Annotated in this window: 232 protein-coding genes, 4 tRNA genes and 2 pseudogenes (1 of these 238 only partly in view); 140 read left to right on the top strand and 98 right to left on the bottom strand. The window is 63.0% G+C overall.

Going from position 1 to position 220947, the window contains the following annotated elements:
- Positions 1–155 precede the first annotated feature (155 nt).
- From ABLE85_RS10145 to ABLE85_RS10180, 8 genes are all read left to right on the top strand, one after another.
- The gene (locus tag ABLE85_RS10145; RefSeq protein ID WP_348792602.1) at positions 156–932 is read left to right on the top strand and encodes a hypothetical protein; all 777 of its coding nucleotides are present in this window, start codon (positions 156–158) and stop codon (positions 930–932) included.
- A 146-nt stretch (positions 933–1078) separates the two neighbouring features.
- Positions 1079–1228, top strand: coding sequence for a DUF3096 domain-containing protein (locus ABLE85_RS10150; protein WP_348792603.1), 150 nt, complete (start codon positions 1079–1081; stop codon positions 1226–1228).
- A gap of 230 nt (positions 1229–1458) precedes the next feature.
- The gene (locus ABLE85_RS10155) at positions 1459–1686 is read left to right on the top strand and encodes an aa3-type cytochrome c oxidase subunit IV (protein ID WP_348792604.1); all 228 of its coding nucleotides are present in this window, start codon (positions 1459–1461) and stop codon (positions 1684–1686) included.
- 85 nt (positions 1687–1771) lie between these two features.
- Positions 1772–3028, top strand: coding sequence for a Re/Si-specific NAD(P)(+) transhydrogenase subunit alpha (locus ABLE85_RS10160; RefSeq protein ID WP_348792605.1), 1257 nt, complete (start codon positions 1772–1774; stop codon positions 3026–3028).
- Positions 3028–3456, top strand: coding sequence for a proton-translocating transhydrogenase family protein (locus ABLE85_RS10165; RefSeq protein ID WP_348792606.1), 429 nt, complete (start codon positions 3028–3030; stop codon positions 3454–3456). The genes ABLE85_RS10160 and ABLE85_RS10165 overlap by 1 nt, the downstream gene beginning before the upstream one ends.
- A 7-nt stretch (positions 3457–3463) precedes the next feature.
- Positions 3464–4861, top strand: coding sequence for an NAD(P)(+) transhydrogenase (Re/Si-specific) subunit beta (locus ABLE85_RS10170; protein ID WP_348792607.1), 1398 nt, complete (start codon positions 3464–3466; stop codon positions 4859–4861).
- A gap of 188 nt (positions 4862–5049) precedes the next feature.
- Positions 5050–5886 (top strand): transporter substrate-binding domain-containing protein, encoded by an 837-nt coding sequence (locus tag ABLE85_RS10175; protein WP_348792608.1) that lies wholly within the window; start codon positions 5050–5052, stop codon positions 5884–5886.
- A 4-nt stretch (positions 5887–5890) separates the two neighbouring features.
- Positions 5891–6727 (top strand): amino acid ABC transporter permease, encoded by an 837-nt coding sequence (locus tag ABLE85_RS10180; RefSeq protein ID WP_348792609.1) that lies wholly within the window; start codon positions 5891–5893, stop codon positions 6725–6727.
- A 19-nt stretch (positions 6728–6746) separates the two neighbouring features.
- Here ABLE85_RS10180 and ABLE85_RS10185 read toward each other — a convergent pair whose 3' ends face one another.
- The 5 genes from ABLE85_RS10185 to rpsU form a co-directional block, all read right to left on the bottom strand.
- Complete coding sequence (locus ABLE85_RS10185; RefSeq protein WP_348792610.1) at positions 6747–8174, bottom strand: MFS transporter; 1428 nt, start codon at positions 8172–8174, stop codon at positions 6747–6749.
- A complete protein-coding gene (locus ABLE85_RS10190) occupies positions 8171–8818 on the bottom strand; it encodes a metalloregulator ArsR/SmtB family transcription factor (RefSeq protein ID WP_348792611.1) in 648 nt (215 codons plus the stop codon). The genes ABLE85_RS10185 and ABLE85_RS10190 overlap by 4 nt, the downstream gene beginning before the upstream one ends.
- 164 nt (positions 8819–8982) lie before the next feature.
- Positions 8983–9471, bottom strand: a complete 489-nt coding sequence (locus tag ABLE85_RS10195) for a DUF992 domain-containing protein (RefSeq protein WP_348792612.1) — start codon at positions 9469–9471, stop codon at positions 8983–8985.
- A gap of 191 nt (positions 9472–9662) precedes the next feature.
- On the bottom strand, positions 9663–10505 hold the full coding sequence (locus ABLE85_RS10200) for a tetratricopeptide repeat protein (protein WP_348792613.1): 843 nt from the start codon (positions 10503–10505) through the stop codon (positions 9663–9665).
- A gap of 149 nt (positions 10506–10654) precedes the next feature.
- Positions 10655–10903 (bottom strand): 30S ribosomal protein S21, encoded by a 249-nt coding sequence (gene rpsU, locus ABLE85_RS10205; RefSeq protein WP_106724440.1) that lies wholly within the window; start codon positions 10901–10903, stop codon positions 10655–10657.
- A gap of 391 nt (positions 10904–11294) precedes the next feature.
- Between rpsU and ABLE85_RS10210 the strand changes: the two genes are divergently transcribed.
- From ABLE85_RS10210 to ABLE85_RS10230, 5 genes are read left to right on the top strand one after another with little or no spacing between them, the layout of a single operon-like run.
- Positions 11295–12548 (top strand): sarcosine oxidase subunit beta, encoded by a 1254-nt coding sequence (locus ABLE85_RS10210; RefSeq protein WP_348792614.1) that lies wholly within the window; start codon positions 11295–11297, stop codon positions 12546–12548.
- Positions 12549–12559: 11 nt separating this feature from the next.
- Positions 12560–12952, top strand: a complete 393-nt coding sequence (locus tag ABLE85_RS10215) for a sarcosine oxidase subunit delta (RefSeq protein WP_348792615.1) — start codon at positions 12560–12562, stop codon at positions 12950–12952.
- Complete coding sequence (locus ABLE85_RS10220) at positions 12952–15942, top strand: sarcosine oxidase subunit alpha (protein WP_348792616.1); 2991 nt, start codon at positions 12952–12954, stop codon at positions 15940–15942. The genes ABLE85_RS10215 and ABLE85_RS10220 overlap by 1 nt, the downstream gene beginning before the upstream one ends.
- On the top strand, positions 15935–16495 hold the full coding sequence (locus ABLE85_RS10225) for a sarcosine oxidase subunit gamma (RefSeq protein ID WP_348792617.1): 561 nt from the start codon (positions 15935–15937) through the stop codon (positions 16493–16495). The genes ABLE85_RS10220 and ABLE85_RS10225 overlap by 8 nt, the downstream gene beginning before the upstream one ends.
- Positions 16496–16555: 60 nt before the next feature.
- Positions 16556–16756, top strand: coding sequence for a hypothetical protein (locus tag ABLE85_RS10230; protein WP_348792906.1), 201 nt, complete (start codon positions 16556–16558; stop codon positions 16754–16756).
- A gap of 87 nt (positions 16757–16843) precedes the next feature.
- Here the strand turns inward: ABLE85_RS10230 and ABLE85_RS10235 are convergent, their stop codons facing one another.
- Both ABLE85_RS10235 and ABLE85_RS10240 read right to left on the bottom strand, forming a co-directional pair.
- A complete protein-coding gene (locus tag ABLE85_RS10235; protein ID WP_348792618.1) occupies positions 16844–18730 on the bottom strand; it encodes an MFS transporter in 1887 nt (628 codons plus the stop codon).
- Positions 18731–18917: 187 nt separating this feature from the next.
- On the bottom strand, positions 18918–19403 hold the full coding sequence (locus ABLE85_RS10240; RefSeq protein WP_348792619.1) for a MaoC family dehydratase: 486 nt from the start codon (positions 19401–19403) through the stop codon (positions 18918–18920).
- Positions 19404–19620: 217 nt separating this feature from the next.
- Between ABLE85_RS10240 and ABLE85_RS10245 the strand changes: the two genes are divergently transcribed.
- Positions 19621–20658: a zinc-binding dehydrogenase gene (locus ABLE85_RS10245; protein WP_348792620.1), complete on the top strand. Its 1038-nt coding sequence runs from the start codon at positions 19621–19623 to the stop codon at positions 20656–20658.
- Positions 20659–20805: 147 nt separating this feature from the next.
- On the opposite strand, the gene ABLE85_RS10250 is transcribed toward ABLE85_RS10245, so the two are convergent.
- From ABLE85_RS10250 to ABLE85_RS10260, 3 genes are all read right to left on the bottom strand, one after another.
- Positions 20806–23934, bottom strand: a complete 3129-nt coding sequence (locus ABLE85_RS10250) for an efflux RND transporter permease subunit (protein WP_348792621.1) — start codon at positions 23932–23934, stop codon at positions 20806–20808.
- Between the two features lie 13 nt (positions 23935–23947).
- A complete protein-coding gene (locus ABLE85_RS10255) occupies positions 23948–25126 on the bottom strand; it encodes an efflux RND transporter periplasmic adaptor subunit (protein WP_348792622.1) in 1179 nt (392 codons plus the stop codon).
- Between the two features lie 290 nt (positions 25127–25416).
- Entirely contained in the window at positions 25417–26244 is an 828-nt protein-coding gene (locus ABLE85_RS10260) for a MurR/RpiR family transcriptional regulator (protein WP_348792623.1), read from the bottom strand.
- Positions 26245–26421: 177 nt separating this feature from the next.
- Here ABLE85_RS10260 and ABLE85_RS10265 point away from each other — a divergent pair, with 177 nt between their 5' ends.
- The 12 genes from ABLE85_RS10265 to ABLE85_RS10320 all read left to right on the top strand — a co-directional run bounded on the left by ABLE85_RS10265 (position 26422) and on the right by ABLE85_RS10320 (position 39024).
- Complete coding sequence (locus ABLE85_RS10265; RefSeq protein ID WP_348792624.1) at positions 26422–27225, top strand: N-formylglutamate amidohydrolase; 804 nt, start codon at positions 26422–26424, stop codon at positions 27223–27225.
- Entirely contained in the window at positions 27222–27776 is a 555-nt protein-coding gene (locus ABLE85_RS10270) for a TRAP transporter small permease subunit (protein WP_348792625.1), read from the top strand. Before ABLE85_RS10265 ends, ABLE85_RS10270 begins: the two co-directional genes overlap by 4 nt.
- Positions 27773–29098, top strand: a complete 1326-nt coding sequence (locus ABLE85_RS10275) for a TRAP transporter large permease subunit (protein ID WP_348792626.1) — start codon at positions 27773–27775, stop codon at positions 29096–29098. Before ABLE85_RS10270 ends, ABLE85_RS10275 begins: the two co-directional genes overlap by 4 nt.
- A gap of 115 nt (positions 29099–29213) precedes the next feature.
- A complete protein-coding gene (locus ABLE85_RS10280) occupies positions 29214–30281 on the top strand; it encodes a TRAP transporter substrate-binding protein (protein WP_348792627.1) in 1068 nt (355 codons plus the stop codon).
- Between the two features lie 99 nt (positions 30282–30380).
- Entirely contained in the window at positions 30381–31751 is a 1371-nt protein-coding gene (locus tag ABLE85_RS10285) for a glutamine synthetase family protein (protein WP_348792628.1), read from the top strand.
- 82 nt (positions 31752–31833) lie between these two features.
- Entirely contained in the window at positions 31834–33222 is a 1389-nt protein-coding gene (locus ABLE85_RS10290) for an aldehyde dehydrogenase family protein (RefSeq protein WP_348792629.1), read from the top strand.
- Between the two features lie 21 nt (positions 33223–33243).
- Positions 33244–34416, top strand: coding sequence for an iron-containing alcohol dehydrogenase (locus ABLE85_RS10295; RefSeq protein ID WP_348792630.1), 1173 nt, complete (start codon positions 33244–33246; stop codon positions 34414–34416).
- A gap of 215 nt (positions 34417–34631) precedes the next feature.
- Complete coding sequence (locus tag ABLE85_RS10300; protein WP_348792631.1) at positions 34632–35738, top strand: ABC transporter substrate-binding protein; 1107 nt, start codon at positions 34632–34634, stop codon at positions 35736–35738.
- A gap of 130 nt (positions 35739–35868) precedes the next feature.
- Positions 35869–36714, top strand: coding sequence for an ABC transporter permease subunit (locus ABLE85_RS10305; RefSeq protein ID WP_348792896.1), 846 nt, complete (start codon positions 35869–35871; stop codon positions 36712–36714).
- Positions 36711–37502, top strand: coding sequence for an ABC transporter permease (locus ABLE85_RS10310; RefSeq protein ID WP_348792632.1), 792 nt, complete (start codon positions 36711–36713; stop codon positions 37500–37502). The genes ABLE85_RS10305 and ABLE85_RS10310 overlap by 4 nt, the downstream gene beginning before the upstream one ends.
- Before the next feature lie 17 nt (positions 37503–37519).
- Positions 37520–38587: an ABC transporter ATP-binding protein gene (locus ABLE85_RS10315; RefSeq protein WP_348792633.1), complete on the top strand. Its 1068-nt coding sequence runs from the start codon at positions 37520–37522 to the stop codon at positions 38585–38587.
- 233 nt (positions 38588–38820) lie between these two features.
- Entirely contained in the window at positions 38821–39024 is a 204-nt protein-coding gene (locus tag ABLE85_RS10320) for a hypothetical protein (RefSeq protein ID WP_348792634.1), read from the top strand.
- Positions 39025–39079: 55 nt separating this feature from the next.
- Here ABLE85_RS10320 and ABLE85_RS10325 read toward each other — a convergent pair whose 3' ends face one another.
- Entirely contained in the window at positions 39080–39418 is a 339-nt protein-coding gene (locus ABLE85_RS10325) for a hypothetical protein (RefSeq protein WP_348792635.1), read from the bottom strand.
- A gap of 264 nt (positions 39419–39682) precedes the next feature.
- Here ABLE85_RS10325 and ABLE85_RS10330 point away from each other — a divergent pair, with 264 nt between their 5' ends.
- Positions 39683–40255, top strand: a complete 573-nt coding sequence (locus ABLE85_RS10330) for an NADPH-dependent FMN reductase (RefSeq protein ID WP_348792636.1) — start codon at positions 39683–39685, stop codon at positions 40253–40255.
- Between the two features lie 50 nt (positions 40256–40305).
- On the opposite strand, the gene ABLE85_RS10335 is transcribed toward ABLE85_RS10330, so the two are convergent.
- The 5 genes from ABLE85_RS10335 to ABLE85_RS10355 are packed head-to-tail and all read right to left on the bottom strand — an operon-like array spanning position 40306 to position 44188.
- The gene (locus tag ABLE85_RS10335) at positions 40306–40677 is read right to left on the bottom strand and encodes a hypothetical protein (protein WP_348792637.1); all 372 of its coding nucleotides are present in this window, start codon (positions 40675–40677) and stop codon (positions 40306–40308) included.
- 24 nt (positions 40678–40701) lie between these two features.
- The gene (locus tag ABLE85_RS10340) at positions 40702–42108 is read right to left on the bottom strand and encodes a glycosyltransferase family 39 protein (RefSeq protein WP_348792638.1); all 1407 of its coding nucleotides are present in this window, start codon (positions 42106–42108) and stop codon (positions 40702–40704) included.
- A gap of 1 nt (position 42109) precedes the next feature.
- Entirely contained in the window at positions 42110–42850 is a 741-nt protein-coding gene (locus ABLE85_RS10345; RefSeq protein WP_348792897.1) for a ChbG/HpnK family deacetylase, read from the bottom strand.
- A complete protein-coding gene (locus tag ABLE85_RS10350; RefSeq protein ID WP_348792639.1) occupies positions 42831–43811 on the bottom strand; it encodes a glycosyltransferase family 2 protein in 981 nt (326 codons plus the stop codon). The genes ABLE85_RS10345 and ABLE85_RS10350 overlap by 20 nt, the downstream gene beginning before the upstream one ends.
- Entirely contained in the window at positions 43808–44188 is a 381-nt protein-coding gene (locus ABLE85_RS10355; protein WP_348792640.1) for a GtrA family protein, read from the bottom strand. The genes ABLE85_RS10350 and ABLE85_RS10355 overlap by 4 nt, the downstream gene beginning before the upstream one ends.
- Before the next feature lie 526 nt (positions 44189–44714).
- Between ABLE85_RS10355 and ABLE85_RS10360 the strand changes: the two genes are divergently transcribed.
- A complete protein-coding gene (locus ABLE85_RS10360; protein ID WP_348792641.1) occupies positions 44715–45860 on the top strand; it encodes a porin in 1146 nt (381 codons plus the stop codon).
- A 77-nt stretch (positions 45861–45937) separates the two neighbouring features.
- On the opposite strand, the gene ABLE85_RS10365 is transcribed toward ABLE85_RS10360, so the two are convergent.
- Entirely contained in the window at positions 45938–46567 is a 630-nt protein-coding gene (locus tag ABLE85_RS10365; RefSeq protein WP_348792642.1) for a nucleoside deaminase, read from the bottom strand.
- 145 nt (positions 46568–46712) lie between these two features.
- On the opposite strand from ABLE85_RS10365, the gene ABLE85_RS10370 reads away from it, so the two are divergent.
- Positions 46713–47342, top strand: coding sequence for a LysE family translocator (locus tag ABLE85_RS10370; protein WP_348792643.1), 630 nt, complete (start codon positions 46713–46715; stop codon positions 47340–47342).
- Positions 47343–47398: 56 nt separating this feature from the next.
- On the opposite strand, the gene ABLE85_RS10375 is transcribed toward ABLE85_RS10370, so the two are convergent.
- The 6 genes and pseudogenes from ABLE85_RS10375 to ABLE85_RS10400 form a co-directional block, all read right to left on the bottom strand.
- Positions 47399–48643, bottom strand: coding sequence for a DUF2778 domain-containing protein (locus ABLE85_RS10375; RefSeq protein ID WP_348792644.1), 1245 nt, complete (start codon positions 48641–48643; stop codon positions 47399–47401).
- A 397-nt stretch (positions 48644–49040) separates the two neighbouring features.
- Entirely contained in the window at positions 49041–49289 is a 249-nt protein-coding gene (locus ABLE85_RS10380; protein WP_348792645.1) for a hypothetical protein, read from the bottom strand.
- A gap of 136 nt (positions 49290–49425) precedes the next feature.
- Positions 49426–50217 (bottom strand): glutathione S-transferase family protein, encoded by a 792-nt coding sequence (locus ABLE85_RS10385; RefSeq protein ID WP_348792646.1) that lies wholly within the window; start codon positions 50215–50217, stop codon positions 49426–49428.
- A gap of 180 nt (positions 50218–50397) precedes the next feature.
- Positions 50398–51108, bottom strand: coding sequence for a hemerythrin domain-containing protein (locus ABLE85_RS10390; protein ID WP_348792647.1), 711 nt, complete (start codon positions 51106–51108; stop codon positions 50398–50400).
- A 315-nt stretch (positions 51109–51423) separates the two neighbouring features.
- Positions 51424–51978 (bottom strand): hypothetical protein, encoded by a 555-nt coding sequence (locus tag ABLE85_RS10395; protein WP_348792648.1) that lies wholly within the window; start codon positions 51976–51978, stop codon positions 51424–51426.
- 380 nt (positions 51979–52358) lie between these two features.
- A pseudogene (locus ABLE85_RS10400) lies at positions 52359–52489 on the bottom strand (IS3 family transposase); the annotation flags it as partial.
- 188 nt (positions 52490–52677) lie between these two features.
- Here ABLE85_RS10400 and ABLE85_RS10405 point away from each other — a divergent pair.
- Positions 52678–53193, top strand: a complete 516-nt coding sequence (locus ABLE85_RS10405; protein ID WP_348792649.1) for a DUF2478 domain-containing protein — start codon at positions 52678–52680, stop codon at positions 53191–53193.
- An 80-nt stretch (positions 53194–53273) separates the two neighbouring features.
- Here ABLE85_RS10405 and ABLE85_RS10410 read toward each other — a convergent pair whose 3' ends face one another.
- Positions 53274–54338 carry a PAS domain S-box protein gene (locus ABLE85_RS10410; RefSeq protein ID WP_348792650.1) on the bottom strand — a complete coding sequence of 355 codons (1065 nt, stop codon included), beginning with the start codon at positions 54336–54338 and terminating at the stop codon, positions 53274–53276.
- A 745-nt stretch (positions 54339–55083) separates the two neighbouring features.
- Between ABLE85_RS10410 and ABLE85_RS10415 the strand changes: the two genes are divergently transcribed.
- A complete protein-coding gene (locus ABLE85_RS10415; RefSeq protein ID WP_348792651.1) occupies positions 55084–55449 on the top strand; it encodes a helix-turn-helix domain-containing protein in 366 nt (121 codons plus the stop codon).
- 425 nt (positions 55450–55874) lie between these two features.
- On the opposite strand, the gene ABLE85_RS10420 is transcribed toward ABLE85_RS10415, so the two are convergent.
- Positions 55875–55949 (bottom strand) — tRNA-Val (locus ABLE85_RS10420).
- Positions 55950–56054: 105 nt separating this feature from the next.
- Positions 56055–56417 (bottom strand): response regulator, encoded by a 363-nt coding sequence (locus ABLE85_RS10425; protein WP_348792652.1) that lies wholly within the window; start codon positions 56415–56417, stop codon positions 56055–56057.
- Between the two features lie 163 nt (positions 56418–56580).
- Between ABLE85_RS10425 and ABLE85_RS10430 the strand changes: the two genes are divergently transcribed.
- Together ABLE85_RS10430 and hisN are read left to right on the top strand one after the other, a co-directional pair.
- Entirely contained in the window at positions 56581–57522 is a 942-nt protein-coding gene (locus tag ABLE85_RS10430) for an N-formylglutamate amidohydrolase (RefSeq protein ID WP_348792653.1), read from the top strand.
- 233 nt (positions 57523–57755) lie between these two features.
- On the top strand, positions 57756–58529 hold the full coding sequence (gene hisN, locus ABLE85_RS10435; RefSeq protein WP_348792654.1) for a histidinol-phosphatase: 774 nt from the start codon (positions 57756–57758) through the stop codon (positions 58527–58529).
- A gap of 23 nt (positions 58530–58552) precedes the next feature.
- On the opposite strand, the gene ABLE85_RS10440 is transcribed toward hisN, so the two are convergent.
- Complete coding sequence (locus ABLE85_RS10440) at positions 58553–59512, bottom strand: alpha/beta hydrolase (RefSeq protein WP_348792655.1); 960 nt, start codon at positions 59510–59512, stop codon at positions 58553–58555.
- A 447-nt stretch (positions 59513–59959) separates the two neighbouring features.
- On the opposite strand from ABLE85_RS10440, the gene ABLE85_RS10445 reads away from it, so the two are divergent.
- Entirely contained in the window at positions 59960–60430 is a 471-nt protein-coding gene (locus ABLE85_RS10445; RefSeq protein ID WP_348792656.1) for an Hsp20 family protein, read from the top strand.
- A gap of 138 nt (positions 60431–60568) precedes the next feature.
- Here the strand turns inward: ABLE85_RS10445 and ABLE85_RS10450 are convergent, their stop codons facing one another.
- Positions 60569–61618: a low specificity L-threonine aldolase gene (locus ABLE85_RS10450; protein WP_348792657.1), complete on the bottom strand. Its 1050-nt coding sequence runs from the start codon at positions 61616–61618 to the stop codon at positions 60569–60571.
- A 510-nt stretch (positions 61619–62128) separates the two neighbouring features.
- Between ABLE85_RS10450 and gltB the strand changes: the two genes are divergently transcribed.
- Positions 62129–66871: a glutamate synthase large subunit gene (gene gltB / locus ABLE85_RS10455; protein ID WP_348792658.1), complete on the top strand. Its 4743-nt coding sequence runs from the start codon at positions 62129–62131 to the stop codon at positions 66869–66871.
- A gap of 115 nt (positions 66872–66986) precedes the next feature.
- Positions 66987–68441, top strand: coding sequence for a glutamate synthase subunit beta (locus ABLE85_RS10460; RefSeq protein ID WP_348792659.1), 1455 nt, complete (start codon positions 66987–66989; stop codon positions 68439–68441).
- A 41-nt stretch (positions 68442–68482) separates the two neighbouring features.
- Here ABLE85_RS10460 and ABLE85_RS10465 read toward each other — a convergent pair whose 3' ends face one another.
- Both ABLE85_RS10465 and ABLE85_RS10470 read right to left on the bottom strand, forming a co-directional pair.
- The gene (locus tag ABLE85_RS10465) at positions 68483–69706 is read right to left on the bottom strand and encodes a DUF459 domain-containing protein (protein ID WP_348792660.1); all 1224 of its coding nucleotides are present in this window, start codon (positions 69704–69706) and stop codon (positions 68483–68485) included.
- Positions 69707–69781: 75 nt separating this feature from the next.
- A complete protein-coding gene (locus tag ABLE85_RS10470) occupies positions 69782–71008 on the bottom strand; it encodes a lytic murein transglycosylase (RefSeq protein ID WP_348792661.1) in 1227 nt (408 codons plus the stop codon).
- A gap of 207 nt (positions 71009–71215) precedes the next feature.
- Here ABLE85_RS10470 and galU point away from each other — a divergent pair, with 207 nt between their 5' ends.
- Positions 71216–72121 (top strand): UTP--glucose-1-phosphate uridylyltransferase GalU, encoded by a 906-nt coding sequence (gene galU, locus ABLE85_RS10475; protein ID WP_348792662.1) that lies wholly within the window; start codon positions 71216–71218, stop codon positions 72119–72121.
- An 87-nt stretch (positions 72122–72208) separates the two neighbouring features.
- Here galU and ABLE85_RS10480 read toward each other — a convergent pair whose 3' ends face one another.
- Positions 72209–73744: an outer membrane beta-barrel protein gene (locus ABLE85_RS10480; RefSeq protein ID WP_348792663.1), complete on the bottom strand. Its 1536-nt coding sequence runs from the start codon at positions 73742–73744 to the stop codon at positions 72209–72211.
- Positions 73745–74051: 307 nt separating this feature from the next.
- On the opposite strand from ABLE85_RS10480, the gene ABLE85_RS10485 reads away from it, so the two are divergent.
- Complete coding sequence (locus tag ABLE85_RS10485) at positions 74052–75050, top strand: KpsF/GutQ family sugar-phosphate isomerase (RefSeq protein ID WP_348792664.1); 999 nt, start codon at positions 74052–74054, stop codon at positions 75048–75050.
- A 178-nt stretch (positions 75051–75228) separates the two neighbouring features.
- A complete protein-coding gene (locus tag ABLE85_RS10490; protein ID WP_348792665.1) occupies positions 75229–75786 on the top strand; it encodes a dihydrofolate reductase family protein in 558 nt (185 codons plus the stop codon).
- 175 nt (positions 75787–75961) lie between these two features.
- Here ABLE85_RS10490 and ABLE85_RS10495 read toward each other — a convergent pair whose 3' ends face one another.
- From ABLE85_RS10495 to ABLE85_RS10520, 6 genes are all read right to left on the bottom strand, one after another.
- Positions 75962–76351, bottom strand: coding sequence for a hypothetical protein (locus ABLE85_RS10495; protein WP_348792666.1), 390 nt, complete (start codon positions 76349–76351; stop codon positions 75962–75964).
- Positions 76352–76450: 99 nt separating this feature from the next.
- Complete coding sequence (locus ABLE85_RS10500; protein ID WP_348792667.1) at positions 76451–77896, bottom strand: homospermidine synthase; 1446 nt, start codon at positions 77894–77896, stop codon at positions 76451–76453.
- 110 nt (positions 77897–78006) lie between these two features.
- Entirely contained in the window at positions 78007–78924 is a 918-nt protein-coding gene (locus tag ABLE85_RS10505; RefSeq protein WP_348792898.1) for a DUF3445 domain-containing protein, read from the bottom strand.
- An 81-nt stretch (positions 78925–79005) separates the two neighbouring features.
- Positions 79006–79665 carry an aminotransferase class IV family protein gene (locus ABLE85_RS10510; protein WP_348792668.1) on the bottom strand — a complete coding sequence of 220 codons (660 nt, stop codon included), beginning with the start codon at positions 79663–79665 and terminating at the stop codon, positions 79006–79008.
- On the bottom strand, positions 79614–80765 hold the full coding sequence (locus ABLE85_RS10515) for an aminodeoxychorismate synthase component I (RefSeq protein WP_348792669.1): 1152 nt from the start codon (positions 80763–80765) through the stop codon (positions 79614–79616). The genes ABLE85_RS10510 and ABLE85_RS10515 overlap by 52 nt, the downstream gene beginning before the upstream one ends.
- Before the next feature lie 33 nt (positions 80766–80798).
- Complete coding sequence (locus ABLE85_RS10520; protein WP_348792670.1) at positions 80799–82634, bottom strand: M3 family oligoendopeptidase; 1836 nt, start codon at positions 82632–82634, stop codon at positions 80799–80801.
- A gap of 149 nt (positions 82635–82783) precedes the next feature.
- On the opposite strand from ABLE85_RS10520, the gene ABLE85_RS10525 reads away from it, so the two are divergent.
- Together ABLE85_RS10525 and ABLE85_RS10530 are read left to right on the top strand one after the other, a co-directional pair.
- Positions 82784–84298, top strand: a complete 1515-nt coding sequence (locus tag ABLE85_RS10525) for a sigma-54 dependent transcriptional regulator (protein ID WP_348792671.1) — start codon at positions 82784–82786, stop codon at positions 84296–84298.
- Between the two features lie 274 nt (positions 84299–84572).
- Entirely contained in the window at positions 84573–86357 is a 1785-nt protein-coding gene (locus ABLE85_RS10530) for a DUF882 domain-containing protein (protein ID WP_348792672.1), read from the top strand.
- Positions 86358–86472: 115 nt separating this feature from the next.
- On the opposite strand, the gene ABLE85_RS10535 is transcribed toward ABLE85_RS10530, so the two are convergent.
- A complete protein-coding gene (locus ABLE85_RS10535) occupies positions 86473–87114 on the bottom strand; it encodes a 2-dehydro-3-deoxy-phosphogluconate aldolase (RefSeq protein ID WP_348792673.1) in 642 nt (213 codons plus the stop codon).
- A 97-nt stretch (positions 87115–87211) separates the two neighbouring features.
- Positions 87212–87940 carry an N-acetylmuramidase family protein gene (locus tag ABLE85_RS10540; RefSeq protein ID WP_348792674.1) on the bottom strand — a complete coding sequence of 243 codons (729 nt, stop codon included), beginning with the start codon at positions 87938–87940 and terminating at the stop codon, positions 87212–87214.
- A gap of 173 nt (positions 87941–88113) precedes the next feature.
- On the opposite strand from ABLE85_RS10540, the gene ABLE85_RS10545 reads away from it, so the two are divergent.
- The 14 genes from ABLE85_RS10545 (at position 88114) to ABLE85_RS10610 (ending at position 101244) form a co-directional block, all read left to right on the top strand.
- A complete protein-coding gene (locus ABLE85_RS10545; RefSeq protein WP_348792675.1) occupies positions 88114–89040 on the top strand; it encodes a rhodanese-related sulfurtransferase in 927 nt (308 codons plus the stop codon).
- A 131-nt stretch (positions 89041–89171) separates the two neighbouring features.
- A complete protein-coding gene (locus ABLE85_RS10550; RefSeq protein WP_348792676.1) occupies positions 89172–89903 on the top strand; it encodes a tellurite resistance TerB family protein in 732 nt (243 codons plus the stop codon).
- 202 nt (positions 89904–90105) lie between these two features.
- Positions 90106–90858 carry an SDR family oxidoreductase gene (locus ABLE85_RS10555; protein WP_348792677.1) on the top strand — a complete coding sequence of 251 codons (753 nt, stop codon included), beginning with the start codon at positions 90106–90108 and terminating at the stop codon, positions 90856–90858.
- A gap of 124 nt (positions 90859–90982) precedes the next feature.
- Positions 90983–91816 (top strand): tryptophan 2,3-dioxygenase, encoded by an 834-nt coding sequence (gene kynA, locus ABLE85_RS10560; protein ID WP_348792678.1) that lies wholly within the window; start codon positions 90983–90985, stop codon positions 91814–91816.
- A gap of 68 nt (positions 91817–91884) precedes the next feature.
- Positions 91885–93024 (top strand): ABC transporter substrate-binding protein, encoded by a 1140-nt coding sequence (locus ABLE85_RS10565; protein ID WP_348792679.1) that lies wholly within the window; start codon positions 91885–91887, stop codon positions 93022–93024.
- Between the two features lie 231 nt (positions 93025–93255).
- Positions 93256–94176 carry a branched-chain amino acid ABC transporter permease gene (locus ABLE85_RS10570; protein WP_348792680.1) on the top strand — a complete coding sequence of 307 codons (921 nt, stop codon included), beginning with the start codon at positions 93256–93258 and terminating at the stop codon, positions 94174–94176.
- A 10-nt stretch (positions 94177–94186) separates the two neighbouring features.
- Positions 94187–95167: a branched-chain amino acid ABC transporter permease gene (locus ABLE85_RS10575; RefSeq protein WP_348792681.1), complete on the top strand. Its 981-nt coding sequence runs from the start codon at positions 94187–94189 to the stop codon at positions 95165–95167.
- Positions 95160–95909, top strand: a complete 750-nt coding sequence (locus tag ABLE85_RS10580; protein ID WP_348792682.1) for an ABC transporter ATP-binding protein — start codon at positions 95160–95162, stop codon at positions 95907–95909. Before ABLE85_RS10575 ends, ABLE85_RS10580 begins: the two co-directional genes overlap by 8 nt.
- On the top strand, positions 95906–96592 hold the full coding sequence (locus ABLE85_RS10585) for an ABC transporter ATP-binding protein (protein ID WP_348792683.1): 687 nt from the start codon (positions 95906–95908) through the stop codon (positions 96590–96592). The genes ABLE85_RS10580 and ABLE85_RS10585 overlap by 4 nt, the downstream gene beginning before the upstream one ends.
- Before the next feature lie 43 nt (positions 96593–96635).
- On the top strand, positions 96636–97046 hold the full coding sequence (locus ABLE85_RS10590; protein WP_348792684.1) for a RidA family protein: 411 nt from the start codon (positions 96636–96638) through the stop codon (positions 97044–97046).
- Positions 97047–97335: 289 nt separating this feature from the next.
- Positions 97336–98592 carry a hypothetical protein gene (locus ABLE85_RS10595; RefSeq protein WP_348792685.1) on the top strand — a complete coding sequence of 419 codons (1257 nt, stop codon included), beginning with the start codon at positions 97336–97338 and terminating at the stop codon, positions 98590–98592.
- A 175-nt stretch (positions 98593–98767) separates the two neighbouring features.
- On the top strand, positions 98768–99490 hold the full coding sequence (locus ABLE85_RS10600; protein ID WP_348792686.1) for an AraC family transcriptional regulator: 723 nt from the start codon (positions 98768–98770) through the stop codon (positions 99488–99490).
- 87 nt (positions 99491–99577) lie between these two features.
- Entirely contained in the window at positions 99578–100024 is a 447-nt protein-coding gene (locus ABLE85_RS10605) for a FixH family protein (RefSeq protein ID WP_348792687.1), read from the top strand.
- A gap of 2 nt (positions 100025–100026) precedes the next feature.
- Positions 100027–101244 (top strand): cytochrome c peroxidase, encoded by a 1218-nt coding sequence (locus ABLE85_RS10610; protein WP_348792688.1) that lies wholly within the window; start codon positions 100027–100029, stop codon positions 101242–101244.
- Positions 101245–101571: 327 nt separating this feature from the next.
- Here ABLE85_RS10610 and ABLE85_RS10615 read toward each other — a convergent pair whose 3' ends face one another.
- From ABLE85_RS10615 to ABLE85_RS10655, 9 genes are all read right to left on the bottom strand, one after another.
- Positions 101572–102042, bottom strand: coding sequence for an aminoacyl-tRNA deacylase (locus ABLE85_RS10615; protein ID WP_348792689.1), 471 nt, complete (start codon positions 102040–102042; stop codon positions 101572–101574).
- Positions 102043–102179: 137 nt separating this feature from the next.
- Entirely contained in the window at positions 102180–102551 is a 372-nt protein-coding gene (locus ABLE85_RS10620) for a cytochrome C oxidase subunit IV family protein (protein ID WP_348792690.1), read from the bottom strand.
- 9 nt (positions 102552–102560) lie between these two features.
- Positions 102561–103283 (bottom strand): heme-copper oxidase subunit III family protein, encoded by a 723-nt coding sequence (locus ABLE85_RS10625; protein WP_348792691.1) that lies wholly within the window; start codon positions 103281–103283, stop codon positions 102561–102563.
- A gap of 13 nt (positions 103284–103296) precedes the next feature.
- Positions 103297–104001, bottom strand: a complete 705-nt coding sequence (locus ABLE85_RS10630) for a cytochrome c oxidase subunit 3 (RefSeq protein WP_348792692.1) — start codon at positions 103999–104001, stop codon at positions 103297–103299.
- Positions 103998–105770: a cbb3-type cytochrome c oxidase subunit I gene (locus ABLE85_RS10635; protein ID WP_348792693.1), complete on the bottom strand. Its 1773-nt coding sequence runs from the start codon at positions 105768–105770 to the stop codon at positions 103998–104000. Before ABLE85_RS10635 ends, ABLE85_RS10630 begins: the two co-directional genes overlap by 4 nt.
- Positions 105771–105829: 59 nt before the next feature.
- A complete protein-coding gene (locus ABLE85_RS10640; RefSeq protein WP_348792694.1) occupies positions 105830–106687 on the bottom strand; it encodes a cytochrome c oxidase subunit II in 858 nt (285 codons plus the stop codon).
- 459 nt (positions 106688–107146) lie between these two features.
- Positions 107147–107602: a hypothetical protein gene (locus tag ABLE85_RS10645; protein ID WP_348792695.1), complete on the bottom strand. Its 456-nt coding sequence runs from the start codon at positions 107600–107602 to the stop codon at positions 107147–107149.
- A 668-nt stretch (positions 107603–108270) separates the two neighbouring features.
- Positions 108271–108777 (bottom strand): DNA-binding protein, encoded by a 507-nt coding sequence (locus ABLE85_RS10650; protein ID WP_348792696.1) that lies wholly within the window; start codon positions 108775–108777, stop codon positions 108271–108273.
- A gap of 134 nt (positions 108778–108911) precedes the next feature.
- On the bottom strand, positions 108912–109532 hold the full coding sequence (locus tag ABLE85_RS10655) for a hypothetical protein (protein WP_348792697.1): 621 nt from the start codon (positions 109530–109532) through the stop codon (positions 108912–108914).
- 545 nt (positions 109533–110077) lie between these two features.
- Here ABLE85_RS10655 and ABLE85_RS10660 point away from each other — a divergent pair.
- The 5 genes from ABLE85_RS10660 to ABLE85_RS10680 all read left to right on the top strand — a co-directional run bounded on the left by ABLE85_RS10660 (position 110078) and on the right by ABLE85_RS10680 (position 115652).
- On the top strand, positions 110078–110773 hold the full coding sequence (locus ABLE85_RS10660) for a hypothetical protein (protein ID WP_348792698.1): 696 nt from the start codon (positions 110078–110080) through the stop codon (positions 110771–110773).
- Positions 110766–112670, top strand: a complete 1905-nt coding sequence (locus ABLE85_RS10665; protein WP_348792699.1) for a hypothetical protein — start codon at positions 110766–110768, stop codon at positions 112668–112670. Before ABLE85_RS10660 ends, ABLE85_RS10665 begins: the two co-directional genes overlap by 8 nt.
- Complete coding sequence (locus ABLE85_RS10670; protein ID WP_348792700.1) at positions 112670–113083, top strand: hypothetical protein; 414 nt, start codon at positions 112670–112672, stop codon at positions 113081–113083. The genes ABLE85_RS10665 and ABLE85_RS10670 overlap by 1 nt, the downstream gene beginning before the upstream one ends.
- 74 nt (positions 113084–113157) lie before the next feature.
- Complete coding sequence (locus ABLE85_RS10675) at positions 113158–113796, top strand: hypothetical protein (protein ID WP_348792701.1); 639 nt, start codon at positions 113158–113160, stop codon at positions 113794–113796.
- 578 nt (positions 113797–114374) lie between these two features.
- Positions 114375–115652 carry a tyrosine-type recombinase/integrase gene (locus ABLE85_RS10680; RefSeq protein WP_348792702.1) on the top strand — a complete coding sequence of 426 codons (1278 nt, stop codon included), beginning with the start codon at positions 114375–114377 and terminating at the stop codon, positions 115650–115652.
- Positions 115653–115800: 148 nt separating this feature from the next.
- On the opposite strand, the gene ABLE85_RS10685 is transcribed toward ABLE85_RS10680, so the two are convergent.
- From ABLE85_RS10685 to ABLE85_RS10725, 9 genes are all read right to left on the bottom strand, one after another.
- Positions 115801–116283 carry a hypothetical protein gene (locus ABLE85_RS10685; RefSeq protein WP_348792703.1) on the bottom strand — a complete coding sequence of 161 codons (483 nt, stop codon included), beginning with the start codon at positions 116281–116283 and terminating at the stop codon, positions 115801–115803.
- A 1-nt stretch (position 116284) separates the two neighbouring features.
- Complete coding sequence (locus ABLE85_RS10690) at positions 116285–116707, bottom strand: helix-turn-helix transcriptional regulator (RefSeq protein WP_348792704.1); 423 nt, start codon at positions 116705–116707, stop codon at positions 116285–116287.
- On the bottom strand, positions 116704–116934 hold the full coding sequence (locus ABLE85_RS10695; RefSeq protein ID WP_348792705.1) for a hypothetical protein: 231 nt from the start codon (positions 116932–116934) through the stop codon (positions 116704–116706). Before ABLE85_RS10695 ends, ABLE85_RS10690 begins: the two co-directional genes overlap by 4 nt.
- A 379-nt stretch (positions 116935–117313) precedes the next feature.
- Positions 117314–117517, bottom strand: coding sequence for a KTSC domain-containing protein (locus ABLE85_RS10700; protein WP_348792706.1), 204 nt, complete (start codon positions 117515–117517; stop codon positions 117314–117316).
- Positions 117518–117588: 71 nt separating this feature from the next.
- Positions 117589–117879, bottom strand: a complete 291-nt coding sequence (locus tag ABLE85_RS10705) for a hypothetical protein (protein ID WP_348792707.1) — start codon at positions 117877–117879, stop codon at positions 117589–117591.
- Positions 117880–117895: 16 nt separating this feature from the next.
- Positions 117896–118162, bottom strand: coding sequence for a hypothetical protein (locus ABLE85_RS10710; RefSeq protein ID WP_348792708.1), 267 nt, complete (start codon positions 118160–118162; stop codon positions 117896–117898).
- A gap of 89 nt (positions 118163–118251) precedes the next feature.
- Complete coding sequence (locus tag ABLE85_RS10715) at positions 118252–118536, bottom strand: hypothetical protein (protein ID WP_348792709.1); 285 nt, start codon at positions 118534–118536, stop codon at positions 118252–118254.
- Between the two features lie 73 nt (positions 118537–118609).
- Positions 118610–119131 carry a hypothetical protein gene (locus ABLE85_RS10720; RefSeq protein ID WP_348792710.1) on the bottom strand — a complete coding sequence of 174 codons (522 nt, stop codon included), beginning with the start codon at positions 119129–119131 and terminating at the stop codon, positions 118610–118612.
- A 40-nt stretch (positions 119132–119171) separates the two neighbouring features.
- The gene (locus ABLE85_RS10725; RefSeq protein ID WP_348792711.1) at positions 119172–119468 is read right to left on the bottom strand and encodes a helix-turn-helix transcriptional regulator; all 297 of its coding nucleotides are present in this window, start codon (positions 119466–119468) and stop codon (positions 119172–119174) included.
- A gap of 88 nt (positions 119469–119556) precedes the next feature.
- On the opposite strand from ABLE85_RS10725, the gene ABLE85_RS10730 reads away from it, so the two are divergent.
- From ABLE85_RS10730 to ABLE85_RS10800, 15 genes are all read left to right on the top strand, one after another.
- Positions 119557–119880 (top strand): hypothetical protein, encoded by a 324-nt coding sequence (locus ABLE85_RS10730; RefSeq protein ID WP_348792712.1) that lies wholly within the window; start codon positions 119557–119559, stop codon positions 119878–119880.
- The gene (locus ABLE85_RS10735) at positions 119868–120083 is read left to right on the top strand and encodes a hypothetical protein (protein ID WP_348792713.1); all 216 of its coding nucleotides are present in this window, start codon (positions 119868–119870) and stop codon (positions 120081–120083) included. Before ABLE85_RS10730 ends, ABLE85_RS10735 begins: the two co-directional genes overlap by 13 nt.
- Before the next feature lie 148 nt (positions 120084–120231).
- Complete coding sequence (locus ABLE85_RS10740) at positions 120232–120750, top strand: hypothetical protein (protein WP_348792714.1); 519 nt, start codon at positions 120232–120234, stop codon at positions 120748–120750.
- Positions 120747–121001 carry a hypothetical protein gene (locus ABLE85_RS10745; protein WP_348792715.1) on the top strand — a complete coding sequence of 85 codons (255 nt, stop codon included), beginning with the start codon at positions 120747–120749 and terminating at the stop codon, positions 120999–121001. Before ABLE85_RS10740 ends, ABLE85_RS10745 begins: the two co-directional genes overlap by 4 nt.
- Before the next feature lie 10 nt (positions 121002–121011).
- The gene (locus ABLE85_RS10750; RefSeq protein ID WP_348792716.1) at positions 121012–121308 is read left to right on the top strand and encodes a hypothetical protein; all 297 of its coding nucleotides are present in this window, start codon (positions 121012–121014) and stop codon (positions 121306–121308) included.
- A 2-nt stretch (positions 121309–121310) separates the two neighbouring features.
- Positions 121311–122540, top strand: a complete 1230-nt coding sequence (locus tag ABLE85_RS10755) for a DUF927 domain-containing protein (protein WP_348792717.1) — start codon at positions 121311–121313, stop codon at positions 122538–122540.
- Position 122541: 1 nt separating this feature from the next.
- Complete coding sequence (locus ABLE85_RS10760; protein ID WP_348792718.1) at positions 122542–123882, top strand: DUF927 domain-containing protein; 1341 nt, start codon at positions 122542–122544, stop codon at positions 123880–123882.
- A complete protein-coding gene (locus ABLE85_RS10765) occupies positions 123875–124177 on the top strand; it encodes a hypothetical protein (protein ID WP_348792719.1) in 303 nt (100 codons plus the stop codon). The genes ABLE85_RS10760 and ABLE85_RS10765 overlap by 8 nt, the downstream gene beginning before the upstream one ends.
- A gap of 106 nt (positions 124178–124283) precedes the next feature.
- Positions 124284–125471: a phage portal protein gene (locus tag ABLE85_RS10770; RefSeq protein WP_348792720.1), complete on the top strand. Its 1188-nt coding sequence runs from the start codon at positions 124284–124286 to the stop codon at positions 125469–125471.
- A complete protein-coding gene (locus tag ABLE85_RS10775; protein WP_348792721.1) occupies positions 125471–125974 on the top strand; it encodes an HK97 family phage prohead protease in 504 nt (167 codons plus the stop codon). Before ABLE85_RS10770 ends, ABLE85_RS10775 begins: the two co-directional genes overlap by 1 nt.
- 2 nt (positions 125975–125976) lie before the next feature.
- Positions 125977–127143, top strand: coding sequence for a phage major capsid protein (locus ABLE85_RS10780; protein WP_348792722.1), 1167 nt, complete (start codon positions 125977–125979; stop codon positions 127141–127143).
- Positions 127144–127815: 672 nt separating this feature from the next.
- Positions 127816–128109, top strand: coding sequence for a head-tail connector protein (locus ABLE85_RS10785; RefSeq protein WP_348792723.1), 294 nt, complete (start codon positions 127816–127818; stop codon positions 128107–128109).
- Between the two features lies 1 nt (position 128110).
- On the top strand, positions 128111–128425 hold the full coding sequence (locus ABLE85_RS10790) for a phage head closure protein (protein WP_348792724.1): 315 nt from the start codon (positions 128111–128113) through the stop codon (positions 128423–128425).
- The gene (locus ABLE85_RS10795) at positions 128425–128850 is read left to right on the top strand and encodes a phage terminase small subunit P27 family (protein WP_348792725.1); all 426 of its coding nucleotides are present in this window, start codon (positions 128425–128427) and stop codon (positions 128848–128850) included. The genes ABLE85_RS10790 and ABLE85_RS10795 overlap by 1 nt, the downstream gene beginning before the upstream one ends.
- The gene (locus ABLE85_RS10800) at positions 128847–130517 is read left to right on the top strand and encodes a terminase TerL endonuclease subunit (protein WP_348792726.1); all 1671 of its coding nucleotides are present in this window, start codon (positions 128847–128849) and stop codon (positions 130515–130517) included. The genes ABLE85_RS10795 and ABLE85_RS10800 overlap by 4 nt, the downstream gene beginning before the upstream one ends.
- 266 nt (positions 130518–130783) lie before the next feature.
- On the opposite strand, the gene ABLE85_RS10805 is transcribed toward ABLE85_RS10800, so the two are convergent.
- Positions 130784–131467, bottom strand: a complete 684-nt coding sequence (locus ABLE85_RS10805; protein WP_348792727.1) for a helix-turn-helix transcriptional regulator — start codon at positions 131465–131467, stop codon at positions 130784–130786.
- Positions 131468–131709: 242 nt separating this feature from the next.
- On the opposite strand from ABLE85_RS10805, the gene ABLE85_RS10810 reads away from it, so the two are divergent.
- The 43 genes from ABLE85_RS10810 to ABLE85_RS11020 all read left to right on the top strand — a co-directional run bounded on the left by ABLE85_RS10810 (position 131710) and on the right by ABLE85_RS11020 (position 163434).
- The gene (locus ABLE85_RS10810) at positions 131710–132051 is read left to right on the top strand and encodes a helix-turn-helix domain-containing protein (protein WP_348792728.1); all 342 of its coding nucleotides are present in this window, start codon (positions 131710–131712) and stop codon (positions 132049–132051) included.
- Complete coding sequence (locus ABLE85_RS10815; protein ID WP_348792729.1) at positions 132048–132299, top strand: helix-turn-helix transcriptional regulator; 252 nt, start codon at positions 132048–132050, stop codon at positions 132297–132299. Before ABLE85_RS10810 ends, ABLE85_RS10815 begins: the two co-directional genes overlap by 4 nt.
- A complete protein-coding gene (locus ABLE85_RS10820) occupies positions 132296–132535 on the top strand; it encodes a helix-turn-helix transcriptional regulator (protein WP_348792730.1) in 240 nt (79 codons plus the stop codon). Before ABLE85_RS10815 ends, ABLE85_RS10820 begins: the two co-directional genes overlap by 4 nt.
- Before the next feature lie 14 nt (positions 132536–132549).
- On the top strand, positions 132550–133053 hold the full coding sequence (locus ABLE85_RS10825; RefSeq protein ID WP_348792731.1) for a hypothetical protein: 504 nt from the start codon (positions 132550–132552) through the stop codon (positions 133051–133053).
- Entirely contained in the window at positions 133050–135173 is a 2124-nt protein-coding gene (locus tag ABLE85_RS10830; RefSeq protein ID WP_348792732.1) for a Mu transposase C-terminal domain-containing protein, read from the top strand. Before ABLE85_RS10825 ends, ABLE85_RS10830 begins: the two co-directional genes overlap by 4 nt.
- Before the next feature lie 27 nt (positions 135174–135200).
- On the top strand, positions 135201–135947 hold the full coding sequence (locus ABLE85_RS10835) for an ATP-binding protein (protein WP_348792733.1): 747 nt from the start codon (positions 135201–135203) through the stop codon (positions 135945–135947).
- A gap of 2 nt (positions 135948–135949) precedes the next feature.
- A complete protein-coding gene (locus ABLE85_RS10840; protein WP_348792734.1) occupies positions 135950–136561 on the top strand; it encodes a hypothetical protein in 612 nt (203 codons plus the stop codon).
- Positions 136558–136935, top strand: a complete 378-nt coding sequence (locus tag ABLE85_RS10845) for a transcriptional regulator (RefSeq protein ID WP_348792735.1) — start codon at positions 136558–136560, stop codon at positions 136933–136935. Before ABLE85_RS10840 ends, ABLE85_RS10845 begins: the two co-directional genes overlap by 4 nt.
- Before the next feature lies 1 nt (position 136936).
- Positions 136937–137260: a hypothetical protein gene (locus tag ABLE85_RS10850; RefSeq protein ID WP_348792736.1), complete on the top strand. Its 324-nt coding sequence runs from the start codon at positions 136937–136939 to the stop codon at positions 137258–137260.
- Complete coding sequence (locus ABLE85_RS10855; RefSeq protein WP_348792737.1) at positions 137257–137559, top strand: hypothetical protein; 303 nt, start codon at positions 137257–137259, stop codon at positions 137557–137559. The genes ABLE85_RS10850 and ABLE85_RS10855 overlap by 4 nt, the downstream gene beginning before the upstream one ends.
- A 4-nt stretch (positions 137560–137563) precedes the next feature.
- The gene (locus ABLE85_RS10860; RefSeq protein WP_348792738.1) at positions 137564–138214 is read left to right on the top strand and encodes a DUF3164 family protein; all 651 of its coding nucleotides are present in this window, start codon (positions 137564–137566) and stop codon (positions 138212–138214) included.
- A gap of 9 nt (positions 138215–138223) precedes the next feature.
- Positions 138224–138478 carry a hypothetical protein gene (locus tag ABLE85_RS10865; RefSeq protein WP_348792739.1) on the top strand — a complete coding sequence of 85 codons (255 nt, stop codon included), beginning with the start codon at positions 138224–138226 and terminating at the stop codon, positions 138476–138478.
- Positions 138475–138759: a hypothetical protein gene (locus tag ABLE85_RS10870; protein ID WP_348792740.1), complete on the top strand. Its 285-nt coding sequence runs from the start codon at positions 138475–138477 to the stop codon at positions 138757–138759. The genes ABLE85_RS10865 and ABLE85_RS10870 overlap by 4 nt, the downstream gene beginning before the upstream one ends.
- On the top strand, positions 138756–139211 hold the full coding sequence (locus ABLE85_RS10875; protein ID WP_348792741.1) for a regulatory protein GemA: 456 nt from the start codon (positions 138756–138758) through the stop codon (positions 139209–139211). The genes ABLE85_RS10870 and ABLE85_RS10875 overlap by 4 nt, the downstream gene beginning before the upstream one ends.
- Positions 139204–139596 carry a hypothetical protein gene (locus tag ABLE85_RS10880; protein WP_348792742.1) on the top strand — a complete coding sequence of 131 codons (393 nt, stop codon included), beginning with the start codon at positions 139204–139206 and terminating at the stop codon, positions 139594–139596. The genes ABLE85_RS10875 and ABLE85_RS10880 overlap by 8 nt, the downstream gene beginning before the upstream one ends.
- Before the next feature lie 120 nt (positions 139597–139716).
- Positions 139717–140478: a peptidoglycan-binding protein gene (locus ABLE85_RS10885; RefSeq protein ID WP_348792743.1), complete on the top strand. Its 762-nt coding sequence runs from the start codon at positions 139717–139719 to the stop codon at positions 140476–140478.
- 23 nt (positions 140479–140501) lie between these two features.
- On the top strand, positions 140502–140951 hold the full coding sequence (locus ABLE85_RS10890) for a hypothetical protein (RefSeq protein WP_348792744.1): 450 nt from the start codon (positions 140502–140504) through the stop codon (positions 140949–140951).
- Positions 140952–140955: 4 nt separating this feature from the next.
- Positions 140956–141207 carry a hypothetical protein gene (locus ABLE85_RS10895; protein ID WP_348792745.1) on the top strand — a complete coding sequence of 84 codons (252 nt, stop codon included), beginning with the start codon at positions 140956–140958 and terminating at the stop codon, positions 141205–141207.
- Entirely contained in the window at positions 141186–141398 is a 213-nt protein-coding gene (locus ABLE85_RS10900) for a hypothetical protein (RefSeq protein ID WP_348792746.1), read from the top strand. Before ABLE85_RS10895 ends, ABLE85_RS10900 begins: the two co-directional genes overlap by 22 nt.
- Positions 141398–141778 carry a DUF2730 family protein gene (locus ABLE85_RS10905; RefSeq protein ID WP_348792747.1) on the top strand — a complete coding sequence of 127 codons (381 nt, stop codon included), beginning with the start codon at positions 141398–141400 and terminating at the stop codon, positions 141776–141778. The genes ABLE85_RS10900 and ABLE85_RS10905 overlap by 1 nt, the downstream gene beginning before the upstream one ends.
- Entirely contained in the window at positions 141778–142134 is a 357-nt protein-coding gene (locus tag ABLE85_RS10910; protein WP_348792748.1) for a hypothetical protein, read from the top strand. The genes ABLE85_RS10905 and ABLE85_RS10910 overlap by 1 nt, the downstream gene beginning before the upstream one ends.
- A 4-nt stretch (positions 142135–142138) precedes the next feature.
- Complete coding sequence (locus ABLE85_RS10915) at positions 142139–142639, top strand: DUF1804 family protein (RefSeq protein WP_348792749.1); 501 nt, start codon at positions 142139–142141, stop codon at positions 142637–142639.
- Positions 142639–144324, top strand: coding sequence for a phage terminase large subunit (gene terL / locus ABLE85_RS10920; protein ID WP_348792750.1), 1686 nt, complete (start codon positions 142639–142641; stop codon positions 144322–144324). Before ABLE85_RS10915 ends, terL begins: the two co-directional genes overlap by 1 nt.
- Complete coding sequence (locus tag ABLE85_RS10925; protein ID WP_348792751.1) at positions 144324–145811, top strand: hypothetical protein; 1488 nt, start codon at positions 144324–144326, stop codon at positions 145809–145811. The genes terL and ABLE85_RS10925 overlap by 1 nt, the downstream gene beginning before the upstream one ends.
- Entirely contained in the window at positions 145808–146710 is a 903-nt protein-coding gene (locus tag ABLE85_RS10930; RefSeq protein ID WP_348792752.1) for a phage minor head protein, read from the top strand. The genes ABLE85_RS10925 and ABLE85_RS10930 overlap by 4 nt, the downstream gene beginning before the upstream one ends.
- A gap of 153 nt (positions 146711–146863) precedes the next feature.
- A complete protein-coding gene (locus ABLE85_RS10935) occupies positions 146864–147499 on the top strand; it encodes a hypothetical protein (RefSeq protein WP_348792753.1) in 636 nt (211 codons plus the stop codon).
- Complete coding sequence (locus ABLE85_RS10940) at positions 147496–149649, top strand: hypothetical protein (RefSeq protein ID WP_348792754.1); 2154 nt, start codon at positions 147496–147498, stop codon at positions 149647–149649. The genes ABLE85_RS10935 and ABLE85_RS10940 overlap by 4 nt, the downstream gene beginning before the upstream one ends.
- Entirely contained in the window at positions 149639–150304 is a 666-nt protein-coding gene (locus ABLE85_RS10945; RefSeq protein WP_348792755.1) for a hypothetical protein, read from the top strand. Before ABLE85_RS10940 ends, ABLE85_RS10945 begins: the two co-directional genes overlap by 11 nt.
- Positions 150301–150810 carry an HK97 gp10 family phage protein gene (locus ABLE85_RS10950; RefSeq protein ID WP_348792756.1) on the top strand — a complete coding sequence of 170 codons (510 nt, stop codon included), beginning with the start codon at positions 150301–150303 and terminating at the stop codon, positions 150808–150810. The genes ABLE85_RS10945 and ABLE85_RS10950 overlap by 4 nt, the downstream gene beginning before the upstream one ends.
- Complete coding sequence (locus tag ABLE85_RS10955; RefSeq protein WP_348792757.1) at positions 150807–151397, top strand: hypothetical protein; 591 nt, start codon at positions 150807–150809, stop codon at positions 151395–151397. The genes ABLE85_RS10950 and ABLE85_RS10955 overlap by 4 nt, the downstream gene beginning before the upstream one ends.
- A 5-nt stretch (positions 151398–151402) precedes the next feature.
- A complete protein-coding gene (locus ABLE85_RS10960; protein ID WP_348792899.1) occupies positions 151403–151678 on the top strand; it encodes a DUF2635 domain-containing protein in 276 nt (91 codons plus the stop codon).
- A gap of 3 nt (positions 151679–151681) precedes the next feature.
- Positions 151682–153157: a phage tail sheath C-terminal domain-containing protein gene (locus ABLE85_RS10965; protein ID WP_348792758.1), complete on the top strand. Its 1476-nt coding sequence runs from the start codon at positions 151682–151684 to the stop codon at positions 153155–153157.
- A 24-nt stretch (positions 153158–153181) separates the two neighbouring features.
- Complete coding sequence (locus tag ABLE85_RS10970) at positions 153182–153547, top strand: phage tail tube protein (protein ID WP_348792759.1); 366 nt, start codon at positions 153182–153184, stop codon at positions 153545–153547.
- 1 nt (position 153548) lies between these two features.
- Positions 153549–153932 carry a hypothetical protein gene (locus tag ABLE85_RS10975; protein ID WP_348792760.1) on the top strand — a complete coding sequence of 128 codons (384 nt, stop codon included), beginning with the start codon at positions 153549–153551 and terminating at the stop codon, positions 153930–153932.
- A 96-nt stretch (positions 153933–154028) separates the two neighbouring features.
- Complete coding sequence (locus tag ABLE85_RS10980) at positions 154029–156581, top strand: hypothetical protein (protein WP_348792761.1); 2553 nt, start codon at positions 154029–154031, stop codon at positions 156579–156581.
- On the top strand, positions 156578–157846 hold the full coding sequence (locus tag ABLE85_RS10985; RefSeq protein ID WP_348792762.1) for a DNA circularization N-terminal domain-containing protein: 1269 nt from the start codon (positions 156578–156580) through the stop codon (positions 157844–157846). The genes ABLE85_RS10980 and ABLE85_RS10985 overlap by 4 nt, the downstream gene beginning before the upstream one ends.
- Positions 157839–158966, top strand: a complete 1128-nt coding sequence (locus ABLE85_RS10990; RefSeq protein ID WP_348792763.1) for a phage baseplate assembly protein — start codon at positions 157839–157841, stop codon at positions 158964–158966. Before ABLE85_RS10985 ends, ABLE85_RS10990 begins: the two co-directional genes overlap by 8 nt.
- Entirely contained in the window at positions 158966–159490 is a 525-nt protein-coding gene (locus ABLE85_RS10995; RefSeq protein WP_348792764.1) for a phage baseplate assembly protein V, read from the top strand. The genes ABLE85_RS10990 and ABLE85_RS10995 overlap by 1 nt, the downstream gene beginning before the upstream one ends.
- A complete protein-coding gene (locus tag ABLE85_RS11000; RefSeq protein ID WP_348792765.1) occupies positions 159490–159939 on the top strand; it encodes a phage GP46 family protein in 450 nt (149 codons plus the stop codon). The genes ABLE85_RS10995 and ABLE85_RS11000 overlap by 1 nt, the downstream gene beginning before the upstream one ends.
- On the top strand, positions 159939–161006 hold the full coding sequence (locus ABLE85_RS11005) for a baseplate J/gp47 family protein (RefSeq protein WP_348792766.1): 1068 nt from the start codon (positions 159939–159941) through the stop codon (positions 161004–161006). The genes ABLE85_RS11000 and ABLE85_RS11005 overlap by 1 nt, the downstream gene beginning before the upstream one ends.
- Positions 161003–161584, top strand: a complete 582-nt coding sequence (locus ABLE85_RS11010; protein WP_348792767.1) for a putative phage tail protein — start codon at positions 161003–161005, stop codon at positions 161582–161584. Before ABLE85_RS11005 ends, ABLE85_RS11010 begins: the two co-directional genes overlap by 4 nt.
- A 3-nt stretch (positions 161585–161587) precedes the next feature.
- Positions 161588–162838 (top strand): hypothetical protein, encoded by a 1251-nt coding sequence (locus ABLE85_RS11015; RefSeq protein WP_348792768.1) that lies wholly within the window; start codon positions 161588–161590, stop codon positions 162836–162838.
- Positions 162838–163434: a hypothetical protein gene (locus ABLE85_RS11020; protein ID WP_348792769.1), complete on the top strand. Its 597-nt coding sequence runs from the start codon at positions 162838–162840 to the stop codon at positions 163432–163434. Before ABLE85_RS11015 ends, ABLE85_RS11020 begins: the two co-directional genes overlap by 1 nt.
- A 238-nt stretch (positions 163435–163672) precedes the next feature.
- Here ABLE85_RS11020 and ABLE85_RS11025 read toward each other — a convergent pair.
- From ABLE85_RS11025 to ABLE85_RS11045, 5 genes are all read right to left on the bottom strand, one after another.
- Positions 163673–163749: transfer RNA gene (locus ABLE85_RS11025), tRNA-Arg, on the bottom strand.
- A gap of 263 nt (positions 163750–164012) precedes the next feature.
- Positions 164013–164729, bottom strand: coding sequence for a SprT family zinc-dependent metalloprotease (locus ABLE85_RS11030; RefSeq protein WP_348792770.1), 717 nt, complete (start codon positions 164727–164729; stop codon positions 164013–164015).
- Positions 164729–167824 carry a type I restriction endonuclease subunit R gene (locus ABLE85_RS11035; protein ID WP_348792771.1) on the bottom strand — a complete coding sequence of 1032 codons (3096 nt, stop codon included), beginning with the start codon at positions 167822–167824 and terminating at the stop codon, positions 164729–164731. Before ABLE85_RS11035 ends, ABLE85_RS11030 begins: the two co-directional genes overlap by 1 nt.
- 7 nt (positions 167825–167831) lie before the next feature.
- The gene (locus ABLE85_RS11040) at positions 167832–169019 is read right to left on the bottom strand and encodes a restriction endonuclease subunit S (RefSeq protein ID WP_348792772.1); all 1188 of its coding nucleotides are present in this window, start codon (positions 169017–169019) and stop codon (positions 167832–167834) included.
- Entirely contained in the window at positions 169016–171517 is a 2502-nt protein-coding gene (locus tag ABLE85_RS11045; RefSeq protein ID WP_348792773.1) for a class I SAM-dependent DNA methyltransferase, read from the bottom strand. The genes ABLE85_RS11040 and ABLE85_RS11045 overlap by 4 nt, the downstream gene beginning before the upstream one ends.
- Positions 171518–171580: 63 nt before the next feature.
- On the opposite strand from ABLE85_RS11045, the gene ABLE85_RS11050 reads away from it, so the two are divergent.
- Positions 171581–171880 carry a type I restriction-modification enzyme R subunit C-terminal domain-containing protein gene (locus tag ABLE85_RS11050; protein ID WP_348792774.1) on the top strand — a complete coding sequence of 100 codons (300 nt, stop codon included), beginning with the start codon at positions 171581–171583 and terminating at the stop codon, positions 171878–171880.
- Positions 171881–172330: 450 nt separating this feature from the next.
- On the opposite strand, the gene ABLE85_RS11055 is transcribed toward ABLE85_RS11050, so the two are convergent.
- The gene (locus ABLE85_RS11055) at positions 172331–172933 is read right to left on the bottom strand and encodes a hypothetical protein (RefSeq protein ID WP_348792775.1); all 603 of its coding nucleotides are present in this window, start codon (positions 172931–172933) and stop codon (positions 172331–172333) included.
- A gap of 232 nt (positions 172934–173165) precedes the next feature.
- Between ABLE85_RS11055 and ABLE85_RS11060 the strand changes: the two genes are divergently transcribed.
- The gene (locus ABLE85_RS11060) at positions 173166–173744 is read left to right on the top strand and encodes a recombinase family protein (RefSeq protein ID WP_348792776.1); all 579 of its coding nucleotides are present in this window, start codon (positions 173166–173168) and stop codon (positions 173742–173744) included.
- Positions 173745–174206: 462 nt separating this feature from the next.
- Here ABLE85_RS11060 and ABLE85_RS11065 read toward each other — a convergent pair whose 3' ends face one another.
- From ABLE85_RS11065 to ABLE85_RS11075, 3 genes are all read right to left on the bottom strand, one after another.
- Complete coding sequence (locus ABLE85_RS11065) at positions 174207–175220, bottom strand: hypothetical protein (protein WP_348792777.1); 1014 nt, start codon at positions 175218–175220, stop codon at positions 174207–174209.
- Between the two features lie 945 nt (positions 175221–176165).
- Positions 176166–177152 carry a site-specific integrase gene (locus tag ABLE85_RS11070; protein WP_348792778.1) on the bottom strand — a complete coding sequence of 329 codons (987 nt, stop codon included), beginning with the start codon at positions 177150–177152 and terminating at the stop codon, positions 176166–176168.
- Between the two features lie 208 nt (positions 177153–177360).
- Entirely contained in the window at positions 177361–177537 is a 177-nt protein-coding gene (locus tag ABLE85_RS11075; RefSeq protein WP_348792779.1) for a hypothetical protein, read from the bottom strand.
- 98 nt (positions 177538–177635) lie between these two features.
- Here ABLE85_RS11075 and ABLE85_RS11080 point away from each other — a divergent pair, with 98 nt between their 5' ends.
- From ABLE85_RS11080 to ABLE85_RS11100, 5 genes and pseudogenes are all read left to right on the top strand, one after another.
- Positions 177636–179213, top strand: coding sequence for an anti-phage dCTP deaminase (locus ABLE85_RS11080; RefSeq protein ID WP_348792780.1), 1578 nt, complete (start codon positions 177636–177638; stop codon positions 179211–179213).
- 431 nt (positions 179214–179644) lie between these two features.
- Positions 179645–179720: transfer RNA gene (locus ABLE85_RS11085), tRNA-Arg, on the top strand.
- Between the two features lie 162 nt (positions 179721–179882).
- Positions 179883–180005: pseudogene (locus ABLE85_RS11090) on the top strand (type I restriction-modification system subunit M N-terminal domain-containing protein); the annotation flags it as partial.
- A 205-nt stretch (positions 180006–180210) separates the two neighbouring features.
- Complete coding sequence (locus ABLE85_RS11095; protein ID WP_348792781.1) at positions 180211–182229, top strand: S8 family serine peptidase; 2019 nt, start codon at positions 180211–180213, stop codon at positions 182227–182229.
- Positions 182230–182773: 544 nt separating this feature from the next.
- Positions 182774–182855 (top strand) — tRNA-Arg (locus ABLE85_RS11100).
- 55 nt (positions 182856–182910) lie between these two features.
- Here the strand turns inward: ABLE85_RS11100 and ABLE85_RS11105 are convergent.
- Entirely contained in the window at positions 182911–184011 is a 1101-nt protein-coding gene (locus ABLE85_RS11105) for a fatty acid desaturase (RefSeq protein WP_348792782.1), read from the bottom strand.
- A 66-nt stretch (positions 184012–184077) separates the two neighbouring features.
- Here ABLE85_RS11105 and ABLE85_RS11110 point away from each other — a divergent pair, with 66 nt between their 5' ends.
- The 6 genes from ABLE85_RS11110 (at position 184078) to ABLE85_RS11135 (ending at position 190463) form a co-directional block, all read left to right on the top strand.
- Positions 184078–184749, top strand: coding sequence for a hypothetical protein (locus ABLE85_RS11110; RefSeq protein ID WP_348792783.1), 672 nt, complete (start codon positions 184078–184080; stop codon positions 184747–184749).
- 151 nt (positions 184750–184900) lie between these two features.
- Positions 184901–186913, top strand: a complete 2013-nt coding sequence (locus tag ABLE85_RS11115; RefSeq protein ID WP_348792784.1) for an FUSC family protein — start codon at positions 184901–184903, stop codon at positions 186911–186913.
- The gene (locus tag ABLE85_RS11120; RefSeq protein WP_348792785.1) at positions 186910–187122 is read left to right on the top strand and encodes a DUF1656 domain-containing protein; all 213 of its coding nucleotides are present in this window, start codon (positions 186910–186912) and stop codon (positions 187120–187122) included. Before ABLE85_RS11115 ends, ABLE85_RS11120 begins: the two co-directional genes overlap by 4 nt.
- Positions 187119–188051 carry an HlyD family secretion protein gene (locus ABLE85_RS11125; RefSeq protein WP_348792786.1) on the top strand — a complete coding sequence of 311 codons (933 nt, stop codon included), beginning with the start codon at positions 187119–187121 and terminating at the stop codon, positions 188049–188051. Before ABLE85_RS11120 ends, ABLE85_RS11125 begins: the two co-directional genes overlap by 4 nt.
- Before the next feature lie 96 nt (positions 188052–188147).
- Entirely contained in the window at positions 188148–188837 is a 690-nt protein-coding gene (locus ABLE85_RS11130) for a CPBP family glutamic-type intramembrane protease (RefSeq protein ID WP_348792787.1), read from the top strand.
- A gap of 117 nt (positions 188838–188954) precedes the next feature.
- Complete coding sequence (locus ABLE85_RS11135; protein WP_348792788.1) at positions 188955–190463, top strand: diguanylate cyclase; 1509 nt, start codon at positions 188955–188957, stop codon at positions 190461–190463.
- A 55-nt stretch (positions 190464–190518) separates the two neighbouring features.
- Here the strand turns inward: ABLE85_RS11135 and ABLE85_RS11140 are convergent, their stop codons facing one another.
- The 3 genes from ABLE85_RS11140 to ABLE85_RS11150 form a co-directional block, all read right to left on the bottom strand.
- Positions 190519–191052 carry an SRPBCC family protein gene (locus ABLE85_RS11140; RefSeq protein WP_348792789.1) on the bottom strand — a complete coding sequence of 178 codons (534 nt, stop codon included), beginning with the start codon at positions 191050–191052 and terminating at the stop codon, positions 190519–190521.
- Entirely contained in the window at positions 191049–191417 is a 369-nt protein-coding gene (locus tag ABLE85_RS11145) for a metalloregulator ArsR/SmtB family transcription factor (RefSeq protein ID WP_348792900.1), read from the bottom strand. Before ABLE85_RS11145 ends, ABLE85_RS11140 begins: the two co-directional genes overlap by 4 nt.
- Positions 191418–191556: 139 nt before the next feature.
- The gene (locus tag ABLE85_RS11150; protein ID WP_348792790.1) at positions 191557–191736 is read right to left on the bottom strand and encodes a hypothetical protein; all 180 of its coding nucleotides are present in this window, start codon (positions 191734–191736) and stop codon (positions 191557–191559) included.
- A 238-nt stretch (positions 191737–191974) separates the two neighbouring features.
- Here ABLE85_RS11150 and ABLE85_RS11155 point away from each other — a divergent pair, with 238 nt between their 5' ends.
- Entirely contained in the window at positions 191975–192313 is a 339-nt protein-coding gene (locus tag ABLE85_RS11155) for a cytochrome c (RefSeq protein ID WP_348792791.1), read from the top strand.
- A gap of 46 nt (positions 192314–192359) precedes the next feature.
- Here the strand turns inward: ABLE85_RS11155 and ABLE85_RS11160 are convergent, their stop codons facing one another.
- Complete coding sequence (locus tag ABLE85_RS11160) at positions 192360–193097, bottom strand: glutathione S-transferase family protein (protein ID WP_348792792.1); 738 nt, start codon at positions 193095–193097, stop codon at positions 192360–192362.
- Between the two features lie 81 nt (positions 193098–193178).
- Positions 193179–193634, bottom strand: coding sequence for a nuclear transport factor 2 family protein (locus tag ABLE85_RS11165; RefSeq protein WP_348792793.1), 456 nt, complete (start codon positions 193632–193634; stop codon positions 193179–193181).
- Positions 193635–193763: 129 nt separating this feature from the next.
- On the opposite strand from ABLE85_RS11165, the gene ABLE85_RS11170 reads away from it, so the two are divergent.
- Positions 193764–194165, top strand: a complete 402-nt coding sequence (locus ABLE85_RS11170; RefSeq protein ID WP_348792794.1) for a cupin domain-containing protein — start codon at positions 193764–193766, stop codon at positions 194163–194165.
- Positions 194166–194250: 85 nt separating this feature from the next.
- Positions 194251–194838 carry a YigZ family protein gene (locus ABLE85_RS11175; RefSeq protein ID WP_348792795.1) on the top strand — a complete coding sequence of 196 codons (588 nt, stop codon included), beginning with the start codon at positions 194251–194253 and terminating at the stop codon, positions 194836–194838.
- Positions 194839–194880: 42 nt separating this feature from the next.
- Here the strand turns inward: ABLE85_RS11175 and ABLE85_RS11180 are convergent, their stop codons facing one another.
- Positions 194881–196077, bottom strand: a complete 1197-nt coding sequence (locus ABLE85_RS11180) for a pyridoxal phosphate-dependent aminotransferase (protein WP_348792796.1) — start codon at positions 196075–196077, stop codon at positions 194881–194883.
- An 85-nt stretch (positions 196078–196162) separates the two neighbouring features.
- Between ABLE85_RS11180 and ABLE85_RS11185 the strand changes: the two genes are divergently transcribed.
- Both ABLE85_RS11185 and ABLE85_RS11190 read left to right on the top strand, forming a co-directional pair.
- Positions 196163–196849 carry a GNAT family protein gene (locus ABLE85_RS11185; RefSeq protein WP_348792797.1) on the top strand — a complete coding sequence of 229 codons (687 nt, stop codon included), beginning with the start codon at positions 196163–196165 and terminating at the stop codon, positions 196847–196849.
- Between the two features lie 35 nt (positions 196850–196884).
- Entirely contained in the window at positions 196885–197091 is a 207-nt protein-coding gene (locus ABLE85_RS11190; protein ID WP_348792901.1) for a hypothetical protein, read from the top strand.
- Positions 197092–197137: 46 nt separating this feature from the next.
- On the opposite strand, the gene ABLE85_RS11195 is transcribed toward ABLE85_RS11190, so the two are convergent.
- Positions 197138–198574 (bottom strand): ATP-binding protein, encoded by a 1437-nt coding sequence (locus ABLE85_RS11195; protein ID WP_348792798.1) that lies wholly within the window; start codon positions 198572–198574, stop codon positions 197138–197140.
- Entirely contained in the window at positions 198571–199287 is a 717-nt protein-coding gene (locus ABLE85_RS11200; RefSeq protein WP_348792799.1) for a response regulator, read from the bottom strand. Before ABLE85_RS11200 ends, ABLE85_RS11195 begins: the two co-directional genes overlap by 4 nt.
- Before the next feature lie 100 nt (positions 199288–199387).
- Here ABLE85_RS11200 and ABLE85_RS11205 point away from each other — a divergent pair, with 100 nt between their 5' ends.
- Both ABLE85_RS11205 and ABLE85_RS11210 read left to right on the top strand, forming a co-directional pair.
- The gene (locus ABLE85_RS11205; RefSeq protein WP_348792800.1) at positions 199388–199801 is read left to right on the top strand and encodes a hypothetical protein; all 414 of its coding nucleotides are present in this window, start codon (positions 199388–199390) and stop codon (positions 199799–199801) included.
- Positions 199802–199846: 45 nt separating this feature from the next.
- Positions 199847–200071, top strand: coding sequence for a hypothetical protein (locus tag ABLE85_RS11210; protein WP_348792801.1), 225 nt, complete (start codon positions 199847–199849; stop codon positions 200069–200071).
- A gap of 193 nt (positions 200072–200264) precedes the next feature.
- Here ABLE85_RS11210 and ABLE85_RS11215 read toward each other — a convergent pair whose 3' ends face one another.
- The 4 genes from ABLE85_RS11215 to ABLE85_RS11230 all read right to left on the bottom strand — a co-directional run bounded on the left by ABLE85_RS11215 (position 200265) and on the right by ABLE85_RS11230 (position 204317).
- Entirely contained in the window at positions 200265–201380 is a 1116-nt protein-coding gene (locus tag ABLE85_RS11215; RefSeq protein WP_348792802.1) for a nickel/cobalt transporter, read from the bottom strand.
- Positions 201377–202042, bottom strand: a complete 666-nt coding sequence (locus ABLE85_RS11220) for a DUF1007 family protein (protein ID WP_348792803.1) — start codon at positions 202040–202042, stop codon at positions 201377–201379. Before ABLE85_RS11220 ends, ABLE85_RS11215 begins: the two co-directional genes overlap by 4 nt.
- A 168-nt stretch (positions 202043–202210) precedes the next feature.
- Entirely contained in the window at positions 202211–203110 is a 900-nt protein-coding gene (locus ABLE85_RS11225) for a LysR family transcriptional regulator (protein WP_348792804.1), read from the bottom strand.
- 4 nt (positions 203111–203114) lie between these two features.
- Entirely contained in the window at positions 203115–204317 is a 1203-nt protein-coding gene (locus tag ABLE85_RS11230) for an amidase (protein WP_348792805.1), read from the bottom strand.
- 541 nt (positions 204318–204858) lie between these two features.
- On the opposite strand from ABLE85_RS11230, the gene odc2 reads away from it, so the two are divergent.
- Entirely contained in the window at positions 204859–205992 is a 1134-nt protein-coding gene (gene odc2, locus ABLE85_RS11235) for an ornithine/lysine decarboxylase (protein ID WP_348792806.1), read from the top strand.
- Positions 205993–206335: 343 nt separating this feature from the next.
- Entirely contained in the window at positions 206336–206872 is a 537-nt protein-coding gene (locus ABLE85_RS11240) for an N-acetyltransferase (RefSeq protein ID WP_348792807.1), read from the top strand.
- A 63-nt stretch (positions 206873–206935) separates the two neighbouring features.
- On the opposite strand, the gene ABLE85_RS11245 is transcribed toward ABLE85_RS11240, so the two are convergent.
- The 18 genes from ABLE85_RS11245 to ABLE85_RS11330 form a co-directional block, all read right to left on the bottom strand.
- Complete coding sequence (locus tag ABLE85_RS11245) at positions 206936–207217, bottom strand: SCP2 sterol-binding domain-containing protein (RefSeq protein WP_348792808.1); 282 nt, start codon at positions 207215–207217, stop codon at positions 206936–206938.
- Between the two features lie 132 nt (positions 207218–207349).
- Positions 207350–207865 carry a hypothetical protein gene (locus tag ABLE85_RS11250; protein ID WP_348792809.1) on the bottom strand — a complete coding sequence of 172 codons (516 nt, stop codon included), beginning with the start codon at positions 207863–207865 and terminating at the stop codon, positions 207350–207352.
- Positions 207853–208266: a hypothetical protein gene (locus ABLE85_RS11255; RefSeq protein ID WP_348792810.1), complete on the bottom strand. Its 414-nt coding sequence runs from the start codon at positions 208264–208266 to the stop codon at positions 207853–207855. The genes ABLE85_RS11250 and ABLE85_RS11255 overlap by 13 nt, the downstream gene beginning before the upstream one ends.
- 22 nt (positions 208267–208288) lie before the next feature.
- Positions 208289–208849 (bottom strand): rod-binding protein, encoded by a 561-nt coding sequence (locus ABLE85_RS11260; protein WP_348792811.1) that lies wholly within the window; start codon positions 208847–208849, stop codon positions 208289–208291.
- Positions 208850–208909: 60 nt separating this feature from the next.
- A complete protein-coding gene (locus ABLE85_RS11265; RefSeq protein ID WP_348792812.1) occupies positions 208910–209296 on the bottom strand; it encodes a hypothetical protein in 387 nt (128 codons plus the stop codon).
- A gap of 4 nt (positions 209297–209300) precedes the next feature.
- Entirely contained in the window at positions 209301–210056 is a 756-nt protein-coding gene (gene fliR / locus ABLE85_RS11270; protein WP_348792813.1) for a flagellar biosynthetic protein FliR, read from the bottom strand.
- Positions 210053–212140 (bottom strand): flagellar biosynthesis protein FlhA, encoded by a 2088-nt coding sequence (flhA, locus tag ABLE85_RS11275; protein WP_348792814.1) that lies wholly within the window; start codon positions 212138–212140, stop codon positions 210053–210055. The genes fliR and flhA overlap by 4 nt, the downstream gene beginning before the upstream one ends.
- A 492-nt stretch (positions 212141–212632) precedes the next feature.
- On the bottom strand, positions 212633–212899 hold the full coding sequence (gene fliQ / locus ABLE85_RS11280) for a flagellar biosynthesis protein FliQ (RefSeq protein WP_348792815.1): 267 nt from the start codon (positions 212897–212899) through the stop codon (positions 212633–212635).
- Positions 212896–213303 carry a flagellar hook assembly protein FlgD gene (gene flgD / locus ABLE85_RS11285; RefSeq protein WP_348792816.1) on the bottom strand — a complete coding sequence of 136 codons (408 nt, stop codon included), beginning with the start codon at positions 213301–213303 and terminating at the stop codon, positions 212896–212898. The genes fliQ and flgD overlap by 4 nt, the downstream gene beginning before the upstream one ends.
- Positions 213303–213743 carry a flagellar biosynthesis repressor FlbT gene (flbT, locus tag ABLE85_RS11290; RefSeq protein ID WP_348792817.1) on the bottom strand — a complete coding sequence of 147 codons (441 nt, stop codon included), beginning with the start codon at positions 213741–213743 and terminating at the stop codon, positions 213303–213305. The genes flgD and flbT overlap by 1 nt, the downstream gene beginning before the upstream one ends.
- Entirely contained in the window at positions 213740–214087 is a 348-nt protein-coding gene (gene flaF / locus ABLE85_RS11295) for a flagellar biosynthesis regulator FlaF (protein ID WP_348792818.1), read from the bottom strand. The genes flbT and flaF overlap by 4 nt, the downstream gene beginning before the upstream one ends.
- 11 nt (positions 214088–214098) lie before the next feature.
- A complete protein-coding gene (locus ABLE85_RS11300; RefSeq protein ID WP_348792819.1) occupies positions 214099–215154 on the bottom strand; it encodes a flagellar hook-associated family protein in 1056 nt (351 codons plus the stop codon).
- Positions 215155–215158: 4 nt separating this feature from the next.
- A complete protein-coding gene (gene flgK / locus ABLE85_RS11305; RefSeq protein WP_348792820.1) occupies positions 215159–216616 on the bottom strand; it encodes a flagellar hook-associated protein FlgK in 1458 nt (485 codons plus the stop codon).
- A 30-nt stretch (positions 216617–216646) separates the two neighbouring features.
- Positions 216647–217819: a flagellar hook protein FlgE gene (locus ABLE85_RS11310; RefSeq protein WP_348792821.1), complete on the bottom strand. Its 1173-nt coding sequence runs from the start codon at positions 217817–217819 to the stop codon at positions 216647–216649.
- A gap of 124 nt (positions 217820–217943) precedes the next feature.
- The gene (locus ABLE85_RS11315; protein ID WP_348792822.1) at positions 217944–218612 is read right to left on the bottom strand and encodes a response regulator transcription factor; all 669 of its coding nucleotides are present in this window, start codon (positions 218610–218612) and stop codon (positions 217944–217946) included.
- Positions 218613–218831: 219 nt separating this feature from the next.
- The gene (locus ABLE85_RS11320; RefSeq protein WP_348792823.1) at positions 218832–219401 is read right to left on the bottom strand and encodes a transglycosylase SLT domain-containing protein; all 570 of its coding nucleotides are present in this window, start codon (positions 219399–219401) and stop codon (positions 218832–218834) included.
- Positions 219352–220728: a flagellar hook-length control protein FliK gene (locus ABLE85_RS11325; protein WP_348792824.1), complete on the bottom strand. Its 1377-nt coding sequence runs from the start codon at positions 220726–220728 to the stop codon at positions 219352–219354. The genes ABLE85_RS11320 and ABLE85_RS11325 overlap by 50 nt, the downstream gene beginning before the upstream one ends.
- Positions 220725–220947 carry the 3' portion of a chemotaxis protein MotC gene (locus tag ABLE85_RS11330; RefSeq protein WP_348792825.1) on the bottom strand. It continues 1052 nt past the right edge of the window, so 223 of the gene's 1275 nt are visible here — the last part of the coding sequence; its start codon lies beyond the right edge, outside the window; it ends in the stop codon at positions 220725–220727. Before ABLE85_RS11330 ends, ABLE85_RS11325 begins: the two co-directional genes overlap by 4 nt.

The raw sequence follows: 220947 nt of genomic DNA on the forward strand, positions 1-220947 counted from the left end.
GTTATAGAGGCCGAATTGCCGGCAGAAACTTCAAAATCTAACAAAATTATTTTTAGTTAAGGTTAATGCAAAGTAAATAAAGCACTTACTGTTTAAGCCTTTACAGGCACACGCCATTCGCTACCCTTCCGGCGGGTTCGAGTGCGGGGGCAGACATGGGTGTTCATCAGATGCCGATCGGCAGAAGTGCCGGTGAGGGCGGCGCAGACGCGCCGGAAGTCTCGAGTTTCGCGCAGAAGGTGCTGGAACTCCTGGACCGCACCGAATACCGCCGATGCGACAGGGGCGAAGACGTCGAGGACATCTACCGCCTGCGATACAAGGCTTATCGCACCAACGATATCGTTCCCGACATGGAGAATCAGTCGATCAGCGACGAGCTCGACGAGACGCCGAATGTCTACCGTTTCGGCATCTACATCGACCAGCGCCTCGTCAGCACGATGCGCATTCACCACGTTACCCAGGAGACGCCCTTCTCGCCTTCGGTGAAGGCGTTCGGCGATGTCGTCCTGCCGCTGCTGGCAAAGGGCGACACCTTCATCTGCCCCAGCCGGTTTGCCTCCGACCCCGAATGGACCCGCGTATATCCGCAACTGGCCTACGTGACGCTGCGGCTGGCGGGAATGGCCTGCTATTATTTCGAGACGCCCTATGGTCTTTCGACCGTGCGGGAGGACCATGCGGGTTTCTACAAGCGGGTCTACTATTCGGAGCAGATCAGCGAGCCGCGGGGCTATCCGGGCGTTTTCAGCAAGGTCGTGCTGTACCGGACCAACGCCTACCTCAATCGCGAGCGCTATTACGCGCGGTTCCCGTTCTTCCGCTCCACGCCGCTCGAGCAGCGGCTGCTCTTCGCCCGGCCCGAAGGGGGTGAACTGGCGCCGCTGACGGTCCTGCCCACAGCAAAATATTACAGCGACGCGGCATGAGCGCCGGCGCGGGGCGCCGCGCCGCGATGAACCTTTCCGGTCCTTTGCCGTTCTGATTTCGGCTGGAGGTCATCGCAGGCAATGCGACGACAACCGGCGGGGGGCGAAGACGCCCTCTTGGCGTCGTCCAGAAAAAGGAAGCCGACATGACCGTCTCGACGATCACCCTGGCGCCGCTCATCGCCCTGATCGCCGGCGTGCTCATCCTCGTGATGCCGCGCCTGCTCAATTACATCGTCGCTATCTATCTCATTGTCGTGGGCCTGCTCGGCCTGTTTCCGCATCTGGCCGGCTAGGCTGCCCCGAGGCGCGGCGCCCGGCTGAGCGCGAGGCGACTCAGCGGGCGCATTGCCGTCGTGCGCTGGCGATTCCCTGCTGGCGCGAAATATGCTAGGAAAGATATCGGCCTGATAGCGCACGCACGCTGGTCCGATGCCGCGCTTATCCGCGGCAGCGACATCACGGCCATTGCCCTTCCCGCCGCTTTTCGCTATGTGCGCAGGAAATCTTTTCGGAGGGCTTTTTGATGGCAGACCATTCCCCGACCGGCCCGGTCGAAACCGGTGCTCAGATGGACTATCGCGAGCATGAGCGCACCTATTCCGGCTTCCTGATGCTTGCGAAGTACGGCACGCTCGTTTGCATCGCGATTCTCATCGCGATGGCGTTCGGGTTCTTCACCACCGCCGGCTTCTTCTCCGCGACTGTTCTGTTTATCATCATCTGTGCCGTTGGCGGGTTCGTCCTCCGCTAATCGGAACAGACTTTCGTCTTGAGGCGCTGGGCCCGGCGCCGTGGCGGGCCGCGCCTGTGGTGTTTTAGCCGAGGGGGGCCGCGCCGTGACGCAGACGATCTTTGTTCCGAAGGAACTCGATCCTTCCGAGCCGCGCGTTGCGGCATCTCCAGAAACGGTGAAACGACTGACTGGCCTTGGCTTCGACGTGATCGTCGAAGCCGGCGCCGGCTTGGACTCGCGCATCACCGACGCTGATTACACCACTGCCGGTGCAAAAATCGGCAAGGTCGCCGACGCGGCCAAGGCCGACGTGGTGCTGAAGGTGCGGCGCCCGACCGATGCCGAGCTCAAGGGCTACAAGTCCGGCGCGGCGGTCATCGCCATCATGGATCCCTATGGCAACGACGCGGCGGTCGCCGCGATGGCCAAGGCCGGCATCACCGCCTTCTCCATGGAATTCATGCCGCGCATCACCCGTGCGCAGGTGATGGACGTGCTGTCCTCGCAGGCAAACCTAGCCGGCTACCAAGCGGTGATCGACGCGGCCGCAGAATATGACCGGGCGCTGCCGATGATGATGACGGCGGCCGGCACCGTGCCGGCGGCGAAAGTGTTCATCATGGGCGTCGGCGTTGCAGGCCTGCAGGCGATCGCCACGGCGCGCCGGCTCGGCGCGGTCGTCACCGCCACCGACGTTCGCCCCGCCGCCAAGGAGCAGGTCGCGTCGCTAGGTGCGAAATTCCTCGCCGTCGAGGACGAGGAGTTCAAGGCGGCCGAGACGGCGGGCGGTTACGCCAAGGAAATGTCCAAGGAATACCAGGCCAAGCAGGCGGCTCTGACCGCCGAGCACATCGCCAAGCAGGACATCGTCATCACCACGGCGCTGATCCCCGGCCGGCCGGCGCCGAAGCTGGTGTCGGCGGCGATGGTCGCTTCGATGAAGCCGGGCTCGGTACTGGTCGATCTCGCCGTCGAGCGCGGCGGCAATGTCGAGGGCGCCGTGCCGGGCAAGATCGTGACCACCGAAAATGGGGTCAAGATCGTCGGCCATCTCAACGTGCCGGGCCGCGTCGCGGCGTCGGCTTCGCTCCTCTACGCCAAGAACCTTTTTGCCTTCCTCGAGACCATGGTCGACAAGACGACCAAGCAGGTCGCGATCAACCGCGACGACGAGCTGGTCAAGGCGACCATGCTGACCGACGCCGGCAAGGTCGTGCACCCGGCATTCGCCAATGTCGTCGTGGCCGAGGCTGCGGAGAAGGCTGAGCCGGCAAAGCTTAAGGTCGCCAAACCGGTCGCTGCCAAGAAACCGGCAGCTGCCAGAAAGCCTGCGGTCAAGAAGTCCAAGGGGGATGCGTGATGGACAAGACCTCTCTCGAACAGGCGCTCGACCAGCTCGACCAGGCGGTTGCGGCGGTGCGTCTCGGCGTTCAGGAACTGGCGCATGCACAGGGCGCGGCGGAAGCCGCGGGTGCTGCCGCTCATGCGGCCTCCGGCGGGGCGATCGACCCGTTCGTGTTCCGCTTCGCCATCTTCGTCTTGGCAATCTTCGTCGGCTACTACGTGGTGTGGTCGGTGACGCCAGCCCTGCACACGCCGCTGATGGCGGTGACCAACGCGATCTCCTCGGTGATCGTGGTCGGCTCGCTTCTGGCGGTAGGCATCGCGGCCTCGGGGCTGGCCACCGGCTTCGGCTTCGTCGCTTTGATGCTGGTTTCGGTCAACATCTTCGGCGGTTTCCTCGTCACCCAGCGCATGCTGGCCATGTACAAGAAGAAGGAAAAGTGAGCCGGCCATGAACGCGAACCTCGCTTCCTTCCTCTATCTCGTTTCCGGCATCCTGTTCATCCTGGCGCTACGCGGCCTGTCGCATCCGACGACGAGCCGCCAGGGCAACATATACGGCATGATCGGCATGGCCATCGCCATCGCCACCACGCTGGCGCTGGCCAAGCCGACCGTCGGCAGCTTCGGTCTGATCCTGCTGGGGCTGGTCATCGGCGGCACCGCCGGCGCGGTGGTAGCCAAGCGTATCGCCATGACCGCGATGCCACAGCTGGTCGCGGCCTTCCACAGCCTCGTCGGCTTCGCCGCCGTGATGGTGGCGGCAGCCGCGATGTATGCGCCCGAGAGCTTCGGCATCGGGGCGGTCGGCGCGATTCACGGCCAGGCGCTGGTCGAGATGAGCCTCGGTGTGGCGATCGGTGCCATCACCTTCACCGGCTCTGTCATTGCTTTCCTGAAGCTCGACGGTCGCATGTCGGGCAAGCCGATCATGCTGCCGGGACGCCATGCAATCAACTCGGCCCTCGGCATCGCGCTGGTGGTGTTGATCGTGCTGCTGGTCGCCACGCAGAGCCATTTCGTGTTCTGGCTGATCGTTCTGCTGTCGCTGGCGTTGGGCGTGCTGCTCATCATCCCGATCGGCGGCGCCGACATGCCGGTGGTGGTGTCGATGCTCAACTCCTATTCTGGCTGGGCGGCGGCCGCACTCGGCTTCACGCTGGGCAATCTGGCGCTGATCATCACCGGCGCGCTGGTCGGCTCGTCGGGCGCGATCCTGTCCTACATCATGTGCAAGGGCATGAACCGCTCCTTCATCTCGGTCATCCTTGGCGGCTTCGGCGGCGAGACTGCCGCAGCCGTGCATGACGGCGTCGAGCGCACGGTCAAGCAGGGCTCGGCCGACGACGCGGCCTATCTGATGATGAACGCCCAGAAGGTCATCATCGTGCCGGGTTACGGCATGGCGGTGGCGCAGGCGCAGCACGCCTTGCGCGAGATGGCCGACAAGCTGAAGGCCAACGGCGTCGAGGTGAAATACGCGATCCACCCGGTCGCCGGCCGCATGCCGGGCCACATGAACGTGCTGCTCGCCGAGGCCAACGTGCCTTACGACGAGGTGTTCGAGCTGGAGGACATCAACTCCGAGTTCGCGCAGGCCGACGTGGCCTATGTCATCGGCGCCAACGACGTCACCAACCCGTCTGCGCGCGACGACAAGAACTCGCCGATCTACGGCATGCCGATCCTCGACGTCGACAAGGCGCGCACCTGCCTGTTCGTCAAGCGCTCGCTCGGCTCCGGCTATGCCGGCATCGACAACACGCTGTTTTACAAGGACGGCACCATGATGCTGCTGGGCGACGCCAAGAAGATGACCGAGGAAATCGTCAAGGCGATGGATCACTAAGACCGGGCTAGATTGGGCCTAGGTTAGATTCTAATAAGGAGGGCCGGTTGTAACGGCCCTTTTTTATTGTGGTGCGAATCATGGCTTGCCCATTTTGTATATACATGATTGAAATTGGGTAAGCCGGCATTTCAGATCGGTATCAACGTGGAACGTGGGCCATGGGCTCAAGAGATGGGAAATCGGACATGAAACGGATTGTTGCAGCGGCAGCCGCATTCGGCTGCGTGATGGGCGTCACCTCGGCGCAGGCCGGCGAGACGCTTGACCGCGTTATGAAGAACAAGCTGCTTGTCGAGGTGACCGACCAGGCCTACCAGCCGTTCTCGTTCATGAACGACAAGGGCGAGATGGACGGCTTCGACATCGACGTGTCGAAGGAGTTCGCCAAGCGCCTGGGCGTCGACTACAAGGTCGAGACGCCGTCCTGGGCGATCATCACGGCCGGCAACTGGAAGGGCCGCTGGGACATCTGCATCTGCTCGATGACGCCGACCGCCGAGCGCGGCCAGGTGCTCGACTTCGTCAACGAGTATTATGCCGCTCCGGCCGTCATCGTGGTCAACGCCGACAACGAAGACATCAAGAGCGCCGCCGACCTGAGCGGCAAGAAGCTGGGTGCCGAAGCCGGCTCCACCTTCGAGAAGTACATCGAGAAGGAACTCGTGGTCGAGACGCCGGACGGGCAGTCGCAGAAAATCGAGTTCCCCTTCGAAAATGTCACCGCGACCCCCTACGACTCCGAGGACACCGCCTTCCAGGATCTCGCGCTGGGCACCGGCAAGCGTCTCGACGCCGTCGTCTCCGGCTACATGACGGCCAAGGAGCGCATCGACAATTCGGACGGCAAGTTCAAGATCGTGGACGGCACGCTGTTCCACGAGCCGATCTGGGTGGCTGCCGACAAGGGCGATCCGGAATGGAATGCCAAGATCAAGGAAATCTTCAAGGAGATGGAGGCCGACGGCACGCTGGCCAAGATTTCCGAGAAGTGGATCGGCAAAGACATCTCCAGCAAGCAGTAGCGGCGTGGCAAACGAGTCGATCGAGACGATCCAGGGCGGGGAGCTTTTCCCGCCCGAGGTCGTCGACAAGCGCGGCCGCTTCTTCCAGCTCAAGGTCGCCGGCGTATGGGTGGTGCTCTTTACGCTGTTCGTGCTGTTCTTCCTGAGCTTCGGCCTCGACTTCCCCTTCATCGTCGACAAATTCCCGATGATGGCCGGCCTGCGGCTCACGAAGGACGGGTTCATCCAGGGAGCGGCGCTCACGCTGTTCGTGTGCTTCTTCGGCATTACCGCGTCGATCGTGCTCGGCCTGCTTTCGGCCCTCGCGCGGCTTTCCAACAATGCCGTGTTCTATGGCCTGTCGACCTTCTACACTTCATTCTTCCGCGGCACGCCGCTCCTGGTGCAGATCTTCCTGATCTATCTCGGCCTGCCGCAGATCGGCCCGGTGCCCAATGCGGTGCCCTCGGGCATCATCGCGCTGTCGCTGAACTACGGCGCCTATCTCAGCGAGATCTTCCGCTCCGGCATTCTCTCGGTCCCGGCGGGACAGCATGAGGCGGGGGCCTCCCTTGGTTTGCACCGCATCCAGATCATGTGGAAGATCGTGCTGCCGCAGGCCATGCGCATCGTGATCCCGCCCACGGGATCGCAGTTCATCGCCATGCTGAAGGACTCCTCCCTCATCTCGGTGATGGGCGTGTGGGAGATCATGTTCCTGGCCCAGAGCTTCGGGCGCGCCAGCTATCGCTACATCGAGATGCTGACGACCGCCGCGGCGATCTACTGGTTCCTCTCGTTCCTGTTCGAGATGGTCCAGGCCCGGCTCGAGGCCCATTACGGCAAGGGCTACAAGCGCTAGCCGACCCCTTGCCCGCCGGTCATGCGACGGCGGGCTTGTGGCCGGCGGCCATCAGGCGCAGCGCAGCCGCGACGCCGAGCAGGGCCAGTGGCACATAGGCCAGGAACAGCCAGATCGCGACGCTGCGGGCGGTTTCGCCCGACAGCTCCTGCGCGAAGCCGGCTGCGTTGGCAACGATGCCACAGGAGGCCGCACCCACCGCATAGCCCATGCGCTGCATGGTCGGCACCGCCGAGGAAGCGATGGTGCTTTCGGCCGGGCTCGCACCGGCGACGATCAGGCGCGTGACGAAGGGCCAGGCCATGCCGAAGCCGCCGCCCTGCAGCAGGGCGCACAGCAGGATCAGCGGGATGGAGCCCGCCGGCACCGTATAGGCGAAGCCGGCGATGCCGGTGGCGATCATGGCGGCGCCGCCGATGATGATCAGCTTCTCGCGATGAGGCGGCGCGTTGGCGACCGCGATCGACAGGATCGACCAGGCAATGGATTCTGCGGCTATGATATAGCCCGCCGTCAGCAGCGAGATGCCGTGCAGGCTGGTGAGCAGCAGCGGCCCGTAGACGGTGAAGGAGCAGGTAGCGACCGAGAACGCCGCGACCATGATCATGCCGTTGCCGACCGGCGTGCGGCGATCGAAGGGACGCGAGGGAAACAGCCGCGACCGGGGCTTCCGGGCGTCGAGCGCGAAGAACAGGCCGAGCCCAGCCAGGCCCAGCACCAGCAGCACGGACGAGCGCAGGATCTCGATACGTATGCCGGCCAGCGCGATCAGGACGACACTAATTGCGAGGGTCCCAAGCGCCGTAACGGGGAAGCGCGGCAGAGTACCGGGTGCCGCCTGGCGTTGCGTCGCCGCCGGGCCGCGCAGCACCGCGAAGCACGCCAGCGCCATGGCGCCGCCGCCGAAGAAGAACAGGCCGAAGGCCGATCGCCACGAGAAGAACTCGGCGATCAGCGCGCCCAGCAGCGGGCCGCTGAAGGCCGCCACGCCCCAGATTGCCGACATGATGCCGAAGAGCTGCGGCCAGATGTTGCGCGGAAACAGGCGCTCGACCGAGACGAAGGCCAGCGCCACCAGCGCGCCGCCGCCGAGCCCCTCGACCAGTCGTCCGGCGAGGAAGAGCGGCATCGAAGGCGCGGCCGCGCAGATGGCGGCACCCGTGGCATACAAGAGCGCGGCCACCACCATGTTGCTGCGCAGCGGCACATAGGTGACCAGCCGGCCGGCCGTCGCACCCGCCACGATGGCGCCGATCTCGTAGATCGCCAGCGACCAACCGACGAGTTCGACGCCGGAGAGCTCGCCGACCATGGCCGGCATGACGGTCGCCACCATGGTCTCGTTGGTGGCGTGCAGCAGGATGCCGAGGGAGATGAAGATGAAGCGGGCGAGGTCGCCGCTGGCCCACAATGCGCGCCAGTCGACCCGGTTGGACTCGATGCTCATGAATGCCCTTCCGAGGCTTGCTGGATGCGGTAGGCGCAGCGGCGCGCGCCCTCAAGGATGTGGTCGACCCGCTCGATGCTGACGGCCTCGCCGAGAACCTGTCGGAACAGGGTCAGCTCGGAGCGGCAGAAATTGCGGCAGCTGCTGGCCGCCGCGCAGATCGGGCAGTGGTTTTCGGAAAGCAGCCAAGCGCCGTCGGGCAATTGCTCGGCCTCTGCGAGGTAACCTTCATGGGAGCGGATTTCGGCCAGCGCCACCACGCGCTCGCCCAGCCCGTCAAGCCCTGCAAGGGCTGCATCGTACCGGCGCAGCATTTGCCGCTCGCGGTCGCCTATCAGGCGGTCCAGCCCATCCGTTCCGAAGAGCGTGCGAATGGAATCGAGCATCTCGACCGTCAGCACAGCATGGCTGTCGGGAAAGCGCTTTTGCGCAAGGTCGGTCAGGCGCCAGTAGCGCTCCGGCCGGCCGACGCGGCCGGTGCGGTCCTCGTAGGTGACGAGGCCGTTTTCGAGCAGGTTGTTGAGATGCTTGCGCGCACCCGGCGCGGTGATCTCGAGGTGGAAAGCGATGGTCGCCGTTGTCTGGTCACCGCGGAACTTGAGGAACCGCAGGATGCGGTCGTCACTTGGTGCGTTGTCCGGCATAAGGCCCTGCCTAATTAAGGAACCAAAAGGTTTTTAAATCGAGCAAAGCCGGACGGCAATCCTCCCAGGCTCCTGGATCAAGCGATCCGACGCCTCTGGCGCAGGGGAGGGAATGGAATGCGGCCGGCAGGGCGATTGCCGGCCGCATGCGGCGGAATTCCAGGCTACTGCATGCTGACCAGTTGCAGTTTGGAGGCCGTGACCGCGGCGTTGATGCCACTCTGCGCCTGCAAGCTGAGCGGTTGCAGGGCAAAGGTATTCCAGAGCCCTCCGACCAGCAGATTGGCGCCCCCGCCGATGCCGGTGGACGCTTCAGCAGTGGCGCCGACATAGTAGCCGGCCAGCCGGCCGGGCAGGTAGGCGTCCCATGTCGGGGCGATGACGCACCATATAAGCGCGCCCTGATCAGTCATGCCGACGTCGATGCCGAGCTTGTCGATGCGGCCCTGGTAGGTCTCAATGGGCAAGCTGCCGTCGAAGCTCTGGAAGGTACAGATCAGGTTCTTGCTCGAGCCGATGATGAAGCTCGCGCCGCCGCCGATAGCACAACGGAGCGTGCCGACCCTGAAGCCGTTTGCATGTGCCGGTGTGGTGAAGGTCGGAACAGCCATGGTGGCGGCCAGCATCGCTGCCGCGATAAGAGGGGTATTCATCGAGTTGATCCCTTCGCTTGCAAAAATCTATAAAGGCGAAAACCCGGCAAATAGCGCCGATGGGGGATAACCCGGCGAAGGCGTGCAAAGTTCCCGCTCGAAGGGAGCGGATGTAAAAATCGGCCCACAACGAAAGCGCCCGGCAGCAGGGCTACCGGGCGCGTTTGCGATATGGATTCGGAAGGTGGGCTTCAGGCGCGTGTGCGCGAAAGGCCCTCGGCGGCCGGCTTGTAGTTCGGGTCGAGCCTGATGGCCTGGGAGTAGGAGCGGGCGGCCTTCGCCTTCTCGCCGCGACGCTCGTAGATGAGTCCCTGGTTGGCCCAGCTTTCGGCAATGTTGCCGTCGAGCCTGATAGCCATGTTGAAATCGGCGAAGGCGTTGTCCTCGTCATTGGTGGCGAGGTAGGAGAGGCCGCGGCCGTTATACGGCTCGGCAGCGTCCGGCGCGAGCGAGATCGCCTTCGAGAAATCCTCGATGGCATAGGCGTGCTGGCCCTGAAGCTGGTAGATCAGGCCGCGATTGTGGTAGGCGCGCGGGTCGGTGGTGTCGAGCTGGATGGCCCGCTGGAAATCGTTGAAGGCTTCCTGCGTCCGGCCGGCCTTGCGGTAGAGATTGCCGCGGCCGATATAGGCGGCGTCATAGTTCGAATTGAGCTGGATGGCCTTGTTGTAGTCGCCAAGAGCCGCATTCTGGTCGCCGAGCGAACGATAGATCAGGGCGCGATTGGCGTAGGCCTGATAGAAGTTGGGGCGAAGCTGGATGGCGGTGTCGAAGTCCTTCAGCGCGTCGCGATACTTGCCGCCGCGACCATAGGCCGAGCCGCGCACGTTGTAGGCTTCCGGGTCCTGCGGGTTGCGCGCGATGACCGACGACAGCGACGAGATGTTTTCGCTCGAGCCCTGCGCAGTGTCGATGCTGCTGATCTCTCCCACCGGGCCAGACTGGCAGGCGGCAAGCGCCAGGCCGGAAAGCACCGTCGCGATCAGGGCTGGGCCGCGCCACGAGATTTTGCGGTCGCCGATCACTACTTCCATCGCGTTATTCCCCATCCGAGCCGCCGGGACTTTCGGTTGCTCCCCGCGGCAACATAGAGCTCATATGTCAATTAAAACAAAAAGGTGGCGGTGACCGCGAGTCACCCCACCTTTCGCTATCCTTGGAAAAGGACGAAAACTTGGCGAGATCAACGCGCCGGGCGAGCTGCGGCAGCCGGGCGCGGCGTCATCGGCAGCAGGCCTTCGCGCTGGGCGCGCTTGCGAGCCAGCTTGCGGGCGCGGCGGACGGCTTCAGCCTTCTCGCGGGCGCGCTTTTCCGAAGGCTTCTCGTAGTGGCCGCGCATCTTCATTTCACGGAAGATGCCTTCACGCTGCATCTTTTTCTTGAGCGCGCGAAGCGCCTGATCAACGTTGTTGTCGCGGACGAGTACCTGCACGGGCGATCCTGTCTTTCGTTTGATTCAAAAAAGCGGGGCGAACGACGACTGCTTTCGCAGCGGTCACCACCGCGAATTGGGGCGGCTGATAGCAGAATCAAGGGGGCGTGTCGAGAGGGGATCGAGCAAAAGCCGGCAAAGCCTGCCCGAAAAGCATGCGGACGGTGGAAAAATCACAAGCGCTCCCACTATGGGCGTGCCGGCGGCGAGGTCAACTGCAAATTCTCGCCCGGGCAGCCGGAACGGGCGAGACTGATTCCATCGCAGGCGCGCGCGCAAAGCGGCAATTGCCGTCGCAAACAGCGCAAAGCTGGCATGGCCTTTTCGCTAGTGGTACACGTCGCCTCTGAATCAGGGACGATCCCATCCGGCATTCATGAGACTCAAGCCCATGCGGAAATATTCTGTATTTGCCATCGCGCGCGAAGCCATGCGCGGCCACAAGGGCTGGGAGGAGCAATGGTCCTCGCCCGAGCCGAAGGCCGAATACGACGTCATCATCATCGGCGCGGGCGGCCACGGCCTTGCCACCGCCTATTACCTCGCCAAGGAGCACGGCATCACCAACGTGGCGGTGCTGGAAAAGGGCTGGCTGGGCGGCGGCAACACTGGCCGCAACACCACCATCATCCGCTCCAACTATCTCTATGACGAGTCGGCCGGCATCTACGACCATGCCGTGAAGCTTTGGGACGGGCTCAGCCAGGACCTCAACTACAACGTCATGTACTCGGCGCGCGGCGTGATGATGCTGGCGCACAATGTGCACGACGTGCAGGTGCTCAAGCGCCATGTCCATGCCAACCGGTTGAACGGCGTCGACAACGAATATCTGACGCCGGAGCAGGCCAAGGAATTCTGCCCGCCGCTCAACATCTCCAAGGATGCCCGCTATCCGGTGATGGGCGCCACGCTGCAGCGGCGCGGCGGCACGGCGCGCCACGACGCGGTGGCCTGGGGCTATGCGCGCGGCGCCTCGGCACGCGGCGTCCACATCATCCAGAACTGCGAGGTCACCGGCATCAAGCGCGCGCCGAACGGCGCCGTCACCGGTGTCGAGACTTCGCGCGGCTTCATCGGCGCCAAGAAGATCGGCGTTGTGGCGGCCGGTCATTCCTCGGTGGTGATGGGCATGGCCGACGTGCGCATGCCGCTGGAAAGCTACCCGCTGCAGGCGCTGGTTTCGGAGCCGGTCAAGCCGGTGTTCCCCTGCGTGGTGATGTCCAACACGGTGCACGCCTATATCTCGCAGTCTGACAAGGGCGAGCTGGTCATCGGCGCCGGCACTGACCAGTACACTTCCTATTCGCAGACCGGCGGCCTCCACATCCTCAATCACACGCTCGACGCCATCTGCGAGATGTTCCCCGTCTTCACGCGCATGAAGATGCTGCGCTCGTGGGGCGGCATCGTCGACGTGACCCCCGATCGCTCGCCGATCCTGGCCAAGACCCCGGTGCAGGGGCTCTACGTCAATTGCGGCTGGGGCACCGGCGGCTTCAAGGCGACGCCGGGCTCGGGCCATGTGTTTGCCCACACCATCGCGCGCGACGAGCCGCACCCGATCAACGCGCCGTTCACGCTGGAGCGCTTCCGCACCGGCCGCCTGATCGACGAGGCGGCGGCTGCCGCCGTTGCTCACTAAAGGGGACAAAAATGCTTCTGATCCGCTGCCCCTATTGCGAGGAAGAGCGTCCGGAACTCGAGTTCCGCAACGCCGGCGAGGCGCATATCGCGCGCTCGACCAACATCGCAGAGCTGAGCGACGAGGACTTCGAGAAGTTCTTCTTCATCCGCTCCAATCCGAAGGGCATAACCTTCGAGCGCTGGCGCCATGCGCATGGCTGCGCGCGCTTCTTCAATGCGGTGCGCGACACCGTGACCGACAAGTTCGTCATGACCTACAAGGCCGGCGAGGCGAAGCCGGACCTCGCCAAGGTCATGAAAAGCGACGCGCCGGCGGTTGAGGCCGTGCAGGACGACGCCCAGGAAGACAAAGCCAAGAAGCCGGCGGCGAAGAAAGCCACCGCAAAGAAGGGAGACGCGTGATGGCCGCCACGCACCGCATTGCAGGCCGGGGCCGGTTGACGCCGGCAAGAACGCTGCGTTTCACCTTCGATGGTCAGCACCTCTCGGGCGTTGCCGGGGACACGCTGGCCTCGGCCCTGCTTGCCAACGGCATCCATCTCGTCGGCCGCTCGTTCAAGTATCACCGCCCGCGCGGCATCCTCTCGGCCGGCGCCGAGGAGCCGAACGCGCTGGTCGGCATCGAGCGCGACGCCACCCGCAAGACGCCGAACGTGCGCGCCACGGTGCAGGAGCTTTATGACGGGCTCAACGCCACCTCGCAGAATCGCTGGCCGTCGCTGTCCTTTGACGTCGGCGCGGTCAACGACCTTGCCTCGCCGATGTTCTCGGCCGGCTTCTACTACAAGACCTTCATGTGGCCGAAGGCGGCCTGGAAGAGTTTTTATGAGCCGAAGATCCGCGCCGCGGCCGGCCTTGGCGTGGCGCCTGATCAGCCCGATTCCGACCACTACTCCTCGCGCTTCGAGCATTGCGAGGTGCTGGTGCTGGGCGGCGGTGCGGCCGGCATCGCGGCGGCCCTTGCGGCGGCCGAGACCGGCGTGCGCGTCATCCTGGCCGACGAACAGGCCGAATTCGGCGGAAGCTTGCGCTTCGAGGCCGGCGCGGCGATCGACGGCACCGACGGCTGGAGCTGGGCGCAGGCTGCGGTGGCGAAGCTGGCGGCCATGGACAATGTGCGCCTGCTGTCGCGCACGACCGCCTTCGGCTATTACGCACAGAACTTCGTCGGCCTTGTCGAGCGCGTGACCGACCATCTGGCAACTCCCGAACGCGACCTGCCGCGCGAGCGGCTGTGGCAGGTGCGCGCCAAGCGCGTGGTGCTGGCCACCGGCGCCATCGAGCGGCACATGGTGTTTGCCGACAACGACCGGCCGGGTGTGATGCTGGCTTCGGCCGCGCGCACCTATCTCAACCACTACGGCGTTGCGGTGGGCAAGAATGTCGGCGTCTACACGGCCAACGACAGCGCCTATGCAGCCGCCCTCGACCTCAAGAAGGCGGGCGTGAACATCGCGGCCATCGTCGACCTGCGCGACAACCCCTCCGGCCCGCCGGTCGAGGAGGCGCGTGCGCTGGGCATCGAGATCAATCATGGCCGCGCGGTCATCCGCACCGGCGGCCGGTTGCGCGTGTCGTCCATGACCATCCAGCCCAAGAACGGCGGCGGCGAGCGCACCATTCCGGTCGACGCGCTTTTGATGTCGGCCGGCTGGACGCCTTCGGTGCATCTGTTCTCGCAGTCGCGCGGCAAGGTCGCCTTCGACGAGGAGACCAAGCGCTTCCTGCCTGGCACCTATGCTCAGGACTGCGTGTCGGTGGGTGCCTGCAACGGCACCGACGGGCTCGCGGCAAGCGTCGATGAAGCCTATGCGGCCGGCGCGAAGGCGGCGAGGGAAGCCGGCGGCAGCGGCCGGGGTTCCAAGCCCAAGGTCGAGGCGAGCGAGAGCTGGTCGCGCGGCATGCTGGGTGCAGGCCCCGGTGCCGGCCCGGACACCACCGTGAAAGCCTTCGTCGACTTCCAGAACGACGTCACCGCCAAGGACATTCGCCTGGCCGTGCGCGAGGGCATGCGCTCCATCGAGCACGTCAAGCGCTTCACCACCAACGGCATGGCGACCGACCAGGGCAAAACGTCCAACATGCACGGCCTGGCGATCGCCGCCGAGACGCTGGACAAGCCGATCCCGCAGGTGGGCCTCACCACCTTCCGCGCGCCCTATACGCCGGTGACCTTCGGCTCCATCGTCAACCACGGGCGCGGCGTGCTGTTCGACCCGACCCGCAAGACGCCGATGCATGGCTGGGCCGAGGCCCAAGGCGCGGTGTTCGAGGATGTCGGCCAGTGGAAGCGCGCCTGGTATTTCCCCATGGCCGGCGAGGACATGCACGCGGCGGTCAACCGCGAATGCGTGACCGTGCGCAAGTCGGCGGGCATGTTCGACGCCTCCACCCTCGGCAAGATCGAGGTGGTCGGCCCGGATGCCGCCAAGTTCATGGAGCTGCTCTACACCAATCCGTGGGAGAAGCTCGAAGTCGGCCGCTGCCGCTACGGCATCATGCTGCGCGAGGACGGCTTTATCTATGACGACGGCGTGGTGGGTCGACTGGCGGCTGACCGCTTCCATGTGACGACCACGACGGGCGGTGCCGCCCGCGTGATGAATCACATGGAGGACTATCTCCAGACCGAGTTCCCGCATCTCGACGTCTGGCTGACCTCAGTGTCCGAGCAGTGGGCGGTAATTGCGGTGCAGGGCCCGAACTCCCGTAAGATCATCGAGCCGCTGGTCGAGGGCATCGACCTGTCGGACGAGGCGATGCCGCATATGTCGGTGCGCGAAGGCAAGATCTGCGGCGTGCCGACCAGGCTGTTCCGCATGTCGTTTACCGGCGATCGCGGCTTCGAGGTCAACGTGCCGGCGGACTATGGCCGGGCGGTGTGGGAGGCGCTGTGGGCCGAAGGGCAGAAGCACGGCGCCTGCGCCTACGGCACCGAGGCCATGCACGTGCTGCGCGCCGAGAAGGGCTATATCATCGTCGGCCAGGACACTGACGGTACCGTCACCTGCAATGACGCCGGGCTCGACTGGGCGGTTGGCAAGAAGAAGACCGACTTCGTCGGTATTCGCGGCATGGCCCGTCCGGACCTTCTCGCCAAGGGCCGCAAGCAACTCGTCGGCCTCAAGACCAAGGATCCGAAGGTGGTGCTGGAGGAGGGCGCGCAGATCGTCGCCGACCCGAGGCAGCCGATCCCGATGAAGATGATCGGCCACGTCACCTCGAGCTACTGGTCGGAGAACTGCGGCCGTTCGATCGCACTCGCGCTGGTGGCCGGCGGACGCGACCGCATCGGCCAGACGCTTTACGTGCCGATGCCCGACCGAGTGATCGAGGTGGAAGTGACCGGCACCGTGTTCTTCGACGAGAAGGGAGAGCGCCTCAATGGCTAATGCTGCAACCACCACCGCGGCGCACGCGCCGGCACAGGCCGGCCGCGAATTCTCCGGAAAGGGCGTCAAGCTTGCGGTGCTGAAGCCTGCCGAGCGCATCTCGCTGCGCGCCCCGGTTCCTTCGATCGCGCCCCTTTCCAAGGCGCTCGGCCTGATACTGCCGAAAACGCCGAAAACCTCGGTCAGCAAGGACGGCCGCACCGCGCTGTGGCTCGGCCCGGACGAATGGCTGGTGATCGACGATGCCGGCGGCGACCTGCTCGCCGCCTGTGCCGGTGTCAAGCAACTGCATTCGGCGGTTGGCGTCTCGCACCGCAACGTCGGGATCTCGGTGACCGGGCCGTCGGCTGCGGCCTGCATCAATGCGGGCTGCCCGCAGGACCTGTCGCTGGCGGCGTTCCCGGTCGGGGCCTGCTCGCGCACCATTCTGGGCAAGGTCGAGATCGCGCTGCTGCGTACGGCCGAAGACGCGTTCCGCGTCGAGTGCTGGCGCTCGTTCTCGGACTACGTCTTCGCCTTCCTGTCGCAGGCGGCGACCGACGCGGCCGCATAATGGCGGAACCTTGATCGGGCGGCGGGCGTTTTAGCCTTCGCACAATCGAAGGTAAACGCCATGCCGAAGCCGACGTCGCAACCGGGCTCCAAAGCCAGGAAATCGCCTGCAGTCCGCTCGCTGGAACGCGAGCGGCGCAAGCAGGCGGCGCTCAAGGAAGAAGAGCTCGAGGAAGGCCTGGAGGACACGTTCCCCGCCAGCGACCCGGTGTCGGTCATTTCCACCTCGATCGCTGGCAGGCCGAAGAAGCCGAAACACTAGCCGGCATCGCGCCCTTCCACTTCCAACGATGAAAGTAAAAAGCCCCCGGCGGGCATTACCTGCCGGGGGCTTTTTGGCGTCTGTTGCTTACTTGATGGCGTTGAGGTCGATGCCCTTGGTATCCTTCACGAAGATCATGCCGATGATGAGCGTCATCGCCGCGATCACGATCGGGTACCAGAGGCCGTAGTAGATATCGCCCTTGAAGGCGCTCATGGCGAAGACGGTCGCCGGCAGCAGGCCGCCGAACCAGCCGTTGCCGATGTGATAGGGCAGCGACATGCCGGTGTAGCGGATGCGGGTCGGGAACATCTCGACCAGGATCGCGGCGATCGGCCCGTAGACCATCGTGACGTAGAGCACGAGGATGAACAGGATACCGATGACCATCGGCCAACTCACCGCGGCCGGATCGGCGACCATCTTGAAGGCGCCGCTGCCGGGTATGGTGTAGACCGCCATCTCGGTCGCGCCGTCGGCCTCCTCCGCCGTGATGGCCTTGCTGGCGATCAGGTCGGCCACCGGCACCATGGTCTTTTCACCGGCGCGGATCGCGGCTGTGTCGAGATTCAGTTCCGGATTGGCAGCCACGAAGGCATCGAGCTTGACGTCGGGCACCTTCGAGGTCTCGCGTATCAGCGGATAGCCGGCGTCATGCAGCGCCGTGTTCACGCCCTTGACGAAGACTGCCTGCTTGGCCTTGGCCTGATCGCCGGCGGCGATCGCGTCATAGGACTCGACCGTCTCATCGCCGATCTTGACCACGGCCGGCGTGCCGGGCGCGGCGGTGGCGACCACGTCGTAAGGCACCGAGTTGTTGGTCAGGAACGCCGTGGCAATGTCGCAGGACGTGGTGAACTTCGCCGTGCCGGTCGGGTTGAACTGGAACCTGCAATCCCCCGGAGCTGCGGTCACATGCGCCTTCACATTCTGCTGGGCGGTGGCCAGCGCCGGGTTGGCGGCCCAGGTCAGCGCCTTGAACAGCGGGAAGTAGGTGACGATGGACAGCGCCAGGCCGGCCATGATGATCGGCTTGCGGCCGATCTTGTCGGACAGCCAGCCGAAGACAACGAAGAAGATCGAGCCGATCGCCAGCGCGATCGCGATCATGACGTTGACCGAGAAGGCGTCGACCTTGAGCACGTTCTGCAGGAAGAACAGCGCGTAGAACTGGCCCGAATACCAGACCACGGCCTGGCCGGCGGTGAGGCCGAACAGGGCAAGCAGTGCGATCCTGGCGTTCTTCCACTGGCCGAAGGCTTCCGACAGCGGCGCCTTGGAGCCCTTGCCCTCTTCCTTCATGCGCTTGAAGGCCGGCGACTCGCTGAGCGACAGACGAATCCACACCGAGATGCCGAGCAGCACCACCGAGATGATGAACGGGATGCGCCAGCCCCAGGCCTTGAAGGCATCGGGACCGAGCCAGCTCTGCACCGCCAGGATGACGATGAGCGACAGGAACAGGCCGAGCGTCGCCGTGGTCTGGATCCACGAAGTATAGAAGCCGCGGCGATCGTTCGGGGCATGCTCGGCCACGTAGGTCGCCGCACCGCCATATTCACCGCCGAGCGCCAGACCCTGCAGCATGCGCAATGCAACCAGTACGATGGGCGCGGCGATGCCGATGGAGCCCGAGCCGGGCAACAGGCCGACCAGGAAGGTGGACGAGCCCATGATCAGGATGGTGATGAGGAAGGTGTATTTGCGGCCGACAAGGTCGCCGATGCGGCCGAACACCAGCGCGCCGAACGGGCGCACCAGGAAGCCGGCGGCAAACGCCAGCAGCGCGAAGATGTTGCGCGTGGCCTCAGGGTATTCGCTGAAGAAGGCGGCGCCGATGAAGACCGCCAGCGAGCCGTAGAGGTAGAAGTCGTACCATTCGAAGACCGTGCCCAGCGAGGACGCGAAGATGACCTTCTTCTCCTCACGGGTCATGCCGCGCGGGGCCGAACTCGCGCTTGCTGCAATAGCCATATGTGTCCTCCCAGACGTTTCACCGTGGCCGGGCCGGCACACCGGGCGCGTGCAGCCTCGGGCTTTCGGTGATGGCGATTCTACGCCTGCGGGGAGGGGACGAACACCGATGCTTTGGTTTTATGACCTTAGTCTAAGACAAAGCCCCTCGCGGCCGCGCCGGGCGAGGGGCTATGCGCCGGCTTTCTCAGGCCTGCTCGGCGTCGGCGGTGGGTGCCACGAAGGTCAGCGTCAGCCAGCGCGCCGTCAATGCCGGCTTCTTCGAGTTCTCGATCTCGATGGTCACGTCGTGGCTGATCTGGATCCAGCCGGACGGGCGCACCTTCACGTCGGCGAGGAAGAAGCGGGTGCGGATGCGCGAGCCGGTCTTCACCGGGGTAACGAATTTCAGGTTCTCGAAGCCGTGGTTGATACCCATGTCGCCGCCCTCGATGCGCGGGATGACGTCGTAGGTCATGGCCGAGAGCAGCGACAGCGTCAGGAAGCCGTGCGCGATGGTGCCGCCGAAGGGCGTTTCGCTGGCAGCCCGTTCGGGATCGCAATGGATGAACTGGTGATCGTCGGTCGCGTCGGCGAACTGGTCGATCATCGTCTGGGTGACCGTGCGCCAGGGCGACACACCGACCTCGGTGCCGACGCCGGACAGGAGCTGGTCGATGGTAATCGTTGTCAAGAAAGTCGCCTCTTCAAGTCGTTCGGGGAGGGCGACGCGGCCGCCCAGCGGGTTGCACAGATACAGCCTCGCGCAGCCGATGTCATCTGGTGGCGGTCCGACCGCGCCCGTGCGTGGCGGAGACCTCGAATGCGGGATTGCCGAAGCTCGCCTTCAGGCGCTATCGCCCCTATTCTTTCGGCGACACCGCAAAAGGTACCTGACAAGGAGTCTCGCCATGGCCATTCCGTCCGAAATGAACGCGCTGCTCGTGACCAATGACGGCTATGCGGCAACGCCTTCGGGCACGGTGCTCGAAGCGCTGGAGCCCTATGTCGCGGCTGGCCGCATTGCCGTACCGCAGCCGAAAGGATCGCAAGTGTTGATCAAGGTGGGGCTCGCCTCGATCAACCCGTCCGACGTGATGTTCATCAAAGGACAATATGGCCAGCCGCGCGCGAAGGGCCGGCCGGCAGGCTTCGAGGGTGTCGGCGTGGTCGTGGCCGCCGGCGAGGACCCGGCCGCGCAGGCGATGACGGGCAAGCGCGTGGCCTTTGCGACGGGAGGCCACTGGGGCTCATGGGCCGAGTACGCGATGGCCGATGCCGCCGCCTGCATCCCGCTGGTCGATGGTGTGCGCGATGAGGATGGCGCGGCGCTGATCGTCAACCCGCTGACAGCGCTCGCCATGTTCGACATCGTGCGCGAGGAGGGCGAGAAGGCTTTTGTCCTCACGGCAGGCGCCAGCCAGTTATCCAAGCTTGTCATGGGCGTGGCGCGGGACGAGGGGTTCCGGCCCATCGCAATTGTGCGGCGCGACGAGCAGATCCCGCATCTGAAGGAAGTCGGAGCCGCGCATGTGCTGAATTCCGAAGCGGCGGACTTTGGCGCGAAACTGAAGGAGGTTATGGCGGCGGAGCAGCCGCGCATCTTCCTCGATGCGGTGACCGGGCCGCTGGCGGGCGCGATCTTCGACGCCATGCCGAAGCGGGCGCGCTGGATCGTCTATGGCAGGATGGACCCGTCGACCACACCCATTCCGCAGCCCGGCCAGCTCATTTTCATGCTGAAGCGCATCGAGGGCTTTTGGCTGACCGACTGGATGCGGCGCATGCCGCTCGAGCGCAAGGCGCATGCAGTCATGGAAGCGCAGAAGCGGTTCGTGGACGGGCGCTGGGCCACCGAAGTAACCGCGGTGGTGCCACTCGCCGAGGCGATGAAACGCGTGCCGGAGGAACTGGCCAAGCCGAACGGCAAGGTGTTCATCCGGCCGTGAGGGGCTTTCCCTCCCCCTCGAGGGGAGGGTGGACAATCGCCGAAGGCGATTGGACGGGTGGGGTCGTAGCGGCAGCACGCGGCATGAACCTACCCCTCCCGCCTCGCTTCGCTCGGTACCCTCCCCTCAAGGGGGAGGGTGGGGCGCTTACTCCGCCGGCTCCGTATTGGCGTAGGCTGCTTCCTGCAGTTCGCGCTTCAGGCGTGCCTCTTCCTCCACCTTCGGCGTGATGAAGCGGCCGAGCAGCAGATAGGCGACCGGGGTGAGGAACAGGGTCGAGGCCGTGGCCAGGCCGAGGCCGCCGACGATGACCCAGCCCAGCGCGATGCGCGCTTCCGCGCCGGCGCCGGAGGCCAGCACAAGCGGCAGGCCGCCGAGGACGGTGCAGATCATGGTCATCATCACCGGCCGCAGGCGGATATTGGCGGCTTCCTCGATCGCCTCGCGCACGCCCATGCCGCGGTCGCGTAGCTGATTGGCGAATTCCACGATCAGGATGCCGTTCTTGGCCATGATGCCAACCAGCATGACGAGCCCGATCTGGCTATAGGCGTTGAGGCTGGTGCCGGTCAGGAGCAGGGCGAACACCGCGCAGGCGAGGCCAAGGGGTACGGTCGCCATGATGATGACCGCGCTGACGAAGCTCTCGAATTGGGCCGCGAGCACCAGGAGGATGATGATCAGCGCGAAGCCGAAGACGATCGTCATGCTGCCAGTGCTTTCGCCGAGCGTGGCGGCCTCGGCCAGCGGCACCACGCGGCTGCCGGGCGGCAGCAGCGGGGCTGCTATCTGTTCGGCGCACTTGAGCGCGTCGCCCAACGCGAAGTCGGGAGCCAGCCCCGCGGTGATCGCCACCGAGCGCATCTGCTGCTCGCGCGACAGCGAGGGCGGCACGGCACGCTCGGTGAGCCGGGCGATGGTGGACATAGGCACGTAGCGGCCGTCGCCGGTCCTGACGAAGATGTTCTCCAGGTCGGTCGGATCGTTGATCGGGTTGGTGGTCGAGACGAGCTTCACGTCGAAGCTGCGGTCGTCGATGAACACCTTGCCGATCTGGCGGCCGTCGAGCACGGCCTGGATCGCTTCCGACAGGCCGCTGATGTCGATGCCGAGATCGGAGGCGCGCTCGCGATCGAGCTCGACCGAGAGCTGCGGCTGCGTGGCGTCGGTCGTCAGGCGCGGCTGCTGGAAGCCGGGTACCTTCTCCATCTCGGCGATGATCTTGTTTGCTGCCGCGCCGAGGTCGGCATAGTTGTTTCCGACGATCGCGAATTGCAGACCGCTGCCGGCGCCGCGAATGCCCAGGCTGTTTGGCGCGATGGGGAAGGCGCGCACGCCGGGCACCTGGGTCAGCAGCCCGCTGATCTGGGTGACGATCTGCTGCTGCGTACGCTCGCGCTTCTCCCACGGGGCCAGCGATATGACCATGAAGCCGCTGTTGAACGAGCCGCCCTGGCCGGCGCTGGCGAAGGTGCTCTCGATCTCGCCGGAATCGCGCAGCGGCTGGATCAGCTGCTCGATCTGGCTGATCTGCCGGGTGGTGTAGTCGAGGCTCACGCCCTGAGGCGCGGTGATGCGCAGCATGACCATGGAGCGGTCTTCGCTGGGCGTCAGCTCCTGACGGATCAGGCCGAAAGCGCCGTAGGCCGCGGCGGCGAAGAGTATCGAGGCGATGACGACAAGCGCCGGCGCGTTGAGGCAGGCGGCAAGGCAGCGCCGGTAGAGGCCCGCCAGCATGGCGCCGACGCGGCCGGCAACGCCGGTGTGCTCGTGTTCGCCCGCATGGCCGGCAAGCATGCGCGAGGCAAGCATGGGGCATAGCGACAGCGCCACCACCGCCGACAGCGTCACCGAAATCGCCAGCACGAAGCCGAATTCGCGGAACAGGCCGCCGGTCTGGCCGGGCAGGAAGGAGAGCGGAACGAACACCGCCGCAAGGGTCGCCGTGGTGGCGACGACGGCGAAGAACACCTCCTGCGTGCCGAGCACGGCGGCGGCGCGCGGGCCGATACCCTCGTTGCGGCGGCGTACGATGTTCTCCAGCACCACGATGGCGTCGTCGACGACGAGGCCCGTCGCCAGCACCAGCGCCAGCAGGGTCAGGATGTTGATGGAGAAGCCGGCGAGATAGATCGCCGCGATGGTGCCTATCAATGCCACGGGCATGGCCAGGCCGGGGATGAGCGTGGCGCGCCAGTCGAGCAGGAACAGGTAGATGATGAGCAGCACGATCGAGACCGACAGGATCAGCGCGATCTCGACCTCGTGCACGGCGCCCTTGACGAAGCTGGCGTCGTCGCTGGTGACGCGGATACTCATTCCCTTCGGCAGAGTGTGCTGGATCTTCGCCGCCGCCTCGCGCACGCCGGCGGAAATGTCGAGCGTGTTGGACTGCGCCTGGCGGATGATGCCGAGGCCAATGCCGGTCTTGCCGTCGGAGCGCAGCGACGAGACGCCGATATCCGGGCCGAGCGTGACGCTGGCGACGTCGCCGAGCCGCGTGTTGCCGCCGATGACCAGGCTTTCGAACGCTTCCGGCGTGGTCACCGAGGCGGTGGTGCGCACGATGATGCTCTGGGCGTTGGTGCTCATCGCCCCAGATGGCGTGTCGAGCGCGATCGAGCCCAGCGCATTGCGGATGTCGGCGACGGTCAGGCCGACGCTGGCAAGCTTGGTCTGGTCGACGTCGATGCGGAAGATCTTCTGGCGATCGCCATAGAGCTGGACGTCGGCGACCCCGGGCACGGCGGAGAGCGTGTCGACGATCTGGTCCTCGACCAGGATCGTCATGTCCTCGACCGACATGGTGTCGGAGGTGACGGCCAGCCGCATCACCGCGTCGGCATTGGCGTCGGCCTTGACGATGCGCGGCGAGCTGGCGTCCTCGGGCAGCTGGTTGGTCACCCGGCCGACGGCGTCGCGCATGTCGGAGGCGGCGACGTCGAGGTTGACGCGATCGCCGAACTCGACGGTCACGCGGCTGCGGCCGTAGGAGGAACTGGACGAGATCGCCTTGACGCCGGTGACGCGCGAGACCGCGCCTTCGAGCGTGGCGGTGAGCTCGCGGTCGATGGTTTCGGCCGCGGCCCCGGGATAGTCCGTGGTGATGGTGATGACCGGGCGGTCAACGTCCGGCAGTTCGCGCACCTCGACGCCGAAGAAGGCGGCGAGACCGGCGACGACGATCAAGGTGTTGATGACGAAGGCCAGGACCGGCCGGCGCACGAAAAGCGCCGTCGAGCCCTTTTCCTCGTTCCCCTTATGAAGTTCCGTCATGCCGCCGCTCCGCTCAGGAGCCGTTGCCGGTGGACGGGGCCGGCGTGGCCGGCGCCGAACCGGGCGCGCTGGCGATCAGGACGTCGGCGCCCTCGCGCACGACATGGATGCCTTCGGTGACCACCTGGTCGCCCGTCGCGAGATCGGCGTCGACCAGAACGGCCTCGGAGTTGCGCTGGATGATGCGCACAGGGGTGCGCCGGGCCTTGCCGTCGCGGATCGCCCAGACGAAGGCGCCGTCTGTGCCCCACTGGATCGCCAGCGGATCGACAGAAGGATAGACGTCGCCGGGGAAGCCCATGGCGACCTGGAACGACATGCCGGCGCGCAGAGCATCGTCGTTATTATCGATGCGGGCCTGAACGCGAAGCGTCCGGCTCTTTTCGTCGATGCGGTTGTCCACGGCGCTGACTGTGCCCTGGAAGGACCGGCCCGGACGCGAGATCGGCGTCGCCGTCATGGACTGGCCGACCTCGATAGCTCCGGCAAAGCGCTCCGGCACCCAGAAGTCGATGACGATGGCGGAGCGGTCGTCGATGGTGGTGATGACGGTCTGGGAGGTGACGTAGTTGCCGCCCTCGACCGGGAGGATGCCCACGATGCCGGAGATGGGGGCCACGACCGAGCGGCGTTCGAGCTTGAGCTCGGCGTCACGCTGGGCGAGCTGCGCATTGTGGAACGCAACCTCGGCATCGGCGAGCTGGACGACGCTGGCGGCATTGGAATTGCGCAACGCCTTGGTGCGCTCCACCTTGGCCTCGGCATCGCTGACGGCGATCTTCGCGCGCTCGAGCGCGATCTGTTCCGTTTCCGAATCAAGACGGGCGAGCACCGTGCCCGCTTTCACCAGCGTACCCGGCGCCGCCGTCAGTTGCGTCAACTGGCCGGCCTCATATGGGTTGACCACCACCGACGCGTTGGCGCGCCCGGTGCCGATAGCCTGCAGCCTGTCGTTGATGGTCGCCGTGGTGACGGTCGCGCTGACCACGGCCGTCGTCGGGCCGGAGCGGTCGCCGCCACGCTTGCCTTCGCCGCCCGTTGCGGGGCCTGCGGCGCGCTGCGTGGCCGCGCCGGCCCATTCTATCCCCCAGCTCGAAAGGACCTCGGGCGCGCCCGGGAAAAAGCGCACCCAGGCGGCGGCCGCAACAGCAAGGAGAACAAGGGCAAAGAAAATCTGTTTCCAGGCAGCCATCGGCACTCCGGGTCACTAAATGAACAATGTATTTTTGCGCCGGCTCGGCTTTTCACGTCCCCGCGAAAGCGAGCGGCGCATTCTAGGTGCAAAGCACTGCGAAGTCAGTACCGCGCCTTTATGGCCGCTCGACTGCGCCATGGCACATTAAATATCGGTAATCATAGCCGGGACGCAGGCACAGTCGTTTGAAAAGATTGCCTTTTCCTCGGATTCGGCACTGCCGCAAGGGGCCGCGCCATGACACGGCCGACGGACACGAGCAGCCTGGTGCCGGCCGAAGCGGCGCCTCAGCGCAGCTCTTCCATCTCGCGGATGCGCCGGGCGCTCTCGGCTTCCAGCGCGCGTGTTAGCTCGCCGATCAGCGCTTCGGCGACGACGAACAGGGCGGCGGAGGAATCCCAGGAGGAGGGGACCGCCGTGCGCCCGGCGATCACATTGCGGGCGAAACGGGCGATCGGCGACAGCCACTGGTCGGTGAACAGCACGATTTCGACGCCGCGCGTATGCGCCTTTTCGGCGAGCCGGATCAGGCTGTCCTGATAGCGGCGGATGTCGAAGATCAAGAGCACGTCGCGCTTGCCCATGTCGATCAGGCGGTCGCGCCAGGTGCTTTCCTGGCCGGTAAGATGGAACACGTTCGGCCGCACGATGGTGAGATGGGCGGCCATGTAATGCGCGACAGGGTCCGTGAAGCGGCCGCCGATCAGGAAGATCTTGGCTCTTGGGTTAACCAGCCGGGCGACGATGTCGCGCATCTGCTTTTCCGAAACATGCCGGAACGTCTCGCGGATGTTTTCGAGCGTCGCCTCTAGAACCGGCGAGATCTTGCCTTCCCTGGCGGCGGGCTCCACGACTGTGCGCGACAGCGGCGACTGAAGCTGCGCGGCCAGTTCGTCCTGAAGGGCGGCCTGGAACTCCGGATAGTTGTGGAAGCCCAGGCGCGCCACGAAGCGCAGGATGGTCGGCGAACTGACGCCGGCCTGCTGGGAGAAGTCCGCGACCGTTTTCAGGCCGATCAGCGGGTAGTTGGCGATCAGCGTGTGCGCGGCGCGGCGTTCGCCGGCCGGCATCGCGTCCATGCGGTCTGAGATCAGTTCAGCGATGCTCGATGCCATTTCGCCCCCTTTCGACTCGATAGCGCGGGGTCTTCTACCCCCGTTCGTGTCGGCTTTGTGCTGCCGCCGCACAAACCTATTTGACAAAGCTCAGGAATGTGTATGAAATCATCCACGAAGACGCAAAGAAATAAAATACGTAACATACGGTACGGCGTCCGAGGGGAATTGCGAATAATGGGAACTGCGCCATCCGCAGCGCGCGAAGCGTCCGCTTCCGTCCGGGTCAGTCGCCGGAACGGCGCCAGCCCTTACCTGCTGGTCTGCGATCACGCCTCGAATTTCATCCCGGCACATTTCGGCACGCTCGGCCTCGACGAAGCCGAGCTGACGCGCCACATCGCCTGGGATCCCGGCGCGCTGCCGGTGGTGACGCGCATGTCGGATGCGCTGGACGCGACGCTGGTGGAATCCCGCGTTTCGCGCCTGATCATCGACTGCAACCGGCCGCTCGACGCGCCCGACCTGATCTCGCCGGTCAGCGAGACGACGGTGGTGCCGGGCAATGCCGAACTTTCCGAGGCCGACCGGCACGAGCGCATCGCCCTGTCCTGGCGGCCTTTTCACGACACGATCGCCGATGTGGTGGCTGAAAGGCTGGCCGAGGGGCGCGAGACGCGACTCGTTTCGGTCCATTCCTTCACGCCCGTCTACAAGGGCGTCGATCGGCCATGGCACATCGGCATCATCCACGACGAGGACGACCGGTTGGCGCGACCGATGATCGGGGCGCTGAAGGGCGTGGTCGGCCTGGAGGTCGGCGTCAACCAGCCCTATTCGCCCGCCGACCGCGTCTATTACACGCTCGAGCGGCACGGCCGTGCGCGGGATCTGGCCTGCGCGATGATCGAAATTCGCAACGATGAGATCGGCGACGAAGCCGGCCAGCGCAAATGGGCCGAGCTGTTGTCGGCAATCCTGGCCGGCGTCAATCCGGCAAACAGCTCCATCCCCGCCACCACAACAAGGCAAGAACGATGAGCGTAGCGACCCAAACAGAGCCAGCCGGCAACAGACCCACGGCCGGGGCGGCAGCACTTTACGTCCGATATGTCGACGCCCTGAACCATCGCGTCGGGCGCTTCGCCATGTACCTGATCTTTCCGATGGCGGCGATCCTGCTCTATGCCACCATATCGCGCGCCGTCTTCGGCATCCCGGTCAACTGGGTTCTGGAGACGTCTCAGTTCATTCTTTCGGCTTACTATCTTCTGGGCGGCGCCTATTCCAAGCAACTCGATGCGCATGTGCGCATGGACCTGTTCTACGGCCGGCTGTCACCGCGCAACAAGGCGATGACCGACGCCTTCACCATTCTCTTCGTGCTGTTCTACCTGGCGATCCTGTTCACTGGCGGCCTGTCCAGCACGCATTACGCTATCAGCTTCGGCCAGAAGAACTATTCCTCCTGGGCGCCGCCGCTATGGCCGGTCAAGGTCCTCATGACCACCGGCATCTTCCTGATGCTGCTGCAGTCCATTTCCAGCCTGATCAAAGACATCGCCATCGTACGCGGAAAGCCGATCGCATGAGCTCGGAATTCATCACCCTCTTCATGTTCGGCACCATGATGGTGCTGCTGTTCACCGGGCAGCGCGTTTTCGGCGTCATCGGCTTCGTCGGTGCAGCAGCGGCTTTGTGGCTGTGGGGCGAAGGCTCCTTCGAGATGCCCTTCAACGCCAGCTTCCAGGTGCTCAACTGGTATCCGCTGATCACGGTGCCGTTCTTCATCTTCATGGGCTACATGCTGTCGGAGTCCGGCATCGCCAGCGAGCTCTACCGGCTGTTCCACGTCTGGTTCGGCCCGATACGCGGCGGCCTGGCGCTCGGCACCATCGGCCTCATGGTGCTGATCGCGGCGCTGAACGGCCTCTCCGTCGCCGGCATGGCGATCGGCGCGACGATCGCGCTGCCGCAGTTGCTCAAGCACGACTACGACAAGGTCATGGTCACCGGCGTCATCCAGGCCGGTTCGTCGCTCGGCATCCTGATCCCGCCCTCGGTCGTGCTGGTTCTCTACGCCATGATCGCGCGCCAGCCGGTGCTGCAGCTCTGGCTCGCGGGCGTGGGGCCCGGGCTGCTGATGGCGGCGATCTTCGCGATCTACATCTACGTCCGCTGCCTGATCAATCCGGAGATCGGCCCGGCCCTGCCGGAGGAGGAGCGCGCGCGCATCACCTGGGGCGAGAAGTTCTCGCTGTTGACGAAGGGTATCATCCCGCTCGCCATCTTCGGCATCATGATGGGCCTGTTCCTCACCGGCACCACGAGTCTGGTGGAAAGCTCGGTGGTGGGTGCGGTGCTGGCGACGCTTGCCGCCTGGGTCACCGGAAACCTTAACCGTCACATCCTTGAACTGTGCACACGCAACACGCTGACCATCAGCTGCATGTTCCTGTGGATCATCCTGGGCGCGCTCTGCTTCAGCTCGGTCTATGACGGTCTGGGTGCGGTCAAGGCGGTCAAGACGCTGCTGCTGGACACCTGGGATCTCACCCCGTGGGAGATCCTGATCATGATGCTGGTGTCGTTCCTGATCATGGGAACGTTCCTCGACGACACGGCCATGCTGGTGATCGTGGCGCCGCTCTACATCCCGCTCATCATCAGCCTCGGCTTCAACCCGATCTGGTTCGGCGTGCTCTACACCATCACCTGCCAGATCGCCTACATCACCCCGCCCTTCGGCTACAATCTGTTCCTGATGCGGGCCATGGCTCCGCCCGAGATCACGCTGCTCGATATCTACCGCTCCATCGTGCCGTTCTTCTTCCTGATGGTGCTGTCGCTGATCCTCATCATGATCTTCCCGCAGATCGCGCTGTGGCTGCCTGAATACTACTCGGCGCACTGAACGGGGGCGGTGAACGAAACCTGAAAAGGGGAAACTGAGAGGGAATACCGCCGGAGCGTCGGCACTCCGGCCAGCAGAACAAGCAAAGCCGAGAACCACAATGGGAGATTGTGAGATGAACGACCGCATAAAGCTCAGCAAACGCGACTTCTTCAAGAAGGCGGGCGCAGTGACTGCCGGCGCAGTGGGCGCGTCAACGCTCGCCATGCCTTACGTGCGGGCGCAGAGCCCGATCAAATGGCGACTGCAAACCTATGCCGGCCCGGCCCTGGCCGAGCATGTGTGCAAGCCGGCCGTCGACGCCTTCAACAAGGCCGCCAATGGCGAGATGGTGATCGAAATGTACACGGCCGACCAGCTCGTACCGCAGGGCGAGCTGTTCCGCGCCGTGCAGGCGGGCACACTGGACGCTGCCCAGAGCGACGACGACTCGGCGGCCGCGCCGGTCGATGTCGCCGTGTTCGGCGCGTATTTCCCCTTCGCCTCGCGCTACAGTCTCGACATCCCGACGCTCTGGGAATGGTATGGCCTCAAGGAGATCTGGCAAGAGGCCTATAACGAAGTGAAGGGTGTGACCTGGCTGAGCGCCGGTTCGTGGGATCCCTGCAACTTCGCCACCACCAAGCCGATCCGCTCGGTTGAAGACCTGAAGGGCCTGCGCGTCTACATGTTCCCCACCGGCGGCCGCTTCATGGAGCGCTTCGGCGTGGTTCCGGTGTCGCTGCCTTACGAAGACGTTCAGGTGGCGATCCAGACGGGCGAGCTCGACGGCATCTGCTGGTGCGGCATCACCGAGTGCTACACGGTGGGCTGGGCCGATGTGACCAAGTACTACCTGACCAACAACATTTCGGGCGCTTGGGCAGGCTCGTTCTTCGCCAACACCGAAAAGTGGAACGCCGTGCCGGATCACCTGAAGGAGCTGTTCCGGATGGCCATGGACACCTCCCATTACTACCGCCAGCACTGGTACTGGTGGGGCGAGGCCCACTACCGCACCACCGGCGGCAAGTACGAACTCACCACCATTCCCGGAGCCGAGTGGAAGACGGTCGAAGACGAGGCGCAGAAATTCTGGGACGAAATCGCCACCCAGAGCCCGCGCTGCGCCAAGGTCGTGCAGATCCTCAAGGACTATCGCGAGACCATGGAAAAGGCCGGCCCGCCCTACCGCTACGGCTGAGGGGCGCCGCAGCCTTCCAAAGCCACTTCAGCCCGGCCGCACGACGGCCGGGCTCACCTGTTGAAACACGATGCGGCCGCGCTTGCGGCGGAGTAGAAAATGGCCGGAAATCTTTCATTCGATCAGTTGAAGAAGGCAGTCGCGGAGAACGAGATCGACACGGTTCTCGCCTGCGCCGTCGATATGCAGGGCCGTCTTTTCGGCAAGCGTTTCCTGGCTCGTTACTTCGTCGAATCCGCGCATGACGAGACGCATGGCTGCAACTATCTGCTGGCCGACGATATCGATATGGAGCCGGTGCCGGGCTACCAGGCGGCGAGCTGGTCGAAGGGCTATGGCGACTTCGTCATGAAGCCGGACCTGTCGACGCTGTGCCGCATTCCATGGCTGGAAAAGACCGCGCTGGTACTGTGCGACGTGCTCGACCACCACGACCACGCCGACCTGTCGCACTCTCCGCGCGCCATCCTGAGGCGACAGGTGAAGCGCCTGCAGGAGCGCGGCTATCTGGCCTATTTTGCTTCGGAACTCGAATTCTACCTGTTCAACGAAACCTATGACAGCGCGCGCGCCAAGCATTGGCAGGGCCTGCAGACGGCCTCTCCCTATATCGGCGACTACCAGATCGGCATCACCACCAAGGAAGAGCCCTATATGCGCCGCCTGCGCAACGACATGGAGGCGGCAGGCATCCCGATCGAGAACTCCAAGGGCGAGTGGGGCCCCGGCCAGGAGGAGATCAATGTCCGCTACGCCGAAGTGCTGGAGATGGCCGACCGCCATGTAATCCTGAAGAACGGCGCCAAGGAGATCGCCGACCTCATGGGCTGCTCCGTGAGCTTCATGGCCAAGTACAATTATGGCCTTGCCGGCAATTCCAGCCACATCCACAACTCGCTGTGGAGCGCCGACGGCAGGACGCCACTGTTCTTCGACAAAAACGGCGAGTACGGCATGACCAAGCTCGGCCACCAGTGGGCCGCCGGGCAGCTCAAATACGCCAAGGAATTCACCTGGTTCCTGGCTCCCTACATCAATTCCTACAAGCGTTTCCAGGCCGGCACCTTCGCGCCGACCAAGATCATGTGGAGCGAGGACAACCGCACCGCCGGCTTCCGCCTGTGCGGCATGGGCACCAAGGGCGTGCGCATGGAGTGCCGCATCGGCGGCGCCGACATCAATCCGTATCTCGCCTTTGCAGCTCTGATTGCGGCCGGCCTGGCCGGCATCGACGAGCAGCTCGAGCTGCCGAAGCCCTTCGTCGGAGACGCCTACCAGGCGGCCGAACTGCCCGAGATTCCCAAGACCTTGCGCGGTGCCATCGAAACGATGGAGAAATCGACCATGCTGCGCGAGGCCTTCGGCGAGGGCGTGATCGAGCACTATCTGCACACCGCCCGCTGGGAGCAGATGGAATATGACCGCCGCATCACCGACTGGGAGCTGCACAGAGGCTTCGAGCGGTACTAATGTCGGCACCTGTCGCGGGCAGAGGGAAAGGCCCGCGCCCCGCCGAACGACCACGCATTTTGCATGAAGAAGGACTGAAACCATGACCGAGACGGTCAAGCTCAAATCCCCCATCGACGGCTCGATCTATGCAGAGCGGCCGGTCGCCAGCGACCAGGCCATCAACGCCGCTGTCGAGCGCTCCCGCGCCGCGCAGGTTGCCTGGGCGCAGACCTCGATCGCCGAGCGTGGCAAATACATGCTGGCCTTCCTTGAGGCGCTGGTGGCGATGACCGACGAGATCGTGCCGGAGATCGCCTGGCAGATGGGCCGCCCCACCCGCTACGGCGGCGAGTTCGGCGGCGTCAAGGAACGCACGAACTATATGGTCGAGATCGCCGAACAGGCGCTCAAGCCGGTCATGGCCTCCAACCCGAAGGACGGTTTCCGCCGCTACGTGAAGCGCGATCCGCTGGGCGTGGTCATGGTGATCGCGCCGTGGAACTATCCGTACCTCACCGCGGTCAACACCATCGTGCCGGCGCTGATGGCCGGTTCCACCGTCATCCTCAAGCATGCGGCCCAGACGCTCGTCGTGGGTGAGCGCTTCCAGCAGGCCTTCGACAAGATCGGTCTGCCCAAGGGCGTGTTCCAGAACATCGTGCTCAACCACGCACAGACGGAGAAGTTGCTCGGCTCCGGCAAGATCGACCACGTCAACTTCACCGGCTCGGTCGCAGGCGGTAAGGCGATCGAGAAGGCGGCGGCCGGCAGCTTCATGAGCATGGGTCTCGAACTCGGCGGTAAGGACCCGGCCTATGTTCTGCCCGATGCCAAGCTCGACCACGCCATCGCCAACCTGGTGGACGGCGCCTTCTTCAATTCCGGTCAGTGCTGCTGCGGCATCGAGCGCGTCTACGTGCACGAGAAGGTCTATGACGATTTCGTCGACGGCTTCATCTCGCTCACCAAGGACTATGTCGTCGGCAACCCGCTCGACCAGGCCACCACCATGGGGCCGATGGCGCAGTCGCGCTTCGCCGACTTCATCCGCGAGCAGAAGGCCGAGGCCCTGCGCAAGGGCGCTACCGCGCACATCAACATGAAGGTCGACCAGGACGTGGCTGGCTCGCCCTACCTGGCGCCGGAAGTGCTGACCAATGTCGACCACCAGATGAGCGTCATGCGTGAGGAAAGTTTTGGCCCCATCGTCGGCATCATGAAGGTGCGCGGCGACGAGGATGCCATCGCGCTGATGAACGACAGCCCCTATGGCCTCACCGCCTCGATCTGGACCAGCGACATCGAGCATGCCGTCTCGATCGGCGACCGCGTCGAGACCGGCACCGTGTTCATGAACCGCTGCGACTATCTCGACCCGGCGCTGGTGTGGACCGGCGTGAAGGACACCGGCAAGGGCGCCGCCCTTTCGGCCATCGGCTACGAGAACCTGACGCGGCCGAAGTCGTACCACCTGCGCGAACAGATCTGACTATCTTCGAAAGAGAATTCGATGTCCAAGCTCGTTTCCAAATGGAATTATCCCACCACCGTCCGCTTCGGCGCGGGACGTATCTCCGAACTGCCTGAGGCGCTGGCCGCGACGGGCATCAAGCGGCCGCTCTTCGTCACCGATCCGGGCCTGGCGAAGCTGCCTGTGGTCGCTTCGACGCTGAAGATCCTCGACGACGCCAAGATTCCCTACGGCGTGTTTTCGGAGGTGAAGCCCAACCCGGTGGAATCCAACCTCACCGCCGGCATCGCCGTCTTCAAGCAGGGCAAGCATGACGGCGTCATCGCCTTCGGCGGCGGCTCGGCACTGGACCTGGGCAAGCTGATCGCCTTCCAGGCCGGCCAGACCCGCCCGATCTGGGACTTCGAGGACGTCGGCGACTGGTGGACCCGCGCCGACGCCGACGCGATCGTGCCGATCATAGCAGTGCCGACCACGGCCGGCACCGGCTCGGAGGTCGGTCGGGCCGGCGTCATCACCAACGAGGAGACGCACACCAAGAAGGTCATCTTCCATCCGAAGATGCTGCCGGCGATCGTGATCGCCGATCCGGAACTGACCACCGGCATGCCGCCCTTCATCACCGCCGGCACCGGCATGGACGCGCTGGCGCACTGCCTGGAAGCCTATTGCGCGCCGGGCTATCACCCGATGGCCGACGGCATCGCGGTGGAAGGCATCCGGCTGGTATTCGAGAACCTGCCGAAGGCCTATGCCGACGGCAAGGACCTGACCGCCCGCGCCCATATGATGAGCGCGGCCGCCATGGGTGCCACCGCCTTCCAGAAGGGCCTCGGCGCGATCCATTCCATGTCGCACCCGATCGGCGCGCTCTACGACACCCATCACGGCATGACCAACGCCGTCTTCATGCCCTATGTGCTGGCCTTCAACCGCGAGGCGATCGAGGACCGCATCGTGCGGCTGACCGGCTATCTCGGCATGAAGGGCGGGTTTGACGGCTTCGCCAAGGCGGTGCTGAAGCTGCGCAAGGAATTGAAGGTGCCGCACACCCTGCCGGAGCTGATCAAGGGCCTCGACATGGACAAGAAGCGCAAGGACCTGATCGCCGACATGGCGGTCGTGGATCCGACCGCAGGCGGCAATCCGGTGAAGCTGACCAAGAAGGCCGCGCTGACACTTCTGGACAACGCCATTGAAGGGGTTCTCTAAGTACGATCGAAATAATAAGAGGGGGGAAGTCGCGGGGCTGGTAGTCGCAAAAATCATTAGCCGGAAAACAACCGGCAACGATTGCCAGTCCCGCGGAAAAGTAGTTAGATTTTGTTCCTCGGGGGGAGTCCGAGGGCAGGTTTTCACATCACTGTCATCAAGTGCAGATAACCGCATCGCAGGCGTCGCAGGGCGTCAGTCAAACGGAGAGACAAATGTTCAAGTTCACGGGGAAGATCCTTTCCCTCACCGCAACGGCCCTTATGGTGACCACGGCTATCGGCTCCGCGCAGTCGATGGACGAGCTGGTCAAGGCCGCCAAGGAAGAGGGCCAACTGACCACCATCGCGCTGCCGCATGACTGGTGCGGCTACGGCGAGGTGATTGCCGGCTTCAAGGCCAAGTATCCCGAGATCACCGTCAATGAGCTCAACCCGGATGCCGGCTCGAGCGACGAGGTCGAGGCCATCAAGGCCAACAAGGACAACAAGGGCCCGCAGGCTCCTGACGTCATCGACGTCGGTCTCTCCTATGGCCCGCAGGCCAAGGCTGACGGCCTGATCCAGCCCTACAAGGTCTCGACCTGGGATTCGATCCCGGACAGCGCCAAGGATGCCGAAGGCTACTGGTACGGCGACTATTACGGCGTGCTCGCCTTCGAGGTGAACAAGGACCTCGTGCCGAATGCGCCGGCCGACTGGGCCGACCTGCTCAAGGACGAGTACAAGAACTCCGTTGCGCTCGCTGGTGACCCGCGCGCCTCGAACCAGGCCATCCAGGGCGTCGTCGCCGCCGGCCTGTCGAAGGGTGCGGAAGCCGGCGCCAAGGCTGGCGAGGCGGGTCTCGAGTTCTTCAAGGAGCTCAACGCCAATGGCAATTTCGTGCCGGTCATTGGTAAGGCCGCGACGCTGGCCCAGGGCCAGACGCCGATCCTCATCACCTGGGACTACAACGCGCTCTCGGGCCGCGACACGCTGAACGGCAACCCGCCGGTCGACGTCATCGTGCCGAAGACGGGCGTCGTCGCCGGCGTCTACGTCCAGGCGATCAGCGCCTATGCGCCGCATCCGAACGCCGCCAAGCTGTGGATGGAGTACCTCTATTCCGACGAAGGTCAGCTCGGCTGGCTGAAGGGCTACTGCCACCCGATCCGCTTCAACGATCTGGCCAAGAACGGCAAGATCCCGCAGGAAATGCTCGACAAGATGCCGCCGGCTGCCGCCTATGAGGCCGCCGTGTTCCCGACGCTCGATGAGCAGGGCGCAGCGAAGGAAGTGATCACCAAGAATTGGGATTCGGTGGTCGGCGCCAACGTTCAGTAAAAACCTCAAATTTCGGGCGGTCGAAAGGCCGCCCGGACCCCCCATTTTGGATTTCCGCCGCATGAGCGAAACCACATTTCCCGAACCAACTGCTGCCCGGCAGGTCGTTCCGCCGGCGCAGGCGGAAGGCATGCGGCTTCCGTTGCAATGGCTGGGCGTTGCGCCCTTCTTCATCTTCGCGCTGATGTTCCTGATCCTGCCGACCTTCTATCTGGTCGTCGGTGCCTTCCAGAATGATCAGGGCGAATTCACCTTTGCCAATATCGGCGCGCTGTTCCAGCCCTCGATCCTGGCCGCCTACTGGATTTCGATCCGCGTCAGCCTGGCCTCCGCCGTGCTCGGCGCGCTTGCCGGCCTCGCGATCTCCATCGCCATCGTGCGCGGCGGCTTGCCGAGGTGGGTACGCTCGACCACGATGACGTTCTCGGGCGTCGCCTCCAACTTCGCCGGCGTGCCGCTGGCCTTCGCCTTTCTCGCCACGCTCGGCCGACTCGGTCTGGTCACTGTGCTGCTGCGGACGTGGTTCGATATCAACATCTATGCGCTCGGCTTCAACATCCTTTCGTTTGCCGGCTTGACGCTGACTTACCTGTTCTTCCAGATCCCGCTGATGGTCGTCATCATCACGCCAGCGATCGACGGGTTGAAGAAGGAGTGGGGCGAGGCCGCCGCGACGCTCGGCGCCACCCAGTTCCAATATTGGCGCATGGTGGTGATCCCCGTCTTGTGGCCGAGCTTCCTGGGCACCGTCATCCTGCTGTTCGCTAATGCCTTCGGCGCGATCGCGACAGCCTATGCGCTGACCGGTTCCTCGCTCAACATCGTGCCCATCCTGCTCTATGCGCAGATCCGCGGCGACGTGCTGCACAACCCGCATCTCGGCTATGCGCTGGCCTTCGGCATGATCGTCGTCACCGGGCTCGCCAATATCTTCTACATCTGGTTCCGCGTCCGCAGCGAGAGGTGGCTCAAATGAAGGCCAGCCGTTTCTGGGCATGGCTCACCTTCGCGCTGGGTGCGGCCTATTTCTTCATCCCGCTGATCGCGACGCTGGAATTCTCGCTGCGCATGCGTCGCGGCGAGTATTCCTTCGACGCCTACCGCGTGGTTCTGGGCGACATGCGCTTCCAGGAGACATTCGCCTATTCGACGATCGTTGCCTGCTTCACCATAGTAATCGGCGTGCTGCTGGTGGTGCCGACGGCCTATTGGATCCGGCTGCGCATGCCTTGGATCAGGCCGGTCGTGGAATTCATTACCCTGCTTCCGCTGATCATTCCGGCGATCGTTATCGTCTTCGGCTATATCCGCATGTACGGGTCTAACTCACCGCTGCCGTTCCTGGCGACCACGCGGGGAACCGACGTCCTGCTGATGATCGGTTATGCCACGCTGGCGCTGCCCTACATGTACCGCGCCGTCGACACCGGCTTGCGCACCATCGACGTGCGCACGCTGACGGAAGCCGCGCAGGTGCATGGCGCTGGCTGGACGACGATTATCGCCCGCATCATCCTGCCGAACGTGCTGATCGCGGTGCTGTCAGGCGCCTTCCTGACCTTCGCGATCGTGATCGGCGAGTTCACCATGGCAAGCCTGCTCAACAGGCCGGCCTTCGGTCCCTACCTGCAGAACATCGGCGCCAACCGCGCCTATGAGCCGGCGGCGCTGGCGGTCATCGCCTTCGCCATCACCTGGGGCTGCATGTCGGTGATCCAGGTCCTGTCCCGTTTTGCGCCGAAATCGGCTAACAACCCGAATTGAACGAAAGAAACGACGCGATGTCCGAAACATTTCTCAGCATCCAGGGGGTTCGCAAGTCGTTCGGCCAGACCACCGTGGTCAAGGATTTCAACCTCGACGTGGCGCGCGGCGAGTTCGTCTCGTTCCTCGGCCCCTCGGGCTGCGGCAAGACGACGATGCTGCGCACGGTGGCCGGTTTCGAGGAGCCGACCGCAGGCCGCATCATGATCGGCGGCAAGGACGTCACCCAGCTGAAGCCCAACCAGCGCAACATCGGCATGGTGTTCCAGGCCTATGCGCTGTTTCCCAACCTGACGGTGGCGCAGAATATCGCCTTCGGGCTCAAGGTCGCCGGCGCACCGAAGGCCGAGATCGACCGGCGCGTGGAGGAGATGCTCGGCATCATCAAGCTGGCCGAATACGGCAGCCGCTATCCATACCAGCTTTCCGGCGGTCAGCAGCAGCGCGTGGCGCTGGCTCGTGCACTCGCGCCCAAGCCCAAGCTCTTGCTGCTCGACGAGCCGCTGTCGGCGCTCGACGCCAAGGTGCGCATCTCGCTGCGCGAAGAAATCCGCGCGATCCAGAAGAAGCTCGACATCACCACCATCTTCGTGACCCACGACCAGGAAGAGGCGCTGTCCATGTCGGACCGCATCGTGGTCATGTATGACGGCAAGGCCGAGCAGGTCGGCACGCCGTTCGAGATCTACAACCGCCCGGCGACCAAGTTCGTCGCCAATTTCGTCGGCACGCTCAACGTCCTCGACGGTACGGTCATCGACCCGGCGACGGCCACCGTCAGGATCAACGACCGCGACGTCTCGCTGAAGAAGGGCGCGCTCAACGGCGCCAAGGCCGGTGACGTGCTGTCGCTGGCGCTGCGGCCGGAGGCGATCGTGCTGGGCAAGCAGGATGGGCGCGACACCAGCCTGGGCGGGCAGATTTCCGACGTCAGCTTCCTGGGCTCCGTCATTCGCGTGCGTGTGGGGCTTGGCAAGCATGCCGTCTCGCTCGACACGTTCAACAGCCCGGCGAGCCCGCCGCCAGTCGTCGGCGAGCAGGCGGAGATCAGCTTCTCGTCAAGCGACCTGCTGGTCCTTCATTGAAACAAAAAGGCAGGCTCAGGCCTGCCTTTTTGCTGATCGCCGCAATAGGTGCAGTCAATCAATGGCGCTCAGCAATGGGCTGGGCGACTGGAGCGGGGATTTGTCCCTTGCGCCGGGTGTGACGCCGGATTTCCGGCCGAAAGCTCGAATTTGATCGAAATCCTTGGGCGATGCTTAGCGGCCATTGCGCTAGATGGCAGGCAGGTTTCAACTGCCTTTGCGAGCCACCAGTCATGACAGCCTGCCCGGATCGTTTCGAGATGGTCCTCGACCCGTCGGATCTGTGGACGGTGTGGGATCGTGTTACGGAAACCCCCGCCGTCTTCGGCGGCGTCAACGTGCTTATCGGGCTCAGCGAGATCGAGGCTGCAGCTGCCTGCGAGATGCTCAACAAGATGCATCGGCGCCAACCAGGCCAGCAAGCCGACGCCGCCTGAAGAAGCGGCAGCCGGCGGAAGGGCCCATGCCCGCAAGAGGCAAGGGCAGAGGCGATTATTCGTGGATCGTGTAGGATCCGAGTTCGCATAGGTCCTGGGTGTCCGTCGTCGTGTCGAGCTCGGAATCCTCGGTGAACTCGAAGCGCATGTCGTAGTTGCAGACGGTGCGGCCGTCAGCAATCGTGACCTGGGCGCTTTCGCCCGGATTGAGGACGTCCTGGCCCAGGACGTCGGCTTCCCAATCGTTCACGCCGGTCGGCGAGGTGTAGAACTGGGTCAGAACCGAACTGGTGCCGTTGGTGAGCGTGAAAACCAGATCTTCGGCATGGGCGGAAAAAGTGGTGAGGCAGGCGACAAGAGCGCCGGCCGCGACGATATGCAATCTGAAAGTCATCTGTCTGTATCCGGCCCGAAATTGGGCCTCGCTGTGTAGCAGTGGCCAAGGCGATTTGAAATATGCCAGCGGGCTGGTCACTGGCGAAAGCTGTTGATCTGGCAACGCCGCAGAACAATCAGGGCTGCGCGCAAGAAGCGAGCCGTGTTTTGCGGTGCGTCATGGCCAAATTGGCAAGATGACAAACGCGTTTCGCGCCCAAGATATTCTTCAGGGGGCACACCGGCCGTGATCGTTGATCGTCGGCGTTACGGAGAGTGTTTCATGACCACACACAAGGTCGGCTACTTTATCGGTAGCCTCGCAACGGAATCCATCAACCGTAAGCTGGCCAAGGCGCTGGTGCGACTTGCACCCCAAGGGCTGCACATGGAAGAAATATCCTTCCGCGACCTGCCGCTCTACAGCTATGACTACGACGCCGACTTTCCGCCGGCGGCGCGGGCGCTCAAGGCGGCGCTCGCGGCCGTGGATGCGGTGCTATTCGTGACGCCGGAATACAACCGCTCGATCCCTGGCGGCCTAAAAAACGCGATCGACTGGGCCAGCAGGCCCTATGGAACCAACTCCTTCACGCGCAAGCCTTCGGCCGTCATCGGCACTTCGCCGGGCGCAATCGGAACCGCCGTGGCGCAGCAGAGCCTGCGCAGCGTGCTCAGCTTCTGCAACTCGCCCCAGATGAACGCACCGGAAGCCTATATCCAGTTCAAGCCGGGCCTTATCACCGACGACGGCGAGGTGACGGACCCGACCACCGAAGAGTTTCTGCGCAATTACATGGCCGAATTCGAGGCCTTCATCACGCGGGTCTACACCGCCGTGCCGAAGGTGAGGTGACGGCGACAGCGAAACGGCAACGGTGAGGATCGCAACGATGACGCTGTTGATCAGCGATCCCATCGCGTTCTCGCCCAGGAGCTGAAGCCGTATTCCTGCGGCAGAGTGTGCGGAAAGTACCAGCGTTCGGTACCCGCCACAAATGCAGATTGGCCAGCGGCCCGAAGATAGCGAATGAGGTAACCGGCCTGCACCATCGGGCCGGCGAACTTCTCATGCACCACGGCTTGATCACGGAGCTGGAGACAGCCCCCACCAATCCGCAATTCGCAGGGGCGGCCCGATTGCCGCCATTCACGCGGCGAGCGACGGCAAGCGCGCATCTGCGTTGGAATGCGCCGACAAGCTTTGGGGGCGCATTTCACATTGGCGCTTACCGACGCCAGCGCCTCGACATCAGTGAGCTTGGCGACAATCGCCATTGCGGCTAGCCGTTCCGGACCTTGTCAGTTGGACCCCTGCGGCGCCGGTATGGGGATGAACAGCAGGTACTTCCGGTTCTCGGCGATGGGTTTCACTGCTTCCCCGAATTGCGCGACGAACGCATCGTAGTCGCGCTTGAGCACCAGCACCCCATCGCCGGGGGAAAGCCATTCGGCCAGCGCCGCGGGTGTCTTCATCCGCGCGATCTTGCCTTGCGTATAGAACTCGGCCGAAAAGCTGCGCGAGTCCAGGATGGCCAGGCGACCCGAGTCCGGGAACGTCCCAATCAGGCGAGCTTCGGAAGGCAGCGCCGAACGGTCCAGGCCCAACATTGACACAACGACGATGCCTATGGAGGCTACCAGGACTTCCGCCACGCCCAGCTTCAACCAGCCCGCTCCCGTCGAGCCGGTCCGGACCCACAAGATGACGCCGAGAAGGGCTGCCGCCGGCAAGCCGGGCAGCACATAGGCCAGCAGAACGTTTGCCGCCGGAGTGAACAACGCCAGCGGCGCCAGCGCGAACAGAAGCAGATACAGATGAAGTCCGCCGCCGTCCGGCATGCCCTGCTTTCGCAGCCGCCAGATCAGGACAGGCAGCAGCGGGCTCCAGGGCAGGGTGGCGGCTATCCAGAACAGCCAGATCGTGCCCTTGGGATGCGCGCGCCCGGCGCCGTAGAGATCGCCCGACCAGCCGGGCTGCAGGAAGCGCTGGATGTGCTCTCCGATGATGAAATAGTGCAGGAAACCCGGCGTTTCGATTTCTGCCGCCATATACCAGGGCAGGACCAAAACAGCGACCAATGCAACGCCGCCAATCCACGGCAGGCGGCCAAGATCTTTCCACCCGCCGCGCCATATCATCCAGACGGTGATCGGCATCAGCGACAGAACCGTCGCCACCGGCCCCTTGGCCAAAAGCCCGATGGCAAGGCCCAGGAAGAACAACCAGCCCCAGCGGCGGTTGCCCTGCAGGCCGCCGTAAAAGCCGGCCATGCAGGCCGTGACGCCAAGCGTCAGCACCATGTCGGTCTGGACGAAGGCCGCGGCGACGAAAAACAGGCCGGAACTGGCGGCAACCAATGTCGCTGCCGCTGCTGTCCGGCGGTCGGTCACCGTACATGCCCACCGCCACAGGATCACCAGCGTGGCGATCGCCGAAAGCAAGATTCCCAGTCGCGCCGCAAACGGCGTTGCACCGAAGGCCGCGATACCAGAAGCCGAAAGCCAAGTATGCAACGGCGGTTTCGCCCAGAACGGCACGCCATAATCGAACTGCGGCGTGATCCAGTTTCCGGTTTCAACCATCTTGCGGGCGATTTCGGCATAACGGGCTTCGGTCGGGTCCGTCAGCGGCACCCAGATCATCGCCAGAAGTCGCACGACAAGCAGCAGGATCAGGCCCCAGAGGATGGCACGGCTCTTGGTCATGTTATTGCGCTTTCATCAGGATGTCGGCTTCGACGGCACGGCTTTCGGGCGCATGGCCGGCGCATTGCATGGAATCGTCGGCATCGCCCGGATGCAGCATCATCAGGCAATCCCGTCCCGCCTCCGACAGCAGGCGCGGAAGCCACAGCCGAACCTTGGCCGGGTCGTCGAGACGGAGAAAACCTGAAAAGTCGCCATTCATGCGAAGGCCTGCCTGGGCGAATATCGCCCGCGCTCGAGCAGCGAACGCCATGATGGCCAATACCTTGGCGCCGCCGGCCCGAAGATTCCGCCATCGTCCTCCCCAGGTGCTGGGTAGCGGCACGCGCACCCAGGTCTGCGGTCCGTAGGGCAAGCGCGTGACCAGCGGCGCTACTGCCGGGAGGCAATGGCAATGCTGGTGGCCGTCATAATAGTCGGGCAGGCTGCCGAACAGCGCGACGAATTCCTGCACCTGCCCATCGAGCGCAGCGGCAATGCCATCCGGCACGCCCGCTATCGGTCTCATCAACGTTGCCAGCGACCAGATCTGGCCGCGCCCCGGGAATTCCTGCGTGAGGTTCAGATGCAGTCCGACCTGCGTGCCTGCGTTCCGCAATGCCCGAAGTCGCTCGACATCGCCGGGCTCGATCGCATCGTTGACCATCACCGAAGTGCCTTCGAGCCGCCCGGCCGCCATCAGCGAAAGGATGACCTCGTCGTGCCTGCGCCCCAGCCCGAAATCATCTGCGATCCGCAACAGGCTCCCCCTTGCGGCTGATGTCTTCGGCCAGGATGTAGGGGGGGCGCTTCTTGGCCTCCAATACGGATTTGCCGACATACTCGCCCAACAGGCCCAGGAATATCATCTGGATCCCGCCGAAGAAGGCGATCAGCGCGAGGATCGACGCAATGCCGGTCGGAACCGAGGGGAAGAAGAAGTGCTGGAGCACGACATAGATGCCGTAGACCATGCTGACCATGGCGATGGCGATGCCTGCCAGAGCCATCAGGCGCAGCGGCGTCGTGGTGAAGCTCGTGAATGCGTCGAGCGTCATTGATACCAAGCGCAGTGGATTGAAGCTGCTCTTGCCGCGGGTGCGCGGAGGCGGATCGAGAGGCAAGCCCCTTTGGCGAAAGCCGACCCAGCCATAGAGCCCCTTCATGAACCGATCGCTCTCCGGCAGGCTGCGCAGAGCTGTCATGAAGCGATGGTTGATCAGACGAAAATCGCCGGCTCCCGGTGGGATCTCGTAACGAAGGTCGCGATTGATAGCCCAAAAGAACATGCGCGCAAAGGCAGCCTTCAGCAGCCCTTCGGATGTGCGGCGGCTGGCCTTGTAGGCATAGACGCTGTCCGCACCTTCGGTCAGCCAGATGCGCACGAAATCGACGATCATTTCCGGGGGGTGCTGGAGGTCCGCGTCCATCAGGACCGCGGCATCGGCGTATTCGGCGGCGTCTATCCCTGCCGACAGCGCCGCTTCCTTGCCGAAGTTGCGCGAAAACTGCAGGAGCCGGACCGGCCGTGGGCCGAAGTCATGGGCCTTCAGAAGGGCGAAGCTGTCGTCGCTGCTGCCGTCGTCGATGAAGATGTAGCCGACCTCGAGGGCAAATTCCGCGGAGATCCGGCCCGCAATCGCGTTCAGCCGGGCGAGAAGATCCGGCAAGCCCTCGGCCTCGTTATAGACGGGAATGATGATGCAGAGGGTTTTTGCGGTCATGACGGATTTCTAGCGAAAATCACTGCCGACGAAATGGCGAAATTGATGATCGAGGCCAGCCCGATCGCAATAAGCAGCGCCAGAGCCAGGGGCAGACCCGTGTACAGGATCGCCTTTAGCAGAAAAGCACGCAGCATAAAGACCAAGCCGCTCCAGCCCATGAAAAGGGCGTATCGCCGGAGGAGATTGCTGTTGGCGCCATCGAAGGTGATACGGACATGGAACAGGAACACAACCGAAGCGCTGATGATCATCGCCAGCCCCAGCGCATAAGCCGGATCCAGACCCAGCCAACCGGTTGCGGTCAGCGTCACGACATAGTCGATCGCTGCGCCGATGGTGGAACCGCTGGCAAAGAGAGAAAAACGTTTCAGCATAATCCAACGTAACTTGGTTCGAGAGGCTTGCAATACCAGCTGCCGCCCGCGTTGCAACAATAGTTACCAGGCGCGACTTTGAAGCCAATTGAGCCCACTTTTCGGGCGCTAATTGGGCGCTATCAAAGCTGTCCGACGCGTAGCGGTGCCGCTCGGAGGGGGCGGCATGCCCGTGCTCGGGTGCGCTGCATCATCATGCGCCGCATCATGACGAATCGGATTCGTGACAGATTCCGTCCAGATCGGCTGCCATTTTCGCCGATCGGGAGAGCTGATTGTTAACAAGACCTTTCCAGGGCATGCGAAATTGTGGCGTTTCTGCCACATCGGCCCGGCCTCGGCCAGACGCTGGCGACGAATAGGTGGCAGTAAGGGTTGAGCGCTGGAGCGTCGTCGGTAATGTCCGTCCCTGTGAACGGCGTCGGTAACGGCGCCTTCTCGAAATTGGGGATGGGGCAGGGAAACGCTGTCCTTCAGCGAACAGCACCAGACCCGCTTTTTTTGAACTGTTACTGGAGGTCAGAAAATGAACATCAAGAGCCTTCTCCTCGGCTCCGTCGCGGCTCTCGCCGCTGTCTCCGGCGCTCGCGCGGCCGACGCTGTCGTCGTCGCTGAGCCCGAGCCGATGGAATACGTCCGCATCTGCGACGTGTATGGCGCTGGCTTCTACTACGTTCCGGGCACTGAGACCTGCCTCAAGGTCGGTGGCTACCTCCGTTACGACATCGGCGTCGGCAAGGGCGGCTATGGCGGCCTGATCGACGTCACCGACAAGCGCGACTTCGACAAGACCCACGACACCTACTACAAGCGCGCCCGCGCTGCCCTGGAGCTCGATGCCCGTTCGGAAACCGAGCTCGGCACCCTGCGCGGCTACATGCACATCAACTACGACTGGGACACGGTCGTTAACGAAGACGAGGACGAGGGCACTCGCTTCACCGACACCGCCGCCGACTTCGGCATCGAACACGCCTACATCGAGCTCGGTGGCTTCCGCGTCGGCAAGACCGATTCGATGTTCTCTACGTTCACCGGCTACGCTGGCAACGTGATCGAGGACGACCTGATCGCCTACGGTCCGTTCGACACGCACCAGATCTCCTACACCTTCACAGGCGGCAACGGCTTCTCGGCTGCCGTCGCTGTTGAAGAAGGCAACGACATCTACACGCTCGACAGCTATGCTCCGCACGTGGTCGCAGGCGCTGGCTTCACCCAGGGCTGGGGCGGTGTTTCGGGTGTTGTCGGCTACGACGCAGTCTTCAAGGAGTGGGCCGGCAAGGTTCGCCTCGACGTCGAGGCCACCGACCAGATCTCGCTCTTTGCGATGGTCGGCTACGGCAGCGAGAAAAACATCTCCCACAGCTTCTACAAGACCTGGAACGGCAAGTGGGCTGTCTGGGGTGGCGGCACCTACAAGTTGAACGAAAAGCTCTCGTTCAACCTGCAGGCCTCCTATGCCCGCGGAAGCGACAAGATTCGCACGGAAGACGGCGATACGATCGCTCGGCAAACGGCGGTGGTTGCCAACGTCGCTTACGATGTCGTCCCGGGCTTCACGGTTACCCCGGAATTGGCTTGGAATTCCCAGCGCTTTGAGGACGAGGCTGGCGATCGTCATCGCGAGTCCAACTGGGGCGGTTTCCTGCGCTTCCAGCGCTCGTTCTGATCGACTGAACGGTTGGTACGAAAAACCCGGCGGGCGACCGCCGGGTTTTTTCGTTTGGGATTCAAAGGCGTTGGTCGTCAGTAGCGGGTCTTCTCCGGCATATTCCGATATTCCAGCCAGACCTTCTGGGCTTCGGGTCGCATTATTCCTTCCACCGGCACCGTGCGTTTCGCATAAGACTTCTTCATATCGGCGCTGATATTGGAGTCGTCGAACAGGTCGGCGTAGTCGCTCCATGCGGCCGCGTAATAGATCTTCTCGATTCGCGCCCAATAGGCCGTCGCGTAGCACATGGGGCAAGGTTCGCAGCTTGTGAACAGCGTTGCGCCCTTCAAGTTGGGGGCTCCGATCTTCTTGCAAGCCATCCTCATGGCGTTCACTTCAGCGTGCGCGGAGGGATCATTGTCGCGCAAGACGCTGTTGCCGGACGCCGCGAGCACTTCGCCGTCCCGCACCACGACCGCACCGAACGGGCCGCCCGTCTTGTCGATCACGCCAGCCTGCCGCATGAGCTGAATCGCCTGGCTCATATGCTGACGATCCTCATCGGTTACAGTCGTTTGCGCCTTGGCAGATGCCGCATCTGTTCCGGCAACCGCGGCGGTGAAAATCGCGGCACCCGCAGCCAGGAAATCCCGGCGCGGCAACACGCTGGCCGACGAAAAAAGCGCGTCCAACGCCGTCTCGTTTGTTTTTGAAGAACTCATGTTTCCCTCTGGAACTTCAGTTGTAGAATTTCGTCGAGACTACGGAGGGTATATTTCGTTTTGCTTAATAGAGCGCGTCGTGTCGGGAAGAGCGGAAGCGGAGGGAGGACTTCCTGCCTCACTCAAAACGGGCTACTGACGGCTCATGCTCGACAGCTCATCCATTTCCGCTTCCACGGCCGCGTCTTTCCTGCTGACGTCGTTTCTGATCGAGGTGACGCCGGGGCCGAACATGACCTATCTCGCCCTGGTGTCGGCGAGTAACGGGCGGAGAGCCGGATTTGCCACAGTCGCCGGGGTGGCGCTTGGCTTGGCCATAATCGGTGTCGTCGCAGCCTTCGGGGTGGCGGAACTCATCCAGGCGTCGCACCTGCTCTACAACGTGCTTCGTTGGTCCGGGGTTCTGTTCCTGCTCTATCTGGCCTGGGAGGGGTGGCGGTCAGGGGACGAGGGTGCCGTTGTCGGCAGCACGAATGGAGGCAAGTATTTCCTGCGCGGCCTGATTACCAATCTGCTCAACCCCAAGGCAGGTATCTTTTATGTCGCGGTCTTGCCCACCTTCATGGATCTGGATGCGCCGCCCACGGCCCAGGCCATGGCCCTTACGGGTATCTATGTCGGCGCCGCGACCTTTGTGCATCTCCTCATCGTGCTCATCGCCGGCACGCTTGAGCCCGTGCTGAACGATCCGCGTCGAGAGCAGATCGCTCGCCGGTTCCTCTCGGCGCTCCTGGGCTTGGTCGCCCTGTGGTTTGCGTGGACGACCGCGCGATAGCGCCCTCGAACGAAGCGCTCGCCCACGTCAGCCGAGGCCTACTGCGGGGTAGGGCCTCAGGCGCTCTTGCCGTTTGAGGCAACGCGTATGGCTTCCTGTCCGCCGTTTGGCACCACGATGATCTGCTTGACCTTGCCCTGCTTGAAGGCGGTGAGGAAGCGATCATAGTCCTTGAACGCGACGCAGCCATGCGATTGCGCCTGTCTGCCGCGCAGCAGGTAGCTGTGGGTGAGGAAGCCGTCGCGGCCGTATTTGTTCTTGCCGTCGGCAGGCAGCATGCGGATCGCCTCGACGCCATGGAAGCGTGATTCACGCATCTTCAGGTTATAGGTGTGCGGCGGCGTCGGCCCGTTCATCTTGACGTGCACGTATTTTGGATCGTCGGCCATCTTGCCGACCCCGGAGTGCGCCTCGAGCACGCTGCCGTCGGGCATATACACCTTTGCGGCGCTGATATCGTAAACGGCCACGCCGTTGCCCGGCTTGGTGCCTCCTCCGAAAAGATTGCGCAACCTCTGGCCAAGACCGCCGCCAGTCGACCTGTCCGCCGGATAGTCCGGCCGGGCATAGGCGAGTTGCTGCGGCTTTCGCGTTTCGCCCTCGTCAGCCTTCCTCGGTTCGTTGGCCTTTGGCGCCGCCTGGTCTTCAGTCTGCTGGCCGCCGGGCTTCACCGCGCCCGACATAAGGGCCGAATCGCGGAGCGGACGAAGCTGCGGAAGGGGGCCGTCGGGCGGCGTATCTTCGTAGACTGGCAAGCCCGCGGCTTCATCGCCCAAGTCCAGGTCCGGATCCTGCGACGCGGCAAGGTCTTCGTCCAACGGTGCCGTCAGCAAGGCTGACAACGCCGCACCGGCCGCGCCACCCGGCGCGGAATCGGCATAGGCCAGCATGGTTTGGGTTTGATTGCCGGAGATTGCAGGCAACGATGCGAACCGCTCCGGCGCAGGTGCCACGACCTTTGCGGCCAGTCGGCGGCCTTGCTTGGCCGACTTGGAGCGGTCGAACAGGCTTGCGAGCTTCTCGGGCGTCAGTCCGGCTTGCTTCACGACGGCGTCGAACCGCGCTGAATTGTCGCTTGCGCCATCGGCTGCCGCAACATGAGGAAGGCGGGCGGATTTGCCGCGGTCGACAGGGATGCTCGCCGTCACGAAGGGCTCCGTCGCGGCGGTCAGCCTCGGCGCCTCGTCGGTCCGGGCTTGCCCATTCGACAGCTGCGCCTGCATCTTCTTGAGCGGATAGAACTGCGGCTTGGGCAAGAATTGGCCCGAGCCGAGCGTCAAAGGGCTGCTCACCGCGAGCATGCCCACCACGGACCAAGCCGTGGCGCCAGCAAACGCAGTGCCAAAGCAGGTTATCAGCAGCGGGCGCCCCAAGCGGCGCAAAGACTGTGTAGGAACGATCTTACTCACTTACGCGTACCAAACCAGGAATCCCGCAAAGCGCCTCAGGTCGGTGAGACCGCAGCTGCGAGACACCCGGGCTGTCCCCATCTTGAACCAGCAACGGAGAAAAGATGAACAATTATGGTTAAATTTTGCTTTCAGCGCCCGAACATATCACGGCGCACCCCAAGCTGCGCTACCGGCGGTGCCAAATCAAGGGCGTGGGCGGCACTGAGAAAGCACAGCGGTGACGCCTTGCATACTGCTTTTGGGCAATCATTCAGTCGTTTGTCGGCCGAGGGAAGGCCTCGCAAGATCAGTGCTTTTCGTCCGGATCGGGCGAAGGCGTTTCCCTGGTGTCGCGAGTTGGTTTGGCCTGCTTTTCGCGCTCCCGATCTTTTTTCGCCGCGCGCTTGTCACCGGGGCTCACCCTTTGCGCCAGCCCCATTCCTAGCGGCGGCTTGCGGTTCTCGGCGGCCTCCTGGGAAAAGTCGTCGCTGGGGTCGGGGCCGGTAGCCGGCTGCGGCTTGCGCGCCCCTGTGTAACATTCGGGCTTCTTGGTCATGGCGGAATGCTCCGGGTCCGGAGAGTAGAACCGCGGCATTCGGCGACGGTTCCGCGCTGCCGAACGAGCGCGCGATCCATTCCAAAGGGTAGCCTTGGCTATCCAATTTGCGCTCCTAGCCACTCACAAATCGGTATCAGGCTAAACCGAGTTCCGCATCCGTGGCAGCCGAGCCGTATTTTTCGCGCGGCGGCCAGGGCCGATCCTGCCAGCGCGGCTCGAAGGCGAAGCTGGAAACCGTGCGGCCTGGAAGCAGCGCTCCATTGCCTGCGCCCTTGGCATAGTCATAGTAGAGCTTGACGATCTCTTCCTTACAGACCTGCTGGGCTGCCGGATGGGACAGGCAGGCATCGCGCCAGCGGCGTGCCCTTTCGAAGCCGAGATCGGCGAGGTCGAAATCCTCATAGTAGTCGAGAAACCAGAAGCGCATTAAAAGCGGCGCAAAAACGGTTTCGGCCAGGCCGAAGCGGTCGAACAGATAGGTTCCGGCCGGATTCTGCCATTCGAGGAAGTCGTTCAGCCTACGATACTGCGCGACTATGGCTTCGCGGCAGGCGGCGCGTCGATCAAGATCCTGGTTCATGACGAAGCGGTATCCGGCCCCCGTGAAGTCGCCTTCCATGGCGATCAGCATCGATTCGACCGCCCGCTCGTAAGGATCCGCCCGCGCCACCGGCATTTCCGAGAGGAGTTCGTCGAGATAGCGCAGGATGACAAGGCTTTCCTTGAGCACGCCTTGCGGCGTCCGCATGATCGGCAACGCGGTGGATCCGCGCGACAGTTCAAGAAGCGCCGGGTCGCGTGGTCGCGTGATGTCAACCACCGAGAAGCGAACGGCGTCGCGCTTTCCCTTCAGTTCCAGAAGAATCTCCAGCCGCTGCGAAAAGGGGCAGACCGGAATGTGATAAACGACGGTTTCGCTCCGCATGCTTTCTCCCTGACAGAACTGAATGGACGATCGCTTCACCAGCAATCGAACCATAGCAGAAATCGAGGGCTCGTCAGGTCACGGTGCACGCTTCTGGCCGGCCGCACAGGGCCCATGATGCCGGGCTGAAACCAGCGCTGGCATCGTGGGCTCCGTTGCGGATCGACATGCCTGGCGGGGTCAGGCCACGAGGTCGAGCCGGCGCGCAAGATCGGCATACTCCTCCGCCGACAGGTTCGGCCTGGCGGCGAATTCGATGACAGCGTCGAAGGCCTCGCGCGGCGCCTGCTGCTTCATGCCGCCGAGCATGGCGGCACGCTCAGCCGGCTGGATGGCCGGGATCATAAGCCGCATGAAGGCCATCGCCTTTTCCGGAGCAAGCGAGCCGACGATGCGGTTCTCGATCGCCATCAGCTCAGCGTCGGAAAACAATGACCACAGCTGTGGAGCCGCGACGGTTTCCTCCTCATGCATGTGCTCCAGATCGTGGGCTATATAGGAGGCGAAGGCGAGATAAAGGCGGCGCCCGAGGGCGGAGCGTTCGTGCGGCCCGGCTGCATCGATGGCCGCCGCGAGCGCCTCGAGTTGGGCGAACGTCGCACGATGGTCGTCATGCTGGTCGTCGAGGCGGTCGGTCGAGACGGTGCCGCGAGCGCGCAGTGCACTGTGGATGTGGGTGTCCTCGTGCATGACGTGGTCGGCGGCGAGCGCCAGCAGCGCGCGCAGATCCAACAGGAGGTCACCCGTCGCGCGGGCCTCGCCGAAATCGGTGTTGCCCAGCCGGACAAGAAGTTCGCATTGTGCTTTGCGAAGGCCCTTGTGAATGGCACCGTAAATATCATAACGGCCGTTGAGATCGATGATCTCGCTGAGATGATGTGCATGGGTCATGAAATGCTCCCTTTGTTTCTAGCGATGGGGCAGCATCTATGGCGACCGCGCGCACATCTCTTCCTAAAAGCTTGCTAAGCGGCCCGTTCACTTCCTAAAAGTTTGCTATCGACACGCACGCGATCGTGCGCATGGCCCGAGGAGATGGCGAAATGCCATTACGGGGCAGACAAAGAGCCAAAAACCCCACCGGCGCACGTCGGCGGGAGATTCCTGGAGGCGCAACCCTCCTCTCGCGGTCCGAGGACCGTGCGTGACTGAGGACTTTCAGTCTACGCGCACGCGCGCAGGCGCTGCGGACGCCATTCGAAGCGGTCAATAGTATCCCGGGCCCGGGTAGCAGCCGTAATAGGGATCGCAGTAGTACCCATACGGCACGCCGATGCCGTACCAGAACCCGTCGCCGCCACCGTTGAAGAAACGACGACCGCGGAAGCCTTCGTGGAAGCCGCCCATGCCATGGAAGCCGCCCATGCCATGGAAGCCACCAAAGCCGCCCATGCCGCCGCCGCCAAAGCCGCCCATGCCGCCGCCAAAGCCGCCGCCGCCGAAGCCATGACCGCCGCCACCGCCGCCGCCATGACCGCCGCCGCCACCGCCGCCGTGGATCAACTGGATACCGTCATCATCATTCTGCCGGCGGATGAGCACACTCGGCTGCAGTCCGTCGCAGCGGTCTGCTATGGCACAGCTCAGGTCATAGACGCCGTTGTCCGTCGGTTGGGTGCTGAAGGCCTCGCCGGCCGCGTTGACCGCCGGGGCGATGTCGGGAACGGAGCCGGGAATGCTTCCTGCAAACGCGGCTGAGCCGTAGAGTGCTCCAATGCCCAGCAACCCCGAACATGCAAGTGTTGAGAGATAGCTTCTCATTGACTTCTCCATGGAAAATTGTCCGTGGAGCTCTAGGCCTGCGATGATCGTGGGAAGAAGGAGCGTCCTCTAGGCGATGATCGTGGGTGCTGGGCCCCTATCGGACCTTCCCGGGCAAACGCATCGCCAACAGGAAGGTTCCATCAATTCGGCCTCACGAAATCTCGAACTTGCGGGCCGATGCTCTTGCCCCACGCCAGCGCGTCTGGCGATGCCTAACCGTTCAGTCCTCGTTTTGCACGCGCCGCCGGCGTTGCCGCTCGGTCCTGATGCGCTTGGCATCCTTTGAGTCGGACGACAATGATGCCCATCAAAACCCGGGATCAAACATCTAAATATGTCAAACTGGTCTGCCCCCGTGGGGTGATCCGGGTTTGAAGTTAGTGGATGCTCGGCTTTCCCGCTACAGTCGGCGTCGAAGTCGAGCCATCCTGACGAGGCCAAACCGTCGCCTCTGGTGCCGGGGGCCTATAGCTCAAGGAGAGTGCGGCCGCACGGTATTGTAGTGCTGCGATGCATTCCCGCGTGAATTCGTTGATCTGCAGAAAGCGTCTGAAGAGAGCCGCACCGGCAGGGCTCTCGTTCGGCATATCCTGACCGAGCCTCGACGGTCATCGCAGTTGTCGCCAGAGGCTGGAACCCCGCAGGCCCAGTCGGAGTTACCACCGTGACAAGTTCGACTTAGTAAGGGTGATCACGATGCCGCTGGTAACAGGCAACATTGCCACCGTAGTGGGGACTGATGGCACAGCAATCCAAGCGTTGTTTGCGACAATGGCAGCCGATTGGCGTGCCGCAGAGGTTGAGGTCATCGGTGTGATCGGGGAGGCGCACGGTCTGCCCGACCGCACGTGCAGTGCAGGCGTTTTGCGCGACATCGTCTCTGGCAAACCGTATTCGATCTATCTGGAGGTCGCGCCTAGCAATACGTCATGCCACCTGGATGCCACGGGTGTCGAAGCCGCCTGTGCGACGGTGCTCGACCAACTCTTGTCCTGCGACATTGTCATCCTCAGCAAGTTCGGCAAGCTTGAGGCCCAACAGCGTGGGTTGGCGATGGCGTTCGAGGCTGCGATTGCCGCCGGAAAGCCGGTGCTGACCACCGTGTCGGACAAACATCGCGAGGCTTGGCACGACTTTGCGCCGGATGCGGTGTTTTTGCCTGCCAATGAGCTGGCTATCCAATCTTGGTGGCACGCTCAGCGCGGGAACTAGCCTGGCTCAACATGTGGCCTGTCATACGACCCCATATCGCTGCGACATGGGCCTACATCGGCCTGCAGATTTGTAGGCCGTCACTTCGACGCTAGACGTGCCGGATCAAATGTCAGCGTGACGGTCAATCCCTCCTGTCTCCAGTCCCACTCTATCCTGCCACCGAGTTGCTTCTCCACGGTGATCTGGCAGAGGCGGGTTCCGAAGCCAAAATGCTCCGGCGGGGCATCAATGGTGTTGCCGCCGCGCTCCGTCCAGACCAGGACGATGTGCCCGTCCTGCTCGGCGCTTTCAACAACCACGCGGCCCGACGGCTCGTGGAGAGCGCCGTGTTTGGTTGCGTTCGTCATCAGTTCGTTCACGACCAACGCGAGAGGCGTCACAGCATGCGAAGAGAGAGCTAGGTCGTGCCCGGCCACGCTCACCCTGGCATTATCAGCCCTCTCCAAGCAGGGCGAAAGGATGGTGCGGACCAGCATGAGCAAGGTCGTGCGCTGACCCACGGCCCCATACATCTCGTCCATGCTCGGAACTGAAAGTGCATGGGCGCGGGCGAGAGCCCCCAGTCGTTCCCTTACCATCTCGGCGAGTTGGGCGGGGGTTGCGGCGCGATGAGCGGACAAGCCGACAAAGCTGCTGGCGAGTGCGAAGACATTCTTGATGCGATGCTCCATCTCGCGAAGCAGCAGCCGCTGCTGCTCTTGAGCCTTCACCCGCTCCGTGATGTCGCGGACGATCCTTGAGGCTCCGACGATTTCGCCGTTGGCGCCCTTCACTGGCGAGACGGTCAGGGAGACATGGATGAGGGTGCCATCCTTGCGCCGTCGGATGGTTTCGTAGTGGTTGACACGCTCTCCTCCTCGGATGCGGGCCAGCATGCTCAGTTCTCCGTCATGCTGCGCTGCGGACATTAGCATGGTCACGGATTTGCCGATGGCCTCATCTGCGGCGTAACCGAAGAGTTGCTGAGCGCCCGCGTTCCAGCTGGTGATGGTCCCTTCAAGGTCTTGGGTCAGGATCGCGTCGTTAGAGTTTTCGACGATTGCGGCAAGGTTGCGAGTGGCGCGATCCAGTTGTGCCTCGGGACGCGAGCTCGGGTGGGACGTGTTCTTGCCCCTCGTCAGCCGCTTCGCCCCTTTAATCACTGCGCCCCCCTGCAATTCGGAAGTAGCCCAAGATTACCAAAATGCCGCCTGTCGGTGGATCATACATAGATGGACGCGCCATGTGCAAACGGCCATTTCGGCCGAGCAGTCCAAAAGAGCTGATTGCGGGAAGCCCAGAGACGCTGAGCAGCTATCGGCCACCGGATGATTGCCGAGCCAATCGCTTCTAACTTCTGCTAACCTCCACTTATTAGAGCCTATAACTGCCCCTGCGGCGATGCATCGATCCGGCATCGGGCCTCCGTGTCGGGATCAACCACCCCAGCATGGACTGCCAGCTGCGTTGACCGTCCCGTCAACGCAGGGCAGCTTTCGGCGTTCACTGTTTGGCGACGACAGTCCCCGGAATGCCAAGCTCTTGCGCGGTGGGTATCCGCTTTGCCCCTTGCTGGTAGGGGCGCGCTGCCTGCGCCGCTGGCATTGGCGTCGAAGCCCTTTTTCGTTCCGGGCGCGTCTTGCCGCCAGCCCTGCATTGCCATGCAATTCTTCTTGAACCAAGGGGTTGATTGGAAGATGCATTCACAACGACCCTTTGAGGGTAATTAATTACCAAAAGGAGCCTCCTATGACAGTCGATGACCTGAGGTTCGCGTTCCGCGTGCTGTGAAGGAGTGGCAGAAGGCCCGCGCCGAAGCCAACTGCCGCACCATGAACGGGGAACTCCTCGCACTTCTAAAGACCATCAAGCAGGCCGAAGCAGGCACGATGGCGGCAGCGTGATGCCATGATGAAGTTCGTTAAAGCTCTCAAAATGGCTTCGACGCTGAAGTCGGACTTGCTGACTGAGCAGTATGCTGCTGTCTGGCTCGACACGTCTATCTACACCCTCCGGCGCGAGCGCAAACGCGGCAACATTGGCTTCACCATGATCGGGAGCCGTGCCCGCTACAGCACCGCGGACCTTCAGGCCTACGTCGATAGTAAGAGTTCTACGCCATGTCCGAAGACCGTTTTCAAATCGGAGCCTACTACCTCACCCGGCACCAAAGCTCCCCTGTTTGGAAAGCCGCTTGGTATGACGCCAATACCCGACAAACAAAGCGCGTATCTCTTGGCACAGAAGACCTTCAAGAAGCCAAAGTCCGCCTAGCCGAATTCGTCACCAAGCAGGCAACGTTCAAGGATAACGCACCGGCTGACATGCCGTTGGCAACGGTCTTCTGTCGGTATTGGGAAGCACATGGGAAGAGCCTGCCGACGACATTACGCCTTACAGCCTTCGGCACACGATGGCGGTTGAGCTTCGAAAGCGAGGGGTGCCCGCATGGGAAGTGTCAGGACTTCTAGGGCGCCGAACGCCGGGCGAGGTATATGCCGAGTTTTCCTCGGACTACCTTCGAAGGGAAGGGAAGCTATAGATGCCTATTTCGCTGATCTGTGCGTGCCGTTGCCTGTGCCGAAGATGCTTTGAATGTCAGCTGCTGCCGAAGGTGCTTTGCGTGTCAGTTGCGTGTCAGTAGACAGAAACGAAAAAATCCGCCGAAGCGGCTTTTTCAACGAAAACAGGGGATTGGATGGTGGGCGTGACAGGGATTGAACCTGTGACCCCTACGATGTCAACGTAGTGCTCTCCCGCTGAGCTACACGCCCATCCGACGGAGCGGCATAGACCACTTTTGGTCTGGGCCGTCAATAGCCGGATCGGGAAAAGATGCGTCTTTTTGCAACGACCTTTCCCGAAGCCCGGAATTCCGCCTAAGCGGCGTGCAACATCTTCTCGACCTCGTTGACGAGGTCGCGCAGATGGAACGGCTTGGACAGCACTTTGGCGTCGCGGGGGGCCTTCGAATCAGGATTGAGCGCCACCGCGGCGAATCCGGTGATGAACATCACCTTGAGGTCGGGGTCGAGTTCGGTGGCGCGGCGGGCGAGCTCGATGCCGTCCATCTCCGGCATCACGATGTCGGTGAGAAGCAGCGAGAAGGGCTCCTCGCGCAGGCGCTCATAGGCGCTGGCGCCGTTGTCGAAATCGCTCACGTCGTAGCCGGCGCGCTCGAGCGCCTTTACCAGAAACCGACGCATATCGTCGTCGTCTTCCGCCAGAAGAATGCGTGCCATCGTATCCTGTCCGAATCACTTCGTCGGAGCCGTTCGCAGCGGCCCCGTTAACCATGCCCTATATGAGGCGCGGAGGGTAAACATCCAGTGAATACCCTTCGCGGCCGACCCGGCCGGCGACACCATGCCGCCGCGCCGAAGCGCTAGACATGACGCCAGCCCGGTGGCACTTTCATGGCATGAGAGAGCGGGCTTCGCAGCTTGGATGCACATCATGACGGCGGCTGAGGACTTTTCCGGGGTGGCGCCGTTCGAGGCCCGGACGAGCGCGGAGCAACGCGTCCCCTTCGTCTTCAACTCGCCGCACAGCGGGCGACACTATCCCGAACGCTTCCTGGCGATGGCGCGGCTCGATCGCGAATCGATCCGCCGCTCGGAAGATTGCTATGTCGACGAGCTGTTCGGTGGCGTGGTCGCGCTCGGCGCGCCGCTGCTGGCGGCGAATTTTCCGCGGGCCTATCTGGACGTCAACCGCGAGCCGTGGGAACTCGACCCGCGCATGTTCGTCGAGCCGGTGCCGTCATTCGCCAACATCCGCTCGGCGCGCGTGGCCGGCGGGCTCGGCACGGTGCCGAAGCTGGTGGGCGAGGGGCTCAACATCTATCCGGGGCGCCTGCCGATTGCCGAGGCGCTGACCCGGATCGAGACGGTCTACAAGCCCTATCACGATGCGCTGAAGCGACTGCTGACGCACACCCATGCGCGCTTCGGCTATGCGGTGCTGATCGATTGCCACTCCATGCCGGCCAGCATCCGCGTGGGCGAGACTGGCATGCGCCCGGATTTCATCATCGGCGACCGCTTCGGCGCCTCGGCCTCGCCGGCGCTGACGGAAGCCGCGATCGGCTTGCTGATTTCCATGGGTTACACCGTCGCCCACAACAAGCCTTATGCTGGCGGCTTCATCACCGAGCATTACGGGCGGCCGGCACGCAACCTGCATGCGCTGCAGATAGAGATCAATCGCGGCCTCTACATGAACGAGCGGACATTCCAGAGGTCGGCCGGCTTCGACGCACTGGCCGACGACCTGACGCGGTTCTGCGCCGACCTGATGGCGATCCCGGACCGCGACATCGGCGACCTGCCTGCGGCCGCGGAATAGGCCGCGACGGCATCAAAAGCCGACGTCAAAAAAAGCCGCGCTGCTTGCACAACGCGGCGGAGTCTAGGGAGGAAACGCCCAAAGAGGGCATAGACAGGCAAAGCTGTCTGCCCATAAGATTATTGTGCACTGCACAAAAGTCAAGGACATTCACGCTTTTTTAAGTCGTGGCGATGTGGCAATGCGCGGCCGCGCATGCGAGTCATGTTCACGCAGGGAAACGGGAGAAGCCATTGCCAGTCACGGTCGAGTTCATGCGGCGCATCGCCGAAGCGGCAGCCGCCGAAACGCTGCCGCGGTTCCGTCAGCAGAACGCCGTCGCCAACAAGGAGGCGGGCGGGTTCGATCCGGTGACGGAGGCCGACCGTGAGGCCGAGCGCGCCATCCGCGCGCTGATCAATGCGGAATATCCGCAGCACGGTATTCTTGGCGAGGAGCACGGCACCGAAAACGCCACCAGCAGCCATGTGTGGGTGATCGACCCGATCGACGGCACCCGTGCCTACATCTCCGGCCTGCCGGTCTGGGGCACGCTGGTGGGCCTGACGGTGGACGGCGATGCGGTGGCCGGCATGATGTCGCAGCCCTTCACCGGCGAACTGTTCTACGCCGACGCCAGCGGCGCCTACTATGAGGGACCGGGCGGCAGCCGGAAGCTTGCCACCCGCAAGACCACCTCGCTGGCCGAGGCGACGATGTTCACCACCACGCCGGCGCTGTTCAAGGGCAGCCAGCGCGCGCTCTACGACCGGCTGGAGCAGCAGGTGCGGCTCGCCCGCTATGGTACCGACTGCTACGCCTTCGCCATGGTTGCCGCCGGCAATGCCGACATCGCCATCGATCCCGGGCTGCAGCCCTACGACATCGTGGCGCTGATCCCCATCATCGAGAAGGCGGGCGGCGTGGTCACCACCTTCACAGGCGGCCCGGCCGAGAAGGGCGGCGACATCCTGGCAGCGGCAACGCCGGAGCTGCATGCGGCGGCGATGGAGTTCTTGCGCGGCTAGTCCGACCGCATCTCGCGCTGGCTCTAGGGAACCAGCGCGTCGCTGCCGGGAACGAAGGCGTCGAAGGCCGCGAGGAACTGCTCGCGATAGAGGTCGGCCTCCTGCAGGATCTCATGGCGTGCGCCGTCGATGGTCAGCAGCGAGCCGACGCGCAGCCGTCTGGCGTAGTTCTCGACGGCGCGGCTTGAGACGACCCTGTCGGCGCCGGCAGCGACGAGCAGGGTGGGGATGCGGATCCGCGCCATGAATTCGGGATCGTGGACCGTCCTCATCGCCTCGTAGGCGGCGTGGATCCAGGCCACCGTCGGCGCGCCCACCGCAAGTTGCGGATAGGTCTCGTAGATGAGCGCATTGCGCCGGTAGCGTTCCGGGTCGCTGCTGAGCACGTTGATGGCGAAAGGCTCGGGCCTGCGCGTGTCCCTTGCGCCGGGAACGCGGAAGCGTCCCAGGCCGGCAGAACAGAGAAGCGTCGTCAGTCTTCCCGTCGCCGCCATCGACAGTGGCGATTTGTGGAGCCCCAGGAAGGGGGCGACAAGCACCATGCGGCGAATGCGGTTGGAAAGCATCGGCGCTGCCAGCAGCGAGACCAGCGCGCCCGTCGAATGAGCGAGAATGTAGTAGGGGCCGCGGCAGTCGGGCAGCACGATCTCGGTGAAGAACCGCTCCAAATCGTTTTCGTAGTCGTCGAAACTGCGCACGTGGCCGCGTGCCGGATTTCGGGTGAGGCGGTCGGACCCGCCCTGGCCGCGCCAGTCCAGTATGGCGGTGCCGAAACCGCGCTGCGCAAGGTCGCGGATGGTCTCGAAATATTTCTCGATAAACTCGTTGCGGCCTGTCAGCAGCACGACCGTTCCCTTGGGCGGTTGTGCCGTAGCACTGAAATGGGCATAGCGCAGCTTCTTGCCGTCGCGCGCCGAGAGAAAGCCGCAGACACCGCCTGCCGGCCTCGGGTTTCCGGGAGTGTCGTACAAGAAATCCGTCATCGCTTCGCTTGCTCTGGGCGCGCCGAAGGGCCGGGTCGTGCCTTGGTGATAGGAAGCATAGCGCCGAAAAGCAAAGAAATTCCGACCGTGCCGCGAGGAGAGCAAAAAGAAAGGCCGGAAGCAGGAACGACTGCCTCCGACCTTCAACGACCCGGGAGGAAGGGACGTGACAACCCGGTTCGTTCGCGCTGCGGCGCATGGCGGGCGCCGCAATCGCGATCGTGGAGAATGATGGCACACAGCTGCTGAACAGCGGCGAAAGAGCCGGTTCATCTGGCGTTCATCGAGCCGGTTTTCACGCGATGGTTGCCCCTTGAAACGGCGTCAGGGACCCCCCAAATGTCTGATGCGGTCGCCGATGTCGGGGCCGCTGACCACGCCGAGATGCCATAACGGATTTCCCCGCTGGTCAAACGCGAAACGTGTTGCTCACTGGAGAACAGAACTATGCGTCATGTTGATTTTTCTCCGCTCTATCGTTCGACCGTCGGCTTCGACCGCCTTTTCACGATGCTCGATTCCCTTGGCCAGCCCGAAAACGGCCAGACCTATCCGCCCTACAACATCGAGCGGACGGGTGAGGATGCCTATCGCATCAGCATGGCGGTGGCCGGCTTCTCGGAAGACGACATTGCGATCGAGGCCCACCGCAACGTGCTCAGCATCAAGGGCGAGCGCAAGGAAGGCCCCGACGGCGAAGGCACCGAAGTGCTTTATCGCGGTATCGCCTCGCGCGCTTTCGAGCGCCGCTTCCAGCTTGCCGATCACGTCGACGTAATCGGCGCGAAGCTGAAGAACGGCCTTCTGCACATCGATCTGAAACGGACGGTTCCGGAAGAGCTGAAGCCGCGCAGGATCACGATCGCGACGGCCGCCGACAAGGAAGCCAAGCAGATCGAGGCCAAGGCTACCCACTGACACGAACCCATCCGGTCTTAACCGGAACGCTCCTCCCGAGCAAAGCGGCGCCCCTTTTGGGGCGCCGCTTTTTTTGTCCTCAATTGCGCATCATTCGGAAAGGCCGAAGCGGTCGTCCGAATGGGCGCGGCCGAGTCCTCAGGCTATGAGCGCGCCGAAGCGGTCGATCTCCTCGGCGGTGGTCGCGAAGCTGGTGACGAAACGGCACAAGGTTTCGTCGGGGCCGATCGGGTCGGTATAGCCGCGCGGCGTATTCCACGGATAGAACACGGCGCCGGCGTCGTTCAGCGCCTTCATGGTCGCCTTCGGCATGATCGCGAAGACCTCATTGGCCTGTGGCCGCCAGGCAAGGCGGGCCTTGCCAGAGGCGGCCAGGGCGTCGGCCAGATGCGCGGCCATGGCGTTGGCGTGGCGCGCGGTCTTCAGCCACAGGTCGTCGGCCAGATAGGCGTCGAACTGCGCCGCGATGAAGCGCGATTTCGAGAAAAGCTGGGCCCCCCGCTTGCGCAGGAAGCCGAACTCGCGCGCCTTCGACGTGTCGAACAGGACCACCGCCTCGGCGCACCAGCAGCCGTTCTTCGTGCCGCCGAAGGAGACGATGTCGACGCCGCGCTTCCAGGTCATCTCGGCGGGCGTCGCCTCGAGAGCCACAAGCGCGTTGGCGAAGCGCGCGCCGTCCATGTGCAGCGGCAGGTTGCGCTTCTTGGCCGCCGCCGCGATCGCGTCGATGTCGGCGAGGCTGTAGACGGTGCCAACCTCGGTGGCCTGGGTGATAGAGACCGCCATCGGCCGGCCGGAATGGACGAACTCCGGCTCGAAGTGGGAGAGGGCATGCTCAAGGTTCTCAGGGGTCATGCGTCCGAGCGGCCCGTCGACCGCACGCAGCCGCGAGCCGCCGGTCAGGAATTCCGGCGCGCCGCATTCGTCCTCCAGCATATGCGCCTCGCGGTGCATGAAGGAGACGCCGCCGTTCTGGTTGAAGGCGGCCAGCGACAGCGAGTTGGCGGCCGTTCCGGTGCCGACGAAGAACACCGCGACCTCGCGCTCGAAGATCTCGTTGAAGCGCTCGCCCACCTTGCGGTCTATGTCGCTGGTGCCATAGGCCGAGGCGAAGCCCGAGGCATGGGCCGAAAGGCCGGCTGCGATCTTGGGATGGGCGCCGGCCCAGTTGTCTGAGGCAAAAAACATGCTGTCGTTCCGGGAATACGGGTTGAAAGTGAGCGGACCTTGACCGGTTTCCGGCCATGCCCGCAAGAGCCAGAACGTAAAATTCCGTCACGCTGTCACCGGGCCACGCGAAACCGGTCGGCATGGCATCCGTCCGAAAATTTCAGACTGTCATAAAGATGTGAAACTTTGTTTCGCTCTTGCCGTCGTTTTTTTGTGAAAACGTCTTGTGCAGGGCAAAAAAGTCTGCGATAAAAAATTAGGACAGTAGTGCTGTCTTATTTTGTCTGCGCAAAACATGACGGATTGGGCGTATAATTACGTCTAGTCTGGCGATGGCTGCGATGGATGCCGGGCTGGCCGCCGGTGCGGCTCAATTCCGCGCATCTGCCAAGGGACGGCATACCGCCACCGCAGTGTGCCCCTCCATGGAACCTCGACAAGATGTGCCGCCGGCCGACGGAACCGCCGCCGGGCTGGCAGGGAGTGGAAAGACGCCCGTCAAGGGCAGGAGATCAAAAAGGTAGGAAGATGACGGACATGACATCTGTGACGACGCAGCCTTGGGCGCCCGCGCAGACGAAAGCCATGGACGCCAAAACGACGACTACCACCACTACTCCTCCGATAACTTGTGTCCCTCCCGCCGCGCAGGGGCTCTACGACCCGCGTAACGAGCACGATGCCTGCGGCGTTGGCTTCATCGCCAACATGAAGGGGCAGAAGTCGCATCAGCTGATCGTCGACGGGCTGTTCATGCTGAACAACCTGACCCACCGCGGCGCCGTCGGTGCCGATCCGCTGGTTGGCGACGGTGCCGGCGTTCTGGTGCAGATTCCCGACCGCTTCTTTCGCGAGGAAATGGCGAAGCTGGGCGTAGAGCTGCCGCAGCCGGGCCATTACGGCGTCGGCCACTGGTTCATGCCGCAGGACGCTGCCCAGCGCGAGCACATCGAGGGCATCATCCGCGAGGCAGCGCAGTCGGAAGGCATCCCCTTCCTCGGCTTCCGCGACGTGCCGGTCGACAACTCGTCGCTTTCCAAGGCTCCGGAGATCGTGGCGGCTGAACCCTGCCACCGCCAGGCCTTCTTCGGCCGCCCGGCCGAACTGGAAAACGACGACGAATACGAGCGCCGACTCTACATCCTGCGCAAGGTGATCTCGGGTCGCATCTATGCCGAAAACGGCAATCGCGACATCGGCTCCTACTGCGTGTCCATGTCCTCGAGAACCATCGTCTACAAGGGCATGTTCCTCGCCTATCAGGTCGGCGCCTACTACAAGGACCTGTCGGACCCGCGCTTCCAGACGGCACTGATCCTGGTCCACCAGCGCTTTTCGACCAACACATTCCCGTCGTGGAAGCTGGCGCATCCTTACCGCATGGTCGCCCACAACGGCGAGATCAACACCGTGCGCGGCAACAACAACTGGATGGCTGCACGGCAGGCCTCGGTCGACTCCGAACTCTTCGGCAACGACATCTCCAAGCTGTGGCCGATCTCCTATGAGGGGCAGTCGGACACGGCCTGCTTCGACAACGCGCTCGAGTTCCTCTGGCAGGGTGGCTATTCGCTCGCGCATTCCATGATGATGCTGATCCCGGAAGCCTGGGCCGGCAACAAGCTCATGGATAACGACCGCAAGGCCTTCTACGAATACCACGCGGCCCTGATGGAGCCGTGGGACGGCCCTGCCGCGGTGGCTTTCACCGACGGTCGCCAGATCGGCGCGACGCTTGACCGCAACGGGCTTCGTCCGGCGCGCTACATCGTCACCGACGACGACCGTGTCATCATGGCCTCCGAAGCCGGCGTGCTGCCGGTGGCCGAAGAGCACATCGTTACCAAGTGGCGCCTTCAGCCCGGCAAGATGCTGCTGATCGACCTGGAAAAGGGCCGCATCGTCTCCGACGAGGAGATCAAGTCGGAAATCGCGAAGAGGCATCCCTATAAGAAGTGGCTCGCCAACACCCAGCTCATCCTCGAGGATCTGAAGCCGGTGGAACCGCGCGAGCTGCGCAAGGACGTCTCGCTGCTCGATCGCCAGCAGGCCTTCGGCTACACGCAGGAAGACCTCAAGCTCCTGATGTCGCCCATGGCCACCACGGGCCAGGAGGCTGTTGGCTCGATGGGCACCGACACGCCGATCTCGGCCATGTCCGACAAGACGAAGCTGCTCTACACCTATTTCAAGCAGAACTTCGCCCAGGTCACCAACCCGCCGATCGACCCGATCCGCGAGGAGCTGGTGATGAGCCTCGTGTCCTTCATCGGACCGCGGCCCAACATCTTCGACCTCGTCGGCACCTCGCGTCGCAAGCGGCTGGAAGTGCGCCAGCCGATCCTGACCAATGCCGACCTGGAGAAGATCCGCTCCATCGGCCATACCGAGGACCGGTTCGACACCAAGACCATCGACATCACCTATGCGGCCAATGAGGGCGCGGCGGGCATGCCGGCGGCAATCGAGCGGCTGTGCGAGCGTGCCGAGGCGGCGGTCGCCGGCGGCTACAACATCATCGTCCTTTCCGACCGCCAGGTCGGGCCTGACCGCATCGACATCCCGACGCTGCTGGCAACGGCTGCGGTGCACCACCACCTGATCCGCAAGGGCCTTCGCACTTCGGTCGGCCTGGTGGTCGAGTCGGGCGAGCCGCGCGAAATCCACCATTTCTGCTGTCTTGCAGGCTATGGCGCGGAGGCGATCAACCCCTATCTAGCCTTCGACACTCTCATCGACATGCACCGCCGCGGCGCCTTCCCGTCGGAAGTCGACGAGCGGGAACTGGTCAATCGCTACATCAAGTCGATCGGCAAGGGCATCCTCAAGGTCATGTCCAAGATGGGCATCTCGACCTACCAGTCCTATTGCGGCGCGCAGATCTTCGACGCAGTGGGCTTGAAGACGGACTTCGTGGACAAGTATTTCACCGGCACCGCTACCCTCATCGAAGGCGTCGGACTGGAGGAGATCGCCGCCGAAACGGTGCGCCGTCATGCGGAGGCATTCGGCGAAGACCCGGTGCTGCGCAATTCGCTCGAGGTGGGCGGCGAGTACATGTACCGCATGCGCGGCGAGGCACATATCTGGTCGCCCGATGCGGTGGCCTCGCTCCAGCACGCCGTGCGCAAGGGCTCGTGGGAAACCTTCAAGGAGTTCTCCGAGCAGATCGACAGCGTGACGGCGCGCGCCCAGACCATTCGCGGCCTCTTCCACGTCAAGCTCGCCGAGGAGACCGGGCGCAAGCCGGTGCCGCTCGACGAGGTGATGCCGGCGGCCGAGATCGTCAAGCGCTTCTCCACCGGCGCGATGTCGTTCGGTTCGATCAGCCGCGAGGCGCACACTACACTGGCGCGAGCCATGAACCAGATCGGCGGCAAGTCCAACACCGGCGAGGGCGGCGAGGAACCCGATCGCTATCTGCCTCTGCCCAACGGCAAGCAGAACCCCGAGCGTTCGGCGATCAAGCAGGTGGCCTCCGGCCGCTTCGGCGTCACGGCCGAATATCTTGTCAATTCCGACATGATGCAGATCAAGGTCGCGCAAGGGGCAAAGCCCGGCGAGGGCGGCCAGCTGCCCGGCCACAAGGTCGACGCGACGATTGCCAAGACCCGCCACTCCACGCCGGGCGTCGGTCTCATCTCGCCGCCGCCGCACCACGACATCTACTCGATCGAGGACCTAGCGCAGCTCATCTACGATCTGAAGAACGTCAATCCGGCGGCCGACGTGTCGGTCAAGCTCGTCTCGGAAGTCGGCGTGGGCACGGTTGCTGCAGGCGTTGCCAAGGCGCGCGCCGACCACATCACCATCGCCGGTTATGACGGGGGCACCGGCGCTTCGCCACTTACCTCGCTGAAGCACGCCGGCTCGCCGTGGGAGATGGGCCTTGCAGAGACGCACCAAACGCTGGTGCTGAACGGCCTGCGCAGCCGCGTGGCGCTGCAGGTCGACGGCGGCCTGCGGACCGGCCGCGACGTCGTAATCGGCGCGCTGCTGGGCGCCGACGAGTTCGGCTTCTCCACCGCGCCGCTGATCGCGGCGGGCTGCATCATGATGCGCAAGTGCCATCTCAATACTTGCCCGGTTGGCGTCGCCACCCAGGACCCGGTGCTGCGCAAGCGCTTCAAGGGCGCGCCCGAGCACATCATCAACTACTTCTTCTATGTCGCGGAAGAGGTGCGCGAGCTGCTCGCCAGGATGGGCTTCACCCATCTCGACCAGATCGTCGGCAACACCGATCTTCTGGAGAAGCGGGCGGTGATCGAGCACTGGAAGGCGCGCGGGCTGGACTTCAGCCGACTGTTCCACAAGCCGAAGGCCGCGCCCGAGGCAATGCACTGGACCGAGCGGCAGAAGCACCCGATCGACGACGTGCTCGACCGCAAGCTGATCGAGATGGCCAAGCCGGCTCTGGAAGCCAGGCAGGCGGTGACCATCGAGGCCGAAATCCGCAACGTCGACCGCTCCGCCGGCGCGATGCTGTCGGGCGAGGTGGCAAAGCGCTTCCGCCACAAGGGCCTGCGCGACGACACCATCTCGGTCAAGCTTACCGGCACTGCGGGGCAATCCTTCGGCGCGTTCCTGGCGCGCGGCATCTCCTTCGAGCTGGTCGGCGACGGCAACGACTATGTCGGCAAGGGCCTGTCAGGCGGTCGCATCGTCATCCGCCCGCCGGAGAACTCCCGCATCGTCGCCGAGGAATCCATCATCGTTGGCAACACCGTGCTCTACGGCGCCATCGAAGGCGAGTGCTACTTCCGTGGCGTGGCCGGCGAACGCTTCGCCGTGCGCAACTCCGGTGCCGTGACGGTGGTCGAGGGCGTGGGTGACCATGGCTGCGAGTACATGACCGGCGGTGTCGTCGTCGTCATCGGCAAGACGGGGCGCAACTTCGCGGCCGGCATGTCGGGCGGTGTCGCCTATGTGCTGGACGAGGCCGGCGATTTCGCCGAGCGCTGCAACATGGCCATGGTCGAGCTCGAGCCGGTTCCGGCGGAAGACGACATGCTCGAGAAGCTGCTCCATCATGGCGGCGACATCGACCACAAGGGTCGCGTCGACGTGTCCGAGGACATGAGCAGTCACGACGAGGAGCGCCTGTACCAGCTCATCTCGAACCATGTGCATTACACCGGTTCGACCCGGGGCAAGCAGATCCTGGACGACTGGGCGAATTATCGGCCGAAGTTCCGCAAGGTCATGCCGGTCGAATATCGCCGCGCGCTGATCGAGATGGAACGCATGCGCATGGGCGTGGCGGCGGAATAGTTTCCGCTGCAGCGCACGGCGACGGGCGGCGAAGCCGGCCGCCCGACGCCGTCATCTTCACCCAGATTGCGATTTTGCCGCGCGGGCGCGGCGACCCACGAACAAGAGTTTTGAAATGGGCAAGGTTACAGGTTTCCTTGAGATAGACCGGCAGGTGCACAAGTATCAGCCTGCCGCTGACCGTATCCGGCACTTCCGCGAATTCACGTTGCCGCTGTCGGATAGCGAAGTTGAGAAGCAGGCGGCCCGCTGCATGGATTGCGGCATACCCTACTGCCACGGCCCCACGGGCTGCCCGATCCACAACCAGATTCCGGACTGGAATGATCTCGTCTACAATGGCGATTGGGCGACGGCGATCCGCAACCTGCACTCCACCAACAACTTCCCGGAATTCACCGGCCGCGTCTGCCCCGCGCCCTGCGAGGAGGCCTGCACGCTGAACCTCGAGGACGTTCCGGTGGCGATCAAGACGATCGAGCAGGCGCTCGCCGACAAGGCCTACGAACTCGGCCTCGTTCGCCCTGAGCCGGCGGAAAGGAAAACCGGCAAGCGTGTCGCCATCATTGGCTCGGGACCGGCCGGTATGGCCGCGGCCCAGCAGCTTGGCCGCGTCGGCCATGACGTGCACGTCTACGAGCGCGAGAGCCGTCCGGGCGGACTGATGCGGTTCGGCATTCCCGACTTCAAGATGGAGAAGCACTATATCGACCGCCGCGTCCAGCAGATGCATGGCGAGGGCGTGGTCTTCTTCTGCGGCGTCAACGTCGGTGTCGACAAGAAGGTCTCCGAACTGCTCGCCGAATATGATGCCGTGCTCTATTGCGGCGGCTCCGAAAAGCCGCGCGCGGCCAGCATCCCCGGCGAGGAACTCGCGGGCGTGCATGACGCGATGCCTTACCTCGTCCAGCAGAACAAGCGCGTGGCACAGGAGGATATCCAGTCGGCTGCGTGGCCTTCGCAGTCCATCTACGCCAGCGGCCAGCATGTGGTGGTGGTGGGCGGCGGCGACACCGCTTCCGACTGCATCGGTACGGCCTTCCGCCAGGGCGCGGTGCGTGTCACCCAGCTCGACATCCGGCCGCAGCCGCCGGAAAAGGAAAACAAGCTCGCCGTCTGGCCCTATTGGGCGACGAAGATGCGCACCTCCTCCAGCCAGGCCGAGGGCGCGGAGCGAGAGTTCCAGGTGGCGACGCTTGAGTTCATCGGCGAGGACGGGCAGCTCACCGGCGTCAAGTGCTGCGAGGTGGATGAAAAGCGCCTGCCCATCGCCGGCACCGAATTCGTCATCCGCGCGGACCTCGCCTTCATCGCCATCGGCTTTGCCGGCCCGATTGCCGGCGGCGTGACGGGGGAGCTGGGCGAGGCTCTGAAGACTCGCGTCGACGCCCGCCGCTCGACCAATGTCGAGGCCAACGAGCGCGACTATCGCACCAGCATCGACCGGCTCTATGCGGCCGGCGACGTGCGGCGCGGCCAGTCGCTGGTGGTGTGGGCGATCCGCGAGGGTCGCCAGGCAGCCCGTGCCATCGACGAAGCGCTGATGGGGACGAGCGTCCTGCCGCGATAAGCTGCAGAATTCGCACTCGAAAATACGAGCGGCCTCTTCGTTTACGGAGAGGCCGTCTTTCTTTTGGCGGCTGACGGCGGCGTCGACGCGGCCGGCGGGGGCGCGGAAGCGGGTGGCGGCGCAGCGGGTGGTGAGGCACTGGATCCGGGCGGCCAGGAAAAATCGTCGGCGCGTCCAGGCGAGGGCGGCGGCGCAATGCCCTCTACGGTCAGTTTTTCGCTTGGCGAATCCGCGGGCTGATGCTTCAGGCCCACCCGTGCCCCCATGAGTTCGCTGCCACCGTCAAGCGACGGATCGCTCAGCGAAATGGGCGGGGTGTGGTCCACTGGAGCCGCCTTCTTGGAGCCGGGCGCCAGAGACGGCAGTGCTGAAGCCGGCGCTCCCGGCATCGCGGCCACGCCGAGGATCTTGTCGAGCGGCTTTTCGGCGTAGAAGGCGAGCTTCCGCTTGCCTGCGCGCGTGAAGTTGATGCCGTCGTCGGAGCGCAGGCGCACCGGCTGCCCGTTCACATCGGGCCCTGTCGTCACGAAGGCGCCGTTGTCATCGACGAAGCCTTCCCAGACATCGACGAACTCGCCGCCGGAACCTTCGGTTGCCGCGCGATAGACGTCGTTGAACGCCAGCATGTCCGCCGTCATCTTGGTGAACCTGAAGGGCGGCATACCTACCCAGACGAAGGGCACCTTGCTGGCCGCGATGGCCTTGGCCAGCGCTTCCGTTCGGCGACCGTATTCGGTGTTCCAATTCTCCGTCCCCAACGTCTCGCCAGCATTGCCGACGCGCATCCGCTGGCGGTCGTTGGAGCCCAGCATGACGACGATTGCGGCGGGCTTTTCAGCTTGGATCAGCGGTCCGATTTCCTTGCTCCAGTCGAAGAAATCTTCTCGCACGAAGCCGGAGGAACCTTTCGACTTGTCAATCACGACGACATTCGGATTCTCCGCATAGACCGTGGCCAGGCCCTCGGCCAGCCCGCTGCCGAGGAAATCGCCGACCACCAGCACTACCTTGGCGTTCGGCTGCTTCTCGACCACCGTCGGTTGCGGCTCGACAGCCTGCGGGTTGTGCGTCGTCTTCTTGGGCGAATGCGTCTTCTGCCTCGTCAGCGGCCTCCCTTCCGGCATGCCCTGGGGCGGCTCGAAACGTCTTTCCCGGCGGGGCAAGAAAAGATCGAACAGGTTCCAGGGTCGGAACACTCGCTCCTGTGCGTAAGCAGGGAAGGGCATGATCGCCGCAATGCCGCCCGACAGAAATGCCAGCGCCATGATCAGCGCCGGCACCCATGCTCGAAACTCTGGCCTTTTCGGTGGCAATACCGGCTCCGTTGGGAACGATCCCGGTTACCGCTTTCGCAGCAGCGAAAGCACCTCCATGCTCGGGTGGCCATCCTGGCTCATGCCGGCTTGCGCCTGGAAGGCACGGATGGCGGCGCGCGATCCTTCGCCTATCTTGCCATCGAACTTGCCCTGGTAATAGCCAAAAGTGGAGAGACGCTGCTGCAGCTCCTGCTTTTCGACGAAGGACAGCTTCGTGAAGGGCCGGTTCCAGTCCCGCACCAGCCCGCCATAGCCGGCGATCTCGTCGGCGAGCAGGCCGACTGCGAGCGCATATTTGTCGGAACTGTTGTAGCGCTTGAGTACCGAGAAATTCTTGGTCATCAGGAAGGCGGGGCCAGAACGGCCGTCCAGGACCTTCAGTTCGGCCATTTCGGAGCCGTCGCGGAAGGGTTTGCCCTTGGCGCGGGTCACGCCCAGGCTCTGCCACTTGCCCACCGGCAGGGAACCTCCGGGGAACTTTCCCCCCTGCGGCAGCGAAACCTCGTAGCCCCAGGTGCGGCCGGTCTGCCAGCCATTCTTGCTCAAGAGGTTGGCGGCGGTGGCCAGCGCATCAGGCACCGAGTTCCATATGTCGCGCTTGCCGTTACCGTCGATGTCGACCGCATATTTCTGGTAGCTGGTCGGGATGAACTGGGTATGGCCCATCGCCCCGGCCCAGGAGCCCATCAGATGGCTTTCGTCGATGTCTCCGCTTTGCAGGATCTTCAACGCCGAGATGAGCTGGGTCTGCGCGAAGTTGGCGCGCTTCGGGTCGCCATAGGCCAGCGTGGCGAGCGAGCGTACGACGTTGCGCATGATCTGATCGTTCTTGAGGGTTTCGCCGTAGTTCGATTCCATCGACCAGATGGCGAGCAGGATGTAGCGGCTGACGCCGAAACGGGCCTCGATGCGGTCGAGCCAGGGTTTCCACTGCTGCGCCATGGCGCGGCCGGTGGCCACAGATTGCTCATGCACGCGGTTGTCGAAATAGTCCCAGACCGGAGCAGTGAACTCAGGCTGGTAGCGCGCCTTCTCCAGCACTTCCGGGTCCACGTCGCGCACGTTGCGGAACGCGCGGTCGAAGGTCGTGCCCGAAATTCCGTTTTGCGCGGCCGTGGTGCGGAAGCCTGCGATCCAGCGCTGGAAACCGGCATCGGCCGAAGCCGGGCTCGCCGGGAGGAGCAGGGCGAGCGAAAGGCCGACAGCCGCGGCGGCGGCCGCGAAACGACTTGCGGTCTTGCGAACGAGCATTTGTCCCTCCTTATAGGTCCTCGAAAGACTCATTCATTGCCCAATGGGGTTATCAATTCGTTTACCATGACGAAATTCGAGCGCCGGAAGCCGTCCCGAAGCCCACCGGCGCGTGCTGGCGGGAGCGGCATTTAATATTCATCAATTTCGACATGAAAATGTCACGAGCCGTGATAGACACGGTGTGACATTCTGAAACGGTGCCACATGAAAAAAGTCCGCAAGGCAGTATTCCCGGTCGCGGGTCTCGGTACGCGCTTCCTTCCGGCCACCAAATCGATTCCCAAGGAGATGCTGACGGTCGTCGATCGCCCGGTCATCCAGTATGTCGTCGACGAGGCGCGCGAGGCCGGTATCGAACACTTCATCTTCGTGACCGGCCGCAACAAGGCCGTCATCGAAGACCATTTCGACGTGCAGTTCGAACTCTACGACACGTTGTCGCAGCGCGGGAAGGAAGACCAGCTTTCCCGCCTCCAGCGCCTGCAACCTTCGCCCGGCCAGACCAGCTTCACGCGCCAGCAGGTGCCCCTCGGCCTCGGCCACGCCGTCTGGTGCGCGCGTGATCTGGTCGGCGACGAGCCCTTTGCGCTGCTCCTGCCCGACATGATCATGCAGCTCGACCACAGTTGCCTGAAGGAGATGGTCAAGCTCTACGAGCAGACCGGTCAGAACGTCGTTGCTGTCCAGGAATGCGATCCGGCCGAGACCCACAAATACGGCATCGTCGGTCGCGGTCGCGAGGTGCATTCGGGCTTCGAGATCACCGGTATGGTGGAGAAGCCGAAGCCGGGCACGGCGCCGTCCAACCTCTACATCAACGGCCGCTACATCTTGCAGCCGGAGATCTTCAAGATACTCGAGGGGCAGGAGAGGGGCGCCGGCAACGAGATCCAGCTTACCGACGCCATGCTGAAGCTGGGCAAGCAGCAGCCCTTCTATGGCTACCAGTATCAGGGCCTCACCTTCGACTGCGGCTCACCCGAGGGCTTCATCGAGGCCAATGTCGCCTTCTCGTTGTGGCGGCCCGACATGCACGAGAACGTTGCCTGCATGCTGGAACGCATGTTGAAGGAACTTCGGCCGATGGAACGCCGCAAGATGCCGCGATGAACCGATGAAGGGCCGAATTTCCGGCCCTTTTTCTTGGCCAGTGCCCCTGATGAGATAGACGATCGTCGCAGCGAGCCTTTGGCGCCTTCAGCGCTGGAGCGTGAGGCCGACGAACACGCTGTTGGCGTCGTAGTCGCGGTCGGGCAGGTTGCTCTTCTGGCTTTCATGGCGCAGGCGGCCGGTCAGGCCGGTATAGCGGTTCAGCCACCAGGTCGCACCGGCCTCGGCGCTGAAGAGCACGTCGTGCCCGCCCGCGTTGGAATAGTTGCGATAGCCGACGCCGAGTGCCGCGTTTGCGGTGAGGTTGGCACGAACCAGGCGCTCAGCCGACAGGGTGGCGGCATACAGGACAGAGCCGCTTTCGCCCACCGTCGTGGTGTCTTCGATCGTGGTGGTTCCCGCGAGGTTGACGACAGTGCCGCGTTCCGGCGACCAGGCGAATGCCGCGGCAATGCTGGGCGTGGACACCGGCGAGAGACGGCTGTCGTCGAAGCTTTCGCGCAGCCAGCCGGCGGAGAACTCACCCGACAGCTTCTCGCCCAGGTCGATCGCCACGCCGGCGCGGCTGCCGAACAGATTGGAGGATCGCTCATAGCCGCTTTGGTCGACCTTGTTCGTGTAGAAGCGCCGCCCGACCTCCACTTCGACGAATGGCGTCAGCGCCGGGGAAATCTCGTAGCCGCCGCGCAAGGCCAGCGCGGCAAGCGTCGAGTCGCGGTCCTTCTGCGAAAGCGTGTCGCCGGTAGACAGGTCCGCGTCGTTGAACATGTCGCGCTCGACCCTGCCGGCTATGCCGAAGCGGGCCTTGCCGACGCCCTTTTCAACGCCGAGGCTGCCTGTCACCGTCTGCTGGATCGGCTGGTAGGCGGTCCCATTGACAACGACCGCCGACGATGCCGTTTCGGGGCCGCGCAGATAGCCGATCGCTCCGTGACCGGAGAAGTCGTTGCCGAGGTCGACATCCAGCCGGCCGTCGATGCCGATCTGGCTGTCCTTCACCACCTCTCCCGACAGGGTGCGCCGCAGGTTGCCATACATGTTGATGGCTGCGGAGTTGCTTCTCCAGTCCGATACCGCGTTGAAGCGCACCGCCGTCTCCGACAGCACCGCGCTCGAGCCGCCATGGCTGAGGCTGGCGTTGCTCGTGGCGGTCAGGCCTTGCTCGAGCGACGAGCGCAGCACGAAGGAGCCGATGCGGATTCCGACCGGCTCGAACGGGTGGTCCTCGTCTGTCCGCCGCAGCCCGTCTATCGCCCGCACGCGCTGGGCGCGCTGGTCGATCTCCGGGTTCTCCTGCGTGTCGACAGTTGCCGCGCGCAGCGCCGGGCCGTTGACGTCTTCATCATCCACCTCGGTCGTCAGATCCGCTCTCGGCGGCTGCGGGAGGTTCTCCGCAGCCGCACGCTGGGCCTGAAGCCGTTGCCGGGCCGTCAGGGGACGGTATGTGCCGGCCGGTAGCGCCTCATCGGCGAAGGGATCGTCCGCATTGGCCGGCAGGGAAAACAGATCGGCGTCCGCCGCGTCCGGGATGGCGCCGGTGCTCATCGGATCGTATTGCGCGGATGTATCCTGGCTAGCCTGGTCTTGCGACTGGCCGTTGCCGTTCAGCAATGTGCGGTTCACATCCGCTTCCGAAACGGCGCCGCGCAAGCCCACGGTCTGAGCTCCGGCTTGAAAGGCGCAAAGCACGGCCCCCGCGCTTGCCGCGCAGAGCGCGGCGCGCAGCGCCCATGGACCTGGGCGTCGTATCTGTTCAGGGCCGGCCCGAGACATTATCACCTGGCAATATTTCGCGGCGCGGTCGCGCCAGACTTACCGAACCGTAAACGCGCCTGGTTAACGGAGGGTTGAGGCAGGTTGTGGCCGAAGCCCAGGTGCCTGTATCGATAATGTTGGACAGCCGCCCGCCGACACGCTAATCGCATCGTTCATGCACGCAGGATCCTTGAAGAAACGGCCGGACAGGCAGGCCTCCATCGCCTCGGCGATGCGAACAGTGGGCACCGAGCGCGTCGGCCTCGACGCGCTGACCGAAGCGCTGGACAATGGGCTTGCGGAGCCCTTTGCAGATGCGGTGGACATTCTGGCCGGCATCGGCGGCCGCGTGATCGTCACCGGCGTCGGCAAGAGCGGCCATATCGGCTCCAAGATCGCCGCCACGCTAGCCTCGACGGGCACGCCCGCTTTTTTCGTCCACCCCTCGGAAGCCAACCACGGCGACCTCGGCATGATCGCCCGTGACGACGCGATCGTCGCCATGTCGTGGTCGGGCGAAACAGCCGAGCTCAAGGGCATTGTCGCCTATGCGCGCCGCTTCGCCATCCCGCTGATCGCGGTGACTTCAGGCGAGACCTCGGCGCTGGCCCGCGAGGCGAATGTGGTGCTGAAGCTACCCAAGGCGCAGGAAGCCTGCCCGCACGGGCTGGCGCCCACCACTTCGACGCTGCTGCAACTGGTGATCGGCGATGCGCTGGCCGTCGCGTTGCTCGAGGCGCGCGGCTTCACGGCCGACCATTTCCGCACCTTCCATCCGGGCGGCCAGCTCGGCGCCAATCTCACTCACGTCGCCGACATCATGCATCGCGGCGACAAGATCCCGCTCGTGCCACTCGGCACCCGCATGCCGGAAGCGATCACCGAATTGTCGCGCAAGCGTTTCGGCTGCGTCTGCGTTGTAGACGACGAAGGCCGGCTTGCCGGCATCGTTACCGACGGCGATCTTGCGCGTAACCTGGGCCGCAACCTCGGCGAACTGGCGGTCGAAGACATCATGACGCGGCAGCCCAAGACCATCGGGCCGCGGATGCTGGCGAGCGCGGCGATCGGTGTGCTCAACGACCACAACATCAGTGCGCTGATCGTGGCCGAGGACGACCGCCCGATCGGCGTCGTCCATTTCCACGACCTTTTGCGCATCGGCGTCGCCTGAGAGGCGAACGCGTAGCGTTGGATTGGTGCGTTCCGTCGCGCTGATGCAGCCGAGAATATCGCCGATGGTGTTGCAAACGGCGTCAGCAGTGCGCGCGAGGTTCCGCGTTGCAATCCACTCACCCTGCGATAGACTGGTTGCAATATGCAATTGGTAGTGCGTCTGTGTGAGAGGACCGATGGCCAAGATCGTCTATTCTATGCTGACGTCTCTGGACGGCTACATCGCCGGGCCGGATGGAGGCATTGCCCTGCCGGTGCCTGAAGAAGAGCTGCACCGGCATTTCAACGAGATGATGAGACAGACCTCGACCGCGCTCTGCGGACGCCGGATGTACGAGGTGATGCGCTTCTGGGACAGCCCGGACCGAGAGACCGGCGCGGAGGAGGTCGAGCTGGATTTTGCCCATGCCTGGCGAGCGACTCCGAAGATCGTGTTTTCGACGACGCTTCAGGACGTCGGACCTAATGCCAGGCTGGCGAGCGGCGATGTCGAGGACGTGGTAAGGTCTCTCAAGTCGGAGGCGGATGGCCAGATCAGTGTTGCAGGCGCCGATCTTGCTGCACATCTCGCGCGAGCAGGTCTCATCGACGAGTATTGGCTCTACGTGCACCCTGTCGTGCTGGGCGGCGGCAAGCCGTACTTCCGGTCTGGCCTGTCGCTGACGCTGAAGCCGCTTGGAACGGAAAGCCTTACGCAGGGTGTGACCCTGCTGCGCTACGCACCCGCCGGTTGAGTCTCGACCCGACGTCGTTATTTTATAGTGCTCTAGCTGCTGACGGGGGAAGCTGACGCAGTGCGTTAGCGGCCGGCGCAATTTCCCGCAGGGTAGGGGAAACGGGACACATGGTCATACGCTAAACCTCCCCGAAGCCGGGGAGGCGAAAGCGGACTGCGCGAAGGCGGCCGGCTTAGCCGGTCACCAGCCGGCGCGTCAGCACGAACTGCTGGCCAGCCGAGCTGGTGCAATTCAACTGGTTGGGCGTCACCAGGGCGCAGTTGACGTTGGTCGACGTCTGGCGGATCAGCGACCGCACCGTGATCTCCACCGTGCGGGCATCGGCCATGCGGTAGCTGCCGTCGGCCAGCTTGTTGCCGGTGTCGAGCGCATTGGTCTGGAAGGCGCCGCCCGAGAAACTCGAGACGGCAACGCCGTCGGTGCTCAGCCACTCACCCTCGACGCCCCTCGGGGCAAGGGCGATCGGTCCGCCGACAACGGGTCCCGAACCCACGCATCCGGCCAGGCTGGCCGCTGCCGCCGCAATCGCCGCTACCGAAATCAGTTTGCGCGCAATCGTCATGGTTAAAAAATCCTCTCCTCAGTCCGCATCGAAAAAGCAATCGCGCCATTTTCGGGCGATTGCAAGCTATTGCCAGGATGGTCGTTCGGCGTAGGCGGCCTAACGGACCAGTATGTTACGGAACTGCCACGGGTCCTGCGTGTCGATGTCTTCAGCAAACAGGCCCGGACGACCTTCCAGCGGGGTCCAGTCGGTGTAGAACCCGTTCACGGGTCCCAAATAAGGTGACTGCACCTCCAGGCATCGGCGGTAGTCCATGGCGTCGGTGTCGACGATGCCGGCTTGCGGGTTTTCGAGCGCCCAGACCATGCCGGCCAAAACGGCGGAGGTTACCTGCAGGCCCGTGGCATTCTGGTAGGGGGCGAGCTTGCGCGCCTCTTCCAACGAAAGCTGCGAGCCATACCAATAGGCGTTCTTGGCGTGGCCGTAGAGCAGCACGCCGAGCTCGTCCTTGCCGTCCACCAGTTCGTCCTCGTCGAGCACGTGCTGGACGGGCTGCGCCCTGCCGGCCGCGCCGAACATCTCGTACATGGAAAGCACGGCGTCGTTGCACGGATGGTAGGCGTAGTGGCAGGTCGGTCGGTGGGTAACGTTGCCGTCCTCGTCATGAGCGGTGAAGAAATCGGCGATCGAGATCGACTCGTTGTGCGTGACCAGGAAGCCGTATTGCGCGCCCGGAGTCGGGCACCAGCTGCGCACGCGTGTGTTGGCGCCGGGCTGCTCCAGATAGATGCCCGCCCCGCAGCCGGTCTGGTGCCCCCTGGCGTTTTCGGGCAGCCATTTCTCATGCGTGCCCCAGCCGAGCTCGGCAGGCTGCAGTCCCTCCGAAATGAAACCTTCCACCGACCAGGTGTTCCAGAAGACGTTGAGCGGCTTCGGGTTCTTGGTGAGCTGCGTGTCGCGCTCGGCGATGTGAATTCCCGTCACGCCAGCCTTTTCCATCAGCCTGGCCCAACCCTCGCGGTCGCCGGCCGCCGGTTCGGTGAATTCGAGGCCGAGATCCTTGGCCAGGTTCACCAGCGCCCGCTTGACGAACCACGACACCATGCCCGGGTTGGCGCCGCAGCAGGAAATGGCGGTGGTGCCGCCCGGCTGGTCACGGATTTCCTGGCGGATGGTTTCGCGCAGCGCATAGTTGGTGCGCGAGGCGTTGTCGGCGGTGGTGTCGAAATAGAAGCCGAGCCAGGGCTCCACGACTGTGTCGATGTAGAGCACGCCGAGCTCGCGGCACAGCCGCATCAGCTCCAGCGAAGAGGTGTCGACCGAGAGGTTGACGCAAAAGCCCTGGCCGCCGCCCTTGGTGAGCAGCGGCGTCAGCAGCTCGCGGTAGTTTTCCTTGGTCACCGCCTCCTGGAGGAAGGTGATGCCGCGCTCGTCGAGAATGTGGCGGTTGTCGTCGCGTGGGTCGATGACGGTCATGCGCGACTTGTCGAACTTGAAATGGCGCTCGATGAGAGGAAGTGTCCCCCGGCCGATCGAACCAAAGCCAATCATTACCACCGGGCCGCTGATCTCACCGTAAACGGGCCATTTTTCATTCGCCATTCTTTATCCACTCCTGAGGGGTCACGCAGCCTCGGGTCTCTGCCTGCGCAGGCCGCCAGATTGCCAGATCACAGAATGGCGTCACAATAAAGAGGAAATCGGCGGTCGCCTCAGGCCTCCGCCGCCATTTTTTCGAGCACCGCAACCAGCCGGTCACGGTCGGCGGTAAGCCCCTTGTAGTCGAGCTGGGCCTCGTCGAGCACGGCGAGCTGGTCCGCGAAGGACGATGCCAGGCTCGCCCTTTCAGGATGCCTGGCCAGAACCGCGAGCGGGTCGAGATAGATGCGGATCGTGAACAGGATGTCGCGCGAGCCTGGAAGCTTGCGCAGCGTCTGCCGTTCGATGCGGATGAAGGCCTGCGCGGCAATCTCGTCAGTGCTGAATTTCGACGGGCGGTTGGTGGCGCGGTCGATGCGTTGCTGCTGCGAGAAGGGCATGTAGAGGTCATTGCCGGCCTGCAGCGACCAGTTGAACCGCTGCACGGGCTGCTCGACGGTGAGGTTGTCGAAGATGCGCTGGATGATGTCGGCCGTGCGCGTGCCGCGACCGAAGGTCGGCACCGGCTCGTGGATGTCCTGCAGGTCAAGGCCGAATTTTTCGCCGAGCGACCAGGAAGAGGGGAAGCATAGCGACCCGGCGGCAAGACGCCAGCCGTCGTCACCCCGGCGCATCAGGATCAGGTCTTCCGGCACCAGCATCGAGGCGGCGCGTAGCGGCTGCTCGGCCGCCTCGCCGATGTCGACGCGGCGGCCATCCATCACCACGATCTCATGGCCGTCTCGCCGGTAGGTCTCGGGATGGTGCTGGAGCAGGTAAGACACCAGCATGTCCAGCACCTCGCGCTGGGCTGCGCGCGTGTCGGCTTCCTCGACGAAGACCTTGTCTGCAAGCGAGGCGTAGAGCCGGTCCTTTTCCGCCAGATAGGACGGCAGGTCGCTGTCAACCTCGATCCAGTCCGTCGGGTCCAGCGTCTTCAGCGCGATGGTGAAGGGCTTCGTCGAGCCGTCATAAGGCGTATGTATGGGCATTTCGTTCAAGGCTGCTTCGTCCCCCTTTTGGTTTTGCGGCGAGATAAGCAGCCTCTGGAGGCCGGTGCAAGCCGGGGACGACTAGGCCAGCCGCGCGGAAATCAGTCCGCGCAGCGAGTTGCCGACATAGAGCGCGCGAGCACTCCTCAAGTCGTCGACGGTCAGCGGCGCTTCCACGGCCTTGCCCGTGTCCAGCAGTTCGCCGCGCAGCACGCCGGCAAGCAGACCGTCGCCGAGCGGCGGGGTCCTGAGCGGGCCGTTGCCCAAGTCGGCGAAGACGGTGGTGATGGTTCCCTCGCAGACATTGCCGGCCCGATTCAGCAGGATGACTTCGTCGGCCGCCTCGCGCGAAAATTCCGCCCGTGCCGCGTCGTAGGCCGCACGTAGCGTCGTCTTGTGGCGCAGCAGCGGGTCGGCGGCATCGAGCCGGGTCGCGGCAATCGCCAAGGTCCAGACCGCGTCGGCGGGCAGGGGCGCGAATGGCTGGATGGTCACGTTCGGCTGTCCGCCGGCGTCCAGCGTCAGCCTGACGCGAAGCGGCGCGTCGCCGCCCACGCTACGGGTCAGGGCCTGCACCACGGCGGGTCTTTCGAAGGCGAAGCCAAGCTCGCCTGCTGACGCTTCCAGCCGGGCAAGATGGCGCTCGAAACGCAAGAAGCCCCTTTCGGGCTCCCAGCGCAGCGTCTCGATCAGCTCGAAGCCGGCGGGGCTCCCGTCGCGAAGCGGGCCTTCAGCAGACATTCGTCATATTCCTCCCGTGCCGTGGAATCGAACACCACGCCGCCGCCGACATTGTAAATCGCCTCGCCCTCGGGGAAGAGCGAAATGGTGCGGATGGCAACCGAGAAGCGCATCGTGCCGCCGGGTGCGATCCAGCCGATGGCGCCGCAATAGGCGTCGCGCGGCGTGCCTTCCAGTTCGCGCAGGATCTCCATGGCCCGGATTTTTGGCGCGCCGGTGATCGAACCGCAGGGGAACAGGGCCGCGAAGATGCGCGAGATGGGCAGGTCGGGCAGCAGCTTCGCCCGCACGTGGCTCACCATCTGGTGCACGGTCGGGTAGCTCTCGATGCGGAACAGTTCCGGCACGTCGAGCGAACCTACGTCGCTGACCAGCGAGATGTCGTTGCGCAGCAGGTCGACGATCATGCGATTTTCTGCCTGGTTCTTCGGATCGTTGCGCAGGAAATCGCGCTGCGCGTCGTCCTCGGCCTGGGTCTTGCCGCGCGGGGCGGTGCCCTTCATCGGATGCGTCTCGATCCAACCTTGCTCATCCACCTGGAAGAACAGTTCTGGCGAGCGCGACAGCACGATCGGTCCGTTGTCCAGCGAAACCAGCGCGCCGTATTTCACCGGCTGGCGCTCGGTCAGGGCATCGAAGGCGGCGAGCGGGTCGCCCGACCACTGCGCATGGATCGGGAAGGTCAGGTTGCCCTGGTAGCAGTCGCCCTGGCGCAGGTGCTGGTGCAGGCGGGCAAACCGGCTTTCATAGTCGGCGAAGGACCAGGTGGCCCTTGCGTCGAAGATCGGGCCGTTAGTGGCCGACTTGCGGAACGAGGGCAGGGAGGTGTCGGAAGGGCCGTCGAAGACGCCAAGGCAGATCAGCGGTGCGCGGCGCCCCTTCGGCAGGATCGGCCGCAGCTTGGGCTCGAGCAGATAGCCGGCCTCGTAGGAAAAATAGCCAGCGAGCCATTTTCCCGCGTCATGCGCGGCCTGAATTGCATCCAGCGCCGGAAAGAAATTCTCCGGCGTATCGGCGATGATGATCTCGCGCGGGCGATCGAACAGGAGTTCGTGGCCGGCGGGATCGTCCCGGAAGAGAACGAACGGTGAGGCTGGCATTCTTCTAACCTGCAAGGACGGGTCGGGCCCGCCTCAATCCAGCGTTTCCAGCTCGTCGATCAGCTTGCTGATGACGGCAAGGCCGATCTGCCAGAAGGCCGGATCGGACGCGTCGAGGCCGAAGGGTTTCAACAGCTCGGAGTGGTGCTTGGTGCCGCCCGCGCGCAGCATGTCGAAATACTTCTCCTGAAACCCGCGCTCGGCGTTCTGATAGACCGCGTAGAGCGAGTTCACCAGGCAGTCGCCGAAGGCATAGGCATAGACGTAGAACGGCGAGTGGATGAAGTGCGGAATGTAGGTCCAGAAGGTCTCGTAGCCGTCGCGCAGCTTGATCGCCGGCCCGAGGCTGTCGGCCTGCACCTCCAGCCAGAACTGGCCGATCCGGTCGGCAGTCAGCTCGCCGTTGCGGCGCTCGGTATGCACCTTGCGCTCGAATTCGTAGAAGGCGATCTGGCGCACGACCGTATTGATCATGTCCTCGACCTTCTGGGCGAGCATCGCCTTGCGCTCGCGCTTGTCGGTCGTCTGGTCCAGCAGGGAGCGGAAGGTGAGCATCTCGCCGAACACCGAAGCCGTCTCGGCGAGCGTCAGCGGGGTGGCGGCCATCAGCGCGCCCTGGCCGGCGGCCAGCACCTGGTGCACGCCGTGGCCGAGCTCGTGCGCCAGCGTCATCACGTCGCGCGGTTTGCCCAGGTAGTTGAGCAGCACATAGGGATGCGCCGACGGCACCGTCGGATGCGCGAAGGCGCCCGGCGCCTTGCCGGGCCGCACCGGCGCATCGATCCAGCGGCGATCGAAGAAAGTGCGGGCGATGTCGGCCATCTGGGGCGAGAAGCGGCCATAGGCCGACAGCACTGTATCCTTCGCCTGGTCCCATCCGATCGTCGCCTGCGGTGTTTCGGGCAGCGGCGCGTTGCGGTCCCAGTGGTTCATCGTCTCCATGCCGAGCCAGCGCGCTTTCATCGCATAGTAGCGGTGCGACAGGCGCGGATAGGCTTCGCGAACGGCGGATGCCAGCGCATCTACGACGCTGCGCTCGACGCGGTTGGCGAGGTGGCGGGAATCGGCGATGTCCTGGAAGCCACGCCAGCGGTCGGAAATCTCCTTGTCCTTGGCCAGCGTGTTTGTGATCAGCGTGAAGGTGCGCAGATTTTCCTTGAAGGTCTTGGCCAGCGCCTCGGCCGCGCTGCGCCGCACCTCGCCGTCGGCATCCTGAAGCCGGTTGAGGGTGGGCTCCAGCGACAGCTCCTCGCCGTCGATGTCGAAGCGCAGGTCGGTCATCGTCTCGTCGAAAAGGCGGTTCCAGGCACCGCGCCCGGTGATCGACTTCTCGTGGAACAGCTGCTCGATGCGGTCCTCGAGCTGGTAGGGCTTGTCCTTGCGCAGGTCGAGGACCCAGGGCCGGTAGTGACCGAAGGCCGGGTCGGCATCGAGCGCGGCAAGCAGGTCTGCGTCCTCGATCAGGTTCAGCTCCAGCGCGAAGAACAGCAGATGCGCGCTCGCATCCGTCATCTTCTCTTGCACGTCGCCATAGAGCTTGGCGCGCTGCGGGTCGGAGGTGTCGCCGGCATAGACGAGCCCGGCATAGGAGGCGATGCGGCCGATCAGCTCCTCGATCGCCTCATAGCTGCGCAATGCCTCGCCCAGCTTGCCCTGGCTGCCCTTCTGCGCTTCGGCCGCCAGCGTGCCCTTCCAGCGCGTCTCGAAGGCGACCGCGTCCTCGGCGACCTTGGCGAGGTCGCGCTTCAGCTCCGGTGCATCCATGCCGGTATAGAGATCGTTCAGGTCCCATTCCGGCAAGTTGCCAAGATCGGCCACGCCATGGCTGGAGCTCAGAGGAGCGGCGTTCCGCTCCGGAACTATGCGCATTCGCATTCCCTTCCGACGTCAAGACAAGAATAAAGGCCGGGAAAGTCTAAGACTTCATTCACCGGCTTTTTTGAAACCTTATTTAGAACCCTGTGCCAGGATGATCCATACGGCAACCATGCTCTCTATAGCGATTCCCTGAATATTTCATGCCAGCCTGCATACTCATAGTCGATGACGATCCGGTGCAGCGCCGCCTGCTGGAGGCGGCCGTCACGAAATTCGGCTATCGGGCGATCGTGGCCGAGGACGGCGCAGCCGGCCTGAAGGCGCTCGACGGGGCCGATGGAGGCAGCATTGCCGCCATGATCCTCGATCTTTCGATGCCGGGGATGGACGGGATCGGCGTGCTGAAGACGATGCGCGAGCGCGGCATCGAACTGCCCGTCATCGTCCAGACCGCGCAAGGCGGCATCGAGACCGTGGTTTCGGCCATGCGCAACGGCGCTTTCGACTTCGTGGTCAAGCCGGCCTCGCCCGAGCGGCTGAGGACGGCGATCGCCAATGCGCTGAAGATCGGCGCGCTGGGCGGCGAGGCCCGGCGTCCGGCGCGAAGCGGCGGCGTGCTCACCTTCAAGGACCTGGTGACCAGCAGCCCGGCGATGGAGCGGGTGATCCGCCTCGGCCAGAAGGCCGCGGCCTCCAACATCCCGATCCTGATCGAGGGGGAGTCCGGTGTCGGCAAGGAGCTTGTCGCGCGCGCGATCCAGGGGTCCAGCGGACGCCGCTCGAAGCCGTTCGTCACTGTGAACTGCGGCGCGATCCCGGACAATCTGGTCGAGAGCATCCTGTTCGGCCACGAGAAGGGCTCGTTCACCGGTGCGACCGAAAGGCACACCGGCAAGTTCGTCGAGGCACATACGGGCACGCTGTTCCTGGACGAGATCGGCGACCTGCCGCTCGACGTGCAGGTGAAGCTGCTTCGCGCCGTGCAGGAAGGCGAGGTCGATCCGGTCGGCGGGCGCTCGACGGTCAAGGTCGACATCCGGCTGATCTCGGCCACGCATCGCAACCTGCTGCAGCAGGTCAAGGACGGCAAGTTCCGCGAAGACCTGTTCTATCGCCTGAACGTCTATCCGATCTTCGTGCCGCCCCTGCGCGAGCGCCGCGACGACATTCCGCAGCTCGTTCGGCATTTCATGGCCAATGTGGCGCCCTCGCAGCCGCGTGGTCGCATCATGGACATTTCCGCCCGGGCGCTTTCGATGCTCCAGGCCTATGACTGGCCGGGCAACATCCGCCAGCTCGAGAATGCCGTCTTCCGCGCCTCGGTGCTGTGCGAGGGCGACGTGCTGACCGAGGAGGAATTTCCGCAGATCAGGGCGCAGGTGGAAGGTGCGGTCGTGCTTAGCGAACGCTCCGTCGATCCCGCGCCGCGAGACGAACCGGCTCGGCCGATTCCGGCCGAGGAGGGGCTGCAGGCCGCGCTGACCGCGCAGGCACCGATAACCGGCGTCGGGCTCCTGAGGGCGCTGGATGATCGCGGCAATGTGCGTTCACTGGCCGAGGTCGAACTGGAAATGATCCGGCTTGCCATCGATCACTACAATGGCCGGATGAGCGAAGTGGCGCGCCGCTTGGGAATCGGGCGCTCGACGCTTTATCGGAAGCTCAAGGAATACGGCATCGACCCGGTCACCGGGCGGGCTGAACAACCGGCCTGAGAGGGCGGTCCAGCCCGTGCAAGGCTTTGCCGCGTAAACCATCTGTTTACCAAGAAACTGCTGTAAGGTTTTTTGCCTGGAAAATGCCATGGTCTTACCGCATTTCCCCTTCAATAAGTTCTGATTAACCATTAGAGTTGATATTCGGGCGTCACATTTTTAACGTCCGGGATTCAAATCCGGGGACAAACGGCACTCCATAGGGCCTTTTGATTTGATTACCATCGAGCGACCCAAAAACAGGCGCGATCTCGAGCCATCCGGCTGGCGTAAAATGCTGGGTGCTACGCTGATCGCCTTAGGTTCTCTGACCATGGCGGCTGCGGCGGCCAACTCCGAGACGAGGAGCCTGAAGGTCTATTTCGTCCATACCGGAGAGAAGGCGGAGATCACCTTCAAGCGTAACGGCCGGTATGATTCCGAGGGCCTGACCCAGCTCAGTCGGATTCTGCGTGACTGGCGCCGCAACGAGCCGACCAAGATGGACCCTCGGCTTTTCGACCTGATCTGGGAAGCCTATCAGGCCTCCGGCTCGCGCGAATATCTCCACGTCGTTTCGGGTTATCGCTCGCCGGCCACCAACAGCATGCTGCGCAGCCGCAGCAAGGGCGTCGCCGAGAAGAGCCAGCACATGCTCGGCAAGGCGATGGATTTCTATCTCCCCGACGTGCCGCTGAAGAAGATGCGCGAGATCGGCCTCAAGATGCAGGCCGGCGGCGTTGGCTATTATCCGACGTCCGGCTCGCCCTTCGTGCATTTCGACGTCGGCAATGTGCGCCATTGGCCGCGCATGAGCCGCCAGGAGCTTGTTGCGCTGTTCCCGAACGGCAATACCTTGCACGTGCCGAGCGACGGCAGGCCGTTGCCGGGCTTCGACCAGGCTTTGGCCGCCTATGAGACTCGCAAGGGCAGCGGCGAGCTCGCCGTCGCCATGGCGGGTAGCAAGAACAGCACTCCCAAGCGTTCCCGTGGTCTTCTGGCTGCCCTTTTCGGCGCCGGCGGTGGCGCCGACGACGAGGAGGATAGCGCGCCGGCCGCGCCGGTCGTGGCATCGGCAGCTCCGGCTCCAGCGCCGAAGGCCAGCGTCAAGCCGGCCCCTGCCGTGACCGCGTCCGCCGCCGCGGGCGGCATCCAGATCCTGTCGCCGGATGAGGCGCAGCGCGCCGAGATCCCGACCTTCAACGAGGCCGCGCCGCAGCCGTCGCAGGCGCCGGAAACCATCGTCGCCGCACTGCCCGACCGCGGCGTGCCGCTGCCGGCGCTCGCGCCGCGGCCGCAGGGCGAGGTGGGCGGGGCCCTGGCGCTTGCCGCAGCCCAGCCGACGCCGGTCAATATTCCTTTCGGCATGGCGCAGGACCCGCTGCCGGCGACGCCGGCTGCTTCTGCCGAGGTTCAGGAGGTTGCGTTCAACGTTCCGTTGCCGACGCACCGCCCGGACTATACGCCGCCTGCGCAGCAGGATGCTCTGCTTCTGGCCATGGCCGAGCCTGACCAGGGCCCGATCCTTGCCGACACGGTCCTTACGCTGCCCAGCAGTCGGCCGACGATGGCGCAAGGCGAGATGGTGGTCGCCGCGCTGCCGGAGGCCCGCCCGGTGTTGCCTGAGCCGGCGAAGCCGGATCAGATCGCCAACGCCGCTGCCGTCGAGGCGGAGATCAAGGCCAACGACGCCCGCATGGCGGCGCTGACCAGCACGACTGCTCCGGCCGAAGCAATGGTCCAGCGTGCCGCGGAGGCCGATGCTGCAGCCGCGGTGAGCGCCGGCGCCAAGACCACGCCGAAGGCTGCCCGCGCCAATAGCCAGGATGCCAAGCCGGATCGCAAGCCGGTGACGGTCGCGGCCGTGCCGCAGGCGGCGAACTGGGTGCTGCACGGCGACTATGTCGCGCAGGCTTCGGAAGGAACGACGGCGCCGTCCTTTGCCTACAACATCGTGCGTACGGCGCCGCGCGAGGTCTACACCGTCGGGTTCCAGAAGGGGAGCCAGGTGGCGGACGCAAGCCGCTTCACCGGCAAGGCGGTGCAGTTCCTTTCGGTCGCCCGCTTCCAGACCAACTGACGGAACTCGCATTCAAACAAACAAAAAGCGCCGGCACGTCCGGCGCTTTTTGGTTTCGTAGGCGATTGAGGCGACGGAGCCGCCTCATCGGGACGATATGATCCCGGATTGTCGCTCAGCCTTTGCGCAGCCCGGCAGCTTCACGCGCCAGCGCTTCGATCGAAGCCCAGTCGCCGGCCTTGACCATGCTGTCCGGCGCCACCCACGAGCCGCCGACGCAGACGACATTGGGAAGGGCGAGATAGCTCGGCGCATTGGCAGCCGTCACCCCACCCGTCGGGCAGAAGCGGATTTCGGCCAGCGGCGAGGCCAGGGCCTTGAGGAAGGACGCCCCGCCCGCCTGCTCGGCCGGGAAGAATTTCAGGAAATCGAGCCCGGCGTCGCGCGCCATCATGATCTCGCCCGGCGTGATTGCGCCCGGCAGCAGCGGAACCGGGCTGCCGTCGGCGGCTGCCAGCAGTTCGCGGGTCACGCCGGGGCTGACGATGAATTGCGAGCCCGCCTCGGCCGCCTGCTCGAACTGGCGCGGGTCGAGAATGGTGCCGGCGCCGACGATGGCTTCCTCGACCTCGCCGATGACGCGGCGGATCGCCTCCAGGGCGGTCGGTGTCCGCAGCGTGATCTCGATCGCGCGCAATCCTCCTTGCGCCAGCGCGCGGGCCAAAGGCACGGCGGTGGCCAGGTCATCGATCTTCAGCACCGGGATGACCGGCTGGCCGTCGAGGAGGGAAAGGAGCTTTTCGGTCTTGCTGGACATCGGATTCTCTAGGCTGCGATAGGATTTCAACCGATTTAACAGAAGCGGTCCCGCAAGTCACGAAGGCTTCTGCGTCACGATCGTGCAAACAGGCGTTTCAACCCGCTCCACAAACCGGCAAGGGCGGCTTGCGGTTCCGGCGGTTGGCCCGGAAGCGCGACCGATGGAGTGGGCTGCGCGCGCCGCTCTGAGCGGCGTCTGCAGGACGCGTAGCCGATGGGACGGCCACCATTGGCGAAACAGTGTCGCGATAGCGCTGGTATGCCGAGGCGATCTTGGTGTGATAGCCGTTCTGCCGATAGTTCGGGCCGTTGTAGCCGCGGGCGAAGGCGGCCCAGTCGCGCTCGCGCAGCGAGGGGGAGAGGCCGGCCTTGTCGATATAGCGCGCCATCAGGCGCACCTGGCCGCCGACGCCGCTGCGCGCCTCGGCGACGAGGGCGTCGACGTGGGCATAGCCGAGCCATGCCCAATGCGCGCCCATGACCTGGCCCAGGCCCCACGAGACCGATTCATAGGCGGCCTTGCGGTCGATTGCGGCGGCGCGCTCGAGCAGACGCCAGCGCGCCTCCTGAGTGCGAGGATTGGCGACGACCCCCGCGGCCGGCGCGGACAGGCCGAGTGCGCGCGCCTTGGCCTGGTTCGTCGCGGAAAGGCGCTGGTCGAAATAGTGCCCCTCGAAGCGGATCAGCGGTTCGTCGCGGCCGTCGACGCGGGCATATGCCTGGCCGGCGCTCTCCACTTCCGCGACCGCCAGCAAGGCTTCGGTTTCGATGCCGAGCGTTCGCGCGACAGCTGCGATCTCGCTGATGATTTCCCGGGTGAACATGGCGCGCTCTCCTTGCCTGATCGGGCAATTGTGACCGTGCCTCCCTGGTGTGGGATAAAATTTGCCGGGGTGCACGCGGCGCTTGTCTCGTACCCTCCTGCCAACCTACTGATATTAGGCCTCTTTCCGATGTGTCTTGAAACACGCTTCTTCAAGCGCTACTGCCGCCTGCCATGAATTCGTCCACGCTCCCGCAAGATTTCCGCGTCGCCGCACTCTACCGGTTCTGCCGGTTCGAGGCGTTCGAGGAATTGCGCGCGCCGCTGGCGGCCTTCTGCTGCGCACGCGGCATCAAGGGCACGCTGCTGCTCGCGCGCGAAGGCATCAATGGAACGGTCGCCGGGAGCGACGAGGCGATCCTCGAACTCGTGGCCTGGCTGGAGGCGATGCCCGAACTCGCCGGGTTGGAGCTGAAGTACAGCCGGGCGGCCGAGATGCCCTTCCACCGCATGAAGGTGCGGCTGAAGCGCGAGATCGTGACCATGGGCGTGGAGGGCATCGACCCGCTGGAAGGGACGGGGGCCTATGTCGCGCCGCAGGACTGGAACGCCCTGATCGCCGACCCGGACACCATCGTCATCGATACCCGCAACGACTACGAGGTTTCGATCGGCACGTTTCGCGGTGCGGTCGACCCCAGGACCAGCAGTTTCCGCGAGTTTCCCGACTGGGTGGAGCAGCACCGTGACGAACTCGAAGGCCGCAAGGTGGCCATGTTCTGCACCGGCGGCATCCGCTGCGAGAAGGCCACGGCCTATGTGAAGTCGCTCGGCATCGACGAGGTGTTCCACCTCAAGGGCGGCATTCTGAAATATCTGGAAGAGGTGCCGGCCGAGCAGAGCCTGTGGGAGGGCGAGTGCTTCGTATTCGACGAGCGCGTGGCCGTCTCGCATGGTCTTGAGCAAGGCAGCGCTGTATTGTGCCGGGCCTGCCGGCATCCGCTCACGCCCGATGAGCGGGCCTCGCCGCATTTCCAGGATGGCGTCTCCTGTCCCCACTGCGTCGAGGCGCGCAGCGACGACGACCGTGCGCGCTACGCCGAGCGTCAACGGCAGGTGGAACTCGCAGCCAGCCGCGGCGTTCGCCATATCGGCAGCTGAGAAGGGCTGTCTACCGGCGGGGAGGGGCGGAAAACATCACCCTCTTGTCATTGCAATGTCGTGACTCGCTGCCTACCTCACCGGCATCCGAAACGCATCCGCAGCGGCGGACCTACATTCCGGAGGCCCTGATGTTCGACCCCAAGAAGCTGCTCGACGATTTGCTCGGCTCCAAGGTGCCCGGGACAGACTCGACTGTCCGCGACACCGCCGATCAGGCGGTGCAACTCGCCAAGGACAATCCGCTGGCTACGGGCGCACTGGCGGCCGTGCTGCTTGGCACGGGTGCGGGCCGCAAGGTCACCGGATCTGCATTGAGGCTCGGCGGTCTCGCCGCTGTCACGGCGCTGGCCTACAAAGCCTTCCAGAACTACCAGGACGGCGAAAAGCCGGCGCCCGCAGGCGCGGCAGAGCCGGAACTGCTGCCGCCGCCCGCCGACACGAGCTTCCATCCCTCCCAGGCCCCGCAGGGCGAGCGCGAGTTTGCGCTGGCGCTGGTTCGCACGATGATCGCCGCCGCCAAGGCTGACGGGCATGTCGACGAGGAAGAACGGCGCAAGATCGCCGAGAAGCTGGCCGGCGTCGGGCTCGACAGCGAGGCCGAAAGCTTCCTGCTCGGCGAGCTTGCCCGTCCGCTCGACATCGACGCGCTGGTGGCGACTGCTCACACCGATGCCCAGAAGATCGAGCTCTATACCGCAGCCCGCCTGACGATCGAGCCCGATACGCGCGCCGAGCGCGGCTTCCTCGACATGCTGGCCGGGCGTCTTGGTCTGCCGGACGCGTTGATCGATCACATCGAAGCCACGGTGGCGGACGCCAAGGCGCCGGCTTCGCGCGAAGCGGAAGAGGCGGGTCTCTGACCGGCCGATTGGCGGTAAGGTTTCGTTAACCGATCTGGCGCATCATTTCCCCATTCGGGGCCGCATTCTTCCTCCCAAGCGCGATCCTGATCTTGTGGGCGGTCGCCAATGCCCGCCCTTTTTTGTCGGCAGTCACCTTCGTCCGGGTTGTCTCCTCTCTTTTCTTCTGCGATGCCGGGGGCCTCTTTTGGGAGGGATCGCGATGGCGCATAAGACGGCAATCGTAACCGGGGCGGGCACCGGCATAGGCAAGGCGGTCGCCACAGCGCTGCTGAAGGCGGGCTGGAACACCGTCTTCGTGGGAAGGCGTAAATCCGTGCTCGACGAGGCGATCGCGCAGGCCGGCCCGACCGAGGCGAGAGCGCTCGCCATTGCCTGCGACATCTCCAAGGCTGACGAGGTCGACGCTCTCTTCGCCGGCGTGGCGGACGCATTCGGCCGCGTCGATCTGCTCTTCAACAATGCCGGCATGGGCTACAAGTCGACGCCGATCGATGAGATCCCCGTCGAAGTCTGGAACGAGGTGGTTGGCGTCAACCTCACCGGGTCGTTCCTGTGCGCGCGTGCAGCCTTCGGCGCCATGCGCCGGCAGAACCCCCATGGCGGGCGCATCATCAACAACGGCTCGGTTTCGGCCCATGCGCCGCGGCCGGGTTCCGTGCCCTACACCGCCACCAAGCACGCCATTACCGGGCTTACCAAGACGCTGGCGCTGGATGGCCGGCCCTTCGACATCGCCTGCGGCCAGATCGACATCGGCAATGCGCTGACCGAGATGGCCGTGCCGATGACGCAGGGCGTGCCCCAGGCCAACGGCACCATCGCGCCCGAGGCGGTGATGGATGTCGAGCGCGTCGCCGAGGCCGTGCTCTACATGGCCTGCCTGCCGCTCGACGCCAATGTTCTGTTCATGACGGTGATGGCGACCAAGATGCCCTATGTCGGCAGGGGATGAGTGATCAGCGATCTCCCAAGAGATATTTTAATCATAAAATTTCATGCTTGAAATGTAGCTTGGGGAGTGCGATCCTCGCCGGAAAAGGGGAGGGCGGTCGTTCCGCCAGGAAGGGACAGGTCGCATGACGCAAGCTGACAATCCCGCGCAGGGCGCCCAGATGGAATTTCGCGGACGCATGTCCTATGGCGACTATCTCCATCTGGAAAAGGTGCTCAATGCGCAGGAGCCGCTCTCCACGGCGCATGACGAACTCTTGTTCATCATTCAGCACCAGACTTCCGAACTGTGGATGAAGCTCGCCATCCACGAAATCCGCTCGGCAATCGCGGCGATCCGGGAGGACCGGCTGCAGCCGGCCTTCAAGATGCTGACCCGCGTGGCGCGCATTTTCGAGCAGCTGAACAGCGCCTGGGACGTGCTGCGCACCATGACGCCGAGCGAATACACGCAGTTTCGCAGCTCGCTCGGCCAGTCGTCCGGCTTCCAGTCCTACCAGTACCGCGCGATCGAGTTTCTGGCCGGCAACCGCAATGCGGGAATGCTGAAGCCGCATGCGCACAAGGACGAGGTCGTCGCGGCGCTGGAGGACATATTGTCGGCCCCGAGCCTCTATGACGAGGCGCTGCGGCTGCTGGCGCGCCAGGGTTTTGACATCGGCGCCGACGCAACCCGCTCCGACTGGCGCGACACGCGCGGAGAAAGCGAGGAGGTGCTTGCGGCCTGGCGCGAGGTCTACCGCGACCCCGAGCGCTACTGGATGCTCTACGAACTGGCCGAAAAGCTGGTCGACTTCGAGGACTACTTCCGGCGCTGGCGCTTCAACCACGTCACCACGGTCGAGCGTATCATCGGCCTGAAGCGCGGTACGGGTGGCACGTCCGGCGTGTCCTATCTGCGAAAGATGTTGGAGGTTGAACTGTTTCCGGAACTCTGGAAAGTTCGCACCGAGCTTTAGTGAAGCCGGTCCGACCCCGGAGGAGGGGCCGGCGGCTGCTACATACTAGGGAAGAGGGAGAGGAACACATGAGGAAAATTCTTGTCGCCAGCCTGCTGGCGCTGTCTCTGGGCGCGTCGGCAACGGCACATGCCGACCCGCTGAAGATCGGCATGATCACCACGCTTTCCGGCGGTGGCGCCGGTCTCGGCGTCGACGTGCGCGACGGCTTCATGCTGGCGCTGAAGCAGTCGGGTGCCAAGGACATCGAGGTCGTCACCGAGGACGACGCGCAGAAGCCCGAGCTTGCCGTTCAGATCGCCGACAAGATGATCCAGAGCGACAAGGTCGACCTGCTCACCGGCATCATCTGGTCGAACCTGGCCATGGCGGTGGTGCCCAATGCGGTGGCCCAGGGCAAGTTCTATCTCTCGCCCAACGCCGGCCCGTCGGCGCTGGCGGGCGCGAAGTGCGACAAGAACTACTTCAACGTCGCCTACCAGAACGACAACCTGCACGAGGCGATGGGTAACTACGCCAACACCGCCGGCTACAAGAAGATGTTCATCCTGGCGCCGAACTACCCGGCGGGCACGGACTCGCTCACCGGCTTCAAGCGCTACTACAAGGGTGAGCTGGCCGGCGAGGTCTACACCAAGGTCGGCCAGACCGACTACGCGGCCGAGATCGCCCAGATCCGCGATTCCGGCGCGGATGCGGTGTTCTTCTTCCTGCCGGGCGGCATGGGCATCGCCTTCATGAAGCAGTACTCGCAGTCGGGCGTCGAGACGCCGGTGATGGGACCGGGCTTCTCCTTCGACCAGGACGTGCTCGGCGCGATCGGCGATGCCGCGCTCGGCGTGAAGAACTCGTCCGAGTGGTCCAAGGACCTCGACAACGCAGCCAACAAGAAGTTCGTCGAAGGCTTCCAGGCCGAGTATGGCCGCCTGCCGTCGCTCTATGCGGCGCAGGGCTACGACACGGCCAGCCTGATCCTCTCGGCGGCCGCCAAGGCCAACGTGAAGGACGCCGACGCCTTCCGCGCGGCGCTGAAGGAAGCGAGCTTCGATTCCGTGCGTGGCAAGTTCCGGTTCAACACCAACAACCATCCGATCCAGGACATCTATGTCCGCGAGGTCATCAAGGAAGGCGACGTGCTGACCAATAAGATCGTGGCCACCAGCTTCACCGACCACGAGGACGCCTACGCCAAGGACTGCAAGATGTGAGAAGGCTGGTTTACTCGCAGGCATGAACGGTCCGGCCTGCGAAGTCATCCGGCCCCCTCTCTGTCTCGGCTTCGCCTCGACACCTCTCCACCGCTTCGCAGGGGCGAGGAACCGCGGCGGCGGCTTGGCTCCCTTTCTGTCCCCCCCATGAAATGGGGGAGAGGTGTCGAGAGTAGCGAGACGGAGAGGGGGCTTTTAAACACGCACACGTAACCTGACGGAACCCGATTCTTGTCCACCCCGCTCCTTATCGAGCAACTTCTGAACGGATTGCAGTTCGGCGTGATGCTGTTCCTGATGGCGGCCGGGCTGACGCTGATCTTCGGCGTCATGGGTCTCATCAATCTGGCGCATGGCTCGCTCTATATGGTCGGCGCCTTCGCTTGTGCTGCGGTCGCGGCGGCGACCGGCTCATTCTGGCTCGGCCTTGCCGCCAGCCTGGCGGCGGCAGCCGCCGCCGGTGCGCTGGTGGAACTGGTCGTCGTTCGCCGGCTCTACGACCGCGACCATCTCGACCAGGTGCTCGCCACCTTCGCGCTGATCCTGATCTTTTCGGAAGGCACGCGCTGGCTGTTCGGTTCATTCCCGCTCTATCTCGACATTCCGGCGACGCTGTCGGGCGCGATCCAGCTTCCCGGCGGCGGGCGCTATCCGCTCTACCGGCTGGCGATCATCGGTGTCGGCATCCTAGTGGCGACCGGGCTTTACCTTCTCATTTCCAAGACCCGGCTTGGTATGCGCATCCGGGCAGGCGAATCCGACCGCGAGATGATCGCTGCACTCGGCGTCGACATCCGCACGCTCTACACCGTCGTCTTTGCACTGGGCGCGGCCCTTGCCGGGCTCGCCGGCGCGCTGGTGGGCGCGCTGCAATCGGTGCAGGTCGGCATGGGCGAGCCGGTGCTCATCCTCGCCTTCGTCGTCATCGTCATCGGCGGCATCGGCTCGATCAAGGGCGCCCTGGTCGGCGCGATACTGGTTGGGCTGGTCGACACGCTCGGCCGTTTCCTGCTGCCAAAACTGTTTTCCGCCTTCATGGGGCCCGCGCAGGGCACGACCATGGGCGCAGCGATCGCCTCCATGCTGATCTATGTCGTCATGGCGCTCATCCTCGCCTTCCGGCCTCGCGGCCTGTTTGCCGCCAATGCGTGACGGGGTGGGCATGACGCGCGAAACTCTCGTCGGCTTCGTTCTGGCTGCGCTGCTTCTGGCGTTTCCGCTGGTGGCCTCGGCCATGGACGAACCTTTCTACATAACGCTCGCCACGCGCATGGCCGTGCTGGCGCTGGCGGCCGTGGGGCTCAACCTCGCGCTCGGCCTCGGTGGCCTCATCTCCTTCGGCCATGCGGCCTTCTTCGGCATCGGCGGCTATGTCGCCGGCATCTTTGCCGCTCATGCCTTCAACCAGGAGCCGATCTTTTCGGCACCGTTCGAATTCATGGGCAGCGACCGGATGCCGATGATCTGGCTCGCGGCGCTGCTCATCAGCGCGCTGGCGGCCCTGCCCATCGGCGCGATCAGCCTGCGCACTTCCGGTGTCTATTTCATCATGATCACCTTGGCCTTCGCCCAGATGATCTACTATTTCGCCATGTCCTGGCCCGCCTATGGCGGCGAGGACGGGCTGTCGATCCTGGCGCGCAATGCCTTCCCGGGCCTCAATACGGCCAATCCGCTCAGCCTGTTCCTGGTTTGCTACGGCCTGCTGCTGGTCGCGCTGCTGGTATTCGCGACCGTCCGTAACTCGCGCTTCGGCGCGGCGTTGCAGGCCGGCCGGCAGAACGAGACGCGGCTCGCAGCCGTGGGCATCGCGCCTTTTTCGGTGCGCCTCGTCGCCTTCGCCATCTCCGCTGCCATCACCGGCCTGGCCGGCGCGCTCTATGCCGATCTGAACCGCTTCGTCAGCCCGTCAATGTTGTCGTGGCAGATGTCGGGCGAACTCATCGTGCTGGTCATCCTCGGCGGCACCGGCCGGCTGTTCGGGCCGCTGGCGGGCGCCATGCTGTTCGTGCTGTTCGAATCCGCTCTTGGGGGCCTGACGGAGCGTTGGCAGTTCTTCCTTGGGCTGATCCTGCTCGGCGTCGTGCTGTTCGCACGCGGCGGCCTGATGGGCATCGTCGCCGGAAAGGTGCGCCATGGCTGAGGCGGTCCTGTCCATCCGCGACCTGCGCAAGACTTTTGGCGCGCTGAAGGCAACCGACGGCGTCAGCCTCGACCTGAGGCCGGGCGAGATCCATGCCTTGATCGGCCCGAACGGTGCCGGCAAGTCGACGCTGATCCACCAGATCGCCGGCTCGATCAGGCACGATAGTGGCAACATCCATTTCTTCGGGCACGATGTAGGCACTCTCGGCATGGCCGAGCGGGCGCGGCGCGGTCTTGGCCGCAGCTTCCAGATCTCGTCGCTGGCGCCGGAGTTTTCGGCTCTGCGCAATGTCATGCTTGCGGTGCAGGCGCGGCAGGGCTCCAGCTTTCGTTTCCTCAAGCCCGTGATGAGCGACAGATCGCTGATCGAACCGGCCATGGCCGCGCTGGAGCGCACCGGCCTTGCCGACCGCGCCCGCGTGCCGGCGGCCGAGCTTTCGCATGGCGAGCGCCGCCAGTTGGAGATCGCGATTGCGCTGGCGCTGGGTCCAAAAGCCTTCCTGCTCGATGAGCCGATGGCCGGCATGGGGCCGGAAGGTTCGCGCAGCCTCACCGCGTTCCTCGATAGCTTGCGGCAGGAGGCACCGATCCTGCTGGTGGAGCACGACATGGACGCCGTCTTCGCGCTGGCCGACCGCATTTCCGTGCTCGTCTATGGCCGCATCATCGCGAGTGGCACCGTGGATGAAATCCGCAGCCACCCGGAAGTGCGCCGCGCCTATCTCGGAGAGGCGGCATGAAGATTCTGGAGATTGCAGGGCTGGAGAGCTTTTACGGCGCCTCGCAGGCGCTGTTCGGCGTCGAGCTTACTGTGGCCGAGGGCGAAGTCGTGGCGCTGATGGGCCGCAACGGCATGGGCAAGACCACCACGATCCGCTCGGTGCTCGGCCTGGTCAGGCCGCGCGCTGGCAGCATCCGCGTAGCGGGCAGCGAGGTTGCCGGGCTGAGCCCGCACCGCATCGCCCGCCTTGGCGTCGGGCTGGTCCCGGAGGGGCGGCGCTGCTTCCCCAACCTCACCGTGCAGGAAAACCTCGTCGCTGCCGCTCGCTCCGGCGTCTGGACCCTTGCCCGGGTCAATGAACTGTTTCCGCGCCTGGCCGAACGGCGCGACCAGTATGCGAATACGCTTTCGGGCGGCGAGCAGCAGATGCTGGCCATCGGCCGTGCGCTGATGACCAATCCGAAGCTGCTGATCCTCGACGAAGCCACCGAAGGCCTGGCACCGGTGATCCGGCACGACATCTGGGCGGCCATCCGTCGGCTCAAGGCCGAGGGCCAGTCGATCCTGGTCGTCGACAAGACCTTGTCCGAACTGCTGCCGGTAGCCGACCGCTGCTTTGTGCTGGAAAAGGGCCGCACGGTCTTTTCCGGTGCGCCTGCAGCCCTTACGGCAGAGCTGCAGGACCGCTATCTCGGCGTCTGAGACGCCACTCGAAATCCCGAACTACCAGAACTGGAGACTATCCATGACCACCGAAACCATTCACGAGGTGCTTCACCCGGCCAACTGGAAGGCGGCCAAGGGCTATGCCAATGGCATCCTTGCGGATGGCCGTGTCGTCTATCTCGGCGGCCAGATCGGCTGGAACGCCGATCAGGTTTTCGAGGCGAAGGATCTGGTCGGGCAGACCCGCCAGACCCTCCAGAACATCGTCGACGTGCTGAAGGAGGCCGGCGGGCGGCCGGAGCACATCGTCAAGCTCACCTGGTACATCACCGACAAGAAGGAATATCTCGCCAATGTGCGCGAGATTGGCGCCGCCTATCGTGAAGTGCTGGGCAAGCACTTCCCGGCCATGGCCATGGTGCAGGTGGTGGCGCTCATGGAAGACGAGGCCAAGGTCGAGATCGAGGCGACGGCGGTGCTGCCACGCTGAACGCACGGCTGACCAGGAGCAATGGACGTCCGCTGAGGCAGGCCTAGGGACGTCCTATCGTCGGTCGAGCTGGTGAAATCCTACTTTCTTCCAAGGCATGAAGGTTTGGCAAGATCGGTCGCGAGAGCACGACCGATCATGACATGTTGAGTTATCTACCAGAGAGTGCAATCTAAGGCGTTGCTCGGGGGACTCACCAATGACGCGACCAGGCAAAATCCAAGGGTTGCTTCTAGTTATCTTTGTTTGTCTGTCGATCATAGCCGTTTGCGGCGCTTATTTCCTCGTCTTGCAAAACCGCCATACGGAGACGCGGCTGGGGGCCAAGATCGACAGGCTGGCGGCACAGCCTCAGCCGATCCCGGACATGCTCCGGGAAGGCAGGGAAGCATGCAACGTCCGCCTGAAGTCGCTGCCGGCCGTTATTAGCGAGCCAGGCACCTACTGTCTTTCAACTACCATCAACGTTGCGGAGGCCGGGCGCGACGCCATTACCATAAAGAGCAATGATGTCGTCATCGACGGCCTCGGCCATACGGTCGTCGGCTCCGCCGACCCGGCAACAACCACGCGCGGCCTCTACGCCGTTGACTATCGCGGTATCACCGTCAAAAATATCCGTTTTTCCGGTTTCAACACCGCGATCCTGATCGGACGCACCGACGAGCTGATTGCGGAAACCACCACCTATCCGGCAAACGCCCGGTCGCGGGACATCCGCATTTCCGGTGTGGTCGTCGATGGCGCGGCCTTCCAGGGCATCCATGTCCGTGCCGACAATTTCACCATCGCCGGAAACACGATCATGAGGATTGGGCCGAGCACCGTTGCCCCTCATGCCTTCGCCACCGGAATATCGACGCGAGGCAATGGCTGCGAAATCAGCGGCAACCGCATCATGCTGGGCGAGCCGACCGGCAATGGCGAGAATGTCGGAATCGCCAATTATCTCGGGGCTGGGTGCCGGATCGAGCGGAATACGATCGTTTTCGACCGTCTTCCGGAGTTTGGGCGCAACTTCGGCATCTGGACCAGGCCTTCCGGCGGCGCGGTTCCGCTCGTCGCCGACAACCTCATTTCAGGGGCGCATTATGCGCTCGGGCCTCACGGCATGTTCGAACGCAACCACATCGACAACGCCGTATGCGCCGTGTTCACGCGGCGCCCGTCCGACGTCGATGGGTTCTTCGACCTGGGCGGCAATGTCGCGGTCAGGACGGCGGGGATTGTTCGCCCCGGCAGCCGGGAATGCCCCGACGAGATCGAGCGCGCGCTGTCACGCTATCGCGAGAAGCCGTCCCCCGAAGCCGCCTATCTGGTTGCGCTGTCCTATGGTGAACATTCGCCGATCGAGAATGAAGCCGATTCCATGGCCTGGTTGATCGTCGCGGCCAAGTCCGGGCATCGGCTCGCGGCAAATCAGATTAGGGGATGGCGCCCCCCGGAGATAAAGGCGGCAGCCGAAAAGATTGCAGCACGGATTTTGGAAGCCGGAACGCCGGCCGTCGCCGCTGGCGCAGGGCCAGAGATTTCTTCTGATCAATGATTCCGCTTCGCGAGGGCAATCGTGCGCAATGGCCCGTAGAGTTGAGGTGGCAGGCCGTGCTAGCCTGCACTCCAGCCGCGGTGACGGCAGGCTGCAGGCGGGAATGCAGGTGAGGACCAGCGGCATTGGACGCGTCGTGTTTTGGGGAGGCGGCAGCCTGTGGATCGGGCACGCAATGGCCCCGAGCGAGCTTCACGCCCATCACGCCATCCAGATAGCGTTTGGCCTGGACGGACCGATCGAATTGCGGACCGGCATCACGATGCCGTGGGGCAGCTTCAGCGGAGCGCTTGTTCCCCCCGACCTGCCGCACGAATACCGCGCCACCGGACGGCACGTCGCCAACGTCTTCTTCGAACCCGAGACGCCGCTCGGGCGCCGTCTGCTCGAGCGGTTTGGAAGAGGAGGACTCGCGTCGATCGACGCCGAGGAGGCGCGAAGAGTGACCGCTCCACTGGCGGACGCCTTTGCCTCGTCTGCCGCCGATGAAATCCTGGAGGAGAAGGCGCGCGCAGTGCTGGCCCAGCTTGCCGGCGGCGCTGCGCCCCGGAGTTCCACCGACAGACGCATCCTGCGCGCCACCAGTTGGATCGCTGCGCATCTCGACGAGTCCCTGACGCTTGCCCAGGCCGCCGCCGTGGCCGGGCTTAGCGAGGGGCGTTTCCGCCACCTTTTCGTAGCCGAGACCGGCATAGCCTTTCGCCCCTATGTGCTCTGGAGCCGTCTCAACCGCGCACTGGAGCTGGGCTTCGGAGGCACTTCATGGACCGAGGCGGCCCATGCGGCCAATTTCGCCGACTCGGCTCATCTCACGCGCACCTGCCGCCGTATGTTCGGCCTTGTGCCGACCTCCCTGCGCATTCGCCAAGCCGCCAGCGCTGCTGAAGCCTCCGCATGAGCGGCTAGCCCTTTCATTCAAGCGCTGCGATCCCTTCCGTCATAAAGGAGCCGCTTCAAAAATTGGCGCTCTTGGAAAGGGAAACAAATGGCAGCGATTTTGAACCGTGTCGCCCTGCTTTGGCTGTTGCTGGCAGGTGTGACGATAGCATGCGGCGTGGCGGCGGCGGCAATGATGATGTCGCCTCCGAAGGACCTCGATCTCTCGCTCCGGCAGAGCTCTGCCGGCGGGGCCTACAAGATTGTGCTGGAGCCCGGCACCGATCCGGTGCCGCTCCGGCAGATTCACAGCTGGACCATAAGCGTCACCACTCCCGCCGGGGTGCCGGTCGACGGCGCGGTGATAGCGGTCGACGGCGGCATGCCGCAGCATGGCCACGGCCTGCCTACCAAGCCGCAGGTCACGAAAGAACTGGGGCACGGCCGCTATCTTCTCGAAGGCGTGAAGTTCAACATGTCGGGGTGGTGGAAGCTTTCGGTCCGCGTCAACGGGACCAAGGGCACCGACGAGGCCACCTTCAACCTGGTGTTATGACGATGCGCGGCCTCAAGCTCCTTTCTATGGTGGCGGCCTTGGCCGCCGCGCTTGGCGCCGGAGCATTCGCCTTCTCGTCGACCGGCGACGGCTGGACGGCGCAAGAGCGCAACCAAATCGCGTCGCTGTCGCTGAAGACCCTTCCGGCGCTGGCACCCGATCCATCCAACCCGGTCGCCGAAGATCCTCGCGCGGCGACGCTTGGAGAGGCATTGTTCTTCGACACCAGGCTGAGCGGCAATGGCAAGGTCGCCTGCTCATCGTGCCACCTGCCGGAACGGCAGTTCCAGGACGGAACGCCGCTGGGCAAGGGGCTTGGCCAGACCGCGCGCCGCACCATGCCGATCGCCGGAACGGCCCACAGCCCCTGGCTGTTCTGGGACGGCCGTGCCGACAGCCAGTGGGCACAGGCACTCGGTCCCCTCGAAAGCGCGGTCGAGCACGGCGCCGACCGAACCTCGCTTGCCCGCCTTATGGTGGCAAACTACCGCGACGCCTACGCGGAGCTGTTCGGCCCGCTTCCTGCCGTGGACGAGTTGCCTGCCCAGGCGTCGCCGCTCGGCTCGCCTGCGCAGATTTCGGCCTGGGACGGAATGACGGACGCCGACCGAACCGCGGTCAACCGTGTATTCGCCAATATAGGCAAGGCGATTGCCGCCTACGAGCGGCACATCATGCCCTCGGCGAGCCGCTTCGACCGTTATGCCGATGCCCTTGCCACGGGAAAATCTCCCCACGGCATCCTGACCCCCGATGAGACCGACGGGCTCAGGCTCTTCATCGGCAAGGGCAATTGCGTCAACTGCCACAACGGGCCGCTGCTCACCGACTTTCATTTCCACAACACCGGAGTTCCATCGCGGGCGGACCTGCCTGCGGATTCCGGGCGTGCTCAGGGAGCCCAGAAGGTGGCGCTCGATCCATTCAACTGCCTCGGTCAGTTCAGCGACGCCGCGCCTTCGGATTGCGCCGAGCTCAAATATATGCAGGCCGAGGGCGAGGAATTGTTGCGGGCCTACAAGACCCCTTCGCTGCGCGAGGTAGCCAAGCGCTCTCCCTACATGCATGCCGGGCAGTTCGGTTCGCTCCGGCAAGTGATTGCGCATTATGATGCCGCGCCTCATGCCGAAGCCGGCCACAGCGAGTTGCAGCCGCTTGGACTGACGGACAAGGAACGGGAATCGTTGGTCGCATTCCTTCAGAGCCTGGACCAGGAGTAACGGCCTGGTCCGGCTTGCCGGCCCCTGGTTATGCCGCCGGTTTCTCCTGCCTCCCACGTCCGGCAATGGGTAAACCATCATGGCCGAGGGGGTGCACCACGATGTGCAGCCGGCCACGAAGCTAATTTCCCGCCCTGTTGAATTCTGCCAGTTCAGCAACGCTTTTCAGCTATGACGACTTTGCGCCTGGATGTTGCTGCCACGAAAACAGCGCCGCTGCGGCAACCATTGCTGGGGCAGCTCTTTTGGGCGGCGCGCTAGCCGCCAACCGCCTCCCGCCGCTTGCGCCAAAGGCAGCGCCGGGCCCAACCATTGGACAGTGACGCCCTACGCGGCATGGCTGAAGCGGGCGATCCGCGCATCCTGCAGCAGGTTGCGGAAATCGCCGGCGGTCACATGCACCAGCGTCCTGTGGTCGCCGCCCTCGAAATAGACGTCGCCGTCCTCGCCGAAGCTTTCGTCGAGGAGGACCGGCACGTCATAGGCCGCGCCCACCGGCGGCACCGCACCGACGTCGCAGTCGCTGAACAACTGGCTCACTTCGTCTTCCGAGGCGAGGCCGAGCCGCTCGTCGATCATGTTCTGCAGCGTATTGAGTTCAAGCCTGTGGCTGCTCGGAACGACAGCTAGCGCGTAGCCTGTACCATGGTGAAGGAGCACCGACTTGGCGAGCCTTCGACCCGAAACATGCGCCGCCTGCGCTGACTGACTGGTGGTCGAGGTGCGGTGATGGGCAACCGTATCGAAGTGGATGCCTTTGCCGACTAGGTAGTCTTCGAGTTTCCTTGCGATCGTCATCGTAGGCGTCCTTCTGTTGGAGTTGGTGACGCGTCGGAGAACGAGAAAATCCATTCTCCTCCCATCATTCCCCCTGTCAACGAAGAAGGCGGAACCGCCTTCCCGAAAGGCGCTGCAGCCGGACAATCATGCGCCGCTTACGGCCCCAGACCGAAGAACAGCGTGCGCGTCAGTTCGGTATGGTTGGACTCAATGACCATGATCGCGACGAAGACGAGGATCAGCAGCGGCGGGACGATGATCGCATAGGCGAGCGCAAGCCGCTCCCAGGCCATGTGCATGAATATGGCAACGATCAGTCCGGCCTTCAGCAGCATGAAGGCGATGATCAGCCCCCATCTGAGAGCCCCCTGCAGGTTGAAATAATCGACCGAGTAGGAGCCTGCGCTCAGCACGAACAGCCAACCCCAGACGACGAGATACAGCTTGATCGGGTGCTGCTGGCCTTGCGCGGAGGCGACGGCAGCGGGCCTCTGCAGCGTGTGATCCTGGGTTAAGACCCGTGTCATCTCTCCACCTCACCAAAGATAGAAGAACGCGAAGATGAAAACCCACACCAGATCGACGAAGTGCCAGTAGAGCCCCATGATCTCGACGTTTTCGTAACGGCCGCGCCGGCTGGTGAAGAACCCCGGTGCGCCGTGATCGAAGTCGCCGCGCAGCACCTTCCGCGCGGTGATCAGCAGGAAGATCACGCCGATCGTCACGTGGGTGCCGTGGAAACCCGTGATCATGAAGAACGAGGACCCGAACTGCGTCGCCCCCCAGGGATTTCCCCACGGCCGCACGCCTTCCATGATGAGCTTGGTCCACTCGAAGCCCTGCATGCCGACGAAGGTGGCGCCGAGCGCGGCGGTGGCCAGCATCAGCGCGGCCGTCTTCCTTCGCTCGCGGCGGTAGCCGAAGTTGACGGCCATGGCCATCGTGCCGCTGGAGGAGATGAGCACGAAGGTCATGATGGCGATGAGGAGAAGCGGCACGGAATGGCCGCCTATATGCAGCGCAAAGACCTCCGCCGTGTCCGGCCAGGGCACCGTGGTCGACATGCGCGCGGTCATGTAGGCAAGCAGGAAGCAGCCGAAGATGAAGGTGTCGCTGAGCAGGAAGATCCACATCATGGCCTTCCCCCAGGAAACGTTCTTGAACGCCCGCTGATCGGACGACCAGTCGGCCGCTATGCCGCGCAAGCCTGCCGGCCGCGGCGCGGTGTGTGGGACATGTTCGGAGGTTGTGTCGACCATCCCGCGTTCCCTCCTAGCTCAGCAACAGGCGGCAGACGTTGATGAAATTGGCCGCCCAGCCCATGAGCACGGCAAACAGAACTAGCCACACCACGAGCAGGGCATGCCAGTAGATCGCGCACAGTTCGGTGGACAGGACGAGCCCGGCGGCCGGGCCGCCTCGCCAGGCCCGGATATTGGTCCGGCCGAGCGCCACCAGCCCGCCAAGGACATGGAGACCGTGCATGGCCGTCAGCAGGTAGAAGAAGCTGACGCCAGGGTTCACGGTGACGAAATAGCCCTGGTCGGCCAGATCCCGCCATGCCAGCAACTGTCCGGCCAGGAAGGCGAGGGAGGCCAGGCCGGCCGTGAAAAGCGCGAGACGGAGATTGTCGCGCTGGCGGGCGTGGGCAGCAACCACCGCACAGTGCATCGCCAGGCTCGCCAGTGCCAGCATGCCGGTGTTGAGCCAGAGTACGCGCGGCACCGGCGGCGCCTGCCAGTCGGCATAGGCCATGCGCATGAGATAGGCGCCGATGAGCAGCGCAAACAATGCGCCGACCACGCCCAGGAACACGCCGAGCCCGATCTTGGCCGGATGCGTGACAGGAGCCTCGGTTTCGGGGAAGGCCGTGACCGGTCCCACTTCCAGCCATGGCTTGGACATCAGCCTTTGGTGCGACAGCCACCAGCCGACAATCGCCAGTATCGCGACCAGGAAGATGAGGATCGCGCTCATGCCGGCCCGCCTTGCGTCAGTGGCCGAGGATCATTCTGGGGGATGAAGTCCTCGGGCGCGCCGGGCACGCTGTAGTCATAGGCCCAGCGATAGACAACCGGCAGTTCCTTGCCGAAATTGCCGTGCGGCGGCGGCGTACCGGCCGTCTGCCATTCGAGCGTCGTCGCCCGCCATGGATTGTCGCCTGCCTCCTTGCCGTGGCGCAGGCTCCAGAAGATGTTGAATAGGAACACCAGCTGGGCGAAGCCGACGACCAGCGCTGCGATGGTCATGAACTCGTTCAGCATGTGCACCGAAGGCGGGATGAAGGCGGTGTCGCCCAGTTCGGGATAGCGCCGCGGTATGCCTATCAGCCCGATATAGTGCATCGGGAAGAAGATCATGTAGGTGCCCAGGAAGGTGACCCAGAAGTGGAAGCGTCCCATCACTTCGTTGAGCATCCGCCCGGTGATCTTGGGATACCAGTGATAGATCGCGCCGAAGACGACCAGGACGGGCCCCACGCCCATCACCATGTGGAAATGGGCCACCACGAACATGGTGTCGGATAGCGGCACGTCGACCACCACATTGCCCAGGAACAGGCCGCTCAAGCCCCCATTGACGAAGGTGACGATGAAGGCGAGCGCAAACAGCATCGGCAGGGTCAAATGGATGTCGCCCCGCCACAGCGTGAGCACCCAGTTGTAGACCTTGATCGCCGTCGGCACCGCGATGATCAGCGTGGTGGTGGCGAAGAAGAAGCCGAAATAGGGATACATGCCGCTGACATACATGTGGTGCGCCCAGACGACGAAGCTGAGCGCGCCGATGATGATGATCGCCCACACCATCATGCGGTAGCCGAAGATGTTCTTGCGCGCATGCGTGGCAATGAGGTCCGAGACGATGCCGAAGGCGGGCAGGGCCACGATGTAGACCTCGGGATGCCCGAAGAACCAGAACAGGTGCTGCCAGAGCAGCGGGCTGCCGCCGTTATGCGGCAGCGGTGTGCCCATGTCGACGAGCGCCGGCATGAAGAAGCTGGAACCGACCACGCGGTCGAACAGCATCATGACACAGGCCACGAACAGAGCCGGGAAGGCAAGCAGCGCCATCACCGTCGCGGTGAAAATGCCCCACACGGTCAGCGGAAGACGCATCAGCGTCATGCCGCGCGTGCGCGCCTGCAGTACTGTCACAACATAGTTGAGGCCACCCATGGTGAAGCCGACGATGAACAGGATCAGCGACACCAGCATCAGTATGATGCCCCAGCTTTGACCGCCGGGCGTGCCCGAGGTGATCGCCTGCGGCGGATAGAGCGTCCAGCCCGCGCCCGTCGGCCCGCCTGGGGCAAAGAAGCTGGCGACCAGTACGAGCACCGCCAGCAGGTAGATCCAGTAGCTCAGCATGTTGACATAGGGGAACACCATGTCGCGCGCGCCGACCATCAGCGGGATCAGGTAGTTGCCGAAGCCGCCGAGGAACAGCGCGGTCAGAAGATAGATGACCATGATCATGCCGTGCATGGTCATGAACTGGTAATAGGCGTCGGCGGTGATGAAGGAAAAGGTGTCGGGAAAGCCGAGCTTCAGCCGCATCAGCCAGGACAGCACCAGCGCGACGAAGCCTATCGCCATCGCCGTGCTCGCATACTGGATCGCTATGACTTTGGCGTCCTGCGAGAAGACGTATTTCGTCCACCAGCTGTGAGGATGGTAGAGCTCGACCTCGGCCACTTCCGCGGGCGGGATGAACTCTGTGTCCTGAGGCGTGACATCGGTCATAAAACACCTCTTCGTTTTTCACTGTCCTTTCGACGCGGCCGCCTCGTGGCCAGCCTCGCCTAGTTTGCCTTCGTCGCGACCTCGCCTGCCGACCCTGGCGGGGGCTCGAGCGCTCCGGTCTTTTGCCCGGCGGTCATCTGGGCAAAGGTCTGCTGTTGCTGCAGCCAGGCCTGATAATCCTGCTCGGTGTCGACCTTCACCACGCCGCGCATGAAGGCGTGGCCGACGCCGCAAAGCTTGGCGCACAGCACCTCGAACGTTCCGGTGCGGGTCGGGGTGAACCAGAAATAGGTGACCATGCCCGGCACCAGGTCCATGCGGGCGCGGAACTCGGGCACGTAGAAGTCGTGCAGCACGTCGATCGAGCGCAGCACCATCTTGACCGGCTTGCCGACCGGCAGGTGCAGGTCCTCGCCCAGGATGATCAGATTGCCTTTGCTGTTGGGATCCTCGGGATTGACGCCCAGCGGATTGTCCGCGCTGATCAGGCTGGCGTTCGAAGTGCCGAGCTTGCCGCCGGCGCCGGGCAGGCGGAAGTTCCATTGCCATTGCTGGGCAACGACCTCCACTTCCGTGGCATCCTTGGGAACGGTGATGAAGTGGCTCCAGACGAAAAGCCCCGGCGCCAGCAATGCCGCGACGCCCAGCGCCGTCACCACCGTCAGCCAGCCTTCGAGTTTCCGGCTTTCGGGCTCGTAGGCCGCTTGAGCCCCCTCCTTGTGGCGGAAGCGATAGATGCAATAGGCCATGAACAGCACGACCGCGGCAAAGACCGCGCCGGTGATCCAGAAAGTTATGGACAGAGTATTGTCGATATAGCTCCAGTTGGAAGCTATCGGCGTGGACCACCAGGGGCTCAGTACATGAAACAGGACTGAGCCCAATACGATCAGAACGAGCACCAGCGCCAAGGCCATCCTCGGTTCCTCCGCGATCCGGGAGACGCTGTCTCCGCAGGAAAGCGGCCCAGTATAGCTTGAATTGTCTTCAGAATACTAGGGATGGCGGAGGTCGTGACCGAAGGCACGATCTTGGCGGCGTGATTGAAGCGCAGACGATACGAAACGCGTTTCAGCCAGATATCAAACGGGCTCTTTGACGAGCTTGATCGCTCAAGTCCTGGCGGCCGCGCGGCGAGCCAGGGAGGCGTCGGTCAGAAACGCGGCGGACGCCTTGTAGGGCAGCTGACTGGAGGTCGCAGCCGGCGGACAAGTCAGTGCTGTGCCCGGGGGCCGGCGGCGGTGGACAGGTCAGGGGTTGGATTTGCACCCCCTGGCGAAGGTGACGATCCGCCAGCGTTCCTTGCGCAGGGTAGTCTTCCGCAGCCGGCCCTCTCGGGCCGAACTGCGCCTTGCACCAGACGCCATCCGAAGCTGTCAGGCAGGTGTCCACTTCCACGCAGGCGCCCTGAGGCACCGCGCCGACGACGCTGGCGTCTCTCGCGCTTCGGAGCGTACGTTCAGGTTTACGATTACGTTGACCTTTTTGTCGCCGGCAGGATTGGCGGTCAGGGGATAGGCCAGTTCTTCCTTGGGCGCGCATTTGCTGGTGAAGCCAAGGAGATTGCAGCCACTGGTCTTGACGGCAGTGTCGAGCACGCCAGCGGTTCCATCAAACTCGACGACCTGCAGAGCGAATTCCCGCGCGTTTTCGACGATGCCAAATGGGTCGATGTCGGCGTCGGCTGGATCGATCTCATCCGCGAATTCGTGACGGCAGCACTGTCGCACGACCCGAGCCTGACTGTCCACGAATGCAAGGAGAAGTGGGGTTCGCTCAGGATCTGGTGAGACCCGATAAGCGGCCCTCGCGAAGGCGAAAGTGGAGATCAAGAGCGCTTACTGTTGCGCGCCGCGCGCAACACAAATGTGGGGTACTGCTTGATTTTGCACAGGTAGCATTTGGCACTTAATCGAAAAAGAGCAATGGAACCAAACGATTAAGCTGTATCGGCGGTGCAAAAGGCGCAAAACGAAAATGAGCTATTTTGAGCAGTGTGAGCGGCTTTTTGCGCACGTTTTGACACCTTTTTGCACTGGTACGAGCAGAAAGGTCGGGAGCCCACGATAGAAATGAGCAGTCTTCCTCTCAAACAAGGCGCAGTGGCCACCACGAAGGCTGGGAGCGGCAGGCAAGGCCTTGGAAACATTGAAAGGAGGCTGGAGGCGCGGACCCGCCAAGAGGTCGCTAGACGACCGGAAGCGTCAGCTCGCATCTGTGTTGATGGCCGCATATTAGAAGTAAATTCGCGAGTTTTCCCGGTTTACAGTTAATCTGGCAAACTGTAGCCCGTGAACAGTTCCCACCTCAAAAGTGCCATTGTTCGAAAATATCTCATGAATTTCATTAAGTTAGTTGCGAGTGGTTTCAAAAATTTGACTGCTAAGAGTGGCACGGAACTGTAGCATTTGACTGCGTGTGTTCGCATATACGTTACTTGCAATACTTGAAATAAAAAAGGGCGCTATACTGCGCCCTTAAATAGGATATTAAAGCCCCGCTAACCGCTACCTTTCGCATAGGAGCGAAGCGCGGCAGAAACCTCGTCCAGCGTCGGAATTGGCGCACCTTTCGGCAGGTGCTTGGGCAGGCGACGCATGACGGCGGAAGGGCTGATGGGGCCGCCGTCCTTGATGACGCGCAAGAGCGGCAACAGCCATTGCGGCGTCGGGTCACGTTGCCGAGGCGGTTCGGGCAGCGACGGCGGCAGGACTTCCGCCACGTCCGACGATCCTTCTGGCAAGGCATACACCCGGCGAATGATCTCATCGAAGGCAGGGCGCGGAAGCGCGGAGAAATGGAATTCGAAACGCTCGCCACCGCGACCTGTGACAAAGCGCCGGGGCCACTCCTCGCGGTCGGCGCGGATGACGATGCCGTGACGTGTCGTCGGCAGGTTGGGCAGGCGCATGGCCGCGAGGCTCGACGCGGTGAACCACTCGCGCAGCCTTTGTCCAGGTCGAGCGATCTGGACGATGGCCGCCTCAAGAAAACGGAGGCGCTTCAAGGTCGCCTCCCACTCTTCGGCAGGGATGGATACGGTTAAGGGGAAGCCGTCTTTCGGCATGGCGTAACTCGCTGACATGGACCGGAACAAGAAAGAGGCGGAGCCGGTGCCCCGCCTTGCATATCGCTTTGCGCTCAGGCGGAGCGCCGCTTGGCTGCCTTATTCGGCGTCACCTCCGGTTGGTCTTCGGTCGCGCCTTCCTGCTCGCTTACAGCTTCACGGAAAGCCCGCAGCCATACCGCATCGGTGTCGTTCATGGTGAGGCGCGGGGTGCCGTCCGCCAGCGTGGCGTCTTCGAACTCGCGCATCCGGCTCGTGATCGCCTCCGCTTTCGCCAGCGCGTCGGCGATCATCGCCATGTGGCGGGCCTCTTCTTCGTCCGAACGGCGCGGGTCGGGAGAGTCCGGGTTCGGATGGACCCGCGCAATCGTCGTGAAGCCTGCCGACTGCTTGCCGAGGAAATAGCCCTGCATCGTCAGCGTAAGGTCGCGGTCTCGCCTCTCTGCTTCGGACTGATGGGGCGCGCATTCTTCGGGAAAGTATGTCAGCCCGCGCCGCTGCAACTCGCCGGACAGGTCTCCCAGCGACCGGACGATGGCGGACCCGAGATGACGATAGCCGTCGCGAATTGCTCCGGTGGCCAGCACATCGGCGGAAAGTTCGTAGCCGGAGGCGAGCGCTTCAGTCAGATGGCGCAGTTCGTCGATGATGTTGCAAGGGCTGTCCTGAAAGTCAGGATCGATAAGATGGAACATGGTCAGTCTCCCGAGCGCTTTTCAAGGCGCTTTGTCCCCGCGTTCGGCGCGGGAGCCGGGAGTTGAAAACCGTTCGGGAACGGCACCACGGTCTTTAGGCTTTCGCCCTGGACATGCACCGCAGCCTCCCGGCCGCATAAGGTGCGACCGCCCCGGAAACCGGGTATAAAAAAAGCGCCGTTCGGACCATTTGCTGGTCGAGGTGGCGCAGACCGCCCGAGGAGTTTTCAAGCTCCAGTAGCTCGTATACTCGATCACGGCTGATGCGGCAAGTGATCAGATAGACAAAACAGCCATAGAAGCCCGTACAGCGCGCTCGTCATCCTTTGCGCTGTCGGAATGCGTGCGATGTGACTGCGCGCGCCCTGACCCGTTTAATGGCCGTTTAATGAGGCCATCCAGAGGGCGAACGCTGCCGCGCCCAATAACCAATCCGTTTCAAGCCCTTAGCCGTGCGCCGGAAGGGCTTCCGGTGTCCGCGCGCGCGCGAATGCTCGAATTTGCAGCAGACGCAACAGGAACATGTTCCGAACGGACAGGAAGCAATGGCGGAATTGAAGCTTAGGCCTGGAAGCCCTTTCGCAACGCAGCGTTCTGAAATGACTCTCGCTATTGCTAAGTTGATTGGCTGGGATCAGGTCGACCGGCTGGCGGAATATTATGCTGGCCGTGGGTATATCTATATTCCAGAAGAATATTCTGATGATCTTGAGCTCACTGATGCAATTGGTGAGGAAGACGCGAGGAAGATTATCAATTTTGCGCCAAGAGATCGATTTTATGTTTTGTCGATGTCGAAAAAGTACGTTGAGCAGGTCCAAAGGATTGATGATCTACACAGCGCCATTCGTTCTCGAAAGTATTCTACATCGGAACTAGCGAAGCGGTTCCGGTATAGCGACCGATGGATAAGGGGAACGGCACAGATGTTGGGTGTGCGTCTTCCTCATCCGGGTGGAAATACGCGTCTGCGAATATTGGGGCGACTTCGTGCCGAGGGGACCTCGCCTGAAACAATCGCAGCCATCGCGCTTGAGGTTGACCGTCCCGAGAGTTGGATCGCTCAGCTCGCCAAGCGCGTGGAAGAAGAAGCAGCGCCCGAAGCTGTGGAAAAGCGCAAGGCCGAAAAGCTGGCCAAAGAGAGGGCGCACCGCATAAGTGCGGGTGGCCGATTTGCCCCTGTTCTTGATGATGGTTCGTTTGGCGCGCGCGTCCATATAGACGGTCGCAATTATGACTAAGGGCAGCTTCCGCGTCCTTGTCATCAAGGCGGGCCTCTCGCTCAACCGCACATTCTATTCGGACGCCGTGCTGCGCCGCCATGCGCCGATGTTTGAGGGCGCGCGCGTGTTCGCGAAGTCGGACCGCGAGCATATCGCCCTTGAAGGCAAGGACGTGCGCAATCTCATCGGCTGCATCGTCTCTCCGGAATTTGTTCCGGGATCGTCGCCCGATAGTGGCGAGATCGTCGGCACTCTGAAGCTCATCGATCCGTCCAGCATCATCGGCCATCAACTCGCCAAGGCCGTGGAAAACGACATGCTCGGCCTATTCGGGCTGTCCATTGCCGCCGAGGGCGAGAGCATCCGCCGCGCGGACGGTACACGCGAAGCCGTGAGCTTTGCCAAAATTCATTCTGTCGATCTGATCGTTGAACCCGGCGCGGGCGGTCGGATCGTTTCGTTTGTCGAAGCCGCCGGAAGTCTTTCCCAAGGAACCCTCATGACACGCGAAGACATCATCGCCCTTATCCAGGCGACAAGGCCGGAGGCTCTGGCCGAAAAGAACGTGGACGAAATGACGGATGCCGAGTTGCAGGACCTGCTGCGCGCGCTCCTGAAAGCCGACAATCCCGAGACGGCAGACACGATGACGGAAGCCGTGCAGCGCAAAGTCCGTTTGGGTGATCGGATCGCGGCTTGCGGTCTGCCCGAGGTGGCAAAGCAGAAGCTGCGCGCGGAAGTGACCGCCAACGTCATCATGACCGAAGCCCACTTGACGCGACGGATCAGCCAGGAAGGCCGCTATCTGACGGCGGCTGGCGTCGGTGGCGGTCACGTCACCGGGCTGGGCGGTGTCCAGATGGGCGACGGGCCGCGCGAGAAGGCGACGCAGATGCTGGACGCCTTCTTTGACCCGAAAGACCGTTCCGTCCGGTCCTTCCGTGAATGCTACGTCACGCTGACAGGTGACACCGGCTTTACCGGGCGACCGCCGCGCAACCAGCGCATGACCGAGGCGCTGGGCACCGACACCCTTGCGATTGTTCTGGGCGATGCCATCACCCGGCGCATGTTGGTCGAATACGCCAATGATGACATTTTGGATGTCTGGCGCGATCTGGTGAACATCGTTCCCGTGAACGACTTCCGCACACAGGAGCGTGTCCGCTGGGGCGGTTATGGCGATCTGCCGACCGTGGCGGAGCGCGCGCCCTATACGCAGCTCACCAGCCCGACCGATGAGAAAGCCACCTATGCCGTTTCGAAGCGCGGCGGCACCGAAACCGTCTCGCTGGAGGCGATCACCAACGACGATGTCGGGCTTATCCAGCGCATTCCGCAAAATCTGGCGAGGGCGGCTAAGCGGACGCTGTCCAAGTTTGTGTTCGACATTCCGCGCCTGAACCACGCCATCTATGACACCAAGCCGCTGTTTCATGCCGACCATAAGAACCTAATGGCGGCTGAACTTTCCGCCGAAGCGGTGGGGCAGGCACGGCTTCTTATCCGTGAGCAGCGCGAGAAGGACAGCGGCGAGAAGATCGGCTTGACTGCCCGCTATCTATGGGTGCCTGACACGCTTGAGGAAGTGGCCTACAATCTCTTCGTGCGCGGCGTGAACAACGATCCGACCTTCACGCAATCGCTCGCATGGAAGGTGCGCCCGGTGTGGTGCTGGACGGACGACAACGACTGGTGCGTCTCCACCGATCCGCGCGATCTTCCCGCCATCGAACTCGGCTTCTTGCAAGGGCAGGAAGAACCGGAATTGTTCGTCCAGGACAGCCCCACAGTCGGCTCGTTCTTCACGAACGATATCATCACCTACAAGGTGCGCCACATCTACGGCGCGACGGTGACGGACTTCCGGGGCATCGTCAAATCCGTTGTCCCGGCACCGGAAGCGGCAGGCTGATGCGTGCGCTCGTCTCGCATCTGCTCGACGCGCTTGGCGGCCTAACGATCATCGAGGCCGAAGGCGTTCTTGATGGCGCTCGCCACCTTGTTTGGCTCTACACCTTCACAGGACGGCCCCTTGAGGCCATCGCAGCAGAGGCAAAATCCACGCAAGAGGCCGTCGATACGGCGGTGCTTCTGCTGGCCGAGATCGCGGCGCTTTCCAAGCCCGGTGAAGGGGACTTGGGCGTGGGCTGGCGCATGCATCAAGGGTTTGCCCTATGTGACGCGATCCTGACCGATGCGCGCCTGATGCTCTACGTGGTTGCCTATCAGCACGACATGTCCAGTCGCTTTGGACGGCATGCAGCCTCATGGCGAGAAGAAGCTGCGCGCTACAGCGGTGCGCCGGGGCAGTCAGCGCCGCATTAGAATTCCGCGCGCCGTTCGGTTCCTTCCGGCGCGGGAAAGCTTGATCGATCCACTTCGGCAGGGTTGGTCAAGCAATGGGGGAAGCGAGTCGCGCGCTTCCCCCACAATCTTCGTACAATGCGACCGGCACCGGCGGCCCTACCGCCAACAAAGAAACGATGATGACACCAGATCGTGACTACATACGCTTTAACGTCCTGCGCAACGCGCTGTATCACACCGCTCGCCGGCTCACTTGCGAGCGCTGGAGCAAGTGGTTGAACTTTGTCGTCGTGATCCTTGGAGCCGCCGCCATGGGTGATCTCCAAGGAAACTTCGGGCTGAAACCGTATTGGGCGGGCGCAGGCATCGCGCTTGCCGGATCGCTTCAGCTGATATTCGATTTCAGCGCCGCCGCTCGGGACCATCAGAGCTTGCAACGCGAGTACTACAAACTGCTCGCCGACATTGAGGCCTCTATCGGGGCGGACGGACATCAACTGGCCGTATTCTACAGCCGCATGCTCCATCTTACCGGGGAAGAACGTCCAACCATGAAGGCTGTCGATGCACGGGCTTATAACGATGCAATCGACGGCACTGGTCTCTACCCCCAAGACCAGCGCTTGGTCGTGCCTTTGCTGCATCGGCTGACCGCGAACTGGATTTCCCGCACCGGGTACGAATACAAGAAAGAAGCAGAGCTTCTTGAAGCCGAACGACTGGCGTCCTAGACCGAAATTCGACGCGTCAAGTTTTCCCGGTGATGCATGTTAGGGTATCAAGGCCGATACGCATGGCCGAATCAAAAACATGCGGGCGCATATGAGCAACCACGGAACCAGCGCCAACGTTTTGGCTGGCTATTCTATCGCGATGCCTCGAAAAGGAGTGCGGCGGTCCAAGTATAATTTGCCGCGCGGACCAAGTATTGTTTTAACGCTCACCGAGTGCCAAAGCGCGTGAAAATTAGTGCAAAACCGCGCGGCGCGCGACACAAACCAGGCGAAATGGCGAGATTAATAGGAACATTAAGTTGCGCCAACAAATGCACTTGGCTAAGTTGTTGATTTTATTTGGATATCTTGGCGCACCCGACAGGATTCGAACCTGTGACCTCTGCCTTCGGAGGGCGCGTTGTTGGTGTTTTCTGATGCTTCCTGCGATTTACCCAACATCTCTATGGTATTATGATCGCTGAAAGTTCTGGCGTATGGAAAGGCAGCGGTTAAGCGCGAATTTTCCCGAATTTGCTTCCTTCTGCTTCCTATATGCTTCCTGTAAAGACATTTGCCTTCAAAAAGGAAGCACGATGGCAAAGCTCACAAAGAGCGTCATTGACGGACTGAAGCCGGGCGAGCCTGACTATTTCGTGTGGGATGATATGCTTCCCGGCTTTGGCATTCGGGTGTGGCCTAGCGGTAAGAAAACTTATGTTGCGCAATATCGCGCTGGCGTCCGCACCCGCCGCGTAAAGATCGGCACCCACGGCGCGTTGACCGTAGAAGAGGCCAGGAAGGAGGCCAAGGGCATTCTCGGCGATGTGGCGCGTGGTGAAGACCCACAAGAGGACCGGGTGACGCGGCGCAAGTCGCTCACCGTCTCGCAACTCTGCGACAACTATCTTCAGGCCGCCGAACGCGGCTTGATCATGGGCAAGGGCGGCAAGGCGAAGAAGGCTTCTACGCTCTACACTGATCGCGGCCGGATCGACCGGCACATAAGGCCGCTTCTCGGCAACAAGCTGGTGCGTGACGTGACGCAAGCGGACATGAGCCGGTTCATTCGTGACGTTGCCAGCGGCAAGACGGCGGTGGTGGAGAAGACCGAACGGAAGCGCGGCAAGGCTATCGTGGAAGGGGGCACCGGCACGGCGGCTCGCACCGCTGGACTTCTCGGCGGCATCTTATCGTTTGCGGTTTCCGAAGGCGTGATCCCGTTCAATCCCGCCGCTGGCGTGAAGCGGCCAGCCGATAACCGTCGCCAGCGGCGATTGACTGCCGACGAATATAAAGCGCTGGGTAAGGCACTGGCCGCCGCCGGGGCCGACGCAGAAACGGGCCAGGGCATCAACGGTGCATGGCTTCTCGCGCTCACCGGATGCCGCCTGGGCGAAGTCGAGAACCTGAAATGGTCGGAAGTAGACGATGACGGTGGATGCTTCCGGCTCGAAGACTCGAAGGAAGGCGCGTCGGTGCGACCGATCGGGCGGCCTGCGTTCGATGTGCTGGCAAAGATCGAGCGGGAAGAGGAAAATCCCTTCGTGCTGACCGCCCTTCGTGGTGAAGGAGCATTTGGCGGGATGCCTGGCTCATGGCGTCGGATTGTGAAGCGCGCGGAACTGGAAGGCGTCACGCCTCATACCCTTCGGCATTCCTATGCCAGCGTGGCCGGGGATCTTGGCTTCACCGAAAGCACCATCGCCGCGATGCTGGGCCATGTGGCGGGATCGGTGACTTCTCGCTATGTCCATCATCTCGACAGTGTATTGATTGCTGCTGCCGATAAGGTGGCGCGAACGATCCACGGAATGATGACGGGAGCTGAGGGAAAGGTGGTGCAACTGCTGAACCGGAAGCGCAAAGTCTGAAGTTTTCGCGCAGACACGATTTTTCGCGGTGCTACAGGTGCTACAGGTGCTACAGCGCGGAACTTCAAGGCGAAATCCTGTAGCACCTTCAAAATCGGCAGGTGCTACAGGTGGAACAGATTGAGCGATCAATAATCCAACGTACTAATCACTTAGCTTTTTTTGAGGATCGGGGTGGCTCTTTATGCACGGGTAGAGGAGGCAGCCGCGTATTCGCCGCCCAATCCAAGTTGGCGAACAAACTGCGAAAATAAGGATAGCAGGCGAAAGGTGCAACTCGCGTCAAGAACACGTCTACGGCGTCTTCATCGCAATCTTCCAAGTTATCATAGATAACGATGTAATGTGCCTCGCAAGAAAGGGTCTTCTTGCGATTCCTTTTAGCATCCACTGTGAGCTTTATATTGACGATAGCGACCTGCTCACCGCTAACGTATTGGCTTTCCCCTCTTTCGACGGAGTAGGCGAGTTTATTTTCAGAGGGATCATTGAAAAAGTCGGGCTTCACGTCGAACCCAACTCTTGTCATTTGGACGCCCTGCAAATTGGCCAAACCGACTACCTTGTTGTAGCGTTCAACCTTCTCTTCATTGCTCGGCATGGGCTTTGCGACTTCAGTAGTCTCGACCATCTCAGGCTGCTTCGAGCTCGCAACGTTCCCAGCGATTTTCGTTCGCTGCATAAGATTCATCGCCCCACAATCTATTCACCGCGATTGCTTGGCATGCCATGACAGCAAAGCCACCTTTCCAGGAGTGTTCCCTGGATCTGGAAACAACTTCGCGCACCTTGGTCGAGGGCTTAGACTTTCGGCCATACTCAGCCTTCAGCCCAACCGCAGCGAGTGCCCGCCCGACCAGTTTGATCGTGGGATTGGCCTCCGAGGAAAGAAGCTGGCTCACACGGGCGCGAGTAACCCCCAGCGTCTCGGCAAGTTCGGCTTGGGTCATACCTCGTTCGTTCATCGCATCAATCAACGCGAACTGAAAATCCATCAGTGCGTTCTCTTCGGCACTGATGAAGTCAAACGACTCGATATGATGGTTGTTGCTCATCTTTCCACCTTCGCTGACCGCTCCGCCGCCAACTTCAACTTTTGTTGGTCGGCCTTGTCTTTCTTTTTGCTGGGATCGCACGCGGTCCCTATATATGTGCGCTTCCTGCGATACTCTGCAATTATCCCATAGATACGGAACTGGTAGGCCTTAAACTCCCAGATTTGCGGCTCGTTCCCGGCACCGTCCTTAAACCTACCTGCCGGCTTGAACATCTTTTCGCCCAATGATCTCGGTCCTGCCTCGGCAAATCGTGAAAAATAGCGGGAGATCGATATTGCCTCGCGCCGACTTGTTTCGTCGGTTCGGGAACGCAGCGCGGCATATTCAGTGCGAGCTTCCCCGAAGAGCCAAACGTCAGCATAATCGCCTGATGCAACGCACTCACCACCTTCATCAACACGCTCGGAGTTCGATGAGGCGCGCCGTGCATCCCTTTCGCTTTCTTGTTGGTCACGAGATATCCGGCGCATATTCCACTTTGAAAGTTAAGTTATGCCTAAACACGAATCAAGACCGCTTACAAGGCATGGCCGCTATGAATTCTTATTGCAACAGATTGTGATCAGGGGGTCTGCGAATGTCGCGGAGCACCCCAATTGTCCCTTATCGCGCGACACTGTAGCGATCTCTGATATGACTGTTGAAATATCCGCCTTTCGAGCTGGCGCGGCAAAGGCCATCAAAGACTTGCGGCGGCACGCCATAATAATTGTATGGTCCGCCCGACTCGGTAAACCAAAGCTGAAGCACACCTGTTGAAGAATCGTATTCTGCCCGCCGGATCGCGGTCGAGTTGAAGACCGGCATTGTCGAAACTCCCAAGCTCATGAGGATCTTGGGAAGATTCGGCTCAAATGTCGACCGTAGGGACGACTATTTCACTTGCTCGGCAGCAGCGAATATTCTTGTGAAGTAGGCGCGCGTTCCTCAACGATCAGAGCGATGTAATCTTCGTTATCCTTGGGATTGAACACTCGGCCGACGACCGTCCAAATCTCACGGTTCGCCGGCTCGCGCCGATCACGGCCGTGAATGACGCCAGGATTTAGAATGCAGTCGCCTATCGATGGCAACACGCCGCCAAAGCTCGAGAAATCGAAGTCGTGCTGTCCGTCCTCGACCGCACCGTCTGGGCTTCTGAAATAGATGCGGATCGTCACGTCGTTCACGTCGCTCCCTCTCGCTTCAATTGTTTCGCTCTTGTCCGACACTCATGCCGGATAGCAGGTATTGCGTCACCTGATTGATTTCCTCGCGCGTTACGCCGGCGAAGACCATGGCTTCCGTCCCAATCACTGCGATTTGCGAAATGAAATTCATCAAGTCGTCTTTGGTGAGGTCGTTCCTTGCTTCGCCGGCCGTGTGGCATATGAGCGTGATCTTGCTCAAGCTTTCGATCAGGCCAGAATAGGGAACATCTTCAATTGTTCTGCCACTCAGATTATCGACCATCTTTTTCCTTTCTTCAGCCGGACGAGCGCATGTCCCTTCGCGCATATCTCCCGCTAAAATCAAAGTTCACACTCACCCTAATTGCTGGGCTAGAGCCGAGCGTTGATCCATTTCCAAACGTCCGCATTAAGCCAGCCTTGATGCTGCCCGCCGACGAGCTTCGTCACCATCAATCGATCGTTCGTGTCCATACGAGTTCGAGCGTCGGCGTCCAGCGCATCGGCGGATGCCGTTGAACTGATGAACCACACCGAATCTAGTCCAGGGTCTTTCATGTGGTCGTAGCGCGATAGGTGATCGATGAGAGCTTGGCGAGCTTGGTTATAGTTCGTCTTCTGCTTGTTCAAATCCCACGTGACCAAATAGACAGCCATGATTCTCTCCCACATCAAGCAGCATCATGGGAAGAGGCGGCCTAAATGTCTAATCCGAGACGGTCCCGATAGTCTATTTCCTAAAATCTTTCCACAAACGATCAAAATCGTTGTGGGACTTCATCCGGTAGTGCTTCCGTATTCGTCCTGCCAACTTGAGCGCTTCAAGGCCGCGCTCCTTTGCTGCGTCGTGAAAGTCAAAAGGGTTTTGCTCCCATACCTCAGAAAACTCAGCCAGAGCTTCCGACACATTCGACGAGTTTGAAAATGATAGGATGTCGTCCGCGAGAGATGCATCGATTGCCTTCCAATCAACATCAGCAGGCAGGTCAGGCGCAGGCGGTAGCCGAACCGAAGTCACATCGCGATGCCGTTCGAACTCACCTTCGCCCATTATGAAGATGTGCCAACAGGAGACGGCGTATCGCTCCAGGGCGACAGCCGACCGCATCGCGCCGTACTGAGCGGCCTTCTTTCTCCCGTACCATGATTTGATGAGGTCAACGACCCAAGAGGCGACAGCGGAAACTATGCCAGTTGCAATTACTGCCGTGATAATTTCCTTGGTCGTCCAGATGCTCGCCACCTCGTTCATCACGTTGCCCCTCAGCCGTACGCCCCTTCTCGGTAACTTATCACTTTTTGACCTTCAGCAATTCGGCGTGCACGAGAAAGCCGCCAGTTCCTGCGGTTGGATCGACTAGCTTACTAAGCCGGACACCCGGCCCTTCGCCATTTTCTTCAATAAAGATCACGCCGGCCGTTTCGAGCGCCGCGCGGATGTCTTCAAGCGTCCGCTCGTAGGGAGTACGCCGGCCGGCTTCGAAGTTCGCGATGGTGGCCTTTGCTACCTTCGAGGTGGTGGCGAGTTGATCTTGAGACCAACCGATCAGGGCTCGCGCCGCTCGGCACTGTGCTGGCAAAACTGACAATTTGATGCAACCTTATATCAAAAGTGTTGACTAGGTTTCTGGTGTAGAGTTATATCAAAAGTGTAATTTACCTGCAACGGAGCTACAAATGCCGCGAACAGAAATTCCGGCAGCCGGCGAAGCTATGCCCGCTGCCGACATAGACCTCAATACCGTGAGCGCTAACCCTTACGAAGCCGGTCCTTTCCGCCAAGTGTCGTACATGGAAAGCCCGTTGGCTGCGGTCGGCGATCTTCTGAAAGGCCTCGCTCTCATCGCTGAGACAATGGACGATGATCACAGCGGCGTTGTGCAGCGCATGGCCTGGCTCGCGATTGATCAGTGCAACGTTGCCGAGAAACTGCGCGGCGAGCTTTTCAGGCTGACGCATCCTCGCCGAGACTACTTCGAGAAGGAAGGATGGCCGGCATGAACTGCGCTACCCTCTTCCTTGCCGTGACACCTTCCATGCGCCAGCGGATCGAGACGACCATCGAAAACCTGATGGCGCTGCTCGATGTGATCGACGGCGATCCTGATTTCGAAGCCGGCACCGATTCCGAACCCGAACCCTTGGAGCCTTATCTGGCTGAAGCCGCGAGCGATCTGGAGCACGATGATTGCGATTTCACGTGACCGGATGACGCCCACTGCTTGGCCGCCTCTATCGCTGGATGGGGCGGCCTTTTTCTTGAGTAGGATTGCCTCGCTGCGAGTTGTCGCTTGCATACTCAAGAAAATCGGCCCATATGAGTTGTCAGCAGACAACTTGAAGGTTCGACCTATGAATATTTTCTACGCTCAATTCAGCACCGGACAGGTGCTCAAAGCCGCGGACGTAACCAACGCCAGCTTGCAGTCATGGATTCGCCGTGGAGCAATCATCGGCCATAAAGGCCATGAGATCGAAAACCCTGGAAGCCCCGGCTACAGGCGAAGCTTCTCATTTCACAACGTGATGGAAATCGCGACCGCGAAGGCGCTGATTGATATTGGCGTTGACCTGAGTGATGCCTTCCGCGCGGGGGCAATGTTCGCGCACACCGGCGACGAAAGCCGCCTGCCTGGCCTGCCCTTTACGACGCAAGCTTACACGCTGCTTTGCGTGGCAGGAAACCACTCGCATGTGGTCGCGTGGGAGCCTGGCACCGACATCTTGGCAAATATTCGCCTCGCCCTTCACCGCCCCCTCGGTTTCGTCGTTTTGCAGATGAACCCGCTCTTCGACCGAGTGACCGCCGCCCTCGGCTATCACCCCGAAGAAGTTCTCGACCTTGCTCGCAATCAGGAGACAATTAAATGACCGCCAATATCACTCTTCCCTCTGCCCTTCGTAAGCCCCGCCTTCGCCGCTGGGAAGCTGCCGAGTATCTGAAGATCGTCCATGGCGTCGAGGTTGCCCCGGCAACGCTCGCGAAGTGGGCTTCGGTCGGTGGTGGCCCTGCCTATCAGAAGGTGAACCGCACCCCGCTCTATCCGACCGCGGAGCTTGATAGCTGGGCTGTCGATAAGCTGGGCGCTCCTGTCCGCAACAGTTCCGAGGCCCTTAGCTAGGGGCCTTGAAATGGATCGGATCGATTTCGTCGCTATCAATGCGGCCGGGATTGCCGCACTGCCATCGCTCTTGTCGCGGTGGCTGCCCGATGGTCGCCGTGTCGGCCACGAATGGGTGGCACGCAATCCTCGGCGATCAGATCGCAACCCCGGCAGCTTCCGGGTGAACATGAACACCGGCAAGTGGGCCGACTTCGCAACCGATAAAAGCGGCGGTGATCCGGTGAGCCTTGCCGCATATCTGGCGGGAACCGGACAGGCCGAAGCCGCCCGCGCGCTCGCTGAAATGTTGGGGGTGAAAGCGTGAATATGAATGCAATGTTTGCGCCCTTGTCACCCGAAGAAATCGCGCTGGCCGACAACCCCGCACCGAAGGCAGGCGAAAAGCTGCCGATCGTTCCCGTTCCCGATGACGCGCCCGCCATGCAATTCCGGCACCCGAGGTTCGGTGAGCCGGTGATGGCTTGGCCGTATGAAGTAACTGCCGGGTTGGTCGGCTATGTCGCCCGGTTCGACTATGTAGACAACGCTGGCAATCCGGCGAAGGATTATCTGCCGATCACCTATTGCGACCTCGGCCAAGGCCGTCGCGGCTGGCGCGCAAAGGGCTTTCCCGATCCGCGTCCGCTCTATCGGCTGCCGAGCATTCTTGCCAGCACCGATGCTTCCGTAATCGTTGCCGAGGGCGAAAAGGCCGCCGACGCTGCCGCGATCCTCTTCCCTGATATGATAGCAACAACGCCGCCGCATGGTGCGAAGTCGCCGCACAAGGCCGATTGGTCACCCGTCGCCGGCCGCACAGTGATCATAGCGACCGACAATGACGAGGCCGGGCAGCAATTCGGCGACAAGGTTTGCGAGCTGTCGCGCGCGGCTGGCGCTGTTGCCGTCCTGCACCTTCCGCCTGATCGCATCGGCGCGTGGGTTTGGCTGGACGGTAAGAAGTCGCTTCGCGAAGGCGTAATTCCCAAAGGGTGGGATATTGCCGACGCGATCGAAGAGGGATGGACCGCCGAGGCCGTCGCCGAGCTGAAGAGCGATCCCGCCTTCCTGCCTCCCTATCGCGATGCTGAAGAACGCGAGACGCTTCGCCGCGTCGAGGCCGGCGAACCGGAAGAGCTGGCACGCTGGCCGTTCCGCGTGGTCGCCAATGGCGTGGAAAAGCGCATCGAACGTGCCGACAAGGAAACCGGCATCATCACGATCGAATGGAAGTGGTTTTGCTCGCTTCTCGAAGTGGTGGCCGAAACCCGCAGCACCGATAGCGAAGATTGGGGTCGCCTCTTGCGCGTCACCGATCGCGATGGCCGCACGAAGGAATGGAGTATGCCCATGCGGATGCTGGCCGGTGACGGCACGGCCTATCGCGAACACCTTCTTTCCCTCGGCATGATCATGGCACCGGGCCGCTTCGCCCGCGATGCCCTGCACGAATACATTTCGACCGCCCGACCAGAACTGAAGGCACGTTGCGTCAATCGCCTCGGCTGGGGCGGACGCGCCTTCGTCCTTCCCCGGCAGACATTCGGAGACAACTAGAATGGCCGAACGCATCATCTATCAAAGCGATGGCCTGGCCGATGATCCCTATCGCGTTGGCGGTGACTTGGCGGGATGGCAAGACGGCCTTGCCCGATATGCCATTGGCAATTCGCGGCTGGCATTCGCGATGAGCGCGGCCTTCGCCGGGCCGCTCTTGCTGCCCGCCGAGGCCGAATCCGGTGGCTTCCACTTTCGTGGCGGCTCTTCGATCGGGAAGACAACTGCCCTTCAGGTCGCGGGATCGATATGGGGCGGGCGCGATTTTCCCCGCACCTGGCGCGCGACTTCGAACGGGCTGGAATCGGTGGCGCTGATGCACTGCGACACGCTCTTGCTTCTCGATGAAATGGGCCAGTGCGATAGCCGGGAAGTCGGCCAGGTCGCCTATATGCTGGCGAACGGCCAGGGCAAGACACGCGCCGGGCGAAGCGGTGAAGCGCGCCGCGCGGCCCGGTGGCGCACCCTCTTCCTTTCGACGGGTGAGATCGGCCTTGCCGACAAGATCGCCGAGGATGGCAGGGGCCGCCGCGCGGCAGCCGGGCAGGAAGTCCGCATCGTGGATATTCCGGCAGATGCAGGCGCGGGCATGGGCATCTTCGAATCTCTACACGGCTTCCCGTCCGCCGATGCCTTCGCTCGCCACCTGAAGGCGGTGGCCGGTGAACACTTCGGCCACGCTTCCCATGCCTACCTTGATCGGTTGACCCGCGACTTCGAGGGCATCGCGCCCGTGGTGAACGGCTTTCAGAATGAGTTTGTCGCCGAGAACTGCCCGCCGAATGCCGATGGACAGGTGAGCCGCGTTGTGGCGCGCTTCGCTCTTGTGGCTGCCGGTGGTGAAATGGCGACGGCCTTCGGTGTGCTGCCGTGGCAGCCTGGCGAAGCTACCAAGGCAGCGGCGAAGTGCTTCCGCGATTGGCTCGACACGCGCGGCGGGATCGAACCGGCTGAAGAGCGTGAAGCCCTGTCTGCCGTCCGCCGCTTTATCGAGTTGCACGGCAATTCCCGCTTCGAGCCGATGGGCAGCCTTGCCCCGACCGACAGCATGGGCGCACCGATCGACACGCGCATTCAGAACCGCGCGGGCTTCCGCCGTCGCGATGACGAAGGCAGCATTGAATATTTCGTTCTTCCCGAAGTGTGGCGCGGCGAAGTCTGCACTGGACTTGACGCGGTGATGGTGGCGAAGACGCTGGCCGGGCGTGGGATGCTGAAGGCCGGCAGCTGCGGCAAGCTTCAGAATTTCCAGCGGGTGCCCGGCTTCCCCAATCCCGTCCGCTGCTATGTCATTGCCGCCAGCATTCTCGGCGAGGACGCAAGGGAGGCCGCCCATGCCTGACCTTGCCCGGTTCACCGACTTCGCCAGCCGCGTCGGCGCTGTAGCACCGGCCTGTAGCACCTGTAGCACCGTAGCACCTGCCGAGGTGATACAGGATTTAGATTGTAAAAACAACGCTGTAGCACTTGTAGCACCTGTAGCACCGCGAAATGACGATGACTGGCGGGAAAGTGACCTTCTCGACGCCTATGAAGAGCGCGCGGCGATCATGGAGTATGACGGCGGATTGCCTCGCTACGAAGCCGAAGCACTTGCATGGAAGGAAGTCTTCGGCGATCGGGCCAAGGCAGCGTAATACATCGGCAAATCCCTGAATTTCCTCGCCTTTTCAAGAATTATTAATGCGGCCCTCGGGGCCGTTTTGCTTTGACCTATCGTAATTTCTGCGGCCATTTTCGGCCATGCAGATATGGCCGTTCACCCGCAAAGCTCCAGTTGAGCAGAAGTCACTCGCCGAACCTGATGGCGAGCTTCTAGCCCTGTTCACCGGTATTACGCCGGGGGCCGGGATCAGCGCCGCCGCCGCCCTGACGGTGCCGGCCGTCGCCGCCGCCGTCCGCGTCATCTCCGAGGCCGCTGCCTCGCTCCACATTCGCGTTCTGCGCACCGATGGCGGGAAGCAAGAGGACGACCAGGCGCATCCGGTGTTCAAGCTGTTGCGCGGCGACGTGAACGACTGGACCAGCGGTTATGAGCTGATCCGCGACCTGGTTGCCGAGGCGTTGACCCGTGACGCTGGCGGCATGGCCTGGGTGAACCGTGTGAACGGCAAGCCGGCCGAGATCATCCACTACGATCCCGCCGTCATCTCCGTCGAGTATGCCGACACGCGCGAGCCCAAATATCGCCTGAGCAATCGGCCGGTTCCGGCATCGGACATCATCCACCTGCGCGGCCCATTCTCGCGTTGCGCGCTGACGCTGGCGCGGGAGGCGATTGTCACCGCCCATGTCATGGAGGCCCATGCTTCCCGCCTGTTCAAGAACGGCGCGCGGCCCGGTGGCGTCATCGAGTTCCCGAAAGGGCTGGGCGACGAGGGCCTGAAGAAGATGAAGGCGGCATGGCGTGCCGCTCATGAGGGCGCCGAGAATGCCGGCAAGACCGCGATCCTTTGGGACGGCGCGCAATTCAAGGCGATGACGCTCAATTCGACCGATGCGCAGTTCCTCGAGCTGCGAAAGTTCCAGATCCTCGAAATTGCCCGCGCCTTCCGCGTCCCGCCCTCGATGCTGTTCGAGCTCGATCGGGCAACATGGTCGAACTCGGAACAGATGGGTTTTGAGTTCCTGACCTACACGCTGGAGCCGTGGCTTCAGGCGCTGGAGGCTACGCTGTCCCGCGCCCTGTTCGCGCCCGAGGAACGCGGCACCTATCGCATTCTGTTCGACCGCGACGACCTGACCAGGGCGAGCCTGACGGAACGGGCAACGGCCATTTCCAGCCTGATCAGCGCCCGCGTGCTCAATCCGAACGAGGGCCGCGCCTGGATCGATCTGGCTCCCTATCCAGGCGGCACCGAGTTCGCCAATCCGCACATCACCGTTTCGACCCGCACCACCGGGCCGGCGCTGCCGAAGGATGGTCAGTAATGGATCGCCTCTTCATCGAAACCAAGATCATCGGCGACGACGCTGGGGCCATCTCTGGCTTGGCGTGGAAGTTCGGCGTGCCAGATCGCATCGGCGATATGATCGAGCCAGGCGCGTTCAAGGGTGCCAAGCTGCCCCTGCCGATGCTGTTCGGCCACGACATGAATGATCCTATCGGCACCTGGGACAGCGCCGAGGAAAAGGCGGACGGCTTGCATATCACCGGCAAGCTGCTGGTGGATGACGTGGCCCGCGCTCGCGAGGTCCGTGCCCTGGTGAAATCCGGCGCGGTGCGCGGCTTGTCGATCGGCTTCATCACCAAGCAGGCCAGCGCCCGCCCAGGCGGCGGCCGCACAATCAAATCCCTCGAATTGCTGGAGGCGTCTTTGGTGACGATCCCCATGCATTCCGGCGCGAAGGTGACTTCGGCCAAGTCGGCAGTTTCGGCGCTCGGCGTTGCCGCTGCCATCAACCGGGCGGCGGCCCATTTCGCAAGGAGATAACCATGCGACACGTCAACAAACAGGCGCTCGCCCGCGCCATCGAGTTCAAGGGCGAAGAAGACGATCCGGCCGGCATCGTCACCAAGGCGCTGGAGGATTTCCAGAAGACGGTGGACGATCGGCTGAAGGCGGTTGAGGGCAAGGGCATCGATCCCAAGCTGACCGAACGTCTCGACAAGATCGAGGCCAAGGTGAACCGACCCAGCACGGAAGGCCACGACAAGACCGAGATCACGCCGGAACAGAAGGCGTTCGGCGCCTATATCCGTCGTGGTGATGCCGGCCTTGCCGATGAAGACCGCAAGGCGCTTGTCGTCGGCACCGACGCCACGGCCGGCTATCTGGCCCCGACCACGTTCGGTTCGGAAATCCTGAAGGCGCTTCGCGAATACAGCCCGATCCGCCAGTATGCCAAGGTCATCACGATTAGCGGCCGCGATGTCCGCTATCCGCGCCGCATCGGCTCGACCGCCGCGACGTGGGTGGCAGAGGTCGCGGACCGCGACGAAAGCGCACCGTCCTACGAACAGGTGACGCTCACCCCCTATGAACTGGCGACCTTCGTGGAAGTGTCCCGCCAGCTTCTGGAGGACAACACCTATAACCTCGAAGGCGAGCTTGCCTCCGACCTGGCCGAAAGCTTTGCCATCGCGGAAGCCACGGCCTTTGTGGCTGGCAACGGCACCGGCAAGCCCAAGGGTATCCTGTCGGCGACCGGTATCGCGACCGTGCTTTCCGGCAAGGCGGCCACTCTTGGCGACAACCCCGGCGACACGCTGATCGATGTGTTCGCGGCGGTCCCGACCTTGCACGCTCAGAATGGCGCATGGGCGATGAACCGCAAGACGCTGGCGGCGCTCAAGAAGGTCAAGGACACGACCGGGCAATACCTGTGGCAGCCGTCCCTGCGTGACGGTGCGCCCTCGACGCTGCTGGGCCGTCCGGTGATCGAGATGGTCGATATGCCCGACATTGCGGCCAATGCCTTCCCGATCGTGTTCGGCGACTGGTCCGGTTATCGCATCGTTGATCGCGTCGACATGTCGATCCTGTCGGACCCGTACACCCGCGCCAAGAACGGCATCAACGTCTTCCATGCGCGCAAGCGTGTGGGTGGCGACGTCACCAATCCCGACCGCTTCGTGAAGCTGAAGATCGCGGCGAGCTAAGTTCAGGGCGGCAGTCATTGAGGGCGATGCGGTCTGTCCGACAACGAGAAGAAACCTCCCTGCCGCCACCGGGAAACCGGCATTTGAGGGGTCAAGGTTTGCAAGATCGCGAGCACCAACCGGAGACCACCGGTCAAGGGCTCATCGGGAGAGGCACGCCCTGCGCTGTCTCTCCCGCCTATTGAGGGTAAAGCCATGCCAGTGAAGCCACCAAAGATATGCGGATGCGGTCACCGTATCGCTGCCGGCGTTCGTTGCCCTTGCGAGCAGAGACGGGCGCGGCAGGCCCAGGCACGCAATGACCAGCGGCGCGGAACGGCTCACCAGCGCGGCTACACCAAGGATTGGGACAGGGAAGCGAAGGCGTTCCTGTCTCTGCCCGTCAATCGCCTGTGTACTTGTGGCTGTGGTCGCATCGCCAACGTGGTGGATCACAAGATCGCTCATAAGGGCGACATGCGCCTGTTCTGGGATCGGTCGAACTGGCAGCCGATGGCCCGTGGCTGCAACAGCCGGAAGAACGTCAGGCACGAAGGAGGCTTCGGCAATGCGATCCGATGACCGGGGGGTGGTCATCAACTTTGAGCGAATGCCGGGAGACCAGCGCCCCCCATTCGCGCGTGATTTTCCCGAAATGGGATTTTTGATGATCGGTTCGAAAAGGTTCGTTCAATGATCGTGAACGTTGAAACTCTCAAAGAGCAAATCGTCGTTGATATCGATGATGATGACGCCCTGATCGAGCGCAAGATTGCCGCCGCCCAGGATCACATCGAGCGGCAACTCGGCTTCAAGATCGAGGAAGAATATCCCTCGGGAGTTCCGGCCGCGTTGGTCGAGGCCGTCTGTCAGCTTGTCGGACACTGGTACGAAAACCGCGAAGCAACCGCCATCGGCGTGAGCGTTCAGGAATTGCCGTTCAGCGTTGCCGACATCGTGCGGGAATACCGCAACTGGAGCTGGTGACATGCGCGCCGGCACGCTTGATCGCGAGATCGTCCTTGTTCGCGAGGAAGAGATCGGGCGCAATCCCTACAATGAACCGATCTACGGCACGACCGAAACGCCCTTGCGGGCATCGATGCAACAGCAATCAGGCAAGGAATATCTAGCGGCCGGTCAAGTCGGTGCCGCGCGACAGGTGGTATTCCGCATCCGCTGGATCGCGAATGTCAGCGTGACCAATTCCGTCCAGTACGCCGAGACCGAGTTCAACATTCAGGAAGTCCGCGAGATCGGCCGTCGCCGTGGCCTGGAGCTTCATTGCGTGGGTGCAGGCTGATGCGCGGCGTCAAACCTCATCTTGTGGTCGATAACTCGGCCATCGCAAAAGCTCCCGGCATTCCGGCCTGGCTGTCTGCCGACGCCAAGCGGGAATGGAAGCGCGTCGTGCCGATCCTTGTCGAGCGCCGCATTCTGACGACTGCCGACCTTGGATCGCTGGAGAATTATTGCACGGCCATCGGGCAGGTGCGGGAGATGGAGCGCCACCTTCAGGAACACGGCCACGTCTTCGAAGCCTTCAAGGATACCGAGGACGGCATTGTCAGCACTGGCATGAAGCGCAACCCGGCCGTCGGCATCCAGTCCGACGCCATGACGCGGGCAAGGTTGCTGGCTGCCGAGCTTGGCCTGACGCCTGTGTCTCGCTCCCGGCCTGCTGTTCGCGGCGAGAGTGCCGGCGACAATCTGGACTTCCTCGGATGATGGAAGCTCCGAAAACATATCCCGCATGGGTGTTCGACAATTCGGAAATCCCCGATCCGTTCTGCTATGGCGAGCGGGCGGTGAATTTCCTGCGTCACTTGAAGCACCCCAAGAGCCTCAGGAAGGGGAGGCAGTTCGCACTTGATCCGTGGATGGAGCGGATCATCCGTCGCGTCTATGGCCCGCGCCATGAGGACGGCACCCGCGTCGTCAAGACCGTGTTCGCCATGATCCCGCGCGGCAATCGTAAGACCACGCTGGGCGCGGCGCTGACCTTGCTGCATTCGATCGGCCCCGAGCGCACGCCGGGCGGTCAGGTCATCTGTGCCGCCGCCGACAAGAAGCAGGCCCGCATTGCCTTCGAGGAGGCTATCAGCGTCATTCGCGAGGATCGCCGGCTGATCCCGCTGGTCGAGGCCCAGGACTATCGCAACCGCCTGACCGACAAGCGCAGCGGCACCGTGGTCGAGGCGATCAGCGCCGATGCCAAGACCCAGCATGGCCGCACGCCGACCATGACCTTGATGGACGAGCTGCATTCTTGGCCGAAGCGCGACCTATGGGAAGCGCTGAAAACCGGCCTGCTGAAAACGGCCGGCTCGCTCAACGTCATCATCACCACGGCCGGCCGAGGGCAGGAAAACATCGCCTTCGAGACCTACGCCTATGCCCGCAAGGTGGCGCTGGGCGAGATTGATGACCCGGCGACGCTGCCGATCATTTTCGAAGCCCCGCCCGATTGCGACTGGCGCGACGAAGCGGTCTGGCACCTGGTCAATCCCGGCTTGCGTCATGGCTATCCCGATCTGGACGGACTGCGCCAGTACGCGAGGGAAGCCGAGAACCGCCCCGGCGACCGCGAGAGCTTCCGCCAGCTCAATCTCAACATCTGGCTTGACCATTCCGCCGATCCGTTCATCGACATGGCGGTCTATGACCTGACGGCAAAGCCGGTCCCGGTGCCGGAAGGTGCGCCGTGCTGGATCGGCGTTGATATGTCGAGCACCACGGACTTGACGGCCGTGGTCGCCTGTGTGGTCGACGAGGACGAGAATTGTCACATCGTCCCGCATTTCTTCGTGCCTGGCGACAATCTCAGGCTCAGAGCAGAGCGTGACGGCGTTCCCTATCCGCTGTGGGCAGAACAGGGCTTCATCACCGCCACGCCAGGCAACGTGATTGACTATCGCGCCGTCGAGCAGTGCATCCGCGACCTGTGTGATCGCTTCGACGCTCGCGAGATCGATTTCGATGCCGCCTATGCGCAAGCTGTCATGGGACCGCTCACCGATGACGGCTATCCCGTCGCCACGCTACGCCAGGGCTGGGTGACGCAATCGCCGGCCTTGAACGAGTTGGAGCGCGTCATCCTCGCCGGCCGCTTCCTGCATGGTGGGCACCCCGTCCTGCGCTGGTGCTTCGATAATGTGGCGATCCACACCGACAGCGCCGGCAACCGCACCATGCACAAGGGCAAATCCACCGATCGCATCGACGGGGCCGTCGCCTCGTGGATGGCCGTTTCCCGCGCCGTCGCCAGTGAGGCCAAGTCCATCTACGATTCCGAGACGTGGTGTGGGGTACTGCTCGTTCTGGCACAGGTCGCGTTTGGCACTGATCGACCGCAAGGCCTTACGCAGCAAGGCTTTGAGGCCCCAAGCCGGTGAAAACCGCCGTGAGCGAAAATGGGCAGGTTTAAGCAGGTATTGAACACAAACGGCGCGGCATTTGGCACAAGGTGGAGCGCGGCGCGCGGTTCGATGCTCAATCTAACCAGGCGCGCCGCTCATTTAATACCCGGGGCAAGAAGGTAGCGCGGCAAAAGCCACCACACTTGCCGCCAGATCATCTCCAACACTGAGCCACATCCGGCCGAGTGATTTTCGCGCAAGGTATGCCGGAAAGGCTAGAGCGGTGAGCGTCCGAACGATTCTCAGGCCCGGCGTTTGCTAGACGAACCGGATGTCGGCGGCTTGCGCAGTTCTTCCCGTATCTCGTCGATCACGGTGGCTACCATCGCAAGGCGGCGATCCTTGTTCGGCGTGAACCGCATGATGCGGTATGAATGCTCGACAGCGAGATTGAACAGGTCGAGCGGGGCAATACGGGCATTCTCTGCCTTGTAGACCACCAATATCTCTTCCGACAGCTTGGCGGCGAGGTCGAAGTGCTCAGTCGCCTGGGCGATTTCCCGCTCGACTGCGGGGCGCTCCTGATACGAAGCGCGATCGACCATCTTGCGGGTTTCATCGCGGATTTGGTCCAAAAAAGCTTGCTCTGCCTCATTGGCAACGACCAACCGACTGTCCTCGACCTTCCCTGATCGTGGGCCTTGCGGATCGCGCGCCGCGAGGCCAGCGGTCAGACGCTGGAGAAGTGCTTGCGGGTCCGTCGCTGCCCTGCGCATCTCGCCTTCGCCCTCTGCGAGCCATTCAATCCGCACGTTCAGCGCTTCCGCAGTCATCACAAGGTTCGAAAGCGTGGGTTCAGAATAGCCGCCGGTCCACTTTTTTATCGTGGAGACGGCAATGCCGGTCGAATCGGAAAGCTTCTGAATGGTGATTCGCTGCTGCTTAAGCGCCTGCTTCAGCCGGAAGGGGAAATCCTTACTGTTCATGTGACGAACCGTAAGGCCGAAGCCCGTTGTGCTTTGAGCGGCTTTCAGTTCGCCAAGCCATTGAAATCATAAAAAGAATAACATTTGGAACCTTCGTCCTTACAGAAGGAACCGTAAGGTGTCCAATTGGCGTTGCAAAAGGATCATTATTTGATACCTTAACTGTGTTCACAGCGGTAATCCCAACTGACTGATCCCCAAAAAAGGCCGGCGCACAACCGGCCCAGAAAAGGAACCCAACGATGACTAAGCGCTCCGTTGCGCGAACGCCTTCCGGCGACTGGCACCCCGAAGAAATCAAGGCCGCCGTCCGTATACAAAAAGACCCGGACGGCCGCCCCTGGTCGCTAGGCAGTCTGGCCATCGCTGCCGGCCTGCCGGAGCATGCCTGCCGCACCGCCCTTCGCGGATCGGATGCGAAGGGTGAAGCTGCGATCGCTATTCTGCTTGACCTGACGCCTCGCGACATCTGGCCGACGCGCTACGACCGGAACGGCGCACGCATCAACCCGCCTCGTCGTTCCGGCAATAGTTTTAGCCTAGGCGATGCCCCCCGTCATTGTGAAAATCAGGAGGCGGCGTGAACATGGGCACCGACACTCGCCCCATGTTGGCCTTGCAGGCCGCGCGCCGTCTGGCGCGTGATCTGGAGAAGCGCAGGAATGTGATGGGTCTGACCCGCTTCGTCCTGTCCCAGCGGTTGCGGGTACCGGTCGACCTTTTGGAAAGGTGGGAGAACGGCCGCTCGTTTCCCAATGCGCCAGATCTGTTCGCCTGGGCGAAGGAGCTGGCCTTCGGCATCGTACTCGCCGACGCGGACGACCGCACATGAGCGCATCATGGAAACTTGCCTACATGCGCCTGGTCGGGCAGTTGCGGCGCGGCCGCGAGCGCATGGGCCTCTACCAGTCCGATATAGCGGACCGGCTCGGCGCCAGCCGCCGCACCTTCCAGCGGTGGGAGGCCGGCGAGGCCGAGCCGAGCGCCAGTCAGCTTTTCCGTTGGGCTGACATGCTCGGCGTCACCATCACATCAGAATTCAGCAAAGCGCCAAATCTGGCGCAATAGGAGCCCGCACTTTCATGGCTCGTCGTCCTTCCTCGACATTCACACAGCCGGGTCAGCCCAGCTTTTTCGACACCCGCCCGGCTATGCCGCTCGCCGAACTCGACAGCGCGATCCGCGAAGCGTTGGGCGATACGCTTGCACTCGCCAAGGCCAATCTCGGGCTCGACCGGCACGACATCGCGGCCGAGGTCAACCGTCTCCAGCCGGTGCCGGAACGCGAATTGACCAAGAACATGCTGGACCGCTTCTGCGCGCCCGGCTCCGGAGACTGGCAGCTTCCTGCGTGGCGCATCCCCGCGCTCTGCCGCGTAACGGAAGACTACCGTCTGCTGACGCTTCTGGTGGAAGCGTGCGACCACAAGGCCGTGCCCAGCGAGGCGGCAACCGTAGCCGAGCTTGTGATGCTGGAGCTGGAGGAGAAACGCATCAAGGACCGGCGCAACGCTCTGCGCAAGGAGCTTTCACCCGGCGCGCTCGAATGGGCCTCCCAGCAGATAGGCAAGGGGGACGGACGATGACCGACCTTTGGTTAAGCGCAAAAGAGATAGCAGCGGCAGGGTTACACAACCTGCCCACATCCAAGGTCTCCGTCATCGACAAAGCCAAGCGCGAAAATTGGCCATCCCGTCCGCGCGCCGGTCGCGGCGGCGGCCGCGAGTATCCAGTTTCAGCCCTGCCGCAAAAGGCCCGTGAGCAACTGCTTTCCCGCGAGCTGTCGGTCGGGTCAGCCGTGCCCGCCACTGTCGCCCTGGCGGAAGTTCCTGCCGTCGCGGAGGAACGCGGCACAACCGGTCTTGCCGATTGGCAGCGCCGCTGCATGGAAGCCCGCGCCGCGATACTGATGGAAGTCGAGCGGCTGGCGCAGATCGGCGGGCAGGAAAAGGCTATAGTTCATCTTCTCGCCACGGCAGATCGCGGCGAGCTGCGCCCCGACCTTCAGGCTCTCATTCCGATTGCCAATGCCAAATCCGGCAAGGAAGGCAAGCGCACGATATCCCGTCGCAGCCTGTTCCGCTGGAAGGCCGAGACGGTGAAGGCCGGCATTGCCGCCCTTGCCCCCCGCGAAGCTGTCATCCAGCAGGAAGTGCCGGCCTGGGCTCCGGCGCTGATGAAGCTCTACCGCGTCCCGACCCAGCGGCCGCTTGCTGCCATCATGGAAGATCTTCCGGCCGCATTGCCGGCAGGCGTGCCGGTGCCGTCCTATTCGGCGGCGCGGCGGTTCCTGAAGAGCGTGTCCGTCGTCGATCGCGAGCGCGGCCGGCATGGACCAAACGGCCTCCTGAAATTCAAGGCGTTCAGGCGGCGTTCAACGGATGATTTAATGCCCTTTGAAATCGTGTCGTCGGATGGTCATTGCTTCAAGGCAGACGTGGCACATCCGATCCACGGCCGCCCGTTCCGGCCGGAAGTCTGCGCCGTCATCGACTTGGCGACGCGCTACGTCTCTGGCTGGTCGGCCGGCCTTGCGGAAAGCGCCCATGTCGTCATGGACGCCATCCGCAGTTCGGTCGAGGCGCACGGCCAGTTCGGAGGTTTCTACACGGATAACGGCTCCGGCTATGTCGGCGAGATGATCGCTGGCGAGGTCACCGGCCTGCTCACGCGCATTGGTGCAACGCCGGTCAACTCCATCGCCGGCCGTGCGCAGTCGCGCGGCAAGGTCGAGCGCCTCCAGGGCACGTTGTGGAAGCGCGCCGCCCGTTCCTTGCCGACCTATAGCGGCCGCGACATGGACAACGAGGCGCGCCGCCGCGTCGTCAAGATCGTCGAGGCGGACATTAAGCGGGCCGGCGCATCGCCGCTCATGATGCAGTGGGACCAGTTCCTGCATTGGGCCGGCGAACAGGTCGAGGCCTACAACAACCGCCCGCATTCGGCCCTGCCCAAGGTCCGCGACCCGCAGACCGGAAAGCTCCGGCACCAAAGCCCGGCCGAGGCGCTTGAGGCCGCCAGGGCGCAGGGCTGGGAACCGATGCTGCTAGGCGACAAGGTTGTGGAAGACCTGTTCCGGCCGCAGCTCCTGCGCACGGCGGTGCGCGGCGAAATCAGCCTGCCATGGGGCCGTTACTTCTCCCACGAGCTGGAGCCGTTCGGCGGCGAGAAGGTTCGGGTCGGTTACGACATCCACGACGGGTCCCGCGTGTGGGTGCGCACCCTGGACAACCGCCTGATCTGCATCGCGCATCGTGACGCCAACGTTGTTCCGGAGATGCCGGCTTCCAAGGTCGAGCACATGCGCCGCGAGCGTGAGAACCGCCGCATCGCGCTGAAGGAACAGCAGATCGCGCTGATCCGGGCCGAGAATGGTCCCGCCCTTCTGGAAATGTCGGCAGAGATGCCGGTCGAGGCCCTGCGGTTTCAGGCCGAGCTTGAGGCCGAGTTTGCACTGTCGGATCGGCTTCCGGTTACGCCGGAACCTGCGGCGGTGTCAGAAACGGGCATTCCGCTCGATCCAGATCAGAGGTTCGCGTTCTGGCATGAGGTCGATGCTGCGATTGCAGCGGGACAGCCCGTCACTGGGCACCTGCGCGGCTGGCATCGCGACTACCAGACGCTTTCCGAATTCAGGGCGCGCAACGACCTGAAAGAACTAACGGCGGCATTCGGGAGTGCCTTCCCGATCGCCGCCGCTGGCTAAGTGCATTCCAATTTGAAGGACTAAATCATGATGCATGACACCTCCGCCGTCAACGCCTTCTCTACAACGGCACCGCTTCGCAACGTCTCGCTTTGCGCCACGGCGCTGGACATCGCCGTCAAGCGCGAACTGCACCTGCCAGGCATGGTCGTGTTCCACGGCCCCAGCGGCTACGGCAAAAGCACCGCCGCCGCCTTCGTCGCCAACCGCCACCGCGCCTATTACGTCGAGGTGAAGGCCAACTGGACGCGCCGCTTCTTCGTCAAGGCGATCCTCAAACAGATGGGCATGCCGGACGAGCGCGGCTCGATCCCGGACCTGATCGAGATGATCTGCGAGCAGCTCGCGCTGTCACAGCGCCCGCTCATCATCGACGAGATGGACAATGTCGTCGCGCGGCGCATGGTCGACATCGTCGAAGACATCTATCGCGGCTCGGCCGCGCCGATGATGCTGATCGGCGAGGAGCGGCTCCCGGCCAAGCTGGCGAAGTGGGAGAAGTTCCACGGCCGCGTGCTCGAATGGGTTGGCGCGCAGCCGGTGCAGCTCGACGACGCCCGCCACCTTCGGCACCTGTACATCCGGAAGGTCGAGATCGCGGACGATCTGCTGGAGCACCTCGTGAAGATCGCGGAAGGCTCGGCCCGCCGCATTGTCACCAATCTGGATCGCATCGCGCAGGCGGCCATTGGCGAAGGCGTCGCCAAGATGGATCGCGCCCGCTGGGGCGACCGCCCGCTCTACACCGGCAAGGCTCCGGCTCCGAGGATTTGATCATGGCGCGTCAACCCATCGACCAGGCGCTGCAGAAGCGTCACCCGATCTCCCGCCAAGCCATTTGGCAGGCGATCCGCAGCAAGCCGGAAGGCTTCTTCTATACCGACCTGGAGCGGGCAACGCGCATCAACCGCGCCACGATCCGCTCCTATGTCGAGGCGCTGCGCGCTGGCGGTTATGTGGATGCGGAACCGGCGGCGAAGTTTGCGCCCGTGCTCTTTCGTCTCGTTCGCGATGTCGGGCACGAAGCCCCGCGTCTGCGGCCCGACGGCGCGCCCGTCACGCAAGGGGCCAGCCGCGAGCAGATGTGGCGGACGATGAAGATCGCCCTGCAGTTCACCGCTGCCGATCTCGCCGTCCAGGCATCGGTGCCCGGCAGTGTCGTGTCCGACGTGGACGCAAAGGACTACTGCAAGCGCCTCGCGGCCGCCGGTTATCTCGCCGTCATCTCAAAGGGGCGCGCGGCTGGCCGGAACGGCACGGTTCCGAGCGTCTACCGCTTTGTCAGAAGCCGTGACACGGGGCCGCTGCCGCCCATGGTGCAACGCCTCAAATCGGTTTTCGACCCGAACCTGAACCAGGTGGTTTGGCAAGAGGAGCCGCGCGCATGACGGCCGGAACCACAACCGCCCTTGAACGTGCGCGCTCGGGCTGGGGCGATGATCTGCCCGACTGGATCGAAGCGCTCGCCATCGCCTGCGACAGCACCAGTCAGGCGAAGGCCGCAAAGGCGATGGGCTACACGCCGGCAGTCGTCTCGACGCTGCTGCGCCGCACCTACGCGGCGGACCTGTCGCGGGTCGAAAAGGCCGCGCGCGGTGCCTTCATGGCCGCAACCGTGGAATGTCCTGTTCTCGGGATCATCTCCGCAGGCCAGTGCGTCCACGAGCAGCGCGCGCCCTTCGACAGCACCAGTCATCAACGCGTCGTCCTCTTCCGCATGTGCCGCTCCGGCAGGTGCCCGCATTCCAGCCATGGAGAGTGAAATGGCAGAACAAGTCAAAATTCTCGAAGTGTCCGACGGGCTGAAGATGCTGCGCGCCTCCTTCGACTTCTATGTCGACGGTAGGGCCACCCCTACGCTTGCCGAATTCCAAGTCATGCAGGAGGCTTGCGACAGCATGTATCGCATCGCGCGCATGCTGGAAAACGAGTTGAGCGTGTACCGCTGGAACGAACACGCCCGCCGCGATCGTGATGTGGAAATGGCCCGCATACTCGACGAAGCGACCCGGCCCGGCAGCAACGTCAAGCTTTTTCCGGTCTTCCATCGACCGATCCTGTCTGACGGCCCGACAGGTGCCGCATGAGCAAGCTCCTCGAACTGGCCACACAGGTCGACGTGCTCGACGTTGCCGGCCGCGTCATCGCCAACCCGCAGCGGCAGGCCGTGGCCGCCAGCGCCGCAGAGATCGTGGCGCTGGCGCACTCCACCGAGCGCTTCTGGGCGGTGTGCCTAGAAGCCGATCTGCTGGTGCGCGCCCTGCAGCTGCCGATCATCGGCAATGACGACCAGGACCATGCGCGAGATGTCGCGATCCAAACCCAGGCGGACGAAGTCGCCCGCCTCATGGCCGCGATCCGCGGCGAAACCCAGCCACAGGAGTAGAACCATGGACGCAGTTATTCTCGAGGACCGCCCAACCGGCGAGCTGGTCGTCAACGGCAAAGCTTACATGCCCGACGCCAAGGGAAACCTAGTACCGAAGGAAGCCGTTCGCGTCGAAAACTTGCTTGAGGACGAGACCGTCCGCAAGGTGATCGGCTACGCCCGCGATCTGTCGGCACAGATTGGCCGCTTCAAGCAGCATACCTTCGACGATCTCAGCGCCTTCGAGGCCGTTCTCGCCCAGGAGTACGGCGCCACCAAGGGCGGCGCGAAGGGCAACAAGACCTTCATGTCCTTCGATGGCCTGATGAAGGTCCAGGTGCAGGTTTCGGACACCATCGACTTCGGCCCGCAGCTCCAGATCGCCAAGGCCCTGATCGACGAATGCCTGGTGGAATGGTCGGCCGACAGCCGCACCGAAATCCGTTCGATCATCACCCGCGCCTTCAATGTCGACAAGGAAGGCCAGATCAACCGATCGGAGATCTTCATGCTGCTTCGCCTTGACATCGAGGACGAGCGCTGGAGGCGCGCCATGGACGCGATCCGCGCGGCCATGCGCGTCGTGGGCTCCAAGCTCTACGTGCGCTGCTACGAGCGCGACCGGGTGGACGCCGACTTCCGCGCCATCACCATCGATCTGGCCAAGGCATAGGAGATCACTGTGAAGGCACTCGACATCGCAAGACTGCGCCGTCTGGTCGACACCATCTCCAACCTTTTGGCCGACGAAAGCCAGACCGCGCGCGGCGTCATCGGCCACCTCGTTGAGGTCGAGGGCGCAGGCCTGACCGAGGGTGCGGAATACCGCCTACGCCTCGCCGGCGTCACCACCACTTGCACCGCCGGCCACCATGGTCTGCTGCGCAACTGGCAGAACGCCGCGCGTCGTCAGATCGAGCGGAGGGTCGGCGAATGACCATCATCTATCTCGATGCCGAGGTAGCGATCCGCAATTACACCGCAACGGTGAAGGGATCGCGCTCTATCGTGCGTGTCGAGTTCGAAGTGACCGAGCCCGGCGCTTTAGGTTTCTTTTTGGCAGACATCGGTCGCGCAAAGATGGAGATCGAGGCCGCACGGAAATCCGCAGCGTCGCAAAAGAAGGCGACGCGCAAGGAAAAAACCCGCTCGATCGGCCACACGGAACTGCTGGCGCTGCCGTACTTCGGAGGCAATGAGCCGGAAGGTGTCGCATGAAGCCGCGCCTCGCATCTCATAGCCCAGCCGTCGAAGCCGAGCGTGCCAAGTCCGAGCTGCGCAAGATACGCCTGGGATGCACCAAGCTCGGCCTCTCCGACGACGATCGCCGCGACCTCATGCAACGGCTCGCCAACGTCCGTTCAAGCACCCAGTTAACGGCCGTTGGGCGGCGCAAGATGCTCGACTATCTGGCGCGGCAGGGCGCGTTCAAGGGCACGCCGCGCTCCTCCTACCCGGAAGGTCACCCGCGCATGGCACGGGCGCTCTGGATGAAGCTTGCCCACGATGGCGTGATCAGGAACGGGTCCGATCGGGCGCTGGACGCCTTCGTCCAGAAACAGACCGGCCGCCGCGTGTCCTCGGCGCGCTTCCTGACCGATCCGGCGATCGGCTCAAGGATCGTCGAGGCGCTGAAGTCGATGGCGGCGCGCGGAGGCGGTGATGGCTGACGGCATCGACACCTCTGGCTGGCCCGAAAGCCTGCTCGACCTCGTCGAGATAATCGGCGTTGGCCCGGCCCTTCGCTTCGTCGACGCCTATGCAGGCCGCGATTATGTGTATATTCCGGAGAAGCTGACCGAGGGTCACCATCTCATCCAGGCGGTCGGCGAGACGGCCGCGCTTCAGCTTGTCGACGCGGCCGGTCGCGACCGCTTCCCGGTCCCGACAATGGCCGTGCGGCGCAACCTTGCCCGCAAGCAGCTCATTCGCGAGGCGGAGGGCTCGACCAGCGAAGTCGCCCGCCGTCTCGGCGTCTCGCCGCGCTGGGTGCGCGAGGTTCGCAACGAGCCGCGCGGCGACGATCGCCAGATGGACCTTTTCGAGCGCGACTAAGTCCTTCGTTTCCGCCTGCGTGGCGGAAGCAATGCCGGTTACGCCATTCTAAGATGTCCGGCCAGATGGGTCCATGACCTGTCTATTTTGCACAAACCATATCACCGTGAAGGTGCTGCCATGACCGCGCTTCTCCAGCGCGGCAGCAAGGGCAATGCCGTCCGCTCCCTTCAATCATCGCTCAATGAGATCGGCATCCCGTCGCCGCGCCTTATGGTCGATGGCGATTTCGGGCCGGCCACGGAGCGCGCCGTTCGCGCCTTCCAGAAGGATTTCGGCCTCGTAGTCGACGGCATTGCCGGGCCGCAGACGTGCACCGCGCTCACCCGCGCGACCGAGCCGGTCAAGCCCGGCCGCACCGAACCCGACAAAAGCGCGATGACGCAGCCTGCGCCGATAGCCCAGGCGCATATCTCCCAGGCCGCTCCGCCTCCCAATGCCGCCAGCTTGCGCTGGCTCGATACCGCGCGACAGATCAGCGAAATCTTCATTCACTGCGCGGCCACGCCCGAAGGGAAAGACTTCACCGTTGCCGACATCCGCGCCTGGCACAAGCAGCGCGGCTTTTCGGACATCGGCTATCACTATGTCGTCTACCGCGACGGCAGCGTCATGGAAGGGCGGCCAATCGGGCAGATTGGCGCGCATGTCGAAGGTCACAACACCGGCACCATCGGCGTTTCCTACATCGGCGGCGTCACGGCCGATGGCAAGGCCGCCAAAGACACGCGCACTCTCGCCCAGCGCTCTTCGTTGTTGTGGCTGACCCAGCAGCTGGTTGCCAAGCATCACGTCAAGCGCGTGCGCGGCCACAATGAGGTGGCCGCCAAAGCCTGCCCCTCCTTCGACGTGCGGAATGATCCGCTCGGCGCTCTCGCCTGAAAACAGCCCTTACAGGAGTCATCATGCGTGCTTTACAGATACTGGCCTTTGCGGTCGCCATTCTCATAATCGCATGGATTGTTGCTGGACCCGCCTTTGCAGCGGACGGCGCATTGCCGGCAACATCCCTGCTTGAGCCGATCCGTGCCTATCTGGTCGAGATCGGCGGCGTTCTCATCGTTGCCTTCGTCGGCTGGCTGTCGAGCTGGTTGCGGGCGACCTTCAAGCTTGAACTGGATGCGCGTCATCGTGATGCGCTGCACTCGGCGCTGACCAATGGCGCGGCGCTTGTTCTGAAGAAGCTCGACACGGCGGCGGCCGGCAAGTCGATCCCGATCGGCAACGCCATCGTCGGGACGGGTATCGAATATGTGCTGACCTATTCGCCCGACGCCGTCGCCTATTTCGGCCTCACGCCGGAGCGCGTCGGTGAGCTTCTCCGCGCCCGGCTGATCCCGGCCGGGCAGGTCTGATCCGATGGACTTCACGTTGATCTTGATCGTCGGTCTCGTCGTCGCCGTGCTTGCCGCCCTGGTCTGGGCGCACCGGGCAGGCGCGGCGAAGTCCGAGGCCGAAGCCGCCCGCAACATGGCGTCGGCGCAAGCGGCTGCTGCGGTCGAGCGCCTGAAGATGCAGGCGGAGGCCGCTCGCATCGAGCGCGAAGTCAGTGACCTCACCGAGGCGGAACTTGAGGCGGAGTTGAGCGCATGGTCAAGATCGCGGCGCTGAGCCTCGCCATTGTCGTCGCCGGATGCACTACCGCGCCGGAGCCGGTCGCGGACCCCCGAGCCGTGTGGTGCGAGCACAACCAACCGCGCCGCCCTTCATCAATCGAAATTGCCGCCATGCCGCTGCCGGAAAAGCTTTCGGCCGTCGAGCACAACCGTAAGGGCGCACTGTGGTGCGGCTGGAGACCTTGATGGACGAAGTCCTGCGTTATTGGCCCATTCTGGTCTTTGCGATGAATCTGCTGATTGGCTGGGTTCTGTGGTCGATGACGGCAAAGTTCGCCACGAAAAACGACATCGCCGAACTTCAGAAAAAGGTCAGAGACGACGTGCAGGCGGTGTCCGGTTCTCTTGGGGCAGTGAGCGGGCGGGTCGCTGTCATCGAAAGTGAGCTGGAGCATATCCCGAATTCCACCCAGCTTCATGAAACCAATATCCGCCTGGAACGCGTGATCGGGCAGTTGGAGGCGGCGAAGTCCGATTATGGCCACATCCTCAACCGGCAGGCCCGGCTTGAAGATGGGTTGATCCGCCACGATCAGATTTTGAGTGATGCGGCGCGAGGTAGATGATGAGTGATCTTGAACGATATGGCGATGCCTGGACGCGGCACCTGCGGCTGGCCATCCTGCGCGCGCTTCTCGACCTGAAGGGCAAGACCGGTCATGAAAGCCTGCTCACCGACATGGTCGGCGCGGTCCACATCATGGCCGATCGCGAGCAGGTCCGCGCCGAGGTGATCTGGCTTCACAAGGAAGAGATGGTGCTTGCCGACGTGAAGCATGGTGCTTTGTGTGCCACGCTGACCGAGCGCGGCATCAACATCGCCGAGGGGCGCAGCGATCATCCCGGCGTCAAGCGTCCGAACGTGACGGCCGGCATCGGTCGCACGCTCCTCGAAATCTCGCTCGACAGCCTGAAGCGGTAGAGCCATGGCGCATCCGCCCGAACTGCGTGCCAAGCTTCGCGCCGCCTATGTCCATGAGCGGCTGAACATGGAACTCGCGGCTGAAAGGGTCGGCGTCTCTTATGCGACCGCGCGGCGCTGGAAGAGCGACGCGGAGAACGAGGGCGACGATTGGGAAAAGGCGCGCTCCGTCGCGCGCATCTCGGCCGATGGCATGCAGACCGTCGCCCAGATGCTCGCTTCCGATTTTGTCCCTGTCCACCAGGCCGTCATGGAGGAAATCCGTTCCGCGGCCGGCGTCGATCCGCTGAAGAAGGCCGAGGCCCTTGCCAAGCTCGCCGACGCTGTCACCAAGACGGCCGCCGCGATCGGCCGCTTCTCGCCGGAGATGTCGCGCCTGGCCGCCGCCAATGATTGCATGAAGGCCTTCGGCGAATTCGTGATGTCCGACCATCCGCACCTTGCCGAAGGGCTGCTGGAGGCGATGGAGGCGTTCATTCCGGTCCTGACCAAAGAGTTTGCGTGATGGCGCGCCGGCCGAGGAAGGCGAGCACCGCCGACCTGAAGAAGGAGCTTGAGGCTTACGCCGCCGAGCTGCGCCGCCGCATCGAGGCCGAGGTGATCGGCCTGGACGACAGCCCTGCCGCCATCGCCGACCGTCGCGCCCAGGCGCTGGCCCCGGACGGCTTCGAGTTCTTCTGCCGGACCTACTTCCCCCACTACATCAAGTCGGCGGAAAATAGCCGGCTTCACGTCTATCTCTATCAGCGCCTGCCGGAAATCCTTGACGATCCGGCCGGGCAGAACGATGTCATCGCCGCCCCGCGCGGCGAGGCCAAATCCACCATCTGCACCCAGCTCTTTTCGCTCTGGTGCGTGGCCAAAAGGGCGAAGTGGTACATCCTCGTCCTGATGGATGCCTTCGACCAGGCCGCGACCATGCTTGCCGCGATCCGGGCCGAGCTGGAAGCAAATCCGCGCCTTCAGCTCGACTTTCCGGAAATCTGCGGCGAAGGCCGGGTGTGGAAGGAAGGGGTGATGGTGACGCGGAACGGCGTCAAGATCGAGGGCGCTGGTTCCGGCAAGCGCCTGCGCGGCCGCCGCCATGGTCCGCATCGTCCCGATCTCGCCATCCTCGACGACATCGAGAATGACGACAACGTCCGGAGCCCCGAGCAGCGCGACAAGCTGGAGGGCTGGGTGGATAAGGCCGTGCTCAACGTCGGTGCGGCGGACGGGTCGCTCGATGTGATCTATATCGGCACCACGCTGCATTATGACGGCGTGCTGGCCCGCAAGCAGCGCAATCCGCTCTGGCGCAGCATCAAATTTGCCTCCATCCGGCGCTGGCCCGATCGCCGCGACCTGTGGGACCAGTGGGAGGAAGTCCTGCGCAACGAGGGGCCTGCTGCGGCCGACGAGTTCTATGCCGAGCGCAAGGCCGTGATGGATGCCGGCGCGGAAGTGAGCTGGCCGGGCGTCCGTCCGCTCGTCGCGCTGATGCGCCTGCGCGTCAAGATCGGTCATGCCGCCTTTGACAGCGAGCAGCAAAACGATCCGGTCTCCAATGAGGATGCGCTGTTCGGCGCGCCGATCTTCTGGGTTGAGACCAGCGACTGGATATTCTTCGGGGCCTGCGATCCGTCATTGGGCAAGAACAACCGCGCCCGCGACCCGAGCGCCATCCTGGTCGGCGGCTTGAATCGGGAAACCGGCGTGCTCGACGTGGTCGAAGCCCTGATCCGGCGACGGCTCCCCGACCGCATCATTGAGGACATCATCACGCTGGAGGAGGAATATCGCTGCCTGCGCTGGGCGATCGAGAGCGTCCAGTTCCAGGAGTTCTTGCGTCAGCAGCTCGTGACGCGCTCGGCGGTGCGCGGCATTCCGGTGCCAGCCGTGCCCGTCATCCCGACAACGGACAAGGCGCTGCGCATCGAGCGGCTTCAGCCGCATGTCGCCAACGGGCTGATCCGGTTTTCCTCGACGCAGACGGCGCTGCTCGACCAGATGCGCCACTATCCTATGGTCGATCACGATGATGGGCTCGACTGCCTCGAAATGCTCTGGAGTATCTCGCTCAACCGCACCGCCCCGGCCGGCGCGACAGTGCCGCCGCCATCATCGGTTCCGGTGTCTGGCGCGGGCAATCTTGCGGCACGACTGGCAGCGCTGGCGAAAGGTGGCCGGCGCATGTTCGGGAGACGTTGATGGGACTGTTAAACGGGGCGTTGAAGCTTCTGTTCGGGGGCAAGTCGCAGACTGTGATGGTCGAGGCCGATGGCGCGGTCGAGGCCGCTGGTGTGGATGTGGATGCCGAACCCGGCTGGCATCGCCTTTCCGGTGGGTCCAGTAAGCGCGATCTGTCGCCGCTATCGCAGACTCGCATGCAGGAACTGGCGGCGCACGTCTGGGAAAGCAATCGCCTCGCCAATCGTCTGATTGAACTTCCGGTCGCCTTCCTGCTTGGCGAAGGCGTGCGCCTGGAAGTCGACGATGAGGAAGCGCAGGGCTGGCTGGATGATTTCTGGAATGATCCGATCAACCGTCTCGACCTGAACATGGAAAAGCACGTCAGGGAGCTGGCGCTGTTCGGCGAACAGTGCTGGCCTGTCTTTGTCAACGAGGTGAACGGTCATGTTCGCCTGGGCAAGGTCGATCCGGCCGCGATCGACCGGGTCGTCACCGATCCGGACAATGCCGGCATGGCGATCGGCGTCGTTGTCAGAAAGCCAGGTGGCGGCCGCAAGGTCTATCGCGTCATCTATCCAGGCGAAGAGGACATTTTCGGTGAGGGCGCGCGGCGCATGCGCGCGCGCATGATGGCAGGAGATTGTTTCTTCTGGCGCATCAACGATCTTTCGACCGGCCGGCGCGGGCGCTCCGATCTCCTGTCGGCCATCGACATCGTCGATGCGCACGAGCAGCTGATCTTCGGCGAGGTCGAGCGCGCTGTGGCGCTACGCCAAGTCATCTGGGATGTGACAATCAAAGGCGCGACGCCGGAGGAGGTCACCGAACGGGCCCGGACGATCGAGCCACCGTCGCCATTGTCTGTTCGCGTCCACAACGAGAACGAAGAGTGGAACGTCCTCTCGCCCAATCTGGCGGCGGCCGACGCGACCGAGACGCTGCGCACGACGCGCAATTACGCGCTCGGCGGTGCCACGATCCCGTCATTCTGGATGGCGGATGGCGGCGACGTGAACCTTGCCACCGCGTCGAGCATGGGCGAGCCGACCTATAAGGTGTTTTCGCAGCGCCAGCGGCTGTGGAAGGCGATCCTTCAGGACGTTGCGCGGTTCGTGATCCGCAATCGCCTTACCGCCATCGGCATGCCGGAGCTGGCGAATGATCCTGACTATCTGCCGCGCGCGGTGTTCCCCGAGCTGACAGCGCGCGACGTGACGAAATACGCGGCCGCACTTCAGCAGGTTGTCGTGTCCGTTTCGCAGGCCGTCCAGGCGAACGTCATGTCTCGCGAGACGGCGGTGCGCCTCATTGCCATGGTGGCGGGCCTTCTCGGGCTGGAGGTGGACGCGACCGAAGAATTGGACACGGCGACAAAGGAGGCCGCTCGCCGAGCGGAAAACGATGTCTTCCGCGATCCGCCGTCGTCGGCTTTCTCGATCTCGCCATATCCGTCCCGTGACGGGCTGGAGCCGGGAGAGGATGCAGAACCCCGTGAGGCAGCGTGACGGGAGACAATAAGGAGCGCGGTCGGCGCTTTGACCGCGAGCGTCAGAAGGTGTTGCGTGAGGGCGTGGCGATCCAGCGCGACACGGCCGATCAGCTCAAGACGCTGCTTGGCCAGGCCGAAAAGCGCATCGCCAAAATCCTGAAGGCTGCGCCCAGCGACTTCCGGCACTGGCAGCTAACCGAGTTGCAACGGCAGGTGCGCGCCGAGCTGGCCAAGTTCCAGCCGGATGCCGTCGCCACCCTGAACGCCGGCCTCGACCGCTCTCATGCAACAGGCCAGGGATTGGTCGATCGGCCATTGATGGCGGGCGGTGTCGATATCAGCGGCGATCTGATGCGCCTGGACGTGCGCAAGCTCGATGCCACGCGGGTGTTCATGGTCGATCGCGTCAAGGACATTTCCGAGCAGGCGGCAGCGAAGATCACCACCGACCTTGCCATGGCGGTGACCGGCGTGCTGTCGCCCGAGGATGTGGCGAAGAACGTGGCCGGCGTCCTTCAGGATGGCGGCATGAAGCGCGCGCGCACCATCGTACGCACCGAACTGGGCCGCGCCTTTTCGGAAGCCGCGCAGGAGCGACAGACACAGGCGCAGGCGATATTGCCCGGCCTGAAAAAGCAGTGGCGGCGGTCAGGCAAGATTCACAGCCGTTTCGAGCATGACGCGATTGACGGGCAGATCAGAGATGTTGATCAGCCGTTCGATCTTCCGAATGGCGTCAGGCTGATGTATCCACGCGATCCGGCCGGGCCGATCGAGGAAGTCATCAATTGTGGCTGCTCCTCCATTCCATATATGGAGAGCTGGACGGTGATGCGGCCGGGTCGGCAGCAAGTGACGGACGACGAACGCGCTCGGAGCCGGGGCAAGCGGATCATTTCGGACGCATTCGAATAGAAGCCCGTGGACGGCCGCCTCGACGTTTTGGCATGTTCGCCCTATCTTTTTGATTCGCGCGCGTCCTGCCCCGTTTAATCACCGTTTAATGAGCCGCTCATTCCGCTTCGGCGGAAGCGCTTCCGGTTAGCCGCGACCGATACTCTCGCCATTGTGCTTGCAGACCCGATTGTCTGCGGAGAAGCACGCGTGGCGAAGAGCCCTCAAACTACTCAGAAAAATACAGGCCCGACCTCGGCTCCTGGCGTCGAAACGCCGGCAACGCAGCCTAACGGCGACACTGTCGCGGCCACGGATGACAGGAACGCTGCCGGGGCTCAGCACCTTGCCGGCACCTCATCGCCAAACGATCCCGAGAAGGAAGCCGACAAAGGGGCCCAGGCCGATGCGAAGGGGGAAGCGATCGCCAAGGAGCCGGCAACTGCATCTCCCGCGCTGGCTTCGCTCGACCCGCTGGAAATCCACCAGACCGCGCGCGCGACACTTCTGGGAACGATAGGCGACTGGAGCGCGTCCGGTGTGAGGGAGGTTGCGCGTGTCCGGTCGCTGGTTGACGAGCATGGAGATTGGTCGCCCGAGGAGTTGGGCGAGTTTCGTGCCGCCTTCTCGGCGCTTGCCGATGCAGCCCGAGATGCGGCTTTGGTGTTGGGCGCGTGCTATATTCAGGGCCTTGAGGCGCTGAAAGAGAAGCTCGTCGCGGAGGGCTATGGCCCGGCCGACGTGCTGAGCATCAGCAAAAATGGCAGGATCGCGGTGACGCGCGACGGTCGAAAGATTGGTCTGTCGTGAAGGGCCTTCTTGCCGAAGCCATCCAGTCCGACGGATCGACGGGCAGCTACACGGTGCGCGTCATCGCGGCCGGCCTATCGAAGAACCGCACCGTCTATCCGGCCGCCGTCCTGCGCGAGGCCGCGCCGCTGTTTGAAGGCGCGCGCGTTTTCGCGCTTTCCGACCGCGAGCACCTGGCCATGTCCGGCAAGGACGTGCGCAACCTGATCGGCGGCCTCTCCGCGCCGGTCTTTGTCGAAGGGGCTACGCCCGACCAGGGCGAGATACAGGCCACTCTCACGCTGATCGTCGGCGAGAGCGATCCTGTCGCCACCCGCCTGCGCGAGGCTGTTTCGCGCAGCATGACCCATCTTTTCGGCCTGTCGATCGCTGTCGAAGGCGCGAGCCGTCCAGGACCTGGCGGAACGCGCACGGCCGAAAGCTTTTCCAAGGTCCATTCAGTCGATCTGATCGTCGAGCCCGGCGCGGGCGGCCAGATCATCAATTTTGCCGAAGCCGTCGCCCAAGGAGCGCTCATGAACCGCGATGAACTTTTGAACCTGATCAGGAACGCCAATCCGACCCTGCTGGAAGGCAAGGACGAGGCAGCTCTTACCGACGAGGAGCTGAAGGCGATCCTGTCCGAGGCCCTGAAGCGGCAGACGCCGGTCGATCTGATCACCGAAGCCGCCGATATTTTCATGGTGATGAGCCGCGAGGAAATCATTGCCGGCATCAATGCGATCGATCCCGTCCTGCTGGAGGGCAAGGACGTTGCCGCCATGGGTGACGACGATCTTCGCGCCATCCTCGGCGCGGCGATGACGCCGCCGCCGGAAGAGGAAAAGAAGGTCGAAGAACAGGAGCAGCAGAAGGGCCAAATTGCCGCCGCCATGGTGGAGGCCGTTGTTTCGCGCCGCCTCGCGCTCGATCGCCGTCTTTCGGCCTGCGGTCTGCCGCAGTCGGCGAAGGAGCGGGTTCGCAAGGAATTTTCCGGTCGCACGACCTTTACGGAGGCGGAAGTGGTGAAGCGTATCGCTGACGAGGGTCGTTATCTGTCCGGCCTGGGCGTCGGTGGCGGACAGGTCAAGGGACTTGGCGCGACTGTCGGCGACGGCCCCCGCGAAAAGGGGCGGACAATGCTGGAAGCCTTCTTCGACCCGGCGCACAAAGACCATCGCCACGCCCGGTCCATCAAGGACTGCTATGTCCATCTGACCGGCGACGCCAAGGTGACCGGCCGGGTGAACAAGTCGGCGCGTTTCACCGAAGCGCTCGACAGCACGTCGTTCTCGGAAGTCCTCGGCGATTCGATCACGCGGCGCATGATCGCCGACTATCGCACCGCGACCGAGTTCGATATCTGGCGCGAGCTCACCGGCGCACCGGTACCGATCAACGATTTCCGTACCCAGGAGCGCACCCGCTTCGGTGGTTATGGCGATCTCCCGATCGTTGCCCAACGGGGAAGCTACGATCCGCTGACCAGCCCCGAAGACGAGGCGGCGAGCTATGCGGTCGCCAAGCGCGGCGGCACCGAAACCGTCACCCTTGAGATGATCAAGAACGACGATGTTGGTGCCATCCAGCGCATTCCCACGCGGCTGTCGCGCGCGGCCAAGCGCACGCTGTCGAAGTTCGTGCTAGATTTCATCCGGCAGAACCCGACCGTTTACGACGGCAAGAAGCTGTTCCATGCCGATCACGGCAACCTTCACACCGACGCGCTTTCGGCTGCGGCCTATGCGGCCGCGCGTCTCGCCATGGTCAAGCAGCAGGAGTTCGGCACGGCCGATGCGATCGGCGTTGGCCCGAAATATCTTTGGGTGCCGCCGGAGCTGGAGGAAGCCGCTTACAACATCTTCCAGCGCGCGACGAACCTCGACAAGACGTTCGTGCAGACTTTGGTGCCGACCATCGTGCCGGTCTGGTACTGGACGGATGGCAACGATTGGGCGATTTCGGCCGATCCGCTCGATATCCCGACCGTCGAAATCGGCTTCCTGGACGGCAACGAGGAACCCGAGCTGTTCGTCCAGGACAGCCCGACTGTCGGCAGCTTCTTCACGAACGATGAGATCACCTACAAAATCCGTCACATATACGGCGGCGCGGCGGTCGATTTTCGTGGCGTAGCCAAATCAGTCGTGCCGGCCGAAGATGCTGGCTGACCTGCAAACGCTTGTTGACGACATGGTCCGCGACGATGCCGCGCGCATCGACGCGGACCAGCGCGACCGCGCGATTGCGCTGGCGCTGGTCCAATATGGCCGCGACCGGCCTCGGCGTTTCGTTTCCGATGTGACGATGCCCGAAGACGGCCTTATCGAACTGCCGGAAGGTGCGCGCGCCATCCTCACCGTGGAATATCCGGTCGGTCTGCGCCCGCCGCGTTTCCTCTCGCCGCATCAGTGGTCGCGATATGACGCTCCGGAAGGCCCGCGCGAGCTGGTCAGTGGGGTCGCGACCGGCGCGACGATGCGTGTCACGTTCGGCGGCGCGCATGCGCTGACCGAGGATCAGGACACGGTTCCGCCAGAGGACCGTGAGGCGCTGACCAGCTATGCGGCCGCCATCCTCTTCGACCAGGTCGCCGCCATGACCTCCGGCGACGGCAATCCGACCATCCCGGCTGACGCGGTCAACCATGGCGCGAAGCCCGAGAATTTCGCCAAGCGGGCCGAGCGTTGGCGGCAGCGCTATCATGACCTGTTGGGCATCGACGTGAAGCGCACGAAGGCCGCAAGCGTTGTGGTGCAGACGCCTCTTGCCTCGACCACAGGCGGCTCCAGGCTGACCCACGGACGCGGGAGGTTCCGCCGGTGAACGAACCTGACGTCTCCGTTCGGCTCGAAGCCGACGGCCTGCGCCGCCTAATGACGCAGGCTCCGGACATCGTCATCGAGGAGCTGACGACCGGCGTCACGGAAGCGTCGATGCTCGCCGAGCGCGAGATCCGCGAGCGCACCCCGACCAGCGGAGCCGGCACCCTGCGCGAGTCGATCGGCGCGATGCCGGTCGAGTTCGCCCAGGAGGTGGTGCGCGGCGGCGTGGCGACCAGCCTGCCTTATGCCGTGCCCGTCGAAACCGGCTCGAAACCGCATATGCCGCCGATCTCGCCCCTGGTGGACTGGGTCGAACGCAAGCTGGGCCTGCGCGACAAGGAAGCGCAAGGCGTTGCCTGGGCGATCGCCAGAAAGATCGCGAAGCAAGGAACGCAAGGCGCTTTCATGTTCCGCGACGGCTTCGCCGCGGTCGAGCCTCAGATCATGGCCATCCTCGGCGCTGCAATCGAGCGCGCCACGGCCCGCATTGCGGCAGGTGAACGATGAGCACGAGCCTTGAGACCATCCGCGCCGCGATCCGCCACCGCATGCTGGAGATCGCCGGCATCGGCGTCATCCATGCCTACGAACGCTATGCGGCTCGGGAAAAAGAGTTTGCCGAGCTTTACATGTACGGGCAGGCCGACCAGCCGAAGCGCCTTCTGGGCTGGCACATCCACCGCGTTGCCACGCGCGAATTCGCCTACTCGTCTTTGCAGAACCGCGTCGAGATCGACTTTGCCATTCGCGGCTGGATGGCGATCGAGGACGCCCGCCAGACCGAAATCCTCATGGACGGCCTGGTCGAGAAGCTCCGCGCCGCCTGGAGGCGCGATCCGTCGTTCAACGGTATCTTCAACGCGCCCATTACCGACGGCCAACCCTTCGGCCTCCAGCTTGTAGAGAGCCAGCCGTACATGCTTGGCGGCGTGCTCTGCCACGGTGTCCGCCTGTCCTTCACCGGGGGGCTTCTCCTCTCCATCGAGGACGATCCGGCCGAGTGGGACGATTTCGCGCGCTTCGCCGCCGAGTGGCCGACGCCTCCAACCGCCTCCGACCTCGTCAACCTTCCCATCCAGGAGCCAGAACCGTGACCAGCATGAACCTGAAGCCCGCGCCCGGCCGCACCGTGCGCGATCCCGTAACCAAGCAGCTCCTCGCGGATGGCGGCGAGACCAGAGAACTCGACACCTTCTGGCGGAGGCGCCTGACGTCTGGCGACGTGGTCGAGGCGGAAGAAGCGGCCGCGCCCGAGGAATCCGCCGCGCCCGAGGCGGCCGGAACGCCTTCCGGTTCCTCGGAGGAAGCGCCTGATGCAGAAAGCGAGAAGACCAATTCCCGCCGCGCTCGTCGCGCTGCTCAAGCCGAGGAATAGAAGATGTCCATCAGCTTCAATCAAATCCCGATCAATCTGCGTGTGCCGGGTGCCTATCTCGAAATCGACAACTCCCAGGCGGTAACCGGGCTTGGCATCCTGCCGGCAAAAGCCCTGGTGATCGGCCAGATGCTCCCCATCGGCACCGGAGAGGCGCTCAAGGCCACACGCATCCTATCAAACAAGCAGGCAATCGGCCTCTACGGGCGTGGCTCCATGCTGGCGCGCATGCTCGACAAGGCCAAGAGGGCGAACGAGTTCGTCGAGCTGTGGGCGATCCCATTGGCCGATCTTCCGGCCGGTATCGCCGCGACCGGAACGATTGCCGTCAGTGGCACGGCCACCTCGGCCGGCATGATCTCGTTGCTGATAGCCGGACGCCTTGTCCGCATCGGCGTCCAGGCCGGGCAGGCCGCAACCGCGACGGCCACGGCGATCGTCGCCGCCATCAGTGCGGACCCCGATCTTCCGGTGACGGCCGCCGTCGACAGCGAGACGGCGACCCTGGTCAATCTCACGGCGCGCCACAAGGGCCTTTGCGGCAACGATCTCGACATCCGCCTGAACTACTATCGCGGCGATCAGACGCCGGCCGGCCTTAGCCTGGAGGTCACGGCGATGACGGGCGGCACCGGCAACCCGGACATCGCGCCGGTGTTCGATGCGATCGGCGACGAGTGGTTTACCGATTTCGTCACGCCCTATTCGGACGCGCCAAATCTGGATGTCCTGGAGGATGAGCTTGCCAGCCGGTTCGGCCCGATGCGCATGATCGACGGTCATGCCTATGCCGCGACGGGCGGCACGCACGGCGAGATTTCGTCTGTCGGAGAGAGCCGCAATTCGCCGCACCTGTCGATGCTTGGCTTGTCGGGCAGCCCGACGCCGGCCGAGGAGATCGCGAGTGTCCTGGGCGTCGTCTGCGCCTTTGCGCTCGCCAACGACCCGGCGCGGCCGGTCCAGACCCTGACGCTGCCAGGGGTGCTTGCGCCCGCGCTGGAGGATCGCTTCTCTGCGGCGGAGCGCAATCTGCTGTTGCATTCCGGGATTTCGACGGCGACGGTCGACGCTGGTGGCAATGTCGTCATCGAACGCGTCTGCACGACCTATCGCGAGACCGCGACCGGGCTGGATGATCCCAGCTACCTCAACATCGAGACGCTGAAGACGCTGACCTATCTGCGCTACGACACGCGCACCTTCTTCTGGCGAAAATATCCGCGCCACAAGCTTGCCGATGATGGCACGCGTTTCGGCCCCGGTCAGCCGGTCATGACGCCCAAGGTCGCCAAGGCCGAGCTGGTCGGCCGCTTCATCCTCTGGGAAGAAGCCGGACTGGTCGAGGGGCGCGAGCAGTTCAAGGCCGATCTCTATGTCGAACGCGACGGGTCCGACAAGGACCGCCTCAACGCGATCATCCCGCCCGACATCATCAACCAGCTCCGCGTCTTCGCCGGGCTCGTTCAGTTCCGTCTCTAACGGTCTCACAGGAAAGGTCACAGCATGAGCAATCTGCGCCGTGCGGGCACCGTATTCGTCAAGGTCGATGCCCGACAGTTCGATGCCAAGGGCAGCTTCACCTACAATCTCGGTCGCGAGAAGAAGACCGCGATCGTCGGAGCTGATCGCGTCCATGGCTTCAGCGCCATGCCCCAGGCCGCCTTTATCGAGGGCACAATTACCGATGCGTCCGACCTCGACGTTGCCGCCATGATGGCCGTCGAGGACGCGACCGTCACCCTGGAGCTGGCGAACGGCAAAACCGTCCTTCTGCGCAATGCCTGGTTTGCGTCGGAGGGCAACATCACAACCGAACAAGGTGAAATCGCCGTCCGCTGGGAAGGCATGAGCGCAGAGGAGCTGATCTGACATGGACACTGAAGCAATCGAGAACGAGGAACTGGAAGGCCGCGTCCAAGCGGTCGTGGAGCAGTGGGGCGAAAGCTTTGAGACCGTCGCGCGGAATGACCGCTTCGAATTTGGCGGCGACGAAATCCGTATCCGGCTTTGGAAGAAGATCAAGGTCGGCGGCATCGAGGTCGACAGGCTGACCATGGTGGAACCGTCGCTGGACGATCTGATGAAGCTCGACAACGTACGCGGCGATATCGCGCAGACGCGCCGTCTCATCGTGTCGGCGTGTTCGGTGACCGACCGCGAGGCTGGACAGATCGGAATGCGCGACATGGGGCTGATCGGTCAGTTGGCCAAGGCTTTTACTGCCGCCGCCCCGGCAACTGGTTCGACGCTCTAGGCGAGCTGGCGGCGGCCTTTCACTGGTCGCCCGGCGATCTCGTCGGGCTGACCGTCACCGCAATGCTTCGGTGGCACGCACAGGCGAGGCGATTGCATGCTCAAGGGAATTAGGGTTGTCGTCGAGGCCGTCGATCGCGTGACGGCCCCGATGCGCGCCATCGGCGGATCGCTTCGCAACATCAACCTTGCTCCCTTGCGCAACCAGCTTGGCCGCGTCGTCTCTGCGGCCAAGACTGCCGGTGCTGAAATCGGCCGCATGGCCCGCAATGTCGGCATTGCACTCGCCGGCATGGCCGCCGGCGCCGGCGCGATCCTTGCTCGCGTCGCGCGAAGTTCAAACGACGCCGCAGCCGGTGCGGAGCGGCTGGGCATTTCTATGCGTGCCTATCAGGGCCTCGGCTATGCCGCCCGGCGTTCGGGCGCGGACATTTCCGAAATGGAAGCCGCGATGAAGGACCTGAACGGCAAAGTCCTGGATGCCGTCAACGGAAACAAGGAATTGCGCGCCGGGTTCCGCCGCATGGGCGTCGAGCTGCGCGACGCGAACGGCAATCTCCGATCTACGGAAGACATCTTCGTTGACATCGCCAGCGCCTTTTCCCGTGTGCCGGATGGCGCGAAGAAGAGCGCGGCGGCCATGGCCTTGATGGGCAATGCCGGGGTGAAGATGATCCCGCTGCTCAATCGTGGCGGCGACAGCCTGCGCGACATGATGGACGAGGCCGAACGCCTTGGCCTGATCATCGACGAAAAGACGGCCGAAGGTTTCAAGCAGCTCTCCGAAGACATGCACCGACTGCAGGCCGTGGCGACCGGGTTTCAGAACACGATTGCCTCGAAGCTGCTGCCGATGTTTGCCCCGCTGCTCAAGTCGTTCACGGAATGGGCGATCGCGAACCGGGAAGTTATCGCAACGCGCATCACCGATTGGATCGAGCGCATTCCCGGCATCCTTGGCCAGGCCGAGCAGGCCGGCCGCGCCTGGCTGGAGGCGCTGTCGCCGATCGGCTCGGCTATCGCCTGGATCGTCGAGCAGCTCGGGCCGTTCCATTCCGGCATCAGTGGCTTGTCTGTCCTGATCGGAGGCAAGCTGCTGGTCACGCTGTGGCCGCTCCTGCGCGCGCTTTCCGGACTTGGCCTGGTTATCGGCAAGATGGCGCTCGGGCCGTTCGTTGCGATGTTCGCGCAGCTGTTCACGGCGGTTCGGGCAGGAATGGGCGTCATGGCCGCCTTCAACCTGGTGCTCGCCGCGAATCCGATCGGCGCGGTAATCCTCGCCGTGGCGGCGCTCGCGGCCGCTGCATATTTGATCTATCGCAATTGGGACGCGGTCGTTCCGTATTTCATGGGGCTTTGGGCCGCCGTTAAACGGGTCTTCAACGGCGTCGTCGAATTCGTTGCCGGCGTGTTTTCCGGCGACTTCGCGCGTGCCTTCAGCGGCATTGAGGAAATCGCTGCCGGCCTTCTCGACTATTTCACCGGCTTCTGGTCGCCAATCGTCGACGCGTTCCGGACCTTCCTGGGCTGGGTCGACGGCCAGTTCGGCACCGGCCTGCTCGCCGCCTTCGACAGCGTCGTTGCGGGCATCCGCGAGGCGTTCGCGCCGCTTGGCGCTTTCCTGTCGGAGCGCTGGGCGGATATCCGGGCGATATTCGAAGGGTTCGGTGATTTTCTGGCCGGCGTTTTCACCGGCGACCTGACCCGTGCCTTTGATGGCCTCAAGACGATCGCGGCCGGCCTTCTCGGCTATTTCACCGGCTTCTGGTCGCCAATCGTCGACGCGTTCCGGACCTTCCTGGGCTGGGTCGACGGCCAGTTTGGCACCGGCCTGCTCGCCGGCTTCGACAGCGTCGTTGCGGGCATCCGCGAGGCGTTCGCGCCGCTTGGCGCTTTCCTGTCGGAGCGCTGGGCGGATATCCGGGCGATATTCGAAGGGTTCGGTGATTTTCTGGCCGGCGTTTTCACCGGCGACCTGACCCGTGCCTTTGATGGCCTCAAGACGATCGCGGCCGGCCTTCTCGGCTATTTCACCGGCTTCTGGTCGCCGGTCTACGACGCGTTCCGGTCCTTCCTCGGCTGGGTCGACGGCCAGTTCGGCACCGGCCTGCTCGCCGGCTTCGACAGTGTCGTTGCCGGTATCCAGGGCGTCGTTGGAGACATTGCCGGCCTCTGGTCACCCGTCACGGCGGCATTCAAGGCCGTCGAAAAATGGATTAAGGGCACCTTCGCGCCGATGATGAAGGCCGCGGTGCAGGCTGTCTATGATGCCATCAAGCCCATCATCGACACGATCGCGGCCGCCATCGAAGGCATCTCGGCCGGCATCGACAAGGTTGTGGGCGCAGCGAGCTGGGCGAAGGACAAGGTGTCATCCGGCTTCGGCACTGTCACCGGCGGTGTTTCTTCCGCATGGAACAATCTGTGGGGCGGAGGTTCCACCTCGCCCTCCGCACCTGATGCACCTCCGGTCGCGCCGGATGTGCCGTCTGCCTTTAAGGGCGGCGTGCCGTCGTCACAGAGTGTCAACCTTGATGGCACGGTTGACGTTCGTGTGCACTATGACAGGCCGCCGACCGTGAAAGCCCAGATGAACGACCCGCGCATCGGCACCGATGTCACGGCCGGCCCGTCCATGGTGACGCCATGAGCTGGTCCTCGTCACTGCGGCCGGCGTCGTTTCGTGGCGTCTCGTTCGGCGTGCTTGGCGCGCAGAAGGAATTCGGCCGCCGCGTCATCACGCACGAATTCCCGCTTCGCGACCAGCCGTTCCACGAAGACATGGGCCGCCATCCGCGCGCCTTCAACATCGACGCCTTCCTGGTCGGCGCTGACGTTGTCGCCCGCGCCCGCCGACTGGAAGCCGCCCTGGAGCAGAAGGGACCGGGCCTTCTTGTGCATCCGTACTATGGGGCGCTGACTGTCGTCGCGCTCCAGTCGGCCACGACCTTCGCCGCCTTTGAAGGTCGCGTTGCCCGCATCCAGATCGCATTCGAGGAAACCGGTGGTGCCGCAATGCCGGGCGGCGTCCTCAACACGGTCGCCGCACTGTTGTCAGCGGGAGCGGTCGTGGCCTCATCCGTGCTCGAGGCCGCCATCGCCGGCTTCTCGCTAGTGCGCCAGCTCACGCATGTGCGTGATGTCATGGCGGCGGATTTCCGCGCCTCGGGTTCTGTGATCCGTTCGATTGTGTCGTCCTCCGGCCTGACGGGGGGAGCCGTGCGGCTCGGCCCGGTCGTCGCGCCGACCGGCGGCTTGCCGTTGACGATACCGGCCGCGCTCGACCGCCTTGCGGCAACGGCGGCGAATGATTTGGGAGACGCCCGCGCCGACGCCGAACTCATTTCCCGCACGATGCGCGCTCTGGCCACCGTACCGATGGCGGTGAAGTCGTTTTCGACGGAGCGGGACGAGCATGTCCGCCTCGTCGATGCGCTGCTGTCCGTCTCGGGATGCCTGACCGAACGGCCAGGCGGGCGCGTCGAAGCACACAACCGGGCCGTCTTGACCTTCCTGGTCGACGCGACGGCCGCCGCCGCTGCCGTCGAGGCGGCGAGTACGGTGGTGTGGGACAGTCGCGAGCAACTCGACCTCTATGCCGCCCGCGTGGCGGCCTTGATCGACGATGCCGCCGACCGCGCCGGCGCGTATGGCTGGGACCAGCCGTGGCGCGATCTCTGCGACCTCGGCGCGGCTTGGTCGACCCACGTTGCGCAATCGAGCCCGCCGTTGCCGCGCGTTCGCAAGCTGGTGCTGCCGGCAGCACTTCCGGCGTCGCTGCTCGCCTATCAGCTCGATGGCGACGATCTGGCATCCGTGTTCGGTCGCGGCGGCTCGATCGCGCGCCGCAACGCAGTCCGCCATCCGGGTTTCGTGCCCGGCGGTGAAGAGCTGGAGGTGGTCGCCAATGGATGACCTCACTCTAACCCGCGTCGCCCTCAGCATCGACGGCATGGACTGGTACGGCTGGAAGGAGGCTCAGATCACCCTCTCGATGGAACAGGGTGCCGGCACCTTCCAGTTGACGCTGACGGAGCAATGGGCCGGAAGCGTGCGGCGTCCCATCGGTCCCGGCGCGGCGTGCTCCGTCTCGATCGACGGCGAATTGGTCATCAAGGGCTGGGTCGATGATGTCGAACCGGCCTATGACGCCGAAAGCCACGATCTGACCGTGCGCGGCCGCGATGCCACCGGCGATCTGGTCGATTGTGCGGTGTTGCCGCCGTTCGAGTATCGCGGTCTGACGCTGACGGAAATCGCCACCCGCATCGCCGCGCCGTTCTCGATCCCGGTGCGCGCGGAAGTCGATGTCGGCAAGCCCTTCGAACGCTTCGCCGTCCAGCCGGGTGAAACCGCATGGGAGGCGATCGAACGGGCAGCGCGCATGCGTGCGGTTCTGGCCATGGCGGACGGCCGTGGTGGGCTTCTCTTGACCCGCGCCGGCACCGGGCAGGCTCCCGCGCCGCTTGTTCTCGGCGGCAACGTCCTGGCGGCGCGCGGCCAGTTCACCTTCAAGGACAGGTTTTCCGAGTACCACGCGCTCGGCCAGCAGGAAGGGAGCGATGCGTTCGGCGATGCAGCCGAGGCGAGTGCGCCAAACGCCCGGGTCACCGATACGGCAGTGCGCCGCTATCGGCCGACGATCCTTTTGGGCGAAGCCCAGGGCGATGACGGCGGCCTGAAACAGCGCGCCGAATGGCAGAAGGCGGTCAACGCCGGTCGCTCCAAGCGCGCGACCTATACGGTCCAGGACTGGCGCGCGGCGGGAGCGCTGTGGCGTCCCAACGCACGCGTTTCGGTGGTTGACGCTTACATGAACCTCGACGGCGAAGAGCTGTTCATCCCGCGCGTGACGATGGCGCTGTCGGAAGCCGGGACCTTTGCCGGGATCGAGGTGGCACCGCTCGACGCCTACAAGCTGGAACCTGAAAGCAAAGCCCAGGCGGACAAGCGCGAGGCAGGCAAGGCCGCCCGTAGCGCCGAGAAGGGCAAGAGCGGCGGCGGCGATCCTTTCTCTCTTTGGGATGCAAACTGATGCTGACGCTTCGCGACTTTGCCCGCCTCATTGCACCGACGCACCGACGCATCATGCACATCGTCAGTCGGGCGAAACTCACAATGGTGAGTGATGCAGAAGGCCTGCAGCGCCTTCAGGTTTCCGTCCTGAATGGCGAGACCCGCGACAATGTCGAGCGGTTCCAGCAATACGGTTTCTCCTCCCATCCCCAGGCCGGCGCGGAAGTGCTGATGCTGTCGCTCGGCGGCAGCCGCGATCACCCGGTCATCATTGCCGTCGATGACCGGCGCACCCGGCCGGGCGGCGCGGCGGCCGGTGAGACCGAAGTCTACAATGACGCCGGCGTCAGCCTGCGGCTGCTGGCAGACGGTACGCTGCTGATCAAGGGTCCGCTCAAGGTCCGCATGGAGACGCCCATGCTGGAGGTCACCGGCGACATCAAGGACAACTGCGACGGCGGCGGTCGCACCATGCAGGAGATGCGCGACACCTACAATCGCCACCAGCATCCGGGCACCGGCCTGCCCACGGAGAAGATGTGATGCTCTCCATGGTCTGGAACGCGGCGGCTATGGGCGGAGACGTTGAAATCTCGGCCGGCAATCTTGCGGATGACGACACGCTGCGCACGGCCATTCTCGTCAGCCTTTTCACCGATCGGCGCGCCGGTCCCGACGACGAGCTTCCGGATGGCGCTGGCAACGATCGGCGCGGCTGGCTCGGCGATGCATTGTCGAGCGTCGAAGGTGACCGGATCGGTTCACGTCTCTGGCTGTTGAAGCGCCGCAAGCAGACCGAGGAGACACGCCGGCAGGGCGAGGACTATTGCCGTGAGGCGCTGGAATGGCTGGTCGAGGACGGCATCGCCTCCGCCATCACCATCGAAGCGGCGTGGGCTCGTTCCGGTGTTCTGGTCTGCCACATTGCTGTTTCGTTGCCGAACGGGTCTGACCAGACCTTCACCTATTCCGTTGCCGCCGCGAGCGTCTGATGCCATTTGCCCGTCCCAGCCCCCAAGAAATCCGTGACCGCATCAGCACCGACGTTGTGCGCTTCCTGGGCGGTGCGGCCGCGCTCATGCGCCGGTCGCTGGAATGGGTGCTGGTGCGGATGCTGGCCGTCGCCTCACACGAGCTGCACGGCCACCTGTCGTGGATATCGCGTCAGGTGCTGGTCGATCAGGCCGATGACGAGGAGCTGGAGCGCCATGCCAACATTTGGGGCATCCGGCGCCAGGCCGCCGTGCGTGCCCATGGCCGCGTCACGTTCACGGGAACGGCTAGCGCGACGGTTCCCGGCGGCACGGAACTGCGCCGTTCCGACGATCAGCGGTATTTCGTCGACGCCAGTGTGGAAGTCGGTTCGGCCGGGACCATCGTCGCGACGGTTACGGCGGCCCTCGAAGGTGCTGCCGGCAATGCGCCGATCGGCGCGGCGCTGCAGTTGGTCACGCCGCTGGTCGGCATCCAGAACCCCGCGCGCGTGGCCGACGACGGCAGCGGTGCCGGTCTGTCCGGCGGCCGGGAGAGCGAGAGTGACGCATCCATGCGCGCCCGCATCCTGTCGCGCATCCAGCAGCCGCCGCACGGCGGCGCGCGACATGACTATGTTTCGTGGGTGCGTGAGGTGGTCGGTGACACGCTTGTCTGGGTCTATCCGAACCAGCTCGGTCTTGGCACCGTCGTCATTGCCTTCGTGATGCCAAATGGCACGATCCCCACGGCGTCCGTCGTGTCGGCCGTCCAGGCGCATGTCAATGAGGAACGGCCGGTGACTGCCGATGTGACGGTGGTCGCGCCTGTCATCGAACCGCTCGACATGCTGATCAGGCTGTCGCCGGATACCGCGCTCGTTCGTGCGGCCGTTCTGGCGGAGCTGGGTGAAATGATCATGCGTGAGGCGACGCCCGGTGGCACCTTGCCCATCTCCCGGCTGTCGGCGGCGATCTCGGCCGCTTCTGGTGAGTATAGCCACAACCTTCTTTCGCCGACCGCTGATGTCGTTACGGGCTTCGGGCGCATAACGCGGCTCGGCACCGTCACCTGGGTGGTCGAATGAAGGCGGCCGACTATTTCGCGCAGCTCCAGACGCTGCTTCCGCGCGGCGATCTCTGGCGGCGCGACCAGGATGCGAGCCTGACCTTGCTCTTGAAGGCGCTGGCGGCGGAGTTCGCCCGCATCGACGTGCGCGCCCAGAATTTGTTGCGCGAAGCCGATCCGCGCACGACGACGGAGCTGCTGGAGGACTTCGAGCGCGTGGCAGGTCTGCCCGATCCGTGTGTTCCGGACGTCCAGTCGATGGAAGCGCGCCGGCTGCGCCTCGTGCAGAAACTGACAGGCCGGGGCGGTCAGTCGCGCGGGTTCTTCATAGAGCTGGCGACGGGTCTCGGCTTTCCGATCACGATCACTGAATTCCGACGCTTTACCGCCGTTTCCTCGTGCATCGACGGGATCAATCAAGACCCGTGGTGCCATGTCTGGCGCATCAACGCGCCGGCCGTTCGCATCGACAACATGACCGTGACGAGCGCTTGCAACGAGCCCATTCGCTCATGGGGCAATGAACTGCTGGAATGCGTGCTGACGCGTTTGAAGCCCGCTCACACCCATCTTCTCTTCGGCTACGGAGGCCAATAGCTCATGGATCGCATCAGGACATCAACGGCAGTTGCCGACCTTTTCGGAGTGGGGAAACCCGGCTTCACGGATGGCGACCCGATCGGCGGCATTTTGGCGACATGGCTGAATGCCGCTTGGTTCAACCAGGTCCAGGAGGAGTTGTGCAATTTCATCGAGGAGGCTGGCCTTCAGTTGGACCCGGCGAGCCGGGCGCAGCTCGGGAAGGCGGCCGCGCGCTATGTGCAATCAGGCAAGTGGACCTATGCGGTCGCAACGGGTACTGCAAACGCTCTCGTCGTGGCGCTCGCGCCTGCGGTGACGCAATACACACCTGGCATGACGGTTAGGGTCAAAGCAGCGTTCAAGAACACGGGCGCCGTGACATTGGATGCTGGCGCCGGAGCAGCTCCTGTCCGCCGTCCATCGGGGTCGCCTCTTGTCGGAAATGACCTTGCAAAAGACGGCGTTTACACGTTCGTTTTTGATGGCGTCAGTTGGGTGGCAGCCCAACTCGAGCCTCCTTTACCATTAGCCGGGGATGTGACGCTGTTTGTTCGCACGAACGGCTCTGATGCCAACGACGGCGGAGCAGACACGGCGGCGCGGGCGTTTCGGACTATCCAATACGCCGTTGACTATGCAATCACCCATTTCGTGGGCCGATATCGCATCACCATTCGCGTCGCGGATGGGGTGTATGCACCGTTCGTGGTATCTGGTTCCCCGAACCTTGATATCGAGGTTCTTGGCAATCGACAGAACCTGCAGAATGTCGAAATCCGCGCTGCGGCCACCGACAAGTATGCCGTCTACGTGACCAACTTTGCCCGTTTGAAGATTGACGGGGTTCGCTTGGAGGGGGGCAACGAAAATCTGCTCGTTGTCGGCGATCAGGCTCTGATAAATATCGGCAGTATCAGGCTCGGCGCGTGCCCCCAATATCATATTTTCGCTATCGACGGCGGGGTTATATCCACCGTTGAGCGCGTTGAGGTGACCGGAAGCGCCCAATCGTTTTTGACAAGTGCCTATGGGCGCATCAATAGCAACGATTGCACTGTGCAATTTTCGGCCGGCCTGACCTTTTCAAACGTCGTGTTCGCCAGCGGCGGAACCATCTCCCTCTCCAATGTAAGCTTTCCAGGGGCAACACCAACGGGACGGAGATACACAGTCCAGAGAAACAGCATGTTGTTCACGGGTGGCGGAGGGGCGAACTACATCCCGGGAACCACTGCCGGGGTCACGACACAAGGAGGTACATACTACTGATGTTTCCCTATGATTGGTATTGGCGAGCCGACGACGGCCGCATCTATTCCTCGGCGAAGCAGGCGTTGGTGGATGCTGAGAACGCCGACTTTCTGGACTTTGGAAAAAGGGCCAAAGCTACGCGTTGGCCCGTGGATGATAACGGGGAGCAGTCGGACGATGCGCTTGCTGCCGTGCTCACTCCTCACGGCCTGCGCCTGTGGCCGCTCACGCTGAAAGAGCTAAAGGCCGTTCTTCTACGGTCGGTTGACGAAGCGGCCGAGGCCGAGCGGCTGAAATACATCACGCCGGGCGCTGGCCAGGCGATGACCTATCAGCGCAAGGTCGAGGAGGCGCGCCGACTGGTGGCGCTCGCGGAAGCCGAAGCGCAGATCAACGCGGCCGAGTTCCCAATGCTGTCAGCCACGGTCGGTCTCGACGGCGACACGCTTGACGCCGTGGCGCGACTGGTCATCGACATGGACGCGGCCTGGGCGCGGGTCGGTGCGGCGATCGAGGCGGTGAGAATGGCGACGAAACAGGCGATCGACGCGGCCGAAGACGAAGAGGCAGCGAGGGCGGTCGTTCCCGCTTGGCCGGCTGCGGCGGAAGGGTAGATGAACCGCCGGACGAGGGACGATGAAACGGGCCTTAAACGGCCCGTTTTTTTAATCTGCGCGAGTGCCAAATGTGGTGAAAATCAGTGACAATTCGCGCGGCGCGCAACAGTGGTCGGAAGAGATGGCGTTCTTCTGAATAGGGCCGAATGGGCGGGAATTTACCGCCGCCTGCTTCCTATATGCTTCCTGTAGATTGGAAGGGGCAGGCCGAAAACTCTCAAGTCCTTGATTTCGTTGGCGCACCCGACAGGATTCGAACCTGTGACCTCTGCCTTCGGAGGGCAGCGCTCTATCCAGCTGAGCTACGGGTGCCTGGCCGAAGCTGAAGAATCGCTTCGACGAAAATCAGTCGCTGGCTGACCGATCCCGCGCTTCATAGCCGATGCGTTCGCAGGCATCAACGGGGAAATGGAGTCGCGCTGTCCTCCGAAGGCAGAGGTCACAGGTTCGAATCCTGTCGGGTGGGTGCCGAGGCTGTGCCGGAGGCAGCCGGGCAGGGGCTGATCGGAGATTGCGCGCTGTGCCGCCTGAGTGCCGAGGCTCTCCGAGCTAGTCGCCGCTGACGGCGTAACAGATCAACTTCCCCATAACTCGTCAGCCAGCGGAAGCTCGTTCAACTCCCTCCGTGCCTCTGGCCAAGCCGGATAGTTCTCAGTCATCAGCTCAAAGAATCTCGGGCTGTGTCTCGGCTCGATTAGGTGTGTCATTTCATGAACGATGACGTATTCGAGCAAATCCTTCGGCTTTCTCACCAGCTCCGTGTTCAGCCGAATCGTCCTAACCTCTGTGGTGCACCCTCCCCACTTGGTTTTCATGCGCTGCAGGAAATAGCGCGAAACCGAAACGCCTAAGGTCTGCTCCCAGCGGCGGATAATTGGGGGCACGGCTGCGTGCAGGAGCGACTTATGCCACTCATGGAGGACTTCAGCCCGCTTCTGCGCCGAACTTCCAGGGCGAACAATAAGGCGGATCGAACGGTGATCCAGAACCACCGACGGCTTCTGATCCAGTTCGACGACCGTCATGAGGTATCTGCGTCCCCAGACGTAATGGCTTTCCCTGCCGATGAACCTGCGGGCTGGTTCACGCTGCTGCGCCCTCAAGGCAGCCTGCTGCTTTCGTATCCAAGCAAGCTTCGAGATCGCGTAGGCTCGCGCCACCTCGAGCCGCGTCGAAGAAGGGGCGACGAGCGTGACATGCCCATCCGGCGGGTGGACGGACAAATGAACATTCTTCACTGCCTTCCTGGTTACCGCGATGAAGATGTCACCCAGTTTGATGGTCTCGGTCATCAATATCCCGACTGGTGTTTGATGATCTCGAAAAGGCCGGTCGTCGCCTCTCGATCACGGTTCAGCAGCGGAAAAATTGCATTGAGGACCTGCTTCTCTCTACTGTCATCGCCTTTCCAGTCGGCTGGCGCCCTCTCACGGATCGTCAAGTCGATCTCAAGCGCCAGCGCAGCCCTGCTGTAATCGGTTTGCGGGCACGAGAAGAGTGAACCGGGCAGGGAAGCGAGGTTGTTGAAGATTACCGTTGCCTCACGCTTGCCCTTCAGCTCGTGTGGAATGTCAGCATCGGGGTTCTTAGCTGCCAACTGACGCGCAAGGTCTTCGGCACGCCGCAGGAACTCGTCGTAGGCGGCGGCATCTTCGCGGCTCTGACGGATGAGATCATCCAGAAGTGCTGACATCTGGCTGTAAAAGCGAGGGTCGGTCAGCTGATCGCGGATGATGGTCTTACGAAGATTGTTGATGATGCCTTCGGCGATCGCATTCTTGGAGAGCTTACCCTTGGCGTTGAGCCTCCTGGCGATGGCATCATGGATGCCCGTGTCGATGATCAACTCGGTCAGCGACATCTTGGCCAGGTCGCCAAGGGCTTCGGCCGGGTCTGCCTGAACATAGGTGTTCAGCAGGTGACGCATGTCAGCCTCGAACGGCTTAATATCCAGTTCTTCGCCGGAGTGCTTCTTGATCGCAGCTCGTAGGTCGCCGAAGGTCTCGACTTCGCGGCTGATGGTATCAGCTTCTGCCGGGCTGTAACCGGCCTCTTCCAGCTGCTGCGCGATGGCCGAATATGCGCGCACGAAGGCTGCTACTGCCTTGTAGAAAGCGATGCGCAGGGCTTCGGTGTCGGTTAGAGCATTGGGATCCAACGCGTCACCGCAGAAGTAGTGCAGGAACTGTTCCACCGACCGGGGAAGCTCCACCGGCTCGCACAAGAAGTGCAGCGCCTCACAGGTGCCATCGAGGTGCTTCTTGCCCTCCTCCAGCCAGTTCTTGATCTGGACGTTGTTCTCGCCACCGCTACCCTGGTCGATGTCCAGCTCGTCCGAGCTGTAGACGGCGATCGCCTGCTGAACGTCGCCGAACAGCTCCTTGAAGTCGACGATGTAGCCGTAGTCCTTGTCGTCGCCGTCGAGACGGTTCGTGCGGCAGATTGCCTGGAACAGGTTGTGGTCGCGCAGCTCGTTGTCCAAGTAGATGTAGGTGCAACTCGGGGCGTCAAAGCCGGTCAGCAGCTTGCTGACCACGATCAGCAGTTTCATGTTCGCCGGTTCCTCGATGAACCGGCGCTTGGTTTCGTCCTCATACTGCTTGGTCGTCAGGCCGCCCTTCAGGACGAACTGTGTATAGGTGTCGAACTTGTAGCGCTCGTCGCTGTTAGCCGGCTCGCGCGATATCGCGTTGTGGTTGGGCTCATACGAGGTGACGATCCCGATGTGATTGGCGAAGCCCGTGTTCTGGAACAGTCGGAAAAAGTGGCAGGCATCATGGATAGACGCGGCGACCAGGATTGCCGTTCCCCGGTCGTTGTTGAGCCGGGTTTTCAGGCCGAAGTCGGTGACGATCTCGGCGACGATCCGGTTCTTCCGTTCGGCAGCGCTCATCAGGTCTTCCATCGTCGCCCACCGGCGACGCAGGACAGCCTTCTGAAAATTGTTCAGCCCCTTGGTCTTCTGCTCGAACCAGTCGTCGATCTTGACCCGGTTGGTCAAGCGCTGAGGGACGTTGCGCGCCTCGTATTTCAGGTCGAGCACCACGCGGTCCTCGACGGCCTCGTGGAACTTATAGGTGTGGATATAAGTGCCGAAGACATCGCGGGTCATCTGGCGGTCGCGACGCAGCAGCGGGGTGCCAGTGAACCCGACGAAGATGGCGTTCTCCAGCCAGCGTTTCATCTGGGCGTTCATGCCGCCACCCTGGGTGCGGTGGCACTCGTCCACGAAGACGTAGAATCGACCCGTAACCTTGGGCGCCGGGCCCGTCAGGTCGGTGCTGTCGAACTTGTGGATCAGCGCACATAGCAGCCGCGGCGCCGCGGATCCCAGCTTCTCGACGAACTCGGCGCGTGAAGTGATGCGAGGCGAAGGTGCGTCCTTGCCGATCACCCCGGCATTTCGCATCACGCCGCTGATCTGCTTGTCCAGCTCGTCGCGGTCGGTGATAATCAGCACCCGCGCCTCAGGGTCGAACTCCATCAGCCACTTGGCGATGAGCACCATCAGGATGCTCTTTCCCGAGCCCTGGGTATGCCAAATGACGCCACCCTCGTGCTTGGCGATGCGCTCCTGCGCGAGCTTCACAGCCTTGAACTGGTGCTGACGCGGCACCTTCTGACGGCCGTCGTCGAAGATCACGAAGTTGCGGATCAGATCCAACAGCCGGTCATGACGCAGCACTTGCGAAACTGGCCGGTCCAGCAGCGCTCCTTCGGCCGGTGCACCGGCAGGCGGGGCTTCGTCTTTCCACTCGACGTAAAACTTCTCGGGCGTGCCCACGGTGCCAAGGCGCAACCCTTGGGCATCGCTGCCGGCCAGCAACAGCTGCACGGTCGGGAAGAACGCCTCGTTGAAGATGCTTTCCTGATTGGTGATCAGCTGGCGGATTCCGTCGCCGATCTCGACCGAGCTGCGCTTCAGCTCGATCACCGCTATGGCGAGTCCGTTGAGATAAAGGACGATGTCCGGGCGCCGTTCATGGCCGCCTTTCAGCGTGACCTCCTCGGCAAGGGCGAAATCGTTGACCCCCGGGTTTCCCCAGTCCACCAAATGCACCGTGGTGTGGGGTTGTCCGGCCTCGGTCTGCACATCGACGCCATAGCGGAGCAGTTGGTAGGTGCGCAGGGACGCCTGATAAAGCGTCGTGCCCATCACTTGCGCCGCCGTGCGCAGCTTCAGCACCGTGGCCGAGATCTGGGCGTCCGTATAACCCCGCGTGGTGAGGTTGGCACGGAGCAGCTCTTCCTCGATGCCCTGATTGCCCGTCCGTTTCGACCAATCGCCGAGGTGGCGGAACCCCAGCCCGCCTGTGGTGATCGGCGCCGTCAGATGCGCGGTAAGTCGGTTCTGGGAGGCGCGTTCGGAGCGGGAGCGGGCGGTCATCAATACCTCACTGAAAAGGAAGCCGCGTGCGGCCGGTCAGCAATTCCTGCATCATGGCCTGTTTGATCAGGCGTGTCTTGTCGAGTTGAGCCTGGAGGGCAGAAAGTTCGGCGTCCATGTCGGTGAGAACGGTGGCGATGGCGGCCTGCTCGGCTACCGAATTGGGCACGTGAAGAGACAGTGGAGCGAGGTCTTTAGGGTGCACATGCGGTTGAGCGCCACCTGACTGTGAACGATAGATTTCCTCTTGTTTCATAACCAGAGAATAAAACAGAAACCGTATATCGTAAGAACAGCCTTCCGAGATTGTCGAGCAATCCGATGCAAATATAGAACCTTCGTGGAAAGCGACATACCCTGCACTAGCACCAGATGCGCTAATAGTGATAACAGGTCCTTCGCAGTTGTATTCGTTATGAAAGTATGCAGGTTTTCGACCCCCTGCAATTACTGGGATCGCCCCAGGAACTAGGAGCTTTGCTGTTATCAACTGACCTTTTTTTACATCGACAGTGTCACCTAACCGCTCCACTTCCCACGTATCCATGAAGCCGGGCAGCCGGGTCTGGCCGGTTAGGAGTTGCTGCATCGCAGCTTGCCTAAGGTCACGCTTTTTAGCGATCAGTCGTTCCATCTCCACCACAGCTGCATCGACATCCTCAAGCGCACCCGATATTGCGCGCTGTTCGGGCTCTGGCGGGAACGGAATCTTCAGTTGCGAAATTCTTGACGTGTTGAGGTTGAGCTGATCGTTACCTGATGCTACGACCGCTCTCAGGTGACCAATCTGTGAGTTGAGGAAAAGAACGATAAAGGCTTTATCGCCTCGAGATTGCTCGATGATTGCTGCAATTCCGTCGTTGGCGCAACAATATACGCCCAGAATCTTCGTAACTCCGAGAGTTCTTGCGCCGCTGTTCACAATGACTATCGTTCCTGCCATCATTCGCCGGCTTCGACGCGACCCCTCTTCCGTGAGCTTCGTGGGCGTTTCAAGAACTACTATCTGCTCTGGAGGAATATTCGTCAGGCACCCAACGGTCAGCCATGGGATGAATGAGCCATTGAAGAATCGACTATCTCCAGCCGGTCTTGGCGACCCTCCTCGAACAACTCTTCCAATCTCACCCAGGGATACAACACCCCAATCCTCTGGGATCACACCCACCTCAGTCTGCTTATAGCTGGGCTTCATACCGACAACCCCATCGCCTTCAAATGCCCGGCCACCTTTGCCGCAAGTGCCACCACTTCATCCTGAAGCGTCGGCAGCGGGGTAGCGTAGCGTTCGGCCAGTTCCTTCACTCGCCCGGTCAAACACTGCGACATGCGGTCGAGCTCGCCCTGCACGTCTGCCTCCAGCCGGGCCATCCATTTGTCGTCGATAACCAGCACCTTCACCTCATCCTCAGTCAGGGCGGGGTATCTGCGATGGATAAGCTCGTCCAGCGCCTTCTGGGCATCGCCTCTAGCCGTCTTGACCTTCTTCTGCTCCCTTAACAGGTCTAGATAGCTTTCCAGCGCCGCGACCTCGTCGGCATAGTTCTTGTCCGCACTCAGCCTCTTGATGCTGGCCCGTGCGCTCTTCTCGTTGATGGTCTGTTTGCCATCCTCCCCGACGACCGCATCCGAAAGCAGTCCGTCGTCACCCGTGCCTTCCTCGAACCGCTCTTCGAGTTCGACCTCAAGCTCGGCGATCCGTGCATCCAGCTTGTCGATCTGCGCTTGTTCCTCGGCGAAATACCGAGCGACCAACAACGGCGCGGAAAGAAGGTCAGACGCGAAGCGCCGCTGCCCGATCTTGTAATCGGCCTTCTCGGGCCAGACGAGCTTGCCTTCCTTGTTCTTCACCTTCTTGATCTCACGAGGTAGCACACCCTGAACCCAGCCTGTGCCAGAGATCAAATAGCAGTCGTCCTGCATGACCTCGTTCCACCATGCCATCAGGTGCTGGTAGATGTCATAGGCGTCGATCAGCGGGGCGGCGCGGAACGCGTCCAACAGATCCTCGGCGATGTCGACGATCAGTTCTTTGGGATGACTGTCCTCATCAAAGGCCACGAGTTTCGGCCGGGTGCGCGCGCGCCATTCGTCAAAGATCGCGGCGGCCGCTTTGGTGAAGGCGCAGAATTCCGGGTGGTCGAGGATGGCCGCCTTCACCTCGGCCTGAGGCAGGCGCAGCTGGTGGTAGCGCGGACGGTCCGAGGGTGCGAAGAGCGTAGCCCGGATGGCCGGCATGATCTGCCAGTAAACGGCCAGATCGTCGATGTCGCGCTCGGGGATGCCGCCCTTCAGATGACCCTCGATGTCCTGCAGATCCTCGGGGTCGGTCGAGTCAATGTAACGCGGCAGGTTCAGGTTGAAGGCGTTCTTGGGGTCGGCGATCTCGTCGATGGAGATCCAGCGTGCATAGCGCGCTACGTCGATGCCCTTGGTAAAGGTATCGACGATCTTGTGGATGTCCTGCTCGCGCAAGCGGTTCTTGGGACCGTCCTTCATGAAACCTTTCGAGGCGTCGATCATGAAGATGCCCTTGCGACCAACCGCGTTCTCCTTGTCGAGGACAAGAATGCAGGCAGGAATGCCGGTGCCGTAGAAGAGGTTTGCCGGCAGGCCTATGATGCCCTTGAGGTAGCCCGAACGCACGAGGTTCTCGCGGATGACGGCCTCGGCGTTGCCGCGGAACAGAACGCCGTGTGGAAGGATGCAGGCGGCCTTGCCGGTGCTTTTCATCGACCGGATGATATGGAGCAGGTAGGCGTAGTCGCCCTGTTTTGCCGGCGGCACACCGAAGCTGAAGCGCTGATGCTTGTCAATGATCGTGCCATCCTTCTTGTCGAACTCGAACCCCGTGCTCCAGGCCTTGTCCGAGAAGGGTGGATTGGCGACCACGTAATCGTAGGTGCGCATCTGGTCGCCATCCAGGAATCGCGGCTGCGTGAGCGTGCTGCGTCCGCCCTCGATCTTCGCCGTGGGGAAGTCGTGCAGGATCATGTTCATGCGGGCGAGACCGGCGGTGGTCACGTCCTTCTCCTGACCTTCCAGAGTGATTTGCTTGCCCGCTTCGGCTGCGACTTTCAGGAGCAGGGAACCCGAGCCGCACGTAGGGTCGTATGCGGTCGTCGAGGCGACCGAGTTCTTGGGCGAGATGCCGATGACCTTGGCGATGACGCGGCTGACCTCGGACGGCGTGTAGAATTGACCCTTACTCTTGCCGCTCTGGGTGGCGAAGTGGCGCATCAAGTATTCATAGGCATCGCCGAGGATATCGTCGTGATCTGCCCGATTGTTCGAGAAGTCGAGCGCCGGGTTCTGGAAGATGGCGACTAGGTTTTCGAGGCGTTTGACCTTCTCGTCACCCTCGCCGAGTTTGTTGGGATCGTTGAAGTCAGGGAAGTCGGTGCGAGCCAGGGTTCGCGGGTTCGCATCGACAAGCGGCTGGATAATTTGGGTGTTGATGAGGTCGCCGATCGAGGGGTTCCCCTTCAGCGCGACCATGTCGGCGAAGCTGGCGCCTTTGGGGATGACGATCGGCGGGGCGAAGTCGTCGCTGTTCGCGTATTTGTCGGAGACGTATTTGATGAACAGCATGAACAGGACGTAGTCCTTGTATTGAGTGGCATCCATTCCGCCCCTGAGCTCGTCGCACGACGCCCACAGAGAGGAGTAGAGGTCGGACTTCTTCACTGCCATTTCATCGCCTGCCGAGTTGCGTGTTCTCGACGGGCTTCTACCATTTTTGCGGACGATGCCAATGTGGGGGCCGGAGATCTTCGACGTGGCTCTAAGGGCGGCTCCGCCGACGATCACGCGGGTGAGCTCCTCGGCGACGGCGCGGCAACGGCGGAGCAGATCGAGTTCATCGACATGGTGATCGAGCACCTGACCGAGAAGGGCACGATGGATCCGGGCATGCTCTACGAAAGCCCCTTCATCGACATCGCGCCGACCGGACCCGAGCAGGTTTTTGGCGAGCACCGCGTGGTGCGACTGGTAAAGGCGACACGGGCGATCAACGAGAGCGCCGTCGCAATGCGGCATGGGCAATCTGGTTGATGTCGACGCCTTAGGGAATGCTGCTGGTTGACTCTGGTGAGCTCGCTGGCGAGTCTCAGCTTCGTTGATGAGGAAAAGTGCGTCTGGAGGCGAGAGCGTGCTGGTGAGCTCCCCTGAGATCTCTGCTCGGCGTCATTTCGGCCGAGGGCGCTCACAAGCGCGCCCTCGATGTCTCGGATTCGACGGTGAGGTGGTGTGGACCGATTGCGTGCCAGGTCCAACTAGCCTCGTAGCCAGGGCTGAGATTTATGCCTGGCTTCCTCGCGTTCTTCGTCAGTGCGTTTTCATAGATCATGGGGCGCTCCTCCAGCTTCGGAACTGTGGCAATCGCAACCAGGGCGAAGACACCAAAGATCAGGCTAAGAAAGAACCAGCCCGTGCCGTCTCTGTTCTTCGTGCTCGCGATACATGCAGCGACGGGGCCTGTTGATCGAGATCGTGGTTCAGCAATTACCGAGCCTGAGCGCCTTTCTTGCTCTCCACGATTACGCGGAGTCGGCCATACCATTGGTCCAGGTCTCGGAGGATGGGCTGGATCTGCTGCGGATCGGCACCGGCGCCGGGAAAATCCAGAAAGAACAGCTCCTGGATCGGCATCATGAGGTCATTCGTGTAGAGCTTGATCGATAGCCTTTCGATCTTGCTTTGCTGGCGTTTGGAACCCGAGAGACCGCCGACGATAAGTCCGGCAGGTCCGAGGAGAAGGCCACCTGCCACGGCACCTACCAGCTGACTGCCGCGCTGTGTCTTGACCACCGAGGCACCGTCTCGGACGAGCTCGACGGCCATGAGGTCAGAAAATCCATACACCGATGGCCTGGCCTCCAGCTGTCTCAGTTTCATGGGATTGAGCAGCACCGCGATCTTTTCACGCTCGATGTCGATTGCGATCGCATTCTTGCACATCGAGGATTTGTAGCTGACGGCGGGTGTAAAGTCGGGGATAGCGTTGAGTTGCTCGTCCATCCGGCTCGAGTTTCCGGGCATGACGGACAAGATGAACACCACTAGCAACCCCAAGCCTATCAACGAGATGATGACCGAGATGCTCATGTGTCCCTCCGTCTGGCGATTTCAGTGAAGCGCCGCACAAAAGGGAACCCTTCCGACATAAGCGACCTCGCGGGGGGCGACTTTCTTAAGCGCTTGATTTTCTTCGACTGGTTCTAGCGGTCAACAGAAATCCCCGACCGCACAAAAGGGTTCCTTTCCGTCAAGGCTCGGTCGGGTATCATCTCCTTGAAAATGCACCGAAATCCCAATCCGTCGGTGCCAGCAGGTGAACATGAGAAAGATCGGATACGCCCGCGTCTCGACCAACGAGCAGAACCTCGATCTACAGCGATCGGCGCTCCAGGCGGCGGGGTGTGTCAAAATCCATGCCGACCAAGGGATTTCCGGCTCGGACTTCGAGCGGCCTGGTCTCTCACGGGCTCTCGAATGTCTGAACCCAGGTGACATGCTCGTCGTCTGGCGACTTGATCGGCTCGGCCGATCGCTAATCGACCTGATCCGGCTCGTGACGGATCTCGGCGGTCGTGGTGTCGAGTTCCACTCTCTGAGCGAGGCGATAGATACGAGCTCACCAGGAGGCCGGCTACTCTTCCACCTGCTCGCCGCCATGGCCGAGTTCGAGCGATCATTGATTAGCGAGCGGACCCGAGCCGGGATGGCAGCAGCCCGTGCGCGAGGGAGCAGGATAGGCCGGCGACCAGCAACAACAGCAGCCCAGCGTGCGGCAGCTCGTATCGCCATCGAGCAGAACAATGTTGCCGTAGAGCACGTTGCAGCTGAATACGGCGTCCATCCGCGCACCCTCCTGCGCATCCTGAGGAATGATCAGAACAGTAATGCAGCTGGTTGACTCACCGGCGTTCCCTGCTGGCGTTCGTGTGGCAGACGAGGGAAAGCGCGTTCAGCAGCCGACGCGCACCCGAGAGTTCTCCTGTGGCGCTACGTGGGGAACCGGTTCGGCAAAACAGTTCTCCATGCAATGCCGCGTTGCTTCTCGTGATTGGGCGGAGAACCGAACCGGGAAGCTCTCCTCGCTTGATGTCGACTCTTTCTATCCAGAAATGAGATGCTTCGCTTGGAGCCGCAGGAAAGGAAGTCTCTCCGGGGCGGGAAGGATTGGAAAGGGCCGGCGCGTCAGCGCCGGCGGCAAGGCCCGTAGGGCCGCGCAGGCGAGGGCCGCAGGCCCGAGTAGCCGGAGCATCAGCATATCTGTGACGCCAAGCTGTAACGCCGTGCCTAAGGTTATGTGTATCTTCTATTAGTATAAATACACGATATGATCGGCGCGGCGTTACATCTCGTTACTCTCCGGTTAGACGCGGTTTTCGGCAGGCACGAGACACGCCTTCTTATTGAGACGATGCTTCCGGACCCGCTCCCTGGTCTTCTCACGGCGGTTCAGAAGACGGGCATTCGCTATCGGAGAAACCGTGCCGTGCTTGCAGATCATGCGTTCGCTCACACTTGCTGCGATGACGCCGCACTTGGCCGCGAAAGGGCAGTTGGTGCATTCACTTGACGCGGGCATGTAGCTCGCAGGCAAGCCGAGACAGGCGGGTGCGAAAGCTATGGGGGGCAGATCGACCTGAGCTGCGGGCTCGAAGGAGCCATGGCGGCGACTGTGCCGAACTTCGGTGAGGACGCCCCGCCGATACGACCGTTCGACCTGAGCGAGCAAACGACGAAGCGGCAATTGGCGCCGTTCGATGCACTGCTGGCCGATCCGGTTCGACCAGGGCTTGTCGCTCGACAAAGTGTAGGTCCACATGAACTCCCGGAACTCTACCTGCGTCGGCAACCCTCGATCGTGCTCGAGGCGATACTGAGGCAGCTCCGAAAGCTGCTCGACCACCAAAGGCAGATGCTCCTCGAGATACTTCTCGATCTCACAGTTCCAAGCGTCCTCGGTGTTCGAGTTGCTGAACAGCTGGATCGGTCGGGGCGGGTTCTTCCTGCGCCGACGGCCGGCAAACTCGAAGCCGAAACGGATGATGAGATCATAGGGTAGGCCGCGTTCATCGGCCTTCTGCCGAGCGATCCACAACTGGGTGAACGCAGTGCACGGCTTCTCCGGAACATTAAGCGAGATGCCAGTCGCATTGCGGGCAAGCTCAGCATCGACATTGAACCGAAGATACTGCTTATAGCCCTCGCGATAGTGCTTCGCAAAGAGCAGGGTCGCTGCAAGCGGTGACATGAAACGATAGCCGAACCACTTCTGGCTGGAAAGAAACCGCTCGCGCGCGAGCAGATCGGGCATGATAAGCCGCGAGGCACTCGTTATATCTCGGAGCCACTTTTGCGCGGCGGTCTGCATGATGGGCATAGCTTCTCCTTCCGGCGCTAAACGCCAGTCTGAATGTTTGTGATGTCGAGCGGAGCCGCTCTTTTCATTCTGTAGCGAGAATCTTGCTGAACGGCAGTTGATTGTGCGCGACGGAATAGTGTTTGCCGTCTCTCAGGTGCTCGAGGGTTGGTCGACAGATGTTGTCTAATGTCTACGCGCACCGGGTTCTTGATGCCTGCCAGCGAGCTCCTCTGTCGATCTGGTTGATAGAGGAGGTTTGGTCCAGGGATCGCAGCGGCGCCAGAAGGCATCCCCGTCGATCACGTTGACCCCGTCTAGGACTTCCACTCATGTCTGCTGCTCGGAGTTTCCATCCAAGGTGGGCGCTACCGGACGACGCCTCGTTCCGCGCGAAGGAGGTTGTCCGGCATCCGAGCGCGAGCGCACAATGCGACCCGGCGTTTTCCGGCATCGTCCATGATGTCGAACGGCTATCCTCAGACGTCCGGTGATGGCTACCGTCGCGGGCGATCTCGCACCAGTTTGCACCACCCCTAGTCAGTGCTTTTCATCTGCTGCGGCTCAACGGGAGATTCGCCCGAATATGTATTGGTCCTTATGGCGCAAGGGCTCGCGGGAGTGTTGACGTAGGTTGTCTACCGAACTGAGGCCCTGCCAGGTATGTATTTTGCCCTTAGCATGAGTGCGTTGACGATGATCGCGTAGGTTTGCTCGCACGCCAAACGTAGAAGAGGCCGGCTATGTTGACACTTCGTGAAAAACGTCAAAACTGCTCATTTCTGTCAACATAACGTAAACGTTTGTCAACATACGGGTGTGTTTCGGCTCATTTGGACTGTGTTTTGTGGTCCGAAACAGAATGCGATGTTGACGTTCAGGCTCACAATCGTGCGCTATGTTGACAAATGTTGTCAAACTTATGCGGGAGTGACAACATAGATCTACGCGTAAGAAGCGAATTTCTTACCCGAGCCGATCAACCAGATCCTCGGCGCGCAGATGGCTATAGCGTTGCAGCATCCGAAGTTCCCGGTGACCCGAGACGGTTGCCACTTCGATCACGTTCCAGCCTCGTTCGAGCAGGCGGGTAACGGCTTCATGTCGCAGATCATGAAAATGGAGATCAGCGGATCCCGCTCGGTTCCGTAAATGCAACCAGGCTTGTCCGACGGCGCTTTTGGTCGTGGCGATCACCAGCTCACCAGTGCGGGTCGCTTGGAGCTCCGTCAGCACCGCAATCGCTCGACTGGACAAAGGCACGTCGCGTGCATCACCGTTTTTTGTCAGCGGCAGGTGCGCGATGCGTTTATCGAGATCGACGTTCGACCAGGTGAGGCTCAGTAGCTCGCCCTGTCGCATGGCGGTCTCGATGGCAAGAATGATCAGCGGGCGCATCCAGGGAGTTCGTCCGGCATCGGCCGCGTCGAGGAGTTTCTGTTCTTCACCGGGAGCCAGGCGGCGATCACGTCCACGTGGTGGCTTCGGTCGACGTATCAGCCGGCACGGGTTCTGCGGCAGGTGCACGCCCCACTCCTTGCGGGCGATGTCGATCGCGTGACCAAGTGAGTTGAGCTCCCGGATGACGGTCGAGGGTGAGACGACTGCTAGGCGCTCGTCTCGATACTCAGCGACGTGCTGCGGCGTAAGCATCGCCAGCGTGCGATGTGCGATCGAGCGCTTCATCATCGCCTTGATGCGATACGTCTCGCTCGACGCCGAGCGCTTCTCTGGCGTGATCTCGCGTAGGTAGCGCTCGAACATCACCCGGACGGTCATCTGCTCGGCAGGGCGCGTGTCTGGCAGGTTGCCGCAACGATCGAGCTCAGCTTCGAGATTTCGTGCCCATTTCTCGGCGTCGGCTTTTGAATCAAAGCTCTTGGCACGCGGGGCAATTCCTTTACGTCTGACCTGAGCTTGCCATCTGCCCCGCAATCGGCGGATCGTCGCCATGAAGCACCTCCTTGTTCTGTGCCTCATGACGCGTAGGACGCCCCCGGAAAGGGGCCAAGGAGCTTTCCCCGCCAGTGTGATCAGATTGTGCCGCTGATGACTATGAGCGCTGGAAAAGGGTTACAAGCCGCGTGCCGGCACCAGCGGGATCAAGGACTTCCGGATATCCCGAAAGGCGAGAGAGTGCTGCATTGTTCAGGCAGCTATCCTAAAGGTGGGCAGGGGCCTGAGGCTCTCGTGTATAGGTTTCTCGATTACTAGACTGGAAGTCTTCGAGTTTCTGCGGATCGAAGTTGAAGACGTGACTAATCCTGGAAGCGAGCCTGTCAGCGGCTTCACGAATGGCCGACACTTGCTCATCGCGCAGAGTCATTTGTTCGTTCATGTTCTTCTCCTCCAGCAGGCGATTCGTTCGTGTCACCATAGTTCGTAGGGAACTCTCAGGGCTAGTGGAATCAGTTAACTCCGTTTAGGTTCCCAAAGATGTCAAACTCGCGACTTATCGAGCATCCAGAATTGGTCTTTGGCCTTGCCGGCCCTCTCGGGGTCGATCTCGATGCGCTGAGTGACAGCCTCTCACACTCGCTCCGATCAGTTGGCTACCAAGCGGTTAGCATCAAGTTAACAGAGGAGATGCGTGCATACACTGCTGACATCCCTCTGCCCCAGTCCGGCGCGTATCATGATCAGATTGCAGCCAAAATGGACTATGCCACGGACCTTTGCCGGAAGTATGACGGTCCGTCCACAATGGCACTGATTGCTATCGACGCAATTCAGCGCCGAAGGGGAGAGCTGACAGGCTCAATAAAGATCCCCAAAGAGTCCACCGCATACGTCGTCCGACAGCTGAAACGCCCTGACGAGGTGACTCGTCTAAGACGAGTCTATGGGAAGCAGTTCGTCCTGATCTCTGCCTATACGGCAGTCGAGGAACGCTTCAACAGAGTCTTCGAGCGCATCCAGCGATCGATCTCTACCCGCGCATCGACTGCTGAGGTGAAGTTTGAGACGAACAAGATCCTGGATCGAGACGCAGATGAAGACGACATCAACGGACAGCACATACGAGACACATTTTACCTAGCTGATGTTTTCGTTGATGCGAACACGCGTCAGGACATGGACAGAACCATCGACCGGTTTGTGAAAGGTTTGTTCGGGAAAACTGACGTCTCTCCTACCAAAGACGAATACGGCATGTATGCCGCGAAATCAGCATCACTTCGATCTGCGGATCTTTCTCGCCAAGTCGGAGCTGCTATTTTCTCAGACGGTGGCGAGATAATTACTCAAGGATGCAATGAAGTTCCAAAAGCCTTCGGCGGGACCTACTGGGATCAGGAGCAGCCAGATTTCAGAGACGTAAAGCTCGGTTACGACCCTAATGAGGCACTGAAAAAGCAGATACTAAAAGAAGTGGTAGAGCGCCTACATGATGCAGGGATGCTATCAGACACCTGCAAGTCAATCGGGGCTGTCGATGAAATCGTCTCCGCGCTAACCGTGAAGGAAAAGGATGGCGTCGGAGCCACCATCAAGAAGGGCCCCTTGGTGGACGCTGCCATCATGGATCTGACAGAATACGGGCGAGTTGTTCATGCCGAAATGGTTGCAATTTGTGACGCGGCTCGCATCGGTAGGAGTGTTCGAGGCGGAACCCTATTTTGCACGACATTTCCCTGCCATAACTGCACTAAACACATAATAGCAGCAGGCGTCAGACGGGTCGTCTACATCGAACCCTACCCAAAGAGCAGGGCCCATGAGCTACATGGGCACGAACTCTCGATTGAAAGCGAAAGCCTCGATAAGGTTGCCTTCGTGCCCTTCATAGGTATCTCGCCCTTTCGTTATCGAGACATTTTTCAGAAGGGGCGGCGCAAGAACCGGGACGGCACTGCTATGAGTTGGATGGCGGGCTCGCCTTCCCCGATGTTAGATGCAGGCTTGGGAATCTACGTGGATACCGAAGTTGGGGAACTTTTGTCTCTAACGGGTTACTACGACGACAAAGAACCAATGGCTGAAGCAAAGCCATCTGCTGAGACAGCGGCATAATGTGGCTGAATCGTGCCGATACAGCCTAGCCCAGCAGGTGTTAATAGCCGCACAAGGTCCCAAATAGAGGTTCAGACGCTTCGGAGAGCAGCTTTCCCACGGAAGCGTCTGCCTACCAAAATATCCCATTCGCTAGATCTGAGCGCTGCCTAAGTAAGGCAGTAGCGGCGATGCTCTGTCGAGCGTCGACTTGGCCGATGGGTGGCAGGGAGTGGCGAAATAGTGCCGTAGCGCTGAAGCTGGCTCAGGCGCGTGAACTGAAATCTTGGGAGGGTAAGGTTCGGACTTTCTGCCGAAAGATGTCCCGCGGTCACTTCGGAGGGCAGCGCTCTATCCAGCTGAGCTACGGGTGCCTGGCCGAAGCTGAAGAATCGCCTCGACAGAAATCAGTCGCTGGCCGACCGATCCCGCGCTTCATAGCCGATGCGTTCGCAGGCATCAACGGGGAAATGGAGTCGCGCTGTCCTCCGAAGGCAGAGATCACGGGTTCGAAGCCTGTCGGGTGCGCGCCGGGGCTGTGCCGGAGGCAGCCGTCCGGTGCCTGATCGGAGATTGCGCGCTGTGCCGCCAGAGTGCCGAGGCAATTTGCTGCGTTCCTGCGCCTTTTTGATCAATGGCATGTCTGGCTTATGGTCCGGCCGAACGAATAGTCTCGATTCGAGGAATTGCATGATCACAGGTGAACTCCGCTCGAAGGTCGATGCCGTATGGAACGCCTTCTGGGCGGGCGGCATCGCCAATCCGATCGAGGTGATCGAGCAAATCACCTGCCTGCTTTTCATGCGTGGGCTGCTGCTGGCCCCGGCGCGCATCCTTGCGCGTGCGCTTGGCCTCGACCATTCCGAGCGGCTTGCTGCCATCCGGCCAAAGAGGTAAGGGTCGGGCTGGGGCTATTTGGGTTCGGCGGCCGTGACAGATGGCAGTGGTCTCTGCATCTTTTGCTGGCTCTTAGCAGCGCAGTTACCATCATCTTGTATTCTCGCGAGAACACTGACCGATGCACGCAAATTCGATTCCCGTAAGCCGCCTGCTGCTGCTCGCGGTAACCACGTTGGTATCCAGCAAGGCCGCTCTGGCGTCGGACGGGCCCTCGCTGTGGGGTCTCGAAATGGTGGGGCGAAACTATGCCCTTGAGAAGGGATACAGCGGCGCGGGGGTAAAGGTCGGCGTCATGGACGAAGCGGCGCGCTACACCCATCAGGAGTTTGCCGACCGATGGATGGGTGGCTTCAATGTCGATGGCTCGCCCTATGGCCCGATTGCTCCGCACGGCACCCACGTATCTGGAACGATCGCGGGAGAGCATGTCGGCGTTGCTCCCGGCAGTCTGCTATATGGCATCAACTGGTCCGTCCTTAATGGCGACACCGGTTATGCCAACGGTTACCGGTGGGGCCTTGCGCAGGGTATTCGCCTCTTCAGCAATTCATGGGGGCTAAATCTCATCGATCCTGATACCGGGATTAAAAGAAGTATCACGATCAACGACATCTCACGCGAAGATCTCGAGAGCGGCCTGCCGCAAACGCTCAGCGCATTGGTTGATTCAGCCGTCGCAGGAAGTGTCCAGGTCTTCGCGACCGGGAACGATGCAATGATTCAGCCCGGTATTTTGGCAAGCCTGCCATACTACTACCCCCAATTGCAGCCGCACTGGATCGCCGTGACGGCTGTCGGACCGACAGGCGTTCTGGCCAGCTACGCGAACATGTGCGGTGTCGCTGCGGCCTGGTGCATCGCGGCACCCGGGGGAGACGGATCGGGCGACGACGGAATTTGGTCGGCGGGGCCGAACAGCGACGACTATTACGTGTCGATGGACGGAACATCGATGGCAACGCCACATGTCACAGGCGTGATGGCCATCGCCGCGCAGATGTTTCCAGATGCCACCTATTCGCAACTGGCTCAACTGGTGCTGCAGACGGCCACAGACATTGGCGAGCGGGGCATAGACCCTGTTTATGGTTGGGGCCTGCTCAATCTTCGCAACATTGTCGACACCCTCGAGCCGGCGACCGGCGACATCTTCGCCGGCGCGGCCTGGTCGCGGTTCACTGCAATGGATCGTGTCACTCAGGTCATGAGAAACCGGCTCCAGGCGCCGACTGGCTACGACAGCAACGCAACATCGACCATTGCATTCTCGGACGCGGGGCGCACACCAGCGGGACCGAGCGGCTGGCTGACACCCGTCTATGGAACCGCATCTCTGGCAGCAAGCGCATCGTTTTCGGCGCATGACAGCGAAACTGCCGGCCTTATCGGCGGCATCGATCTCATCGCCGATACGGAACGGCAGTTCGGCATCGTCGGTGGCTTCACGCACGCCCGGCTGACCACCACTGGCAAGGACAACTCCGCAACGGCCACCAATGTTCACCTTGGCGCCTATGGCAGGTGGGCCGCCGGTGGCTGGTTCGCTGACGGAACCGCGCAATTTGCACACTTCGACCAGTCGATCATCCGCCGTTCGATTTCCGGAGCAACGGGCACCAGCGTCGCGCCGACCGGCGGGTCGAATGTCACCGGTCTCGGAACGGAGGTCGGCTTGCGTGCTGGTCACCGCTTCGAGTTGGACGACCTAGGATCCCTTTCTCCCTATGCATCGATTACGACGCGATGGCAGCATGCAAATGCGGCAAGCGAAACCGGCGCCGGAATATTTTCCTTGACCGTGCCGTCGGCCGAATACGTGCAGATCGAGGCCGGTCCGGGCTTTCGCATCGAGTCCACGCCGATTGCGTTGACGCATCATACGCTTCGACTGGCGGGAGATATTTCCTACACCCGGCTGGCGGGCGACAGGAACCTCCATGTTCCCGTCGAACTTTTCGGACGCACGTTGGACGCACGCACTGGCGCCCTTGGAGGCGATGTCCTACGCCTTGCTGCAGACGCCAATCTGACTTCCGCAAGCACCACCGGGATGAATTGGTTTGCCGCCTATGATGGCGCATTCCAGAAACGCGCGTCGTTGCACACGGTGACATTGGGCGCCCGCATGCGGTTTTGAATAGTCCCTTAGCAACTCCGTTTACGCGCAGCTTGTTCTGCCGGGTCGAATGGCTGGGCGCCCTTCAGCAGGGTGACAAGCTGACCTTGGCTGTGCATGCCGGTCTTTTGAAAGATGCGCTCAAGATATGTGCGGGCGGTGGCGAACGGCGGAGACCGCAAAGGCCTTCACCGACTGGGCCCTGCGGATAAGGCGACAAGGATTTTGGCTTCACCGTAAAGAAAGTCATGCAACGCCATCGCACGCAGACTGTCGTGAGCGAAAGCGCGACGGATGCCGATCCAGGCTGTCGCCGGAGCAAACGAGGACGCGGCCAAAATGTCCGCCAAAGTGGCGAAATAGTGCCGCAGCGCTGAAGCCGGCTCCATCGCACGAACTGAAATCCAAGGGAGGTAAGGTTCGGCCTTTCGGCCGCAATGTGCCCCGCGGTCACTTCGGAGGGCAGCGCTCTATCCAGCTGAGCTACGGGTGCCTGGCCGAAGCTGAAGAATCGCCTCGACAGAAATCGGTCGCTGGCCGACCGATCCCGCGCTTCATAGCCGATGCGTTCGCAGGCATCAACGGGGAAATGGAGATGTGCTGTCCTTCGAAGGCAGAGGTCACAGGTTCGAAGCCTGTCGGGCGCGCTGAGGCCGTGCCGGAGCAAGCGGCTGAGCGCGTGCCCGGCAGGGCGCGGGGGCCCTACGATCGCGCTTCTGCGAAAGAGACAAGGCGGCGGCGCCTTTCGTCCCAAAGCGCGAGATTGATGCTGGCCAGGCTCTTGCCGAATGTGAGCTTGACGCGCTCGCTTGCCGCGCGGAGCTCTGCGCTGTCATTGAAGCATGCCTGCAATCGATAGAACGGAACGCGGCTGCAGAGATGATGAATGTGGTGCAGGCCGATCGAGCCGGTGATCCACTGCGCGGCGCGAGGCAGCACATACCAGGAGCTGCCGCCAAACGCGGCGACATGCAGATCCCACGCGTCGCCCTTGTCCCAACGCGTCTCCTCGAACTGGTGCTGTATGTAGAACAGCCAGCCGCCGGCCCATGCGCCCATGACCACCACGGGCAGCACCGCAAGCATAGCCGCCCAGCCCGACAGCCAGACCAGCGCGCCATAGAAAGCGACCAGCGCCAGATTGAGCCCGCCCGCGCTGCGCCATGCGTCCACGCGGGGTATCGCGTCGTTGTATGGAAGCCGGTGCACTACGAGAAAATAGAGCGGAACACCGAGAACGATAAGGACCACCGGATTGCGGTAGATGCGATACATCAGCCGTTGACGGGTGTTCATCGCCTCGTATTCGGCGACCGTCCTGGTGTTGATGTCGCCGATGCCGCGCTTGTCGAGATTTCCCGAAGAGCCGTGGTGGGCCGCGTGCGCCTTCTGCCAAAGCGTGTAGGGGGTAAATGTAAGCACGCTGAGCGAGCGCCCGATCAAGCGGTTTGCCAGGCGCGAACTGGTGAAGGAGCCATGACCGCAATCGTGCTGGATCGCGAAAAGCCGGACCAGAAATGCCGCGCAAGCCGGAGCCAGCAGCGCCACCAGGGCCCATCGCCAGCCACCGAGCAATGGCCCGGCATAGGCGGTCAGCCAGACCAGCGTCGCGGCGATCGTCAGGAAGGGGGCGAGCGTGAGGGCCAACTCGACTGTCGCTCGACCGTTGTCGGGATCGCGAAAGCGCTGGCAATGTGACACGAGCCGACGAACGAGTGCCCTTTCGGCCGCATGATCGACTGTGAGGGGGACACTGTCTGCAGGAATCGGGTCGCCCTCGCTGGACGGCATCAGCTGGTTCATTCGGGCTTCGACCTTCTTGTTATCAATTGGCGCACGCGTCGCGCACCTGTCATTAAGGCGCTGCAGATGCGATGGCTAGTAAAACCGCTGTGGCAAATTGGCATCGATCTCGCCGCGGTTGCCGCTGCGATCCGGTGCGGCTTCGATATTGCACGGAAAGCGCTGCGTTGTTACCGCAGCGGCGGCCGTTTCTCAGGCATCAACCAAAACACTGGTGGATTATCAGAACAAGCCGAGAGACGACCGCGTGGCCATAGGGCACATTCTTATTGGTTACGCCATGCCATTTGGCACCGAGACCTTTTGATCATGTTTTTTTGGCCTGCGCTTCATCTATCTGAGCCTTACCCTTGCTGCCGGACCGGCCTTGGCGCAATCCGGCAAGGCCTTGCCTTTTGGGCTCGACCTGCCGCTTCCGCCGGTCGCCACCGCAATGCCTCCAGCTCGGCTCCGTCTGAAGGTCCGCCACTTGGCGAGTACTACTGCGACTATGGCGGAACGGGGCGTGGGCAGGTTTACGGTCCAGGGCGGGGCTTTTATCTCCTGGAAGGCGGCCGCTACCACGCCGAGGATGATGAGATCGGGACCTACACCTATGACCCGGCCACCGGAACAATTGCGTTCAGCGGTGGGTTTTTCGACACTATTGATGCGATTGGAGAATTCAAGGGCGGCTCCTACAATCAGATCGACATAGCCCCCGCAGATGGCGTCTACACCTTCTGCAGCTTGCAATAGAGTTGCTGCAGAGCGGGTTCGACGTCCTCACCGGCAAGGCATGCCGGCGAGCCCGCTTCCACAAGGTCCGGTCGATGATTGTCATGTTGGCAAGCATTTTTGCCATTCATGCTATATTGGTAAAAATTCCCCGGTCGTTATGTGACAGCACATGTCGACGGCAACACGTCAGCCCAGCTTCTCCCCTCTCGGGGACGCCCTGCCGGCCGGCATCACTTGGCCCGCCGTGAATTTTGCCTTGCGCACGACGGCGGCCTCGCTGGTGGCCCTCTACATCGCCTTGCTCCTCGACTTCGACGAGCCGAAATGGGCGGCGATGACGGTCTGGGTCGTGGCCCAGGGCAGCCGCGGGATGAGCCTGTCGAAAAGCCAGTATCGGCTGTTGGGCACGGTCGTCGGCGCCGGGGTCGCGATCGCTCTCATCGCCGTCTTCGGCCAGGCACCGCAGCTCTTCTTCCTGGCGCTGGCGGCCTGGCTGGGGCTTTGCACCGGGCTGGCGACCGCCCTGCGCAACTTCCGCTCCTACGGTGCCGTGCTCGCCGGCTACACCGCCGCCATCATCGGCGTCAGTGCATCGAGCGAGCCGAACGCGGTCTTCGACATCGCAATCGCCCGCGTGGCCTATATCTGTCTCGGCATCGTCACCGAGGCCGTGTTTACGGCGGTCTTTGCCCCTGGCACACCGCTGACCGGCCTTCGCCATCGCCTCGACACCTTCGTGCGGCAGGTGGCGACCGCATGCGCTCGCGCGTTGCGCGGCGAGGACAACAGTGTCGTCTTGCAGCGGCTTTTCGCGGGGGCGGTGGATCTCGACGCCACAGGCGAATATGCCGCGGCCAGCTCGATCAGCGTGCGCCGGCGCTTCGGCCACCTGCGCGGCGCGGTCGCCGCAAGCCTGGCGCAACTGGCCGCCGCCCAGACGCTGCGCGAATATCTCGCCCGCAACCCGGGGCCGCAGGACCCGCTGGTTGCCGAAACCGCGGACCTGCTGGACCGGGTTGCGCGGAATCCTGCGTCGAACGGCCCTGCCGTGGGGGCTTTCGTCAAGAAGATCGGCGAGCCCGTCGCCGAACCGGGACGCGAAGCCGGTGGCCATCTCGCCCCTTCGCACCTGCAACTCGTCAACCGGCTGGAGCTGCTGCTCGCCAACACCCATGAAACCCTGGCGCGGCAGGCGCTGCTCGTCGATGCGAACGCACCGCCGTCACGCCTGTCGTTTCACTTCCATTTCGACCGTGTCGCGGCATGGGAGAATGCCCTGCGCTCCTTCGTCGCCGTGCTCTTGGCGGCCGCCTTCTGGATCGCCACCGCCTGGCCCTACGGGTCCGGTGCCGTCGTAATCGTCGCTGTCATCTGCTCTCTGTTCGCCCCACGCCCGAATGCGATCGCCGCCGGTTTCGGCTTTTTCCAGGGAGCGGCAGCGGCCATCGTCGCTGCGACCGTCTGCAACTTCGCATTGCTGCCGGCCGTCTCCGACTTCGTGATGCTGGCGGCGGTGACCAGCCCCTTCCTCGTCGTCGGCGGCCTTGCGATGCGCTTTCAGCGCACCGCGGCGCCGGCGGCGAGCTTCAACCTCTTCCTTTGGGATCTGATCAGCCCCGAGAACGGCGCTCGCCCAGATTTCATCGGCTTCATCAACAGCTCGCTTGCCCTGCTCGTCGGCATCACCTGCGGAACGCTGGTCTTCGCGCTACTCCTGCCCGAAGACCCGCTGCGCATCCGTCGTCGCCTGCACGCAGCCGTGCGGCACGACCTGGCGGCGATCGGCCGCAATCCGGAGCGCTGGTCGCAACATGCCTGGCTCAGCCGCACCGCGGACCGCTTCAGCAGGCAGATCGTGACCAGCCTGGCGGTTTCGCCCGAGGAGGGCGAGCGCGAGTTGCGGGGCATGCTGGCGTCACTGACCATCGGCCATGCGGCCATCGCCCTTCACGGCTTGCGTTCGGCGCATGCGTCCATCGCCTTCGCGACCGGGCCGGTGTTGCGGCGGCTCGGCGACGGCGACCCGCAGCGCCTTGCGCGCATCTGCGAGTTGGCCGCGCGCCGGCTCACGCGGCGCGGCTTCGCCGGTGGCGACCGCAAATTGCTGAATGGCGCCTCGTTGCTGGAAGACATTGCCTACAGCGCCGTCGACCATGCCGATTTCCTGGAAGCGCCACGATGATCATGCGGGATTTCGTAATTGGCGGGGTTGTCGTGCCGGGCCTGCTTTTGGCGATGCTGCTGGCCTTTGCCGCAAGCCTCGTGCTGCGCAACGTGTTCGCGCTGGTGGGTTTGTATCGAGCAGTCTGGCACCCAGCCCTGTTCGACCTTGCGGTCTATGTGCTGCTGCTCTGGGGCATCGCTGAATTATCCCATTGGGTGTCGCCATGAAGTATGTGTTCAAGGCTCTGGGTCGCCTGCTTCTCACCCTCGTCGTCGTTGCTGCGGCGGCTTATGGCGGCTGGCGCCTGTGGGACATCTACATGCGCCAGCCATGGACGCGGGACGCACATGTGCGCGTCGACGTGGTTGCGGTGACGCCCGACGTATCCGGCCTAGTCTACGATGTCGCGGTCGCGGACAACACCACTGTGAAGAAGGGCGACCTGCTTTTCCAGATCGATCGCGACCGCTTCGCCATCGCGTTCGACCGGGCCGACGCGGCGGTCGCATCGAGCAAGGCCACTCTTGAACAGGCCAAGCGCAACCTGCAGCGCTTCGAACGGCTGACAGGGGTCGCCGTGTCCGAACAGCAGCGGGAAGAGGCGCGCACCACCGAGGCCAAGGCGGAGGCTGACTACCAGGCCGCTGTCGCCCAGCGCGAAGTCGCCGCGCTCGACCTGAAACGCTCGGAGGTCCATGCATCGGTCAACGGGATCGTCACGAACTTTTCCCTTCTCCCTGGCGACTATGTCATGGCGGGCAGGCCGGTGATGGCACTGGTGGATACCGACACGTTCCGCGTCGAGGGATATTTCGAGGAGACCAAGCTGCCACGCGTTCAACTGGGGGCGCCGGTCGCCATCACGTTGATGGGACAAGCCGGCACCATCCATGGCCATGTCGAAAGCATCGCGGCCGGCGTCAAGGACCGCGAACGTACGGACACCTACGGATCGCTGGCCAACATCAATCCGTCCTTCGCCTGGGTGCGGCTTGCGCAGCGCGTGCCGGTGCGCATCGCGCTCGATTCCGTCCCTGACGGTGTGCACCTTGTGGCCGGACTGACGGCGACGGTCGTCGTCAGCAGCGAGCCACTCAGCGGAGATTTGCGGAACGGGACAAGCTTTGCTAGTCCAGTTGGACCTGGGAAAGATTGAGCGAGCCGGATGACCCCGCGAGACGATCTTGGTACGAAGCCACTGCCGTTGCGCTATCCCATAGCCAGGACAAGTTGCGTCCTGATCGGATTGGGAGTGCCGGGCGTCCTCTCGCTGCTGCTCGCCCTGCCGGAGATAGCCGGCGTTCCCCGCTGGGCCTTGCTGATCAATCCCGCGATTTTCCTGATCGTATCTGCATTCATCGGCAGCTGGGCTGCGCCGCGTTGCGGCTTGCGCTCGCTGGTGGCAGACCGGGTGGCAGGCATCGACAGCCGGTTCTCCGCCCGCGATTTGGCAGCAACGCTGGCCGTTGGTGCGGTGCTGGGCCTGTTCATTGCGCTTTTCGACGAGGTGACGGCGCCTCTTTGGCAGGGTTCGTCGAACATCTCGGCGCTGGGGTCGGCGTGGTCGCCGGCCGTGCTGCTGTTCGGTGTGCTTTACGGGGGCATCGTCGAGGAGATCATGATGCGCTGGGGCGTCATGAGCCTGGTCGTGTGGGTCATTTGGCGTCTCGCGGCCCGCTCGAGCCCGGTCCCGACGCGGTGGGTACTGGTCATCGGCGCCGTGGTCTCCGCCGGGCTGTTTGCCGCCGGACACCTGCCCGCAGCTGCGGCGTCCGGAGACCTGACCCTACCGCTGGTACTGAGGATCGTCGGGCTCAACGCTGTCGTCGGGCTGGTCCTTGCATTCCTGTACGCCACCCGAAACCTGGAAAGCGCGATCAGCGCCCATATGGGCTTCCACGTTGGCGTGGCTGTGGCGGCGCTTCTCCTCGCAATTCTCTAAGTCTTAACCACGCAGACGAAAGCCGCCCGGATGCGCGGCTGACGAGGGCCCGCGCTAACCTCTTCCTAAGCCCGCTCCTCCTACCGTCCGCCCAAAAGACGTCCATGGGGGGCTTGGATGGGCAAGGAGGAGAAAGGCGGCAGCGCGTGGCGGTTTGCCATTCGCGTCGTTGTGCCGGTGGTACTGGCGGTCACCATCACCATGGCGACGGTTGCCGGCTTCGTCTACTGGTCCACTGCCAGGAGCGATGAGCACGCCCAGCAGCGCGAAACGCATCTGGTCGATCGCGTCATCAGCCTGCAGATCAAGGCCCTCGGCGACCAGCAGGCCTATTACTCCGGTTGGGACGAAGCGATCACCGCGCTCGCCGACGGCGATATGGGATGGATCGATTCCAACCTGGCCTTCAGCCTCTACAGCAATGTCGCATTCGACCGCATCTATCTGCTCGACCCGGGCGCGCGCCCGCTATACGCGATGTATGCCGGCGGCAAGACCGACGCCGAGGGCTACGAAGCAGACCGCGCTGCCGTAGCGCCGTTGGTTGCAAGGCTGAGGGCCATCAACGCCGCCGGCGCACTCGCCGCCTATGACAGCGGCAACTCGACCCGCGTGCCGGGCGTGGCGGAGATTGCCATGGTCGACGGGCGTCCCGCCTATGTCGGCGTCACCGCCATCATGTCTGAGAACCTCGGCGACGGAATGGCGCAGCTCCCCGGCAAGGAGAGCTTCCTGGTCTGCGTCCGCTACCTTGCCAGCGTGATGATCAGGGAACTGGCCGACCAGTATTTCATCGACAGCCCGTCCTTTGCGGCGGTCGCCTCGACCGAGCGCGACTTTGCAAGCTTGGCGCTGAAGAATGAAGCCGGCCAGACCGTCGGCTGGTTCAACTGGCGGCCCGATCGCCCGGGGGCAAGGATGCTCTCGGAAACCGTGCCTGCCATGATCGGCGCGCTGGCCATTGCCGGCATCGTGCTGGTACTCCTGCTGCGCAGTCTGCGCCGCACAACGGCGGCCCTCGAGCAGGGCAAGGCTGAGGCCGAGTATCAGGCCAATCACGACACGCTGACCGGCCTCGCCAACCGCGCCTTCTTCAACAAGCAGCTGGAGGAAGTGATCGGCGGGCGCAGCGACCAGGCAAGCCTGGCGCTTCTGGCGCTCGACCTCGACCGCTTCAAGCAGGTCAACGACACGCTCGGTCACGAGGCCGGAGACCAGTTGCTACGCGAGGTCGGCCGCCGGCTGGCGCCTCTGGTCGATGCCACCGACACGGCGGCGCGCCTGGGGGGTGACGAATTCGCCATCATCCGGCGGCACGTCGATGCCGCCGAGGAGGTCAGCGCCCTGTCGAACCGCATCATTGCCGAGCTCAGCACGCCCTTTGTGGTGACCGGTTGCGTCGCGCAGATCGGCGTCTCGATCGGCGTGGTCATCGCCCCTGCGGGCCAGGCGGGATGCGACCTCTTTGCCAAGGCCGACATCGCGCTCTACGAAGCCAAGGCTGCCGGCCGCAACACGTTCAGGATCTTCGACGAAGCCATGCACGAAGCCGCCCGGCATGGCGGCCAGGGCGGCGGCGACGCGCGGGTGGCCAAGCTGCCCGTCAAGCGCGACCGCGTCGCATGACCACCTGAGGCGCTCCGCCCATCGGACCGGGCGGAGCAGCACTCCATAGATCCGCTCAGGCCGGTATGCGCCGGTCGTATTCCTTCTTGAGACGGCTCCAGCCGTCCCAGAACGGCTCCGGCTTCTTGCCGGCCGCGCGTGCGGCCAGGATATCGAGATGCATGTGCCATCCGGCGCCGACCATCAGCATCGTTGTGCGGTCGGGGAGGCGGCGATGGATCACGGTGAGCAGAACCTCATTGCCCTGCGGGTCCAGCTCGAAGGAAACATCGCCGCTGCCCTGCCAGGCGAAGGCGAGCTTGCGGGGCGGGTCGATCTCGGTGATCCGGCTCTGCATCCGTTGCTCGTCGGAGAAGCCGGCCGGTCGCTGGCCGGGCGGATCGGTGAGCTCGTCGTTGCGCCAGACGAACTCGAACGGCGCGCCCACCTTCATTTCCATCTGGCCCGCCGCCAGCCACTGGCGGCGCAAATCGCTGTCGGTCAGATATGCCCAGACGCGCTCGATGGGGCCGGGTAGAAGACGTTGGATCTTCAACGTGGCAGGCTCGGTCAGGACACCATAGGCGTCCACAGTCGCAAGTTCGGTCATTGATCGTCTCCTTTTTCGGGTGCGGGTGAAATGATTGGTGCCTCCTTGCGGAGGAGCTGTTCGAGCACATCCAGACGTCCGGTCCAGAAGCGCTCGTAGACGCTCAGCCACTGGTGGGCGCTGGCGAGCGGTCCGGGGTCCAGCCGGCACATATGAGTGCGGCCGCGCACCTCGCGACGGATCAGCCCGGCGTTCTCCAACACCTTGATGTGCTTCGAGGCAGCCGCAAGCGAGATTTCGAAGGGTTCCGCGAGTTGGCTCACCGTCCGCTCGCTATCGGCGAGTTCACGAAGCATCCGCCGGCGCGTGGCGTCGCCGAGGGCGTGGAAGATGGAATCCAGCTGGGGTGCGTTTAATTCAACCATGTGGTTGAATATAAGTGGGTGTTTTCTGAAAGTCAACCGATTGGTTGAATATCAGGTTTGACGGCCGCTGCTTCGCGTTCAGGCCAGCCGGACGTGGGTAGGGCGGCCGACCTCATTCAAGCCTGGCGGCAAAGATGTCCTATGCTTCTGGCCTGCGACGCTTGCTCGTCGCCCGCCTGAGCGGGGAATCGTACCTGCGGAGCTTCATGATTTCGGTCGCGGCGACCAGGGCGATTTCCGCCATGTCGTCCTTGCTGAAGGGCTCTGGATCTCTCGCGAGACCGAGAAGTTCTTCCACCACGTCGATTTTCTGGCCCATCGCTCTCCGCCTCCTTGGGACCAGAAGCGTGGCAGACTGGCAAAGGCGAACAAGTCAGGGAAAATGGCGGTGATGTAAGGTATCCTGGCAGTGCGCCGGGACGGTTCAAGAAATTCGAACGTCGAAATTCGGGCCGTAGTGCCAAACGCAGGCCGGTCCTGGGCGTCCGGCTCGTGGCATTGACTTGGCCTCCCGGCCGGGCAATGCAGTCTCGACAAGTCGATCCGCGGGGATTCCAATGCGCGCTCTTCTCTTTTCCTTAGTCTTCATTGCCACTGCCGCGAGTTCGGCGGCCGTTCAGGCCCAAGACAACACGGCGTTCGCGGACAACGTTGCCAGAGGCAAGGCGCTGGTCGTTAAATATTGCTCGGGATGCCACGCCGTGGAACTCACCGGCAACAGTCCGCATCCCAAGGCGCCCCCGTTTCGCACGCTTTCCGAACGGTTTCCGCTCGACGCTTTGGAGGAAACGTTCATCGGAACCATCGACACAGGGCATCCCGGCATGCCGGTCTTCAAGGCCAGCCAGGACCAGATCGACGCCATCATTGCCTATATCGGTTCTGTAATGCAGTAGCGCCGCCAGGTGTGACGGCGAGCCAGGGGGAGGCTTCTCGGATAGATCAGCGGGCGATGCTTCGGCCGGCCATGGGCTCGTCGGGCAGGACCGCAGAGCCGACGGCGGCGTGGATTGCCGCGCAGTGGCGCACGAGGTTGGCATGCGCGGCGACGAACTGCCTGAGCGGCGTGTCGATCGGGTAGAAAAAGATGTTCGCGACGAAGCCGTAGATCGCCGCATCGACGGTGGTCGGGGCGGGTCCATGCAGGTAGCCGACAGGCGGAACGACGTCGGCAAGAACCTGCAGGTCGGCCAGCCCGCGCGCGTAGGCCTCGGCCGGCGCATAACGTCCGATGCCCTGGTAGTAGTACCGCATCGCGTTGAACTCCTGCGCGCTGCGCAAGCTGTCCTCGGTCAGGCTCGGATGCTGCGTGAGCAGCGCGTCGCGAAAGGCTGGCCAGTAGTTCTCATCCTGCCAGCGCGAATAGGACATGACCCAATAGAGGTCGTCGAGCATGCGCGTGATCAGGTGGTCGGTGTGGTGCTGGGCGAGGGACAGACCGCTGTCGATGGTCAGCCCATATTTGTGGCTGAGGTACGCGATGATCGTTTCGCTGTCCCCGACCGTCTCGCCGTCGTCGTCGATATAGGGCAGCTGCCCGCGCGGCGCGGCCGAGGCGTCAAAGATATGTTGATGGACGAATGGCACGCCGGTCAGTCTGAGGAAGGCGTAGACCTTGAGGCCGTAGCCGTTGTTGTCGGCGACGCCGAAAAGTTCCGGATAGGAATAGAGAGTGATCATAGCGTCTCTCCAATCTTGCCCGCCGAACCAGACATGGGACTGCCGGGGCAGGTGCCGACCATCCACAAGGGGCAGTTAGTCTCAGTCGTCCCTTTCGTTCGCAAAGGCGAGGTAGCGGTGGATTCGCCAGACGCCGTCCGGGTCGCGCCGAAACACGTCCATGCCCTCGTCGGTCGTGACGATGGCCTTGCCGCCCTTTTCGCTTGTCAGCGTCCAGGTCAGCCGGACCACGGCGAGATCGCCGGAAACCAGTATCTCGTGAATCTTGCTTGCATAGGCGAGCTTCCGGTCGGTCAGGGCCACGGCGTTTTGCAGCCGCTTGCAGATCTCGGCCTTACCGGCCTCCGGCCCGCCGCGATACGTCGCGGCAACATCGTCGGCAAAGAGGTCGCATACCTCATCCGCGCGGCGTTCGTTGAAAGCCTTGGTCCAAGTGGCCAGCCGGTCGCGTATCGCTTCCTCATCCGAACTCGCCGCGGCGAAAGCCGGCGCACTAAACATCTGCCACAGGATCAGCCCGGTCATGAACGATTTCATCGCTTCTCACCTCTGGTCTTGCACTTGTCCCAAGACCATTTAGGGCGAGGGTGCCGTTCCGGCACGAAACCCGTTGCCTTCGGGCGCGGCGCGTGGTCGGTACTGGCGAGGAGTCGAGGGAGGTTTTGAATGGACATCAAGCGTTGCGGGTCGCGGCCGTCGACAAGGCCGTCGGCCGACTATTTCACGGGTGCCGTGCGGCTGGATCCGCTTGTCGAAATGGCAGAGCCGGCCAGAGTTCGCGCCGCCAGCGTCACCTTCGAGCCTGGCGCCAGGACCGCGTGGCACACCCATCCGCTCGGCCAGAGCCTGATCGTGACGGCGGGGCTGGGCCTCGCGCAGAGCTGGGGCGGGCCGGTGCAGGAAATCCGGCCCGGCGACGTGATCTGGTTCGCGCCCGGCGAAAAGCACTGGCACGGCGCTTCGCCGACGACGGCCATGACGCATATCGCGATCCAGGAAGCGCTCGACGGCAAGACGGCCGATTGGCTCGAAAAGGTGTCTGACGAGCAATACGCCTCGCGCGGCTAGGCGATTGACTCGCTCCGCTCGCCATGCGCCGCTCCGGGCGCTATGAGGCGCATGAAACCAGTCGCCTTCACTGTCTGCCGTGCCGATGTACACCCTTGAGCGTGTCGAGACCTTCGACCAGGACATAAAGAAGAGCCGCTTCCTCGCCGTCGCCGGGCCGGTTGCGAACGAGGCGGCGGCGAAGGAATTCATCGCCGCCCATTCCGACCCGGCCGCCAACCACAATTGCTGGGCCTGGCGCCTCGGCCAGAGCTATCGCTTCAACGACGACGGCGAGCCGAGCGGCACGGCCGGCAAGCCGATCCTGCAGGCGCTGGACGGACAGTCGCTCGACAATGTCGCCGTGGTCGTCACACGCTGGTTCGGTGGCATTTTGCTCGGCAGCGGTGGGCTGGTGCGCGCCTATAGCGGCACGGCAGCCTCCTGTCTGCGCGCGGCTACGAAAGTGCCGATCGTTGCCACGATAGAGGCGCGCATCACCTGCGGGTTTGGCGATCTGGCGCTTGTTCAGGCGCGGCTTTCGGCTCGGCCGGGCGTAAATATCACAGCCGAAACTTTTGGCGCGGATGGAGCCGAACTGGAGGTGACGCTGCCCGAGGCGGACGTACAGAACATTGTCCGCATGGTAACCGACATCACCAGCGGCCGGGCCGTCATCAAACTACCGGACTGAGGAACCGTCCTCCCTTGGCGGGTGAGCGTCGGTGAATGTCGGCTACGCCGCGGCCTTGCTCTCCAGAAAACTACCGATGCGCTCCAGCGCGCGCAGAATGTTTTCTTCCGAATTGGCGTAGGAGAGGCGGATATAGCCTTCGCCGAGCACGCCGAAATCCGGCCCGCCGATCAGCGCCACGCCGGCTTCCTCCAGAAGCGCGCTCGCGAGCTTCTTCGATTTCCAGCCGGTGCTGGCGACGTTCGGGAAGGCGTAGAAGGCGCCCTTGGGCGTGATGCAGGAAATGCCGGGCAGGGCGTTCAGCCCTTCGACCACCAGTGTGCGGCGCCTGTCGAAGGCGCGCATCATCTTTTCGACCTCGTCCTGAGGGCCGTCTATGGCGGCGATGCCGGCCCACTGGCTCGGCGCGTTGACGCAGGACCAGCAATTGACCGCCAGCTTGCGCACCTTGTCGTAGAGATGCGCGCCTTTCTCGCCGTTCGGCCAGATAGACCAGCCCATGCGCCAGCCGGTCATGGCCCAGGTTTTGGACCAGCCGTTCAGCACGATCAGCCGGTGGCGGATTTCGGGAAACTGCAGCAGAGAGCAGTGCTGCTCGCGGTCATAGGTCATGACGTCGTAGATCTCGTCGGAGAGGATCGCAACGTGCGGATGCGCCTCCAGCCCCTTCACCAGCTTTTCGATCTCGGCGCGCGGGGTGACGCCGCCGGTCGGGTTGGCCGGCGAGTTGAGGATCAGGAGCCGCGTCTTCGGCGTGATCAGCGACAGCGTCTCCTCGGCCGAGAAGGCAAAGCCGTTCGCCTCGCGCATCGGCACGGGGATGGGCGCGGCACCCGTGAACTCGATCATCGAGCGGTAGATGGGAAAGCCCGGATCGGGGTACAGAATTTCGGTGCCCGGTTCGGCGAACATCAGGATCGCGGCGAACATGGTTGGCTTGCCGCCGGGCATGATCATCACGCTCTCGGGCGAAACCTCCACGCCGGTGGTGGCAAGCGTGCGCCGCACCACCGCCTCACGCGTGGCGAGCAGGCCATTGGCCGGCGTGTAGCCGTGGTGGCCGTCGCGCAGCGCCCTGATCGCCGCTTCCACGATGTGGTCCGGCGTGCGGAAATCGGGCTGGCCGATGCCCAGATTGACGATGTCGCGGCCCTCATGCGCAAGCTGGGTGGCGCGGGCCAGCACGGCAAAGGCATTTTCTTCGCCGAGACGGTCGAAGGCGGCAATCGTTTGGAGCATGGTTCACGCCTGTGTGGTTCTTTTGTAGAGAATGCGTTTTTGTGAGGCTTTCGGCCAAGGAAAGTCAATCGTAAGGGAACATGGGATGACGATTGATCTGGCAAATTGGCAGCCGCGGCCGCGGCCCGAGCGCAAGGTGCTCGAGGGGCGCTACGTGCGGCTGGAACCGCTCGACCCGGCAAAGCATGGCGACGGGCTGTTTGCGGCATCTTCGGTGCCGGATGCCGGTGACCGTTTCCGCTGGCTGCCGGAATATCCGCCGGAAACCCGCGAAGGCTTCCAACCCTGGCTCGACAAGGCGAAGGCCAGCGAGGACCCGCTCTATTTCACCGTCATCGACAAGGCGAGCGGCGAGATCGCCGGCCGGCAGACCTTGATGCGCATCGATCCGGCCAATGGCGTCATCGAGATCGGCAACATCTATTGGGGGCCGGTGATCTCGCGCAAGCCCGCCGCCACCGAGGCACAGTTCCTGTTCATGCAATATGCCTTCGACGAGCTCGGTTATCGCCGCTACGAGTGGAAGTGCAACAACGCCAACCTGCCGTCGAAGCGGGCGGCCGAGCGCTTCGGCTTCAAGTTCGAAGGCATTTTCCGCCAACACCTCGTCGTGAAGGGCAAGAATCGCGATACGGCTTGGTACTCCGTCATCGACGGCGAATGGCCTGCGCTGAAACGCGCCTATGAGAACTGGCTCGATCCGGCTAATTTCGACGCCGACGGCCACCAGAAGCGGCGGCTGGAAGATTTTCGCGCCACGGTCGACGCGTAACCGGCAGGACGGCGCACACAGGATTGGGAATGACGATGGACACAGGCAACCGAAACTCGTTGATCGCCGCCGCGGTGATCATGCTGGGCTTCGGCCTCGTCGCCTATTTCCTGCCCACCATCATGCTGGCCGTCGGCGGCTTTTCGCCGGTGGCGGCGGTGGCGATCGCCGTATTGTTCGTCTCGGCTCTCTTCATCGTCTTCTGGCTGCGCGGCCGCAGCCAGCGCAAGCGGCCGCACTGACAAGCATCCCCGTCGGCGCCGCCGGCCATGATCCGGCGGTGCCCGTTCAGGCGGATGCAAGCTGCTGCAAATCCTTGGCGCGGGGCAGGGCGAGCACCGAGCGCAGGCCGCCACCCGGACGGTTTTGAAGCGTTACGTCGCCGCCAAAACTCCGCGCGGTGTTGCGGGCGATCGTCAGCCCCAGGCCGAAGCCGCCGGTCTGGCGGTTTCGCGACGCCTCGACGCGCGTGAACGGGCGGAACACTTTTTCCATCTGCGCTTCGGGTATTCCCGGCCCATCGTCGTCGATGGTCAGTATTATGTCGGTCTGGGTCTGCGAAAGGCTGAGGCGGGCGGCGCCCCCATATTTGACGGCATTGTCGATGAGGTTGGTTATGCAGCGCCGCAGCGGAACGGCGTGGCCGAGGCAGATCATGCCGCGCCCGCGCGGCATGGTCTCGTCGAAGACGACGTGGGGATTGTCGTCGGCGATGGAATCCACGAGCGACCAGAAATCGATCCGCTCCAGCTCGCCGGTCTCGCCGCTGTGGGTGGCGAAGTCCAGAACCGACGAGGAAATTGCCTCGATGTCGGCCAGGTTCTGCATCAGTGCGGTCTTGAGAGGCGATTTGCGCAGCAGCTCGAGGCGCAGGCGGATGCGGGTCAGGGGCGTCCGCAGGTCGTGCGCGAGTGCCGCGGCCAACAGCTCCCTGTCCTCGACATATTCCCGCAGGCGGGCCTGCATCGTGTTCACCGCCCGCGCGGCGGACTTGTATTCGCTGCTGCCGCGCTCGGGCAATGGCTGGCTTTTCAGATCCTCGCCGATGCGCTGGACGGCACTTTCGAGGGCACGATAGGGCGCGGTGAGGCGGCGTATCGCCCAGATCGACAGCAGCACCACCGCCACCACCACCGAGGCATAGAGCGGCAGGCTTTGCGTGGTCAGGATCGGGCTGAGCGGTGTCGAAGGCATGATGAAGTTCAGCCACTGCCCGTCCTTGAACTCGATCGACGCGATCAGCGTGTCGCTTTTGGTGAAGTCCGCCGCGAGGTTGAGGAGTTCGCGTTCGATGCTGCCGAGATCGTCCTTGGTGGAGACCGTGCCGGCATTGGCATTCGATTGGGCGATCGGCGACTCGCGCCGGACCCGCGCTTCCTCCACGCCGTATTTCGACAGGCGTCCGACGATGATGTCTTCCATCTCCGCCATTTCGTCGTCGTCGGGGATGGAGGAGGTGATGGCCGGCTCGTCCGAAATGGACAGGACATAGGGGGGCACGGAGAGCCCGGCGGCGATGTTCTTGCGCTGTTCGGGCGTGGCATCGTACATGAGCTTGACCAGCGACTGGGAGCGGTCGTTGAGCCTGAACAGGTCGAGAATGTTGTTGGAGGCCACGCGTTCACGCGCCACGATGGACAGCGTCGAAACCTGGATGGCCAGCAGGCCGGCGATGACGATCAGCAGCACCCAGGCAGGAAGCGAGCGCGGCAGAAGCCATTTCATTCGGTGATGACCTCCGGCACGAATTGATATCCCCCGCCGCGCACCGTCAGGATGAGCTGGGGCGAGCGGGGGTCGTCTTCCATCTTGCGCCGCAGACGGCTTACAAGGATGTCGACGCTGCGGTCATAGCTGTAGTCGCCGTTCTGGTTCGACAGTTCCACCAGCTGGTCGCGGCTGAGCACGCGCTGCGCGCTTCTGGCCAGGGTCAGAAGGAGGTTGAACTCGGCCGTGGTCAGCTCGACGCGCACCTCCTCGGGGTTCAGCAGACGGCGCCGGGTCGAATCGAGCGTCCAGCCGGCGAATTTGTAGATCTGCTGCATGGGCTTGTAGGCGGCGCCGGGTTCGCCGCGCCTGCGCAGCACTGCACGGGTCCGCGCCAGAAGCTCGCGCGGGTCGAACGGCTTCGGCACATAGTCGTCGGCGCCCATTTCCAGGCCGACGATGCGGTCGATGGTCTCGGTGACGGCGGTCAGCATGATGATCGGCACCTTGGATTGGATGCGCAGTTCCCGGCAGATATCGAGCCCGCTCTTGCCCGGCAGCATGACGTCGAGAATGATGAGATCGATCGGCGTGCGCCGAAGGGCTGCCTGCATCTCGTCCTCGTCGCGCGCCGCCGAGACGCGCAACCCGTGCTTCTGGAAATACTCCTGCAGCAGGTCGCGAATTTCCTTGTCGTCGTCGACGATCAGGATGTGGGCATCGGTTTTCAAAATTTCTAATCCGTAGTCGCAGGCGGCAGCGAAAATCGGTCGCGGTGGCAGAAGAATAAGACCCGCTGGCGGGATTTGCCAGCGCGGACGCGCAGGGAGGATGCATGCTCGCTGCCGCTGTTACAATCCAGAAACAAAATACTGCAATGCGGAAAAACGCGAGACACGCGGCCCCGTCATAAAGACCATGTTGCTTCAGTCACCGGTTCGGGGATCGCCAATGCAAAGGGTAGTGACCAGTTCGACGATCGTTCTGCTCGCCGCTCTTTCGCTCGGCGCATCCGCCGGGCACCCCCTGGCGAAAGACACGACACCCAGGATCGAACAGTGCAACAGGCTGCAGCAACAATTCTCCCACGCAATCACCGAGCACGCCGAGGCAAAACGGGCCGCCGAGGCGAAAGCGCTTCAAAGGAAAGCCGCGAAATTCTGCGCCGGCAAGCGGCAGGCACAAGGCATACGCGCCTATGCAACCGCATTGAAGATGCTCGGAGTTCAGCCGATCGAACCCTGATCGGCTGACAACAACCCCCAGGCCCCTGTCAAAAGGAAACCGACAATGACCCTCTCCAAGTCCCTCATCTCGGCTCTCGGCCTGACCGTTGCCCTGGCATTCTCGGCCCCGATGTTCGCCGTCACCAGCGCGAACGCTGCCGGCACGGCTGCCGCCACCACGGAAAACAACGCTCCTGCGCCGATGAAGAAGCATATGCATCACAAGAAGCCGGTGCACAAGAAGCACAAAAAGACCGAGCAGAAGAAGGAAAGCAAGCCGGCGTACTAACCATCGGTCGAACAGTTCATTCTCTTGTGTAGCCCCGGTCGCTTCGCGGCCGGGGCAAATTCTTGGCGAGAAATTTGTCCTGCAGTGTAATATGAAGGACCGCCGAGACGTCCTGCGCCTTGGCGTTCTTCGCTTCCGTTCTTCGCTTCCTCTGAACCTGGGATTTGGCTGAGGCCGGCAATCTTGCCGGTTGTCAGGCCGCGAGGCTCGCCGTCAACAACAGCAAGCCGAGCACGAACACCAGGCCGGCGCCGCCGATCTCGAAGGCCGCGTGCACCCGGTTGCCCATCCGACCGTCGCCCGCGAATGCGACAACCCAGTTCTTGGCGGTCACGGCCATGACGGCCAGCGCAGAGACGGTGATGGCGGTTCCCACCGCCATGGCCAGCACCGACAGGACGCCGCCGACCCAAAGGCCGTTGAGGAAGGCAAAGGTCAGCACGATCAGCGCGCCGGAGCAGGGGCGCAGGCCAACTGCGGTCACCGCCGACCATGCCGTCTTCCAGTTGAAGTTGTCGCCGGAGAACATCTCCGGGTCCGGCGCGTGGGAGTGCCCGCAAGTCGAGCAGACCAGGCCATGCTCATGCGCGCGGTGCGTGTGATCGTGCGCGTGGCTGTGGTGGTGGTGATGATCGTGGTGACCATGGTCATGGTGATCATGAGCATGATGGGTGCAGCTGTGGTCGTGGTGATCGTGTGCATGGGCATGCGCAGCCGAAAGGCTGTGAGCCGGATTGGCGCCGACCAGGCCGCGCAGGCGAGGGGCGGCCTTCTGCCAGAGCAGCCAGGCGCCGAACAAAGTGATCAGCGCATAGCTGGCGACTTCCAGGAACCACGTCGCATTGGTCATGGAGACCGAGGTGCCGCGCAAGACCAGGAACAGCAGGGCCATCATGACGATGGCGGTCCCCGCCTGCAGGAAGGCTGAAATGAAGGACAGCATGATGCCGCGCCGCAGCGCCACTTCGTTAGCCAGCATGTAGGAAGAGATGACCGCCTTGCCGTGGCCGGGGCCGGCGGCGTGGAAGATGCCGTAGGCGAATGACAGGCCGACCAGGATCCACATCTGGCTGCCGTCCTGCCGCATCGCCTTCAGAGCCTCGGTCAGCGCGCGATAGAAGGTCTGCTGCTGGATGTTGATCCACATCATCAGGCCGCCGAACATGCCGGTCGACGGGATGGTCGCCTCGTTGGTCCCGATGCCGAGCGAACTCTGCGCATGTGCATGGGACGCAAACTGGGTGAGCACACAGGCAGCCGCCAGGGCGGCAAGAACCACACGTCCGGTCGTCTTGTTCACGGGCTTCATCCTTGGGCTGGGCAGCTGATTTCCAGGCGGGTCGCGAAGATCTTGCTCATGTCCGTGCCCATCGGATCGTTGAAGAACGCATCCGTCAGCTTGGACTGGTTCTGCTTGAGTGCCTCGTCCGGGTCGGGGCGGATGACGGTGCGCGTGCAGCTCGGCGGCATGTTGTTGATCGTCATGTTTTCGTCTTCGACGAAGTCGATCGCGGTGTAGAAGGTCGGGTCGTAGACGCCGAAATTGACCTTGCCGGAAAGCTTCAGCGGCTCCTTGGGCTCGGACTCGAACAGGATGATGAGCTGGTCGTGCTCGAAATACGCCATCAACTGGGCTGGCGGCTTCATCTCCACGTCCTTGCCATTGGCCGTGACCATTTGGAAATAGCCGTAGTCGGCCAGCGAGTGGTAGACCGTGTCTCCGACATCCTTCAGTTCGTCGTCATCGAGCTTGAGGTCGGAGTTCTTGTCGAACTCCATCAGCACGGTGGAGGAGAACAGCTCGTCGAACCGCCACACATGGCGCAGCGACTTCACCGTATGGTCGGGATTGACCATGACGTCGAGGCGCGCTTCGGCAAAGACATGCGGATGAACCCTGGCGGGGGTTGTTGAAGCGAGCAGTGCCGCAATGGTCGATACCAGGATCGCTGCTTTTATTCTGCCCCGCATCGCCCAGTGCCGCCCCATCCAGATTCGAGATTGCCGAGAGTTACCAGAAACCCGGCGAAATTGGGACCGATTTCCGACGACCCACCGCGCTCAAATCGGGCCCGACTTTGGGGCTACTATGGACCGAGGGTACCAGGGCGTCCGACCGGATGCGCCGCATCGCAGGCGCTAGCCCCGGTCGTGCGGCTTGAACCACTGCACCAGATAGTCGACGAACACGCGTACCTTAGCCGGCAAATAACGTCGATGCGGATAGACCGCGAAGATGCCGCCGCCGGGCAGGATGCGCTCGTCCAGCACGGGAACCAGCCGTCCCGCCTCGATGTCGGGGGCGGCGATGAAATCCGGCAGGATGGCGAAGCCGAGGCCGGACAGCGCCGCCGCACGCGTGGCCAGCGGGCTGTTGACCTCGATGGGGCCGGACACCGAGACGCTGATCGTCTCGCCGCCTTCAGCCAGGAACGGCCAGTTCGACAGCCAGCGTCCGTTGGTGTCGATGATGCAGGGCATGCCGGCCAGCTCTTGCGGGGTCTCGGGGCGGCCGTGCTTTGCAATGAGCTCGGGCGATCCGCAGATGCGCACCGAGAACGGCGCCAGCCGGCGCGCGATCAGTGAGGAACTCTCCAGCCGCGAGATGCGGATTGCGAGGTCAAAACCCTCCTCGACCAGATCGACGAAGCGGTCGTCGAGCTGGATCTCCAGCACGATGTCGGGATGGGCCTTGGCGAAATCGATCAGCGACTGGCCGATCGGCGCATCCGCAAAGGTGCGCGGCGCCGAAAGTTTGATGCGACCGCGCACGTCGCCGGAGGATTCGCGCACCGCATCCGCCAGGCTGTCGACCTCGCGGATGATTTCCGAAGCGCGCCTATAATAGGTGTGCCCGGCCTCGGTCAGCGAGAACTGGCGTGTGGTGCGGTTGAGCAGCAGGGCGCCCAGCTCGTCCTCCAGCTCGCGCACATATTTGGAAAGCAGCGCCTTTGAGCGGCCGATCTTGCGCGCGGCGGCCGAAAACCCTTCCGCCTCGACCACGTCGATGAAGGCGCGCATACGGGTCAGCGTGTCCATTGGTTCATTCCTTGGTTTCGAGAATGCGCCGGCCCAGCGCAATGAGCGTCCGGTCGCTGCCGGCGGGGCCCAGCAGCGACAGCCCGAAGGGCGCGCCGTCGACCGTGCCGAGCGGCAGCGAGATCTGCGGGAAGCCGGACAGGCCGGAGAGACAAAGAAGCCGCAAGGCACGTTCGCGATAGGCAAGCAGGCTGTCCGGGGCCTCGGTCTTGAGCGGTGCTGCACCCGGAACCGTCGGCAGGACCAGATAGCCGCCTTCACCCAGCAGCGCGCCCAAATCTTCGCGGAACGTAGCGCGGAATTTACGGGCCTCCGCCAGCGCGGCGTCGTCCACCGTCTGGCCGAAACGAAAGCGGTCCTCGACGCCTCTGTCGAGGCTGCCGGGGTGCGCCTCGATCCAGCGGCCGCGGCTTTCCCATGCCTCGCGCGCCTGGATCCTTCTGAAGGACCAGTAGAGGTCGTCGCTGGACTGGCTGAGCGGGGCGGCCGTCGTTGTCTCGCCGAGTGCGTCAATCACTATCGAGAGCATGCGGCGGTATTCGGCGGCCTCCGCAGGACCGAAGACGAGTTCGTCCAGCGCGGCGAGGCGGAGCAGGCGAGGGGCGGTGCCGTCGTCCCGTTCGCTGCGCGATGCGGGGCCGAACATCACCTCGGCCACCGCCTCATAGACATTCATATCCCGCGCGAACCAGCCGACGGTGTCGAGCGAGGGGGCCAGCGGCATCACGCCGTCGAGCGGAATGCGGCCATGCGTGGTGCGCAGGCCGATCAGCCCGCAGAAGCTTGCCGGCGCGCGGATGGAGCCGCCGGTGTCCGAACCGAGCGCGATGTCGGCCAGCCCGCCGGCCACCGCCGCCGCCGAGCCGGAGGACGAGCCGCCCGTCACGCGTCCGGGGGCGGCCGAATTCGCCGGGTGCGGAAAATGCGCATTCTGCCCCATCAGCGAGAAGGCGAATTCGTCCGTCTGCGTCTTGCCGAGGAAATGCGCGCCGGCATCGAGAATCACCTGCACCGCAGGCGCGCTCCGCGTAGCGGGCGAGCCTTGCGCATAGGCATCGAGGTTGCCGCAGCCGGTGCGATAGCCGGCCACGTCGTAAATGTCCTTCACGCCCAGGCCAAGCCCCGCCAGCGGGCCTGATTGTGCATTGGAAACAGCCACTTGGGGGTAGTCAAGGAAAGCATTCAGGCTGTCGCGCATCGGGCCCATCGTTCAACAAATCGTCGGCTTTGCGCCAGCTTCGTTCGACGCCCGGCATTTTACAAGCGGCCTTACGATTTTTGTTGATTGTGACAGACCCTAACCCTATATGCCCGCTTGCCCAAAGTCGCACGTGCCTGTGGGCGTCCCCCGACCCTCGAATGGCGAGGTAATCGGGACGGTACCTGGGAAGTAACGAGCCCAGTTGGTTTAGCGGCCAACCGCAAAGCCAAGGACGCCTTGAAGCAACGACGGTGCGGGCCTTTCTGGTGTCTGCCGATCGTCCATAGATCGGGGTTACTGAAGAGGCACACCTTCATTGCCGGCAGTGCGGACTGGGTCTCCCAATCCAAGCCAAGGCAGACAAAGCGAGCAGATGCCGCAAGGCACGAGCTCATCGCCGCGTGAAAGCGTTTTTGCGTTTCGGGATCTCCACCGCCCGGCTCGCTGACTCGCATTCATGCCTTTGTCCATAGCGGCACATGCGATCGAAGGGGATCGCGCCGCAGCTTGATTTAAGCGTGGGGAAACCCGCGCCAAGGAGAGATTCATGGCCACCCAGCGCATCCTCGATTTCCTCGCCACCCGACGTCCCGATGGCCCGTGCCTGGTTCTGGACCTCGACGTCGTGCGCGACAATTACAATGCCTTCGAGAAGGCCCTGCCGAATTCGAAGATCTATTACGCGGTGAAGGCCAACCCTGCGCCGGAGATCCTGCGCCTGCTCGCCCAGCTGGGCTCATGCTTCGACACCGCTTCGGTGGCCGAGGTCGAGATGGCGATGAATGCGGGCGCCACGCCCGACCGCATCTCCTATGGCAACACCATCAAGAAGGAGCGCGACATCGCGCGCGCCTATGAGCTCGGCATCCGTCTCTTTGCGGTGGACTGTGTTGAAGAGGTCGAGAAGATCGCCCGCGTCGCCCCCGGCGCGCAGGTCTTCTGCCGCGTGCTGACCGATGGCGAAGGTGCGGAGTGGCCGCTGTCGCGCAAGTTCGGCTGCGTGCCGGCCATGGCCGTCGACGTGCTGCGCCACGCCAAGGCGCTTGGTCTCGACGCCTATGGCGTGTCGTTCCATGTCGGCTCGCAGCAGACCGACCTCGTCGCCTGGGATCGCGCGCTGGCCGACGCCAAGGCCGTGTTCTCGGCGCTGGCGCAGGAAGGCATCACGCTGCGCATGGTCAATATGGGCGGCGGTTTCCCGACGCGCTACCTGAAGGACGTGCCGACCGCCCAGGCCTATGGCCAGGCGATCTTCGACGCGCTCTCCAAGCACTTCGGCAACTGCATCCCGGAAACCATCATCGAGCCGGGCCGCGGAATGGTGGGCAATGCCGGCGTCATCAAGTCGGAAGTCGTGCTGATCTCCAGGAAGGCCGACAACGACAATGTGCGCTGGGTCTATCTCGACATCGGCAAGTTCGGCGGTCTCGCCGAGACCATGGACGAGGCGATCCGCTATCCGATCGTCACCCCGCGTGACGGCGATGCGGCAGAGCCCTGCGTGCTGGCCGGCCCGACCTGCGATTCCGCCGATGTGCTCTACGAAAAAGCGCCTTATCCGCTGCCGCTGTCGCTGACCATCGGCGACGAGGTGCTGATCGAGGGCACCGGCGCCTACACGACGACCTACTCGGCCGTCGCCTTCAACGGCTTCGAGCCTCTCCGATCCTACGTGATCTGACGGCTCGTTACGGGCGCCCCAAAAGGTGTCCGGCAGCCGCCAGATCATCCTGCCCGCCGGCGTTTCTCGTCGGCGGCGGGTTCGCTCGTGGAAAAACCTCCGCTTGTGAAGGATCGCGGAAATGGAAAATACAAACTGGATTGCCAAAGGCGGCAACGCTGATGATTGGCTGATCTCCCCCCTTGTGGGGGAGATGGGCGGTAGCCCAGAGGGGGGTGCTGCCTCTCTACCGGGGATTCAGGTCACGCAGCAGGATAACGAGCATCCGGGCGATGTACGCTCGATGTTGCCCCCCTCTGCCCTGCCGGGCATCTCCCCCACAAGGGGGGAGATTGGCAGTTGCGTGGCTTTCACCATCGCTGCCGAAACTCCGTCCGATGTCGCTGCGCGCGAGGCGCTGCTCGACCGCGCCATGGGCCCACAGCGGCGGCGCAAGTCGTCGGAAAAGCTGCGCCGCGGCCGTTTGCCGTCGTCGGGGCTGGCCTTTGTCGCGCGTGACGCGACCGGCGCCGTGCTCGGTACCGTGCGGCTGTGGGACGTCAGGCTCGGCGAGAGCGGGGCGCGGGCGCTGCTGCTCGGGCCGCTCGCGGTCGAGCCGTCCTTGAAAGGGGCCGGCGTCGGCTCGGCCCTGATGTGTCGTGCGATTGCCGAAGCCGAAAGTCTCGGTCACCGGGCGATCCTGCTGGTGGGCGACGCGCCTTACTATGCCCGGTTCGGCTTCTCGGCCGACAAGACCGGCGCGCTTGCCATGCCAGGCCCCTATGAGCGGCACCGCTTCCTGGCGCTGGAACTGGTCGAAGGCGCGCTCGACGGCGCATCCGGTGTCCTCAAAGCAGCCGGGCGCCGGCAGCGTTCGGCGGGCCTGGAGACTGCGGCCTGAAGCCCAAAAGAAAAGCCCGGCGCTCAAAACGCCGGGCTTTTCGTTGGCTAATTGTTCTCCGGATCAGATGATCTGGCTGAGCGACATGGCGACCGACATGTCGCCTTCGACCTTGATCTTGCCGGTCATGAACGCCATCGTCGGGTTCAGGTCGCCGCTGATCAGCGACTCCAGATCGTCGAGGCTGATCTTGATGGTGCAATCGGCTGGAGCGTCGGCGGTGGAAATGCTGGCGCCGTCGATGACGATCACGCCGTCGCCGCCGGTGTCGAACTTCACCGAACGGTCGAAACCGGAACTTTCCACGCGGGCCCTGATCTTTTCGACGACAGCTTCAACGCTCATGGCAATGCTCCCTGATGTGGCGCGCCTGGCGCCGTTCCGACGTTGCCGGCCACCTTGCGGAGGCGGCCAGGATCAGGAAGCGTATAACCTCCTGTTGACGTAAACGTCAATCCGGCGGTCTTCTCGACTGCGTTATTCAGTGGGGGCAGTAGCCGGGCGCATGATTTCGCGCCGGCTTGCGACCCTGTCGCGCGTTTCGTCGCGAGGGAGGAAGTCGATCTGCTCGACGATGACTTCGTGGATCATGGTCTCGCCCACCCGCTCGTTGATGCTGTCGCGAACGCCATTCCTGAATGCGTCCAGATCGAAGTTCTCGCGCTTGGCGAAGTCGATCTGCGGGTTGGCGTACAGATAGGTGTAGACTTGATCGACGATCAGCGACTCCGCAGGAACGGTGAGCTTTTTCAACTCCTTCGGGTCGGCCGTATAGACGAGCCGGGCCAGGAAGTAGCCGTCGATGTTGGCCTTGCTGAAGACCGGAACCGAGATCACGTCCGTCTTGACGTAGTTCAGCCCGCCGAGCAGCGGCGGCAGGGCTTTGGGGTCGGCCGTTTTGGCGCTGGAGAACTGGAACGAATAGAACACCGCCCCGAGCGTGACGATGCAGATCCAGACCGCCGCTCCTATGAACTTGACTAACGAGCCCACCCGAACTCACCTTCCGAATAGGTACCGTCGGTTTCGGCGCGCTTGATGACGTCCTGCATCAGCGTCGCCACTTCGCTCACCGCGCTCATATGCGCCCGGATAACGGATTCATTGGCCGTCAGCTTGCCGCGCAGCTGTTCCAGGCCCTCGCGGTGCTCAGCAAGCAGGTCGGTTTCCTCCACGCCCTTGGTGGCGCGGGTCAGCTCGTACAGATACCGGCTCTTGCGCGCGCTCGAAGAGCGGATGTCGAAGCCGCTGCCGGCGCGGATCGCCGCCGTCTCTTCGTCGACGGCATGCGCAATGCGTCCAATGATGGCCGATAGATTGCCGAGCCGCGCCGACGGCGCGGGCTGCGCCGCCGGCGCTGGCAAATTCTCGGCAATCGCATTCTGGTCGGTCATGATCGGTTTATCCCGCTAGGTTCTAAATCTTCGCCTTGGCCGCAACGGCGGCCTGATCGCCGGTCAGGTCGCGCGCCAGCTTGCGCTGCAGATCCTGAACCAGAGCCGTCGACAGGCTGGTCTGTTCATCGATCTCGGCCTTCCCCGGGCCGCCGGAAACCGGCCCGACGGGAACCTTGTTCTCGCCGTCCATGTAGTGGTCGCCAAGAACGCGGTCGGCGATGCCGATGCCGCCGCGCTCGGCCATCACGTTAGCCAGCTTCTCGGCCATCATCGATTTCCACATGTCGCCGGCCATGCCCTTGCCGTAGACGTTTTCGGCGTCCTTCGGCAGCATGTTTTGGATGAAGGTCTGCAGCACCATCGCCTCGAAGCGCTTGAAGGGCTCGGGCGAGGTGGTTTCCGTGGCCGCGCGGGCAAACTTCCCGTGAAAGCCCGTCTCACCCAGCGAGAATGAAGCCACCGCGCTGCCGCCGGCGGAGGTGCCGCGTTTCACCAGCTCTGCACGCGCTGCCTCGATGCCCGACGGTTCGACCGCGCGGGCAACGTCCAAGACAATGTCGCTGGGTGGGGAAATCGCCAAGAAAGCGGTCCTCGTCAGTTTTGGTATGGTGCATCATGGCCCAGCAAGCTTGTGGCAACCTTACCGGTCCTCGGAAGCCTTGCGCTCCACCATGTCCAGCCTCTCGCGGTCGGCGGTGAGGCGCTCGTCCCACATGCGCGCTTCCCGATAGGCGCGCTCCACCATGTTGGTGCGAGCGGTCGCCGTCGCCACCTTCCCGGCCTCGTCCCTGGCCAGTTGTTGCTGCTCGACCTGGCGCGCGCGCGCCTTGTCAATGCGCTGGTGATAGATTTCGGGGAATATGCTGGACAGCGAATCCTCGGCGTCGAAACGACCGGCCAGCTCCGCCGCCTCGTTCTCTGCTGCGGCCGCCTCGGCGAGGAACCCGGCATGGCGCGTCTCGTGCATCGCCTTCAGCTGGTTCTGCACCCGCACCAGCTTCTGCAGCCGCTCCTTGCGCGTGGTCATGGGGTCATCTCCCGATCGTGGTTGACAGGAAGCCGTCGGCGAACAGGCTGAGCAGCGTGCCGATGCCGAAGTAGAACATGATCAGCCCGCCCGTGATCACGAAGGGCAGTGAGATGAAATAGACCGGTATCTGCGGCACCAGCTTGTTGACGAAACCGATCGTAAGGTTGACGAGCAGTGCATAGGCGATGAAGGGGCTGCCCAGTCGCAGCACGAGGAGAAAACTTTCCGACAGCGTATCGGTGACGTCGACCAGCGCCTCGCGCGGATTGAAGAAGGCGTCCAGCGGCGCGACCTCATAGGAGGCGACCAGCGCCTTGATGATCTCGTGATGGAAGTTGAAGACGAAGAGCAGCAGCAGCGCAGAAAACGAAATGATGCTGGCCAGTGCCGCCTGCGGCTCGTTTTCCTCGATGGCCGTTCCCGCCATGCCGCCGTAGCCGACCAGCATGGCGATGGCCGCACCGATGAAGTGCAGGGCCATGACGTAGAGCCGCGCCAGGCCGCCGATCAACGCACCTATCAGCAGCTCCGAGACGATCATCGGGGCCAGCACCTGCGGACGCGCGTCTACGTAGGGAATGATGTGGTCCCACAGATGAACCAGAAGTGCGCCCGTCGCGGCCACAGCCACGAACAGCCTGATCTGCACCGGCACGCGCGCGCTCGAAAGCCCAGGCATGATCAGGAAGCAGCCGCCGATCCTGCAGAAGGCGACGAAGGCCGCCAGCACGACGGTTTCGGGCGCGACGGCGGTCACGAAATGGTTCCGAGCACCCGGATTTCGACGCCCTTGGCGATCTCGACGTGGGACAGCACCGGCAGCGTGGTGAACAGCCGCTCGATGATCATCCTCACATATGGCCGCGAATCCGGCGCGGTGACGATGACGAAGCGCTCGCCCGCCTCGAGATGTCCGCGGATGACCTTCGTGGCTTCCTGGCCGAACTCCTCGAGCTGGCGCGGGTCGATGTCGAACTCGCGCACCTCGCCCTTGGCGTCGCGCTTGAGGGCCTGGTGGAAGGCGAGGTCCCAGCGGTTGCCCAGCCGAAGCACCTTGAGCACGCCGCCTTCGCTGAGATCGCCGCAGATCTGCTGGGACATGCGCACGCGCACATGCTCCACGATCTGCTCGGTACGGCGCACATGCGGGGCAATTTCGGCGATCGCCTCGATGATGAGGTGAAGGTTGCGGATCGACACCCGCTCGGCCAGCAGCAGCTTGAGCACCGCCTGCAGGCCCGGATAGGAGATGTGCGATGTGCAGATCTCGTCCGCCAGCTTGCGGTATTCGGGGTCCTGCCGCTCCAGCAGTGCCTTCATGTCCTTGTAGGAGAGCAACTGCGGCAGGTTGTTGCGGATCACCTCGCTCAGATGAGTGAGCAGCACCGACATGTTGTCGGCGAAGGTGAGCAGCTCGCGCTTCAGGTCCTCGGCGAACATCTCCGGCACCGAATAGGCGCGCATGCCGAAGGCCGGCTCGCGGATCTCCTCGCCCGGAATGTCGGGCAAGTCGCGCGTGCCCAGCAGCACCATGAGCTCGCCGACGCGCATTTGGTACTCGGCCACCACGGTGCCGTGGATTTTGATCTGGTAGCTCTTGCTCGGGATGCTCAGATCGTCGGTCAGGCGCACTTCTGGCACCACGAAGCCGTATTGCTGGGCAAACTTCTTGCGCATCTTGCTCATGCGGAACGCCAGTTCTTGGTGCGAGAGCAGAAGCTTGGTCGACAGCTGCTTGCCAATGAGCAGTTCGATCTCGGCGGTCTTGAGTGACTCCTTGACCGAATTTTTGTCCTCTTCCTCCTTCGTTGCCTGCTCCTGCTTCTCCAGGGTCTTGGCTGCGTCGGCGGCCTGCTGCTGGCGTCGGGGGATAATGTAGCCGATTGCGGCCATGGCGCCGGCCAGCATCAGGAAGGGGAACATCGGCAGGCCGGGCATCAGCGCCAGCACCACCAGCAGAACGGCGGCGACATAGAGCGCGCGCGGATGTGCGCCGAGCTGGCCGAACACGGCCTGGTTGGCCGAGCCGCGCGTGCCGCCCTTGGAGACCAGCAGGCCGGCTGCGAGCGAGACGATCAGCGCCGGGATCTGGGTCACGAGGCCATCGCCGACCGACAGCTTGATGAAGACGTCGGAGGCCTTGCTGACGTCCATGCCATGGCGGAAGTAGCCGATGGCGATGCCGCCGACGATGTTGATGGCGGTGATGATGAGGCCGGCGATGGCGTCGCCGCGCACGAATTTCGAGGCACCGTCCATGGAGCCGAAGAAGGAGCTTTCCTCTTCCAGTTCGCGGCGGCGAAGCTGTGCGGTCTTGTCGTCGATGACGCCGGCCGAAAGGTCGGCGTCGATCGACATCTGCTTGCCGGGGATAGCGTCGAGGGTGAAGCGCGCGCCCACTTCCGCGATACGGGTGGCGCCCTTGGTGATGACGATGAAATTGACGATGATCAGGATCAGGAAGACGATCAGACCGATCACGAAGTCGCCGCTCATCACGAGCTGGGAAAAGCCGCTGATGACATAGCCGGCCGCGTGGGTGCCGATATTGCCCTCCGACAGGATCATGCGCGTGGTGGCGATGTTGAGCGACAGGCGCAGCATCGTCGCGATCAGCAGGATCGTCGGGAAGGACGAGAAGTCCAGCGGCCGCTGGATCCACAGCGCCACCATCAGGATCAGCACCGACAGCGCGATCGAGAACGCCAGGCCGACGTCGATCATGAAGGTCGGAATAGGCAGGAACAGCACCGCGAGAATGACGATGATGCCGAGTGCGAAGAAGACGTCGCGACCGCTCTTGGAGGCGCCGCCTGACGGCATTGTTTCTGCGAGGGCCATCCTTGTCTCCATGCTCATCGCCCGCTGGCGCGCAATGCGGGCGGTGCGACCCTAGAGCCCCAAGCTTGCGCGAACATGGGAGATGCGCCGGGGCAGGCGGCCGGAGGCGTCCTTAGCCGGGGTCACGTACGGAGAAGCAACAGCCTTGTTCAGATGGCTGCGGCAGCCCCAGGAGAAGCTACCTCGGCCGAAGCGGGGCCAAATGTCTTCGATGTAGAATTGCTTGTCTTCTGAAGTTTCCGCGACGCTGACGATTGGGCGCCGGCCGCCCCCTCTCCGTCATCCTCGGGCCGAAGCACGAGCGAAGCGACGTGCGGAGGTTCCGGGGACCCATGCCGGTCGACCAAAACTGCCGCAGCGGTGCAGAAAGAGCCGTCGCATCGTATCGCGGGGATGAAATACTTAGATGAGCGCGTCCGACGACCGCCCGTCTTCCCAGGTTCAACGGCCAGACGGTGAAAGCCGGGCGTGGCGAGGACGAAGCACGCCGCCCTAAAAGCCGTGTTCGATGCGCTCGAAGATCACGTTGGCGAAGGCGGAGATCTGGCCGCCGATGAAGGGGCCGGTCAGGGCCACCACCAGCATGATGGCAACGATCTTTGGCACGAAGGTGAGCGTGATTTCCTGGATCTGGGTCAGCGCTTGCACCAGCGCGATGCCGACGCCGACGATCATCGCCACCGCGACCGCCGGACCGGCGGCCGTCAGAACCGTCCAGATGGCGAATTGGGCGATGTCTAGGGCGTCGGCCTCGTTCACGCTTCCGTTGCCTTGACGCTGATGCCGGGGCCGACCACGACCTGGGTGCCGTCCTGCAGCACGGCGATGATGCCGTCCGAGAACAGCCGCACCTCGGCGACCTGGCCGCTCGTCTTGCCGTCGGCCGAGGTGATGGTGCGCCCGATCAGCGCGTCGGCCTGGGACAGCGTCTGCGACTGCAGCAGCTGGTCGAGGCGGTTGTTGATCTGCACCGACTGCTCGACCTGAGAGAAGGTCGCGAGCTGGGCCACATACTGCGTCGCATCCATCGGGTTCGACGGGTCCTGGTTCTTCATCTCGGCCACGAGCAGGCGCAGGAAAGAATTGTAGTCAACGGACGTCTTCGACTTCTGTTCGGTTGCCTGGCTGGTCGGCGGCAGGGTGGAGCCGATGGTCATGCTCATCAGAAACGTTCTCCTACGGCTATGGGGCGGGGCTCCTGGACCGGCAGTGCGGCGACGAGGGCCTTTTCCTCAAGGTGATAGAGGGCGCGAAGCGCCCTGAGCGCTTCGTAGACGCGGCCTTCGCCGACCATGCGATCGATCTGTTTCAGCCCGACGCGGATCTCTTCGTTTGTGAAGCTCGTCAGGGCCAATGGCAGCGACTGCCGGAACATCTCACGTGCCTGCGCGGCTCCAGCCGGCTCCATGAGCATGACCTGGATCATGAAATAAAGCTGCCGCAGCGGCGTCGAGGCTTCCTCCGGCAGCAGCACATGGCTTTCGAGCAGGAATTGTACGTCGTTGAGCAGTTCCAGCGTGACCTTGCGGTCGACCTTGATGACAGCCCCGTTGATGTAGATCTTTTCGTTCGGCTTAAGAGATAACTTCAACGTTCGTTTCATTGAATGCCGTCGCGGATGATCTGCGAAACCTCGATCAGGCCCTCGAAATTGTCGGAGCGGCCCTGGCGCACTTCTTCGGCCTCGCGCAGCAGCCACAGGCCGATGGAGATCAGATTGGCGCGCAGTTCGCGCGGTAGGGCGTTATCGGGGCTGCCAAGATCTTCGATGAAGGTCGTCCAAAGGCGGTTGACGAAGCGTATCGCCTCGATCGCTTCCATCGAGCTGACGCCGGCAGCGCGCGCTTCCGTCAGCAGGTCGATCGAGCGGCTGAGCAGCTGCTTCTCGCGATCCTTGGCGTCGGCGACGGAGTCGGTTTGGATGTCAGCGTAGGCAAATTGATACATGGGGTTCTCGATCAGCTCAGGAATTTCAGAAGGCTAAGCTGCTGGATGCGCGCGGTGATCGCGTAGGAGGTTTCGATGTGCGACAGGTAATCGGAGACGCGCGCTGCAGCTTCGTACGGCTCGACGCCCTCGGTCGCCAGGATGTTTTTTTCGAGAAGTGTACTCTGGAGGCTCAAGCGTTCGCTCGCATCAGAGACGCGCTTTTCGGCAATGCCGGTCTGCGACCGCAGCTTGTCGACGTCGCCGATCGCCTGGCCAACCAGCGAAATGGCTCGGTCGACGAGAGATTGGCGCACGTCTCTGTTGAGGTCCATTGACAGGAATTCGCCAATCACTACCGCCGCCATGGCGAGCTTCCGCATTCCCTCATTGTTCGCGCTGACAGATGTCTCGACGGTTTCATTGAGGGCGATGCGACTGACAATGAGCTGATCTGAGGCCTTGGACCAGTTCTGCCAGCTCCCTCCCACCTCTGCTGCCGTAAATTGCGGCTCGACATATTGGCTGATGAATTTATCCATGTCGGAGACAGTGGGGAATGGGTTGGCGGGATCTACCCCCGGTTCCGTCAAATACTGCTGATAGGCAGCGTCGAAAGCGGCCCTATTGTCCGAAGCAGGGTCTTGGAAGTCGTTAATCGGCCTAACGTCGGTATTGATACCCGCAAACAGGTATTCACCGGCCACGCTTGTGTTGAGAGACAAGAGGGTGCTCAGCATGTCTTTCGCACTATCGGTGATCACGGAAGACTGAACATTGCCGGATAGGCCAGTGGTAAGCACCGAGAGAAATGACTGTGCGGCGTCAGAAATATTGCCGAGAGTTAGCTGGGTCGCTGAGAGGCGCATCGCCGCAATGGCGTTGGAGTCGACGATGCCCTTGATGCGCTCCAGTTCCCGGTTGAAGCTGACGGATTGGGAACTGCGCGCACCGAGCGCCAGACCCTTGTCGGCGTAGAACCCTGTCGACTGCTCCTTTTGCGCCTTCGCCAGAGCGACCTGGGTCTTCATCAGCGAATAGCGCATGGCCTCCGAGATGGCCGATGACGAAACGAAGCTTGCTTTCATCGCATTACCTCACAGCAGCCAGCAAGGCGGACAACATATCGTCGACTGCCTTGATGAGACGCGCAGACGCTTGATAGGAGTGTTCGAGGTCGAGCAGCATCGACATTTCCATGTCGACATTGATGCCCGTCTGGTTGGACAACGCCTCGGCGGTTCGTACGGCCAGAGCTTCCTTTGCCTCTGCGGCGCGGGAGGCTTCCTGGCGGAGGCCCTGGAACCAGCCGATGGAGTTTGCCGAAAAATCGGAAAGGCTTGCTTTGTTGCCAATGCCGGCGGCTGGATCGAAGTCCATCCGCTCGTCGAGCTTCTTGCCGTAGGCAATCAGAAGGTCGGCATAGGAGGAGCCGCGGTCCGAATTGTGCCGGTAGTCCTCGCCGTTGAAGCCGCCGTCACGTAAATATTCCGGATGATCGACGACAGCCGTATTGAGCGAAATCTGTCCGGCGAGGCCACTGACGAGGCTACTGGGAAGACCTTCGGGCATTGCTGCGCCCGGCCAGGTGAAGAGGCCGGCCAATTTAGGAAGAGTGCCAGTGGGATCGGGATCGGTTTCCGCGAAAGCGTTGATAAGCCCTCGCGCGATCTCGTCCAACTGACTCTGCATAGTGAGCGCGACACTGTCGCGCAACTGGAGCATGCTGGCAAGCTTGCCGCCTGAGCTCACATTGCCGCCGGTGCTCATCGAAACCGGCACGCCGTCGATATAGATCTTGTTTCCCGGTACTCCGGCTGCGTAAGCCGGCGAGGCCTCGAAGGTGATGCTGCGAGGCACGGTCTCGAACAAGGTGGTGCCGTCGCCGGTCATGATGACCATATCGCTGTCGGCCCGCGTGAAGGTTGAGATCGGGATATATTCCGAGATTTTCTTCAGGATCGCGTCGCGCCGGTCGAGCGCGTCGTTCACGTCGCGGTTGGAACGCGTTCCCGAGACGATCTCATTGTTTGCATCTTTGAACTGCTGCAGCAGCGTGTTCAGCTCACCGACTGCGGTGCCGATCTCTTGGTCGGTTTCGACGCGGAAAGTCTGGAGAGCGGCGGTGCCGTCATTCAGGGACCGTACGACCTGGCGCGCGGCATCCACCGCAGCGTCGGCCAGTATCCGGTTTGACGGTGAGGCTGAATAGGTCTGAAGCGCCTTCTGGAGTTGGGTCATCGCCGTCGCCGGCGATTGGGCATTGTCGACGCCGTTGACGTAGAGTTCGAGCCGATCCAAACCGGTGTAGAGCGTTGTCTGGCCGCTCCACGAGGACACGGCCGAAAGGTTCTGGCGAAACAGCTGGTCGTTGGTGGCGCGCTGGATGACCACGACGCGCGCACCAGGGGCCGAACTGGAAAGCACCGCAGTGCGCCGTGCATAGTCGCTGTTGTTCTGCTCCATGACATTGCGCGAAACGACGCTGGTCTGCACGCCTGTATTCTGAAGCGACGACTTCGCGATGTTGAGTGCAGTGGATAGTGACATGCTTATTTCCTGCTCTGACTCTCGGCCGGACTACCTCTTGAGGTTGACCAGAATGTCCATGAGTTCGGCGCCGGTTTGGAACACTTTGGAATTGGCTGTGTAGCTGCGCTGGGCGGAGATCATGTTGGTGAGTTCCTCGGCGATATCGACATTGGAACTTTCGAGCGCACCGGAGACAAGGCTGCCAAACCCTTTGTCGTTTGCTGACCCGAATATCACAGGACCTGAATCGGGGCTCTCGACATAGACATTCCCAGCGAGCGCAGTAAGCCGGTCCGGACTTGCTACGTCCGCCAGGGCGATCTTGTAGAGCGCGGCAGTGGATCCGTCCGTGTACTGTGCAAAGATCGTTCCGTCCTTGCCGATCTGGATAGAATCGATGGCGCTGTCGGTGTTACCGTTGGCTCCCAGGTCGGTGATCGAGAAACCGCTGCCGAATTGGGTAAACTTGGATAGGTCGAGGGTGAAATCTGGTACGCTCACGAGAGGATCAAGGTCTATGCTTCCGCCACTAACAAGCTTGCCTGCGACATCGAATCCGAGTGTTCCGGAGCCTAGCGTCGCACCCGACTCATCTTCGACGGATACGTCCCATTCTCCGTCGCCTGTCTTGCTGAAATGGATGTCCAGCATCTTCGGAGTGCCGTCGACGGTGTAGATGAGGATCGAGGACTTCGAAGTATATCCTACGTCAGCATTGCTCGGAAGGTTGCCGGCCAATCGGCCAAGCGTACTGGCTTGTGGTTCCCTTGGTTCTGAGGGAATAGTGATGGCCTCCAAAACGTCGGAGCCCCCAATCTTATAACCCATCAGCTGGTACCCCGCCGCGTTCACCAGTCGTCCGCTCGCGTCGAGCACGAAAGAGCCTGCGCGGGTCAGGTAATTAGTTTGATCCGTACTCATCCCCTGAGTGGCGGGAACTCGTACCACGAAGAAACCGTCGCCTTTGATGGCGAGATCAGATCCTGATGTTGTGTATTGTAACGCGCCCTGTGAGGCGATGGACGTGCGAACTACGGTATTGACGCCGCCGGAATTGTAGGCCCCTCCCGAAGTGGGAAGCAGCATCGTTGAAAATTCAACCGACGAGCGCTTGTAGCCGGTGGTGTCGGAATTGGCGATGTTATCGGCGACCGTGGACAGGCGGTTGGCCTGTGCATTCATGCCGGACACGCCGGTTCGCATCATTCCGTACAAACTCATCGAAACGTCTCCTGATTTTCCGGACCTCGGCTGAAGAGGCTACTAGCCCTGTCTTGCGCGAGGCTGGCGAGGTGATGCGAATTCGACCGTAGCGATGCAGCACGGTCGAAGCACCTGGCGACCATCAGACGACCAGCCGGTAACCGAGGAAACGCTTGGAATCGATCGGATCGAAGCCCAGCTTTTCGCGCAGCTTCTTGCGCAGCTTGCTGATGTGGCTTTCGACGACGTTCTCTTCGACCTCGTCATCGAAGATGCCATAGATGGCATTGAAGACCTGGGTCTTGGTGACGCGACGGCCACTGTTACTCGCCAGATATTCGAGGATGCGGCGTTCGCGCCGCGGAAGCGGCATGGGTTCGCCGTCGATCTCCGGATCGCGGCCATCAAGGAAGATTCGCATCGGCCCGATCTGCGTGAAGTTTTGTTCTTCCTGCGCGCGGCGGCGAATTGCAGTGATGCGCGCCAGGATCTCGCGGATATGGACCGGCTTGTGGACCACGTCATCGACGCCGGCATCGAAAAGCTTCAGTGTGTTTTCCAAAGAGTGCTGTTCGCTGAGCGCGATCACCGGCGCGCCGGTGCGGTCGCGAAGTTTGCGCGGGGACATCACGTCGCCGTTGCAATCACCGATGAGAAAGGCGCGAACGGATTTGAGATCGGCCTCGGCAGCGCTTTCGACCCACTCACCAAATTCGCTCGAACGGAAGCCGGCGGTTGCCACGCCCTCCCTGTCGAAAAGTGAATGATAGCCCTTTTTGACGAGCTCTCGCTCGTCCACGATCACTATCATCGGCCGCCCCCGAATCATCTGTAATGCCTTGACTAACAAGTGGTAAACGCTGCCGGGGAGCGTGGAAAACCGTTAATTCTTATAGCTATTTTCTTGGGAGTCGGGAATCGCATGAGTTGCATTCCCGCTTAACCTCTGTAAGCCGCTTTGAGTCTGCGGACCGCGGAAATGCGGGCCGCGGGACTCCTTTTTGAGATATATTGCGGTCTAGTGATACTACTACTGCGTGCAGAACGAACGCGCGTTGCCTGTCCACTTGCCAAAGCCCGTGGCCACCATATTGGCGATGACCCGACAAACATAGCGTTTCTGCGCCGGGTCATTGTCGGGCCCGGCATGATATCGCGCGACTGCCATGGACCAGGTGTCGTGGCGCGCATGCAACTGCGCCAGGAATCTTGCCGCGTAGTCGACGTTGCGGTGCGGATCGAGCATCTCCCCTACGCTGCGGAAATTCTGGCCGTGGTAGTGATGGTTGATCTGCATGCAGCCCAGATCGATCAGCTTGGCGCCGCTTCGGCGAGCGGCGTTGAAGGTCGCCACGGCCTCAGCCGGTGATTTTGGGAAAATGGCCTTTCCTTCCACATTGAGCGCATTCGGCTGGAGGCTGCCTTTGCGGCCCGTCTCGGTCAGCCCGACGGCATAGAGTATCCCCACCGGCACGCCGTAGCGGTCGGCGGCACGCAGGATCTCGGGCTCACAGGGATTGTCGGCGGCGGGGGCGGCCGCCGTTCCCCCGCTAAATATACAGGCCGTCGCCAGCAGGATTCGCAGAAGCCGGTGCGGCATCATCGGAACCAAAGGAGCCAGTGTTGGAATTGCCAGACGGCTGTTGTCTGCCGTCGCCGTTTCCTCCTGAATGGGCCGAATTGGAGGCCTGCTGGTCGCCGGGGGCGGAGCCGGCGGACGCGTTGTTGCCGTCCGTCCGGCCCTGCGCGGAGGACGAAGACTGTGGCTGCTGGATGGTGACGTGGTCGATGTCGAGCCCCATTGCCCGCAGCGATTTTACGATGTCGGCGCTGTCGGCGCTCAGGCGGCGATAAGCCTCGCCATTCTCGACGCGTAGCTCGACGGTGATGTGCTCGCCTGAAAGGCGCAGGTTTGCCGTCACCATGCCGAGCTCCGCAGGGTGCAGTTGGATTTTCATGGTGTGCGCCGAGGACAGGCCGGGCTGCGCCGCGAGCGGCTGAAACGCAGGCGTGGCGGCGGCTCGCCAACTCGGCTCGGCGGAGAGGACATTGGCTAGCGCCGTCGTGGTCGAGACGCTGGGCTGCGCAACGGGGGCTGGAATGTTTTGCTGGGCGACTACGGTCACCCGCTCGTTTCTGGCTTCGGGGCGACGCGCAATGCCCTCGGATGGCGAGCCGTCGCCGTTTGCGTTGGCTGCGAGGGTCTGCAGGAATTCCCGGCCCACCGACAACAGGGTTGGGTCGCCTGGCATCTGCGCCGGCTGCCCCGGGTTCGCAATGGATGTCAGAGACAAGGTGAGCGTCGCTGAGCTAGGCAGCCTTGCGGCGCGTGCATCGGATTGCGGGGTGGTTGCCGCCTCGGACTGCTTGACACCAGCCGTGAGACTGCCGGAAAGCACGCCGGTCCTGCTCTGCGGCATTGCCGGCTGCGTCTGCCCCGCGACGTTGCGCACCGCGGGATCGGTAGCGATGAGGGAGGCCGGGTCGGCGTCGATCTTGACGTCTGGTGTCTGCTGCGCGGCCGGGGCGTTTCGCGTGCCGTTGCGAAGGTGTTCGCCTTCAGCCGGTCCTTGATCATCGCGTTGCGCGCTTGCTTCAAGCTCCCGCGCGAGCATCATTGCCGAGATTGGCGTTGCCGGTGGCTTAGCTGGTGCTTCGATGGCGGTGGGATCGGATTTCGCCTTTTCGCCTCCACCGCGTGCGCCACTCTTCGGACCGAAGCCCGTCTGGCGCGGCAGGTGGTCGGCTTCTTGTTCCGCAGCCGATGAGGCGTTGCGGTGGTAATGACCGCCAGATTTGCCGGTCTTGGTCAAGCCGAGGGCCGCCTTGAAATCCGCACCGTCGTCATGGGCGCTTGCAGCGTTCTTGTCGGTCTTTGTCGTGCCGGCAGTAGAGGTGGCCGCAGCTTGCTTTACGCCTGGGGTCATTGAACACCTCTGAGCAATTCGTCGATGTGATTGAGTTTTTTCCGTGTGTCGGCGACTACCTCAGCTGCCGGGTCAGGAGCAGGGGCGGTTTCTGCCTGCGGTATTGGTTCATTCGGCAGTGCCGCTTCGGCGTTGCGCGCCTGGGAAGTGCCGTCTTCGATTACCTGTGGCTGGTCGGCTTCGTTCGGCTCGAGCTGTGCCTCGGTAGACGAGACCCGT

This window comes from Mesorhizobium sp. KR1-2 (assembly GCF_040045035.1).
GTDB lineage: Bacteria > Pseudomonadota > Alphaproteobacteria > Rhizobiales > Rhizobiaceae > Pseudaminobacter.

What these genes read in the sequence shown, in the direction of transcription:
- flhA (WP_348792814.1), bottom strand. Translation starts at nt 212,140, where the DNA reads ATGGCCCTCGCAGAAACAATGCCGTCAGGCGGCGCCTCCAAGAGCGGT.
- ABLE85_RS10905 (WP_348792747.1), top strand. Translation starts at nt 141,398, where the DNA reads ATGGACGAAGTCCTGCGTTATTGGCCCATTCTGGTCTTTGCGATGAAT.
- ABLE85_RS10150 (WP_348792603.1), top strand. Translation starts at nt 1,079, where the DNA reads ATGACCGTCTCGACGATCACCCTGGCGCCGCTCATCGCCCTGATCGCC.
- ABLE85_RS11065 (WP_348792777.1), bottom strand. Translation starts at nt 175,220, where the DNA reads ATGCCCATCATGCAGACCGCCGCGCAAAAGTGGCTCCGAGATATAACG.
- ABLE85_RS10860 (WP_348792738.1), top strand. Translation starts at nt 137,564, where the DNA reads ATGGACGCAGTTATTCTCGAGGACCGCCCAACCGGCGAGCTGGTCGTC.
- ABLE85_RS10245 (WP_348792620.1), top strand. Translation starts at nt 19,621, where the DNA reads ATGGCCATTCCGTCCGAAATGAACGCGCTGCTCGTGACCAATGACGGC.
- ABLE85_RS10295 (WP_348792630.1), top strand. Translation starts at nt 33,244, where the DNA reads ATGTCCAAGCTCGTTTCCAAATGGAATTATCCCACCACCGTCCGCTTC.
- ABLE85_RS10780 (WP_348792722.1), top strand. Translation starts at nt 125,977, where the DNA reads ATGCGACACGTCAACAAACAGGCGCTCGCCCGCGCCATCGAGTTCAAG.
- ABLE85_RS11135 (WP_348792788.1), top strand. Translation starts at nt 188,955, where the DNA reads ATGGGCAAGGAGGAGAAAGGCGGCAGCGCGTGGCGGTTTGCCATTCGC.
- ABLE85_RS10215 (WP_348792615.1), top strand. Translation starts at nt 12,560, where the DNA reads ATGCTTCTGATCCGCTGCCCCTATTGCGAGGAAGAGCGTCCGGAACTC.
- ABLE85_RS11315 (WP_348792822.1), bottom strand. Translation starts at nt 218,612, where the DNA reads ATGATAGTGATCGTGGACGAGCGAGAGCTCGTCAAAAAGGGCTATCAT.
- ABLE85_RS11160 (WP_348792792.1), bottom strand. Translation starts at nt 193,097, where the DNA reads ATGATCACTCTCTATTCCTATCCGGAACTTTTCGGCGTCGCCGACAAC.
- ABLE85_RS10880 (WP_348792742.1), top strand. Translation starts at nt 139,204, where the DNA reads ATGGCTGACGGCATCGACACCTCTGGCTGGCCCGAAAGCCTGCTCGAC.
- gltB (WP_348792658.1), top strand. Translation starts at nt 62,129, where the DNA reads ATGACGGACATGACATCTGTGACGACGCAGCCTTGGGCGCCCGCGCAG.
- ABLE85_RS10730 (WP_348792712.1), top strand. Translation starts at nt 119,557, where the DNA reads ATGCCGCGAACAGAAATTCCGGCAGCCGGCGAAGCTATGCCCGCTGCC.
- ABLE85_RS11255 (WP_348792810.1), bottom strand. Translation starts at nt 208,266, where the DNA reads ATGACCGACCAGAATGCGATTGCCGAGAATTTGCCAGCGCCGGCGGCG.
- ABLE85_RS10835 (WP_348792733.1), top strand. Translation starts at nt 135,201, where the DNA reads ATGATGCATGACACCTCCGCCGTCAACGCCTTCTCTACAACGGCACCG.
- ABLE85_RS10545 (WP_348792675.1), top strand. Translation starts at nt 88,114, where the DNA reads ATGAATTCGTCCACGCTCCCGCAAGATTTCCGCGTCGCCGCACTCTAC.
- ABLE85_RS10665 (WP_348792699.1), top strand. Translation starts at nt 110,766, where the DNA reads ATGACTAAGGGCAGCTTCCGCGTCCTTGTCATCAAGGCGGGCCTCTCG.
- ABLE85_RS10740 (WP_348792714.1), top strand. Translation starts at nt 120,232, where the DNA reads ATGAATATTTTCTACGCTCAATTCAGCACCGGACAGGTGCTCAAAGCC.
- ABLE85_RS10895 (WP_348792745.1), top strand. Translation starts at nt 140,956, where the DNA reads ATGGACTTCACGTTGATCTTGATCGTCGGTCTCGTCGTCGCCGTGCTT.
- ABLE85_RS10425 (WP_348792652.1), bottom strand. Translation starts at nt 56,417, where the DNA reads ATGGCACGCATTCTTCTGGCGGAAGACGACGACGATATGCGTCGGTTT.
- ABLE85_RS11165 (WP_348792793.1), bottom strand. Translation starts at nt 193,634, where the DNA reads ATGAAATCGTTCATGACCGGGCTGATCCTGTGGCAGATGTTTAGTGCG.
- ABLE85_RS10375 (WP_348792644.1), bottom strand. Translation starts at nt 48,643, where the DNA reads ATGCTCGCGGTGAGCAGCCCTTTGACGCTCGGCTCGGGCCAATTCTTG.
- ABLE85_RS10235 (WP_348792618.1), bottom strand. Translation starts at nt 18,730, where the DNA reads ATGGCTATTGCAGCAAGCGCGAGTTCGGCCCCGCGCGGCATGACCCGT.
- ABLE85_RS10685 (WP_348792703.1), bottom strand. Translation starts at nt 116,283, where the DNA reads ATGGTCGAGACTACTGAAGTCGCAAAGCCCATGCCGAGCAATGAAGAG.
- ABLE85_RS10765 (WP_348792719.1), top strand. Translation starts at nt 123,875, where the DNA reads ATGCCTGACCTTGCCCGGTTCACCGACTTCGCCAGCCGCGTCGGCGCT.
- ABLE85_RS11055 (WP_348792775.1), bottom strand. Translation starts at nt 172,933, where the DNA reads ATGAGCATCTCGGTCATCATCTCGTTGATAGGCTTGGGGTTGCTAGTG.
- ABLE85_RS10175 (WP_348792608.1), top strand. Translation starts at nt 5,050, where the DNA reads ATGAAACGGATTGTTGCAGCGGCAGCCGCATTCGGCTGCGTGATGGGC.
- ABLE85_RS10910 (WP_348792748.1), top strand. Translation starts at nt 141,778, where the DNA reads ATGAGTGATCTTGAACGATATGGCGATGCCTGGACGCGGCACCTGCGG.
- ABLE85_RS10445 (WP_348792656.1), top strand. Translation starts at nt 59,960, where the DNA reads ATGCGTCATGTTGATTTTTCTCCGCTCTATCGTTCGACCGTCGGCTTC.
- ABLE85_RS10465 (WP_348792660.1), bottom strand. Translation starts at nt 69,706, where the DNA reads ATGGCGCTGGCATTTCTGTCGGGCGGCATTGCGGCGATCATGCCCTTC.
- ABLE85_RS10365 (WP_348792642.1), bottom strand. Translation starts at nt 46,567, where the DNA reads ATGAGTTCTTCAAAAACAAACGAGACGGCGTTGGACGCGCTTTTTTCG.
- ABLE85_RS10490 (WP_348792665.1), top strand. Translation starts at nt 75,229, where the DNA reads ATGGCCAAGATCGTCTATTCTATGCTGACGTCTCTGGACGGCTACATC.
- ABLE85_RS11075 (WP_348792779.1), bottom strand. Translation starts at nt 177,537, where the DNA reads ATGAACGAACAAATGACTCTGCGCGATGAGCAAGTGTCGGCCATTCGT.
- ABLE85_RS10355 (WP_348792640.1), bottom strand. Translation starts at nt 44,188, where the DNA reads ATGCTGAAACGTTTTTCTCTCTTTGCCAGCGGTTCCACCATCGGCGCA.
- ABLE85_RS10370 (WP_348792643.1), top strand. Translation starts at nt 46,713, where the DNA reads ATGCTCGACAGCTCATCCATTTCCGCTTCCACGGCCGCGTCTTTCCTG.
- ABLE85_RS10275 (WP_348792626.1), top strand. Translation starts at nt 27,773, where the DNA reads ATGAGCTCGGAATTCATCACCCTCTTCATGTTCGGCACCATGATGGTG.
- ABLE85_RS11325 (WP_348792824.1), bottom strand. Translation starts at nt 220,728, where the DNA reads ATGACCCCAGGCGTAAAGCAAGCTGCGGCCACCTCTACTGCCGGCACG.
- ABLE85_RS10230 (WP_348792906.1), top strand. Translation starts at nt 16,556, where the DNA reads ATGCCGAAGCCGACGTCGCAACCGGGCTCCAAAGCCAGGAAATCGCCT.
- ABLE85_RS11170 (WP_348792794.1), top strand. Translation starts at nt 193,764, where the DNA reads ATGGACATCAAGCGTTGCGGGTCGCGGCCGTCGACAAGGCCGTCGGCC.
- ABLE85_RS10350 (WP_348792639.1), bottom strand. Translation starts at nt 43,811, where the DNA reads ATGACCGCAAAAACCCTCTGCATCATCATTCCCGTCTATAACGAGGCC.
- ABLE85_RS11105 (WP_348792782.1), bottom strand. Translation starts at nt 184,011, where the DNA reads ATGAACCAGCTGATGCCGTCCAGCGAGGGCGACCCGATTCCTGCAGAC.
- galU (WP_348792662.1), top strand. Translation starts at nt 71,216, where the DNA reads ATGAAAAAAGTCCGCAAGGCAGTATTCCCGGTCGCGGGTCTCGGTACG.
- ABLE85_RS10775 (WP_348792721.1), top strand. Translation starts at nt 125,471, where the DNA reads ATGGATCGCCTCTTCATCGAAACCAAGATCATCGGCGACGACGCTGGG.
- ABLE85_RS10975 (WP_348792760.1), top strand. Translation starts at nt 153,549, where the DNA reads ATGGACACTGAAGCAATCGAGAACGAGGAACTGGAAGGCCGCGTCCAA.
- ABLE85_RS11115 (WP_348792784.1), top strand. Translation starts at nt 184,901, where the DNA reads ATGTCGACGGCAACACGTCAGCCCAGCTTCTCCCCTCTCGGGGACGCC.
- ABLE85_RS10390 (WP_348792647.1), bottom strand. Translation starts at nt 51,108, where the DNA reads ATGACCCATGCACATCATCTCAGCGAGATCATCGATCTCAACGGCCGT.
- ABLE85_RS10710 (WP_348792708.1), bottom strand. Translation starts at nt 118,162, where the DNA reads ATGGTCGATAATCTGAGTGGCAGAACAATTGAAGATGTTCCCTATTCT.
- ABLE85_RS10635 (WP_348792693.1), bottom strand. Translation starts at nt 105,770, where the DNA reads ATGACCGATGTCACGCCTCAGGACACAGAGTTCATCCCGCCCGCGGAA.
- ABLE85_RS10590 (WP_348792684.1), top strand. Translation starts at nt 96,636, where the DNA reads ATGACCACCGAAACCATTCACGAGGTGCTTCACCCGGCCAACTGGAAG.
- ABLE85_RS10330 (WP_348792636.1), top strand. Translation starts at nt 39,683, where the DNA reads ATGACCACACACAAGGTCGGCTACTTTATCGGTAGCCTCGCAACGGAA.
- ABLE85_RS10290 (WP_348792629.1), top strand. Translation starts at nt 31,834, where the DNA reads ATGACCGAGACGGTCAAGCTCAAATCCCCCATCGACGGCTCGATCTAT.
- ABLE85_RS10280 (WP_348792627.1), top strand. Translation starts at nt 29,214, where the DNA reads ATGAACGACCGCATAAAGCTCAGCAAACGCGACTTCTTCAAGAAGGCG.
- ABLE85_RS10340 (WP_348792638.1), bottom strand. Translation starts at nt 42,108, where the DNA reads ATGACCAAGAGCCGTGCCATCCTCTGGGGCCTGATCCTGCTGCTTGTC.
- ABLE85_RS10200 (WP_348792613.1), bottom strand. Translation starts at nt 10,505, where the DNA reads ATGGAAGTAGTGATCGGCGACCGCAAAATCTCGTGGCGCGGCCCAGCC.
- ABLE85_RS10700 (WP_348792706.1), bottom strand. Translation starts at nt 117,517, where the DNA reads ATGCCGGTCTTCAACTCGACCGCGATCCGGCGGGCAGAATACGATTCT.
- ABLE85_RS10305 (WP_348792896.1), top strand. Translation starts at nt 35,869, where the DNA reads ATGCGGCTTCCGTTGCAATGGCTGGGCGTTGCGCCCTTCTTCATCTTC.
- ABLE85_RS11015 (WP_348792768.1), top strand. Translation starts at nt 161,588, where the DNA reads ATGGATCGCATCAGGACATCAACGGCAGTTGCCGACCTTTTCGGAGTG.
- ABLE85_RS10795 (WP_348792725.1), top strand. Translation starts at nt 128,425, where the DNA reads ATGCGCGGCGTCAAACCTCATCTTGTGGTCGATAACTCGGCCATCGCA.
- ABLE85_RS10540 (WP_348792674.1), bottom strand. Translation starts at nt 87,940, where the DNA reads ATGTTCACCCGGGAAATCATCAGCGAGATCGCAGCTGTCGCGCGAACG.
- ABLE85_RS10520 (WP_348792670.1), bottom strand. Translation starts at nt 82,634, where the DNA reads ATGCGCATAGTTCCGGAGCGGAACGCCGCTCCTCTGAGCTCCAGCCAT.
- ABLE85_RS10210 (WP_348792614.1), top strand. Translation starts at nt 11,295, where the DNA reads ATGCGGAAATATTCTGTATTTGCCATCGCGCGCGAAGCCATGCGCGGC.
- flaF (WP_348792818.1), bottom strand. Translation starts at nt 214,087, where the DNA reads ATGTATCAATTTGCCTACGCTGACATCCAAACCGACTCCGTCGCCGAC.
- ABLE85_RS10555 (WP_348792677.1), top strand. Translation starts at nt 90,106, where the DNA reads ATGGCGCATAAGACGGCAATCGTAACCGGGGCGGGCACCGGCATAGGC.
- ABLE85_RS10505 (WP_348792898.1), bottom strand. Translation starts at nt 78,924, where the DNA reads ATGCCCATACATACGCCTTATGACGGCTCGACGAAGCCCTTCACCATC.
- ABLE85_RS10385 (WP_348792646.1), bottom strand. Translation starts at nt 50,217, where the DNA reads ATGCGGAGCGAAACCGTCGTTTATCACATTCCGGTCTGCCCCTTTTCG.
- ABLE85_RS11150 (WP_348792790.1), bottom strand. Translation starts at nt 191,736, where the DNA reads ATGGGCCAGAAAATCGACGTGGTGGAAGAACTTCTCGGTCTCGCGAGA.
- ABLE85_RS10970 (WP_348792759.1), top strand. Translation starts at nt 153,182, where the DNA reads ATGAGCAATCTGCGCCGTGCGGGCACCGTATTCGTCAAGGTCGATGCC.
- ABLE85_RS10550 (WP_348792676.1), top strand. Translation starts at nt 89,172, where the DNA reads ATGTTCGACCCCAAGAAGCTGCTCGACGATTTGCTCGGCTCCAAGGTG.
- ABLE85_RS10440 (WP_348792655.1), bottom strand. Translation starts at nt 59,512, where the DNA reads ATGACGGATTTCTTGTACGACACTCCCGGAAACCCGAGGCCGGCAGGC.
- ABLE85_RS10450 (WP_348792657.1), bottom strand. Translation starts at nt 61,618, where the DNA reads ATGTTTTTTGCCTCAGACAACTGGGCCGGCGCCCATCCCAAGATCGCA.
- ABLE85_RS10145 (WP_348792602.1), top strand. Translation starts at nt 156, where the DNA reads ATGGGTGTTCATCAGATGCCGATCGGCAGAAGTGCCGGTGAGGGCGGC.
- ABLE85_RS10530 (WP_348792672.1), top strand. Translation starts at nt 84,573, where the DNA reads ATGCTGGGTGCTACGCTGATCGCCTTAGGTTCTCTGACCATGGCGGCT.
- ABLE85_RS10260 (WP_348792623.1), bottom strand. Translation starts at nt 26,244, where the DNA reads ATGGCATCGAGCATCGCTGAACTGATCTCAGACCGCATGGACGCGATG.
- ABLE85_RS10785 (WP_348792723.1), top strand. Translation starts at nt 127,816, where the DNA reads ATGATCGTGAACGTTGAAACTCTCAAAGAGCAAATCGTCGTTGATATC.
- ABLE85_RS10845 (WP_348792735.1), top strand. Translation starts at nt 136,558, where the DNA reads ATGACGGCCGGAACCACAACCGCCCTTGAACGTGCGCGCTCGGGCTGG.
- ABLE85_RS11300 (WP_348792819.1), bottom strand. Translation starts at nt 215,154, where the DNA reads ATGAAAGCAAGCTTCGTTTCGTCATCGGCCATCTCGGAGGCCATGCGC.
- ABLE85_RS10670 (WP_348792700.1), top strand. Translation starts at nt 112,670, where the DNA reads ATGCGTGCGCTCGTCTCGCATCTGCTCGACGCGCTTGGCGGCCTAACG.
- ABLE85_RS10165 (WP_348792606.1), top strand. Translation starts at nt 3,028, where the DNA reads ATGGACAAGACCTCTCTCGAACAGGCGCTCGACCAGCTCGACCAGGCG.
- ABLE85_RS10395 (WP_348792648.1), bottom strand. Translation starts at nt 51,978, where the DNA reads ATGAGAAGCTATCTCTCAACACTTGCATGTTCGGGGTTGCTGGGCATT.
- ABLE85_RS10995 (WP_348792764.1), top strand. Translation starts at nt 158,966, where the DNA reads ATGCTGACGCTTCGCGACTTTGCCCGCCTCATTGCACCGACGCACCGA.
- ABLE85_RS10500 (WP_348792667.1), bottom strand. Translation starts at nt 77,896, where the DNA reads ATGGCGAATGAAAAATGGCCCGTTTACGGTGAGATCAGCGGCCCGGTG.
- ABLE85_RS10760 (WP_348792718.1), top strand. Translation starts at nt 122,542, where the DNA reads ATGGCCGAACGCATCATCTATCAAAGCGATGGCCTGGCCGATGATCCC.
- ABLE85_RS10600 (WP_348792686.1), top strand. Translation starts at nt 98,768, where the DNA reads ATGGCCCCGAGCGAGCTTCACGCCCATCACGCCATCCAGATAGCGTTT.
- ABLE85_RS10770 (WP_348792720.1), top strand. Translation starts at nt 124,284, where the DNA reads ATGCAGATATGGCCGTTCACCCGCAAAGCTCCAGTTGAGCAGAAGTCA.
- ABLE85_RS11080 (WP_348792780.1), top strand. Translation starts at nt 177,636, where the DNA reads ATGTCAAACTCGCGACTTATCGAGCATCCAGAATTGGTCTTTGGCCTT.
- ABLE85_RS10745 (WP_348792715.1), top strand. Translation starts at nt 120,747, where the DNA reads ATGACCGCCAATATCACTCTTCCCTCTGCCCTTCGTAAGCCCCGCCTT.
- ABLE85_RS11175 (WP_348792795.1), top strand. Translation starts at nt 194,251, where the DNA reads ATGTACACCCTTGAGCGTGTCGAGACCTTCGACCAGGACATAAAGAAG.
- ABLE85_RS10255 (WP_348792622.1), bottom strand. Translation starts at nt 25,126, where the DNA reads ATGGCTGCCTGGAAACAGATTTTCTTTGCCCTTGTTCTCCTTGCTGTT.
- ABLE85_RS10525 (WP_348792671.1), top strand. Translation starts at nt 82,784, where the DNA reads ATGCCAGCCTGCATACTCATAGTCGATGACGATCCGGTGCAGCGCCGC.
- ABLE85_RS10615 (WP_348792689.1), bottom strand. Translation starts at nt 102,042, where the DNA reads ATGACGATCGCAAGGAAACTCGAAGACTACCTAGTCGGCAAAGGCATC.
- ABLE85_RS10660 (WP_348792698.1), top strand. Translation starts at nt 110,078, where the DNA reads ATGGCGGAATTGAAGCTTAGGCCTGGAAGCCCTTTCGCAACGCAGCGT.
- ABLE85_RS11145 (WP_348792900.1), bottom strand. Translation starts at nt 191,417, where the DNA reads ATGGTTGAATTAAACGCACCCCAGCTGGATTCCATCTTCCACGCCCTC.
- ABLE85_RS10285 (WP_348792628.1), top strand. Translation starts at nt 30,381, where the DNA reads ATGGCCGGAAATCTTTCATTCGATCAGTTGAAGAAGGCAGTCGCGGAG.
- ABLE85_RS10565 (WP_348792679.1), top strand. Translation starts at nt 91,885, where the DNA reads ATGAGGAAAATTCTTGTCGCCAGCCTGCTGGCGCTGTCTCTGGGCGCG.
- ABLE85_RS10625 (WP_348792691.1), bottom strand. Translation starts at nt 103,283, where the DNA reads ATGGTCGACACAACCTCCGAACATGTCCCACACACCGCGCCGCGGCCG.
- ABLE85_RS10495 (WP_348792666.1), bottom strand. Translation starts at nt 76,351, where the DNA reads ATGACGATTGCGCGCAAACTGATTTCGGTAGCGGCGATTGCGGCGGCA.
- ABLE85_RS11220 (WP_348792803.1), bottom strand. Translation starts at nt 202,042, where the DNA reads ATGCGGGGCAGAATAAAAGCAGCGATCCTGGTATCGACCATTGCGGCA.
- ABLE85_RS10790 (WP_348792724.1), top strand. Translation starts at nt 128,111, where the DNA reads ATGCGCGCCGGCACGCTTGATCGCGAGATCGTCCTTGTTCGCGAGGAA.
- ABLE85_RS10250 (WP_348792621.1), bottom strand. Translation starts at nt 23,934, where the DNA reads ATGACGGAACTTCATAAGGGGAACGAGGAAAAGGGCTCGACGGCGCTT.
- ABLE85_RS10885 (WP_348792743.1), top strand. Translation starts at nt 139,717, where the DNA reads ATGACCGCGCTTCTCCAGCGCGGCAGCAAGGGCAATGCCGTCCGCTCC.
- ABLE85_RS10610 (WP_348792688.1), top strand. Translation starts at nt 100,027, where the DNA reads ATGCGCGGCCTCAAGCTCCTTTCTATGGTGGCGGCCTTGGCCGCCGCG.
- ABLE85_RS11230 (WP_348792805.1), bottom strand. Translation starts at nt 204,317, where the DNA reads ATGGGCCCGATGCGCGACAGCCTGAATGCTTTCCTTGACTACCCCCAA.
- ABLE85_RS10605 (WP_348792687.1), top strand. Translation starts at nt 99,578, where the DNA reads ATGGCAGCGATTTTGAACCGTGTCGCCCTGCTTTGGCTGTTGCTGGCA.
- ABLE85_RS11210 (WP_348792801.1), top strand. Translation starts at nt 199,847, where the DNA reads ATGACCCTCTCCAAGTCCCTCATCTCGGCTCTCGGCCTGACCGTTGCC.
- ABLE85_RS11195 (WP_348792798.1), bottom strand. Translation starts at nt 198,574, where the DNA reads ATGAAATGGCTTCTGCCGCGCTCGCTTCCTGCCTGGGTGCTGCTGATC.
- flbT (WP_348792817.1), bottom strand. Translation starts at nt 213,743, where the DNA reads ATGAAACGAACGTTGAAGTTATCTCTTAAGCCGAACGAAAAGATCTAC.
- ABLE85_RS10720 (WP_348792710.1), bottom strand. Translation starts at nt 119,131, where the DNA reads ATGAACGAGGTGGCGAGCATCTGGACGACCAAGGAAATTATCACGGCA.
- ABLE85_RS10900 (WP_348792746.1), top strand. Translation starts at nt 141,186, where the DNA reads ATGGTCAAGATCGCGGCGCTGAGCCTCGCCATTGTCGTCGCCGGATGC.
- ABLE85_RS10945 (WP_348792755.1), top strand. Translation starts at nt 149,639, where the DNA reads ATGCTGGCTGACCTGCAAACGCTTGTTGACGACATGGTCCGCGACGAT.
- ABLE85_RS10925 (WP_348792751.1), top strand. Translation starts at nt 144,324, where the DNA reads ATGGGACTGTTAAACGGGGCGTTGAAGCTTCTGTTCGGGGGCAAGTCG.
- ABLE85_RS10170 (WP_348792607.1), top strand. Translation starts at nt 3,464, where the DNA reads ATGAACGCGAACCTCGCTTCCTTCCTCTATCTCGTTTCCGGCATCCTG.
- ABLE85_RS11180 (WP_348792796.1), bottom strand. Translation starts at nt 196,077, where the DNA reads ATGCTCCAAACGATTGCCGCCTTCGACCGTCTCGGCGAAGAAAATGCC.
- ABLE85_RS10655 (WP_348792697.1), bottom strand. Translation starts at nt 109,532, where the DNA reads ATGTTCCATCTTATCGATCCTGACTTTCAGGACAGCCCTTGCAACATC.
- ABLE85_RS11020 (WP_348792769.1), top strand. Translation starts at nt 162,838, where the DNA reads ATGTTTCCCTATGATTGGTATTGGCGAGCCGACGACGGCCGCATCTAT.
- ABLE85_RS10315 (WP_348792633.1), top strand. Translation starts at nt 37,520, where the DNA reads ATGTCCGAAACATTTCTCAGCATCCAGGGGGTTCGCAAGTCGTTCGGC.
- ABLE85_RS10690 (WP_348792704.1), bottom strand. Translation starts at nt 116,707, where the DNA reads ATGAGCAACAACCATCATATCGAGTCGTTTGACTTCATCAGTGCCGAA.
- ABLE85_RS10965 (WP_348792758.1), top strand. Translation starts at nt 151,682, where the DNA reads ATGTCCATCAGCTTCAATCAAATCCCGATCAATCTGCGTGTGCCGGGT.
- ABLE85_RS11125 (WP_348792786.1), top strand. Translation starts at nt 187,119, where the DNA reads ATGAAGTATGTGTTCAAGGCTCTGGGTCGCCTGCTTCTCACCCTCGTC.
- ABLE85_RS10300 (WP_348792631.1), top strand. Translation starts at nt 34,632, where the DNA reads ATGTTCAAGTTCACGGGGAAGATCCTTTCCCTCACCGCAACGGCCCTT.
- ABLE85_RS10735 (WP_348792713.1), top strand. Translation starts at nt 119,868, where the DNA reads ATGGCCGGCATGAACTGCGCTACCCTCTTCCTTGCCGTGACACCTTCC.
- ABLE85_RS10270 (WP_348792625.1), top strand. Translation starts at nt 27,222, where the DNA reads ATGAGCGTAGCGACCCAAACAGAGCCAGCCGGCAACAGACCCACGGCC.
- ABLE85_RS10870 (WP_348792740.1), top strand. Translation starts at nt 138,475, where the DNA reads ATGACCATCATCTATCTCGATGCCGAGGTAGCGATCCGCAATTACACC.
- ABLE85_RS11110 (WP_348792783.1), top strand. Translation starts at nt 184,078, where the DNA reads ATGCGATGGCTAGTAAAACCGCTGTGGCAAATTGGCATCGATCTCGCC.
- terL (WP_348792750.1), top strand. Translation starts at nt 142,639, where the DNA reads ATGGCGCGCCGGCCGAGGAAGGCGAGCACCGCCGACCTGAAGAAGGAG.
- ABLE85_RS10915 (WP_348792749.1), top strand. Translation starts at nt 142,139, where the DNA reads ATGGCGCATCCGCCCGAACTGCGTGCCAAGCTTCGCGCCGCCTATGTC.
- ABLE85_RS10335 (WP_348792637.1), bottom strand. Translation starts at nt 40,677, where the DNA reads ATGGCGATTGTCGCCAAGCTCACTGATGTCGAGGCGCTGGCGTCGGTA.
- ABLE85_RS10575 (WP_348792681.1), top strand. Translation starts at nt 94,187, where the DNA reads ATGACGCGCGAAACTCTCGTCGGCTTCGTTCTGGCTGCGCTGCTTCTG.
- ABLE85_RS10630 (WP_348792692.1), bottom strand. Translation starts at nt 104,001, where the DNA reads ATGAGCGCGATCCTCATCTTCCTGGTCGCGATACTGGCGATTGTCGGC.
- ABLE85_RS10715 (WP_348792709.1), bottom strand. Translation starts at nt 118,536, where the DNA reads ATGGCTGTCTATTTGGTCACGTGGGATTTGAACAAGCAGAAGACGAAC.
- ABLE85_RS11030 (WP_348792770.1), bottom strand. Translation starts at nt 164,729, where the DNA reads ATGACCGAGACCATCAAACTGGGTGACATCTTCATCGCGGTAACCAGG.
- ABLE85_RS10890 (WP_348792744.1), top strand. Translation starts at nt 140,502, where the DNA reads ATGCGTGCTTTACAGATACTGGCCTTTGCGGTCGCCATTCTCATAATC.
- ABLE85_RS10190 (WP_348792611.1), bottom strand. Translation starts at nt 8,818, where the DNA reads ATGCCGGACAACGCACCAAGTGACGACCGCATCCTGCGGTTCCTCAAG.
- ABLE85_RS10415 (WP_348792651.1), top strand. Translation starts at nt 55,084, where the DNA reads ATGATGAAGTTCGTTAAAGCTCTCAAAATGGCTTCGACGCTGAAGTCG.
- ABLE85_RS11215 (WP_348792802.1), bottom strand. Translation starts at nt 201,380, where the DNA reads ATGAAGCCCGTGAACAAGACGACCGGACGTGTGGTTCTTGCCGCCCTG.
- ABLE85_RS10960 (WP_348792899.1), top strand. Translation starts at nt 151,403, where the DNA reads ATGAACCTGAAGCCCGCGCCCGGCCGCACCGTGCGCGATCCCGTAACC.
- ABLE85_RS10325 (WP_348792635.1), bottom strand. Translation starts at nt 39,418, where the DNA reads ATGACTTTCAGATTGCATATCGTCGCGGCCGGCGCTCTTGTCGCCTGC.
- ABLE85_RS10320 (WP_348792634.1), top strand. Translation starts at nt 38,821, where the DNA reads ATGACAGCCTGCCCGGATCGTTTCGAGATGGTCCTCGACCCGTCGGAT.
- ABLE85_RS10580 (WP_348792682.1), top strand. Translation starts at nt 95,160, where the DNA reads ATGGCTGAGGCGGTCCTGTCCATCCGCGACCTGCGCAAGACTTTTGGC.
- ABLE85_RS10755 (WP_348792717.1), top strand. Translation starts at nt 121,311, where the DNA reads ATGAATGCAATGTTTGCGCCCTTGTCACCCGAAGAAATCGCGCTGGCC.
- ABLE85_RS11095 (WP_348792781.1), top strand. Translation starts at nt 180,211, where the DNA reads ATGCACGCAAATTCGATTCCCGTAAGCCGCCTGCTGCTGCTCGCGGTA.
- ABLE85_RS10185 (WP_348792610.1), bottom strand. Translation starts at nt 8,174, where the DNA reads ATGAGCATCGAGTCCAACCGGGTCGACTGGCGCGCATTGTGGGCCAGC.
- ABLE85_RS11010 (WP_348792767.1), top strand. Translation starts at nt 161,003, where the DNA reads ATGAAGGCGGCCGACTATTTCGCGCAGCTCCAGACGCTGCTTCCGCGC.
- ABLE85_RS11140 (WP_348792789.1), bottom strand. Translation starts at nt 191,052, where the DNA reads ATGACCGAACTTGCGACTGTGGACGCCTATGGTGTCCTGACCGAGCCT.
- ABLE85_RS10825 (WP_348792731.1), top strand. Translation starts at nt 132,550, where the DNA reads ATGGCTCGTCGTCCTTCCTCGACATTCACACAGCCGGGTCAGCCCAGC.
- ABLE85_RS10855 (WP_348792737.1), top strand. Translation starts at nt 137,257, where the DNA reads ATGAGCAAGCTCCTCGAACTGGCCACACAGGTCGACGTGCTCGACGTT.
- ABLE85_RS11225 (WP_348792804.1), bottom strand. Translation starts at nt 203,110, where the DNA reads ATGGACACGCTGACCCGTATGCGCGCCTTCATCGACGTGGTCGAGGCG.
- ABLE85_RS10470 (WP_348792661.1), bottom strand. Translation starts at nt 71,008, where the DNA reads ATGCTCGTTCGCAAGACCGCAAGTCGTTTCGCGGCCGCCGCCGCGGCT.
- odc2 (WP_348792806.1), top strand. Translation starts at nt 204,859, where the DNA reads ATGGCCACCCAGCGCATCCTCGATTTCCTCGCCACCCGACGTCCCGAT.
- ABLE85_RS11310 (WP_348792821.1), bottom strand. Translation starts at nt 217,819, where the DNA reads ATGAGTTTGTACGGAATGATGCGAACCGGCGTGTCCGGCATGAATGCA.
- ABLE85_RS11120 (WP_348792785.1), top strand. Translation starts at nt 186,910, where the DNA reads ATGATCATGCGGGATTTCGTAATTGGCGGGGTTGTCGTGCCGGGCCTG.
- ABLE85_RS10805 (WP_348792727.1), bottom strand. Translation starts at nt 131,467, where the DNA reads ATGAACAGTAAGGATTTCCCCTTCCGGCTGAAGCAGGCGCTTAAGCAG.
- ABLE85_RS10380 (WP_348792645.1), bottom strand. Translation starts at nt 49,289, where the DNA reads ATGACCAAGAAGCCCGAATGTTACACAGGGGCGCGCAAGCCGCAGCCG.
- kynA (WP_348792678.1), top strand. Translation starts at nt 90,983, where the DNA reads ATGACGCAAGCTGACAATCCCGCGCAGGGCGCCCAGATGGAATTTCGC.
- ABLE85_RS10875 (WP_348792741.1), top strand. Translation starts at nt 138,756, where the DNA reads ATGAAGCCGCGCCTCGCATCTCATAGCCCAGCCGTCGAAGCCGAGCGT.
- ABLE85_RS10310 (WP_348792632.1), top strand. Translation starts at nt 36,711, where the DNA reads ATGAAGGCCAGCCGTTTCTGGGCATGGCTCACCTTCGCGCTGGGTGCG.
- ABLE85_RS11320 (WP_348792823.1), bottom strand. Translation starts at nt 219,401, where the DNA reads ATGCCGCACCGGCTTCTGCGAATCCTGCTGGCGACGGCCTGTATATTT.
- ABLE85_RS10810 (WP_348792728.1), top strand. Translation starts at nt 131,710, where the DNA reads ATGACTAAGCGCTCCGTTGCGCGAACGCCTTCCGGCGACTGGCACCCC.
- ABLE85_RS10405 (WP_348792649.1), top strand. Translation starts at nt 52,678, where the DNA reads ATGCCGCTGGTAACAGGCAACATTGCCACCGTAGTGGGGACTGATGGC.
- ABLE85_RS10680 (WP_348792702.1), top strand. Translation starts at nt 114,375, where the DNA reads ATGGCAAAGCTCACAAAGAGCGTCATTGACGGACTGAAGCCGGGCGAG.
- ABLE85_RS10850 (WP_348792736.1), top strand. Translation starts at nt 136,937, where the DNA reads ATGGCAGAACAAGTCAAAATTCTCGAAGTGTCCGACGGGCTGAAGATG.
- ABLE85_RS11005 (WP_348792766.1), top strand. Translation starts at nt 159,939, where the DNA reads ATGCCATTTGCCCGTCCCAGCCCCCAAGAAATCCGTGACCGCATCAGC.
- ABLE85_RS11045 (WP_348792773.1), bottom strand. Translation starts at nt 171,517, where the DNA reads ATGGCAGTGAAGAAGTCCGACCTCTACTCCTCTCTGTGGGCGTCGTGC.
- ABLE85_RS10980 (WP_348792761.1), top strand. Translation starts at nt 154,029, where the DNA reads ATGCTCAAGGGAATTAGGGTTGTCGTCGAGGCCGTCGATCGCGTGACG.
- ABLE85_RS11035 (WP_348792771.1), bottom strand. Translation starts at nt 167,824, where the DNA reads ATGACCGCCCGCTCCCGCTCCGAACGCGCCTCCCAGAACCGACTTACC.
- ABLE85_RS11000 (WP_348792765.1), top strand. Translation starts at nt 159,490, where the DNA reads ATGCTCTCCATGGTCTGGAACGCGGCGGCTATGGGCGGAGACGTTGAA.
- ABLE85_RS10955 (WP_348792757.1), top strand. Translation starts at nt 150,807, where the DNA reads ATGAGCACGAGCCTTGAGACCATCCGCGCCGCGATCCGCCACCGCATG.
- ABLE85_RS10830 (WP_348792732.1), top strand. Translation starts at nt 133,050, where the DNA reads ATGACCGACCTTTGGTTAAGCGCAAAAGAGATAGCAGCGGCAGGGTTA.
- ABLE85_RS10675 (WP_348792701.1), top strand. Translation starts at nt 113,158, where the DNA reads ATGGGGGAAGCGAGTCGCGCGCTTCCCCCACAATCTTCGTACAATGCG.
- ABLE85_RS10640 (WP_348792694.1), bottom strand. Translation starts at nt 106,687, where the DNA reads ATGGCCTTGGCGCTGGTGCTCGTTCTGATCGTATTGGGCTCAGTCCTG.
- ABLE85_RS11185 (WP_348792797.1), top strand. Translation starts at nt 196,163, where the DNA reads ATGACGATTGATCTGGCAAATTGGCAGCCGCGGCCGCGGCCCGAGCGC.
- ABLE85_RS10990 (WP_348792763.1), top strand. Translation starts at nt 157,839, where the DNA reads ATGGATGACCTCACTCTAACCCGCGTCGCCCTCAGCATCGACGGCATG.
- ABLE85_RS10220 (WP_348792616.1), top strand. Translation starts at nt 12,952, where the DNA reads ATGGCCGCCACGCACCGCATTGCAGGCCGGGGCCGGTTGACGCCGGCA.
- ABLE85_RS10985 (WP_348792762.1), top strand. Translation starts at nt 156,578, where the DNA reads ATGAGCTGGTCCTCGTCACTGCGGCCGGCGTCGTTTCGTGGCGTCTCG.
- ABLE85_RS10800 (WP_348792726.1), top strand. Translation starts at nt 128,847, where the DNA reads ATGATGGAAGCTCCGAAAACATATCCCGCATGGGTGTTCGACAATTCG.
- flgK (WP_348792820.1), bottom strand. Translation starts at nt 216,616, where the DNA reads ATGTCACTATCCACTGCACTCAACATCGCGAAGTCGTCGCTTCAGAAT.
- ABLE85_RS10535 (WP_348792673.1), bottom strand. Translation starts at nt 87,114, where the DNA reads ATGTCCAGCAAGACCGAAAAGCTCCTTTCCCTCCTCGACGGCCAGCCG.
- ABLE85_RS10510 (WP_348792668.1), bottom strand. Translation starts at nt 79,665, where the DNA reads ATGTCTGCTGAAGGCCCGCTTCGCGACGGGAGCCCCGCCGGCTTCGAG.
- ABLE85_RS11155 (WP_348792791.1), top strand. Translation starts at nt 191,975, where the DNA reads ATGCGCGCTCTTCTCTTTTCCTTAGTCTTCATTGCCACTGCCGCGAGT.
- ABLE85_RS10460 (WP_348792659.1), top strand. Translation starts at nt 66,987, where the DNA reads ATGGGCAAGGTTACAGGTTTCCTTGAGATAGACCGGCAGGTGCACAAG.
- ABLE85_RS10155 (WP_348792604.1), top strand. Translation starts at nt 1,459, where the DNA reads ATGGCAGACCATTCCCCGACCGGCCCGGTCGAAACCGGTGCTCAGATG.
- ABLE85_RS11070 (WP_348792778.1), bottom strand. Translation starts at nt 177,152, where the DNA reads ATGGCGACGATCCGCCGATTGCGGGGCAGATGGCAAGCTCAGGTCAGA.
- ABLE85_RS11190 (WP_348792901.1), top strand. Translation starts at nt 196,885, where the DNA reads ATGGACACAGGCAACCGAAACTCGTTGATCGCCGCCGCGGTGATCATG.
- ABLE85_RS11265 (WP_348792812.1), bottom strand. Translation starts at nt 209,296, where the DNA reads ATGACCACGCGCAAGGAGCGGCTGCAGAAGCTGGTGCGGGTGCAGAAC.
- ABLE85_RS10360 (WP_348792641.1), top strand. Translation starts at nt 44,715, where the DNA reads ATGAACATCAAGAGCCTTCTCCTCGGCTCCGTCGCGGCTCTCGCCGCT.
- ABLE85_RS11205 (WP_348792800.1), top strand. Translation starts at nt 199,388, where the DNA reads ATGCATGCTCGCTGCCGCTGTTACAATCCAGAAACAAAATACTGCAAT.
- ABLE85_RS10585 (WP_348792683.1), top strand. Translation starts at nt 95,906, where the DNA reads ATGAAGATTCTGGAGATTGCAGGGCTGGAGAGCTTTTACGGCGCCTCG.
- ABLE85_RS10750 (WP_348792716.1), top strand. Translation starts at nt 121,012, where the DNA reads ATGGATCGGATCGATTTCGTCGCTATCAATGCGGCCGGGATTGCCGCA.
- ABLE85_RS11040 (WP_348792772.1), bottom strand. Translation starts at nt 169,019, where the DNA reads ATGAAGCCCAGCTATAAGCAGACTGAGGTGGGTGTGATCCCAGAGGAT.
- ABLE85_RS10515 (WP_348792669.1), bottom strand. Translation starts at nt 80,765, where the DNA reads ATGCCAGCCTCACCGTTCGTTCTCTTCCGGGACGATCCCGCCGGCCAC.
- ABLE85_RS10225 (WP_348792617.1), top strand. Translation starts at nt 15,935, where the DNA reads ATGGCTAATGCTGCAACCACCACCGCGGCGCACGCGCCGGCACAGGCC.
- ABLE85_RS10195 (WP_348792612.1), bottom strand. Translation starts at nt 9,471, where the DNA reads ATGAATACCCCTCTTATCGCGGCAGCGATGCTGGCCGCCACCATGGCT.
- ABLE85_RS11060 (WP_348792776.1), top strand. Translation starts at nt 173,166, where the DNA reads ATGAGAAAGATCGGATACGCCCGCGTCTCGACCAACGAGCAGAACCTC.
- ABLE85_RS10485 (WP_348792664.1), top strand. Translation starts at nt 74,052, where the DNA reads ATGCACGCAGGATCCTTGAAGAAACGGCCGGACAGGCAGGCCTCCATC.
- ABLE85_RS10620 (WP_348792690.1), bottom strand. Translation starts at nt 102,551, where the DNA reads ATGACACGGGTCTTAACCCAGGATCACACGCTGCAGAGGCCCGCTGCC.
- flgD (WP_348792816.1), bottom strand. Translation starts at nt 213,303, where the DNA reads ATGAGCATGACCATCGGCTCCACCCTGCCGCCGACCAGCCAGGCAACC.
- ABLE85_RS10265 (WP_348792624.1), top strand. Translation starts at nt 26,422, where the DNA reads ATGGGAACTGCGCCATCCGCAGCGCGCGAAGCGTCCGCTTCCGTCCGG.
- ABLE85_RS10840 (WP_348792734.1), top strand. Translation starts at nt 135,950, where the DNA reads ATGGCGCGTCAACCCATCGACCAGGCGCTGCAGAAGCGTCACCCGATC.
- ABLE85_RS10820 (WP_348792730.1), top strand. Translation starts at nt 132,296, where the DNA reads ATGAGCGCATCATGGAAACTTGCCTACATGCGCCTGGTCGGGCAGTTG.
- ABLE85_RS11245 (WP_348792808.1), bottom strand. Translation starts at nt 207,217, where the DNA reads ATGAGCGTTGAAGCTGTCGTCGAAAAGATCAGGGCCCGCGTGGAAAGT.